Raw genomic sequence first — 197743 nt, 5'->3', positions numbered from 1 at the left:
CCCCCCCCACTGCCCGATTGCTGGAAGACCTGGGCCTGACCCATCCGCAGATGCAACGCCGACCGCTGCACATGATCATCGCCAAAGGCCCGGGCCTCAAACCGTTGTACGCCCATTGCCTGGGCGGCGGCACCAAACCGCGCATCACCGTGACCACGCACCCGGCCGCCGACGGTCAGTGGGTCTGGTACATGGGCGGTGACATCGCCGAAAGCGAAGGCGTGGCCCGCGAACCTGCCGAACAGATCGCCACGGCGCAAAAGGAGATCGCACAGCTGTTGCCGTGGATCGACCTCAGCACCACGCAATGGGCGACCTTGCGCGTCGACCGCGCCGAGCCGCTGCAAACCGGCCTGAGCCGTCCGGACAACGCCTTCCTCGCCGAGGAGGGTCGCCTGCTGGTCGGCTGGCCGACGAAACTCGCACTGGCACCGGACTTCGCTGACCGGGTCATCGCTGCGCTGAAGCGCGACGGCATCCAGCCGCAAGCTGCCGAGCCATTGCCGACACTGCCAAAACCACCGATGGGCGTACCGGCCTGGGAGCAACTGTTGCCATGAGCGTAGCGACCCTGCACGAACTGCATCGCCCACTGGGCAGCACCGGCCTGACGGTCTCGCCGCTGGGCCTGGGCACGGTCAAACTGGGTCGCGACCAAGGGGTGAAATACCCCAACGGTTTTCAGATTCCCGATGACGATGCCGCGCGCATGCTGCTCAGGCAGGCACGCGAATTGGGCATCAACCTGATCGACACCGCCCCGGCCTACGGTCGCAGCGAAGAACGCCTCGGCCCGTTGTTGCGCGGCCAGCGGCAGGACTGGGTAATCGTCAGCAAGGTCGGTGAAGAGTTTGCCGACGGCCTGTCGCGCCATGACTTCAGTGCGGCGCACACGCGGATGTCGGTGGAGCGCAGCCTGCAACGTCTTGAAACCGATTTTATTGACTTGGTGCTGGTGCACTCCGACGGCAACGACTTGGCGATCCTCGAACACGAGGAGGTCTACGCCACCCTCGCTGCACTCAAGGCCGAGGGCAAGATTCGCGGTTTCGGCTTCTCCGGCAAAACCGTCGAAGGTGGACTCAAGGCGCTGGAGCAAGGGGACTGCGCGATGGTCACCTACAATCTGAACGAACAGAACGAGAAGGCAGTCATTGACTATGCTGCTGCCCACGGCAAAGCCATTCTGGTGAAAAAAGCCCTGGCCAGCGGCCACGTATGCCTGAGTCCGGGCGTGGATCCGGTGCGCGCCAGCTTCGAGTTGTTGTTCCAGCAGCCCGGCGTGGCCAGTGCTATTGTCGGGACGATCAATCCGCTGCACCTCGCCCATAACGTTGCGACCGTTGCCCAGGTCCTCCGTGGTCACTGACGCCGCCCCGCGGCCTTAAGCAGGAGCCGACATGCCGCGCACGCTCATCAGAAAGAACCCGAGCAACTTCAAGACGCTGCCGCTGTTCGTCGAGGCCACGCCCGAAGGCCTGACGTATCAGAGCGTCGGCATGCCGCTGAATTTCGCCCAGACCCTGCAGCGGCGCAAACCGGTGAGCGTGGCGGATGCCGAGCGCTTTGCGGTGGAACTGGCCAACCTCGGGGTCTCGGTGCGCCTGACGCTGCACTGGCAGAATCGCGATTACTGGGTGCTGGTGCGCCAGCGTCGGCAGGATCGCGGGGACGTCGTGCTCAAGCTGATTTCCGGTTACGTGCCTGCTCAAGAACTGAACATCCCGCTGCACACGGCGATTCAGGAAATTGCCGAAGAGTGCCTGCTGGAAACCCCGGAAGGCTGGCTCGGCGGACGCTTCAACGACACCTGGCTACCCGCCCCCTACGCCTCCGCCCTGCATTATCGCGAGGCCCTGCCGTTTCGCCTGACGCCGCAGTCCGGCTCGGCGCGGCCGGTGCGCTGCGCCAATCTGCAATTGCTCGAACGACCACGGGCCTACGTGCATCTGCCGACCGCATCGCTGCAACTGATCTACGACTTGCGCCTGGACGTGCCCAAGGAAGCCAAATCCCTGAGTCTGTTTCACGTCGATGAACGCCTGGAAGGTGATCAACTGGTGGCGCGACTGGACCGCAAGCGCCCGGATTTGTACCTGATGCCGTTGCAGGACGGCGAACCGCTGGCCGAACTGTATACCTTGAAGAAAGGTCAGCTGTCTCCGGCGGGCACGCGCGGTCTGTATCTGGCCGAAAGCTTTGCCAGACAGGATGGCTGGCTGGTGCGTGACGAGCGGATTCGCTGGAAGGACTGGTTACGCCAACAAGGCCTGACCCCGCCGGAGAAACCCACGGGACTGGCGCGGTTGCGCGGCAAGGCCAGGCAATTGCTGAAGAAGATCGTACCGCGCAAGAAAGTCAGTTCCTGAAAAGCAAAAGATCGCCGCCTGCGGCAGCTCCTACAGGGAAACGCATTCCAATGTAGGAGCTGTCGCAGGCGGCGATCTTTTTAGCTTGAATCAGTTACCGCGGATTTTCTCCACGATCGCAGTGGTCGAGCTGTTTTCCACCAGACCCAGCACTTTCACCGTGCCGCCGTAAGCCTTGACGATATCGGCACCAACAACCTGGTCGATACCGTAATCACCGCCCTTGACCAGCACATCCGGCTTGACCTCGCGCAGCAGGTTTTCCGGGGTGCCTTCCGGGAAACTGATCACCCAGTCCACCGCACCGAGGCCGGCGAGTACCGCCATGCGTCGGTCGACACTGTTGATCGGACGTCCCGGCCCCTTCAGGCGGCTGACGGAGGCGTCATCATTGATCGCCACGATCAGACGGTCGCCCTGGGCGCGCGCCTGCTCGAGGTAGGTCACGTGCCCGGCATGCAGAATGTCGAAGCAGCCGTTGGTGAAGACGATGCGCTCGTTATGCGCACGGGCATCGGCCACTGCCAGCACCAGCTGTTCCAGACCTAGCACCCCACGCTCCGAACCTTCTTCACGCTGGATTGCGCGGCGCAGTTCCGGGGCGCTGATCGCCGCAGTACCTAGCTTGCCGACCACGATGCCCGCCGCCAGATTGGCCAGCGCCACCGCGTGCGGCAGTTCTTCACCGGCAGCGATCGCCGCCGCCAGGGTGGAAATCACCGTGTCGCCGGCACCGGTCACGTCGAACACTTCACGGGCACGGGCCGGCAAATGCAGCGCCGGATGCTCCGGACGCAGCAGGGTCATGCCGTGTTCACCACGGGTGACCAGCAGCGCGCCGAGTTCGAGATCGTGCATCAGGGCCGCGCCCTTGTTCACCAGCTCGTGCTCATCGGCGCACCCGCCGACGATGGCTTCGAATTCACTGAGGTTCGGCGTGATCAGGCTCGCACCACGGTAGATCGAAAAATCCTTGCCTTTGGGATCGGCCAGCACCGGAATGCCTTTGGCACGGGCCGCCTGAATCAAGGCCTGATGGTTTTTCAGCGCGCCTTTGCCGTAGTCCGACAGCACCAGCACCTTGATGCCTTCGAGCAGATCATCGACCTGCGAGGCCAGGGCCAGCGCATCGGTGGCAAACGGTTCTTCAAAGTCGATACGCAGCAACTGCTGGTGCCGGCTCATGACCCGCAGTTTGACGATGGTCGGCTGGTGCGCGATGCGCTGGAACAGCGCGCGCACGCCCGCGCCCTTGAGACTGTTGCTCAGGCTGTCGGCGGCTTCGTCGTCGCCGGTCACACCGACCAGTGACGCCGGCGCGCCCAGCGCGGCAATGTTCAAGGCAACGTTGGCAGCACCGCCCGGGCGGTCTTCGATTTGCTCGACTTTTACGACCGGTACCGGTGCCTCAGGGGAAATCCGTGAGGTTCCACCATGCCAGTAACGGTCGAGCATGACATCGCCGACCACCAAGACTGGGGCTTGATCGAATCGCGGCATGGACAACTTCATGGAGCAACCCACATACAAAATGAACAGGGGCGCGATATTAACACAGGGTTGGCGCAGGCTTGCGTGCAGCCTGCAACAGGATGAAACAGTCCGTTACTTTGCTCATTTTTTGAGCACCAGTGCCGCCAGTTGTCCACAGGCTTCGGACAATTCCAGCGCCTCGGTGTCGATTTGCCACTCGGCTGCCAATGGCGCTTCGTAAGGACTGTCCACGCCCGTAAAGTGCGTAATCCGGCCTTCCCGTACGGCCTGATACAGACCTTTCGGATCGCGACGGGCGCAGACTTCCAACGAAGTGCTGACGTGCACTTCAATGAATTCATCCTGGGCAAACAGCCTGCGCGCGGCGTCGCGTTCGGCGCGGAACGGCGAAATGGCCGCAACGATCACAATCAGCCCGGCGTCGACCATCAACCGCGCCACCTCGGCCATACGCCGGATGTTTTCCCGGCGGCAGAGATCGCTCATGCCCAGGTCGCGGCACAGGCCATTGCGCACATTGTCGCCATCGAGCAAAAAGGTGTGCAGACCCGACGCATGCAGGTGCAGTTCGAGGGCATTGGCCAGGGTTGACTTGCCGGCGCCGGAAAATCCGGTCAACCACAGGCAGCGTGGGTGTTGTGCCTTGAGCGCTGCCCGGGCCTGGTGCGAGAGCGCCAGACCGTAAGGCCGAATGGCGAGCTTCTGTAGCGGCAGTGACAGGGACTCATTCATACCCGAGCAACTCGTAATCACGCTGATAAACCCGACGCACCAGACGCCGGGTGCGCACCGTACAGAACTCCCGCGCCGGCAATGATTGCCGTTCCCGCGAGCCGTTGACGTGAGGCAACTCGCCAGTCAGCCCCAACTGTTCGCAAACCAGACGAAAATCCCGCGTCAGGTGTTCCTGATAACCGATGAAGTCCAGCGCCAGATGCCCCAGCGAGTCCGTCAGAAAGTCGGTCTGCGCGGCAAAGTGCAATTGCCGGGCAATCGTTTCCGGATGCAGCCAGCGCGCGACAAAAGCGTCGAAATCCCGGTACTGCCGCACCAACCGTTGCGCCATATGGTCACGCGCGCTCAACTCGTTGCCACGCAAAAAGGCGTAGGCCGAATAGGCGCGTTCCAGCGGGTCGCGAACAAAAGCGAACTTGAAGGCGTGGGCGAACTGCTCGGGAAACTGCTCTTCATACCAATACAGCGGCAAGTGCCCGGGTCGCCAGCCGTCGAACAGCGCCGTGCAAACGCTGCTGCCGGCGCATTTCGGAACATGGATAAACAGGCAGGAGCGCTGCTGGAAGGCCTGAGGAAACGTCAGGTTGGCCGACATCGACTTGTTCACCACCTGCCGATCGACCACCGACAGGCGCCCGAGCAGAAAAGCCCGCTGTGGCTTGGGCAGCAGTTTCCAGAGATAGCGTTGCAGCATGAAAGCACCCGCGCGACGGGGATGGCCCCCTCGATGGAAGTCAGAGTTCGTTGAGGAACCTTAACAAGCGCGGTGCCCGGTTTTATTCCGGTTTGGTCAAGAAGGGTAAAGGTCTGGATACAAACGACTGTGGGAGCGAGCAGGCTCGCTCCCACAGGGCAGGGCCTGGAGTCAGGCGATATCTTCGGCCGGGGCATCGAGGCCCATGGCGTTGAGGCGCGCGTAGTAACCATTTTGCGCCAGCAACTGGTCGTGGGTGCCGCGCTCGACGATGCGCCCCTGATCCATGACCAGAATCAGGTCGGCCTTCTCGATGGTCGACAGACGGTGAGCGATTACCAGCGTGGTACGCCCCTTCATCACCTGATCCAGTGCCGCCTGAATGTGCCGTTCGGACTCGGTGTCGAGTGCCGAGGTGGCCTCGTCGAGAATCAGCAGCGGTGCATTCTTCAGCAACGCACGGGCAATCGCCAGACGCTGGCGCTGGCCACCGGAAAGCAAGACGCCGTTCTCGCCGACCTGAGTGTCCAGGCCTTGCGGCAACTGCGAAATGAAGTCCATCGCGTAGGCATCACGCGCGGCTTTTTCAATGTCTTCACGCGGCGCACCGGCCAGATCGCCATAAGCGATGTTGTTGGCCACGGTGTCGCTGAACAGAGTGACGTGCTGAGTCACCTGAGCGATGTGACGACGCAGGTTGAGCAGTTTGTACTGTTCGACTTCCACATCGTCGATGAGGATTTCGCCCTTGTCGTGGTGATAGAAACGCGGAATCAGGTTGGCCAGCGTCGACTTGCCGCTGCCCGAACGCCCGACCAGTGCGACCATCTGCCCCGGCTGGACCGAGAAGCTGATGTCGTCCAGCACCTGGCGTTCGGTGCCAGGGTAGGTGAAGCTGAGGTTGCGCACGTCCAGACGGCCACTCACCGCATCGCGCTCGACGGTGCCGGTATCGACTTCCGGCTCGACGTCCAGTTGCTCGAAAATGCTCTCGGCACCGGCCACGCCTTTCTGAATGGTCGAGCTGACTTCGGACAATTGACGGATCGGCTTGGGCAGCAGGCCCGCCAGCGTGATGTAGGCGACCATGTCACCGGCCGAGGCGTCACCGCGCAGGTACAGCACCAGGAACATCAGCACGGCCATGGCGGTGTAGATCACCAGTTGCAGCATCGGCGTGTAGATCGCACCCGTGCGAGTCATGCGCAGTTGCTTGTCGGTGTTGCCCTGGCTGGCATCGAGGAAGCGCTTTTCTTCATAGGCCTCGCCGCCGAAGCTGCGAACCACGCGATAACCCTGGATGGTTTCCGAGGCCACATGCGTGACATCGCCCATCGCCAGCTGGATCTTCTTGCTCTGCTTGCGGAATTTTTTGCTGGCGGTGCGCACCATTACGGCGATCAGCGGCAGGATCGCCACCATCACCAGGGTCAGCTTCCAGTTCATGAACAACAGCGAGGCAAACAGGAAGATCACCGTCATGCCTTCACGGATTACGACCTTGATCGCATCTGTTGCCGCCCCCGTGACCATCGTCACGTTGAAGGTGATACGCGAAATCAGATGACCGGAGTTATGCTTGTCGAAATAGCGGTTAGGCAGCACCAACAGGTTGTTGAACAACTGCACACGCAAGTCATGCACCAGCCCCAGGGAAACCTTGGCCAGGAAATAGTTGCCCAGATAGGAGCCCAGCCCCTGCCACGCGGCGATCAGGATGATCAGCAGCGGTACGGCCTGCAACAGTTGCAGGTCACGCAGGTAGGGCACGGAGGGAAACAGCACCGCTTCAGGGTTGGACAGGCCATCGACAAAGTACTTGAGGATGTAGCCAAGCATCGGTTGCGTCGAGGCGAAAATCAGAAAGCCGACGATGCTGATCAGGAACAGACTGATGTACGGCCGGACATAGCCGAGCAGGCGGAAGTAGATTTTCAAGCTCGATGGGCTTGCGGCGGGACTGGAATCGGTCATATCACGCGAAAGTCGATAAAAAGGACGCTGACTTTAGCACAGCTTCTTCAGGGTTCTGGCAATCGGCGAAAGGCTGTTATTGTTATGCACCTCTTCTGCATCAAATAGCCATCACTCGAATGGTCGATCAACCTCAGGAATGAATCTCACAGCATGCAACTTCGCGGCTTCAGCAGTACGTCCAGTCGGATTTTCGATTTCATTAGCCTGTGGATTCTTCCCACCGGTTATTTCCTGCTCCTGTGCGCGCTGTTCTTCTTGCCGGGTCGAAGTCTGCATCACAAGTTGTTCTATGGCCTGTTCAGCATTCCGACACTGATCGCGCTGTGCCTGCGCCCGCGCGAACTCAAGGAGCTGCTGCGCGAGCCGATTTTCATCGCGGCTCTGCTGTTCGCCGCCTGGGCGTTGCTCAGCCTCGCCTGGGGGCCGGGCGGGGAGCCGCTCGGCGGAATGTTCAAACCGCCACTGCATACCTTGCTGCTGTTTGCCGGCTGCTACCTGCTGGTGCGCTACCGCAGCGACATCCTGCAACCCTTGCTGTTCGGCGCCGCGTTGGTCGCGCTGATTGCCACGACCATTTTCCTGTTCATGTTCGCCCGGGTTTATGAGCCGGGCATGCGCCTGATCGGCGGTGGTGCCTTCGATAACCCGTTGCTCAGCTCGCACCTGTTCGGCTTCTTCAGTGCCTACTGGCTGAGCGTGACCATGACCTGCAAACGTCGCCAGATGATGTGGCTCAGCTTGCCGGCGATGGCAATCATGTTCATGGCCGTGATCGGCACCGGTTCCCGGACGCCGTTGGTGGCACTGACCATGGCGGCGCTGTGGCTGTGTTTCATCTGCTGGAACAAGCGCTCGGTGGGGTTACTGATCGCGCTGGTCCTGAGCGGCGTAGCAGTCATTACGCAGTTTTCGCAGATGATCACCGAACGTGGCGACTCCTATCGTCTGGAAATCTGGCAGAAGGTACTGCATATGATTGCCGATCATCCATGGATCGGTCATGGCTACAGCGCCAGCCTTGCCGTAGACCCCGGTAACGGCATCAGCTTTCAGGAGCCGCACAGCTTTATCCTGGGTGTGCTGTATTACGTCGGCATCATCGGCTTGCTGCCCTGGTTGTTCTTCCTGCTGTGGGGCCTGCTGAGCAGTTGGCGCCAGCGTGTGCAGCCACTGCTGATCATAGCCTCGACCTGGCTGGTATTCGGTATCGGCGCCGGGCTGACCGAAGGCGGCGGGATCATTTCGCGGCCCAAGGAGCACTGGTTCCTGTTGTGGATTCCGCTGGCACTGATCGCGGCACTGAGCATCAATCAACGCGCGCGGCGCCTGTTGACCCAGCCGGTGCAAAAGCTTGCGACCGCTGATCTGGAGCACATGAGCAGCACGGCCCAGATCATTGAAGAAGATGGCCTCGGCCCGAAAGTCCTGCGCCTGACCGACGGCAGTTTCCTCAAGCTGTTCCGCCGTCGCCGCTGGTACACCTCCGGCAGCTTCAATCCCTACTCCGAACGTTTCGCGGTCAACAGCGAACAACTGCGTCAGATGGGCATCCCGACCCCGCAAATATTGAACCTGTACCGTCTCGACGATGGCAGCAGCGCTGTGCATTACGCGCCGTTGCCGGGGCACACGCTGCGTCAGGTGCTGCAGAGCATTACCGCTCCTGCGGTGCGCCAGGCGCTGGTGGAGCGCTTTGGCAAATTCATGGCGCAACTGCACGAGAAAGGCGTTTATTTCCGCTCGCTGCACCTGGGCAACGTACTGGTACTGGAAGACGGCGAGTTCGGCCTGATCGATCTGGCCGACCTGCGCATCTACCCTACTCCGCTCAGTCTTTCCCTGCGCCAACGCAATTTGCGTCATATGCAACGTTACACTGTCGACAAACGCTGGTTGTTCGAGGATCACCTCGATGCGTTGCTCCAGGGGTACGCCATGACGGCGTCTAAATCCGCGGTTGAAAATCTGCACAGGCAAGTGCTGGCCGGCAACACCCCGGCTCGGGTTCATTGATGATCGAAACCAATCCGCTTATCGCGCTGGCAGCCTATCTGCTGGCCATCGTCACTTCCGCCCTGCTGTTGCGTGCGGTGCCGAAAATCGCTCGGCACCTGCAGCATTCCGGCGAAAGTCGATATGCCAGCATCGACGGCCTGCGTGGCTATCTGGCGTTTGGTGTGTTCGTGCACCACTCGGTCATTACCTGGATCTTCTTGCGCACCGGGGTGATCGACTTTCCGCCGAGCAACTTCTATTCGATGCTGGGTCAAGGCAGCGTCGCGCTGTTCTTCATGATCACCGGTTTTCTGTTCTGGAGCCGCCTGCTCGCGCAGGGACGCAACCATGACTGGCTGGCCTTCGGCGTGTCACGGGTATTTCGCCTGTATCCGCTTTATCTGCCACTGATGCTACTGGTGTTCGTCTCGATCTTCCACTTGCAGGACTGGCAAATGAAGGAGCCTGGCCTGGAGCTGTTCAAGCAGATCCTCGCCTGGCTGACGTTCGACCGCCCGGACATCAACCAGTACCGCCACTCCGGCATGCTGATATCCAACGTCACCTGGACGCTGGCCTATGAGGTGTTTTTCTACATGGCGCTGCCATTGGCCGGGCTGGTGTTCATCTACCGCGGCAGCTGGTTGCAGGTGGTGCTGTGCCTGATCGGCATCTACACGCTGTACCAGGTCATCGGCTGGGAACATTCGCTGAAGAAACACTTTCTGGCGAGCTTCCTCGGTGGCATCGCCGCCGCCTACTGGATTCGCCGACCGGCGCTCGTGGCATGGAGCCAGTCACGACTGGCAAGCATCATCGCCGTGCTCGCGCTGGTGATTGCGTTCACCGCGTTCAGTCGTGCATTCAAGACTGCACCGCTGTTTTTGCTGGGGTTGTTTTTCGTGATCGTGGCGTCCGGCAATAATCTGTTCGGCGCGCTGAAACCACGCAGCATTCGCTGGCTCGGCGAAATCAGCTACAGCACCTATCTGCTGCACGGGTTCGTCCTGTGGCTGATGGTGCAACGGCTGCCGCTGCTGCTGAATATCGATGCGCGGGAAACGGCGGTGTACCTGCCCCTGGTGGCCGTCTGCACCTGCTTGCTGATTCTGATCAGCAGCGCGACGTTCCTCTATATCGAGCAGCCGGGCATGGCTGCCGGCAAGAAGGTTGTGCATTGGCTGCGCCAGCGTCAGAAGGGCGAAAAGCGCTTGCCGGAGAAGGTCGCCCGCTGAGCGCGAGCGACCGCTGCCTCAGTCCTTTTCCAGCGGGGAAAAGAGTAAACGCCCCAGTCCGCGCCAGGTCTTCTTGTTCCAGGCCTTGAACGGGATCTGCGCCAGCAACTCCCTTGCCAGCTTGCGATTGCGGTTGGCGGTCTTGAGGAACATCGAGTTCAGCGCCTTGAAGCGCACTTCGTCGTACAGCGGATGATCGCTGAACAGCGCATAGGTGCGCAGGATGTTCTCGATCATGAAGCGATGATTCTTGTACGAGTTGGTGGCGTGCTTGCGGTAGCGCGCCATCACCACGTTCAAACCGTCGATGAAGTAGCCAGCACGGGTCACCTTGAGCTCGATGTACAGGTCTTCAAGACGAATCGTCGGATCGAACCCTCCCACCTTTTCCAGCGCCTCGCGACGGATCATCAGCGTCGGCGCCGGCGGATACGGCTTGCGTTCAAGAAACATGTCGTCGAAATCGAGGCGACGAAACGGCACGTCGCGGCGCTGACGTTTCTCTGGATACAGGCTGCCGTCGGCGTGCATCAGCTCGATATTGCCGGCACAGATCCCGACTTCAGGCTTGCCGTCCATGTACGCCACCTGGGTGGCAATACGTTCGGGGTACATGATGTCGTCGGAGCCGAATGGCACAATCAGGCTGCCCTTCGAACGGGCGATAGCGCCGTTGAGGGTATTGGTCAGGCCCTGATTCTGCTGCACACGGAAATCGAAACCGTACTGCGCCTGCAACGCGCTGATGCGCTCGACGCTGTCGTCCTTCGAACCGTCGTCGACCACCAGCAACTCGATGTTCTTGTAGCTCTGGTTGAGGACACTGAGGATGCTTTCCTCGATGTACGGGCCGTGGTTGTACGAGGCGATGATCACGGTGACGAGGGCGTTGGCTTCGCTCATGACTTGTTCTTCGCTCACGGCTGCTCCTTGCGGGCCTGCTCCAGGCCGGAATCGATCAGGTCCAGGTATTCCTGACGGAACACCTCGATGTCGTGTTGTTCCTGCAGATAACGGTAGGCCTGTTCGCCCTTGGCCTTGAGCTCGTCGTCCGACAGCGCCAGATAGTGATCCAGCGCGGCGACCAGACTCGGCACGTCCTTGGGCGTGATCGCCAGACCACCGGCACCTTCGATCAGCGGCAACATCGCCGGCACGTTCGAGGCAATCACCGGAAGGTGTCCGCTCATGCCTTCGAGCAAGGCCAGGCCCAGGCCTTCGGCCAGCGACGGCATGGTCCAGATGTCGAACGCACGCACGTATTGCAGAGCGTTTTCCTTGAAGCCGAGCAAGTGCGCACGGCCGCTCAGGCCCAACTGCTCGATTTCGGCAGCCAACGGCGCTTGCAGGCGTCCGGCACCGATGATCGCCAACTGGGTGTTCGGGTATTTGTCCTTCAATGCGGCAAAGGCTTGCAGCAGATAGGTGTGGCCCTTGACCGACACCAGACGCCCCAGTGCGCCAATCAAGCGCACATTAGGGTCGAGGCCCAACAGCTCGCGAGCTGTTTCGCGGCTGTGTTGCAAGCCCTCGGCCTGCTCGATGTCGATGGCATTGGTGATGGCGTAGGTGTTCTGGTCGGTGAAGCCGCAATCGCAATCGAGCAGGTACTGTTTGACCGCTGGCGACACACCGACGAAGCGCCAGTGCCGATCGATCAGACGCTGGGTCTGACGACGCCGGTAAAAGCGATCGTATTCGCCGAAACCGTGGGAGATGCCAATGCACAGCGGCACTTTCAACCAGCGGTTGAGCGCCAGCATCATGTTCACCGGTTTGAAGCGGTTGCAGATCACCACGTCGAACTTTTCCCGGCGGCAGAACTTGTACAACTGCCACATCGCCCGCAGGCGCATGCCCTTGAGCGACTTGTCGGAAAACTCGAAGTACACCGAATGGTCGGCCCGGCTTACCGGCTCGCCCGGCCCCGGTTTGCCGCGCAGGAAAGCTGCGGTGATCTCATAGCGATCGCTCGGCAGCGCCTTGACGATCTGCTCGGCGAGGTCGGCAAAGTCATGGGCTTTGACGTTGTAGTCGGGTTGCAGCTGCAACACCTTGAACCGTTGACTCATGACTCTCCCCGCTGGACGCCTGTCTCACCGTGCTTCAGTAGCCAGAACAACTCCTGGCGCCTGACTGCTTTTCGAAAAAATTCGTTTTCGCCGTACACCGACCCAGCCCGCCCGGCGAGCACACGCTGGATAACCCGGCGCAGGCGACGCTTGAACGGTGCCGGCGGCTGCAGGTCATGCATCATGCCCAGCGCCATGGCCTTGTCCCGTTGCAGCTCGATGGACAGCGGCAGGCACAAAGGCTGCATCGGCACCGCCGAATCGAAGGCCGGCGGCAAGGCAATGCCCTGCCCGGTGTTGCCCATCGGCCAGCGGTCGTTGTCGTGCAAGTGGTTGGCGTAACCGAGCAGCGTCGGCTGCCAGTCGAGACCGTGCAGCGCCTGCAAAACAGCTTGCTGGGCGCAGATATGGTCAGGGTGCGGATCGAGGGTCGGATGCGGCAGCACGATCACGTCAGGACGGGCGCGCAGCAGCACCTCACGCAGGTCGGCCAGCAGGTTGTTCCAGGTCGGCGCGCCATCGGCATCGCCCGGCAGAGTGAACGGATTCAACTGACGAAACAGGCGTGTGTCGTTCAGGTCGGCTTCGCGCGAGCCCACCGCCTGATTCGGCGCGGCCTGCATCGCCGCCAGTTGCAGGCAAAAGTAACCGAGTTGCACGCAGTGTTCCTGCGGCACACCGGCCCAACGCGGCACGGCGAGGCTGTCCCAGGCACGCAGACGGCCCTTGAGCCGCGCGGCCTCGACCTTGTTCATGCCCATCTGTTGATAGTGTTCGGCTTCGATCTCACCTGCGGTCAGGGTGACGATCCAGGCTTCGTCGGCCTGACTGTACAAGCCATAGGCAGCCAACTCGGCATCGTCGGCGTGCGGGGCGATCACCATCACCCGCTGACGGCGGTAGTCTGGTTGCTCCAGCGCCCACAGCACCGGCTCGCCAAAGACCCGGCAAAAGCGCCCGCGCAAGCGCAACTGACCTTGCGCCAAGGCTTGCGCCTGACCGCTGAGGTTCAGGTAACGCAGGCCATTGACCCCGCGCTCGAAGGTTTGTGCATCAGGATGCGTCCCGCCGAGCAGTTCGACGCGCGGATCAAAGAACCGTCCCAGCCAGGTGCTTTTAACCTTTACCGCGAGGATCAACGTCGCTTCGTCGACCAGCATCACGCCTTCATCCAGACGCAATTGCTCGCCGCTCAAATGCACCTTCGGCTGCGGTGTGAACGGCGGAAAGCTGTACTGGTAATCGTCTTTCGGCGAATAGAACAGGTGATCGGCAAACCACGCTTCGTGGGCGATCCAGCCAACCACCGCGAGCACCAGTGGCAACCACCACGCGACCAGCACACCGAGCGCGATTAACACGCTCAGGGCGATCAGCAAGGTAATGCGTTTATTGCGACGATGACGCTTGAGCAGTTGCTGTTTGCGGCTCATGGGCTGACTCATACGGTGAACACCGGCACAGGATTGCACCAGCGATCCTTGTATTCACGGTCGGCGCGACCGAAGGAAAACCGCAGCGGCTTGTTCAGTGCTCGCGCGTGTTCCCAGGCGCCTTGCGTATTGAGGAAGCTCAACACGCTGCCCGGGCTGAATTCGCGGGTTTCGGGGTCGACGCCGCCGTTGATGTACTCGACGCTGATCCACTCCGGCGCTTCGACGCGGTACACCAGTTGAATGGCAATCGGCGCATCATTGAGGTAGATCACCGAGCCAATCAGCAGTTCACGCAGCAGCTCGATGACTTCGGCCATGCGCGCCGCGCCGGTGGCCGGGAAGCCCCAGCGGCGCTGGAACAGATCACAGTAGATCGCCGCCAGTTCGGCACTGGAGAACTCGGCAACCGGACGCACCACGCCACCCGCCTCCTCCAGCAGGCGCAGTTCGCGGCGCTGGTTGTAGCGAAACTTCTTCGACAGCTCTTCGGGGGTGCGGGCCATGGCCAGTTGTTCAGTCTGCAACTTGAGGCCGCTGAAGCGGTTTTCGTTGAGCGCCGACAGATAGCGTGCGCGATGGCGCAGGGGTGCCTGGGCATCGACCGCGGCCGGCAGGATCAGCTCGGCATTGCCGAGGTCGAACAGGCCTTTCTTGCCGTTGCGCTTGAGCACGTCCTTGGACAGGGCCAGGTCGCGGCCCCAGGTCGGGATCGCCGCCTTGACTTCCCCGCCCTGCTCCCACGCCAGATAGCGCACCGGGATGCCGGCCAGATCCGCCAGACGCTCGACGACCAGTGGATGGGTCGCGACACTGCCGCCAAATCGCTGCCAGACGGTGGCATAGGTGGAGGCGTCAACGGGCGACCAGCCACGTTCGCGCCAGCCTTGAAATCGGTTGAGCATCAGCCCCTCGGTGCCAGATCGGTAACTTGCGGCAGACGCCAGAAGGTGTCGCGCACCGCACGGTCGGAGAAACGCTCACGCAGGCGATCGAGCATCACCTCGGCGCACTGCCGGCGTTGCTGATCATCCATACCGGCCAAATGTTGCAGGCCTTGTGCAAGGTGTTCGGCATCGCCCAGCGGGAACAGAATCCCCACGCCTTCGACCACTTCCTTGGCCCCGCCACAGGCAGTGGCGAGCAAAGGCACGCCGGCCGCCATGGCCTCCAGCAGCACCATGCCGAACGGTTCGTGATCGGAGCTCAGGGCAAACACATCGAAGGCGCGGAAGTAATTGCGCGCGTCCGGCACCTGACCGAGAAACAGCACCCGGTCACCGATGCCCAATTCGCGCGCCAGCTCCTTGAGGTCCTGTTCCAGACGTCCCTTGCCGAGAATCACCAGCTGACTGTTGCCCGGCAGACCCGGCAACGCCGCGGCAAAACCGTGCAGCAAGGTGGCCTGATCCTTGTCCGGGTGCAGCCGTCCGACGTTGCCGACAATGAACGCATCCGCCGCCAGACCCAGGGTCTCGCGGGCCTCGCGGGCCGACACCTGACTGGCCTGCAAGGCCGGCACATCGATGCGGTTGTACAAGGTCTGGATGCGGGTCGACGGCCATTTCGGCAGGCAGCGCCGCATGTCGTCGCGCACGGCATCGGAGACGCCGAGCAGACTCAAACGCTTGCGGAAAATGTGCGCGAACAGCTTGCGCGTGCCACGTTTGTAATCGTCAAACGCGTGGTGCACGCCAATCACCGGCAGCGACGTGCCGAGCAAGGCGATGTAGATCGGCTTGAAGCGATGGGCGATGCAGAAACTGAAATTGCGTGAAGCGGCGATCTTGCGCAGATCGCCGATGGCGCCCAGCTTCAGGCCACGAATGGCCTTGGAGCTGTATTCCATGAACAACACTTCATCGGAAGCACACGCTGCGGCCACCTCGCTGTCGGCGGCCCCGGTCAGAAAGACCGTGGTCACCCGATAACCGGTGCCCGCGAACAGGCTGGCGTACTGCCGTGCGCAGTCGAGGAACGGCCCGTCATAGCCGTGACAGAACTGCAGCACATGGCGTTCAGCCGAGCGAGTCATAAGCGTTTGCGCCCTCTTTGACCACCAGAATGTCTTCCATGATCAGGTACTGCAGATCGGAGCCGAAGAACATGTTCAGGGCGTCGGTCGGCGAGCAGATCATCGGTTCACCACGACGGTTCAGCGAAGTGTTCAGCGACACGCCGTTACCGGTGAGGTTTTCCAGCGCCTTCATCATGTCGTAGTAGCGCGGGTTGTATTCGCGCTTGAGGACCTGGGCACGGGAAGTGCCGTCTTCGTGAACGACTTCCGGCACGCGGGTCTTCCACTCTTCCGCCACTTCGAAGGTGAAGGTCATGAACGGTGCCGGGTGATCGATCTTGATCATCTGCGGTGCAACGGTGTCGAGCATCGACGGGCAGAAAGGCCTCCAGCGCTCGCGGAACTTGATCTGGTGGTTGATCCGGTCAGCCACACCGGCCACGCTCGGGCAACCGATGATCGAACGACCACCGAGCGCACGCGGACCGAATTCCATGCGGCCCTGGAACCAGGCCACCGGGTTGCCATCGACCATGATTTTGGCGATCTGCTCCGGCATGTTGTCGAGCTTGCGCCAGGTCGGCTTGTTCTCGTGACGGGCGCACGCGGCGATCACATCTTCGTTGCTGTACGACGGGCCGAGGTAGACGTGTTCCATCTTCTCGACCGGCACGCCACGGGCGTGGGACACATAGGCCGCTGCGCCGACCGCGGTGCCGGCATCGCCGGACGCCGGCTGGACGAACAGTTCCTTGATGTCATCGCGGGCGATGATTTTCTGGTTCAGCTTCACGTTCAACGCGCAGCCACCGGCGAAGGCCAGCTTGCCGGTTTCCTTGAGCACATCGCCCAGGTAGTAGTCGATCATCTGCAACGCCAGTTTCTCGAACAGCGCTTGCATGCTCGCGGCGTAGTGGATGTACGGTTCGTCGGCGATATCGCCTTCACGCTTCGGACCCAGCCACTCGATCAGCTTCGGCGAGAAGTAGAAGCCTTTGCCCTTCTCTTTGTAGCGACGCAGGCCGATCACGTTGGCGTAGTCGGTGTTGATCACCAGCTCGCCGTTCTCGAACGAGGCCAGACGCGAGAAATCGTATTTGCTGGCGTCGCCGTACGGCGCCATGCCCATGACCTTGAACTCGCCGTCGAGCATCTCGAAACCGAGGAACTCGGTGATCGCGCCGTACAGGCCGCCGAGGGAGTCCGGATCGAAGAATTCCTTGATCTTGTGGATCTTGCCGTTTTCGCCATAACCGAAGAAAGTCGTGGCGTACTCGCCCTTGCCGTCGATGCCGAGGATCGCGGTTTTCTCTTTGAAACCCGAGCAGTGGTAGGCGCTGGAGGCGTGAGCGAGGTGGTGCTCGACCGGCTCGATCTTGATCTTCTTCGGATCAAAACCCAGCTGCTCCAGGCACCAGACGATCTTGTTGCGATAGCGCTTGTAGCGACGGTTGCCCATCAGGATCGCATCGAGGGCGCGATCCGGTGCGTACCAGTAACGCTTGGCATAGTGCCAGCGGGCCTTGCCGAACAGGCTGATCGGCGCGAACGGAATCGCCACCACGTCAACGTCGGACGGCTTGATACCGGCCTGTTCCAGGCAGAACTTCGCCGATTCGTAGGGCATGCGGTTCTTTGCATGCTTATCGCGGACGAAGCGCTCTTCTTCAGCCGCCGCCACCAGCTTGCCGTCGATGTACAAGGCGGCTGAAGGGTCATGGCTAAGGGCGCCGGACAGGCCAAGAATCGTCAATGCCACAGGGTCTAGCCTCTTTAGTCTGCATTCAGGCGCGATGCGCCTCGAAAATTGATGTGCCCTCGCACCGGGCGAGAGACAGCTAAAGGGCGGGATTATAGCGTAAAAGCGCCGACAAGCCTCTAGCGGAACTGGCCGGCCTTTGCGTTGACACTCCCGAGCCTCTCAACATAGACTTCCGTGCAAATGGGCTGGGGGATCCCGGTCGGCGCTAATGCCTCGGTGAGATCACCGGGGCTTTTCGCTTTCTGGGGGTGGGAAAACCTTCAACCCCCAATTCTCGAAACCTTTCCCAACTTTATTCCGCCCACCGCTGCAATAGAACTTGCGCCTGAGCACATCAAACGCGCGATTTTCCTGACCCGCCCTCAAAACACTCATGCCGATCGGCCTTGCAACAAGATCAGCTAGCTGCAATCCGGTGGAATTGACTTGTTTTGTGGCGAAGACGATGTCAAACGGCAGTTGAACCCCCAATCGGTTAGACCCGCCACAAACCCTGCGAAACTCCAGCTCAAGCTCGTTATCCTCCCGCTTGCCTCGCCGCTCGAAAATCACATGCGTTAACACTTTATATTGATGCTTTTCCTGCAAAAACTCATGCAGCGTTTCCAGACAGAAGCCGAGAGCCAAGTGGTAGGGGTTGTCCGCAGATGCCTGCTTTTCGCGCAGCAAGGCCTTGTCGATAACGCAACTGATCAGGACAAAATTGATGGCCTCGATAATGCAGGTCAATTCGTCGAGAAAGGCATGCTTGTGCACTCTCGAAGTGAACAGGCTGGAGAACGCTCCTTTTTCTTTTCGAATCTCCAGCTCATGCAGCACGATCAGATCGTGCCCCATATGGTTGAACTTGAATTTCTGGACAGCCGGAATGACCTTTTCGCAGTAATGCCTTTTTTGAAAGACGCAAAAAGCAAGCACGAATATAGGGTAATAGGGATCCAGCTTCTGCATCCCTTGATCACCGCTTTCATCAACATAGACGATGTAGTCGCTGTATCTCCCAGACGGATACAAGAGCGCTGCCGCTTCAACAATCGCTTGCGACTCGCTCTGGTTTTCAAACAGAGAAAATTGCAAAAAAGTTACCCGCGATCTGTTCGCCAATAGATGCCGATATTGCCATCCACGACCTGTTGATAAATCGTATACGGCAACACCACCGTATCCAGCACCCCGGACAATGGCAGGTCCAGCAACACGAATGGCACTAGGACGCCGGAGGGGTCAGGGGGCGCGTGGAGCACACAGAAGTCGAACGCCAGACCGCTGTAGATCCGTGGAATCGATTGGCAGTAGGTTTTCTGTTTGCGCATGTCGCGGGCGACGTCAGCGTCCATTTGCAGGACCGAGGCGGCGGTGCCGCAGCCGGATAAAAGCCATGCGCAGGTGCTGAGTGTTAAAGCGTTTTTGATGGTCAAGTCTTGCCCTCCGAAGTGGTCAGGGCAAGCTAGCATCGGGGCTGGAGCGGGCACAGTTCATGGCTTCTGGAGAAGCTGTAGGACAAGTCAGTGCAGTTTGTCCGCTATTGCTCAACGGGAGTTTTTTGGGGCTTTAAAGCCCTGTTGCGAGCAGGCTCACTCCTACAGGGGAATGCTTTCCCATGTGGGAGCCAGCCTGCTGGCGAAGGCGGTTCAGGCCGCGCTGGAGATGTCCTTGGGCAACCGCTGATCAATCACCTGATACAGCGCGCTGCTCTCGGGCCAGTTGCGCATGAACCGTGCCCGATCCCGCGCATAGGCCGCTGCGAAACTTCCGACAGAGCTGTGCTGGCACATCGAATCCAGATCGATCAGTGCCCAGCGATCTTCCTGCCAGAACAGGTTATGCCCCTTGAAGTCGCCATGGCTGATGCGCTCGGCAATCAATCGTGCGAACAGTCGATCCAGCGCCTGCAACTCGGATTCCGGCGCCGCACCGCTTTCCACATACGGCGCAAAGCGCTCGATGATGTCCGGCCCCGGCAGGAACTCGGTCACCAGATAAGCACGGCTGCGCAACCACAAAAAACGCTTTTCCAGCACCGCCAGCGGTTTCGGCGTGGCGATGCCGAGGAACGCCAGGCGATTGCCTTCACGCCACGAGTGCCACGCACGGCTCGGGCGCCAGAAGCGCTTGAGCCAGTGCGCAAAGCCTTTGATGTTGTAGCGCTTGATCACCAACGTACGCCCGGCCACTTCGACCTTGCCGACGCTCGCCGCGCCGCCGGTCTTGTACAGATGGCCCTGATCGAGCAGCGCATCGGCCTGATCCAGCACCGGCAGCATCGCCGCTTCTTCCTCGCGACGGATCGCCCGCAGACCGAACGCACCGCGCTGCACACTGAACAACGTGCACTCGCGGCCCACCTTGATCAGGTAATCCTTCAGGCGCCAGGCGCGCACCTTGGCGATCTGCTTCTGCAAGGCTTCCAGCGGCAACGCGTGTTCGCTGTTGCTCAGCAGGTAATACACCAGCAATTCTTCGGTGAACGGCTCCAGCGACTTGGGCAACTGGGCGAAAAACACCCCGAGGTTTTCCAGCACTTTCTGCCGTGACAACGGCTGGCCAGCGGTCTCGGCGCAGATCCCGGCGCCATCGATCAGGTACAACTGACCGCCCTGGCGCAGCAGGTTGTCGAGGTGCAGATCTTCCTGCCACAGGCCTTTGCCATGCAGTTGACCGATAGCGCCCAGCGCCTCGGCGAGTACCGCCGATTGTTCGTCCGCCAGCACTGGCAGCGATTCGACTTTCTGCCAGGCCTCACCGAGGCTTTCGGCACCTTCGAGAAATTCGAACAACAGCCAGCCACCCTCGCCGTCCTGCAAGCCATCAGCCAGCAACAGTGGCGTGGTCAGACCTTGTTCGGCGAGCAACTTGACGCCCGCCAGTTCGCGCTGAAAATGCCGCGCAGCCTTGCTGCCCACCAGTAATTTGGCCAGCACCGGCCGCCCGCGCCAGACCCCGGCACCGACATAGCGCTGCCCCGGCAGCACCCGCAGCAAGCTCAACAACTGCAAATCCGCAGGACCGGCCGCGTCGGCCAGGCTGATCGTCAGCGGCAGACTCGGCGCACGTCCGGCGTTTTTCAGTTCGGACAAGCGCATCAACGGGTCTCCTTGCGACTGCGCCGCGCGGTCAGACGCGTCACCCAGCTGTCGACCAGCGAACTGTTGACTGGCTGATCGAGATAGGCCGCGAGCAACTCGCGCAATTGCGCTTCGCTCCATTCCGGCGCACGACGCAGCAGCGGCTCCAGATCCTTGACCCGGTCGCGCATGCCGAACAGCAGGGGTCGGGTCTTTTCCAGGTCGATCAACTGCGCCTTATACGCGTCGCCATCAGCCTGCAAAAAGATGTGTTTCGGATAAAAGCAGCCGTGCACCTGACGCACGCCGTGCAGCCGGCGCGCCAGCTGTCCACAGGCCTTGAGAATGGCCGATTGCTGCGCGGTGCTCAGCTCGGACCAGCGTTGCAGCAACGAGTCGAGATCATCCCAGCCGTCGAGGGCACGGGTCAGCAGGATCGCCTGGACATCGCCCTTGACCTTGCGCTCACCGAAGAACGCCGCTTGCAGCGCCGGGATCCCCAACTTGTTGTAGCGGCTGATGTTGCGAAACTCGCGGGCGAAACTCGGCTCGCCAAACGGCGCATGCAGGGTGCGGGTCAGGTAGTTGCTCTGGCGCTTGAGGTAGTAGGCCTGCCCTTCCAGCTCCAGGCGAAACACGCTGCTCCAGCCACCGCCATCGGTGTTCGGTTCGTCCACGGCTTCGAGCTGTTTGGCCCAGAGCGCGTCGAAAGTGCCGAGGCCATGACGCTCAAGTAGCGCCCGGTCTTCAGCAGCCAGGAAATCAGTCATTCGCGTCCCTCGAAAAATCTCACCACGTGGCGAATCCGTTTCTTGTCGGCGGCATTCAGCCGATCACGTCCGCGGTATTGCAGATAAAAGCGCAGGCGCTGGGTGTTCGACAGGTGATACTTGGCCACCTTGTCGAGACAGGCCAGATCCTTGGTGATCCGGTACTTGAGCCAAAAGCCGCGCCAGAAGTCGCCATTCGGGCAGTCGATCAGAAACAGCTGCGCCTGATCGTCGATCAGCAAATTGCGCCACTTCAGATCGTTATGGGTAAAGCGGTGATCGTGCATGGTTCGGGTGTAGCCGGCCAGTTGACGGCTGATGCCATCGACCCACAGGCGATCCTTGAGTTTCGGATCGTTGCGTTCGGCCAGCGCCGAGAGGTCTTCGGTGCGCGGCAGCTCACGGGTGATCATGGCGCCACGGGCATAGGCCGCGCCACGTCGCTCCAGGCCCCAGGCCACCACTTCGGCGGTGGGAATGCCCCACTTGGCGAAGCGCTTGAGGTTCTGCCACTCCATCTTCACCCGGGGCTTGCCCAGGTAACGGCGCAAGCCTTTACCGGCGCCGACGTAGCGTTTGACGTAGTAATTCACGCCGTTGCGCTGCACGCGAATGACTTCGGACAGCGGATCACGGGTCAGACGTTCGCCCTGCAGGGCAAACACCGCTTCGAGGCTGCCGAAATCTTCGGCCAGTTCGCTGTATTGCGGTTCAAGCGTCCAACCCGCCATCAGAGCGCATCCCCGTAACGCTGTTTGCGCGCATAAAGCTTGTTGGCCTTGCCTTCGAGCCAGCTCAGCAACGGCGCTTCTTCGGCGAGGATCTGACGTAGCGGCTGCTGGAAGTAGCCCTTGAGGAAACGCAGCTTGTCGCGTCGGGTCAGACCGATGTCCAGCGCCGAGAAATACAGCGCGGCCAGATCCTTGTTGCGCCAGCGTTGAGTGATCCGAGGACGGGTCTGGGCGCGGTGCAGGTCGATCACCGAGAGTTTGAAATCTTCGGAAGTGATCGGTTTGTCGGTGTGCAGCAGAAAATGGCAGATGTAGCAGTCGCGGTGGTTGACCCCGGCGCGGTGCATCATGCCGGTCATGCGCGCCACTTCAGCGATCAGCGCGCGCTTGAGTTTCGGCTGCGGCGGGTTCTTGACCCAATCGATGCTGAAGTCTTCGAGGCTGATGGTCGGCGCCAGCTCTTCGGTGACGATGAACGAATGCTGATCCGCCGGGTTGCTGCCCTTCTCGCCGTAAGCCACGGCGGTCATGGTCGGCACGCCGACTTCCTGCAAACGCTGGATTGCCTTCCACTCCTGACCTGCGCCAAGCACCGGCAGCTTGGCGGTCAGCAGGTTCTTGAAAATCTCGCCCCAGCCGATGCCCCGGTGGATCTTGACGAAAAATCCGTTGCCGTCGACTTCCGTGCGCAGAGTCCGTCGAGCTTCCAGCTCGCGGTAGACTTCGCCCTGCAAGCCTTCGACTTCGGCGAACGGGTCGCGCCCGGCCCAAAGGCTCTTGAACGGTTCAGCCAGCATCAACTTCATTTAAGCGTGCTCCGCCAGAATCACATCGGCCGCGTGCTGCGGCATGCTGTAGAGGTCGGCCGTCTCGGCGAAAGCCAGACCATTGCGGCTCCAGGCCGCGCGTGCAGCGTCGTCATTCAACATGTCAGTCAGGTACTGCGTCAGTTGCGCCTGATCGAACGGCTCGTCCAGCACTCGCCCGGCGTCCGCCTCGGCAATGTAATGGGCGTAACCGCAGACCGCGCTGACCAGCACCGGCAACCCGGCGACCAGCGCTTCGAGCAATACGGTGCCGGTGTTTTCGTTGTACGCCGGGTGGATCAACAGGTCGGCGCCAAGCAGGAAGCGCGGGATATCGCTGCGACCCTTGAGGAAGGTCACGTTGTCGCCCAGGCCCAAAGTCGTACTCTGCATCTGGAACAATTTGGGGTCATCCTGGCCGATTACAAACAGCCGGGTGCGCTTCTTCAGCTCGGCGGGCAATGCGGCCAGCGCCTTGAGGCTGCGATCGACGCCCTTGGTCTTGAACCCGGAGCCGATCTGCACCAGCAGCAGTTCGTCGTCCTTGAGGCTGAATTCGGCGCGGAAACCGGCGCGAATCTGGTCGGCATCCGCCGGCCGGCGACGATCCTGGGCGATACCCGGCGGCAGCAGGTGGAAGCGCTCCAGCGGCGTGTCGTAGTGCTTGATGAACAGCGGCTGCTGCACTTCGGAAATCATCAGCACTTCGGTTTTCGCGTCTTTGGCGAACACCGCGCGCTCGTACTCGGCGAAGTGGCGGTAGCGGCCCCAGCGGCGGTACAGCGAATGGCGCAGGTTCTGCGCCTTGTCTTCGAAGCAGCCGTCGGCGGCGTAGTAGACGTCCAGCCCCGGCATCTTGTTGAAGCCGATCAAGCGGTCCACCGGACGCTTGGCCAGATCCGCTTCCATCCACGCCGTGAGTTTTTCGTTGCGCCGATGATTGAAGAACGCCTTGACCGGCGCCACCAGCACTTCGAAACCGGGCGGCACGTCGCCTTCCCAGATCAGCGTATAGACACGGATCTGATGGCCGCGCTTCTGGCATTCGAGGGCGATGCGCATGAAGTCGCGCTGCAAGCCACCGAACGGGAAATATTTGTACAGAACAAAAGCCAATTGCATCAGCGCAGCTCCTCAGCCATTAACAACGTGCTCAGTCGGCTGGCGACACGCTCGGGATTCACACGCGTGAAGCACAGCGGCTGCTCGCGTTTCAGGTCAAACTGGCGGGCATCCTGCGCGGTCGGTTGGTAAGTGCATTTCTTTTGCAGGCAAGGGGCGCAGGGGAAATCACTGGCCATGTGAATCTGCACCTTGCCGTAGGCGCCGGTCAGGCCCGGGTTGGTCGGGCCGAACAGGGAAATCGTCGGCACGTCCAGCGCGGCCGCCAGATGGCCGAGGCCGGTGTCCACCGCGACGCAGGCCTGGGCGCCGGCCAGCACTTTACCGACCCCGGCCAGATTCAGCTTCGGCAGCACTTCGGCGTGTTTGAAACCGGCGGCAATCCGTTCGGCACGGGCCTTCTCCAGCGGGTTGCCCCACGGCAGTTTGACCCCGACGCCCAGATAGCCGACCCGCTCGGTCAGCTCGCGCCAGTAGGCTTCCGGCCAGTGTTTGGTGTCCCACGTGGTGCCGTGCAGGAACACCACGAAGGCGCTCTTGCGCGGCAATTCCACCAGACGCTCGACGTTGAGGCCGTAGTCGCCCAACCCTTTGGGCAGGTCATAACCAAGGGCGATGGCGAACAACTGACGCACCCGTTCGACGGCGTGTTGCCCACGGGCCACCGCCAGTTTGCGGTCGTAGAAACGTGCAGCGATCGGCTCGCGCGCCGAGCCTTTGTCGAGGCCGGCCACCGGGGCTTTGACGTAGCGGGTCAGCCAGGCGCTTTTCAGCAGGCCCTGAGCGTCGATCACCAGATCGTATTGGCTGGCGCGCACGCTTTGCTTGAAGTGCTTCCACTCGCCGCTCTTGATGGTCTGCCAGAGGTTTTTGCGCCAGCGGCGGATCGCCACCGGAATCACCTTGCCGACGGCCGGGTGCCAGGTCGGGATCTCGGCGAAGCCTTCTTCCACCACCCAGTCGAACTTGATCCCGGGAATGGCCCGGGCGGCGTCGGTCAGCGCCGGCAACGCGTGAATCACGTCGCCCAGCGATGAAGTCTTGATCAGCAATACCCGCAACTTAATGAACCTCGACCACGGAGCCCTGCAGTTTCTGCAAGGCATCGTTGACCGCGTCCGGCATCAGCTGGCGCAGGCAGTTGTAATGGCCGAACCGGCAGGTACGGTCGAAGCACGGGCTGCAATCGAGTCCCAAACGAACGATTTCGACGTGCTCGGCCAGCGGCGGGGTGAACCCCGGTGACGTAGAGCCGTAGACCGCCACCAGCGGACGGTTCAGCGCCGCCGCAACGTGCATCAGGCCGGAGTCGTTGGACACCACCGAGTCGGCGCAGGACAACAGGTCGATGGCTTCGGCCAGCGAGGTACCGCCGCTGAGATTGACCGACTCTTCACGCAGCCCGGGAATCAGCCGTGCGCGAATGTCTTCGCCTACCGCGTGGTCGTTTTTCGAGCCGAACAGCCACACCTGCCAGCCTTCGCGAATCCGCGCTTCGGCAACTTTGGCGTAATGCTCGGACGGCCAGCGCTTGGATTCGCCGAACTCGGCGCCGGGGCACAGGGCCAACACCGGGCGGTCCAGAGTCAGGCCGAACTTGGCCAGCGCCGCTTCGCGGGTCACCGGATCGATTTGCAGGCTCGGACGCGGATAAGGCTTTGGCAGCTCGGCGTTCGGCTCGTAAGCCAGCGCCATGAAGCGCTCGATCATCAGCGGATAACGTTCTTTATCCAGCGTGCGCACGTCATTGAGCAGGCCGTAGCGGAATTCGCCACGCCAGCCGGTACGCTGCTTGATGCCGGCGAAAAACGGCACCAGCGCCGACTTCAGCGAATTCGGCAGCAGGATCGCCTGATCGTACTGGCCGGCCAGGGACTTGCCGATCCGCCGACGCGTCGCCAGTTCCAGCGCGCCATGGCCGAGCGGGAAGCTCAAGGCCTTGCGCACTTCAGGCATGCGCTCAAGGATCGGCCGGCTCCACTCGGGGGCCAGCACGTCGATTTCGCATTGCGGGTGGCGCTGCTTGAGACACTGAAACAGTGTCTGCGCCATCACCATGTCACCGACCCAACTGGGCCCAACGATCAGAATATTCATGTGGTTTCCATAAACGAACCGGGGAGGCCAATGCCTCCCCGCCTCGAGAATCACTGAGGGAGCGGCGCTGCTTGCGATGGGTCATTACCTTCAACATGACTGTCGACTGTCACTCCGCTATCGCGAGCAGGCTCGCTCCCACATGGTTTTGCCTCTGTTCACACATCTGCGACTCACCGCAGATCTATTGTAGGAGTGAGCCTGCTCGCGATGGGGTCGTTACATTCAACATTGAAGTCGTCTGACACTCCGCTATCGCGAGCAGGCTCGCTCCCACATGGTTTTGCCTCTGTTCACACATCTGCGACTCACCGCAGATCTATTTTGGGGTTGAGCCTGCTCGCGATGGGGTCGTTACATTCAACATTGAAGTCGTCTGACACTCCGCTATCGCGAGCAGGCTCACTCCTACAGGGTTTTGCATTCATTCACACATCTGCGACTCAGCTTAGCCCCAACTCTTTCCAGATCCGCAATACCTGCCGGCGCTCCTCGACAAACTGGTCGCCTGCAATCACCCCGGCGTCCTTCTGCAAGGCCTGTCGGTGGGCGGCGGAGCGGTAGGCTTTATAGGCCTCGCGCAACAGGCTGGCATCTTCGGCAGGCATCAGCCCTTCGTGTTCCAGCTCTTCCAGAATGCGGATGTTATCGGTCCAGCGCAGCAATGGCGGGTGGCTGTGCGACCACGCCAGGGCCGCGTATTGCACCATAAATTCAATATCGACGATACCTCCGGCGTCCTGCTTGAGGTCGAACGGCGCCGTGGCCTCGAAGGCATTTGCCGCGGTGCCGGCCGCCGTGCTCTTGCTGCCGAGGTTATCGCGCATCTTGGCGCGCATCTCGCTGACTTCCTGTTGCAGCTTCGCCAGATCCCGCGCCTTGCCCAAAACCTGCGCGCGGACTTTCTCGAAGGCCTGGCCGACATCCTGACTGCCGACCAGCACCCGCGCCCGCACCAGAGCCTGATGTTCCCAGGTCCAGGCTTCATTTTCCTGATAGCGCTCAAACGCCCCGAGCGAACTGACCAACAGCCCCGACGCGCCGGACGGGCGCAAACGCATGTCCACTTCATACAGCTGACCGGAGTTGGTCTGCGCCGTCAGCAAGTGAATGATCCGCTGCCCCAGCCGGGTGAAGAACTGTGCGCCATCGATCGGCTTCGGCCCGTCGGTTTCCGCCTGCGGATCACCGTCATGGATGAACACCAGGTCCAGGTCCGAACCATGCCCCAGTTCCAGCCCGCCGACTTTGCCATAACCGACAATGATGAAGCCGGGATCGCACAAACTGCCGTCAGTGCGCAGCGGCGTGCCGTACTTGGCCACCGTCTGACGCCAGGCCAGCGCCAGCACTTGCTCGAGAATCGCTTCGGCGAGCCAGGTCAGGTAATCACTGACTTTCATCAACGGCAGACTGCCGGCGATTTCCGAGGCGGCGACGCGCAAGCGGTGCGCCAGTTTGAAGTGACGCAGGGCTTCCATCTGCTGTTCGAGGTCATCTTCGGGGATCCGCGTCAGGCGCTCGCGCAATTCGGCGGCCAGTTCCGGGGCCAGTGGCGGCTTGAACAGCCGGCCTTCATTGAGCAACTCGTCGAGCAGCAACGGGAAACGGGTGATCTGTTCGGCAATCCACGGACTGGCCGCACACAGCGTCAGCAAACGCCGCAGGGCGCCGGGGTTTTCCGTCAGCAACACTAAATAAGCCGAACGTCGGGCCACGGCTTCGACCAGTGGCAGCACCCGTTCCAGCACCAGATCCGGGTTGTCATGCTCCACCGCCTGGGCCAGCAGACGCGGAATAAAAGCATCGAGACGCTCGCGACCCAGCCGTTGCATCGCACGCAACTGCGGGCTGCCGCGCAAACCGGCCAGCGCCTTCAGGGCCTTGGTCGCATCAGCAAAGCCGCCCTCTTCGAGCTGTCGGCAAGCGGCCTCTTCATCCTGCTCCTCTTCCCACAGCGGCAACCATTCACCGCCCACTACCACTTCGCAGTCGGCGCCCTCTTCTTCATCGGGATCGGCGATCACCTGCGCAAAGTGCCAGGCCACCCGACCACGCCAGAACATCAGCTTTTCATGGAAGGCGTGCCAATCGGCGAAGCCGAGCATGAACGCGATGCGCGCCTGATCCTGAGCGCCGTCCGGCAACATCTGGGTCTGGCGGTCGGCAATCGCCTGGATCGCGTGTTCGGTGTAACGCAGGAATTCGTAACCTTCGCGCAGCTCGCTGATCACCGCCGGCGGCAGGTAGCCCTGTCCTTCCAGCGTGCTCAGCACCTTTAATAGAGGACGCTGTTGCAGGCTGAGGTCGCGCCCGCCGTGGATCAACTGAAAAGCCTGGGCAATGAACTCGACCTCGCGGATACCGCCGGAGCCGAGCTTGATGTTGTCGGCCATGCCCTTGCGCCGCACTTCCTGCTGGATCAGCTGCTTCATGGTGCGCAGCGCTTCGATCGCCGAGAAGTCCAGGTAACGGCGGTAAACGAACGGGCGCAGCATGTCGAGCAACTGCGCGCCGGCCGTCTGATCGCCGGCCACCACCCGCGCCTTGATCATCGCGTAGCGTTCCCAGTCGCGGCCCTGATCCTGGTAATACTGCTCCAGTGCATTGAAGCTCAGCACCAGCGCGCCGGATGAACCGTACGGGCGCAGGCGCATGTCGACGCGGAACACGAAACCGTCGACGGTCATCGGGTCGAGGGCCTTGATCAGGCGCTGACCGAGGCGAATGAAGAATTCCTGATTATCCAGCGCGCGTTTCACACCGACGGTTTCGCCGCCCTCGGGGTAGGCGAAGATCAGGTCGATGTCCGACGACAGGTTCAACTCGACCGCACCGAGCTTGCCCATGCCGAGGATGACCATCTGCTGCGGCAAGCCGCTGCGCCGGCCGGTCGGCGTGCCGAACTGCTGGCAATGGCGGCTGTACAGCCACCGGTAAGCCTGATCGATGGTGGCGTCGGCCATGTCGGAGAGGTCGCGGCAGGTCTGCACCAGATCGGCCTGGCGGTTGAGGTCACGCCAGATGATCCGCACTTGATGCCGAGCGCGCTGACGACGCAGGACGCGCCCGAGCTCGTCTTCGCTTTGCGCGGTGTTCACGGCGGCGGCAATCTGCGCGCACAATTCACCCGGCGCGAACGGCCGGTCGAGTTCGCCGGACTGCACCAGCGACAGCAACATCAAAGGGTCACGAACGCTCTGTTCAATGACGAAATCGCTGGCGGCACTGACGCGGGCGAATTGCGCCCAGCGTTCCGGGGTCCAGCTGGAGAAACCGTGATCGTCTTCCAGCGCGGCGACGGCCGTACGGAACGACTGCTCGGATCGAGTGACCAACGGCAGGAGAATGGCGGGGAGTTCAGCGAGCACGGGCAGGGTCATGGTCTATCCTTGATCGGCGTGTAAATGGCCGCTTGTAGTGTTTGATGAAAACCCGCTACGCGAAGGACTGTCGAACAAAAGTTAGAAATAGCTGAAATTTCTTCTTCTTTGGCATCCAGCATCAAACTTTCACCTTTTTCGGATGGTAATCGACCAACCTTAACGATTATTCTCACAACGCAGTCGGAGGCCACAAGCCTTTCCTCTGTAGTTTTACTACTCGTCTATACAGGCGAAAGGCTGAAATGCTCAAAGATTTGTAGTAAAACTACACGCCGCCGGAACAACCTGTCGGCAATCCAAGAATTTTAAATCGTCTGCCCACAAGGCCAGTCGCAAACTCAGGCAACCGATTCTGGAAGCCTTTCCGCCCTGGAGCAAGCCATGCAAGACCTCGATCCCGTCGAAACCCAGGAATGGCTGGACGCCCTGGAATCGGTTCTCGACAAAGAAGGCGAAGACCGTGCTCACTATCTGATGACCCGTATGGGTGAACTGGCGACCCGCAGCGGTTCGCAGCTCCCTTATGCCATCACCACGCCTTACCGCAACACCATCCCGGTAACCCACGAAGCACGCATGCCTGGCGACCTGTTCATGGAACGCCGCATTCGCTCGCTGGTACGCTGGAACGCGATGGCCATGGTAATGCGTACGAACCTGAAAGATTCTGACCTGGGTGGTCACATCTCCAGCTTCGCTTCCAGCGCGACCCTGTATGACATCGGCTTCAACTACTTCTTCCAGGCCCCGACCGACGAACACGGCGGCGACCTGATCTACTTCCAGGGCCACACCTCGCCAGGCGTTTACGCCCGTGCATTCATGGAAGGCCGCATCACCGAAGACCAGATGAACAACTTCCGCCAGGAAGTCGACGGTCAGGGCCTGTCGTCCTATCCGCACCCTTGGCTGATGCCTGACTTCTGGCAGTTCCCGACCGTATCCATGGGTCTGGGTCCGATCCAGGCGATCTACCAGGCACGCTTCATGAAGTACCTGGAACACCGCGGTTTCATCCAGCCGGGCAAACAGAAAGTCTGGTGCTTCCTGGGCGACGGCGAGTGCGACGAGCCGGAATCCCTGGGCGCGATCTCCCTGGCCGGCCGCGAGAAGCTGGACAACCTGATCTTCGTCATCAACTGCAACCTGCAGCGCCTCGACGGCCCGGTTCGCGGCAACGGCAAGATCATCCAGGAACTCGAAGGCGTGTTCCGCGGTGCTCAGTGGAACGTGACCAAAGTCATCTGGGGCCGTTTCTGGGACCCACTGCTGGCCAAGGACGTCGACGGCATCCTGCAACGTCGCATGGACGAAGTCATCGACGGCGAGTACCAGAACTACAAAGCCAAAGACGGCGCGTTCGTTCGCGAGCACTTCTTCAACACGCCTGAACTCAAGGCGATGGTTGCCGATCTGTCCGACGACGAGATCTGGAAACTCAACCGTGGCGGCCACGACCCGTACAAGGTCTATGCGGCGTACCACGAAGCGGTCAACCACAAAGAACAACCTACCGTCATCCTGGCCAAGACCATCAAGGGTTATGGCACCGGTGCCGGCGAAGCGAAAAACACGGCGCACAACACCAAGAAAGTCGACGTCGACAGCCTGAAGTTGTTCCGCGATCGTTTCGACATCCCGGTCAAGGACGAAGAACTGGAGAACCTGCCGTTCTTCAAGCCAGAGCCAAACAGCGCCGAAGCCCGCTACCTGAGCGAGCGCCGTGCCGCACTGGGCGGTTTCGTACCGCAGCGCCGCGCGCAGAGCTTCAGCGTACCGACCCCGGACCTGGACACCCTGAAAGCCATCCTCGATGGTTCGGGTGACCGTGAAATTTCCACCACCATGGCCTTCGTGCGGATCCTCGCGCAACTGGTCAAGGACAAGGAAATCGGCCCGCGCATCGTGCCGATCATCCCGGACGAAGCCCGTACCTTCGGTATGGAAGGCATGTTCCGTCAGCTGGGCATCTACTCCTCCGTCGGCCAGCTCTACGAGCCAGTCGATAAAGACCAGGTGATGTTCTACAAGGAAGACCAGAAAGGTCAGATCCTTGAAGAAGGCATCAACGAAGCGGGCGCCATGAGTTCCTTCATCGCTGCCGGTACTTCGTACTCCAGCCACAACCAGCCGATGCTGCCGTTCTACATCTTCTACTCGATGTTCGGCTTCCAGCGTATCGGTGACCTGGCCTGGGCCGCTGGCGACAGCCGTACCCGTGGTTTCCTGATCGGCGGCACCGCCGGCCGTACCACCCTGAACGGTGAAGGCCTGCAGCACGAAGACGGTCACAGCCACCTGCTGGCCGCGACCATCCCGAACTGCCGCACCTACGATCCGACCTACGGCTACGAGCTGGCGGTGATCATTCAGGACGGCATGAAGAAGATGACCGAAGAACAACAGGACATCTTCTACTACATCACCGTGATGAACGAGTCGTACCAGCAGCCAGCCATGCCGGCCGGTGCCGAAGAAGGCATCAAGAAAGGCATGTACCTGCTCGAAGAAGACACCCGCGATGCAGCGCATCACGTACAGCTGATGGGCTCCGGCACCATCCTGCGTGAAGTGCGTGAAGCGGCGAAGATCCTGCGTGAAGAGTTCAACATCGGCGCCGACGTATGGAGCGTCACCAGCTTCAACGAACTGCGTCGCGACGGCCTGGCCGTAGAGCGCAGCAACCGTCTGAAGCCTGGCCAGAAGCCTAAGCAGAGCTACGTTGAAGAGTGCCTGAGCGGCCGTAAAGGTCCGGTGATTGCCTCTACCGACTACATGAAGCTGTTCGCCGAGCAGATCCGTCAGTGGGTACCGTCCAAGGAATTCAAAGTCCTGGGCACCGACGGTTTCGGCCGCAGCGACAGCCGCAAGAAACTGCGTCATTTCTTCGAAGTCGACCGTCATTTCGTGGTGTTGGCAGCCCTGGAAGCACTGGCTGACCGTGGTGATATCGAACCTAAAGTCGTGGCCGAGGCCATCGTCAAGTTCGGCATCGACCCGGAAAAACGCAACCCACTGGACTGCTGAGGAGACATTTTGTGAGCGAACTCATTCGCGTACCTGACATCGGCAGCGGTGAAGGTGAAGTAATTGAACTGTTTGTGAAGGTCGGCGACCGTATCGAAGCCGACCAGAGCATCCTGACTCTGGAATCGGACAAGGCCAGCATGGAAGTGCCGGCCCCGAAAGCCGGCGTCATCAAGAGCCTGAAAGTGAAGCTGGGCGACCGCCTGAAAGAAGGCGACGAACTGCTTGAGCTGGAAGTCGAGGGCGCCGCGCAAGCGGCCCCTGCACCTGCTGCTGCACCGGCTGCAAAAGCTGAAGCCAAACCGGCTGCCGCGCCTGCTGCTGCCGCGCCAGCCGCTGCCCCTGCTGCCGCTTCGGTACAGCAAGTGCACGTGCCGGACATCGGCTCGTCGGGCAAGGCGCAGATCATCGAGATCCAGGTCAAGGTCGGCGACACCGTCGAGGCTGATCAATCTTTGATCACCCTGGAATCCGACAAGGCCAGCATGGAAATCCCGTCGCCTGCCGCGGGCGTGGTCAAGGCCATCAGCGTCAAGCTCAACGACGAAGTCGGCACGGGCGACCTGATTCTGGATCTGGAAGTGGCGGGTGCTGCGGCGCCTGCTGCGGCCGCTCCGGCTCAGGCTGCTGCGCCAGCCGCTGCCGCTGCGCCTGCTCCTGCGGCAGCCCCGGCTGCTCCAGTGGCTGACAGCGTTCAGGACATCCACGTTCCGGACATTGGTTCGGCCGGCAAGGCCAAGATCATCGAAGTGTTGGTCAAGGCTGGCGACAGCGTTGAAGCCGACCAGTCGCTGATCACCCTCGAATCCGACAAGGCAAGCATGGAAATCCCATCGCCTGCCGCTGGCGTGGTGGAAAGCATTTCCATCAAGCTGGACGACGAAGTCGGCACCGGCGACCTGATCCTCAAGCTGAAAGTCAAAGGCGCAGCCCCTGCTGCTGCCCCGGCTCCAGCTGCCGCTGCGCCAAGTGCTCCGGCACCGGCCGCTGCGGCTCCGGCAGCCGCAGCACCTGCTGCTGCCGCTCCGGTTGCTGCGCCGGCCAAGCCTGGCGCGAAAGTTCACGCCGGCCCTGCCGTGCGTCAACTGGCCCGTGAGTTCGGCGTCGAGCTGAGCGCTGTTGGCGCCAGCGGTCCGCACGGTCGCATCCTCAAGGAAGACGTGCAGGTTTACGTCAAGGCGATGATGCAGAAGGCCAAGGAAGCGCCGGCTGCTGGCGGCGCAACCGGTGGCGCGGGCATCCCGCCGATTCCGGTCGTGGACTTCAGCCGCTTCGGTGAAATCGAAGAAGTGCCGATGACCCGCCTGATGCAGGTCGGCGCTGCCAACCTGCACCGCAGCTGGCTGAACGTGCCGCACGTGACGCAATTCGACTCGGCGGACATCACCGAGCTGGAAGCCTTCCGTGTTGCGCAAAAAGCCGTCGCCGAGAAGGCCGGCGTCAAGCTGACCATCCTGCCGCTGCTGCTCAAGACCTGCGCGCACCTGCTCAAGGAGCTGCCGGACTTCAACAGTTCGCTGGCGCCAAGCGGCAAGGCGATCATTCGCAAGAAGTACGTCAATATCGGTTTCGCGGTAGACACTCCGGATGGCCTGCTGGTCCCGGTGATCAAGAACGTCGACCAGAAGAGCCTGCTGCAACTGGCTGCTGAAGCGGCTTCGCTGGCTGAAAAAGCCCGCACCAAGAAGCTGTCTTCGGACGAGATGCAAGGCGCCTGCTTCACCATTTCCAGCCTCGGCCACATTGGCGGCACCGGCTTCACGCCGATCGTCAACGCGCCGGAAGTGGCGATCCTCGGTGTTTCCAAGGCAACCATCCAGCCAGTCTGGGACGGCAAAGCCTTCCAGCCGAAACTGATGCTGCCACTGTCGCTGTCCTACGATCACCGTGTGATCAACGGCGCCGCCGCTGCACGCTTCACCCAGCGTCTGGGCAGCCTGTTGGGCGACATCCGCACCATCCTGCTGTAAAGCGTTCGGCCCTCCGGCAACGGAGGGCCGATTGCGTTCCACGTTTTCGGGCGCCACACGCTCGTACCTCAACCCCGTCAGTTTGACGGGGCTTTTTTTGCCCGAAGAAAAGTTACAACGCTTTTATTCCTACAACTTCGGTCTACTTAAGCCACGAGTCCAGTCCACTTCGCTCCGATATTTTTTATCCGCCGACAACTAACCTTGGCGGCACAAGTTAAACGAATAACTTGCTAAACACTGACCGTTATTCAAGTATCAATTCGAACGGATTCGAACATGTTAAAACCAACTGTCGGCCCGATTATTGGCCATACAACAACTAATCACGCACGCATCTTCATGCGCGGTGACTCGCAAAACAACGCCACCACATTTGCCGGCCTGCGTTATCGAAAGCGCGACAGCAATCAGTGGTCAAATAGCCTTTTTTCCCGTTTAAGTGCTTTGCGCGATTTTTGCCAGGTCTTTTCATTGAATAACCTGGAGAGCCATTGCGAATACGAATACCAGACGGGCTGGTTCAGCCCCATGAGCCCGGTGCATACCGTCGAGAGCATCGCCGAATTGCCTTTGCAATGGCCGCGTGAGATCTACCGCTTTCGCACCCGCGCCAGCGACGCCGTGCAGCCACGCGCTTATATCATCGGCTCCTGTCGCTACCTGCGCATGACCGCCGGCATTGCTTCCCTGCCCCAAATTGGCGACCGTATATTCGCCTCGATCAGTCAGTTGATCGAAGGCGCCGAGCCGCCGATCAGCGCCACCCTGATGACCGGAGACCAGATCTATGTCGACGACCTCAACCTGATTGCCCCGGATCGCGAGTACAAGGACATCCTCGATAAATACCGCGCGGCCTTCTCGCAACCGAATATTCAGCGGCTGATGTCCGGCACTTCGACTTACATGATCCTCGACGATCACGAAATTGAAGACAACTGGCCGGCGAACGCAAGCAAGTCCGATCATGAGTTATATCGCAATGCAATGGCGGCGTATGAGTTGTATCAAGCCAGTCATAGTCCGGCGCATGAACTAACAGTTGATGGCGAGATTGATCATTCAAAACTGGCGCATTACTGGTATCAGTTCAGCGATGGCGATATTGAATGGTTTGTCACTGATAGCCGCACTCGGCGCAACCTGGCTGCTGATGATCGACGCATCCTGGACAGCGAGCAGGAACAGGCCCTGGTCGCCTGGCTGAGCAACAGCAAGGCACGGGTCAAATTCGTGGTCACCAGCGTGATGTTCTATCCGGATCGCAAACTGCACGGCGACGATGCCTGGAAAGCCTTCCCGGAGCAGCGCCTGCGTCTGCTGGAAACCATTCGCACCCGACAGATCAGGAATGTCGTATTCGTCTCGGGCGACGTGCACGGCTCGCTGACCTCGCGCCTGACCCATAGCGAAGACCCGGACTTCGAAGTCCACACCATCGTCTCCTCGCCGTTGTGTAACAGCAAACTTTTGCCCTATGCCACGGCGTCGACGTTCATCCTTGATCAGCCACTGGTACGCACTGCGGCGGGTGACTATCAACATGAGTTGACCAGCACTGTGGTCAGCGAAGACAACTTCGCCCATGTAGTGGTCGAGGCTGATCAGATTTTGATCAATTACCATGATCGAGATGGCAAGAAGTTGCAATCGCTCAGCCTGAAATTACGTTGAATCTAAAAGATCGCAGCCTTCGGCAGCTCCTGAAGGACATCGTATATCCCTGCAGGCGCTGCCGCAGGCTGCGATCTTTTGCTCTTTTCCAAGAGGCGCTGGAGAAATGCGCTATGCGGCCGACACATTCTTATAGCACTTGGCCTTCATCTCTCTTGTCAGTCGGTGCCGCAATGATGCAACCTTGCCGCAGGCAACAGTAAAGAGGGCGAGAGCCCGGCGCGTTCAGCATATTTCCAAGCGAGTTCCTTCATGAAGAGCCAACCCGATGCCGCCAGCCGTATGGCGGCCGAGGTAGTGACGCAGTTGCCTGTGCCCTCGCGGCTCGGCATGCTGCGTTTCGAGCGCTTGAATGAAGCCAGTTGGGCGATGCTGTTTCTCGACCCCAATTGCGAACGCCAGTTCGGCCAGCCGGCCGTCGAGCTCTGTGCGCTGGTCGGTTCACCGTATGCCAGCCTGATGGAGCCTGAAGCGCGCTATCAGTTGCACGACGCGATCCAGCAGCAACTGCGCGACAGCCCGCATTATCTGGTGCGCTACACCCTGCACACCGCTGCGGGCGTGCTGAGCATCCTCGAACTGGGCGAAGCCTATAAACAGCACAATCGACACTTGCTGCGCGGTTATTTGCTGGCGGTCGATGACGTGTTCGACGAAGCGCCAACGCTGCCGTCCGTTGACCTCGAAACCCAGAACTCGCGCCTGCAGATCGCCCTCGAACTCAACCAGCGCGCCCAGCAGGAACAATTGCAGCACCTTGATCGGGTGCGCGCCCAGCAGGATCTGATTCTGCTGCTCGCCCGCCAGCGCTACAGCAGCCACAACTCGCTGCAGGAAGCCGCCGAACTGATCACCCGCTGCGCCTGCGATATCTATGAAATCGACTGCGCCAGCCTGTGGAACCTCGAAGGCAATCTGCTGGTGCCGATTTCCGCGTATCACCGCGCGACGCAGGAATACATCCTGCCGGAGGTGATCGACATCAGCGGTTTCCCCGACTACATGGAAGCGCTGCACGGCAGCCGCGCCATCGACGCGCATAATGCGATGCGCGACCCGCGCACCCGTGAGATGGCCGAAGCCCTGCGCCCGCGTGACGTCAACGCCATGCTCGACGCCAGCATCCGCGTCGACGGCCAGGTGGTCGGCGTGCTCTGTCTGGAGCAGACCGGCGTCACCCGCGCCTGGCAGTCCGACGAAATCGCCTTTGCCGGTGAGCTGGCCGACCAGTTCGCCCAGGTCATCAACAACCACAACCGCCGCACCGCCACCAGTGCCCTGCACCTGTTCCAGCGTGCGGTCGAGCAAAGTGCCAACGCCTTTCTGCTGGTCAATTGCGACGGCGTGGTCGAGTACGTCAACCCGAGCTTCACCGCGATCACCCAGTACTCCACCGAGGAAGTCCACGGCCAGCGCCTGTCGGAGCTGCCGGCGCTGGAAAACCTCAGCGAGCTGCTGTTCGACGCTCCCTCGGCGCTGGCCAAGAGCAACAGCTGGCAGGGCGAATTCAAGAGCCGGCGCAAAAACCTCGAACCGTACTGGGGCCAGTTGTCGATCTCCAAGGTGTACGGCGACAACCGTGAGCTGACGCACTACATCGGCATATACGAAGACATCACCCAGACCAAACTGGCGCAGCAGCGCATCGAACGTCTGGCCTACACCGACAACTTGACCAACCTCGGCAACCGCCCGGCGTTTATCCGCAATCTGGACGAACGCTTCGCCCGCGACAGCGATACGCCGATCAGCCTGCTGCTGGTGGACATCGACAACTTCAAGCGGATCAACGACAGCCTCGGGCACCAGACCGGTGACAAGTTGTTGATCAGCCTCGCCCGGCGCCTGCGCAACAGCCTCAGCCCGAGTGGCAGCCTCGCGCGCTTCGCCAGTAACGAATTTGCGGTGCTGCTCGACGACACCGACCTCGCCACCGGCCAACAGATCGCCAACCAATTACTGGCGACCCTCGACAAACCGATGTTCGTCGACAACCAGTTGATCAGCGTCACCGGCTCCGTGGGCCTGGCCTGTGCGCCGCTGCATGGTCGCGATCCGCAGACCCTGATGCGCAACGCCGGTCTGGCCCTGCACAAGGCCAAGGCCAACGGCAAACACCAGGTGCAAGTCTTCACCGAAGCACTCAACGCCGAGGCCAGCTACAAGCTGTTCGTCGAGAACAACCTGCGCCGCGCCCTGACCCAGAACGAGCTGGACGTGTTCTACCAGCCCAAGCTGTGCCTGCGCAGCGGTCGCCTGCTAGGCATGGAAGCGCTGCTGCGCTGGAACCACCCGGAACGCGGGATGATCCGCCCGGATCAGTTCATCAGCGTTGCCGAAGAAACCGGCCTGATCATTCCGATCGGCAAGTGGATTGCGCGTCAGGCCTGCCGCATGAGCAAGGCGCTGACCGCCGCCGGCATGGGCAACCTGCAAGTGGCGATCAACCTCTCGCCGAAGCAGTTCTCCGACCCGGATCTGGTCGCCTCGATCGCCAACATCCTCAAGGAAGAGGCGCTGCCGGCCAATCTGCTCGAACTGGAGCTGACCGAAGGCCTGTTGCTGGAAGCCACCGAAGACACTCACTTGCAACTTGATCAGCTCAAGCGTCTGGGCCTGACCCTGGCCATGGACGACTTCGGCACCGGTTACTCGTCGCTCAGCTACCTGAAGAAATTCCCGATCGACATCATCAAGATCGATCGAAGCTTTATCCACGAAATCCCCGACAACCAGGACGACATGGAAATCACCTCCGCGGTGATCGCCATGGCCCACAACCTGAAGCTCAAAGTCGTGGCTGAAGGCATCGAGACCGCCGAGCAACTGGCGTTCCTGCGTCGCCACCGTTGCGACGTCGGCCAGGGCTACCTGTTCGACCGGCCGATCCCCGGCGCCGAGCTGATCCAGGCGCTCAAGCGCTACCCGCGCGGCCCGCTCTGCCTCTAGACCCAAAGATACCCTGTCGATGAACTCCCCTTGTGGGAGCGGGCTTGCTCGCGAATGCGGTGGGTCAGCAGAGAAAATGTTGAATGACACACCGCATTCGCGAGCAAGCCCGCTCCCACATTTGAATAGTGCGAAATCCGGCATCATTCGGCACACTGGCGGTCTGACTTTTTACATCCCATCCTGACTGAGAGGAACGATCATGGTTCTGCGCTCGGAAATTCTGGTGAACAAAAACGTGCTACCGACCAAAGATCAAGCTCTGCCCGGCCGCGAAACCGCGATGACCCTGCCTGAAAAGCATTTCGTCTTCGAAGAAACTCCGCTGCTCGGCCCGTTTTTCCAGGACGTCGACTTTGCGATCTTCGGCTTGGGTTGCTTCTGGGGGGCGGAGCGCCGCTTCTGGCAGCGCGAAGGCGTGGTCAGCACCGTGGTCGGTTACGCCGGCGGCTACACACCGAACCCGACCTACGAAGAAGTCTGCTCGGGCCTGACCGGCCATGCCGAAGTAGTGCTGGTGGTGTATGACAAGGACAAAGTCAGCTACGAAGAGCTGCTGGCGATGTTCTGGGAGCTGCACAACCCGACGCAGGGCATGCGTCAGGGCAACGACATCGGTACCCAGTACCGTTCGGTAATCTACGCCACCTCGCCAGAGCAACTGGACGCTGCGCTGAAGAGCAAAGCGGTGTATCAGGCTGAACTGTCGAAGGCGGGTCTGGGCGAAATCAGCACCGAGATCGAGCAGGCGCCGACCGTGTACTTCGCCGAGGCGTATCACCAGCAATATCTGGCGAAGAACCCTGAGGGCTATTGCGGGATTGGCGGCACCGGCGTGTGCATGCCACCGAGCCTGGCGGGTAACTAAACCCCAAAGCATCGCGGGCAAGCCCGCTCCCACAGGTTTAGCGCCGACTTCAAAATGGCGCAGTACTTTGTGGTAGCGGGCTTGCCCGCGAAGGCGTCCGTTCAGACACCGCTAAAACAGTTGATCAGCTTTCAGCAATCAACCAATCCATCTGCCACCCACCCTGAGTCTGCCCAAGCTTCTTCGACAACCACGGCAGCAGCTCACGCAATTCTTCCTCCAGCCCCCACGGCGGATTGGCAATCGCCATCCCCGAGCCGTTGAGGCTGTTCGGCGTATCCAGCGGATGCACCAGCAGTTCCACGCGCAGCAACTTCGGCGCACCGGTACCAGCCAGATCCTGATAGAAACGGCGCAACGCACGCTGATCCTTCACCGGATACCAGATCGCCGCCACGGTTTGGCGCATCCGGCCAATCGCTTCTTTCAGCGACGCCGCACACTTTTGCATCTCATCAAGCTGCTCGAACGGCGGATCGATCAACATCACCGCACGCTTCTCCTGCACCGGCAGCATCGCCCGCGCCACATGCCAGCCCTCGCCCAGATGCACTTTCACCCGACGGTCACCGGCCATGTTCTCTTTGAGCTGCACGCCGTCTTCCGGGTGTTTCTCGTTGAGCATCACCCGGTCCTGAGGCCGGGTCAGACGCCGCGCCAACTCCGGCGAACCCGGGTAGTAGCGCAACTGGCCATCCGGGTTCATCTCGTGCAGCACCTTCATGTAGTCGGCGGTCAGCGCCGGCAGATCCGGCTGATCCCACAAACGCGCAATGCCTTCCAGGTACTCGCCGGTACGGTTGGCCTGATCACCCTGCAAGTCATACAAACCGATACCGGCGTGCGTATCGAGATAGGCAAACGGCTGCTCCTTGCGCGACATCAAGGCGATGAGGCGGGTCAAGGTCAGGTGTTTGAACACATCGGCGTGATTGCCGGCATGGAAGGCGTGACGATAATTCATGGCTGCTCCTGCGAAGGGCGCAAAGTTTACCTTTTACCGGGCGGCAAGTCAGGGGTTGGGGGCTGAGTGGCCCTCTTACACCTTAAGATTCGGCCCAATACCTGTGGCGAGGGGATTCATCCCCGATGGGCTGCGCAGCAGCCCCCCTATTCTGTCAACATGTTGTATCTGTTGCTCCGCGATGACAGGTCTTGGGGCCGCTTCGCTGCCCATCGGGGATGAATCCCCTCGCCACAGTTCAGTTGCCTCGACAACCCATCGAAAGCTTTATCAAAACCCAGGATGCGAACATCGCTGATCCGAGGACTTCGCCCGGAAATTTCATTCTGCTTGGTCCTGCAAATGGTCCAATAACGCCGATTGCGACGTTTCTTCCGACGCTGAAACCTGAAAAAACTGCCTGACCTTGCAACGTAAAACCGGCTCGGGAAAGGCCTCGAACACGGCAGGATGCTCCTCGCTCAGCCACTGCACAGCATTGCCGATGCGAATGTCATCAGCTGTTGCGGCCAAGACCGATCCCGGTACTTTCCACCAAGGAAACACCCGCCCCGAAACCTGCGCCCTGCCCCCGATCTCCACGGTCTGTCCGTTGATCAAGCCGCGCGAGATCACCGGCATCAACTGCACAGATTGCACTTCATCGGACTGCAGGATCGGCAACAAAAACCGTCCATCCCAAAATCGGAAAAACACCGCTGTGCCGTCCGGCATCAGCACTTGAGTCAGGCTGCGAAAGTGCTCAACTACCACCTCCAGGCTCGCCGAGGACACCGCCAACCACCCCCAGTCGCGAGACTCGGTACTCGCCACCCAATCGAGAAACTCACTGTCCGCCGCGACAATTCCCACGAAGGGCATCACCGCATCCCACTCCGCATAGATCGTCTCTGCCCAGATCGGGCTCGGTGCAACCAGTGGAGGCCTGGCGTCGCTAGCGTTACTGAAAATCGCGAACAGTTGCTCCGCAGGTTTCAGCGGCTCACGCGCCAACCACTCTGCAGGTGTGAGGCACTCAGGCAGCACAGACACCGTCCTTGCAGCGCTCGCATTCTTCGCAGAATGGTGCATCACCTTTAAAGCTCATGATTTGCGCAGCAGTGAGCATGGCCGCTGGTGCTGCTGCGAGTTTTGCCGGCAATCCCGGCACTCCCGGCGCTGCACTCATCGCCGCCATTGGCGCCCCACCCACGACAATCGGCACGCTACTGAAAATCCCGCCGGGACCGATGTTGATCCATTGCCCGCCGGCCTGAATCGTCGCGCTCGCGCCACCGTCGATCACCACTTGTTGCCCGGCACTGACGTGAATTTGTGCGCTCGCACTGGTTGCCTGACTACTCACCCGAATATGCCGATCACCAATAACCGTGAGGTGATCGTCCTGTTTCACTTCGGTCTGGCGCTGGCCGTGGGTGATGCGCTGCTCGTCGGCCTTGAGTTCATGGCTGGCAAGGCCAGTGACGACAATGCTGCGCTGGTTGTCGACCTGCACCTGCTGGTCGTGCAGGACATGCTGCGTCCAGTTGCGCTGGGCGCGCAGGTAGATTTCTTCGGCACCCTTTTTGTCCTCGATGCGCAGCTCGTTGTAACCGCCACCACCGGGGCTGCTCTGGCTGCGGAAGATGCTGCGGGTCTGGTCGGTGGGCAGGTCCAGCGGCAGCGGAGTTGCGGCGTTTGGCAGGCAACCCATCACCAACGGTTTGTCGGCATCGGCATCGATGAAACCGACCAGCACTTCCATGCCGACCCGCGGGATCAGCACGCTGCCGTAATGATCATGCGCCCAACCCGTGGCAACGCGCAGCCAGCAACTGGAATGCTCGTTGAGCTCGCCGTCACGATCCCAGGCCAGTTGCACCTTGACCCGGCCGTACTCGTCGCAATGGATTTCCGTGTCTTGCGGCCCGGTGACCACGGCAGGTTGATAACCGGGCATGCGCGGTTTTTCCGGCCCCAACGCCGGGCGAAAGAACACCTCCCACGGCGTGGCAAGAAAGGTATTACGGTAACCCTGGAATGTTTCCCCATCGCTGGTCACCGATTCCTCCAGCACTTGCGGCTGTCGGCCATGATGCTCGATGGCGGTGAGCAGCCACAGGTCATTCCAGTCCTGGCGCGGATGCTCGCTCAGTTGCAGGAAATGTCCGCAAACCAGTGCGGATACGTCGCTGATGCCCTCAGCCTGACGGTAGTCGGCGACATGCCTTTCCAGCGTACGTTGCGCCAGTTGCCTGCCGGTTTCTCGATCGTTGAATTGGCCGGGAAAGTGATAGTCCTCGAGCACCGGGCGCTGCTCACTGTCGCTGCGGCTTTGCAGTTGCAGTCGCGGCTTTTCGAAGTTGTAGTCGCGCCGGGTGACCACGCTGGTGCGAGTCTCCACCCGGACGTTGAAGCGCTTGATGACCGGCGCCGTCGACGCCATGCCGCTGCCCGGCAGATACAGCGTCGGCTCGGCCAGGCGCGGAAACACCGTTTGATCGTCGCCGAACACCAACAGATGGCCTTCGGGACTGTGCTGAAAGTGGTAATGAATGCCGACCTCGGCACACAGGCGCTGGATGAACGCCAGATCGCTCTCGGCGTATTGCACGCAATATTCCCGCACCGGGTAATCGCTGCCGAGGCGGAACTCGAAGGCATCGCGCAGGATTGCGTGATCCTTGAGGATCTGCGCGACGATCTGTGGAACCGTCTGATGCTGAAAAGTCCGCTGGTTGATGCGGTGACCGAGGTAGGTCAGACGCGGCACCAGACTCAGGTGATAGCGCGTCAGACGTTTCCCGGAATCGCCCTGCCCGACCTGATAAATCTGACCATGGACACCGGAACCTTCCGCATCGAGGCTCAGAAACGCCTGACGGTGCAGCAGGCTTTCGAGGTCCAGATCCGGACGCTCACTGACCAGTTCCAGCTCGAAACGAAAGGGTTGGCTGATGGCTTCCTTGCCCGTGAACTCAAGGACTTTGAGATCAACTTGGGCGCCTTCGAGGGTCAACGTGAAACGCGGTTGATTGGCAGGCGCGAACATCCGATGTCTCTCTGCAGATTGAGGGCGGGCGATTCTGCATGAGGGGCAAGAGGTGTTGGGTGGGTGACGGGAAAATCAGATTTGCCCTACTTTTCCTGTCGAAAAAGCCTTCGAAAATCGGCGCATGCGACTACAGACAACCCTCTCAAAATCACCACCGAACAACTGTGGGAGCGGGCTTGCTCGCGAAAGGGCCGTGTCAGTCGACATTGATTTCATTTGACCCACCGCATTCGCGAGCAAGCCCGCTCCCACAGGGGATCTATGCTGAGTCAGGGATATTGCAGGCACAAAAAAACGGCCCGCCTCCTTGTAGGAAACGGGCCGTTTTTCTGTGAGCCGCAGCTCAGTGCATCACTTGTTCAGATGGAAATCTTTTTCCGCTGCCTGGAAGCGCTGCACCATGCCAGCAGTCGGCGCGCCGAGCTTGCTGACGATGTAAATCGCCAGACTGGCGAAGATGAAGCCCGGGATGATTTCGTACAGACCCAGCAGTTCGAAATGCTTCCAGACCACTACGGTGATCGCGCCGACCAGGATGCCGGCCAGTGCGCCGTTGCGGGTCATGTCCTTCCAGATCACCGAAATCAGCACCACCGGACCGAACGCGGCACCGAAACCGGCCCAGGCGTATGACACCAGGCCCAGTACGCGGTTTTCCGGGTTGGCGGCCATGGCGATAGCGATCAGCGCCACCAGCAACACCATCGCGCGACCGACCCACACCAGTTCCACCTGGGAAGCGGATTTGCGCAGGAAGGTTTTGTAGAAGTCCTCGGTCAGAGCGCTCGAGCAAACCAGCAGCTGGCAGCTGAGGGTGCTCATCACAGCGGCGAGAATCGCCGACAGCAGGACACCGGCAACCCACGGGTTGAAGAGAATTTTTGCCAGTTCGATGAACACCCGCTCGTGGTTCTCGGTGACTGGGCCGGCCACTTCCGGGTGCGCCGAGAAGTAGGCGATACCGAAGAAACCCACGGCGACGGTGCCGCCCAGGCACAGGATCATCCAGGTCATGGAGATGCGACGGGCGTTGGCAATCGACTTCACCGAGTCAGCGGCCATGAAGCGCGCGAGGATGTGCGGTTGACCGAAGTAACCCAGACCCCAGCCCATCAGCGAGATGATGCCGATGAAGGTGGTGCCCTTGAGCATGTCGAAGTTGCTCGGATCCTGGGCTTCGATGGCGAGGAACGTGGTGTCCACGCCACCGGTGGCCAGCAGCACGATGATCGGCGTCAGCAGCAGGGCGAAGATCATCAGCGTGGCTTGTACGGTGTCAGTCCAGCTCACCGCGAGGAAACCGCCGACGAAGGTGTAGGCAATCGTCGCCGCAGCACCGGCCCACAGCGCCGTCTCGTAGGACATGCCGAAGGTGCTTTCGAACAGACGGGCGCCGGCCACGATGCCGGAAGCGCAGTAAATGGTGAAGAACACCAGAATCACCACCGCCGAGATGATGCGCAGCAGGCCGCTTTTGTCTTCGAAACGGCTGGAGAAGTAGTCCGGCAGGGTCAGCGCATCGCCGTTGTGCTCGGTCTGCACGCGCAGGCGGCCGGCGACGAACAGCCAGTTCAGGTAGGCGCCGACGATCAGGCCGATGGCGATCCAGCTTTCGGACAGACCGGACATGTAGATGGCACCCGGCAGGCCCATCAACAACCAGCCGCTCATGTCGGAAGCACCGGCGGACAGAGCCGTCACGACGCTGCCCAGGCTGCGGCCGCCAAGAATGTAGTCAGAGAGGTTATTGGTGGAGCGATAGGCCATGAAGCCGATCAGCACCATTGCTGCGATGTAGATCACGAACGTGATCAGTGTTGGATTGCTTACGCTCATTAAGTTACGCCCTGGCTTTGTTTTTATGTTGCAGCGGTGATTGATCGCCCACAAACGACGACGTTTGGCAGACGAAACGGGATCCCGCGCATTTAGGACTGATGTTTCCCCAGGAAAGCCACCAGCCGATGCACCGGGCATTCCCGGTTGCACCTTGGGCGCGAATGCTATGCAACAAAGTAAAAAAGGTGCAACCAGTTTCTGGCGATTAAGTTGCACCTAGTCGGATATACCGACAAATAGGCCGTTTTTGCTCCCTTTTAGCGCAGTTGCGTCGCTCTGCTAGAAGTAAAAGCACCAAGCAGGAGCGGCACTTCAGTACCAGAAAATAATTCCTGACGAAGCGTTTATTTTTCCGACAAAAAAAGGGTTGCACCCGGTTGCACCTCTTCCGGCGCACGGCTAATCTTGCCGCCAGCTGATGCCACGCAACTGTGGCAACCATGAGGATAAAAATATGGCTACCACCACCCTTGGGGTCAAACTCGATGACCCGACCCGCGAGCGCCTGAAGGCTGCCGCGACCTCGATTGATCGCACACCGCACTGGCTGATCAAGCAGGCAATTTTCAATTACCTGGAAAAACTCGAGGGTGGTGCAACCCTGACCGAGCTGAACGGTTTGACCGCCAAAGACACCGACGACGCCGGTGAAGTCCATACCGATCACGCCCACCAGTGCTTCCTCGAATTCGCTGAAAGCATCCTGCCGCAATCGGTACTGCGCGCATCGATCACCGCTGCTTACCGTCGCCCTGAGCCGGAAGTGGTGCCGATGCTGATCGAGCAGGCACGCCTGCCGGCACCGATGGCCGACGCCACCAACAAACTCGCCGCGACCATCGCGGAAAAACTGCGTAACCAGAAAAGTGCCGGCGGTCGTGCAGGCATTGTTCAGGGCCTGCTGCAGGAATTTTCCCTGTCGTCTCAGGAAGGCGTGGCACTGATGTGCTTGGCCGAAGCGCTGCTGCGTATCCCGGACAAAGGCACTCGCGATGCGCTGATCCGCGACAAGATCAGCACCGGCAACTGGCAGCCGCACCTGGGCAACAGCCCGTCGCTGTTCGTCAACGCCGCGACCTGGGGTCTGCTGCTGACCGGCAAGCTTGTTTCCACGCACAACGAAGCCGGCCTGACTTCGTCGCTGAGTCGCATCATCGGCAAGAGCGGCGAGCCGATGATCCGCAAGGGCGTCGACATGGCCATGCGTCTGATGGGCGAGCAGTTCGTCACCGGCGAAACCATCGCCGAAGCGCTGGCCAACGCGAGCAAGTTCGAAGCCAAGGGCTTCCGTTATTCCTACGACATGCTCGGTGAAGCGGCCCTCACCGAACACGATGCGCAGAAGTACCTGGCGTCGTACGAACAAGCCATCCACTCGATCGGCAAAGCCTCCCACGGCCGTGGGATTTATGAAGGCCCGGGCATTTCCATCAAGCTCTCGGCCCTGCACCCGCGTTACAGCCGTGCGCAGTACGAGCGCGTGATGGACGAGCTGTACCCGCGTCTGCTGTCGCTGACCCTGCTGGCCAAGCAATACGACATCGGCTTGAACATCGACGCCGAAGAGGCCGACCGCCTGGAGCTGTCGCTGGATCTGCTCGAGCGCCTGTGCTTCGAACCGCAACTGACCGGCTGGAACGGCATCGGCTTCGTGATTCAGGCTTACCAGAAGCGTTGCCCATACGTGATCGACTACGTGATCGATCTGGCCCGTCGCAGCCGTCATCGCCTGATGATCCGTCTGGTGAAAGGCGCGTACTGGGACAGCGAAATCAAGCGCGCCCAGGTCGAAGGCCTGGAAGGCTATCCGGTCTACACCCGCAAGGTGTACACCGACGTTTCCTACATTGCCTGCGCGCGCAAACTGCTGTCGGTGCCGGAAGTCATCTATCCGCAGTTCGCCACGCACAACGCCCACACCCTGTCGGCGATTTACCACATTGCCGGTCAGAACTATTACCCGGGCCAGTACGAATTCCAGTGCCTGCACGGCATGGGCGAACCGCTCTACGAGCAAGTTGTAGGCAAAGTTTCCGAAGGCAAGCTGAACCGTCCGTGCCGCGTGTACGCACCGGTCGGCACCCACGAAACCCTGCTGGCGTACCTCGTGCGTCGTCTGCTGGAAAACGGCGCAAACACCTCGTTCGTCAACCGCATCGCCGACCAGTCGATTTCGATTCAGGAGCTGGTGGCCGATCCGGTGGCGCAGATCGAGCAGATGGCGACCGTGGAAGGTGGTTTCGGCCTGCCGCACCCACGCATTCCGCTGCCGCGAGACCTCTACGGCGCCGATCGCGCCAACTCCGCCGGCATCGACATGGCCAACGAACATCGTCTGGCCTCGCTGTCCTGCGCCCTGCTCGCCACTGCGCACAACAACTGGAAAGCCGCGCCGATGCTCGGTTGCGCGTCCAGCAACGAAGCCCCGGCACCGGTGCTGAACCCGGCGGATCACCGCGATGTGGTCGGTCACGTGCAGGAAGCTACCGTCGAAGACGTCGACAACGCGATCCAGTGCGCCCTGAATGCTGCGCCAATCTGGCAGGCCACCCCGCCCGCCGAGCGCGCGGCGATTCTGGAGCGTGCCGCCGACCTGATGGAAGGCGAGATCCAGCCACTGATGGGCCTGCTGGCCCGTGAAGCCGGCAAGACCTTCGCCAACGCCATTGCTGAGGTGCGTGAAGCGGTCGACTTCCTGCGTTACTACGCGGTGCAGGCGCGCAACGATTTCAGCAACGACGCCCACCGCCCACTGGGCCCGGTGGTGTGCATCAGCCCGTGGAACTTCCCGCTGGCCATCTTCAGTGGCCAGGTCGCTGCCGCACTGGCCGCCGGTAACCCGGTACTGGCCAAACCGGCTGAACAGACTCCGCTGGTCGCCGCGCAAGCCGTGCGCTTGCTGCTCGAAGCCGGGATTCCCGAAGGCGTGCTGCAACTGCTGCCGGGTCGCGGTGAAACCGTCGGCGCCGGTCTGGTCGGTGATGAGCGCGTCAAAGGCGTGATGTTCACCGGTTCCACCGAAGTCGCGCGCCTGCTGCAACGCAACATCGCTGGCCGTCTCGACAGCCAGGGCCGTCCGATTCCGCTGATCGCCGAAACCGGCGGGCAGAACGCGATGATCGTTGACTCCTCGGCGCTGACCGAACAAGTGGTGATCGACGTGGTGTCCTCGGCCTTCGACAGTGCCGGTCAGCGTTGCTCGGCCCTGCGCGTGCTGTGCCTGCAGGAAGATTCCGCCGACCGTGTCATCGAAATGCTCAAAGGCGCGATGGCTGAAAGCCGCCTCGGCAACCCTGAGCGTCTGTCCGTGGACATTGGCCCGGTGATCGACGCCGAAGCCAAGGCCGGTATCGACAAGCACATCCAGGGCATGCGCGATAAAGGTCGCAGCGTGTACCAAGTGGCTATCGCCGACAGCGAAGAAGTCAAACGCGGCACCTTCGTCATGCCGACCCTGATCGAGCTGGAAAGCTTCGACGAACTGCAACGCGAGATCTTCGGCCCGGTGCTGCACGTGGTGCGCTACAAGCGCAAAGACATCGACCAGTTGATCGGCCAGATCAATGCCTCCGGTTATGGCCTGACCCTCGGCGTACACACCCGTATCGACGAGACCATCGCCAAGGTGATCGACAACGTCAACGCCGGTAACGTCTACGTCAACCGCAACATCGTCGGTGCCGTGGTCGGCGTGCAACCGTTCGGCGGCGAAGGCCTGTCGGGTACTGGCCCGAAAGCCGGTGGTCCGCTGTACCTGTACCGCCTGCTGTCGACCCGTCCTACGGACGCGATCGAGCAATCCTTCGCTCGCGGTGATGCAGTCGTCGCCCCGGACGTGCGTCTGCGTGATGCCATGAGCAAACCGCTGAACGCCTTCAAGGCCTGGGCCGAGAGCAACCAGTACGCCGAACTGAGCACCCTATGCGTGCAGTACGCCGCGCAATCGCAAAGCGGCATCACCCGCGTGCTGGCCGGCCCGACCGGCGAGAAGAACAGCTACGCGATCCTGCCGCGTGAACACGTGCTGTGCCTGGCCGACGTCGAAGGCGATCTGCTGACCCAACTGGCTGCGGTCCTGGCTGTCGGCGGTTCGGCGGTATGGCCGGAGTCCGACATCAGCAAGGCCTTGTTCGCACGCCTGCCGAAGGACGTTCAGGCGCGAATCAAACGGGTTGCCGACTGGCACAAGGATGAAGTGGTGTTTGATGCCGTGCTGCATCATGGTCATTCCGACCAGTTGCGTGGTGTGTGCCAGCAGATTGCCAAACGTGCTGGTGCGATCGTTGGCGTTCAGGGCCTGTCCCAGGGTGAGACCAACATTGCGCTGGAGCGTCTGGTGATCGAGCGGGCATTGAGCGTTAACACCGCGGCGGCGGGGGGTAATGCGAGCTTGATGACTATCGGTTAAACCCGAGAAGTCAGGCAACCGCGATGGTTGCCTGACAATCAAATCCCAATGTGGGAGCGGGCTTGCTCGCGAAGGCGTTGTGTCAGTCGACATCTCCAGTGACTGATCCACCGCATTCGCGAGCAAGCCCGCTCCCACAGTTGTTTTGGGGTGTTTGTTAAGTCGGTGCTCGGCCCTGACATCACCGTTATCAATCATCGTATTCAGTCTTTATCAGCACGCCTAGACTCGGCCCAACCCCAATGTTCAGGTAGGCCGCCATGTCCGAGACGCTGCTCAGTTCCCGCAATCTGGCTTTCGAGCTGTACGAAGTCCTCGATGCCGAGGGCCTGACCCGGCGTGAGCGCTTTGCCGAGCACAACCGTGAGACCTTCGACGCGGCCATCGGCACCGCGCGCAGCATCGCCGAGAAATACTTCGCACCGCACAACCGCAAGGGCGACGAGAACGAGCCGCGCTACGAGAACGGCCAGGCGATGCTGATTCCCGAAGTGAAACCGGCGGTGGACTCGTTTCTTGAGGCGGGTTTCCTCAATGCCGCGCGCAGCTTCGAAGCCGGCGGCATGCAACTGCCGACGCTGCTGTCGCAAGCCTGCTTTGCGCACTTTCAAGCGGCGAACGCGGCGACCACATCCTACCCGTTCCTGACCATGGGCGCGGCCAACCTGATCGAAAGCTTTGGCACCGACGAGCAGAAACAGCGCTTCCTGCAACCGATGATCGACGGCCGTTTCTTCGGCACCATGGCCCTGACCGAACCGCACGCCGGTTCGTCGCTGTCGGATATTCGTACCCGCGCCGAGCCGGCGTCTGACGGCACCTATCGCCTGAAGGGCAACAAGATCTTCATTTCCGGCGGCGATCATCCGCTGTCGGAAAACATCGTGCACATGGTCCTGGCCAAGCTGCCGGACGCGCCGCCGGGGGTGAAGGGCATTTCGCTGTTCATCGTGCCGAAGTTTCTGGTCAATGATGACGGCAGCCTCGGCCAGCGCAACGATGTGCTGCTGGCCGGGCTGTTCCACAAGATGGGCTGGCGCGGCACCACTTCCACCGCGCTGAACTTCGGCGATAACGGCGAGTGCGTCGGCTATCTGGTGGGCAAGCCGCACCATGGTTTGAGCTACATGTTCCAGATGATGAACGAGGCGCGGATTGGCGTCGGCATGGGCGCGGTGATGCTCGGCTACGCCGGCTACCTGTACTCGCTGGAATACGCCCGCGAACGCCCGCAAGGCCGAGTGCCGGACAGCAAGGATCCGAGCACCGCGCCAGTGGCGATCATTCAGCACGCCGATGTAAGACGCATGCTGTTGACGCAAAAGTCCTACGTCGAAGGGGCGTTTGACCTCGGCCTGTACGCGGCGCGGCTGTTCGATGACACCACCACGCTGGAAACCGAAGCCGAGCGCAAACAGGCCCATGAGTTGCTGGATTTGCTGACGCCGATCGTCAAATCCTGGCCGTCGGAGTTCTGCCTGAAGGCCAACGAATTGGCGATCCAGATTCTCGGCGGCCACGGTTACACCCGCGAATACCCGGTCGAGCAGTATTACCGCGACAACCGCCTGAACCCGATCCACGAAGGCACCCACGGCATTCAGTCGCTGGACTTGCTCGGGCGCAAACTGGCGCAGAACGGCGGCGCTGGGCTCAAGCAACTGATCCGTCTGATCGCCAACACCGCCGAGCGCGCGACCGCGTATGAATCGTTGACCGCATTGCGTGAGCCATTGGAGAAACTCGTGGCGCGCCTGCAAGCGGTGACCATCGGCCTGCTCACCGATCTGGCGCAGGGCAAGATCAACAGCAGCCTGGCGAATTCGGCGCTGTATCTGAAAGTGTTCGGGCACACGGTGATTGGCTGGCGCTGGCTGGAGCAGGCGATTCGGGCTGAGGAAGGTTTGGCCAAAGGCAATGCGGCGGATGCTGACTTCTATAAGGGCAAGCTACAGGCGGCGCGGTATTTCCTGACGTGGGAAGTGCCGGGCTGTCACCATGAGCTGGCGTTGCTGGAGGCGCGGGATGATACGTGTCTGGCGATGCAGGATGGGTGGTTCTGATCCGAGTTGTGTGCCGCGGCTGAAATCCAATCGCGAGCAGGCTCACTCCTACAGTTGGAATGCGTTCCTCTGTAGGAGTGAGCCTGCTCGCGATAGCGTCAGTTCAAACAACACATCTCTCAGGACAGCTTGAACCCACCCATGTGCCGTGCCAGATCATCCGCCAGCTTCTGCAACATCTGACAATCCTCACGACACGCCCGCACCTCGCCCGCCGTCGCCCGGGCCAGATCGGAAATCCCCTGCACGTTGCGGTTGATCTCCTCGGTCACCGCCGACTGTTCTTCCGTCGCGGTCGCAACCTGATGGTTCATGTCGCTGATGCGCTCGACCTGCCCGGTAATCGCGGTCAACGACGCGCCGGTACGCTGGCTCGATTCAACCCCGGTGCCGGTCGCCGCCTGCCCGGTGCGCATCGATGACACGGCATTCTCTGCGCCTTGTTTGAGGCTGCCGATCATTTGCTGGATTTCGTCGGTAGACGCCTGAGTCCTTCGCGCCAAGGTGCGCACTTCATCCGCCACCACGGCAAACCCGCGCCCCATATCACCCGCCCGCGCAGCTTCAATCGCAGCATTGAGCGCCAGCAAATTGGTCTGCTCGGACACGCCGCGAATCACCGCCAGTACCGAATCGATCGACGCCACCTGATGCGCCAGCTCACCGACCGCGCCCGCCGCCACGCCAATCTCATCGGACATGCTTTCGATATGACGGATCGAGCCGCCAACCACCTCCCGCGCCTGCAGCGCTTCATCACGAGCAGTTTGTGAAGCAAGCGCGGCGTTGCCGGCGTTCTGCGCGATTTCCTGCACGGTCAGGCCCATCTCATGCACCGCCGTGGCAACCATGTCGGTCATTTCCTGCTGACGCCCGGAGCGTTCGGCGGTGTTTTCCACCACCTTCGCCACCTGCCCGACGGCTGTGCGCAGACGTTCGCTGGTGGTCAGGACTTCGCCGATCAGCCCGCGCTGGCTGTCGAGGAAACGGTTGAAGCCCCGAGCCAGATCGCCCAGTTCATCGGCGCGACTGGAATCTAACCGATGGGTCAAATCTCCACCGCCGCTACCGATCGCTACCAGCGCGGCTGTTACCTGACGAATCGGTCGCACCAGCCCTTGGGCCAGCCACACCACCAGCGCCAGACACACCAATGCCACCGCCAGACCGATACCGCCACTCATCCACATCGCCTTGCGGGCTTCGGCGTAGATCTGCGATTGCGGCACTTCGGCCACTAGCGTCCAGCCCAGATCGCGCAGCGGCAGGCTGAAGGCGAGGAAGTCTTCACCATCGCGCTGGAACGAGCTGTTGGTGGCGACTTTCTGACCCATGACCGCTTGCGCCGCCGACGCACCGATCTGCTCCGTGAGGGTGCGCTTGCCGCTGAACTGCGCCTCGGGATGGACCTGGATCAAACCGTCGGAACGCACGAGATAGACCTTGCCACGCTCGCCAAAGCTGAAGTTGTGGATTAGCTCCGACAGCTCTTTCATGCTCAGGCCCAGCCCCGCGACGCCGACCACTTTGCCGGCCTGCTCGACCTTCAAGTCGATGAACAGCGCCAATTCTCCGGTGGCGCCGTCATTGTCGATGTTCAGGGTGCGCGGCTGATGGCTGTCGAGGAAGGAATAGAACCAGGCATCAGCCGGTTTGGCCCGGCTGAGGGTGCGATCCAGGCCCTTTTCGGTGATGTAGTGATTGGATTCGGTGCCGATGATCAAAGCGGTAAATGCTTTATGTTCGGCGCGGATGCCTTCCAGATACTCTGCGAAGGCCGCTGTTTTGCTGCTGTCTTCACCCGCTGCCAGCCAGTCGCGCACCATGGAATTGCTGGCGATGTCTTTGGCCGCGGTGAGGGGTTGGACGAGGATGCGTTCGATGTCGTTGCGCGTCGCTTCGATGCTCGACGGCAGCGCTTGGTCGACCAGATAGCTCTGGGCGAGGCGGTTGACCACCAGGGTATAAATGCCAACCACGATCAGGATGCTGACCAGCAGGGCGGTGCCCATGCTGAGAATCAGCTGCCATTGAATACTGCGTCGCCACAACTGCATGGAGCACCCCCAAAGAATAAGTGGCCGAAACAATGCAACAGCCGTGCCGTTTGTATACAACCTGATCGACAATCTATTCTTTGGTTGTGCGCAACCCCATGCCCTGATTGATGGTCTTGGCGATGGTGTCGACCGTGGCGCTGACTTGCTCTTGGTAACGGTCGAGTTCTTCCTGATGCTGCTTCTTCATTTCGATCTGCTGCGAGCACAGGTTCATCGCTGCCAGCACCAGCAAGCGGTCACCGATCAGTGTCGGGTATTTGCGTTTGGTGTCGGCCAGTGCGGCTTTAAGCATCAGTGCGGCATCCAGCAGGGTCTGTTCTTCCCCGGCCGGTGCCTTGATCGAATAGTCCTCCCCGAGAATGGAGATGACTTTTACCCCTGCGGTGCCGTGGTTCATGCGCTGACAGGGCCTGCGTTGACGCGATCAACCAGAGCCTGGATGCGCGCTGCGGTGGCGCCGTGCTTCTCTTCCTGTTCCATCAGGCTCAGTTGCAGGCTTTCGTTTTCATCCTTGGCCTGGGCCAGTTCCGTGGACAGGGTCTGGTTGGTTTGCGTGAGGGTCTGGTTCTGTTGCACCAGGTCGCTGACGAGCTGTTCCAATTGGCTGAGGGATGCTTCCAACATTTTGATCTTCCAGGCGTTTTTCAAAGGGCGCGTACGATAAAGAAAAGTCACTGCGGATGCCAGGGTTATACCGGCGCAAGGCCTTGATTTTCCTGGCGGCCGACCGTTCTCGCGAGTTTAAAAGACTGTGATCTGCCGATCTGGTTCCTGCACTTCGTCGCTCAGGCCCGTATGCGACAAATACGCACAGTGCCTCAAGACTTTAGTCGTATGACCGATAAGTCATCCATACAGCAGTCTCAGCCCGCATGGATGCGGCCCTTTTTGGTATCCGCGCCATGTCCCTTCGCAATATGAATATCGCCCCCCGGGCGTTCACCGGCTTCGCCCTGATCGGCGGCCTGATGCTGATTCTCGGCGTGTTCGCCCTGAACCAGATGAGCAAAATCCGCGGCGCCGCCGAGGACATCACCAACAGCAGCGTGCCGAGCATCAAGAACCTCGACGAGTTCACCCAGCTGACCTTGCGCCTGCGAGTGCTGTCCTACCGCTTGCTGGTCAATCGCGAGCCGGACGTGCAGCAGAAGACCATGGAACTGCTGGACACCCGCAACCAGCAGATCCGCGCCGCCCAATCGGCCTATGAACCGTTGATCAGCGGCCCGCAGGAACGCGCGGCCTACGATCAATATGTGCAGTTGCTCGGCCAGTACCGCCAGATCGAAGACCGGATGAGAACGCTGTCGCGCAACAATCAGGTGGACGAGTTGCGCAACCTGCTCAACACCGAGTTGCTGAACAACTCCGAAGCGATGAACACCGTGCTCAACCGCCTGATGCAGATCAACGGCGAGCAGATCAGCCAGACCAATCAAGAGGCGGTCGACCAGTATTCCTCGGCGTTCAATCTGGTGGTCACCCTGCTGGTCGTGGCGACCGGCCTGACCTTCCTGTTCGCCTGGCTGCTGACCATCAGCATCACCAAGCCGATTTCCAAAGCGCTGGACGCGGCGGAAACCATCGCCGAAGGCAACCTGACCCAACCGATCCACGTCGACGGCACCGACGAAGCCGGGCGTCTGCTGGCGGCCATGGCCAAAATGCAATCGAAGCTGCGCGACACCCTGCAGCGCATCTCCGGCTCGGCCACCCAGCTTGCATCTGCAGCGGAAGAACTGAACAGCGTCACCGACGAAAGTGCCCGTGGCTTGACCCAGCAGAACAACGAAATCGAACAGGCCGCCACCGCCGTCAATGAAATGACCAGCGCCGTGGAAGAAGTCGCCCGCAATGCCGTGAGCACTTCGGAAGCCTCGAAGAACGCCACCACCTCGGCCGGCGACGGCCGCGACCTGGTACAAGAAACCGTCAGCGCCATCGAACGCATGAGCGCCGACGTACAGAGCACCGCGACCCTGATCGGTGATCTGGCGAATGAATCCCGTGACATCGGCAAGGTGCTGGACGTGATTCGTGGTCTGGCGGATCAGACCAACCTGTTGGCCCTGAACGCGGCGATTGAAGCGGCCCGTGCCGGTGAAGCCGGTCGCGGTTTTGCCGTGGTCGCCGATGAAGTGCGTGCCTTGGCGCATCGCACCCAGCAGTCGACCAGCGAAATCGAACGCATGATCGGCAGCATCCAGAGCGGCACCGAACACGCCGTGGATTCGATGCGCAACAGCACCGAGCGCGCCGAATCGACGCTGAACATCGCGCGGGGTGCCGGGATGTCGCTGGACACCATCAATACCGCGATCGTCGAGATCAACGAGCGCAATCTGGTGATCGCCAGCGCCGCTGAAGAACAGGCACAAGTGGCCCGCGAAGTGGATCGCAACCTGGTGAACATCCGCGACCTGTCGGTGCAATCGGCTACCGGCGCGAATCAGACCAGTGCGGCGAGCAACGAGCTGTCGCGCCTGGCGCTGGATCTGAACAATATGGTTGGGCGGTTCAGCCTTTAAGCACGCAGCTCTCATGCTAAAGGCGCTCCCTGTGGCGAGGGAGCTTGCTCCCGCTCGGCTGCGAAGCAGTCGCTGATTCAGCCAACTTGTTTATCCTGATAAACCGCAGCATCTGCATTTGGGGGCGCTGCGCGCCCCAGCGGGAGCAAGCTCCCTCGCCACAGTCATCACATGCCGCACCTCCTGCGTGAGCACGCTGTAAAAAGCTTTTTGACAGCATCACATTTCAACAGGTTAGAATCGCTGGCACGCAGACTGCATGGTCAGTTTGTGCCCGTTTTTACGCTTCTGGAGTACTGCCTTTGAATGCGACGACCATCAACAGCCTGTTCTTGATCGGCGCGTTGCTGGTAGGTGCGAGCATTCTTGTCAGCTCACTTTCCTCCCGTCTCGGCATCCCGATTCTGGTCATCATCCTCGCGGTCGGCATGACGGCCGGGGTCGATGGCGGCGGGATCATTTTCGATAACTACCCGACGGCCTATCTGGTCGGCAACCTCGCACTGGCGGTGATCCTCCTCGACGGCGGCTTGCGCACCCGGGTCTCGAGTTTCCGCGTGGCCCTGTGGCCGGCGCTGTCGCTGGCGACGGTCGGGGTGTTGATCACCACCGGGCTGACCGGTATGGCCGCGGCATGGCTGTTCGACCTGAACCTGATTCAGGGCCTGCTGATCGGCGCCATCGTCGGCTCCACGGACGCCGCCGCAGTGTTCTCGCTGCTCGGCGGCAAGGGCCTCAACGAACGGGTAACCGCCAGCCTGGAAATCGAATCCGGCAGCAACGACCCGATGGCGGTGTTTCTCACCGTGACCCTGATCGACATGCTCGCCAGCGGCCAGACCGGCCTGCACTGGAGCCTGTTGACCCACCTGATCCGCGAATTCGGCATCGGCGGCGTGATCGGCCTTGGCGGTGGCTGGCTGATGCTGCAGCTGGTCAACCGGATCAACCTCGCTACCGGCCTGTACCCGATTCTGGTGATCGCCGGCGGTCTAGTGGTGTTCGCCCTGACCAACGCCCTGCACGGCAGCGGCTTCCTCGCGGTGTACCTGTGCGGTCTGGTGATCGGTAACCGCCCGGTGCGCAGCCGTCACGGCATTCTGCACATGCTCGATGGCATGGCGTGGCTGGCGCAGATCGGCATGTTCCTCGTGCTGGGGCTGCTGGTCACTCCGCACGATCTGCTGCCGATCGCCCTGCCGGCGCTGGGTCTGGCGCTGTGGATGATTCTGTTCGCCCGGCCGCTGTCGGTGCTGGTCGGCCTGCTGCCGTTCAAGGCGTTCCACGGCCGCGAGAAAGCGTTTATTTCCTGGGTCGGGTTGCGCGGCGCGGTACCGATCATTCTCGCGGTGTTCCCGTTGATGGCCGGCCTGCCGAATGCGCAGCTGTACTTCAACCTCGCGTTCTTCATCGTGCTGGTGTCGCTGCTGGTGCAAGGCACAAGCCTGCCATGGGTGGCCAAACTGTTGAAGGTGACGGTCCCGCCCGAGCCGGCGCCGATTTCCCGTTCGGCACTGGAAGTGCACATCACCAGCGAGTGGGAGCTGTTCGTTTACAAGCTCGGCGCCGAGAAATGGTGCATCGGTTCGCCCTTGCGCGAGCTGAAAATGCCCGAAGGCACCCGCATCGCCGCCCTGTTTCGTGGCCAGCAACTGCTCCATCCGTCGGGTAGTACGGTGCTGGAAGTCGATGATTTGCTGTGTGTTATCGGGCATGAACACAACTTGCCAGCGCTCGGAAAACTGTTCAGCCAGGCGCCACAACGCGGTCTGGATCTGCGCTTCTTCGGCGACTTCGTGCTCGAAGGAGACGCCCAGCTTAAAGCGGTTGCCGCGCTTTACGGGTTACCGGCCGAGGGCATCGATCCGGACATGACCCTGGGTGCGTTCATTGCCCACAAGGTCGGGGGGGCACCGATCGTTGGCGACCAGGTGGAGTGGAACAACACTCACTGGACGGTCGCGGTCATGGACGGGAACAAGATCGGCAAAGTGGGCGTCAGATTCCCCGAAGGAAGTCGCCCGGGCCCCGGTCTCTTCCTCTAAACTGCGTCCACTCTCACTTGCTTGACCGGTCTCTATGCCTACCCTGCGCTCCTTCTTTTTCGCGGCCCTGCTGGGCCTGAGTCTTTCCGTCGGCCCGCTCTACGCCGCCGAACCGCCGTCCAGCGAAGCCGTGCAGGCCAGCCTCGACAAACTGGCCGACAGCAAACTGCCGGATGCCGACAAAAAGAGCCTGCAGACTGTCCTGCAAACCACGCTCAATCAACTCAACAGCCGGCGTGATTACGACCAGAAGCTGATCGACCTCAAGCAGCAACTGGCCTCCGCCCCTCGGCAGACCATCGAGAACACCCGCGAACTGACGCGCCTCAAGGCCACGCCAGTGGTGCCGGTGGCGCAGCGCTTCACCAAAGAGTCGATCCAGCAACTGGAGCAGATCCTCACCGATCGCTCGACCCAGCAGAGCGACCTGCAAAAAGCCCTGGCCGATGCCAACAGCCTGATCATCACTGCCCAGACCCGTCCCGAGCGGGCGCAGGCGGAAATCTCTGCCAGCCAGACGCGCATCCAGCAGATCAACAACATCCTCAAGTCCGGCAAGGACGCGGGCAAGACCGTCAGCGCCGAGCAGCGCGACCAGTTGAACGCCGAGCTCGCCGCGTTGAACTCACTGATTCCGCTGCGCCGCCAGGAACTGGCGGGCAACAGCCAGCTGCAGGATCTGGGCAACAGTCAGCACGACCTGCTCTCGGAGAAATCCGACCGTCTCGATCGCGAGATCCAGGAACTGCAGACCTTGATCAACCAGAAGCGTCTGGCGCAATCTCAGGAAACCGTGACCCAGCAGTCGATCGAAGCACAGAAGGCCGGCGGCAGCAGCCTGCTCGCCACCGAAAGTGCGGCCAACCTCAAGCTCTCCGATTACCTGCTCAAAAGCACCGACCGCCTCAACGAAGTCACTCAACAGAACCTGCAGACCAAACAGCAACTCGACAGCCTGACCCAAAGCGACTCGGCCCTCGACGAGCAGATCAACGTGCTCAAGGGCAGTCTGCTGCTGTCGAAGATTCTCTATAAGCAGAAACAGGCGCTGCCGCGACTCAAGGTCGACCGCGATCTGGCGGACCAGATCGCCGATATTCGCCTGTATCAGTTCGAAGTCAGCCAGCAGCGCGAACTCCTGAGCAATCCGGCGACCTACGTCGACAACCTGCTCTCCACCCAGCCGCCGGAACAAGTCACCCCGCAACTGCGCAAGAGCCTGATGGAACTGGCCAACACCCGCGCCGACCTGCTGGAGCGCCTGAACCGCGAACTGAGCGCGGTGCTCAACGAATCGATCACCCTGCAACTCAACCAGAAACAATTGCTGAGCACCGCGCAGAGCCTGCGCGCGACCCTTGACGAGCAGATGTTCTGGATCCCCAGCAACAAGCCGCTGGACGCGGAATGGATTCGCGACGTGCCAGAGCGGCTCAAGCGCCAGATCGACACCCTGCCGCTGGCCTCAAGCCTGAGCGAGCTGACCGACGGCCTGACCCAGCGCCCGCTGTTGTTCCTGCCGCTGGCCTTGCTGATCGGCGCTCTGCTGTGGCGGCGCAAGGCGCTTTATGCGCGCCTGAACAAGGTTCACCAGGACATCGGGCACTTCAAGCGTGACAGCCAGTGGCATACGCCCCAGGCGATTCTGATCAATATTCTGCTGGCGATGCCGGTAGCGCTGGGCCTGGGCCTGTGCGGCCTGGCCTTGCAGATCGACGCCCGCGGGCAAAACGCCAACATGGGCGCGGCGTTGCTGCAGATGGGCCAGGCGTGGCTGGTGTTCTACACCGCTTACCGGATTCTCTCGCCGGGCGGCGTGGCGGAGTTGCACTTCCGCTGGGACAAACCGCAGGTCGAGTTCCTTCAGGGCTGGATCCGTCGCCTCGGGCTGGTGGTGATGGCGCTGGTGACCGTGGTGGCGGTGGCCGAATTGCAACCGGCAGCGCTGGCTGACGACGTGCTCGGCATGCCGGTGGTATTGACCTGCTACGCCCTGATGGCGTGGCTGCTCAGCCGTCTGCTGATCAGCAGTCCGGCCCACGAAAACACCTCATTGTTCCGCAGGGCCGTGGGCGTGATGTTCACCCTGCTGCCAATCGCCCTGTTCGTCGCGGTGTGCTTCGGCTACTACTACACCGCGCTGAAACTCAGCGACCGGTTGATCAACACCCTGTACCTGCTGATGTTCTGGCTGGTGATCGAGGCTACCTTCGTGCGTGGTCTGGCGGTCGCCGCACGCCGCTTGGCCTATCAGCGCGCCCTGGCCAAACGTCAGGCGGCGAAAGAGGCCGGCGACGGCGAAGCGGTGATCGAAGAGCCGACCCTGGACATCGAAAAGGTCAACGAACAATCCCTGCGCCTGATTCGTCTGGCACTGCTCGGCGGTTTCATCGCCGCGCTGTACTGGGTTTGGGCCGACCTGATTTCGGTGTTCTCGTACCTCGACAACATCACCCTCTACGAATACACCAGCGGCACTGGCGCCAACATGAGCATGGTGCCGATCAGCATCGGCGACATGCTCGGCGCGCTGATCATCATCGGCATCACCTTCGCCCTCGCCCGCAACCTGCCGGGTCTGCTCGAAGTGTTCGTGCTGTCGAAACTCAATCTGGCGCAGGGCAGCGCCTATGCGACCACGACGCTGCTGTCTTACGTGATCGCCGGTGTCGGTTTTGTCTCGACCCTGTCGACCCTCGGCGTCAGCTGGGACAAGTTGCAATGGCTGGTGGCGGCGCTGTCGGTCGGCCTCGGTTTCGGTATGCAGGAGATCTTCGCCAACTTCATCTCCGGCATCATGATCCTGTTCGAGCGTCCGGTGCGGATCGGCGACACCATCACCATCGGCAACCTGTCGGGCACGGTGAGCAAGATCCGCATCCGCGCCACGACCATCACCGACTTCGACCGCAAGGACATCATTGTCCCGAACAAGACGTTCATCACCGGGCAACTGATCAACTGGTCGCTGACCGACACCATCACCCGCGTCACCTTGAAGCTGGGCGTGGACTACGGCTCCGACCTGGATCTGGTCAAGGAGCTGCTGCTCAAGGCCGCCCGGGAAAACCCGCGCGTCCTCAAGGAACCCGAGCCGCACGTGTACTTCCTCAACTTCGGCGAAAGCACCCTCGACCACGAATTGCGCATGCATGTGCGCGACCTCGGTGACCGTAACCCGGTGATCGACGAAGTGAACCGCTTCATCAACCGCGAGTTCAAGAAGCAGCACATCAACATCTCGTTCCGCCAGATGGAGGTGTATCTGAAAAACCTTCATGGCCAGGAATACAAGTTGGTGCCGATCGAGGACGAGAACAAAACCATCGTGCCGATTGGCGCCGAGCAAAAGCCGCTGCAAGAGCCGCCGCCGGCCAAACTCGACTAACCGGTCTGATCCCAGCAGAATGCTCGGACATTCTGCTGGAGCCGGCCCTTGAAAGCCCTCGACGAACTGACCTTCGACAATCGCTTCGCCCGCCTGGGCGATGCGTTCTCCGCCCACGTGCTGCCCGAGCCGATCGACAACCCGCGTCTGGTCGTCGCCAGCCCGGCGGCCCTGGCCTTGCTCGATCTTGATCCGGCAACCGCTGAGACTCAGGAATTCGCTGAACTGTTCGGCGGCCACAAGTTGTGGGCCGATGCCGAACCACGGGCGATGGTCTATTCCGGGCATCAGTTCGGCGGCTACACGCCGCAACTGGGCGATGGTCGCGGGTTGTTGCTCGGCGAGGTCTACAACAACGCCGGTGAACACTGGGACCTGCATCTGAAGGGCGCCGGGCAGACGCCGTTTTCGCGCATGGGCGATGGCCGCGCGGTGCTGCGTTCGTCGATTCGTGAGTTTCTCGCCTCCGAGGCGCTGCACGCGCTGAACATCCCGTCTTCACGTGCCGCCTGCGTGATTGGCTCCGACACTCCGGTGTGGCGCGAAAAGCAGGAACGCGCGGCGATGGTGCTGCGTCTGGCGCCAAGCCATGTGCGCTTCGGCCACTTCGAATACTTCTACTACACCAAGCGTCCCGAGCAGCAGAAATTGCTCGGCGAACACGTATTGGCGATGCACTATCCCGAGTGCCTGGAGCAACCGGAACCGTATCTGGCGATGTTCCGCGAGATCGTCGAGCGCAACGCCGAACTGATCGCCAAGTGGCAGGCCTATGGCTTCTGCCACGGGGTAATGAACACCGACAACATGTCGATCCTCGGCATCACCTTCGACTTCGGCCCGTTCGCCTTCCTCGACGATTTCGACGCCAACTTCATCTGCAACCACTCGGATGATCAGGGCCGCTACTCGTTCAGCAACCAGGTGCCGATCGGCCAGTGGAACCTCAGCGCTCTGGCCCAGGCCCTGACGCCGTTCATCAGCGTCGAAGCCCTGCGCGAAACCCTCGGCCTGTACCTGCCGCTGTTCCAGGCGCACTACCTCGACCTGATGCGCCGCCGCCTCGGTTTCACCAGCGCCGAGGATGACGACCAGAAACTGCTCGAAGACCTGTTGCAACTGATGCAGAACAGCGGCGTCGACTACACCTTGTTCTTCCGCCATCTCGGTGAGGAGTCCGCAGAACAGGCTGTCGCCCGCTTGCGCGATGACTTCGTCGACATCAAAGGCTTCGATGCCTGGGGCGAGCGCTACGTGGCACGGGTTGCCCGCGATGGCGACAGCGATCAGGAACAGCGCCGTGCACGGATGCACGCGGTCAATCCGCTGTACATCCTGCGCAACTATCTGGCGCAAAAAGCCATCGACGCCGCCGAACAAGGCGACTACTCCGAAGTACGCCGCCTGCATGCGGTGCTGAGCAAACCGTTCGACGAGCAGCCGGGGATGGAAGGTTATGCCGAGCGGCCGCCGGAGTGGGGCAAGCATCTGGAGATCAGTTGTTCGTCTTGAGGCTCCGGATTCAACCTTGATAAACGCCTCGTACGACTCCAGATCAGTCGTACGAGATATCAACTTAAACCGAGCCCGTCATGACCACTCCACTCCTCATCCCCTGCCCCGCCTGCAACGGCCTCAACCGCATCCCCGCCGAACGCTTGGGCGATCAACCGAAATGCGGGCGCTGCAAGTCCGCGGTGCTGTTGAGCAAGCCGTTCGAACTCAAGCAAGGCGATTACGCCAGCCAGATCAAAGGGGATCTGCCGTTGTTGGTGGATGTGTGGGCGGACTGGTGTGGGCCGTGCAAGTCCTTTGCGCCGGTATTCGAGCAGGCGGCGGCGCAGTTGGCGGGCAAGTGCCGGTTGGCCAAGCTCGACAGCGAAGCCAATCAGCAGTTGTCGGCGCAGTTGGGGATCCGTTCGATTCCGAGCCTGATTCTGTTCAAGAACGGGCGGGAGGTGGCGCGCCAGAGCGGGGCGTTTCCGTTGCCACAGTTGATGGCGTGGTTGCGTAGCCAGGGCATCTGACCCAACACAGATTCAATTGTAGGAGTGAGCCTGCTCGCGATGGCGTCTTTTCAGGCAACTCAGATGCTCGCAGAGAGGACGCCATCGCGAGCAGGCTCACTCCTACAGGGGATCTGAGTAGCTCAGGGGTCAGTGGTCTTCGAGCAGGTTGTGCAGCTCAACGAACTGCTGCGTCAGCTTGTGCCGAGGATCGAGGTGGATCAGCGGGGTGCTGGCCTGGTGCGACTCACGCATGCGCACCGAGCTGTTCAGATACACCGGCAGCACCGGCAAGCCCTCGGCAATCAGCTCATCGAGGATCTGCTGCGGCAGGCTGGCCCGGGCCTGGAACTGGTTGACCACGATGCCTTCGACTTCCAGACCTTCGTTGTGGTCCTCCTTCAACTCTCCGATCTCCGCCAGCAGGCCGTACAGCGCCTGCCGCGAGAAGCTGTCGCAATCGAAGGGAATCAATACCCGATCGGCGGCGATCAACGCCGACACTGCATAGAAGTTCAATGCTGGCGGGGTATCGAGATAAATCCGGTCGTATTCGCCATCCAGCTCATCGAGCAATTTGCGCAGCTTGTTGATCTTGTGTTTGGCCTCAAGCTTGGGCTGCAGATCGGCCAGCTCAGCGGTAGCGGTGATGATGTGCAGGTTGTCGAACGGGGTTTCGTAGATGTCGGCCTGGTTTTTCTTCGAGAACGGCCCTGATGACAAGGTTTGCTTGAAGAAGTCGGCAATGCCCATCGGTATGTCATCGCCGGTGAGCCCCGTCAGGTACTGAGTGGAGTTGGCCTGGGCATCGAGGTCGACCAACAGCGTGCGATAGCCCTCGCTGGCACTCACCGCTGCCAGATTGCAGGCAATGCTGGATTTGCCCACGCCACCTTTCTGATTGAACACCACGCGCCGCATGACAAAACCTCCGTGTATCAAAGAATGACCGAGTGTAGTTGCCTGTGCGTGCGCTTCGCTACCTTCAACGAAGCGGACTACAGAGTCAGGCGCAAAAATCAGCGGGCACGGCGGGTAAAAACCTCCCGAGTGCGCCGATATGCCCGACAGACAAATCCCGCACGATCCGGATAATGGCCAAATGACATTTTTTCCACGAACCACTCGGTACATTTCGTTGCGTAAAACGTAACCAACATTTGCTACACACTCGTCGCACCGGGATAATGCGCGCCACCCGGCGCCATGCGCCACCTCAGGTCAGCCGCGGCCCTGGCGACTCAAAGCGTCATAAAAGCCCGCAGGGGCGGGATGAACATCCGTGATCAACTTCAACATCGCCCAATGGCGCGCGTGGGCCCCGGGGCTCGACAGCGTGGACGCGTGGCAGGCCTGGAGCCGACAACCGGTCGTACTCCCGAGCAGCGATGCCGCGCCCGATGTGTCGTTTCTGCCAGCCATGCAGCGCCGACGCCTCAGCCGTCTGGCGCGGATGGCGTTCAGCGTCGGCTGGCCGCTGGCCGACGGACGGGAGAACCTGCCGCTGGTGTTTGTTTCACGACACGGCGAAACCCCGCGCACCTTCGAGATCCTCAGTGATCTGGCCAAGGACGAGCCGTTGTCGCCGACCCAGTTCAGCCTGTCGGTGCACAACGCGATCATTGGTCTGTGGTCGATCATGCGCGGTGAAACCAGCGAAATGACTGCACTGGCGGCCGCAGGCGATGGCCTGGAACACGGCATCATCGAAGCCTCCGCCCTGCTCGCTGAAGGCGCTCCCGCGGTGCTGCTGATCATCACCGAAGAACAGCCGCCCGAGGCCTATTCGCAGTGGGTCGACGACGTGCCGTTCCCTTATGCGCTGGGTCTGCTGCTCACCCCCGGTACCGACTGGCGGCTGACCCTGAACAGCGGCCAGGAAACAGTGTCCAAAGCGCACTGGCCCCACGCGCTGAATCTGTTGCGCGCCCTGCTCGGTCAGCAAACCCATTGCCAACATGCCTGGAAAAATCGTGTATGGACCTGGCAACGCAACCCGTGACCGAGAAGAACCGCGACGCCTATTACTGGCGCTTGCTGGCCACCGCCGCCAGTTTCACCCTGTTCGGGCTCGGCGGGTTGTGCCTGCGCTTGCTGGTATTTCCGCTGCTCGGCTGTCTGCCGGGTGACGCGCTCAGGCATCGTCAACGCGCGCGGCAAACCGTCAGTCGGCTGTTCTGGTTTTTCGTGCGGTTCATGGCCCGCACCGGTGTGCTGACTTATGACATTCAAGGGGCCGAACGCCTCGGGCGTCCAGGGCAGATGATCATCGCCAACCACCCGTCGCTGATCGACGTGGTGTTCCTGATCGGCCTGGTGCGCCAGGCCAATTGCGTGGTGAAGAAAAGCCTGTGGGAAAACCCCTTCACCCGCGGCCCGCTGCGCAGTACCGAATACATCAGCAACGACGGCAGCATGGACATGCTCGACGCTGCCGCCGAGTCCCTGCAAAACGGCCAGACCCTGATCATTTTCCCCGAGGGCACGCGCACTCAACCTGGTCAGGCGCCAGCCTTTCATCGGGGGGCTGCAGCGATTGCCCTGCGCGGTGCGAAAATCCTTACGCCAGTGGTCATCAAGGTCAATCCGACCACCCTGACCAAGGCCGAACCCTGGTATCGCATCCCCCACCGCCGCGTGCACTTCAGTTTTCGTGTCGGGGCCGATATAGATCCACAGACTTTCGCCACGCAAGGCCCGGCACCGCAGGCCTCGCGCAAGCTCAATGATTATTTGCACTCTTACTACATTAAGGAGCTCGCCGAAGATGAGCGATCTGCACCGTGAAATAAAACTGCTGATCATCGACGCCCTGGGCCTCGAAGACATCAGCGTCGACGACATCGGCGACGAGCAGACGCTGTTCGGCGAAGGCCTGGGCCTGGATTCGGTCGACGCACTGGAACTGGGTCTGGCGATCCAGAAAAAGTACGGCATCAAGATCGACGCCGACGCCAAAGACACCCGTAACCACTTCACCAATGTGGCGAGCCTTGCGGCGTTCGTCACGGCAAAACAGGCAGCTTGAGACCGGACCATGCAAACTCGTGACGACATTTTCAACACCCTGCGCGATGCCTTGGTCGAGCTGTTCGAACTGGATCCGGCGCGGATCAGCCTGGAGTCCAACCTGTATCAGGATCTGGAGATCGACAGCATCGACGCGGTCGACCTGATCGATCACATCAAACGCCAGACCGGCAAGAAAATCGCCGCCGAAGAATTCAAATCGGTGCGCACCGTCGGTGACGTGGTCGAGGCGGTCTACCGTCTGGTTCAACCGGCCGCATGAGCCGATTGATCGGCCTCGGCCTGCTGCTGGCGGGGCTGCTGTACCCCTTTGCGGTGTATTTCGGCATGGAGCACTTCGCCCCGTGGCAGTTCGGACTGCTGCTGGGCGGGCTGTGGCTGGCGCGCGCGCTGACCGGCGAGCGCAAACCCGGCAGCCGCTGGATGGCCTGCGTAGCGATCGTGTTCTGCCTGCTGCTGGCGCTGTTCGACAGTCCGCTGTTGCTGCGCTGGTATCCGGTGCTGATCAGCGGCTTCATGCTGGTGCTGTTCAGCCTGAGCCTGAAATACGGGCCGCCGATGGTCGAGCGTCTGGCGCGATTGCGCGAGCCGCAATTGCCGCCCGAAGCGATCCGCTACACCCGCCAGGTCACGGTGGCCTGGAGCGTGTTTTTCTTCTGCAACGGTTTGTGCGCCGCGCTCCTGACCCTGTGGGCGCCGCTGCATTGGTGGATGTTGTACACCGGCCTGATCTCCTACGGATTGATCGGCCTGATGTTTGCCATTGAATGGCTGATACGACAACGGGTAAGAGGCCGTAAATGAACTGGATAAAACTTGAGCAACTGTTGCTCAAGGCCCTGCCGGAGCGCGCGATCAGCGCCGCCCCGGCGCTCGACCACACGCAACTGCGCGAGCAGGCGCTGAGCGTTGCCGCCGGCCTGCAGGCACGCGGCGTGCAGCGCATGGCGGTGCATCTGGAAGATGCCGCCGACCTCGCCATCGCCCTGCTCGGCGCCTGGCGCGCGGGCGTCGCCGTCCTGCTGCCCTCCGACCTGCAAGCGCAGACCCGCCAGCGCTGGTCGAGTGAGGTCGATCTGTGGTTGAGCGATCACCCCGATGATGCTCACTTGAGCGATCTGCTGCAGCCGGCCCTGCCCGGTGCTGAACTCGACCTCGAGCAGTGCCGCCTGAGCCTGTGCACCTCCGGCTCCAGCGGCGAGCCCAAGCGTATCGACAAGACTCTGCGCCAACTGGCCAACGAGGTCGAAGCACTGGAGCAACTGTGGGGCGCGGATCTGGGAGAAGCCTGGATCATTGGCAGCGTCGCCACCCAGCACATCTACGGTTTGTTGTTCCGGGTGCTGTGGCCGCTGTGCGCCGGACGCCCGTTCGCGCGCAGGCAACTGGCGTTTCCGGAAGACCTGCAGCGCGCCAGCCGCGAACACCCGGCCTTCGCCTGGGTCGGCAGCCCGGCACTGCTCAAACGCATGGGCGACAACCTCGACTGGCCGGCCCTGAGCGCCGTGCGCCGGGTGTTTTCCTCCGGCGGCGCTTTACCCGCAGACGCGGCACAGAGCCTGCAGCAACGCCTGCAACAGTGGCCGACCGAAATCCTCGGCAGCTCGGAAACCGGCGGTATCGCCTGGCGTCAGGGCGCCAGTCTGTGGCAGCCCTTCGCCGGGGTTGAGCTAAGCCAGGACAGCGACGGCGCCCTGCTGATCGCCTCGCCCTACCTGCCGGCCGGGCATGTCGAGCACACCGCCGACGCCGCGCGTATCGCTGCCGACGGGCGTTTCGAACTGCTCGGGCGGCTGGACCGCATCGTCAAACTCGAAGAGAAGCGCATCTCCCTGCCGATGCTCGAACAGGCACTGGTCGCCCACGAGTGGGTCGCCGAAGCACGGCTGGGCGTGGTTCAGGAAAACCGCGCGGTACTTGGCGCCTTGCTGGTGCTCAGCGACGCCGGCCTGTTTGCCTTGTGCGAACACGGTCGTCGCAGCCTGACCGAAGCCCTGCGCAAACACCTGAGCCAGCATTGCGAAGCCCTGGCCTTGCCCCGGCGCTGGCGTCTGGTGCGACAACTGCCGCTGAACAGCCAGGGCAAGCTGCCGCAGGCCGACATCGAAGCGCTGCTGCTGGCGCCACGGCCGAAAGCCCCGGAAGTGCTGGAGCAGGTCGAAACCGACGGCGAGTGGAGCCTGCAATTGAGTGTTCCGCCGGACCTGGCCTACTTCAGCGGCCACTTCCCCAAGGCCCCGGTGCTGCCCGGTGTGGTACAGGTCGAATGGGCGCTGAACCTTGGCCGACATCTGCTGAACCTGTCTGGCAAATTTGCCGGCATGGAAGTGCTGAAATTCCAGCAACTGGTGCGCCCGGGCGATGAAATCCAGCTGCACCTGCGTTTCGATCCCGAGCGCGGCAAGCTGTATTTCGCCTACCGCAATGACACCGCGACCTGCTCCAGCGGGCGAATCCTCTTGGGAACTGCCGATGCATAACCTGTGGCGAGGGAGCTTGCTCCCGCTGGGCTGCGAAGCGGCCCCAAACTCGGTCCACGCAAAACTGCGAGCGAGTGCTGCGCACTCGAGCGGGAGCAAGCTCCCTCGCCACAATGGGGGCGTGAATCATGCATAACCCCTGCGCCGTGATTCCGGTCTACAACCATGAAACCGCGATCGGCACCGTGGTCGACGCGCTGCTCGCCCAAGGCCTGCCGTGCATTCTGGTGGACGACGCCAGCACCCCGTCCTGCGCGCGAGTGCTGGATGCGCTGGCCGAACGCGAAAGCGTGCATCTGGTGCGCCTGACCCTCAATCAGGGCAAGGGCGGCGCGGTGATGACCGGCCTGCGCGAAGCTGCTCGTCTGGGCTACACCCATGCCCTGCAAGTTGACGCCGACGGCCAGCACGACCTGCACGACGTCGCCCGTTTCGTCGAGGAATCCCGCGCCCATCCGCACGCCATGATCTGCGGTTATCCGCTGTTCGACGAGAGCGTGCCCAAGGGCCGCTTGTACGCGCGTTATCTGACTCATGTGATGGTCTGGATCAACACGCTGTCGCTGCAGATCCGCGATTCGATGTGCGGTTTTCGCGTCTATCCGCTGGCCCCGACGCTGGCGGTGATCGACTCGGCGCGGGTCGGCAAGCGCATGGATTTCGACTCGGACATCCTCGTGCGTCTGGCGTGGCGCAACCAGCCGATGCGTTGGCTGCAGACCAGCGTGCATTACCCGCTGGACGGCGTCTCGCACTTCCGTCTGCTGCACGACAACGCGCTGATTTCCAGCATGCACACCCGGTTGTTCTTCGGCATGCTGCTGCGCCTGCCCGTCATCCTCTGGCGCCGGTGGCGCACATGAGCGTCGAGACCGACAAGAAGCACTGGGCCGACCGCGAAGAGCGCGGCAGCTTCCTGCTGATGAAATTCACCGCGTTCGCCGCCAAGGTGCTTGGCCGGCGTCTGGTCAGTCCGTTGCTGTACGGCATCGTCCTGTACTTCTTCCTGTTCGGCCGCACCGCGCGCAACAGTGCCTGGCAATACCAGCAACGGCTGGCCGACTGGAGCAACCGCGCCGAATTGCGCCCGAGTTACTGGCGGGTGTTCCGCCAGTTCATGGCGTTCGCCGATTCGCTGCTCGACAAGCTCGACGTGTGGAACGGCAAGCTGCGCATCGAGCAGATCGAAATCATCGACCCGGCGCTGCTGCGCAATCAGTTGCGCGGCAGTCGCGGGCAACTGCTGGTCGGTGCGCACTTGGGCAACCTTGAGGTATGCCGGGCGCTGGCCGAGATCGGCGAAAAGGTCACCATGAACGTGTTGGTGCACACCAAGCACGCCGAGCAGTTCAATCGCTTACTGGGCGAGGCCGGGGCGACCAATCTGCGCCTGATCCAGGTCAGCGAACTGGACCCGGTGATCATGCTGCAACTGCACGAACGCCTGGAGCGCGGCGAGTGGCTGGCGATTGCTGGCGACCGCGTGCCGTTGCACGGCGGGCGCAGCGTCAGCGTGGACTTTCTCGGCCACCCGGCAGCGCTTCCGCAAGGCCCGTGGCTGCTGGCCGGTTTGCTCAAGTGTCCGGTCAATCTGCTGATGTGCCTGAAACAACCGGACGGCCACTATCGCCTGACCCTCGAGCCGTTCGCCGACAGCGTGACCTGGACACGCCGCGAGCGCGAGCAGGTCATTCATCAGTGGGCCACCCGCTATGCGCAGCGCCTGAGTCACTATTGCCTCGAAGCCCCGCACCAATGGTTCAACTTTTACCCTTTCTGGAAGACCGATGACGACGCCAACCCATGAGCCGGTAACCTTCGGCGAACGCCCTTTGCGCATCGAAGACGTGCTGGCCCTGGCCAACCGTCAGGCGCCCGTGCAGTTGCAGAGCGACGCCGCTTACCGCGAGCGCATCGCCAAAGGCGCACGGTTCCTCGATTCGCTGCTGGACAAGGAAGGCGTGATCTACGGCGTGACCACCGGTTACGGCGATTCCTGCGTGGTCGCGGTGCCGCTGCATCACGTCGAGGCACTGCCGCGTCATCTCTACACCTTCCACGGTTGCGGACTCGGCAAACTGCTCGACCCGCAAGCCACCCGCGCCGTGCTGGCGGCGCGTTTGCAGTCGCTGTGTCACGGCGTGTCCGGGGTGCGCATCGAACTGCTGGAGCGCCTGCACGCCTTCCTCGAACACGACATCCTGCCGCTGATCCCCGAAGAAGGTTCGGTCGGGGCCAGCGGCGATCTGACGCCGCTGTCCTACGTCGCCGCCACCCTGTCCGGCGAGCGCGAAGTGCTGTTCCGTGGCGAACGCCGGCAAGCGGCCGACGTGCATCGCGAACTGGGCTGGACGCCATTGGTGCTCCGTCCGAAAGAAGCGCTGGCCTTGATGAACGGCACGGCGGTGATGACCGGCCTCGCCTGCCTCGCCTTCGCCCGCGCCGACTATCTGCTGCAACTGGCCACGCGCATCACCGCGCTCAACGTGGTCGCGCTGCAAGGCAATCCGGAACACTTCGACGAGCGTCTGTTCGCCGCCAAGCCGCATCCGGGGCAGATGCAGGTTGCCGCGTGGCTGCGCAAGGATCTGGCGATCGACGCGCCGACCGCGCCGCTGCATCGCCTGCAGGATCGCTACTCGCTGCGCTGCGCCCCGCACGTGCTCGGGGTACTGGCCGACAGCCTGAACTGGCTGCGTGCGTTCATCGAGACCGAACTCAACAGCGCCAACGACAACCCGATCATCGACGCCGAAGCCGAGCGCGTACTGCACGGCGGGCACTTCTACGGCGGGCACATCGCGTTCGCCATGGACAGCCTGAAAAATCTGGTGGCCAACGTCGCCGACCTGCTCGACCGGCAGCTCGCGCTGCTGGTCGACGAGCGCTACAACCACGGTTTGCCGAGCAACCTGTCCGGCGCCCCGGCGGATCGCGCCATGCTCAACCACGGTTTCAAGGCCGTGCAGATCGGCACCAGCGCCTGGACCGCCGAAGCGCTGAAAAACACCATGCCGGCCAGCGTGTTCTCACGCTCCACCGAGTGTCACAACCAGGACAAGGTGAGCATGGGCACCATCGCCGCCCGTGACGCGATCCGCGTGCTGGAGCTGACCGAACAAGTCGCCGCCGCCACGTTGCTCGCGGCCAATCAGGGCGTCTGGCTGCGTGGTCGCGATGAAGACGCACGCGCGCTGCCACCTTCGCTGGCCGCCATGCACGAAGAGCTGGCCAAGGACTTCCCGCCGGTCATCGAAGACCGTGCACTCGAAGGCGAATTGCGCCTGTGTCTGCAACGTATCGCCGAGCAACACTGGAGGCTGCATGCGTAGCGCCGGAGTGCTGCACGCCGACACGGAAATCCTCGTACCGTTTTTCGACGTCGACACTATGCACGTGGTCTGGCACGGGCATTACGTCAAATACCTGGAAGTGGCGCGCTGCGCGCTGCTCGACCAGATCGGCCACAACTACACGCAGATGTCCGAGTCCGGTTACGCGTGGCCGATCATCGACCTGCAACTGCGTTATGTGCGCGGCGCGGTGTTCGGCCAGCGCTTGAACGTACGCGCCAGTCTGGTGGAGTGGGAGAACCGCTTGAAGATCAATTATCTGATCACCGACCTGCAGACCGGTGAGCGCCTGACCCGTGCCAGCTCGGTGCAGGTAGCGGTCGAGATCAGCAGCCGCGAGATGCAACTGGCCTCACCCAAAGTGTTCACCGATGCGGTGGAAAGGATGCTGCGATGAAACTGTTCTGCAAATGCCTTGGCGCGATGGCGCTGCTCGCCGTGTCAACGCTGGCCAACGCCTTCGACCTGCAACAGCTCAGCGAGCAACTGGCGAAACCGGACGTGATCCACGGCCAGTTCATTCAGGAAAAACATCTGCGCGCCCTGCCTCAGCCGTTGATCAGCAAGGGCAGCTTCGTGCTGGCGAAAAATCACGGCCTGCTGTGGCTGCTCAAGACCCCGCTGCAACAGGATTACCGCATCACCGCCAACGGCATCGCCCGTCGTGACGGCAACGCTTGGCAGTTGCTGCCGAACAAGAGCGCCGGTGCCGAACAGAACCGCTTGTTCCTCGCTGTGCTGCAAGGCGACAGCAGCGGTTTGCAGCGGGATTTCGAACTGGCCCTGAGCGGCGACGCACAGCAGTGGAAACTCACCCTGACCCCGCGTTCGGTGCTGCTCAAGCAAGTGTTCAATCAGATCAATATCGACGGCGGTGAGCTGGTACAGACCATCGAACTGCTGGAAACCCAGGGCGACAGCACCGTGTTGCGCATGCAGGACAGCACCTCCGGTCAACCGTTGAGCGAAGCGGAGCAACATGACTTTGCCGAGTGAGCGCAGGCTGCCGTGGCTGTTTCTGATCCTGCTGCTGGCAGTCATCGCGCTGGCCGGATGGCAGTGGCGCGACGGTGCGCCGCTGTCGGCCAACCTCATGGAGCTGGTGCCCGGGACCAACCCTGACGCCCTCGAACTGCGCGCCGAACAGCGCATGCAGGAGCCGCTCAATCGGGAAATGCTGGTGTTGGTCGGTCACACTGATCGCCAGCAAGCGGTGGCCATGGCCCAGACTTTGGGCGAGCAATGGCAGGCCAGCGGTCTGTTCGAAAAGGTCCAGTGGAACCTGCAGGCGGATCTGCCGGCGCTGCGTACGCAACTGCTGCAAGGGCGGCTGGCGATGCTCTCAGCGGATGACCGGCAACTGCTGACCGAGCATCCCGATGCGTTCATTCAGCAACGGGTGCAGGCACTGTTCGACCCGTTCAACGGTTTCACCCTGGTGCCGAGCCAGGACGACTGGCTGGGCCTGACCGGACGCATTCAGAACAGCCAGCCGAAACACGGCGCGGTGCAACTGGACATCGGCAGCGGCGCACTGGTCGCCGATGCCGACGGCAAGCGCTGGGTGCTGCTGCGCGCGCGCACCACCGGCAATGCCTTCGACATGAACCTGCCGCTGAAAGTCGCTGATCTGCTGCAGCACAGTCGCGAGCAGGCGGCGAAATCCGACGTACAACTGTTGGCCGCCAGCGGTCTGCTGTACGCCGCCAACGGCCAGCAACAAGCCACCCGCGAAATGACCTGGGTCGGCGGCGGCGCCACTCTCGGGATTCTGTTGTTGCTGCTGTTGGCGTTTCGCCGCTGGCGGGTGCTGCTGGCGTTCGTGCCGGTGCTGGTGGGCATGCTGTTCGGCGCGGTGGCCTGCGTGGCGCTGTTCGGCCACATGCACGTGATGACCCTGGTACTCGGCTCCAGCCTGATCGGCGTGGCGGTGGATTACCCGCTGCACTATCTGTCGAAAAGCTGGAGCCTCAAGCCGTGGCGCAGCTGGCCGGCGCTGCGCCTGACACTCTCCGGACTGACGCTGAGCCTGATCACCAGCGCCATCGGTTATCTGGCGCTGGCCTGGACGCCCTTCCCGGCGCTGACACAAATCGCGGTGTTCTCTGCCGCAGGATTGCTCGGTGCCTATCTGTCGGCGGTGTGCCTGCTGCCGGCCCTGCTGAACAACGTTGAGCTGCAACCGGCGCAATGGCCGCTGCGCCTGGCCGAGCGCTTGGTGCAACTGCGCGAAACCCTGCTCGAACACGTGCGCACCCCGGTGCTGCTGGCGCTGTTGATCGCGTTCTGCGCTGGCGGTCTGGTGCAGCTGCAAAGCAAGAACGACATCCGCCAGTGGGTCGGTGCGCCACAACGCCTGACCGATGAAGCGCAGACCATCGCGCGCATCACTGGCTATCAGCCGACCAGCCAGTTCTTCCTCGTGCGCGGCGCCAATCAGCAGCAACTGCTGGAGCGTCAGGCCGCGTTGAGCGAGCGTCTGCAGCAACTGGTCAACCTCGACAAACTGCAAGGCTATCTGGCCCTCGATCAACTGCTCAGTCCGCCGAGCCAGCAACAGCAGGTTCGCGAAGCGCTGAGCAAACTGCCGCAATACTGGCAGCCACTGCTCGAGCTCGGCGTACCGCTCGCGGCGTTGCAAACCGAGTTGCAGCAGTTGCAGAACCTGCCTGCCGAAGACATCGACGCGGCACTGGCCGGGCCGTTAGGCGAGCCTTACCGTACGCTGTGGCTCGGCCCGACCGCTGACGGCGTGGCGGCGATGACCAGCCTGCAAGGCCTGAACAATCCGTCACTGCTGCGGGTGCAAGCCCTGGACTTGCCGGGAGTGATGCTGGTCGATCGTCTCGGCGAATTGAACAACGTATTCGCCGCGACCCAGATCAGCGCCGCCGAACTGAAACTCGCCTCCTGCGTGTTGATCGTGCTGGTGCTGATCGTGCCGTTCGGTTTCGGTGGTGCCTTGCGCATCGTCGCCCTACCGCTGCTGGCAGCGCTGTGCAGCCTTGCCTGCCTCGGTTGGCTGGGTCAGCCGCTGACCCTGTTCAGCCTGTTCGGCCTGCTGCTGGTAACGGCGATCAGCGTCGATTACGCGATCCTCATGCGTGAGCAGGTCGGCGGTGCGGCTGTCAGCTTGCTGGGCACCTTGCTGGCGGCGCTGACAACCTGGTTGTCGTTCGGTCTGCTGGCGGTGTCGAGCACGCCGGCGGTGAGCAACTTCGGCCTGGCGGTAAGCCTGGGGCTGGCGTTCAGTTTCATTCTGGCGCCGTGGGCCGGACGTCACGTCCACCGTGCCGCCGTCGTGGAGCCGGCAGCGTGATGGTCGTCGGTTTCTGGCTGATGGCCCTGGCGCTGTTCGCTGTGGCGACCCGTGTCGGTCGGCATTTCGGCCTGATCCCGATCGTCAGCCAGTTGCTGCTGGCCAGCTTCGGGTTGCCGCTGCTGATGTATTTCTGGATCGAACCGGGCTGGCAGCTCAGCGGTGCCGAACTGATTGCGCCGGTGTGGCTGAAAGACCTCTACAGCCTGAGTTTCGCGCTGTTGCTCGGGCACATTCTCAGTGATGTGATCGACCTGCGGCTGGACCGCCAGAGCGTGAAAATCGCCGTGCCGAGTTTTGCCGTGCCGTTCGCCTGCGGTCTGGCCGCCGCCTGCTGGCTGCTGCCGGCGCAACCGTGGCTGAACTCGCTGGCCATTGGGCTGGTGTTCGCGATCACGGCGATCCCGGTGCTGTATCTGTATTTGCGTCACATCGACTACCCGCCCGCCGCCACCCGGCGTCTGGTGCAGACCGCAATCCTCATCGACCTGACCTGCTGGACGCTGTTCGGTCTCGCTCAGGGCAGTCTGCATTTGAGCAGCCTGTTGTTGCCGCTGGGACTGGCCTGCGTGCCGCTGCTGTTGCATCTGCTGCGCGTGCGTCGACCGCTGACCTACAGCCTTGGTTTCTTTGCGCTGCTGGTGCTGGCCGAGCACTACAAACTCAACGCGCTGATTTTCGGCATCGGTTATCTGCTGTGCATGGCCTTGCTGAAAGTGCCGTTGGTGCTGCCATTGCCGGCGCGATGGATGAGCCGCTTGCAGACGTGGATCGCGATCCCGCTGATCCTCACCTTCGGCATCGTACAGATCGACGTGCACAGTGCCCTCGCCAGCCTCGGCGCAGTGCAATGGGCGGCGCTGCTACTGTTGCCGATTGCCAGTAAACTGCTCGGCAACTGGCTGGGTCTGGGCTGGGCCGGTGCCTCGTTCGAAGGCGCCAGCCGCTGGCGTGAAAGCGTGCTGCTGAACATTCGCGGCTTGAGTGAAATCGTCTTTCTCAATCTGTTGCTGCAACAACAGCTCATCAGCCCGGCGCTGTACTTCGCGCTGATGCTGATGGGCCTGATCGCGACGCTGTTGCCGGCCCTGATCGGCCTGCACCGCGCGCCCCTGAAAACCACCGCCACTGCGCCCGGGAGTTCACGTGCCAACCGTTGAAATGCAACGTCGTCAGGTAGTGATCATTGGTGCCGGCCCGTCCGGCGCCATCGCCGCTGCGCTGCTCACGCGCAAGGGCCACGATGTACTGGTGCTCGAGCGCCAGCACTTCCCGAGGTTTTCCATTGGTGAAAGCCTGCTCAGCCATTGCCTGGACTTCGTCGAAGAAGCCGGCATGCTCGACGCCGTCAACGCCGCCGGATTCCAGCGCAAGACCGGTGCTGCGTTCGCTTGGGGCGAGCGCTACAGCGCCTTCGATTTCAGCGACACCTTCACCGCAGGCAAACCCACCACGTTCCAGGTGCAGCGCGCCGATTTCGACAAGCTGCTGGCCGATCAGGCTGCACTGCAAGGTGCCGAGATCCGTTACGGCGATGCCATCGTCCGCGTTGATTTCGACCGGGCCAAACCGCAGCTCGACGTGCTACGCGAAGACGGCAGCGAGTACCGCGTCGAAGCGGATTTCGTACTCGACGCCAGCGGCTACGGGCGCGTGCTGTCGCGTTTGCTCGATCTGGAAGCGCCATCGAATTTCCCGGTGCGCCAGGCGGTGTTCGCCCACGTTGAAGATCACATCGACAACCCGGCCTTCGACCGCGAGAAGATCCTCGTCACCACCCACCCCGAGCACCGCGACATCTGGTTCTGGACGATCCCGTTCAGCAACGGGCGCTGCTCGGTGGGCGTGGTCGCTGCCGCCGAACACTTCAAGGGTCGCGACAGCGATCTGGACACCTGCCTGCGCGGCTTCATCGCCGAAACCCCAAGCCTCGCCGGCGTGCTGAACAACGCGGTGTGGGACACTCCGGCGCGCGCCCTCGGTGGTTATGCGGCGAATGTGAAAACCCTGCATGGCCCCGGCTTCGCCCTGCTCGGCAACGCCGCGGAATTTCTCGACCCGGTGTTCTCCTCCGGCGTGACCATCGCCATGCGTTCGGCGAGCATGGCCGCCGCCGTCCTGCACCGGCAGTTGCAGGGCGAAACCGTCGATTGGCAGCGCGAGTTCGCCGAACCGCTCAAACGTGGGGTCGACACCTTCCGCTGCTACGTCGAAGGCTGGTATGCCGGCACCTTTCAGGACGTGATTTTTTATCAAGACAGTCAGGCGGAGATTCGCCGAATGATCTGCTCGATCCTCGCCGGTTATGCCTGGGATGAACGCAACCCGTTCGTCAGCGAAGCGCGCCGCCGGTTGAAGATGATTTCCGAACTCTGTGCAAAGGACGCCCCATGAATTACTTGAGCGACAGCTACGTCGAGGAAACCCGCTTCGGTTTCTGGTTCCTGCGCAGCCACACCTGGCAGCACCACGTGTTGCGCGTGGCGATCAACGATTTGCGCGGGCTGTTCAGCGAGTCGCTGCCGGCCCATCCGGTGCTGCTGGATGCCGGTTGTGGTCAGGGCAAGTCGTTCCGGCATTTGCGCCAGACCTTCGCCCCGCAGCGCTTGATCGGTGTCGATGCCGATCCGCATAGCCTTGAATTGAGCGCCGAAGAAGCGGCGCGTCAGGGTTTCGATGTGGAGCTGATCGGCAGTGACTGCGCGACGCTCAACGTGGCGGACGCTAGTGTCGACCTGCTGTTCTGCCATCAGACCTTTCATCATCTGGTCGAACAGGAAAAAGCCCTCGCCGAGTTCTACCGCGTACTGAAGCCGGGTGGTTATCTGCTGTTCGCCGAGTCCACCGAGGCTTACATTGATACCTGGGTGATTCGCTGGCTGTTCCGCCATCCGATGCATGTGCAGAAGAGCGCGGCGCAGTACCTGGAGATGATTCGCCAGCAGGGTTTCGAGTTTGGCGAACGCAATGTCTCGTACCCGTATTTGTGGTGGAGCCGGTCGCAGGATTTCGGACTGCTGGAGCGGTTTGGATTGCGCCGGCCGAAGCCGTTTGGCGAGCGTGAGGAAACGTTGGTGAATGTCGTCGCGCGAAAACCGCTTGAAGGTGGTCTCTGATGCGACACATAACCTGTAGGAGTGAGCCTGCTCGCGATAGCGGTGGGTCAGCCGACATGTTTTTCGAATGTGCCACCGTCATCGCGAGCAGGCTCACTCCTACAAGGTTTGTGGTGTGGCTGATGTTGGTGATGTTTACCCTGCTAAGTGGTTGCGCCAGCCAGGCCCCGCTGCCCGCGAGCAACCCGACGCTGCCGTTACCGCTGCAATTGCACATCGAACGCCAACAGGCCGATCAACGTCAGGACTGGCTGTTGGTGATCCAGCGCGAAGGCTCCGGCATCCGCTGGTCGATGATGGACCCGCTGGGCATCCCCCAGGCGCGTCAGCAACTGATCGACGGTCGCTGGCAGGCCGACGGGCTATTGCCGCCCAACCCGGAAGCCCGGGAGCTGTTTGCCGCGTTGCTGTTCGCCCTGACCCCCTCCGGCGAACTGGCGCGCAATTACCCCGCCGCGCAGCAGCAGGGCGAGCAACGCACGCTGGCGCCGCGCTGGGCGGTCCGTTATGCACAACCATTGAGCTTCGAATTGAATCTGCCCCAAGGCCCGCACTATCGGGTTTCTCCCCTCGGTGAACCGACGCCATGACTGCCTACCTCAATGCCCTCGGCGTGATCTGCGCGCTGGGTCGCGACAAGCACCAGGTCGCGCACAACCTGTTTGCCGGTGACTGCTCGGGCATGCGCCGCGAGTCCGGCTGGGTGGCCGGGCGTGAGTTGCCGGTGGCGGCGGTGCACGGTGAGCTGGCGGCGATTCCGGCCGAACTGGCCGACCAGAGCAGCCGCAACAATCAACTGCTGCTGGACGCCGCGCTGCAGATTTGCGAGGACATCGATCGGGCGATCCAGACCTATGGTCGCGCGCGCATCGGCGTGGTGCTCGGCACCAGCACCTCGGGGATCGACGAGGCCAGCCGAGGGCTGGCGCACTATCTTCGCGAGCAGCAGTTCCCTGGCGAGTACGACTATCGGCAACAGGAACTCGGCGCCCCGGCGAATTTTCTCGCCGACTGGCTGCAACTCAGCGGCCCGACCTACGTGATTTCCACCGCCTGCACGTCCAGTGCGCGTGCGTTGATGAGCGCGCAGCGTCTGCTTGATCTGGGCCTGTGCGACGCGGTGCTGTGCGGCGGGGTCGATAGCCTGTGCAAACTGACGCTCAACGGTTTCAGCGCGCTGGAAGCGGTGTCTGACCAGCGCTGCAATCCGTTCTCGGCCAACCGCAACGGCATCAACATCGGCGAAGCGGCGGTGCTGTTTCTGATGAGCAAGCAACGCGGCGACGGCGCGGGCATCGCCCTGCTCGGCAGCGGCGCCAGCTCCGACGCGCACCACATTTCCGCGCCGGAACCGAGCGGCCGCGGCGCCCTGCAAGCGATGCAGAAAGCCTTGAGCCGCGCACAGCTGCAAGCGGCGCAAATCAGCTACCTGAACCTGCACGGCACCGCGACCCAGCACAACGATGCGATGGAAAGTCTGGCGGTCGCCACGCTGTTCCCCGACGGCGTGGCCTGCTCGTCGACCAAGCCGATGACCGGCCACACCCTCGGCGCTGCCGGCGCCCTCGAAGCAGCGTTCTGCTGGCTGAGCCTGAGCGCCGACAACCCGCAGCACGCCCTGCCGCCACACGTCTGGGACGCCCAGCCCGACCCCGACTTGCCGGCGCTGAAGTGGGTGACCGCGAGCGAACGCCTGTCGTCCATTGCACCCCGCTACCTGATGAGCAACTCGTTTGCTTTCGGCGGCAACAACGTCAGCCTGATTATCGGAGACGCCCCATGAACGACTGGCCGCTCGCCGAACTGCTGCCCCACGCTGGCGACATGATTCTGCTCGACCGCATCCTCAGCTTCGACGAGGAGCAGATCCACACCCGCCTCACGGTCAAGCCCGACGGTTTGTTCAGCCTGCCCGACGGCAGCCTGCCAGCGTGGGTTGGCGTTGAGTTGATGGCGCAAAGCGTCGCCGCGTTTGCCGGTTGCCATGCACGGCAGAAGGGCAACCCGGTGGAGCTGGGGTTCCTGCTCGGCACGCGCAAATTCGAGTGCAACGTCGAGGCGTTTCCGGCCGGCAGCGAACTGACCATCCACGGGATCCGTTCGCTGGAAGACGACAACGGCATGGGTGTTTTCGAATGCCACATCAACGCCCCCGGCATCGAGGCCAGTGCACGCTTGAACGTGTTCCGCCCGCCGCAGCCCAGCCAATACCTTGAACAAAACAGAGAGTCGAACGATGACTGAATCCGTACTGGTCACCGGCTCCAGCCGTGGCATCGGCCGCGCCATTGCCTTGCGTCTGGCGCAGGCCGGGCATGACATCGTCCTGCATTGCCGCAGCGGCGTGGCTGAAGCCAAGGCCGTGAAAGTCGAAGTCGAAGCGCTGGGCCGTCACGCGCGCATCCTGCAATTCGACGTCGCCGACCGCGAAGCCTGCAAAACCATTCTCGAAGCCGACGTCGAAACCCACGGTGCCTATTACGGCGTGGTGCTCAACGCCGGCCTGACCCGCGATGGCGCGTTTCCGGCGCTGAGCGATGACGATTGGGACGTGGTGCTGCGCACCAATCTCGACGGTTTCTACAACGTCCTGCATCCGGTGATGATGCCGATGATCCGTCGTCGCGCCGCCGGTCGGATCGTCTGCATCACTTCGGTGTCGGGTTTGATCGGCAACCGTGGCCAGGTCAACTACAGCGCCTCCAAGGCCGGGGTGATCGGTGCGGCGAAAGCGTTGGCGATTGAACTGGGCAAGCGCAAAATCACGGTTAACTGCGTCGCGCCGGGCCTGATCGACACGGCGATGCTCGACGAAAACGTGCCGGTGGAAGAGCTGATGAAAATGATCCCCGCACAACGCATGGGCACCCCGGAAGAGGTCGCTGCTGCGGTGAATTTCCTGATGTCGGCGGAAGCCTCGTACATCACCCGCCAGGTCCTGGCGGTCAACGGAGGCTTGTGCTGATGAAGCGCGTTGTCGTCACCGGCATGGCCGGCATCACCTCGCTGGGCAGCGACTGGCAGACCATCGCCGGCAACTTCGCGGCCAACCGCAGCGGCATCCGCCGGATGGACGAGTGGGACCGCTTCAGCGAACTCAACACCCGTCTGGCCGGGCCGATCGATGATTTTGTCGTACCGCCGCACTGGACCCGCAAGCAACTGCGCAGCATGGGCCGGGTGTCACGGCTGGCGGTGGGCGCGGCGGAACAGGCGCTGGCTGACGCCGGCCTGCTCGGTGACGAATCGATCAAGGACGGACGCATGGGTGTGGCCTGCGGCTCATCCACCGGCAGCACCGACGAGATCAAGGCCTTCGGCAACATGCTGCTCAACTCGGTGGCCGAAGGCCTCAACGCCAACTCCTACGTGCGGATGATGCCGCACACCACCGCGGCCAACATCAGCATCTTCTTCGGCCTCACCGGGCGCCTGATCCCGACGTCCAGCGCCTGCACCAGCGGCAGTCAGGGCATCGGCTACGCGTATGAAGCGATCAAGTTCGGACGGCTACCGCTGATGCTCGCCGGCGGTGCCGAAGAACTGTGCCCGACCGAAGCCATGGTCTTCGACGCGCTGTACGCCACCAGCCTGAAAAACGACGCGCCACAGACCAGCCCACGTCCGTACGACAAGGGCCGCGACGGTCTGGTGATCGGCGAAGGTGGCGGCATGCTGGTGCTTGAAGAGCTGGAGCATGCGCTGGCGCGCGGGGCGCGGATCCACGCCGAGATCGTCGGTTTCGGCAGCAACGCCGACGGTCAGCACACCACTCGCCCCGAGCAGATCACCATGCGCCGCGCCATGGAGCTGGCGCTGGAAGACGCCGGGCTGACGCCGGATGCCATCGGTTACGTCAACGGTCACGGCACCGCTACAGAACAGGGCGACATTGCCGAAACACTGGCGACCAGCAGTCTTTTCGGCGAACACATGCCGATCAGCTCGCAGAAGAGTTTCCTCGGCCACACGCTGGGGGCCTGCGGCGCGCTGGAGTCGTGGTTCAGCATCGAAATGCTCAATCGCGACCTGTATGTGCACACGCTCAACCTCGACGAGGTCGACCCGCACTGCGGCAAGCTCGATTACCTGCGCGGCGAATTCCGCCAGATGCATCACGAGTACGTGATGAACAACAATTTCGCTTTTGGTGGCGTCAACACCTCGTTGATTTTCCGCCGCTGGCACTGACCGCAACACGTTTGGAGTGAAGGGAATGACTCAGTTTCACCGCATCGCCGCCCTGCTGGCCCTGGCCTTTGTGCTCGGCGGTTGCACCAGCAAACCGGTTTACAACGCCAAGGAAGAGTTCTCGCCCAACCTCGGCTTCACCCAGCAACAGATGAGCCGCGCCATCGTCACCGCACTCAACGACCGCCAGTGGGTGGTGCAGTCAGTGCGTCCGGGCATGATCAAAGCGGCGATTACCGTACGCGGCCGTCACCACGCCGAAGTCGACATCCCGTTCAGCCCGACCTCGTTTGAAATCGACTACCGCAGCAGCTACGGCCTCGACGCCAAGGACGGCAAGATCCACGGCAACTACAACCGCTGGGTCAACCGCCTGCGCGACAACGTGCTCAAGGAACTGTCGATCAACCCGGACATCGAGTTCGTCAACGACTTGGGCATCGTCAAGCAAGGCGCCAACGAGCCGACTTACCTGAGCTTTCGCGAGGGCGTCAAACGCGCCACCGACGCCGGCCTGCTCGACGGCAGCGTGAAGTTCTACCTGGCCGGCGAAACCCTGCCTAAACAGGTGCGCAAACTCGACACCGTCAGCAGCAGCCGCAAAACCAACGGCTCGAACAAATCCGACGCCGACGCCTGCTTCTGGGCCCTGCAGTCGGCTCTCGCCACCCTGCAGAACGCCGCGAAAAAAGCCGACGCCAACGCCGTGATCAACATCGCCAGCGTCGACCAGCGCGACCTGTACAAAGACACCGAGAAATTCCAGTGCCGCGCCGGCCTTGTGGTGTCGAGCGTGGCGTTGCGTGGGGATTTGGCTCACGTCGATTGATTGACAGTAGAAACGACAAAGGGCGCCTTACGGCGCCCTTTGCTATTCAGTTCAGCTCAAGTGCTGGCATGTAACTTCAAGCCCAACGCCTTCACCACTTTCAGAATCGTTCCAAACTCAGGATTTCCTTCACCTGACAGTGCACGGTAGAGACTTTCTCGAGACAGCCCGGCGTCACGTGCGACTTGGGTCATTCCTCGCGCTCTCGCAATGGTGCCCAGTGCCTTGGCGATAAAGGCAGGATCATCTCCAGCCTCCTCCATGCAGGCATCCAGATAATTGGCCATGTCCTCTTCTGTCTTGAGGTACTCGGCTGAGTCCCAACGAGTGAATTGTTCGGTCATGGGTTTTGCTCCTGCCAAGACTCCGCGATGAGCCTGGCTTGCTTGATATCTCGGGGTTGGCTGCTCTTGTCTCCACCACAAAGGAGGATGACCACTTGCCGACCTTGTTGCATGAAATAGACTCGATATCCGGGGCCATAGTCAATTCTGACTTCGCTGAGCCCCTCACCGACGGCTTTGACATCACCAAAATTCCCATCGGCCATACGATCAATGCGCACCTGAATACGCATCCTGGCGCGGCTGTCAGCCAGCTTCAAAAGCCAGCTGGAGAATGTTGAACTTCGAATGATCTCGGGCATGCTCGGAAGTGTAGCCCTTGAGCTACACATGTTCCAGATGGTTTTTTCTGCACCGACGTACGGTGTCTACACTCCATAAATCGTTGAATGCTGACTCGCAAAGTCAAGGACATGACCATGCAAGTGAAAGCCCTGATCGCCGCCACGCTCCTCGGGTTATTGCCTAGCGCCAGCCACGCCACCAACCTGATGTACATGCCGTTCGAAACCGTGCTCTCGGATGCGATTCGCGCCGGGCGGCTGGATGGCAGTGTGAAGTTCTATCTGATCGGCAACGGGCCGCAGGGCACGCAGCAGTTGTTACGCCGGGATGTGGTCAGTGATTTGCGCACCAACGGCTTCAACAAGAGTGATCACGATTCCTGCGAGTGGGTGCTGCAGTCGAACCTGATCAAGTTGCAGGCCGACGCCAAGCGGGTCGGGGCGAATGCGGTGGTCAATATCGTCAGTTATTACGACCAGCATGTGCGCAAGGATTTGAATACTTATGAGTGCCGGGCCGGCGTGTTTGTGACGCGGGTGGCGTTGAAGGGGGATCTGGTGCGGTTGCCCTGAGGGGCGTTGGTGTTTGAGTTGACGCCTTCGCGAGCAGGCTCGCTCCCACTTTGGAATGCGTTCCCCTGTGGGAGCGAGCCTGCTCCCGATTTGATTGCGCAGCAATCAAGCTTTTGAAGGCTCAACCTTGCGCGTCAGCAGTTCGACGAACGCCTTGGCCATTGGCGATTTCTGATCCTTGCGCTGCGCCAGCCACACCGCCGACACTGCCTCCGGATCGAGCAGTGGTCGATAGACCACACCGTCAATGCGCATCCGCTGATACGACGCCGGCAACACCGAAACCCCCAGCCCCGCTGCGACCAGTCCGATGATGGTCATCGCCTCACCGGCCTCCTGGGCGAAGTGCGGACTGAATCCGGCATCGCGCGCCAGACTGAGCAGTTGCGCATACAACCCGCTGCCATAGCTGCGTGGAAAGAACACGAACGGCTCCAGCGCCAGCGCCGAGAGGAACAAGCCTTCCTCGCTGCCCTGCGCCAACGGATGTTTGGAGCCGAGCACCGCCACCAGCGGCTCACGCATCAGCTCCACCACACTCAGCGAATCCGGCAGGCCCAGCGGGCGCATGATCCCGACTTCGATCGACTCATCCACCAGCGCGTCCGCGACCATGGTGCTGCTCATCTCCCGCAGGTTCAGGTGGACTGCCGGGAAACGCTGACGAAAAGCAAAAATCGCCTGGGGAATGGTCGAGTTGAACGGCGCCGACGAGGTGAAGCCAATCTTCAATTCGCCGAGTTCGCCGAGTTGTGCACGCCGGGCGACGTCCGCCGCTTTGTCGACCTGCGCCAGCACCAGCCGCGCCTCCTGCAGAAACAATCGCCCGGCCTCGCTCAGCTCGACCCGACGATTGGTGCGCTCGAACAACCGCGCGCCGACCTCTTGCTCCAGCGCCTGGATCTGCTGGCTCAGCGGTGGCTGAGAGATCCCCAGCACCTGTGCGGCGCGGCCGAAATGCAGTTCTTCGGCGACGGCGATGAAGTAGCGCAGATGACGCAATTCCATGGAAACCCCATTAGGTCGTTAAAGCTATCAAACAGGTCGAACAATATATTGGATAGAAACATTAGCCAGCTATATGATTTTTTCATTGCCTGCCTGGCCGTGCCCTCCGAGGTCTGATGTGAAAACCGCCGCCGCCCCTCTTGCCCATGAAGTTCCGCCTGCCGCGGCGGACGATGTCATCGCCGAGCTGCAGGAGATCTACATCGAAAAAGGCACGCCGATGTTCATGCGCACGGTGCTGGCGCTGTTCAGCGGCGGCTTCGCGACCTTCGCTTTGCTGTATTGCGTGCAGCCGATGATGCCGCTGCTGTCCCACGAGTATGGAATCAACGCGGCGCAGAGCAGCCTGATTCTGTCGGTGGCGACTGGCATGCTGGCCGTCGGGCTGTTGATCACCGGGCCGATTTCCGACCGGGTCGGACGCAAGCCGGTGATGGTCGCAGCGCTGTTCGCCGCCGCGCTGTGCACCATCGCCAGCTCGATGATGCCGAGCTGGCACGGTGTGCTGATCATGCGCGCGCTGATCGGGCTGTCGTTGAGTGGTCTAGCGGCGGTGGCGATGACGTATCTGAGCGAGGAAATCCATCCGCAGCACATCGGTCTGGCGATGGGCCTGTACATCGGCGGCAACGCGATTGGCGGGATGAGCGGCCGGTTGATCACCGGGGTGCTGATCGACTTCGTCAGTTGGCACACGGCGATGCTGGTGATTGGCGGTCTGGCGCTTGTCGCAGCGGCGGTGTTCTGGAAGATCCTTCCCGAATCGCGCAACTTCCGCTCACGCTCACTGCATCCACGCAGCCTGCTTGATGGCTTCACCATGCACTTTCGCGACGCCGGCCTGCCGCTGCTATTTCTTGAAGCATTCGTGCTGATGGGCGCCTTCGTCACCCTGTTCAACTACATCGGCTATCGCCTGCTGGCCGCGCCGTACAACCTCGATCAGGTGTTCGTCGGTTTGCTGTCGGTGGTGTACCTGTCGGGCATCTACAGCTCGGCGAAGATCGGTTCACTGGCGGACAAACTGGGGCGGCGCAAAGTGCTGTGGGCAACCATCGCACTGATGTTCGCCGGCCTTGCACTGACCATGTTCACACCGCTGTTGCTGGTGATCGTCGGCATGCTGATCTTCACCTTCGGCTTCTTCGGCGCGCACTCGGTGGCGAGCAGCTGGATCGGCCGGCGCGCGACCAAGGCCAAGGGCCAGGCGTCGTCGTTGTATTTGTTCAGCTATTACGCCGGGTCGAGTATTGCCGGCACGGCTGGCGGGGTGTTCTGGCATCTCGGCGGGTGGAATGGCATCGGCCTGTTTATTGGCGCCCTGTTGATGATCGCGCTGTTGGTGGCGTTGAAACTGGCGAAGTTGCCGCCCCTCGGTGGCAGCGCTCCCGCTTGAGTCAGAACACCATTTTTTTCAGGATTCGGCGCCCACACATTTCGTGTTTGATAACGGCTGCGATGTGTAGCGCTACTTGAACCAGTAACATCACGCACGCCCAAACATGGATGACGAAGAACCGATCAATCCACTGTAGATCGTTCAGCGGCGCCGGAATAAGAACCAGATCAAATATATTGATCGGTCGATCCATCATTAATATTCCTGTGAGCAAGACAACCGCCGTCATCAGATAAATAGACTTATGCATCCAACTCGCCAGACGCTCCACAAAGGTCCTGTCCACCTCGCAAGTGGTGTGAGAGCCTCTGACAGAAACATACAATCTCAGTATAAATATCGGAATAAATAAAGCCGTCACCGAAACATTTATAAATCCGACTATCGATTTTGTTTCCGCTGCAACTTTAATGACTGACACATAGAAGCCAGACAACAGAGCCCATAAAATTACTGCCGCAGATATCCAGTGCAAAGCAATCTGGAGACGCGAATATCCAACCCTTTTCATTGCAACCATCCTGATAAACAAGTGGCGCCATTACAAGGCTCTTAATTATCAACGTCAACGAGAAAACCATTAACAGAAACTGCACAAAGTAAACAATCTTTACGAAAAAGGTTTATTGCACTTTCAAATTAAACATACAAAATCAATTACCGCCCGAACATTGCATTCGGGCGGTCGTGTCAAAATCTTACTCGTGATACTGCGCCGACAGTTCATGCACCGCGCGCAGGAACGCACCGGCGTGCTCTGGGTCGACTTCCGGAGTGATGCCATGACCCAGGTTGAACACGTGGCCACTGCCTTTGCCATAGCTGGCCAGAATACGACCGACTTCAGTGCGGATCGCTTCAGGTTTGGCGTAGAGCACGGTCGGGTCCATGTTGCCTTGCAGCGCGACCTTGTCGCCGACGCGGGCGCGGGCGTTGCCGATGTCGCAGGTCCAGTCCAGGCCCAGTGCGTCGGCGCCAGCGTCGGCGATGCTTTCCAGCCACAGGCCGCCGTTCTTGGTGAACAGGATCACCGGCACCTTGCGACCGTCGTGCTCGCGGATCAGGCCGCAGACGATTTTCTTCATGTACGCCAGGGAGAACTCCTGATACGCCGCCGCCGACAGGTTGCCGCCCCAGGTATCGAAGATCTGCACCGCTTGCGCGCCGGCCTGGATCTGGCCGTTGAGGTACGAGGTCACCGACTGCGCCAGTTTGTCCAGCAGCAGGTGCATGGCTTGCGGGTTGTCGTAGAGCATCGCCTTGGTCTTGCGGAAGTCTTTCGACGAGCCGCCTTCAACCATGTAAGTGGCGAGGGTCCACGGGCTGCCGGAGAAGCCGATCAGCGGCACACGGCCGTTCAGCTCGCGGCGAATGGTGCTGACCGCGTCCATCACGTAGCCGAGGTCCTTGTGTGGATCCGGGATCGGCAACGCTTCGATGTCGGCCAGGGTGCTGACGACTTTCTTGAAGCGCGGGCCTTCACCGGTCTCGAAGTACAGGCCCTGGCCCATGGCATCGGGAATGGTGAGGATGTCGGAAAACAGGATCGCCGCGTCCAGTTGCGGGTAGCGGTCGAGCGGTTGCAACGTGACTTCGCAAGCGAATTCCGGATTCATGCACAGGCTCATGAAATCACCGGCCTGGGCACGGCTGGCGCGGTATTCAGGCAGGTAGCGGCCGGCCTGGCGCATCATCCACACCGGGGTGACGTCTACAGGTTGCTTGAGCAGGGCGCGGAGGAAACGGTCGTTCTTCAGGGCAGTCATGTCGGCATCCGGAAAAAAAGTGCGGGCATTTTCTCAGAGCGCGACGCAAAAGGCACGGATGCAGGTCAGCCTTTTGTCTATCGGGTCAATTTATTGCGTTGGAATACTGATTTTGCAACACCCCCAAAACAACTGTAGGAGTGAGCCTGCTCGCGATAGCGGTGTTTCAGTCAATGCATCAGGGACTGATCTACCGTCATCGCGAGCAGGCTCACTCCTACAAGGTATTGCGTTGTTTGCTTAGACACCCAGGTAATCGAGGATCCCTTCAGCCGCATTGCGGCCTTCGAAGATTGCCGTTACCACCAGGTCGGAACCGCGCACCATGTCGCCACCGGCGAAGATTTTCGGGTTGCTGGTCTGGTGCTTGTACTGACCTTGCTCAGGCGCGACGACGCGGCCCTGGCTGTCGGTCTGGATTTCGAACTGTTCGAACCACGGCGCCGGGCTCGGGCGGAAACCGAACGCGATGACCACGGCGTCGGCCGGGATGATCTCTTCGGAACCCGGGATCGGCTCGGGGCTGCGACGGCCACGGGCATCCGGTTCGCCGAGACGGGTCTCGACCACCTTCACGCCTTCGACCTTGTCTTCACCAACGATGGCGATCGGCTGGCGGTTGTAGAGGAATTTCACGCCTTCTTCCTTGGCGTTCTTCACCTCTTTGCGCGAGCCGGGCATGTTCGCTTCATCACGACGATAGGCGCAGGTCACCGACTTGGCGCCCTGACGGATCGAGGTGCGGTTGCAGTCCATCGCCGTGTCGCCACCGCCGAGTACCACGACCTTCTTGCCTTTCATGTCGACGAAATCTTCCGGCGACTTTTCAAAGCCCAGGTTGCGGTTGACGTTGGCGATCAGGAAGTCCAGCGCGTCATAAACGCCCGGCAGGTCCTCACCGGCGAAACCACCCTTCATGTAGGTGTAGGTGCCCATGCCCATGAACACGGCATCGTATTCGGCGAGCAGTTGCTCCATGGTCACATCCTTGCCGACCTCGGTGTTGAGGCGGAACTCGATGCCCATGCCGGTGAAGACTTCGCGGCGATTGCTCAACACGGTCTTCTCAAGCTTGAACTCGGGGATGCCGAAGGTCAGCAGACCGCCGATTTCCGGGTTCTTGTCGAACACCACCGGGGTCACGCCACCACGCACCAGCACGTCGGCACAACCGAGGCCCGCCGGGCCTGCGCCGATGATCGCGACACGCTTGCCGGTCGGTTTGACCTTGGACATGTCCGGGCGCCAGCCCATGGCGAACGCGGTGTCGGTGATGTACTTCTCGACCGAACCGATGGTCACCGCGCCGAAGCCGTCGTTGAGGGTGCAGGCACCCTCGCACAGACGATCCTGCGGACACACCCGGCCGCAGACTTCCGGCAGGGTGTTGGTCTGGTGCGACAGCTCGGCGGCCTGGAGGATGTTGCCCTCGGCCACCAGCTTCAGCCAGTTCGGAATGAAGTTGTGCACCGGGCACTTCCATTCGCAATACGGGTTGCCGCAACCCAGGCAGCGGTGGGCCTGGTCGGCCGACTGCTGGGGTTTGAACGGTTCGTAGATCTCGACGAACTCTTTCTTGCGTTGACGCAACAGTTTCTTCTTCGGATCCTTGCGCCCGACATCGATGAACTGGAAGTCGTTATTCAGACGTTCAGCCATTGTTAAAACCTCATCAAACTCTTCAGGCGCATATCACTGCGGGTTGGCACGAGTGCTGGAAAGCAACGATTTCAGGTTGGCAGCCTTAGGCTTGACCAGCCAGAAACGACGCAGGTAGTCATCAAGGTTCTCGGCGAGTTCACGACCCCACTCGCTCTCGGTTTCCTTGACGTACTCGTTCAGCACGTTCTGCAGGTGGCTGCGGTAGGCTTCCATCGCCTCGCCGCTGATCCGCTGGATTTCCACCAGTTCGTGGTTGACCCGGTCAACGAAGGTGTTGTCCTGGTCGAGCACGTAGGCGAAACCACCGGTCATGCCAGAGCCGAAGTTGTAACCGGTCTTGCCCAAAACGCAGACGAAACCACCGGTCATGTACTCGCAGCAGTGATCGCCAGTGCCTTCCACAACCGTGTGGGCACCGGAGTTACGCACGGCAAAACGCTCGCCTGCGGTGCCGGCGGCGAACAGCTTGCCGCCGGTGGCGCCGTACAGGCAGGTGTTGCCGATGATGGCGCTGTTCTGAGTCTGATAGACGCTGCCCTTCGGCGGCACGATGACCAGTTTGCCGCCGGTCATGCCTTTGCCGACGTAGTCGTTGGCGTCGCCTTCCAGGTACATGTGCAGACCGCCGGCGTTCCACACGCCGAAGCTCTGACCGGCCGTGCCTTTGAAGCGGAAGGTGATCGGCGCGTTGGCCATGCCCTGATTGCCGTGCTTGCGTGCGATTTCGCCGGAGATCCGCGCACCGATCGAACGGTCGCAGTTGCAGATGTCCAGTTCGAACTCGGCGCCGCTGAGGTCGTTGATCGCCGACGTCGCCATGTCGACCATTTTCTCGGCCACCAGGCCTTGGTCAAACGGCGGGTTGCGCTCAACGCCGCAGAATTGCGGTTTGTCCGCCGGGATGTGATCGCTGCCCAGCAGCGGGGTCAGATCCAGATGGTGTTGCTTGGCGGTCTGGCCTTCGAGGATTTCCAGCAGATCGGTGCGGCCGATCAGCTCTTCGAGGGAGCGCACGCCGAGCTTGGCCAGCCACTCACGGGTTTCTTCGGCGACGTAGGTGAAGAAGTTCACCACCATGTCGACGGTGCCAATGTAGTGATCCTTGCGCAGCTTCTCGTTCTGCGTCGCGACGCCAGTGGCGCAGTTGTTCAGGTGGCAGATGCGCAGGTATTTGCAGCCCAGGGCGATCATCGGTGCCGTACCGAAGCCGAAGCTTTCGGCGCCGAGGATCGCAGCCTTGATCACGTCGAGGCCGGTTTTCAGGCCGCCGTCGGTCTGCACCCGGACTTTGCCGCGCAGGTCGTTGCCGCGCAGGGTCTGGTGGGTTTCAGCGAGGCCGAGTTCCCACGGAGCGCCCGCGTATTTGATCGAGGTCAGCGGCGAAGCACCGGTGCCACCGTCGTAGCCGGAGATGGTGATCAAGTCCGCATAGGCCTTGGCTACACCGGCGGCGATGGTGCCGACGCCCGCTTCCGCTACCAGCTTCACCGAAACCAGCGCCTTCGGGTTGACCTGTTTCAGGTCGAAGATCAGTTGCGACAAGTCTTCGATCGAGTAGATGTCGTGGTGCGGCGGTGGCGAAATCAGGGTAACGCCCGGCACTGCGTAACGCAGCTTGGCGATCAGCCCGTTGACCTTGCCGCCCGGCAGTTGCCCGCCCTCGCCCGGCTTGGCGCCCTGCGCGACCTTGATCTGCAGCACTTCGGCGTTGACCAGGTATTCCGGGGTGACACCGAAACGGCCGGTCGCGACCTGCTTGATTTTCGAGCTCTTGATGGTGCCGTAGCGCGCCGGGTCTTCGCCGCCTTCGCCGGAGTTGGAACGCGCACCGAGGCGGTTCATGGCTTCGGCCAGGGCTTCGTGCGCTTCCGGCGACAGTGCGCCCAGCGAGATACCGGCGGAGTCGAAGCGCTTGAGCACTGATTCCAGCGGTTCGACTTCGCTGATGTCCAGCGGCTTGTCGAGGGTCTTGACCTTGAACAGGTCGCGGATCATCGACACCGGGCGGTTATCCACCAGCGAGGTGTATTCCTTGAACTTGGCATAGTCGCCCTGCTGCACGGCGGCTTGCAGGGTGTTGACCACGTCCGGGTTGTAAGCGTGATATTCGCCGCCGTGGACGAACTTCAGCAGACCGCCCTGCTGGATCGGCTTGCGCGGACTCCAGGCTTCGGTAGCGAGGGCTTTCTGCTCGGCTTCGATGTCGACGAAACGCGCACCCTTGATGCGGCTCGGCACGCCACGGAAGCTCAGCTCGCACACTTCTTCGGACAGGCCGATGGCTTCGAACAGTTGCGCACCACGGTACGAGGCGATGGTCGAGATGCCCATCTTCGACAGGATCTTCAGCAGACCTTTGGTGATGCCCTTACGGTAGTTCTTGAACACCTCGTAGAGGTCGCCCAGCACTTCACCGGTACGGATCAGGTCGCCCAGCACTTCGTAGGCCAGGAACGGATAGACCGCCGAGGCGCCGAAACCGATCAGCACCGCAAAGTGATGTGGATCGCGCGCGGTGGCGGTTTCAACGAGGATGTTGGAATCGCAGCGCAGGCCTTTTTCGGTCAGGCGGTGGTGCACCGCGCCGGTGGCCAGCGAAGCGTGGATCGGCAGTTTGCCCGGCGCGATATGACGGTCGCTCAGAACGATCTGGGTACGCCCGGCACGCACGGCCTCTTCAGCCTGATCGGCGACGTTGCGGATCGCCGCTTCGAGGCCGACGCTTTCGTCGTAGTTGAGGTCGATGATCTGCCGCTCGAAACCCGGGCGGTCGAGGTTCATCAGCGAGCGCCACTTGGCCGGCGAGATCACTGGCGAGCTGAGGATCACGCGCGAGGCGTGCTCCGGCGATTCCTGGAAGATGTTGCGCTCGGCACCGAGGCAGATCTCCAGCGACATCACGATCGCTTCACGCAGCGGGTCGATCGGCGGGTTGGTGACCTGCGCGAACTGCTGGCGGAAATAGTCGTACGGCGTGCGCACACGCTGCGACAGCACGGCCATCGGCGTATCGTCACCCATCGAGCCAACGGCTTCGTAGCCTTGCTCACCGAGCGGGCGCAGCACCTGATCACGCTCTTCGAACGTGACCTGATACATCTTCATGTATTGCTTGAGCTGATCCACGTCGTAGAACGCCGAACCGTGGTCGTTATCTTCCATGGTCGCCTGGATACGCAGAGCGTTCTTGCGCAGCCATTGCTTGTACGGATGACGGGACTTCAGACGGTTGTCGATCGCGTCGGTATCGAGGATCTGCCCGGTCTCGGTGTCCACGGCGAGGATCTGCCCCGGACCGACACGGCCCTTGGCGATCACGTCCTCTGGCTGGTAGTTCCAGACGCCGATTTCCGAGGCAACGGTGATGAAACCGTTGGTGGTAGTAACCCAGCGTGCCGGACGCAGACCGTTACGATCGAGCAGGCACACCGCGTAACGACCATCGGTCATTACCACGCCGGCCGGGCCGTCCCACGGTTCCATGTGCATCGAGTTGTACTCGTAGAACGCACGCAGATCCGGGTCCATGGTTTCAACGTTCTGCCACGCTGGCGGAATGATCATCCGCACGCCACGGAACAGGTCGATGCCACCGGTGACCATCAGTTCGAGCATGTTGTCCATGCTCGAGGAGTCGGAACCGACACGGTTGACCAGCGGGCCGAGTTCTTCCAGATCCATCAGATCGTTGGTGAACTTGGTCCGACGGGCCTGTGCCCAGTTACGGTTACCAGTGATGGTGTTGATCTCACCGTTGTGGGCGAGGAAACGGAATGGCTGGGCCAGCGGCCATTTCGGCAAGGTGTTGGTGGAGAAGCGCTGGTGGAACACGCAGATCGCGGTTTGCAGGCGCTGGTCACCCAGGTCCGGATAGAACGCGGCCAGGTCGGCCGGCATCATCAGGCCTTTATAGATGATGGTCTTGTGCGAAAAGCTGCAGATGTAGTGGTCGGTGTCGGCGGCGTTGGCCACCGACGAGCGACGACGGGCGCTGAACAGCTTGACCGCCATGTCCTGATCGCTCAGGCCTTCACCGCCGATGTACACCTGCTCGATCTGCGGCAGGCGCTCGAGGGCCAGTCGGCCGAGGACGCTGGTGTCGATCGGCACTTTGCGCCAGCCGATCAGTTGCAGGCCTTCAGCGAGGATCTCGCGGTTCATGTTCTCGCGAGCGGCTTCGGCCTTGGCCGGATCCTGGTTGAAGAAGACCATGCCCACGGCATATTGCTTGGGCAGCTCGACGCTGAAGTTTTCCTGGGCCATCGCCCGCAGGAACGCGTCAGGCTTTTGAATCAGCAGACCGCAACCGTCACCGGTCTTGCCGTCGGCATTAATCCCACCGCGGTGGGTCATGCAGGTCAGGGCCTCGATGGCCGTTTGCAAAAGGGTATGACTGGGCTCGCCCTGCATATGGGCTATCAGGCCGAAACCGCAGTTATCCTTGAATTCATCTGGTTGGTACAGACCTGCTTTCATAGACACTTTCTCACCAGGCTGCCTCTTTACGAGGCAAATTTCTTTTCAATTCAACCACTTGCTTGCCGCGCCGAACGTACGCCGGCTTTGCGGGGGCAAAAGGGTGGTCATTGTACACAGCGACACAGAGGCTCACAAATTTGACGACGAAATGTCGCAAATTCATGTCGCATTTGTGAAAGGTTTAAAGCGATCTGCTGTGCTAGTCAAAACTTTTTTAATTTTGACTGCAACGACTCAAAGACTACTGTGACGCAGACACCACAAGGCACGCGGTCTGTAGAGACGGCGCGCACTCGTAGAAATTTTGAGGTGCTTGGAGAGGCGGCCTGGGTAAGGCCGCCGAATCTTCAGCGAGTTGTTGCCAGTTCCTGTTGGACGCTGGCGACAGTGCGAGGCCAAGGTTTACCAGCCTGAACCTTCGCTGGCAAGGCCTTGATGGCAGAAACGGCTGCATCACGATTGGCGAAATTGCCGTAGGTGATCACGTAGAGAGGCTTGCCGTTGAGGACTTTCTTGAAATAACGGTACTCGCCGCCCTGCTCCTTGACGAAGTTCTGCGCGGTCGCTTCGGAGCTGGTGCCGAGGATCTGCACCACGTAGTTGCTGGTCGGTTGACCGGCGTACCAGCTGCCACCGGCAGCCTTGGCCACGGTAACCGGCTTCTCGGCCGGTTTGGCAGCCGCAACAGGCTTGGCCGGGGCGGAAGCCGGTTTGGCCGCTGGCGCTGCCGGAGCAGGCTTGGCGGTGGCGAGCTGAGTCGGTGCCGGGGTCGGCTTGGCCGCGGGTGCCGGAACCGGGGTTGGCGCCGGGCCAGCCGGAACACCTGCCGGTGGTGCGGAAGTCGTTACGGTCGGCGGTGTTGCGCTGGAGCCTTCGACAGGCACGCCGTCGTCACCTTCAGTGATGCCACCCGCAGCTTCAGCCAACGGGCCGCGCATCACCGGCTGCGAGTTGCCGACCAGCGGCAGCGGCATCGGCTGGGTATTGCCGGCGAACTCGACGTTCGGTGCGCCGCCATTGGCGCCTTGGCCCAATGGCAGTTGTGCCTGTTCGTTGGCAGGTGCGCCGGTGGTTGGCGCCTTGTTGCGACCCGGCATCAGCCAGGCGGCGGCGACCGCGACCACAACGACGGCGGAAATCGCCAATACGTGTTTCTTCGGCATGTTGAACCCCATACTTGGACGCTTGACCGCAGAGCGGCTGGCAATCATGACTTCGATCAGTGCATCGCGAGCGACCTGGTTGATGTTACCAGGCCAACCCTCGGCGCTTTCGTGAATCTCAGAGATCTGATCCGCGGTGAAAAGTTCGACACCCCGGCCCGCACCTTCGAGCCGTTGGTCGAGATATTCGCGGGTCTCTTCTTCGGTATACGGCTGCAGTTCGATGACGTGGAAGCGCTCTTCCTCGAGGTGCAAGGCCTCCAGTTGCGCGATCAGCGACGACTCACCGAACAGGAACACATGCGGGCGACCTTCCGGTGCCCCGGCACCCAGCGCCATCAGCGCTTCGAGGGCGGATTCGTCGAGCTGCTCGGCGTCATCCACCAGCAGATAGACCTCCTGGCCGGTAAGCGCGAGTTGCACTACCTGATCCAGAATCGCGCCAACTTCGGCCTGAGCCACGTTCAGTGCCTGAGCCACCTGGCGCAGCACGCCGGCGGCATCGCCAGCCCCACGGGCCGACACGACAACGCTTTGCACCGATTGCTTGTTGGTGCTGGCCACCAGCGCCTGACGCAGCAAGGTCTTGCCACTACCCTGCGGGCCGGTGACCACCAGCAGCAACTGGCTGTAACGCGCCAGGTGGTGCAATTGCCCCAGCACCGGTTTGCGCTGGGCCGGGAAGAATTTGAAGCCCGGCACCCGCGGCGCGAAAGGGTCGTGACTTAACTGGAAATGGCCGAGGAACGCCTCGTCGGCATGCAAACTAGTCATCGGAATCTTATTAACCTTTAAGCTGAGCCAGAGCGCGGTAATCCGCTCCCAGCGTGGCCTGTAGAACCTCTTTCGGATAATCGGCGGTCACCACCGCTTCGCCCATCCGGCGCAGCAGCACCAGGCGCAGACGACCGTCGATCACTTTTTTATCAATTGCCATATGTTCGAGAAAATCGGCTTCGGTCATTTCTTCCGGCGGAATCACCGGCAGACCGGCACGCTGGAACAGACGAATGCCGCGATCACGTTCCTGCTCGCTGATCCAGCCCAGACGCGCGGACATCTCCAGCGCCATCACGGTGCCAGCGGCCACCGCCTCACCATGCAACCAGACACCATAGCCCATGTGGGTCTCGATGGCGTGGCCGAAGGTGTGGCCGAGGTTGAGCGTGGCGCGCACGCCGGTTTCCTTCTCATCGGCACCGACCACTGCTGCCTTGGCCGCGCAGGAACGCTCGATGGCGTAGGTCAGGGCCTTCTGGTCCAGCGCGCGCAGAGCGTCGACGTTGTCTTCGAGCCAGGCCAGGAACGGCTCGTCGCAGATCAGACCGTACTTGATGACTTCGGCCAGACCGGCGGACAGTTCACGCTCCGGCAGGGTTTTCAGCGATGCAGTATCGATCAGCACCACGTTCGGCTGATAGAACGCGCCGACCATGTTCTTGCCCAGCGGATGGTTGATACCGGTCTTGCCGCCCACCGACGAATCGACCTGGGACAGCAGCGTGGTAGGAATCTGGATGAAATCGACACCGCGCTGGTAGCAGGCGGCGGCAAAACCGGCCATGTCACCGATGACACCGCCGCCGAGGGCGATGATCGTGGTGCGGCGGTCGTGACGGGCAGTCAGCAGGCCGTCGAAGATCAGTTGCAGGGTTTCCCAGTTCTTGAAGGCTTCGCCGTCCGGCAGCACCACCGAGATCACCGAGAACTGCGCAAGGCTGCGGGTCAGACGTTCGAGATAGAGCGGCGCAACGGTCTCGTTGGAGATGATTGCCACTTGCCGCCCATGGATATGCGGCGCCAGCAACTCGGGCTGATCCAACAAACCTTCGCCAATATGAATCGGGTAGCTGCGCTCGCCTAGATCGACCTTGAGTGTCTGCATGTGTCCCCACAGTGAAGATGGAAGCAGGCGTCCTGCCCTGAATTATTGGTTGTCTGCGGCCTGTAGCGAATCTGACGCCGCTCGCACGCCATCCGCCACAACCTCGGCGGTTGTGACAGGACCCCGAGGATAGCGCATTTCCGGCGGCGCTTTAACGGGGTGGCAGCTGTGCCAGACGGTCGAGAATGTCGAGCACCACCATGCGCGGTGGCCGTTCGTCGGTTTCCACCACCAGATCGGCGATCTCCCGATAAAGCGGATCGCGGATCTCGAGCAGGTCTCGCAGGGTTTTCGCCGGATCGGCGGTGCGTAGCAAAGGACGATTGCGATCGCGCGACGTACGCCCGACCTGCTGCTCGACGGAGGCATGCAGATACACCACCCGTCCGCCCGCATGCAGGGCCTTGCGGTTGGCATCACGCATCACCGCGCCGCCGCCGGTCGCCAGCACCACGCCGTCGAACGCGCACAGCTCGGCGATCATCGCCTGCTCACGGTCACGAAAGCCGGGCTCGCCTTCCTTGTCGAAGATCCACGGGATATTGGCGCCCGTGCGCAGTTCAATTTCCTTGTCGGAATCTTTGAACGGCAGGCGCAGCTCTTTGGCCAGCAACCGGCCGATGGTGCTTTTTCCAGCGCCCATCGGTCCTACAAGAATCAAATTTCGCACAGAATCAACGACTCACAGCAATCGCCTGGTTATTCATGATACGCGGAGTGAGAAATACCAGCAGCTCGGATTTTTTCTCCGAAACCACATCACGCCGGAAAAGGCGGCCAAGATACGGCACATCGCCAAGAAATGGCACCTTATCTACGACCTTGCTTTGAGTATTTGAGAAAACGCCCCCAATCACGATGGTCTCGCCGTCGTTCACCAGCACCTTGGCGTTGACCTCGTTCTTCTTGATCGGCGGTACATCCTGCACTTTGTTCAGGTAGTCCGGTTCGTCCTTGGTGACCTTGACCTCCATGATGATGCGGTTGTCGGGGGTGATCTGCGGCGTCACTTCCAGCGACAGCGAAGCCTCCTTGAAAGACACCGACGTCGCACCGCTGGAGCTGGCTTCCTGATACGGAATCTCGGTGCCCTTGAGGATCTTCGCCGTCTCTTTGTCGGAGGTAACCACTTTGGGCTGCGAGACGATCTCACCGTTGCCGGTCTTCTCCATGGCGGTCAGCTCAAGATCGAGCAGCACATTGTCGGTAATGAAGGCGATGCCGATCCCCGAGGTATTACCCACCGTGCCCATGTCGACGAACGGCGAGTTGGTACTGGTACTGCCCGGTGTGCCAATGGTGGTCGACGAGCCATTGCTGACCCCCGAGGTGTTCCAGTTGCCCTTGTTCTGGATCGAACCGCCCCAGCGCACGCCCAGACTCTTGTCGTAATCGACGTTGGCCTCGACGATCCGCGCCTCGATCATCACCTGGCGCACCGGAATATCCAGTTGCGCCACGATCCGCCGCAGTTCGTCGAGGCGATCCTGGGTCTGGTAGGCAATGATGTTGTTGGTGCGCTCATCGACGGTAATCGAGCCTCGTTCGTCGATTTTCGCCTCGGCACTGGTCACCGACTGGAACAGCTTGGCGATGTCCGCGGCCTTGGCGTAATTCACTTGCAGCAGCTCGCGGCGCAGCGGCGCCAGTTCGGCGATCTGTTTCTGTGACTCCAGTTCCTGGCGTTCGCGGGCGGCGATTTCGTCGGCTGGCGCCACCAGCAACACGTTGCCGATCTTGCGTTTATCCAGCCCCTTGGTTTTCAGCACCAGGTCCAGCGCCTGATCCCACGGCACGTTTTGCAGACGCAAGGTGATCCCGCCCTGCACGGTATCGCTGGCCACCAGATTGAGGTTGGTAAAGTCGGCGATCAGTTGCAGCACCGAGCGCACGTCGATGTCCTGGAAATTCAGCGAAAGCTTTTCGCCGCTGTAGCTGTTGCGGTCAGCGTTGCGCTTTTGCAGGTCATCGACCGTCATCGGGCGAATACTGACGGTCAGTTTGTTGTCGGTCTGATAGGTGGAATAGTCGAACGTGCCGCTGGGTTCGACGGTGATCACCGCACGATCGCCAGTGGCGGCAGCGTTGACGAACTGCACCGGCGTGGCGAAGTCCTTGACGTCGAGGCGCACCCGCAGCCTGTCGGGCAACTGCGTGCGAGCAAAGCTCAGGATGATCTTGCCGTCATGCTCCTGGATGTCCGGGGCGATGGTCGGATCCGACAGGTCAATGACGACGTTGCCCTCCCCCGCGGTGCCGCGCTGGAAGTCGACGCCACGAATGGTTTTGGCGACGGGGGTATAAGCCTTCGCCGGCGCCGCGACCGGTCGTGGCGCAACAACGGCTGGCCGTGGCGCAGCAGGCTTGGCGCCCTGCCCGACCACCACGAACAGATTGTTGCCCTCGACCCGTGAGGTATACGGCGTCAGTTGCGTCAGATTGATGATCAGGCGCGTGCGGTCGTTGGCTTCCACCACTGTGGCGGTTCGCGCGTTGCCGCTGCCCAGATCGCGGGTCTTGTTCGTCAGTTGGCTGGCGACACCCGGCAGATCCAGGGCGATTCGCGCCGGCGATTCGGTGGTGTAGCCCTTGGGTTGCGGTGGCGGGCTGTCGAACGACAGCTTCAACTCGATGCGGTCACCCGGCAACGCCGCGACATCCAGCGTCTTGAGGCTGGCCGCCTGAACCATCGGTGAAAGCAGCGCTATCCATAGCGAAAAACCGAGGGTGGAGAAAATCCTGTTCATTGTTCGACTTCCACTATGAGTGCTCTTTCAAAGGAATGGTGCGCGGACGTTCCAGCCAGGCGCCTTCGCCGTCGGGCACGATCTCGACCACATCGACCTGAGTGGCGCTGATGGCGACAATGCGCCCGTCGTTGCGCCCCAGGTAGTCGCCGACTTTCAACCGATGCACTGCACCCGCCCCGCGCAGCAAGGCGAAGGAGCCGCTGGCATTGGAGATCGTGCCGACCATTTCAAACTGCTCGATGTTGAAACCTTCGAGGTATTGCTTGACCCGGTTGGGGTCGGGTTTGACGTTGCGCGAGCCACGCTGCTGCCCGGCCAGATCGACGCGCACCTGGCGCGAGAACGGGCTGCGCAGGTTGGCCGCGCTGTAGGTAAAGGTGGGATAGGAATGAAAGGTCGGCGTCGGCTCGATCCGGCCGGCCGGGCGCAGACGCACTTCGTTCATGTAGGCGTCGAGGTCGCTGAATTCGTCACTGCTGCCGCAACCACTGAGGCCGAGCACCAGCACTGACAGGGCGAAATAACGGATCGGGGTCATTTGTCCAACCCCTTGTCGTTATAGCGGTAGGTCTTGGCGAGGATGCTCATGCGCAGCTTCGTCCCGCCGTCGGGATTGGCCGGTGCCAGTTCGAAATCGTGCAAGGTGACGATCCGTGGCAACCCGGCGACGCCACTGACGAAGGTCGCGAGGTCGTGGTAAGCCCCGGTGACAGTGATCTGGATCGGCAGCTCGATGTAGAACGGCTGGGTCACCTCCGGCAGCAGCTTGATCTCTTCGAATTCAAGACCGCTGCCCAGCCCGGTACGGGTAATGTCTTCGAGCAATCCCGGGACTTCGGTGTCGCTGGGCAACTGCCGCAGGAGCACGCCGAAGGAGTTCTCCATCTCCTTCATCTGCTGGGTGTACAGCTCCAGGTTGGCGGCCATGTGCGCCTTGCTGGCGAACTGCTCCTTCAAGGTGTCCTCTTCCTGACGCTTGGCTTCCAGCTGGTTTTCCACGTCGCTGATGAAAAAGTTATAGCCAAGCGCCAACACCAGCACCGCCAGCAACGCTCCCGCGATGGTTTTCACCGCGGCCGGCCAGGAGCCGATATTGCTGGTGTCCAGATCGTTGAAGTCAATATTGCGCAGACTTTGCAGCCATTCGGACGGCTTCATTTGTCGCCCTCCGTCGCGGCTGGCTGGGTCTGACGCACGGTCAGCTGAAAGACGTTGGCCTGATCCACCTGACCGGCAGTCGTCGCTTTCACTTCATTAAGACTCGGCGCATCGAACCAGTCGGAAGCATCCAGATTGCGCATCAGCTCCGAAACGCGGTTGTTCGACTCCGCCGCGCCGCTGATCGACAGCGTCTTGCCGAGCAATTTCACGCTGGTGAAATACACCCCGTCCGGCAGCGTGCGCGCCAGTTGGTCGAAGATCCGCCCGCTGATCTGCCGGTTGCCCTGCAAGTCCTGGATGATGCGCATGCGCTCGACCAGTTGCTGGCGCCGTGCCTTGAGTTCGCTGATCTGCTTGATCCGCTCGTCGACCACGGCGATTTGTTTGCCGATGTAGGCGTTGCGTGCTGTCTGCCGCTCGATGGCGGTGCCGACGATCTGATCGGCAATGAACACCGCGCCCACCGAACCGACGAACACCCCGATCAGGATCAGCAGAAAGCGTTTGCGCCGCTCTTCGCGGCGTTCCTCACGCCAGGGGAGAAGGTTGATCCGCGCCATCAGTCGAAACTCCTGAGCGCGAGCCCGCAGGCAATCATCAGGGCCGGCGCGTCACTGGCCAAGGCTCCGGCGTTGACCTTGCTGCTCAAGGCCATGTCGGAAAACGGGTTGGCGACCTGGGTCGGGGTGCCCAGACGCTGTTCGATCAGCCGATCCAGCCCCGGCACCGAGGCGGTGCCGCCGGCCAACAGGATGTGATCGACGGCGTTGTACTGCCCGGAGGCAAAGAAGAACTGCAACGAGCGCGAGACCTGCTGCACCAGAGCATCACGGAACGGTTGCAATACCTCGCTGACATAGTCGTCAGGCAGACCGCCCTGCTTTTTCGCCAGCCCGGCCTGCTCGACAGTCAGGCCGTAGCGGCGCTGAATTTCCTCGGTCAGTTGCCGGCCACCGAACAGCTGCTCGCGGGTATAGATGATGCGGCCGTTGTGCAGGACGCTGAGGGTGGTCATGGTCGCGCCGATGTCCACCACCGCCACGGTCAGGCGTTCCTGCGAGGCTGCCAGTTGAGTGGCGAGCAGACCGAACGAGCGCTCTAGCGCATAGGCCTCGACATCGACCACGCGCGCGGTCAGCCCGGCCAGCGCCAGCGCCGCTTCGCGGACTTCGACGTTTTCCTTGCGACAGGCGGCCAGCAGCACGCTGACCCGCTCCGGGTTGCGCGGCGACACGCCCTGGACTTCGAAATCGATGGCGACTTCGTCCAGTGGATAGGGAATGTATTGGTCGGCTTCGATCTTCAGCTGGTTTTCCAGCTCGTCATCGGTCAGCCCGGCGTCCATCTCGATGATCTTGGTGATCACCGCAGAACCGGCCACCGCCACCGCCACGCTCTTGAGCCCGGTGCGCGCCTTGACCAGTACCCGGGACAAGGCGTGGCCCACGCCTTCGAGCTCGGCGATGTTCTTTTCGACCACGGCGTTGGGCGGCAGCGGCTCTACCGCGTAGGCCTCGACCCGGTAGCGGTCGCCCTGACGGCTCAACTCCAGCAGCTTCACCGAAGTGGAGCTGATGTCGATCCCCAGTAACGTATTGGTCTTTTTCTTGAAGAGTCCCAGCACTACCAATTCCCTATGACTTTCCGTGAGTTACGGACTCTGTAATACGCATTGCGTTCCTTCACCCCGTCTTGACAGAAGCGCAAATGACGCCCCCAGCAGAAAAGTGCTTATAATGCCCAGCGTTTTTTTCCGCTTTTTACTGCCGGCCCAGGTTGTTCTGTGTGTTACCGGAACCCTGTCGCCCAATTCATTCTTTGCCCTGGATGTTCAAAAGCCTTGATTCGTCTGCTGAAATTTTTCGGTTGGTCCATCGTCGCCGTTTTCTGCGGACTGCTTTTAGGTCTCAGCGGCGCGTTTCTTTACCTTAGTCCGGGTTTGCCGTCTGTGGAGGCGCTGAGAAGCATTCAGTTGCAGATTCCGCTCCGGGTCTACAGCAGCGACAACAAATTGATCGCAGAATTTGGCGAAATGCGCCGTACTCCGATCCGTTTCGCCGACATTCCACCCAATTTCATTAATGCGTTACTAAGTGCTGAAGACGACAATTTCGCCAACCACTATGGCGTCGATCCGAGCAGCCTGATGCGTGCCGCGACCCAACTGGTGAAAAGCGGGCACATTCAGTCCGGCGGCAGCACCATCACCATGCAGGTGGCGAAGAACTTCTTCCTGACCAGCGAACGCAGCTTCTCGCGCAAAACCACCGAGATTCTTCTGGCCCTGCAGATCGAGCGGCAGTTGACCAAGGACGAGATCCTCGAGCTGTACGTGAACAAGATTTATCTGGGTAACCGCGCCTACGGCATCGAGGCGGCGGCGCAGGTGTATTACGGTAAGTCGATCCGCGACGTCAGCCTGGCGCAGATGGCGATGATCGCCGGCCTGCCGAAAGCCCCGTCGCGCTTCAACCCGCTGGCCAACCCGGCGCGCAGCAAGGAGCGTCGCGACTGGATTCTCGGACGCATGTACAAGCTCGGGAAGATTTCCGAGGCTGACTACACCGCCGCGATCAACGAGCCGCTGAACGCCAGCTATCACGTGCCGACCCCGGAAGTGAACGCACCGTACATCGCCGAAATGGCCCGTGCCGAAATGGTCGGTCGCTATGGCAGCGACGCTTACACCGAAGGTTTCCGCGTCACCACCACGGTGCCGAGCAACCTGCAGGAAATGGCCAACACCGCGCTGCACGAAGGCCTGATGACCTACGACCAGCGCCATGGCTACCGTGGCCCTGAATCGCGTCTGCCGGGCAAGACCCACGAAGCCTGGGCGACCGAGCTGACCAAGCAGCGCACCATCAGCAGCCTGGAGCCGGCCATCGTCACCCAGGTCGACAAGAATGGCTTGCAGGTGCTGACCCGTACCGGCGAAGAACACGTCGCCTGGGACACCATGAAATGGGCGCGGCCGTTCCTCAACACCAACAGCATGGGCGCCGCACCGCGTCAGCCGTCGGATGTGGCGCAGGTCGGCGACCTGATTCGCGTGCAGCGTCAGCCGAACAATTCGCTGAAGTTCAGCCAGATTCCGCAGGCGCAAGGCGCGCTGGTGTCGCTGGATCCGCAGAACGGCGCGATTCGCTCGCTGGTCGGCGGCTTTGCGTTCGAGCAGAGCAACTACAACCGCGCCCTGCAGGCCAAGCGTCAGCCGGGTTCGAGCTTCAAGCCGTTCGTCTACAGTGCTGCACTGGACAGCGGTTATACCGCCGCGACGCTGGTCAACGATGCGCCGATCGTGTTCGTCGACGAGTACCTGGACAAGGTCTGGCGGCCGAAGAACGACACCAACACCTTCCTCGGCCCGATCCGTCTGCGTGAGGCGCTGTACAAGTCGCGCAACCTGGTGTCGATCCGTCTGCTGCAGGCGATGGGTGTGGGCAAGACCATCGACTACATCACCCGCTTCGGCTTCAACAAGCAGGATCTGCCACCGAACCTGTCGCTGGCGCTGGGCACCGCGACCCTGACTCCGATGGAAATCGCTACCGGCTGGAGCACCTTCGCCAACGGCGGCTACAAGATCACCCCGTACATCATCGACAAGATCGAAAGCCGCAACGGTGACACGCTGTTCGTCGCCAACCCGCCGACCGTGCCACAGGGTGGCTCGGCGACCGATGGCATCGCGGCACCGACACCTCAGTCGATCACCGTCAACGCCGCTCCGGTTCCGGGTGAAGCACCGGGCACTGCCACTGCGCCACAAGCGCCGGCCGTGGCTGAGCGGATCGTCGATGGCCGTACCACGTACATCCTCAACAGCATGCTGCAGGACGTGATCAAGCTCGGCACCGGTCGCCGCGCACTGGCCATGGGCCGCAGCGACATCGCGGGCAAGACCGGTACCACCAACGAATCGAAAGATGCGTGGTTCTCCGGTTACAACGCCGATTACGTGACCACCGTGTGGACCGGCTTCGACCAGCCGGAAAGCCTCGGCCGCCGCGAGTTTGGTGGCACCGTGGCGTTGCCGATCTGGATGAACTACATGTCTGCCGCGCTCAAGGACAAGCCGCCGCACGTACAGCCTGAGCCGGAAGGCATTCTCAGCCTGCGGGTGGATCCGGTCAGCGGTCGTGCCGCCACCCCGAGCACGCCGGGCGCGTACTTCGAGCTGTTCAAGTCCGAAGACACGCCGCCCTCGGTGAATGAACTGGGCAACGGCGCCGTACCGGGCAGCCCGCTGCCGGCGGATGAGCAGGCGCCGATCGATCTGTTCTGATCAATGCGCCCCAAAAAGCCCCGCCTTCGAAAGAAGTGCGGGGCTTTTTATGCCTGTGATTTTATGTTGTCTGGGCCGGCCTCTTCGCGAGCAAGCCCGCTCCCACAGTGAGCGAGTTGTAGCCACAAAACCTGTGGGAGCGGGCTTGCTCGCGAAGAGGCACTGAAGAACACCACAAATCACACTGGCACAAAAAAGCCCCGACTCTCACAAGCCGGGGCTTTCGTTGAAGCGCTACAACGGCTTAGCCGTTGAACACGTCATCCACGCTTTTCAGCGGGTAGTTCTTCGGATACGGCAGGGTCGCCACACCGGTCTCGATCGCGGCCTTGGCCACAGCGTCGGAGATCAGGGTGATCAGGCGCTTGTCCATTGGCTTCGGAATGATGTACTCACGACCGAATTCCAGCGGCGCACCACCGTAGGCGTCGCACACGTCCTGTGGCACTGGCAGTTTGGCCAGTTCACGCAGGGCGTTGGCCGCAGCCACTTTCATTTCTTCGTTGATGCGCTTGGCGCGAACGTCCAGGGCACCACGGAAGATGAACGGGAAGCCCAGAACGTTGTTGACCTGGTTCGGGTAGTCGGAACGACCGGTGGCCATGATCACGTCGCTGCGGGTGGCGTGTGCCAGCTCCGGGGAGATTTCCGGATCCGGGTTCGAGCAGGCGAAGACGATCGGGTTGGCCGCCATCGACAGCAGACCTTCAGCGCTCAGCAGGTTCGGACCGGACAGGCCGACGAACACGTCAGCGCCTTTCAGAGCATCAGCCAGGCTGCGCTTGTCGGTGGCGTGAGCGAACACGGCTTTGTACTGGTTCAGGTCATCACGGCCGGAGTGGATCACGCCGGTACGGTCAACCATGAAGATGTTTTCGATTTTTGCGCCCATGCTCACCAGCAACTTCATGCAGGAGATGGCCGCAGCGCCGGCGCCGAGGCAGACGATTTTGGCTTCCGGCAGGGTTTTGCCGGCGATTTCCAGGGCGTTGATCATGCCCGCAGCGGTCACGATCGCGGTGCCGTGCTGGTCATCGTGGAATACCGGAATGTCGCACTGCTCGATCAGAGCACGTTCGATCTCAAAGCACTCAGGCGCCTTGATGTCTTCCAGGTTGATGCCGCCGAAAGTGATGGAGATGCGTTTTACGGTGTCGATGAAGGCTTGCGGGCTTTCGGAGTCGACTTCGATGTCGAATACGTCGATACCGGCGAAGCGCTTGAACAGTACACCTTTACCTTCCATCACTGGCTTGGAGGCCAGTGGGCCGAGGTTACCCAGGCCCAGAATCGCGGTGCCATCGGAAATGACTGCAACCAGGTTGCCCTTGCCGGTGTATTTGTAGGCCAGTTCAGGATCGCGGGCGATCTCACGCACTGGTTCAGCTACGCCGGGGCTGTAGGCCAGCGACAGGTCGCGGGCGGTAGCAGTGGCCTTGGTGAGCTCGACACTCAGCTTCCCTGGACGAGGATTGGCATGATATTCGAGAGCGGCAGTTTTCAGATCAGACATTTTGGCATTCCGCTTTTTACTGTTGGACAGACTGGTCAGCGAGGATACGCGCCTCGCAAAGTCCCCACAAGACTGAGCGGTCACCCCTGTCAAGCGCCCTGTCCTACGACTTTGGGCCAAGAGCCACGGCGCACAAGGGCTGGACTGTTCACAATCGATAGAAAAAATGTCTACAATTTTTCTTCAGCGCGCGCTTTGCAGCATCGACGGATCGGTCAACGGCAGCAGCCAACGCGGCTGACCCGGTTTCAACCCGCCACGCCGCGAACGGTCGACGATCCAGCCGCGAGCCTCGATCTGCCTGCCCTGCAGCGTCTGCAACCGGGCGTTGTCGAATTGTCTGACGAGATTGGGTGCAACGCGCAGTACAACCGAGTCCTGCAACTCGATCCAGATTCCGCCGCGATTGCGCTGAACCTTGCTCACACGCCCACTGACCACGGCGAAACCCGAAGTGCGGATCTGCTCCGCTTTCAGTACAGGTGACTGGCGCCACAGGCCCCGACCGGCCTGCCGGGCGCTGCGTTCGGCCGCCTGCTGACAGGCCACAAGATCGACATTCGGTGCCACCGCCACCTGAAAACCAAGGCCGTCGGCGAGCATTTGCGCTTCAAGATTGGTGCCGTTGGTGCTGTAGACATGCGCGAGGGTGCGACCGTAATGGTCTTTGGCCTGCTTGCCTGGGAGCAGACCGACCCGACCGCCGCTGTCCGCCACCAGTACTTCAAGGCGTTTACGTGCCGCCACGGCGAAGGGTTCGTCACTGCGGCCCTGCTTGCCCAACTCCGGCGTGTTGAGACCGATCATCCGCACACTGCGCCCATCGCTCAGGCGTAGCGTGTCGCCATCGACCACGCGCTGGACGCTGACACTGCTGAGGCCGGCAGGCGTGGGGCAAAACGCCTGGGCAGCGGACAGCCAAATCGCGGACACAAAAAAGGCGCCCACAAGGGACGCCTTTTTCATCAGCCTGGAGAAACCGTCGAAGTTTTCCAGAATGACCAATCTTACTTCTTGGCGCCGAAGGCACCGAAACGGTCGGCGAACTTCTGAACGCGGCCACCGGTGTCCAGAGTCTTCTGCTTACCGGTGTAGAACGGGTGGCACTCGTTGCAAACGTCGATCGCCAGGGCTTTGCCGAAGGTCGAACGGGTTTCGAACTTGTTGCCGCAGCTGCAGGTTACTGCAACTTCTGGGTAATTCGGGTGGATATCAGCTTTCATGATGTCTTCCTCAGCTAGCGTGCCGCCACCCAACACTATTGTTGAATACCGCACGTAATTAGGCCGCGGATTCTACCAGACAATGTCAATCGCGCAAGCTGTCCCTGAGACCGACCGTCTGCTAGGCTCCCGGCCCATTGCGCTGTCCCTGTGGGAGCGAGCCTGCTCGCGAAGACGATCTATCAGCCAGCATATCAGCCGCCTGATACACCGCTTTCGCGAGCAGGCTCGCTCCCACAGGTTATATACGCAGTCCTTTTAATCGCCTGCTGATCGAGATCCCCCCGCGTGCCCGACGCCATTCTGCGCCTCGCCCTGCCTTCGCCCCTGCGCCGCCTGTTCGACTATCGGGCCCCGGCCGGGGTGTCGCGTGCCCAGTTGCAACCGGGCATGCGCCTGCGGGTGCCGTTCGGGCGGCGGGAGATGATCGGGATTCTGGTCGAGATCACCGACACCAGCGACGTGCCGCTGGAGAAACTCAAACCGGCGCTGGCCCTGCTCGATGTCGAACCGCCGCTGCCGCCCGCACTGTTCAAGCTGTGTCTGTGGACGTCGCAGTATTACCAGCACAGCCTCGGCGACGCCTTGAGCTGGGCGCTGCCGGTGCTGCTGCGTCAGGGCGAACTGGCCGAGGCGCGACAGGAGCGTTTCTGGTCAGTCGCGCCCGGCGCCAGCCTCGATGATCCGCGCGTCGCCCGCGCGCCACGGCAACGGGAAGCACTGGCAACACTGGCGCAGCACCCGCACGGCGTGGCCCATCAGTTGTTGAGCAAGCTGATGCTGAGCAAGGACAGCCTCGACCTGCTGCTGGCCAAGGGTCTGGTGCAAGTGGAGATTCGTCGGCACGCCCCTGGCGTGCGCCATGAACATTGGTTGGCGCAACCGGAGTTGCCGCTGAACACCGAACAACGCGCCGCTTACGAAGCGATCCGTGCCGGGTTCGACAGTTATCACGCGTTTCTGCTGGCCGGGGTCACGGGCAGCGGCAAGACCGAAGTCTATTTGCAACTGATCCGCGAAACCCTCGAAGCCGGCAAGCAGGCACTGGTGCTGATCCCGGAGATCAACCTCGGCCCGCAGACCCTGGCGCGTTTCGAGCAGCGCTTCAACGCACGCATCGCCCTGCTGCATTCGGCGGTCAACGACCGTGAGCGTCTCGACGCCTGGCTCGCTGCCCGCGACGGCGAGGCCGACATTATTATCGGCACCCGCTCGGCGCTGTTCACCCCGATGAAGAACCCGGGGCTGATCATCATCGACGAAGAGCACGACGGCTCCTATAAACAGCAGGAAGGCCTGCGCTACCACGCCCGGGATCTGGCACTGGTGCGCGCGCGACAGGAAAACATCCCGATCGTCCTCGGGTCCGCCACGCCTTCACTGGAAAGCCTGCACAACGCCTACACCGGTCGTTATGGCCTGCTGCGTCTCAACGAGCGAGCCGGCGGTGCCAAGCAACCACGTTTCCTGCGGCTGGACGTGAAAAGCCGTCCGCTGGACAGCGGCATTTCCGGGCCGATGCAACAAGCCATCGGCCAGACCCTCGCGGCGGGCCAGCAGGTGCTGGTGTTCCTCAACCGGCGCGGCTTTGCGCCGACGTTGCTGTGCCACGATTGCGGCTGGATGTCCGAGTGCTCGCGCTGCGATGCGCGAATGACCGTGCACCAGCGCTACGGCGAACTGCGCTGCCACCACTGTGGCAACGTCGAGCGCACGCCGCGCCAATGCCCCAAGTGCAACAAGGTCGATTTGCGACCGGTCGGCGCCGGCACCGAGCGCGCCGAAGAACGCCTGGCGATTCTGTTCCCGGACTACCCGGTACTGCGCGTCGACCGCGACAGCACTTCGCGCAAGGACGCGATGAATCAACTGTTCGCGACGATTCAGAAGGGCCAGCCATGCATTCTGGTCGGCACGCAGATGTTGGCCAAGGGGCACCACTTCCCGCGGGTCACGCTGGTGTCGATTCTGGATGCCGACGGCGGACTGTTCTCCGGCGACTTCCGTGCCAGCGAGCGCATGGCGCAATTGATCGTGCAGGTCGCCGGGCGCGCCGGGCGGGCGGAGGAGCCGGGCAAGGTGATCATCCAGACCCACCTGGCCGACCATCCTTTATTGGTGCAACTGACCGAGCAGGGTTACTTCGCTTTCGCCGAGCAGGCCTTGAGCGAGCGCCGGGCTGCCGGACTGCCACCATTTTCACACTTGGCCCTGTTGCGTGCCGAAGCGCACAAACCGGGGCAGGCCGAAGGTTTTCTCGATGAGGCATGCAGCGCGGCCGAACGCTTGCTGGTCGAGCAGAATCTGAGCGGCATCGAATTGCTCGGGCCGGTGCCGGCGCCGATGGAGCGCCGCGCCGGTCGCTATCGTGCACAGTTGTTGGTGCAGGCGGCAGCCCGGGCCCCGCTGCATCGGTTGCTCGCCAGCTGGTTGCTGGAGCTGGAGCAGATGCCGAGCGGGCGGGCGGTGCGCTGGTCGCTGGATGTCGATCCCGTGGATCTGTATTGATCTGAAAATCGCCTTCGCGAGCAAGCCCGCTCCCACAGGGTATGAGCCAGACAAATGAACGCCGCTGATCCATTGTGGGAGCGGGCTTGCTCGCGAAGAGGCCCGAATTGTCACCACATATCCATAAGCTGCCTGCTAAGGTTGGCAAGCCCGTCTTCGCAACGGATAATGCCCAGTTTTTCCACCCGCGCATCGATGCGCCGCCGCGCTTGCGGTCGAAAGAGAAGACCATGAAAGACACCATTCGCCAGCTGATCCAACAAGCCCTCACCCAACTCGTCAACGAAGGTGTGTTGCCTGAAGGCCTGTCGCCGGCGATTCAGGTGGAGAACGCCCGCGACAAAACCCACGGCGACTTCGCCAGCAACATCGCCATGATGCTGGCCAAGCCTGCGGGCATGAAGCCGCGCGATCTGGCGGAGAAAATCATCGCTGCGCTGCCGGCCGACGAGAACGTCACAAAGGCCGAAATCGCCGGTCCGGGCTTCATCAATTTCTTCCAGAACACCCAGGCCCTCGCCTCGCGCCTCGACGCCGCTCTGGCCGACGCTAACGTTGGCGTGCGCAAGGCCGGCCCGGCGCAGCGCACCGTGGTCGACCTGTCGGCACCGAACCTGGCCAAAGAGATGCACGTCGGCCACTTGCGCTCGACCATCATCGGCGACGGCGTGGCCCGTGTGCTCGAGTTCCTTGGCGACGAAGTGATCCGCCAGAACCACGTGGGCGACTGGGGCACCCAGTTCGGCATGTTGATGGCGTATCTGCAGGAAAACCCGATCACCAGCGACGAGCTGTCCGATCTGGAAAACTTCTACCGCGCCGCCAAGCAGCGTTTCGATGAATCCGAAGAGTTCGCCGACCGCGCCCGTGGTCTGGTGGTCAAGCTGCAGGCCGGCGATGCCGAGTGCCTGGCGCTGTGGACCAAGTTCAAGGACATCTCGCTGTCGCACTGCCAGAAGATCTACGAACTGCTCAACGTCAAACTGACCATGGCCGACGTGATGGGCGAAAGCGCCTACAACGACGACCTGATCAACGTGGTCAACGACCTGAAAGCCGCCGGCATGCTGGTCGAGAGCAACGGCGCCCAGTGCGTGTTCCTCGACGAGTTCAAGAACGCCGACGGCGATCCGCTGCCAGTGATCATCGTCAAGGCTGACGGCGGTTACCTGTACGCCACCACTGACCTGGCGGCCGTGCGCTACCGCAGCGGCAAGCTCAAGGCTGACCGCGCACTGTACTTCGTCGACCAGCGTCAGGCCCTGCACTTCCAGCAAGTGTTCGCCGTGGCGCGCAAGGCCGGTTTCGTGACCCATCCGATGGAAATGGAGCACATGGGCTTCGGCACCATGAATGGCGCCGACGGCCGTCCGTTCAAGACCCGTGACGGCGGCACCGTGAAGCTGATCGATTTGCTGACCGAAGCCCAGGAACGTGCCTACAACCTGGTCAAAGAGAAGAACCCGACACTGGCCGAAGACGAACTGCGCAACATCGCCAAGGTTGTCGGCATCGGTGCGGTGAAATACGCCGACCTGTCCAAGCACCGCACCAGCGACTACAGCTTCAACTTCGACCTGATGCTGAATTTCGAAGGCAACACCGCGCCGTACCTGTTGTACGCCTACACCCGTGTGGCCGGGGTGTTCCGCAAACTGGGCAAGGACTTCAGCGAAGTCGAGGGCCAGATCGTCCTCGAAGCGGCGCACGAGCAAGAGCTGGCGGCGAAGCTGGCGCAGTTCGGCGAAGTGCTGAACAACGTCGCGGAAAAAGGCACACCGCACATCCTCTGCACCTATCTGTATGACGTCGCCGGTCTGTTCTCCAGCTTCTACGAGAACTGCCCGATCCTCGCCGCCGAGACGCCGGCCCAGATGCAGAGCCGTCTGCGTCTGGCCGCGCTGACCGGTCGTACTCTCAAGCAAGGCCTGGAGCTGCTGGGCCTGGAAACTCTGGAGCGCATGTAAGTTGGCTGCCAAGAAAAAACCTGCACCCAAGCGTGGCGCCAGCCGTTACCAAGCTCCTGCAAAGCAACCGATCCCGGGCTGGCTGTGGATGGCCATCGGCCTGACGGTCGGTGCGTTCATCGTATTTCTGATGAAACTGGAGCCAGGCAAGGGCAGCGACACGGTCAAGCGCGAGAAAGTCGAGCAGGCGCAGCAGCAGAAAGCGTCGAAGATCGCCGAGGCCAACAAGACCCCGCCGAGCCCGACGCAACCGGTGAAGCCGAAGTACGACTTCTACACCTTGCTGCCGGAATCGGAAGTGATCGTGCCGCCGGATGCCGTGCCGGAGAAAACCCTGCCGACGCCACAAGTGCCGACCACGCCGGTCACCCCGGCGGAAGCGGCGAAGATCGATACCGCGCGGGCGCAGGCTGCGCTGTCAGGTATTACCCCGCCGCCAGCGCCACCGGTGGCGAAAGCGGCGCCGGTGACCAAGTTCTTCCTCCAGGCCGGCTCGTTCCGCAAAGAGGCGGACGCGGACAAGGTGCGGGCGCAGATCATTCTGCTCGGCCAGGCCGTTTCGGTTGAGTCGGGCACGGTGAAGGATGAAACCTGGTACCGCGTATTGGTCGGCCCGTTCAGCAACCGCGAACAGCTGACGACTGCGCAGAAACAACTGGCCGGCAGCGGCTTCAGCAACCTGTTGTTACAACAACGCCAGAGCCGCTGATTCCGTCAGTCGCATCGCGTCATCGTTCATTCGCGAGCAGGCTCGCTCCCACAGGAATCACGCAGTCCCTGTGGGAGCGAGCCTGCTCGCGAAGGCGTCATAACCGGCACAACATATTCCCGGTCTGTCCTCCGCCGTTCGTCCCCCTGCGCCCTCCCCGGTTGAAATCCCCTCCAGCACCCCCATATGAATGGGCATAAGGCATTTTCGCCCCGCTGCGTGGAGACTCTTCCCTTGACCACCATCGTTTCAGTCCGCCGCCACGGCAAAGTCGTCATGGGCGGCGACGGCCAGGTTTCTCTCGGCAACACCGTGATGAAAGGCAACGCCAAAAAGGTGCGTCGCCTGTACCACGGCCAGGTCATCGCCGGTTTCGCCGGTGCCACCGCCGACGCCTTCACCCTGTTCGAACGTTTCGAAGGCCAGCTTGAGAAACACCAGGGCCACCTGATCCGCGCCGCTGTCGAACTCGCCAAAGAATGGCGCACCGACCGCTCCCTGAGCCGCCTCGAAGCCATGCTCGCGGTCGCCAACAAGGACGCCTCGCTGATCATCACCGGCAACGGTGACGTGGTCGAACCCGAAGACGGCCTGATCGCCATGGGTTCCGGCGGCGCCTACGCGCAAGCCGCAGCCAGCGCGCTGTTGAAAAAGACCGACCTGTCGGCCCGTGAGATCGTCGAAACTGCCCTCGGTATCGCCGGCGACATCTGTGTATTCACCAACCACACCCAGACCATTGAGGAGCAGGATCTCGCTGAATAAGCCTGACGCGGCCAAAGTGCCACGGCTTGTTTCTGCTTGAGGACCGTCAATTACTATGTCCATGACTCCCCGCGAAATCGTCCACGAACTCAACCGCCATATCATCGGCCAGGACGATGCCAAGCGCGCCGTCGCGATTGCCCTGCGCAACCGCTGGCGCCGCATGCAGCTGCCTGAAGAGCTGCGCGTTGAAGTGACCCCGAAAAACATCCTGATGATCGGCCCGACCGGTGTCGGTAAAACCGAGATCGCCCGTCGCCTGGCGAAACTGGCCAACGCGCCGTTCATCAAGGTCGAAGCGACCAAATTCACCGAAGTCGGCTACGTTGGCCGTGACGTCGAATCGATCATCCGTGATCTGGCCGACGCCGCGATCAAGATGCTCCGCGAGCAGGAAATGACCCGCGTGCGTCACCGTGCCGAAGACGCTGCCGAGGATCGTATCCTCGACGCACTGCTGCCACCGGCGCGCATGGGCTTCAGCAATGAAGAAGCACCGAGCAGCGATTCCAACACCCGTCAGCTGTTCCGCAAGCGCCTGCGCGAAGGCCAGTTGGACGACAAGGAAATCGAGATCGAAGTCGCCGAAGTGGCCGGCATCGAAATCGCCACGCCGCCTGGCATGGAAGAAATGACCAGCCAGCTGCAGAACCTGTTCGCCAACATGGGCAAGGGCAAGAAGAAAGCTCGCAAGCTCAAGGTCAAAGAAGCGCTGAAACTGGTGCGCGACGAAGAGGCCGGGCGTCTGGTCAACGAAGAAGAGTTGAAGGCCAAGGCGCTGGAAGCGGTCGAGCAACACGGCATCGTGTTCATCGACGAAATCGACAAGGTCGCCAAGCGCGGCAATGTCGGCGGCGCCGACGTGTCCCGTGAAGGCGTACAGCGCGACCTGCTGCCGCTGATCGAGGGCTGCACCGTCAACACCAAGCTGGGCATGGTCAAGACCGACCACATCCTGTTCATCGCCTCCGGCGCGTTCCACCTGAGCAAGCCGAGCGATCTGGTGCCGGAGCTGCAAGGCCGTCTGCCGATCCGTGTCGAGCTCAAGGCGCTGAGCCCGGAAGACTTCGAGCGCATCCTCAGCGAGCCGCACGCATCGCTCACCGAGCAATATTGCGCGCTGCTGAAAACCGAAGGCCTGAACATCCAGTTCCAGCCGGAAGGCATCAAGCGTCTGGCGGAGATCGCCTGGCAGGTCAACGAGAAAACCGAGAACATCGGTGCCCGTCGTCTGCACACGCTGCTCGAGCGTCTGCTGGAAGAGGTATCGTTCAGCGCCGGCGACCTGGCCAGTGCGCATGATGACAAGCCGATCCTGATCGATGCTGCGTACGTCAACAGCCATCTGGGCGAATTGGCGCAGAACGAAGACCTGTCCCGTTATATCCTGTAGGTCACTCTTACAGATGTAATGGAACTGTGGGAGCGAGCCTGCTCGCGAAGACGGCAGTACATTCAACCGTTGCGTTGACTGAACCACCGCATTCGCGAGCAGGCTCGCTCCCACAAGGTTCCGCACAAGACGGAAACCTGCTCATGATCCCCACCGACATCAAACTGCACAAAGCCTCGAAAACCCTGACGCTCAAATACGCGTCCGGCGAGGAGTACACCCTGCCCGCCGAATTCCTGCGCGTGCATTCCCCTTCCGCCGAGGTCCAGGGCCACGGCAAACCGATCCTGCAATTCGGCAAGCTCAATGTCGGCCTCAGCGGCCTGGAACCGGCCGGTCAGTACGCACTGAAACTGACCTTCGACGACGGTCACGACAGCGGCCTGTTCACCTGGGATTATCTCTACGAGCTGGGGCGACGTCATGACGCACTCTGGGCCGATTATCTGGCCGAGCTCAAAGCGGCCGGGAAAACCCGCGATCCGGACCAGTCAATCGTCAAGCTGATGCTCTAGTCCAAGACTCTTGCTCTTTAGAGGGCATTTTCTAAATTCATCTGTTTGAATGCTCTGCTGTGTGGCCGAGGATCGGCCTGCTTGCGAAAAAAATTAAACTCGGGTAACCAATGGAGCTGGCAAGTTCCCTGCAGTGCTCTACGACTGTAAAGCAGCTATGCAGAATTAACGGTCACCCGAGCAGTAGTACCTGGCATTCGCTGTGGAACTGCACAGCAGAAACCGGGTACTCGTCTCAGGACAATGGAGCGTCGTAGATGAGTAACAAGAATAACGATGACCTGAAGTACCAAGCCTCGGAAAACACCCTGGGGCTTAATCCCGTCGTTGGGCTGCGCGGAAAGGATCTGCTGGCCTCTGCTCGAATGGTGCTGACCCAGGCCATCAAACAACCGATCCATAGCGTCAAGCACGTGACCCATTTCGGTCTTGAACTGAAGAATGTGCTGTTCGGCAAATCCGAACTGCAACCGGCCAGCGATGATCGTCGCTTCGCTGATCCGGCGTGGAGTCAGAACCCGCTCTACAAACGTTATCTGCAAACTTACCTGGCGTGGCGCAAGGAGCTCCATTCCTGGATCGACGACAGCAGCCTGTCACCCAAAGACATCGCGCGCGGCCACTTCGTGATCAACCTGATGACCGAAGCCATGGCCCCGACCAACACCGCCGCCAACCCGGCGGCGGTCAAACGCTTCTTCGAGACCGGCGGCAAAAGCCTGCTCGATGGCCTCTCGCATCTGGCCAAGGATCTGGTGCACAACGGCGGCATGCCGAGCCAGGTCAACATGGGCGCATTCGAGGTCGGCAAGAGCCTTGGCGTGACCGAAGGCGCGGTGGTGTTTCGCAACGACGTGCTGGAGCTGATCCAGTACAAGCCGATCACCGAACAGGTCCATGAGCGGCCATTGCTTGTGGTGCCGCCACAGATCAACAAGTTCTATGTTTTCGACCTGAGCCCGGACAAGAGTCTCGCGCGCTTCTGCCTGCGTAATAACGTGCAGACTTTCATCGTCAGCTGGCGCAACCCGACCAAGGCCCAGCGCGAGTGGGGCCTGTCGACCTACATCGATGCGCTGAAAGAAGCAGTCGACGTGGTCACCGCCATCACCGGCAGCAAAGACGTGAACATGCTCGGCGCCTGCTCCGGCGGCATCACCTGCACCGCCCTGCTCGGCCACTATGCCGCCCTCGGCGAAAACAAGGTCAACGCCCTGACCCTGCTGGTCAGCGTGCTCGACACCACCCTGGACAGCGACGTCGCCCTGTTCGTCGACGAACAGACGCTGGAAACCGCCAAGCGCCATTCGTATCAGGCCGGCGTGCTCGAAGGCAAAGACATGGCCAAGGTCTTCGCGTGGATGCGCCCCAACGACCTGATCTGGAACTACTGGGTCAACAACTACCTGCTCGGTAACGAGCCGCCGGTGTTCGACATCCTGTTCTGGAACAACGACACCACCCGGTTGCCGGCCGCGTTCCACGGCGATCTGATCGAGATGTTCAAAAACAACCCACTGATCCGCCCCAATGCACTGGAAGTGTGCGGCACGCCGATCGACCTCAAGCAGGTCACCGCCGACATCTTCTCGCTGGCCGGCACCAACGACCACATCACCCCGTGGAAGTCCTGCTACAAGTCGGCGCAGCTGTTTGGTGGCAAGGTCGAGTTCGTGCTGTCGAGCAGCGGGCACATCCAGAGCATCCTGAACCCGCCGGGCAACCCGAAATCGCGCTACATGACCAGCGAAGGCATGGCCGCCAATGCCGACGAATGGCAAGAGAACTCGACCAAGCACACTGATTCCTGGTGGCTGTACTGGCAGGCGTGGCAGGCCGAACGCTCGGGCAATCTGAAAAAGGCGCCACTGAAACTGGGCAACAAGGCGTATCCGGCAGGCGAGGCCTCGCCGGGCACCTACGTTCACGAGCGGTAACTGACACACCTCATGCCCCTGTGGGAGCGGGCTTGCTCGCGAAAGCGGTTGATCAGCCAACATCATTGGCGACTGACACGACGCCTTCGCGAGCAAGCCCGCTCCCACAAGGGATTGGAGGTGATATTGAGATTGACCCACAGGGCCTGAAGCATGCCGCAACCGTTCATTTTCCGTACCGTCGATCTGGATGGGCAGACCCTCCGCACCGCGGTACGCCCCGGCAAGCCTCATTTGACGCCCTTGCTGATTTTCAACGGCATCGGCGCCAACCTGGAGCTGGTGTTTCCGTTTGTCGCGGCGCTGGACCCGGATCTGGAAGTGATCGCCTTCGACGTACCCGGTGTCGGCGGCTCGTCGACGCCCAACCGGCCTTATCGCTTTCCCGGGCTGGCGAAGCTGACGGCGCGGATGCTCGACTACCTCGACTACGGTCAGGTCAACGTGATCGGCGTGTCGTGGGGCGGCGCGCTGGCGCAGCAATTCGCCCACGACTACCCCGAACGCTGCAAGAAACTGGTGCTGGCGGCGACCGCGGCCGGCGCCTTCATGGTGCCGGGCAAGCCGAAAGTGCTGTGGATGATGGCCAGCCCACGCCGCTACATCCAGCCATCGCACGTGATCCGCATCGCGCCGTTGATTTACGGCGGCTCGTTCCGCCGCGACCCGACGCTGGCCGCCAGCCATGCGGCGAAAGTGCGTTCGGCGGGCAAGCTCGGTTACTACTGGCAGCTGTTCGCCGGCCTCGGCTGGACCAGCATTCACTGGCTGCACAAGATCCATCAGCCGACCCTGGTGCTGGCCGGCGACGACGATCCACTGATCCCGCTGATCAACATGCGCATGCTCGCCTGGCGGATTCCCAACGCCCAACTGCACATCATCGACGACGGTCATCTGTTCCTGATCACCCGCGCCGAAGCCGTGGCGCCGATCATCATGAAATTCCTTGAGGAGGAACGGCAGCGCGCCGTGATGCACCCGCACCCGACCCCGCTGGGCGGATAAATCACGGCGGCAGGCTTTATGCAAGGTTTTGAACAAAGTGCGCGGCAGGACGCCGCGCAGGCAGCAACCCGTAACAGCGACTATGGTGTTCTGGTTCGGTGAGTTTGTTTTTGACCTGAAGACGAAGGAGTGTTGAGTCATGCGCGACAAACCTGCGACGGGCGTAGTGCCCAGTCCCGCCGTGTTCATCAATGCACAAAGTGCAATGACCGGCCTGCGTGGGCGGGACCTGCTCTCGACCTTGCGCAGCGTCGCCGCCCACGGTCTGCGCAACCCGATTCACAGCGCGAAGCACGCCTTGAAACTCGGTGGCCAGCTCGGTCGCGTGCTGCTCGGTGAAACCCTGCACCCGACCAACCCGCAGGACGCGCGGTTCGCCGATCCGGCGTGGAGCCTCAATCCGTTCTACCGGCGCAGTCTGCAGGCGTATCTGGCCTGGCAGAAACAGGTCAAGAGCTGGATCGATGAAAGCAGCATGAGCGAGGACGATCGCGCTCGCGCGCACTTCGCGTTCACCCTGCTCAACGATGCCGTCGCGCCCTCCAATACCTTGCTCAATCCGTTGGCGGTCAAGGAGCTGTTCAATTCCGGCGGCCAGAGTCTGGTGCGCGGCCTGAGCCATCTGTTTGATGATCTGCTGCACAACGATGGCCTGCCACGCCAGGTTACCAAGCAGGCGTTCGAGGTCGGCAAGACCGTCGCCACCACCACCGGTGCGGTGGTGTTTCGCAACGAGCTGCTGGAGCTGATCCAGTACAAGCCGATGAGCGAAAAACAGTACGCCAAGCCGTTGCTGGTGGTGCCGCCGCAAATCAACAAGTACTACATTTTCGACCTCAGCCCGCAGAACAGCTTTGTCCAGTACGCGCTGAAAAACGGCCTGCAGACCTTCATGATCAGTTGGCGCAACCCGGACGTACGCCACCGGGAATGGGGCCTCTCGACCTACGTCGAAGCCGTGGAAGAAGCGATGAACATCTGCCGGGCGATCACCGGCGCGCGCGAGGTGAATCTGATGGGTGCCTGCGCCGGTGGCCTGACCATCGCCGCGCTGCAGGGTCATCTGCAGGCGAAACGGCAACTGCGACGGATCTCCAGTGCGACCTATCTGGTCAGCCTGCTCGACAGTGAGATCGAAACCCCGACCACGCTGTTCGCCGACGAACAGACCATCGAAGCGGCCAAACGCCGCTCCTACCAGCGAGGCGTGCTCGACGGTCGCGACATGGCCAAGGTGTTCGCCTGGATGCGGCCCAACGATTTGATCTGGAGCTACTTCGTCAATAACTACCTGCTCGGCAAAGAGCCGCCGGCCTTCGACATTCTCTACTGGAACAACGATAACACTCGCCTGCCCGCCGCGTTCCACGGCGACCTGCTGGACTTCTTCAAACACAACCCGCTGACCCACCCGGGTGGCCTGGAAGTCTGCGGTACGCCGATCGATCTGCAGAAAGTCACCGTCGACAGCTTCAGCGTGGCCGGCATGAACGACCACATCACGCCGTGGGACGCGGTGTACCGCTCGACCCTGCTGCTCGGTGGCGAGCGGCGTTTCGTACTGTCCAACAGTGGGCACGTGCAGAGCATCCTCAACCCGCCGAGCAACCCGAAAGCCAATTACGTCGAGAACGGCAAGCTGAGCAGCGATCCGCGCGCCTGGTACTACGACGCCAAGCGCGTCGACGGCAGTTGGTGGCCGCAGTGGCTGGAGTGGATACAGCAGCGCTCCGGCACGCAGCACGAAACCACGTTTACCCTCGGCAACCCGAATTATCCACCGATGGAGGCAGCACCCGGCACCTACGTGCATGTGCGCTGACGCTTAACCGAACTTTTCTAAGAAGACTGGATGAAAACCCGCGACCGGATTCTCGAATGTGCCCTGCAACTGTTCAACGAAAAGGGTGAGCCCAACGTCTCCACCATGGAAGTTGCCAACGAAATGGGGATCAGCCCCGGCAATCTCTACTACCACTTTCACGGCAAGGAGCCGTTGATTCTCGGCCTGTTCGAACGCTTCCAGAACGAACTGGCGCCGCTGCTCGATCCGCCATCGGATGCCGAGCTGGCGCCGGAGGATTACTGGCTGTTTCTGCACCTGATCGTCGAGCGCCTGGCGCAGTACCGGTTTCTGTTCCAGGACCTGTCGAACCTCGCCGGGCGCCTGCCGAAACTGGCCAAGGGCATTCGCAACCTGCTCAACGCCCTCAAGCGCACGCTGGCGTCCTTGCTGGCGCGGTTGAAGGCTTCGGGGCAACTGGTCAGTGACACCCAGGCGTTGGGGCAACTGGTGGAACAGATCACCCTGACCCTGCTGTTCTCGCTGGACTATCAACGGATTCTCGATCGTGAAGGCGAGGTCAAACTGGTGGTGTACCAGATCATGATGCTGGTGGCGCCGCATCTGCTGCCGCCGGTGAAAGTCGCTACTGAACGGATGGCATTGCAGTACCTCGAAGATCACGAATGAATGGGCTACACATTGTCCTCCCCCAGTGGGAGCGGGCTTGCTCGCGAAAGCGGTGGCTCAGCCAACATCAATGCTGAATGACACACCGCCTTCGCGAGCAAGCCCGCTCCCACAGGAGAATGGCGCTGTTCCAGCGATTATCTGCACAAACAAAAACGCCCGACCTTCACAGGCCGGGCGTTTTGTTTTGCCCTGAAAAATCAGGACTGACTGGTTGGCGTCGACGGGGTCGATGCAGCAGTCGGGGTGGCTACCGGAGTCGGTGCAGCGGCGGAGTTCGACGCGCTGGCCGGGGTTGCCGGGGTGGCTGGCTTGGCTGCTGCGGGTGCAGCTGGCTTCGGCGCAGCGGCCTTCGGCGCGGCCGGTTTTTTCACTGCCGGTTTTTTCGCCGCAGCCGGTTTGGCCGAAGGTTTGGCAGCCGGTTTCGCGGTAGCGGTTTTCGCTGCTGGCTTGGCGGCTGGTTTGGCCGCGGACTTGGCCGCAGGTTTCGCAGCCGCTTTGGCAGCAACCGGTTTCGCGGCAGCCTTGGCGGCTGGTTTGGCAGCGGCCGTTTTAGCAGCAGGCTTGGCGGCAGCGGTTTTTGCCGCGGGCTTGGCCGCAGCTTTGGCAGCTGGTTTCGCAGCCGCTTTAGCCAATGGCTTGGCGGCGGTTTTGGCTGCCGGTTTGGCCGCTGCGGTTTTCGCCGCGACCGGTTGGGTTTTCAGACCGGTGAGTTTCTCGATCTGCTTGGTCAGGGTCTCGACCTTGCTGTGCAGCGCTTTGACTTCATTGCGGCTAGGCACACCCAGGCGCGAAATCGCGCTGTTCAGGCGCTTGTCGAAAGCCCCTTCCAGCTCGTCCCACTTGCCCAGTGCGCGATCTTTCACGCCGCTGATGCGCGACTTGGCCGAAGAAGCGGAATCCTTGGCGGCATCGACTTTCTTGCCGACTGCCGACTTGGTGAGCTTCTCGGCTTTCTCGCCGTCTTTGACCAGTGACTCGAAGAGCTTGCTGCCGTCAGTGTCGATCTTCGAGTACACGCCTAAACCAGCCAGCCAGATTTTGCGGGAGTAGTCTTCGACTTTCCCAATCCACGAGCTGCCTTCTTTATCGGTGTTCTTTTTACCAGCCATCCCGTTCTCCTTAAGATTTACGCGCGACGCGTTCGAGCAATGCCGTCAGCTCATCGAGCTTAGCAGAGAGTGTCTCAACGTCATGTTTAGACGGAATGCCGATACGATTCAAGGCGCTTGCTACACGGGAGTCGAACGCCTTCTCGACCTTGTCGAGCTGAACTTCGACGCGACCTTTGAACGAGCTGACTTCATCCCTGGCTTCGTCGATCTCGGCATTGGCGGCTTCGAGTTTTTCGGTGACGACTCTTTTGCCTTTCTTTTCAACAGTTTGACCAGCCTTGATCAGCTCTTGAAAGTAGTCGCTGCCCTCTTGGCCGACCTTGGTGTAGGCACCCAGGCCTGCCAGCCAGATCTTGCGGGCATAGGATTTGACGTCGCTCAGAGCAGAAGTCGAAGCGTCGATTTTTTTCTTCAGAATGACTTTGGCCATGGTGCACCTCACGCGCAGAAGGTTTGAGGAACTGCCCGCAAAAGTGTCGGGCTCAGGCACAAAGTAGGGAGAAAAATTAGAAACGGCACCCTAACAACTGACATAAACAGCAGGGGCACCACAAAACAAATGTGGGAGCGGGCTTGCTCGCGAATGCGGTGTACCAGTCACGAGAAATGTCGACTGTTGCACCGCATTCGCGAGCAAGCCCGCTCCCACAGGAGAATTTCAATTCCGGCAGAAATCAGACCAGCGCTTTGTCCAGCGCCTTCTCGATCTCGGCTTTGATCATGCCGCTCATGGCCGACATCATGATGCCCAGTTCCACGTCGACGCGGATCGAGTCGTCGGCCACATGCACCGCGCCTTTCACGCCCGAGCGCTTGAGGTTCAGGGTGTCGCCCGACCACTGCGGCTTCAGACCATATTGATCGGAGAGTTTCTGCGCCAGCTTGTCGGCCTTCTCGCGGGCGGCTTCCTTGCCCAGGCTGTGGGCACGCTCAACACTGATTTTGGCCATCGAATGACTCCTGCTTGATGAATAGGTGACGGTAAATCTTGACCGCGTCTGCGGCAAATCGTCCCGAAGGTCGCCCATCTTACCTTTAGCCATTCCAAGACAAAGCATGGCTTGGGGATTAGAATGTCGCGCATTCTCTTTTGGTGACAGCGATATGACTGATCAGCGCAAAGGCAGCGATGCCGAACCCACCACTCACTTCGGCTTCAAAAACGTTCCGGAAAGCCAGAAAGCGGAAAAAGTCGCTGAGGTGTTCCACTCCGTAGCCGCGAAGTACGACCTGATGAACGACCTTCTGTCGGGCGGCATGCACCGTCTGTGGAAGCGTTTCGCGATCGAACTGTCTGGCGTGCGTGCAGGCAACCGCGTGCTCGACATCGCCGGCGGTACCGGTGATCTGACCAAAAAATTCTCCCACCTGGTTGGCCCGACCGGTCAGGTGGTATTGGCCGACATCAATGAATCGATGCTCAAGGTCGGCCGTGACCGTCTGCTGGATCTGGGTGTGTCGGGCAACGTCGAATTCGTTCAGGCGGACGCGGAAAAACTGCCGTTCCCGGACAACCATTTCGACTGCGTGACCATCGCCTTCGGCCTGCGCAACGTGACGCACAAAGAAGACGCCCTGCGCTCGATGCTGCGCGTGCTCAAGCCCGGCGGCCGCCTGCTGGTGCTGGAGTTCTCCAAGCCGACCAACGCGCTGATGTCGAAAGCCTACGACGCCTACTCGTTCGCCTTCATGCCACTGATGGGCAAGCTGATCACCAACGACTCGGAAAGCTATCGCTACCTGGCCGAATCGATCCGCATGCACCCGAATCAGGAAACCCTGAAGTCGATGATGGTCGACGCCGGTTTCGACCGCGTGACCTATCACAACATGACCGCAGGCATCGTCGCCCTGCACCGCGGCATCAAGCCCTGATGTTGCTCACCGGGCTGCTTGCCAGCGTCGAACTCGGTCTGAACCGGGTGCTGCGTCTCGACAGCACGGCGCTGCCGCGGCTGGCGCATCTGACTGGCAAAGTGATTGCCGTCGATTGCCGCAGCCCGGCGCTGCAACTGTTCATCCTGCCCAGCGATGAGGGCCTGATGCTCGCCTCGCACTGGGAAACCGGCGTCGACTGCACCCTGCGCGCCCCGGCCTCGAGCCTGGTAAAACTGGCCGTGAGCAAAGACAAGACCGCGGTGCTGCACGCCCCGGAAGTCGAGCTCGACGGTGACAGCGGCGTGCTGCTGGAACTGGCCGGGGTGCTGCAGGACCTCGAGCTGGACTGGGAGTACGAACTCTCGCGCTGGCTCGGACCGGTCGCCACGCAACTGATTGGCGGTCACCTGCGCAGCCGCGCACGCTGGTATCAACAAGGATTTGCCAGCCTCAACCAGAACCTCGCCGAATACCTCGCCGAAGAATCGCGCACCCTCGTCGGGCAGCGCGAAGCCGAAGCGCGGTTCAGCGAACTGGACCGGATCAAAGTTGATCTGGAACGTCTCGAGGCGCGTTTCGAGCGCCTTTCCCGATCCCTCGACCCAAGCGATAACGCATGAAGCTGCTTGCCGTCCGCCGTCTGTTGCGCATCCAGCGCGTCGTGATCCGCTACCGCCTCGATGACCTGCTGTTCGAGCTGCCGCTGCCCTGGTTCCTCCTGGCGCTGCGCTATGTGCTGCCGTGGCGCTGGTTGCCGCGCAAGCAGTTGGAGCTGAGCCGTGGTGCGCGCCTGCGTCTGGCGCTGCAGGATCTGGGGCCGATTTTCATCAAGTTCGGGCAGATTCTCTCGACCCGCCGCGACCTGCTGCCGGAAGACATCGCCGATGAGCTGATGCTGCTGCAGGACCGCGTGCCACCGTTCGATTCGCAGCTGTCGATCAAGCTGATCGAAGAACAGCTGGGCAAGAAGATCAGCGAAGTGTTCAGCCGTTTCGACGTCGAACCGCTGGCCTCGGCCTCGGTGGCGCAGGTGCATGCCGCGCAACTGAAAACCGGCGAAGAAGTGGTGGTCAAGGTGATCCGCCCGGGCCTGAAACCGGTGATCGCCCAGGACCTGGCGTGGCTGTTCATCCTCGCCCGCGCCGCCGAAAAGGTCTCCGCCGACGCCCGCCTGCTGCACCCGGTGGACGTGGTGCAGGACTACGAAAAAACCATCTACGACGAACTCGACCTGCTGCGCGAGGCGGCCAACGCCAGCCAGTTGAAGCGCAACTTCGAAGGCTCGCCGCTGCTTTACGTGCCGCAAGTCTATTGGGACTGGTGCCGGCCGAAAGTGCTGGTGATGGAGCGCATCTACGGGATTCAGGTGACGGATCTGGCGACCCTCGCCGACCAGCGCACCGACATGAAAATGCTCGCCGAGCGCGGCGTGGAGATCTTCTTCACCCAAGTGTTCCGCGACAGTTTCTTCCACGCCGACATGCACCCGGGCAACATCTTCGTCAGCACCGTCAACCCGTGGAGCCCGCAGTACATCGCGATCGACTGCGGCATCGTCGGCAGCCTGACCCCGGAAGACCAGGACTACCTGGCACGCAACCTGTTCGCTTTCTTCAAGCGCGATTACCGCCGTGTGGCGCAGTTGCACATCGATTCGGGCTGGGTGCCGGCGGAAACCAAACTCAACGAATTCGAAGCGGCGATCCGCACCGTATGCGAACCGATCTTCGAAAAACCGTTAAAAGATATTTCATTTGGCCAGGTGCTGATGCGCCTGTTCCAGACCGCACGGCGCTTCAACATGGAAGTCCAGCCTCAACTGGTTCTGCTGCAGAAGACTCTGTTGAACATCGAGGGCCTCGGTCGTCAGCTGTACCCGGATCTGGATCTGTGGAACACCGCGCAGCCGTTCCTTGAGCGCTGGATGCGCGAGCGCGTCAGCCCGAAAGCCTTGCTCGGCAACGTGCAGAGCCAGTTCGAACAGCTGCCGCACCTGGCCAACATGGCTCGCGATCTGCTCGAACGCATGTCGCAACCGCACGCCTACGACCCGCCGCCACCGTGGCACAAACGCAAGGACGACTGGTTCCTGCGCCTGCTCGGTTGCGCGCATCTGGCCGGCGGCACGATCCTCGCCGCGGGTGGCCCGCTGCACGAACTGGGGCATTGGCCGGCGGGCATCATGGTGGCAGTCGGCTTGTATCTGGTCGTTCGCCGATAGCCAGTTCGCTGATCGGCTGGCACACTGTTTCAACGCCTGAACCTGACTATCGAAGTACGGGTTCGCTGTCGGAGTCGAAGATGAAAAACTGGCTGGACGAGATCAAGTGGGACGCCGATGGCCTGGTGCCGGCGATTGCCCAGGATCACAAGACCGGACGCGTGCTGATGATGGCCTGGATGAACCGCGAAGCGCTGGAACTGACCGCTGCGGAAAACCGTGCAATCTACTGGTCACGTTCCCGTGGCAAGCTGTGGCGCAAGGGCGAAGAGTCCGGCCACGTACAGACCCTGCATGAAATGCGCCTGGACTGTGATGCCGACGTGATCATCCTGATGGTCGAACAGATCGGCGACATCGCTTGCCATACCGGCCGTCAAAGCTGCTTTTACCGCGTCTTCGAAAACGGCGACTGGAAAACGGTCGACCCTGTCTTGAAAGACCCGCACGCAATCTATTCCGCAGGACACAAACATGAGTGACACCCTGACCCGCCTCGCTCAGGTACTCGAAGAGCGCAAGGGCGCCGCTGCCGACAGCTCATATGTAGCTAGTCTGTATCACAAGGGCCTGAACAAGATTCTGGAGAAAGTCGGCGAAGAGTCGGTCGAAACCATTATTGCCGCCAAGGACGCCGCCATCAGCGGTGACTGCAGCGATGTGATCTACGAGACTGCCGACCTGTGGTTCCACAGCATGGTCATGCTCGCCCAACTGGGGCAGCATCCGCAGGCCGTGCTGGATGAACTGGATCGTCGCTTCGGTCTGTCCGGACACGTCGAGAAAGCCTCGCGTCCGTCCGCCTGAACAATTTTTAGAGAGGAACAGCAACATGGGCATTTTTGACTGGAAACACTGGATCGTCATTCTGGTAGTCGTGGTGCTGGTGTTCGGCACCAAGAAACTGAAAAACCTCGGCACCGACGTCGGCGAGTCGATCAAGGGCTTCCGCAAAGCCATGAACGATGACGAAAAACCGGCCGCCGATCCGACCGTGACGCCTGCGCAGCCGGTACCACCGGTGCAGCCGCAAGCCACTGCTCAGGCCAACCCGCCGCACACCATCGACGTGCAGGCGCAGAAAGTCGAAGAGCCGATCCGCAAAGACGTGTGAGACTGACAAATGTTTGGTATCAGCTTCTCTGAACTGCTGCTCGTCGGCCTCGTCGCCCTGCTGGTGCTGGGCCCCGAGCGTCTGCCGGGCGCTGCGCGCACCGCCGGCCTGTGGGTCGGCCGGCTGAAGCGCAGCTTCAACGCGATCAAACAGGAAGTTGAACGTGAAATCGGTGCCGACGAGATCCGTCGGCAACTGCACAACGAGCACATTCTGTCGCTGGAGCAGGAGGCGCGAAAGATTTTCACGCCGGTTCAGCAGGAGCCGACGCCAGTTGAGCATGTCGGCGAGCAGACGATTCATGCGCCAGCCGCGCCCGCTGCACCTGCACCTGCACCTGTTGCTGCGCCGACAGAACCAGTGCCCGCTGCTGCAAATACTCCGGTTGAACACGTAGCCCCAACCGCCGCGCCGACCACACCAGCGCCTCACGACCCTACACTGCCGCCGCGAGCCCCATGAGCGATCTCCCTGAAAACGACCAGCACATGCCGCTGGTATCGCACCTCACCGAGTTGCGCACCCGCCTGCTGCGTTGTGTGGCGGCGGTGTTCATCATCTTCGCCGGGTTGTTCGCCTTCACCCAGCAGATCTACACCTTCGTCTCGACGCCGCTGCGCCAGTACCTGCCGGTCGGCGCGACGATGATCGCCACGGATGTGTCGTCGCCGTTCCTGACGCCGCTGAAGCTGACGATGATGGTCTCGCTGTTCCTCGCGATTCCGGTGATCCTGCATCAGATCTGGGGCTTCATCGCGCCGGGCCTGTACAAGCATGAGAAGCGCATCGCCGTGCCGCTGCTGGTGTCCAGCATCCTGCTGTTCTACACCGGCATGGCGTTCGCCTATTACTTCGTGTTCCCGCTGATCTTCAAGTTCTTCGCCGCCGCCACCCCGGCCGGCGTGGAAATGATGACCGACATCACCAGTTACCTCGACTTCGTGATGACGCTGTTCTTTGCCTTTGGTGTCGCGTTCGAAATCCCGGTGGCCGTGGTGCTGCTGGTGTGGATCGGCGTGGTCGACGTCAAATACCTGAAGAAGATCCGCCCGTACGTAATCATCGGCTGCTTCGTGGTCGGCATGATCCTCACCCCGCCGGACATCTTCTCGCAGACCCTGCTGGCGGTACCGATGTGGATGCTGTTTGAAATCGGCATTCTGTTCGGCGGCCTGATCAGCAAGCGCGAACGCCCGGACGAAACACCGGCCGACGATCACAACGACCAGCCGCCAGCGACCCAGGCATGAACCTGCTGTTGCTCGAAGAGGCCGACTTCATCGCGGCCGACCGCGTCGTGCTGCGTGACCGGCGCCTGACCCACATGCAGGAAGTTCACCGCTCGGAAGTCGGTGACAGCCTGCGCGTGGGACGGATCAATGGCTTGATGGGCTCGGCTGAGCTGCTTCGCCTTGAGGTCGGTGAAGCCGAGTTGCGTATCACCCTCGATCAACCACCACCGGCCAAGCTGCCATTGACGCTGGTATTGGCCCTGCCCCGCCCGAAGATGCTGCGACGGGTGTTCCAGACCGTGGCGACCATGGGCGTGTCGAAGGTGATTCTGGTCAACAGCTACCGGGTCGAGAAGAGTTTCTGGCAGACGCCGTTTCTCGAGCCGGAAGCGATTCGCGAGAACCTGATTCTCGGCCTCGAACAGGCCCGCGATACCGTGCTGCCGGAAGTCATCATCGAGAAGCGCTTCAAACCGTTCGTCGAAGATCGTCTGCCAGCGATCAGCGAAGGCACCCTCGGCCTGGTCGGCCATCCCGGCAATTACCCGCCGTGCCCACGTGCGTTGAGCGAACCGGTGACCCTGGCGATCGGCCCCGAAGGTGGCTGGATTCCCTACGAAATCGACCTGCTGGGCAAATCCGGCCTGCAACCGGTGCAACTGGGCGAGCGCATCCTGCGCGTCGAAACCGCCGTCACCGCCCTGCTCGCCCGCCTGTTCTGACATGCCGCTCCCCTGCGGCAGCTCCTACAGAGTGGCGGTGTCGGACAAATCGGGTTACAGATTGCCATCACCCAGCCGATACAGTCCCCATAAGTCCAATTAGTGGTCCGAGGGGAGTCGTCGCATGTACCGTTGGTTAGCCGAGAATCTTGGGAACGTCAGCGTCAAACGCAAGCTGGGTATCGGTTTCGGCCTGGTGCTGTTGCTCACCCTGCTGATTACCTTTACCGGCTGGACCGGCATGGGCGGCATCATCAGCCGTGGCGACAAGCTCGGCTTCATCTCCAGCCTCAATGAACTGACCAAGGACCTGCGCCTGGCGCGTCTGGACTATGAAGCGCGTCGTGGCGAACAAGGCCCGGGCGCGGTCAACGAGTTGCTGGCCAAACTCGCCAGCGGCTTGCAAACCGCGCGTGACCTGATCGAGCAGCCCTCAGATGCGGCCATGGTCGATCAGCAACTGGCCGCTGTCGCCGAGTACAAACGTGCCTTCGCCGACATGACACAGGCCACCGTGCAGCGTGAGGATGCGCGCAGCAAGCTCGGCGCCAGTGCCGACAATGCCGTGGCCAAAGTCTCGGAAGTCGAGAAATCCATGCTGCAGGGTGACAGCGTCACGCAATTCAACAGCGTGATCGAACTGAGCAAACTGTTGCAGCAAGCGCGCTATCAGGTGCGCGGCTATACCTACAGCGGCAAGGCCGAGGCGGAGCAGCCAGCACTGGACGCCATCGACAATGCGCTGAAAAACCTCGACAGCCTGCCGGCGAAACTGCCCGAACAGCACATCGCCAACCTGCAACAGGCCACCGACTCGATCAAGGCTTATCGCGCGGCGGTCGCCCAGTTCCGCGACTCGCAGGTGAACAATGCCAAGGCCGGGGCAACCATGACGGCTCAGGGCGACATCTTGCTCGACGTCAGCAAGAAGCTCACCGAATCACAAACCGTGGTGCGCGATACCGATGCCGCGCACGCCAAGAACATGCTAATCATCGCCACCCTGCTGGCCGTGGCCTTCGGTTTGCTGGCCGCGTGGGCGATCACCCGGCAGATCATCATTCCACTGAATCAGACCCTGAAGGTCGCCGAGCGCGTGGCTGCCGGCGACTTGACCCACAACCTGGTGTCACAGCGTCGCGACGAACTCGGCCAGTTGCAGCGCTCGATGCAGAGCATGACCCAAGGCCTGCGCGAGTTGATCGGTGGCATCAGCGACGGCGTTACGCAGATCGCCAGTGCCGCCGAAGAATTGTCTGCCGTCACCGAGCAGACCAGCGCCGGGGTCAACAATCAGAAAGTCGAGACCGACCAGGTCGCCACCGCCATGAACGAAATGGCCGCCACTGTGCAGGAAGTCGCGCGCAACGCCGAGGAAGCTTCCGAAGCCGCTGTGGCCGCCGACCAGCAGGCCCGCGAAGGCGACAAAGTGGTGGGTGAAGCCATCGCGCAGATCGAGCGTCTGGCCGTCGAAGTCGGCCACTCCACCGAAGCCATGGGCGAACTCAAGCGCGAGAGCGACAAGATCGGCAGCGTGCTCGACGTGATCAAGTCCGTGGCCCAGCAAACCAACCTGCTGGCGCTCAACGCCGCGATCGAAGCAGCGCGTGCCGGTGAGGCCGGGCGTGGTTTTGCGGTGGTTGCCGATGAAGTGCGCAGCCTCGCCCAGCGCACGCAGAAGTCCACCGAAGAGATCGAAGAGCTGATCGTCGGCCTGCAGAACGGCACCCAGCAAGTGGCGACGATCATGGACAACAGCCGCAGCCTGACCGACAGCAGCGTCGAACTGACCCGCCGCGCCGGTGGCTCACTGGAAAGCATCACCCGCACCGTCTCGGCGATTCAGGCGATGAACCAGCAGATTGCAGCGGCAGCCGAGCAGCAGAGTGCCGTGGCCGAGGAGATCAACCGTAGCGTGCTGAATGTGCGGGATGTGTCGGATCAGACGTCGGCGGCGAGTGAAGAGACCGCGGCGTCGAGTGTTGAGCTGGCGCGGCTGGGGACGCATCTGCAGATGCTGGTGGGGCGCTTCAAGGTTTGAGGTGATCCGAAAACCTCGGTTCGCTCTGAACCGAGGTGATGCATTCGCGAGCAAGCCCGCTCCCACAGTTGACCTGGTTGTCCATGCGGACGCGGTCTAATGTGGGAGCGGGCTTGCTCGCGAAAGCGGTAGGTCAGACGCTGAAATTAAAGGACCTGACGCAGAAAGGCCTGCGCCCGCGGATCCTTCGGCGCATCAAAAAACTCCGCCGGGGAAGCATCTTCCAGCAGTTTGCCGTGATCGAAGAACAGCACTCGATCCGCCACTTCCCGGGCGAAACCCATTTCGTGGGTCACGCAGACCATGGTCATGCCTTCCACGGCCAGATTCTTCATCACATCCAGCACTTCACCGACCATTTCCGGGTCGAGGGCCGAAGTCGGTTCGTCGAACAGCATCACTTTCGGGTCCATCGCCAGCGCCCGGGCAATCGCCACGCGCTGTTGCTGGCCGCCGGACAGGCGTGATGGATATTCCCGAGCCTTCTGCGCAATACCGACCTTCTCCAGCAACGCCAAGGCCTTGGCCTCACTTTCCTTCTGCCCACGCTTGCGCACGACTTTCTGCGCCAGACAGAGGTTTTCCAGCACGGTCATGTGCGGGAACAGGTTGAAGTGCTGGAACACCATGCCGACTTCGCGGCGGTAGGCGTTGACGTCGGTTTTCGGGTCGGCCAGTTGCAGACCGTCGATGCTCACCGAGCCCGAGTCGAATTCTTCCAGGCCATTGAGGCAGCGCAGGAAGGTCGATTTGCCCGAGCCCGACGGGCCGATCACCACCAGCACTTCGCCCTTGGCGACAGATGTGGTGACGTTATCCACCGCCCGGACTACCTGGCCACGGGTGTCGAAGACTTTTACCAGATCGCGGACTTCAATCACTTTGCGCGAGCCTCCGCTCAAGCCGGCTGGCGATTTTCGACAACGGCAGGTTGATCAACAGGTACAGGCCGGCGACACAGAACAGGATTTCGAACGGCGAGAACGAGGTGGTGATGACTTCACGACCACTTTTCAGCAGCTCGGTAATCGCAATCACCGACACCAGCGAGGTGTCCTTGACCAGGCTGATGAACTGCCCGGCCAGCGGTGGCAGTACGCGTTTAAATGCTTGCGGCAGTACCACGTGGCGCATCGACTGGCCGGCGCTCAGACCGAGCGAACGCGCCGCTTCGTTCTGGCCACGGGCAATCGACTGCACCCCGGAACGGATAATCTCGGCCACGTAGGCGCCGGTAAACAGCGACAGCGCGGCGATCCCGGCGAACTCCCGGGACAGGTTCATCACCGTGCCGATGAAGAAGTAGAAAATGAAGATCTGCACCAGCAGCGGCGTGCCGCGCACCAGTTCGACGTAGATGCTCGAAAGGTCGCGCAGGGTCGGGTTGCTCGACAGGCGGCACAACCCGGTGACGAGACCGATCAGCAGACCGAGCACACCCGACACCACCGACAGCCACAGCGTGGTCCAAAGGCCCCACAGCAGCGGCCCTGCCGCCCAATGCCGGGTCACGCCCACGACGTCGCCTTCCGCCACATCGTCGCCCTGAGCGAATTGCAGGCTGTTTTCGTCGACGGTCAGGTGCTGCTCGTCACCGGCGTCGTTGCGCAGGGTGACCTGCGCGCTACCGCCCTTGCGTACCAGCTCGGTAACGGTGGAGATATCGGTGGCACGCTGGGATTCTTCGGCCTGATAGGCGAAGTACTGCGGCACGCGGTTCCAGCGCCATTCGTAGGACATCAGCGACGTGGCGTAATACAACGCGCCCGCCAGGCCGACCAGCACCAGCACGGTCAGGACGTGCCAGGGCCATTGGGCTTTTTTCTGTTTCATTGCAGGTTCCGGATTTTTGTTGCTATGGAGGGCCTCTTCGCGAGCAGGCTCGCTCCCACAGGGAAATGCATTCCAATGTGGGAGCGAGCCTGCTCGCGATTGGGGCGACTCGGTCTGACTGACCCAGTGTTATTCCATGTCCTTGAGCCACTCGGTGCTCTTGAACCACTTGTCATGGATGCGATCGTAGGTGCCGTCTTCGTGGATCTGGTGCAGGAAGTTGTTGATGAAGTTGATGCTGTCGTAATCACCCTTCTTCAGACCGAAGGCCAGCGGCTCGTAGGTGAACGGCTTGTCGAGGAACACCAGTTTGCCGGCGCCGACCTTGTTCACCGCGACCACGTTGTACGGCGCGTCGTAGATGAACGCGTCAGCCTTGCCGTTGACCACGTCGAGCACGGCTTCCTGCTCGTTGTCGTAGCCGTGGTACTTGGCCTTGGCGATCAGCTTCTTGGCGACCATCTCGCCGGTGGTACCGAGCTTGGAGGTGATGCGGTAGTCGGCGGTGTTCAGGTCTTTATAGGACTTGATGGTGCCTTCCAGCTCCTTGCGGATCAGCAGGGTCTGGCCGACCACGATGAACGGTTCGCTGAAGTTCAGGCGCAGGTTACGTTCCTGAGTCAGGGTCATGCCACTGCCGATCATGTCGAACTTGTCGGTCATCAGGGCCGGGATGATCCCGTCGTAACCGGTGGACACCAACTCGAGCTTGACGCCCATGGCCTTGGACATGGCTTTGAGGATGTCGACTTCGAAACCGATGATTTCGCCGCGCTTGTTGGTCATTTCGAACGGCATGTAGGTCGGATCCATACCGACTTTCAACGTGCCGCGCTTGACCGCGTCATCGATTGCACCAGCGTGCGCCGCATTGACTGCAACCAGTGCCGTGACGCCGACCAGCAGCATCGACAGATACTTCTTCATCTTCAAGTCCCCAAAACCATTGCAATTGCGGCGCGAAAACCGACTGAAATGGACAAGATCGTCCGGGCGCGCCAATTCGGGGACGGATGCTAACGCACTCGATTTTTTGCACAAGGTTTAATGGACGATTTGTTTAACAATCAAGGGCCGGGGTGAAGGTCTCTTTTTATCGAGATCAAAAAAAACCCCGCTTTCGCGGGGTTTCTTCATCAGGCCGGTTGCGCCTGCAAGCTCACAGGCTTGAGTGGCAACAGCGGCGCATGCGGATCGGCTTTCACCGAAGCGCGCCAGGCATCCAGCCACTCGTTGTGACCTTCGGCCCAGACCAGCTCGTGCAGACGCGCCAAGGCCACCGGATCGCTCAACAGTTGCAGGCGATCATGATTGCTCAGGGCTGCCGGACCCGCCTTCAGGGCGTGACGTACACGCTCCTGACGCAGCCATTCGATCGGCTCGGCCTGACCGTGACGGGCCGTCGCCAGCGAACACGCCAGGGCGTTCTGCTGCGGATCGACCACGGCGCGGATGAAGCCGTCGTTCAGTGCATGCCAGCGGTTTTCGTGGGTGTACTGGTCGGTCGCCAGCAGTGCCTGCGGCGGATTGTATTCCTCGGGGATGAGGAACAGGCTCTCGTCACGGGACTTCAGGCCCAGACCGACACGGCTGGAAATCACCGACACCGGGATCGACAGCATCAGCGAACCGACGATCGGCACCAGCCACCACAGGAAGCTCGGGTTCAGCCAGATCACCAGCAGCGCCCAGCAGAAGCCCAGCAGGGTCTGCGGACCGTGGCGCTTGACCGCCTCGCTCCAAGGCGTGGAGTCGTCGTCACGCTGTGGCGAGTTCCAGGTAGCGGCCCAGCCGAGGAACGCGGCGAGCACGAAACGGGTGTGGAAAATCATCCGCACCGGCGCCAGCAGCATGGAGAACAACATCTCCAGCAGCATCGACAGGGTCACTTTGAACTTGCCACCGAACTCTTTCGCGCCCTTGGCCCAGATCAGGATGATGCTCAACAGCTTCGGCAGGAACAGCAGCACGATGGTCGTCGAGAACAGCGCGATCGCCTTGTCCGGGTGCCATTGCGGCCACAGCGGATAAAGCTGACGCGGTTCCAGGAAATACTGCGGCTCCATCAGTGTGTTCACCGCCAGCAGCGCGGTCGACAACACCAGGAAGAAGAACCACAACGGCGCCGACAGGTACGACATCACGCCGGTCAGGAACACCGCGCGGTGCACCGGGTGCATGCCTTTGACCAGGAACAGGCGGAAGTTCATCAGGTTGCCGTGGCACCAGCGACGGTCACGCTTGAGCTCGTCGAGCAGGTTCGGCGGCAGTTCTTCGTAGCTGCCCGGCAGGTCGTAGGCAATCCACACGCCCCAACCGGCACGGCGCATCAGTGCGGCTTCAACGAAGTCGTGAGACAGAATCGCACCGGAGAACGCACCCTTGCCCGGCAACGGCGCCAGGGCGCAGTGGTCGATGAACGGCTTCATGCGGATGATCGCGTTGTGACCCCAGTAGTGGGATTCACCCAGCTGCCAGAAGTGCAGGCCGGCAGTGAACAGCGGACCGTACACGCGGGTAGCGAACTGCTGCATGCGCGCATACAGGGTATCCATGCCCGACGCACGCGGCGCGGTCTGGATGATCCCGGCGTCCGGCGTGGCTTCCATCAGGCGTACCAGACTGGTCAGGCACTCGCCGCTCATCACCGAGTCGGCGTCGAGCACGACCATGTACTTGTAGTCACCGCCCCAGCGACGGCAGAAGTCGTCGAGGTTGCCGCTCTTGCGTTTCACACGGCGGCGACGGCGGCGGTAGAAGATCTTGCCAAAGCCTTTGGCTTCGCGGCAGACGTCCAGCCAGGCCTGTTGCTCGGCGACGCAGATATCGGTGTCGTTACTGTCGCTGAGGACGAAGAAGTCGAAGCGATCCAGATCACCGGTAGCGGCGACCGACTCGAAGGTGGCGCGCAGACCGGCGAATACCCGGGGCACGTCTTCGTTGCAGATCGGCATCACCAGCGCGGTACGAGCGTCTTTCGGAATCGGCTCGTTGCCGGCACTTTTGCCGGAGATACGGTATTTATCGTGACCGGTGAGCAACTCGAGGAAGCCCATCAGTGCCGTCCAGAAACCGGCCGAGACCCAGCAGAACAGAATCCCGAACAGGATCAGGATGCTGGTCTGCAGCGCATACGGCAGCACTTGCGTGGCGGTTTGCAGCAGCGGCTGGTGCAGCACTTCGTCCAGATCGACGAACGACCAGCCCTGGTACGGCATGATGCCTTTCATGTACCAGCCGGCAACGATGGTCTGACCGAGCATCAGCAGCAACAGAATGTAGCGACGGATCGAACCGACGGTACGCCAGCGCGCCGCCGGCAAGACGTTTTCGTCCTTCGGCGGCTGTGGCGGGTTGGTGCGCCCGGTGAGGCGGCGCCAGCCACGCACCAGAATATTGGTGCGCCATGGCTCCGGCACGACTTTGGTCCGACGGATCGGCGGTGTCGCCTTCATACTGACCCGACCGCTGGCGTCGAGCACCAGCATTTCCGCCTCTTCCAGCTCCTCGGCGGTGCTCAGGGTCAGGCGCTTGCCCACCGAAGCCTGGGCGGCTTCGGCAGGCGCGTCGAACGTTGACGACGACAGGCGCTGGTGCAGTTCGCTGAAGGACTGGCAGCCCGCGAGTTCCGCGCGCTGCTCGTCGGTCATCGGCAGATGCGCCAGATACTCGGACAGAGTCTCTGGCTGTACTTGAGAGTTACTCATCGGCAGGCAACTGATAGCTCCAGGTCTCGGTCAGGACTTCTTCAGTCGGTGCCGATTCCGGTGTGGCTGGGGCCGCGTTGGCAGCCGCTGGCTGCTTGGCGTCTTTGTTGGCCTTGTCCTTGGCATCTACGGCTGGCTTGGCGTCAGCCTGTTTGGCCTCGGCTGCCTTGGCTTCCTTCTCGTCCTTCTCTTGTTGCTTGGCCGCAACCTTGTCCGCCTTGGCCACCGACGAATTCGACGCCGGTACCGAAGACTTGGCCAGATCAGCGGTCACCACTGGCTGTACCAGGGCAGCGCGCATCTCGGTGGACTTGCTCGCGTCCTTGATTTTCATCCGCAGAGTCAGGCGCCAGCCCTTGGTTTCCGGGTTGTAGCGCACGCTGTTCTCGACCAGCTCGGCGTTATCGCCAACGCTGACCTGACTGCGCACGTCGGCATCCGGGGCCAGAGCCGCCAGCGATGGACCTTCGAAGTCGACCAGGTAAGCGACGCTGCCGTCCGGCTGACGGATCAGGTTCGACTGTTTGACGTCGCCGGTCGAACGCAGGGTCTGCTTGACCCAGGCGCTGTCGGGGGCGTGAATCGCCGCTTCGTCCATGGTCCAGTGCAGGCGGTAGGCGAAGTCCAGCGGCTTGCCTGGCTCCGGCATGGTTTCCGGGCTCCAGAACGCAACGATGTTGTCGTTGGTTTCGTCGGCAGTCGGAATCTCTACCAGATCAACGGTGCCCTTGCCCCACTCGCCCTTCGGCTCGATCCAGGCGCTTGGGCGCTTGTCGTAGCGATCGTCGAGGTCTTCGTAGTGGCTGAAGTCGCGGCCACGTTGCAGCAGACCGAAACCACGCGGGTTCTCGACGCTGAAGTTGCTCACGGCCAGGTGTTTCGGGTTGTTCAGCGGACGCCAGATCCACTCGCCGTTGCCGGCATGGATCGACAGACCGCTGGAGTCGTGCAGTTCACGACGGTAGTTGAGGACTTTCGACGGCTGGTTGGCGCCGAACAGGAACATGCTGGTCAACGGTGCGATGCCCAGTTTGCCGACCTTGTCACGCAGGAACATCTGCGCCTTGACGTCGACAATGGTGTCGCTGCCCGGACGCAGGATCAGGCGATAGGCACCGGTGGCGCGCGGCGAATCAAGCAGGGCGAAGATCACCAGGTGCTTGTCGCCCGGCTTCGGCTGCTGAATCCAGAACTCGCGGAAACGCGGGAATTCTTCGCCCGACGGCAGTGCGGTGTCGATCGCCAGACCACGGGCCGACAGACCGTAAGTGTGACCCTTGCCGACGACGCGGAAGTAGCTCGCGCCGAGCATGGTCATGATTTCGTCTTGTTTGTCGGCCTTGTTGATCGGGTACAGCACACGGAAACCGGCGTAGCCCAGTTGCTCGGTGGCTTTCGGATCGAACTTGAGGTCGCCGAAATCGAAGCGGGTCGGATCGTACTTGATCTCTTCGACGGTGTTCGCCGTGATTTCGTTGATTTTCACCGGCGTATCGAAGTGCATGCCCTGGTGATAGAAGGACAGCTTAAACGGTGTCTTCTGATCGGCCCACTCAGCCTTTTCGGTGAGGAAGCGGATTTTCTGATAATCCGCGAACTTCATGTCACGGAATTCGTTCGGCAGGTTGCTGCGCGGGGCTTCGAACTTCTGCCCGGCCAGCTCTTTAGCCTTGGCTGATACATCGTCAAGATTGAACGCCCAAAGCTGGCCGGCGCTGAGCAGGCACAGGAGCGCCGAGCCGGCTACCAGGGCACTTCGCATGCGTTTGGCAGACATTTTTGCTGCATTACAGGGACTAACAATCACGAGCAACCCTCGCCGAAAACAGATCAAAAAACCAACGGCCAGCTATCTATATGCCAGGTTGGCGAGCATTGTTCCGACTCCGCTGGGGCAAAATGATTCCCCAATCGGATCCAGACAAGTCTCTACCTAAGTCAAAAATGGACCAACGAACGCTGATCCCCATAGCGCGCGATTATCTAGTAGCCCGCGTGACAACGCATCAGGGGTAACAAAGTATTTATCGCGAAAAACGCCTGTTTTCAGTCGAAAAGCCCTTGAAAAGGTGTTTCAAGCGCTTTCATGTCTGTAACAGGAAGGTTACCGGGCCATCGTTGACCAGGTGCACCTGCATATCCGCGCCGAATCTACCTGATGCCACAGTGCCATGCATCTGTTTCGCTTTGCTTAATAGATAGTCGAACAATTCCTCGCCCAATGCCGGAGGGGCCGCGGTCGAGAAACTCGGGCGCAACCCGCTCTTGGTGTCGGCAGCGAGGGTGAACTGAGAGACCAGCAGCAACCCGCCGCCCACATCCGCCAGGGACAGATTCATCTTGCCCTCAGCGTCACTGAATACCCGATAGTTAAGCAGCTTATGCAGAAGTTTGTCGGCGCTGGTACGGGTGTCGTCGGGTTCGACCGCCACCAGCACCAGCAAACCCTGATCCACCGCGCCGACTATCTCTCCCGCAACCTCTACCCGTGCACCGCGCACGCGCTGTAACAGCCCCTTCATGCTTCTTCAGGCGGCAGGTCGAGCAGGCGCCGGGCCATGTTGCTCGCGGCCCGCACCAGCGCATCGGTGATGCCCGGTTCGGAGGCGGCGTGACCGGCGTCGCGAATCACCTGCAACTCGCTGTTCGGCCAGGCCTGATGCAACTCCCAGGCGTTGTCCAGCGGACAGATCACGTCGTAGCGACCGTGAATGATCACCCCTGGCAGATGGGCAATCTTGCCCATGTCGCGGATCAACTGATTCGGCTCAAGGAATGCGTTGTTGGTGAAGTAGTGACACTCGATCCGCGCGATCGACAGGGCGCGCTGCGGTTCGGAGAAACGGTCGACCACCAGCGGGTTCGGCCGCAGGGTCGCGGTGCGTCCTTCCCAAGTCGACCAGGCCTTGGCCGCGTGCATCTGAGCGATCTGATCGTTACCGACCAGGCGCTTGTGGAAGGCGCTGAGCAGATCGTCGCGCTCGTCCAGCGGGATTGGCGCGATGTAGTCCTGCCAGTAATCGGGAAACAGACGGCTGGCACCGGCTTGATAGAACCACTCGATTTCCTGCGGACGGCAGAGAAAGATCCCACGCAGGATCAGACCGTGTACGCGCTCCGGGTGGGTTTGCGCGTAGGCCAGCGCCAGAGTCGAACCCCACGAACCGCCGAACAGCACCCATTTATCGATGCCCAAGTGCTTGCGGATACGCTCAAGGTCAGCGACCAGATCCCAGGTGGTGTTGTTTTCCAGGCTCGCATGCGGGGTGGAGCGTCCGCAGCCGCGCTGGTCGAAGGTGACAATGCGATACAGGTTCGGATCGAAATAGCGACGGCTCTGCGCGTCGCAACCGGCACCCGGGCCGCCGTGGATGAACACCACCGGCAAGCCTTCCGGCGAGCCGCTTTCATCGACGTACAGCGTGTGGGTGTCATCGACAGCCAGATCGTGCCGGGCGTGGGGTTTGATCTGCGGAAACAATGTCTGCATTGCGCGCTCCGTAAGGGGTCGAGGTCATCCCTGGGGGGACTTCTATTATTCTGCCGTTCGGCATCATAAACCCGATTTACTTCAATGAGCATGCTCCAGAGCAGTCAGCGTTTGTCAGCCGTAAACTTCGCAGGCTATCCACCATCCTGTGGGAGCGAGCCTGCTCGCGAATGCGGTGTGCCATTCAACGTAGATGCTGGCTGAACGGACGCCTTCGCGAGCAAGCCCGCTCCCACAGGGGTTATGCGGTGTAGTGCGACTTTGCCCAGGCCAGCAGGCCCTGCAGCAACTCCTTGAGCACCACCCGCGTCGGCTCCGCCAGATCGACGCGGTAGCGGAACGGTTCGAACTCTTCCATGTAGGTGCTCTGGCACAACTCCAGTTGCACGGCGTGGATGTTCTCGGCCGGGTTGCCGTAATGGCGGGTGATGTGGCCGCCCTTGAAGCGTCCGTTGAGCACGTGGCTGTAATGATCGTGACGGGCGCAGATGGCTTCCAGTTGCGTCGCCAATCGTGGATCGCAACTGGCGCCGTTGAAGGTGCCAAGGTTGAAATCCGGCAGTTTGCCGTCGAACAGGTGCGGGATGATCGAACGGATCGAATGCGCGTCGAACAGCAGCGCATAGCCGAACTCGGCCTTCAGCCGCGCCAGCTCTTGTTGCAGGGTGCGGTGATACGGCGTCCAGACCTGTTCCAGGTAGGTCGCGCGCTCTGCTTTCGAGGGCTCGTGCCCTTCGCGGAACAGCGGAATGCCATCGAACAGCGTCGCCGGGTACAGCCCGGTGGTGGCGCCGGCATACAACGGTTTGTCATCGGACGGACGGTTAAGGTCGATGACGAACCGCGAGTATTCGGCGGCCAACGTGCTGGCGCCCAGTTCCTCGGCAAAGTCATAGAGCTGCGGAATGTGCCAGTCGGTGTCCGGCAGGCTTTTCGCGTCCGCGATCAGCCCGGCTTCGACCGCTGGCGTCAGGCGCACGCCGGCATGCGGCATGCTGATCAGCAGCGGTACGCGACCTTGTTTGAAACTCAGAACCTTATCCACAACCGCTCTCCTACAGACTTGATTCGACGCCGTGACGCACGACGCGTTTGTCCAGATCACCACCGAGCCAATAGGCCAGATCCGCCGGACGATCGATGTGCCAGGCGACGAAATCCGCGACCTTGCCGACTTCCAGCGAACCGTGGGTATCAGCCATGCCCAGCGCTTGCGCGGCGTGAATGGTCGCGCCGGCCAGTGCTTCTTCCGGAGTCATACGGAAGCAGGTGCAGGCCATGTTCAGCATCAGGCGCAACGACAGCGCCGGCGAGGTGCCGGGGTTGAGGTCACTGGCGATGGCGATCTTGACCTTGTGTTTGCGCAGGGCGTCCATCGGCGGCAACTGGGTTTCGCGCAGGAAGTAGAACGCACCCGGCAGCAGCACGGCGACGGTGTCGGATTTGGCCATGGCGATGGCGTCGTCTTCGTCCATGAACTCCAGATGGTCGGCAGACAACGCGTGATACCGTGCGGCCAGACTGGAGCCATGCAGCGACGACAATTGCTCGGCATGCAGCTTCACCGGCAGGCCGAGTTTTTGTGCGGTGATGAACACCCGCTCGACCTGCTCCGGCGAGAACGCCAGGTACTCGCAAAACGCATCCACCGCATCGACCAGCCCTTCGGCGGCCAATGCCGGGAGCATCTCGGCGCAGATGTGCTCGATGTAGTCGTCAGCGCGATCCTTGTACTCCGGCGGCAGCGCGTGGGCGGCCAGACAGGTACTGCGCACGCTGATCGGCAGCTCCTTGGCCAGGCGACGAATGACCCGCAGGATCTTGCGTTCGCTGGCCAGATCGAGACCGTAGCCGGACTTCATCTCGACCGTGGTCACGCCGTCGCGCATCAGGCTTTTCAGACGCTTGGCGGCGCTGGCGAACAGCTCGTCTTCGCTCGCTTCACGGGTGGCGCGCACGGTGCTGGCAATGCCGCCGCCCTGCGCCGCGATCTCGGCATAGCTGACGCCTTGCAGACGCTTCTCGAATTCGCCGCTTCGGTTGCCGCCGAACACCGTGTGGGTGTGGCAGTCGATCAGGCCCGGGGTCACCCACGCGCCTTGCAGATCGTTGACCGCCGGGTATTCACCGGACGGCAGCAGATTGCGCGGACCGATCCACTCGATGTGCGCACCGGACGTCACAATGGCCGCATCCTCGATGATCGAGTAGACGCCCTGCGCCATGGTTGCGACGTGGCAGTGTTGCCAGAGGGTTTTCATCCCTTAGTCTCCACAGTATTCAAAATCGATTTCGCGAGCAGGCTCGCTCCCACAGTTGAAATGCATTCTCCTGTGGGAGCGAGCCTGCTCGCGAAGAGGCCATTACAGGCTAGGCAGCAATTTCGCCGGAACCAATTCGCTCAAGCAGCGCGACGCCAGCAACTCGGTCGCCGCATTGATGTCCGGTGCAAAGAAGCGGTCCTTCTCATAGAACGGCACTTCGCGGCGCAGAATCGCCCGGGCCTGCTCCAGCTTGGCCGAAGTCTTCAGACCGTTGCGCAGGTCCAGCCCCTGCACCGCCGCCAGCCATTCCACCGCGAGAATCCCGCGGGTGTTCTCGGCCATTTCCCACAGGCGCTTGCCGGCGGCCGGAGCCATCGACACGTGGTCTTCCTGGTTGGCCGAGGTCGGCAGGCTGTCGACCGAATGCGGATGGGACAGCGCCTTGTTCTCGCTGGCCAATGCTGCCGCGGTGACCTGAGCGATCATGAAGCCGGAGTTCACACCACCATTGGCCACCAGGAACGGCGGCAGTTGCGACATGTGCTTGTCCATCATCAGCGAGATACGGCGTTCGCTCAGCGAGCCGATTTCAGCGATGGCCAGGGCCATGTTGTCGGCGGCCATGGCCACGGGTTCGGCGTGGAAGTTGCCACCGGAAATCACATCGCCTTCAGCGGCGAATACCAACGGGTTGTCGGAGACGGCGTTGGATTCAACCACCAGCACGTCGGCGGCCTGACGGAACTGGGTCAGGCAGGCGCCCATGACTTGTGGCTGGCAACGCAAGGAGTACGGGTCCTGAACCTTTTCGCAGTTCTGGTGCGAATCGGACACTTCGCTGCGCTCGCCGAGCAGATCGCGATATGCGACTGCAGCATCGATCTGGCCTTTCTGGCCACGAGCGGCGTGAATACGTGCGTCGAACGGCGAGCGCGAACCGAGCACCGCTTCCACCGTCAGACCGCCAATAGCCAGCGCGCCGGCAAACAGGTCTTCACCTTCAAACAGACCGCGCAGGGCAAATGCGGTAGACACTTGAGTGCCGTTGAGCAGTGCCAGACCTTCTTTCGCCGCCAGGGTCAGCGGGGTCAGACCGGCGACTTTCAGCGCTTCGGTGGCTTCCATCCATTCGCCCTTGTAGCGCGCCTTGCCTTCGCCCAGCAGCACCAGCGACATGTGCGCCAATGGCGCGAGGTCACCGGATGCACCCACCGAACCCTTGAGCGGAATATGCGGATAAACCTCGGCGTTGATCAGCGCGATCAGCGCGTCGATCACCACGCGGCGGATGCCGGAAAAACCACGGCTGAGGCTGTTGACCTTGAGCACCATGATCAGGCGCACCAGCTCATCGCTGATCGGCTGGCCGACACCGGCGGCGTGCGACAGCACCAGCGAACGCTGTAGGTTTTCCAGATCTTCGCTGGCGATGCGGGTCGACGCCAGCAGGCCGAAGCCGGTGTTGATGCCGTATGCAGTGCGGTTCTCGGCGAGGATCTGCTCGACGCAGGCGACGCTGGCCTCGATCTGCGCCGCAGCACTGTGGTCGAGGGTCAGCTTGACCGGTTGCTGATAGACATCACGCAGTTGGGCCAGGCTCAGTTGGCCGGGAATCAGGTTCAGCGCAGTCATTAAAATGCTCCTTTTGAACATTGTTATTAACTACCAGTCGCTCCGGAGCATTCCGTTATCCGTCGTTTCTCGTCTTGTGGACGATCCGCGCCTTGGCACGCTGGTATGGGTAGTTGTCAGTGCAGATTCGGTAATACGTTGTGCAGCGCATTCGGGTTTTTCAGCACGCTGGCAGCGGCGGCGATATCCGGCGCCAGCCAGCGATCCTGATCGTAGGCCGGGACGGTTTCACGCAACAGACGCCACGCCCGATCAGTGCCCGCGCCAAAGCGCTGCTCCTTGAGGAATTCAAAGGCCTGCGCCGCCAGCAGGTACTCGATGGCGAGAATCTGCGTGCAGTTTTCCAGGGCGCGGTGCAGCTTCAGTGCAGCGCTGGTGCCCATGCTCAGGTGGTCTTCCTGCAGGCCCGAGGTGACGTAGTTGTCGAGCACCGCCGGTTGCGCCAGTTGGCGATTCTCGGCACATAGCGAAGCGGCGACGTATTGCACGATCATCATTCCGGAGTTCACCCCCGGATTGGCCACCAGAAACGCCGGCAGACCGCTGACGTGCGGGTTGACCAGACGATCGAGGCGGCGCTCGGCAATCGAGCCGATTTCAGCCATGGCAATCGCCAGCAGATCCGCTGCCATCGCCACTGACTGGCCGTGCGGGTTGGCCTGCGACATCACCCGGAAGTTGTCCGGCGTGCCCAGCAGCAACGGGTTGTCGGTGCAGCCGTTGAGCTCGGCTTCCACCTGTTTTATCGCGTGTTCCAGTTGATCTCGCGCAGCGCCATGCACTTGCGGGATCGAGCGGATGCTCAGCGCATCCTGAGTGCGAACGCCTTTGCTGGTCGCGATCACTTCACTGCCATCGAGCAAGGCGCGCAGGTTGCTACCGACCTGCTGCATGCCGGGGTGCGGCTTGAGCGCGATGATCTCGGCGTCAAACGCGGCGATCTGCCCGCGCTGCGCTTCGAAACTCATGGCGCCGATCACATCGGCCCATTGCACCAGACGCGTCGCGTCGGCAATCGCCAGGCAGCTGAGGCCGGTCATGCACGGCGTACCGTTGACCAGGCACAAACCGTCTTTCGCGCCGAGTTGCACCGGTTGCAGGCCTTCTTCGGCCAGCGCCTGTTGCGCCGAAGTGATCTGCCCGCGATAGCTGACATTGCCCACGCCCAGCAGCGCGATGCCGATGTGCGCCATGTGCGTCAGGTAACCCACCGAACCTTGCGACGGAACCTGCGGGGTGATGCCGCGATTGAGCAGCGCCAGCAACGCTTCGACCACCCGCCGGTGAATGCCGGATTTGCCGTGGCTGTAGTTGTGGATTGCGGCGCAGATGATCGCGCGGGTCTGCTCATCAGGCAGCACCGGGCCGACGCCGCAGGCGTGGCTGAGCAAGGTGTTGCGTGAGAGCTGGCTGAGCTGTTCGTCCTTCAGCGAGACGTTGGACAGACCACCCAGGCCGGTGTTGACGCCATAGGCACGCTCGCCGCTTTCGACGATGCGCTGGACGATGCCCTGAGCGTTTTCGATGCGCGCCCAGGTCTCGCCGGACAGTTCCAGTTGCGCGCCGTGACGGGCGACGGCGACCACGTCCTGCCAACGCAGGGGGCTGCCGGTGATGATGATTTTTTCAGCCTGGGACATCTAAAACCTCATGCCTATTCTGTTGATACACTAACTGTGGCGAGGGAGCTTGCTCCCGCTGGACTGCGAAGCAGGCCCAAAATTTTTGCGACCGCTGCGCGCTCGAGCGGGAGCAAGCTCCCTCGCCACAAAAGCAGTCTCACCCTTAGTCGACTAAACCACCGCCGCCCGCCGCTGCACGAACCGGTCAACATACTCATCCGCCGGCGAATGCAGGATCTCTCTCGGGGTTCCGACCTGAATCAGCTTGCCGTCCTTGAGAATCGCGATGCGGTTGCCAATGCGCACGGCCTCATCGAGGTCGTGGGTGATGAAGACGATGGTCTTGTGCAGAGTCTTTTGCAGCTCCAGCAACTGGTCCTGCATCTCGGCGCGGATCAGCGGATCCAGCGCACTGAACGCTTCGTCCATCAGGATGATGTCGGTGTCCGCCGCCAAGGCGCGGGCCAGGCCGACACGCTGGCGCATGCCGCCGGAGAGCTGGTGCGGGTATTTGTTTTCGTAGCCTTTGAGGCCCACGGTGTTGATCCAGTGCAACGCGCGTTCAGCGCACAGTTGCTTGCTTTCACCGCGCACTTTCAGGCCGTAGGCGACGTTCTCGATCACGGTCTTGTGCGGCAGCAGGCCAAAGCTCTGGAACACCATGCTGATCTTGTGCCGGCGAAATTCGCGCAGCGCTTCCATGTCGTATTGCAGGATGTCCACGCCGTCGACCAGGATCGCGCCGCTGGTGGGGTCGATCAGGCGATTGAAGTGGCGCACCAGGGTCGATTTGCCGGAGCCGGACAGGCCCATGATCACGAAGATCTCGCCAGTGCCGATGCTCAGCGACAGGTCGTTGACCCCGACCACGCAACCGGTTTCGTTCAGCACCTGATCCTTGGTCTTGCCCTGGCCGACCATCGCCAGTGCGTCCTTGGCACGGTTGCCGAAAATCTTGAAGACGTTTTTGACTTCGATCTTGCTCACGGTTGCGTTATTCATTTGCTCACCTCATGCCGTGGCCGACCGTACGCCTGAGTAATACGGTCGATGACCACCGCGAGAATCACGATCGCCAGACCGGCTTCGAGGCCGCGTCCGACGTTGAGGGTCTGAATCCCCACCAGCACATCTTCACCCAGGCCACGGGCGCCGATCATCGAGGCGATCACCACCATCGACAGGGCCATCATGGTGGTCTGGTTGATCCCGGCCATGATGCTTGGCAGGGCCAGCGGCAGTTGCACGCCGAACAGTTGCTGCCAGCGGTTGGCACCGAAAGCGTTGATCGCTTCCATCACTTCCCCGTCGACCTGGCGGATGCCCAGATCGGTCAGGCGGATCAGCGGCGGCGCGGCGTAGATCACCGTGGCGAAAATCGCCGGGACCTTGCCCAGACCGAACAGCATCAGCACCGGAATCAGGTACACGAAACTCGGCATGGTCTGCATGATGTCGAGCAGCGGCATCAGCACCGAACGCAAGCGATTGCTGCGCGCCGAGAGGATCCCCAGCGGAATGCCGATCAGCACCGAAATGATCGTCGCGACCATCATCAGCGCCAGGGTCTGCATGAGTTTGTCCCACAGGCCGACAGCACCGACGAGGAACAGCAGACCGACGATGACAGCGGTGGTCAGCACTTTGCGCGTGGCGTGCCAGGCGACGACGCCGACGATCGCCAGCATCAACCACCACGGCGCCGCACGCAGCAGGCCTTCGAGGTTGACGATGGCCCACAGCAGCGTGTCCGAGATGTGGCGGAACACATCACCGTAGTTGGTGACCAGCGAATCGACCCAACCGTTGACCCAGTCGGCGATGGAAAAGGTAAAGCTTTCGGGAAACATAAGCGGCTCTCAATCAGAAATCTCAATCAAGCGATTTACGGCATATCTCCCGGCCAGCCTCACGGTTGACCGGGAGGTATCGACCTACAGCGCCGCGTCGATTTTCTTGGCTGCGTCGTCACTGACCCACGCATGCCAGACTTCAGGATGTTCCTTGAGGAAGATTTTCGCCAGTTTTGGCGACTCGATACGTTCCTTCGCCATGCGGCCCAGGTTTTGGTTCAGCAGGTCGATCGGCAGGTTGACCTTTTCCAGCACGGCCACCAGTTCCGGCGCTTGTTCGTGGAAGGTTTTCGACAGGCCGACCTTGATGCTCACGCTTTTGTCGACGCCCGGTTTTTCTTCCAGCTTGACCGCGTCGATCTGGCCCATCAGCGGGGTTGGTGACCAGTAATAGAACAGGATCGGCTCGCCACGCTTGTAGCTCGACAGCACCGCCGCATCCAGGGCCGGGCCGGTGCCCGGGCGGAAGTTGGTGTAGCTGTTTTCCAGGCCGTAGCTTTTGAGCATTTCGCTGTTGTCCAGCTCGCAGGTCCAGCCCGCCGGGCAGTTGTAGAAACGGCCCTTGGACGGCTCTTCGGCGTCTTTGAAAACGGCCGCGTATTTGCCCAGATCGGCGATGTTTTTCAGATCCGGGGCTTTTGCCTCGATCTTGCGTTTGGCGTCGCCTTCGATCACGTAGCGCGGCACGTACCAGCCTTCGATCGCGCCGACGATCGGGGCGCCGACACCGACGACCTTGCCGGCCTTCTCGGCCTTGTTCCAGACCTCGCTGCGGCCGACCCATTCTTCGGCGAACACTTGAATGTCGTTGCTGCTCAGGGCGTTCTCCATGGTGATGGAATTGCCCGGCAGGCTGTCGGTCTTGCAGTCGTAACCTTTCTCCAGCACCACTTGCAGCACGTCGGTCAGCAACATGCCGCTTTCCCAGTTCAGGCCGGCGAATTTCACCGGTTTGCCGGATTCGCACCAGCCGGCAGCCTGGGTGGCGCCGGCACTGGCCAACAGGCCCATGGACAGCAGTGTGGTGAGCAGGGTCTTGTTCGATTTCATTATTGCGACGCTCCTAATCATGAATTGGCTTACGGCAGTCAAGAGGCATCCAGCCCTGTCCACGTCCAATCAGGCCTGCGCCGCAGCGCGCCCGGCCCCACTTTTTTCAGGTGGTACAACGCTGTTCTGCTCGACCGGCAGAATCAGTTGATCAGGCACCGAGCCGTGCCATTTTTTTGCGCACACGTAATAGAGGGCAGCAGGCAGCACCAGACCGATGATCCAGGAGATATCCACGTCACCGAGGGCGGCCACCAGCGGGCCGGTGTAGAACTTGGTGGAGATGAACGGCAGTTGCACCAGCACGCCGAACACATAGACGCTGATCCCGAGCAGGTTCCAGCGCCCATAGCGACCGTTCGGATCGGCCAGCGCCGGCACGTCATAGCGCTCGCGGGTGATGCAGTAGTAGTCGACCAGGTTGATCGCGCTCCATGGCGTGAAGAACGCCAGCAGGAACAGGATGAACGACTTGAACGCACCGAGGAACGAGTGCTGACCGAGCAACGCGATCAGGGTTGCCTCGCCGACGATCACCAGCACGAACACCAGACGCTGCATACGCGTAACGGTCAGGTGCCCTTTGAAACCACTGATGATGGTGGCGATGCACATGAAGCTGCCGTAGGAGTTCAGCGTCGAAATGGTCACCTTGCCGAAGGCGATGCTGAAGTACAGCAGCGCGGCGGTGGCACCGGTGCCGCCCAGACCGACGATGTAGGCCACTTCATGCCCGGCGAACTGGCCGTTGGCCGAAGCTGCCGCGAACACGCCGAGGACCATCGCCACCTGCGCGCCGATGACCGAACCTGCGCCAGCGGCAAGGAAGGTTTTCACCGAGGAAACCTTGCTCGGCAGGTAACGCGAATAGTCCGCCACATACGGGCCGAACGCGATCTGCCAGGACGCCGCGAGCGACACCGCCAGCAGGAAGCTGCTCCAGCTGAAGTGGCGGATCTGCAACAGCGCGCCCACGTCCACCTGGCTCAGCAGACGGCTGAACAGATACACAAAGGCAATCACGCCGATGACACTGGCAACCCGGCCGATCCAGTGGATCACCCGATAACCGAGCACCGTGACCACTACGATGACACTGGCGAACAGCAGGATGCCGACGGTGTCGCTGACGCCAAATAACTGGCCCAGCGCCTGGCCGGAAAGCACCGTACCGGTGGCGGTGAAACCCAGGTACATCAGGCACACCAGCACGATCGGGATCGCCGCGCCGTAGACGCCGAATTGCACGCGGCTGGAAATCATCTGCGGCAGGCCCAGTTTCGGCCCTTGCGCCGCATGCAACGCCATCACGCCACCGCCCAGCAGTTGACCGATCAACAGACCGATCAACGACCAGAACACATCACCGCCCAGCACCACGGCCAGGGCCCCGGTGACAATCGCAGTGATTTGCAGATTCGCACCCATCCACAGAGTGAACTGGCTCAACAGACGACCGTGTCTTTCCGCTTCCGGGATGTAGTCGATCGAACGCCTTTCGATCAACGGTTTGTTGCCTGCACGATCGGGGGTTACAGCCATGATTCAACCTCTGTGGATTGTTATTCGAGTTCACTGAGCGTCTTGCGCGGGCGGCTTTTGGTGGGAGCGGGCTTGCTCGCGAAGGGGCCGGCACATTCGAAACATGTGCTGACTGATCCAACGCGTTCGTGAGCAAGCCCACCCCCACCAAAAGCATTTCCCACAGAATTGCGTTTATTTACCGGTAATCATCGGCAGGTTCAGGCCCTGCTCCTTGGCGCAGTCGATAGCGATCTGGTAACCGGCATCGGCGTGGCGCATGACACCGGTCGCCGGGTCGTTGTGCAGCACGCGCGCAATACGCTCGGCCGCTTCGTCAGTACCGTCGCAGACAATCACCATGCCCGAGTGCTGCGAGAAGCCCATGCCGACGCCACCGCCGTGGTGCAGGGAAACCCAGGTCGCGCCGCTCGCGGTGTTCAGCAGGGCGTTGAGCAGTGGCCAGTCGGAGACGGCGTCGGAACCGTCCTGCATCGATTCGGTTTCGCGGTTCGGGCTGGCAACGGAGCCGGAGTCGAGGTGGTCGCGACCGATCACGATCGGTGCCGACAGCTCGCCGCTGCGCACCATTTCGTTGAACGCCAGACCGAGCTTGGCGCGCAGGCCCAGACCGACCCAGCAGATACGTGCCGGCAGACCCTGGAAGCTGATGCGCTCACGGGCCATGTCCAGCCAGTTGTGCAGGTGCGCATCGTCCGGGATCAGCTCTTTGACTTTGGCGTCGGTCTTGTAGATGTCCTGCGGGTCACCCGACAGCGCCGCCCAGCGGAACGGACCGATGCCACGGCAGAACAGTGGGCGGATGTAGGCCGGTACAAAGCCTGGGAAGTCGAACGCGTTTTCCACGCCTTCTTCTTGCGCCATCTGACGGATGTTGTTGCCGTAGTCGAAGGTCGGAATGCCTTGTTTCTGGAAGTCCAGCATCGCTTTGACGTGGACGGCCATCGACTGCTTGGCGGCCTTGATCACAGCGGCCGGCTCGGTCTTGGCGCGGGCGCGGTATTCGTCCCAGGTCCAGCCAGCCGGCAGGTAGCCGTTCAGTGGGTCGTGGGCGCTGGTCTGGTCGGTGACCATGTCCGGGCGCACACCGCGCTTGACCAGTTCCGGCAGAATTTCTGCCGCGTTGCCCAGCAGCGCGATCGAGATCGCCTTGCCTTCAGCGGTGTATTTGGCGATGCGCGCCAGGGCGTCGTCGAGGTCTTTGGCTTGCTCGTCGACATAACGGCTTTTCAGGCGGAAATCGATGCTCACCTGCTGGCATTCGATGTTCAGCGAGCAGGCACCGGCCAGGGTAGCGGCCAGTGGCTGAGCACCGCCCATGCCACCCAGACCTGCGGTCAGCACCCACTTGCCTTTGAGGTTGTCGTTGTAGTGCTGGCGACCAGCTTCGACGAAGGTTTCGTAGGTGCCCTGAACGATGCCCTGGCTGCCGATGTAGATCCAGCTGCCGGCGGTCATCTGGCCGTACATGGCCAGGCCTTTGGCGTCGAGTTCGTTGAAGTGTTCCCAGCTCGCCCAGTGCGGCACCAGGTTGGAGTTGGCGATCAATACGCGCGGGGCGTTGCTGTGGGTCTTGAACACGCCGACCGGTTTGCCCGATTGCACCAGCAGGGTCTCGTCGTCGTTCAAATTGGTCAGGCTTTCGACGATTTTGTCGTAGCACTCCCAATTACGCGCCGCGCGACCGATGCCACCGTAGACCACCAGCTCTTTCGGATTCTCGGCCACTTCCGGATCGAGGTTGTTCATCAGCATGCGCAGCGGCGCTTCGGTCAGCCAGCTCTTGGCGGTCAGCTTGTTGCCGCGTGCAGCGCGGATCTCGACGTCACGGTATTTAGTAGGTTTTGTGTCAGTCACGAAAAAGACTCCTCAGCGATCAATTCAAACCAACCCTGGCAGTGGGCAAGCAGCCTGCGCGCCTCAATGCGCGACAAGCGAATCAGTGGACGCTGCGGACTCATACGCATACGTCTTTACTTGTACATACAAGCATATGCAATCAAGCGGCCAACTTGCTGGAGGGGCGTTCAAGAAAAATTGCGGACAGGGCTGCAGAGCGCCTGAGACAAGGGTTGCGGCGTGAATGAAAATTTTTGCGGAGGTGTATGAGGGAAGTGTGCAGCTGTTACGAAAGCGTGGTTTTGCGCCACGCTGGGGCGTTCGGTAACAAGTTGGTGCGCCGAGGGAAACAGGATTGAAATGCAATTGTGGCGAGGGAGCTTGCTCCCGCTGGAGGCCGAAGGACTCCCATTCCGGCATTTACCGAAATGGCGCCGCTTCGCAGCCCAGCGGGAGCAAGCTCCCTCGCCACAATGTGTTTTATATGAGCAGAAGGATCAGCGCGCAGTCAGTTCGATCACGCAGCAGCCCGCATTGACCGCGACTTCAACCAGCCCGGTGTTACCGTCCAGCTGCAGGCAATCATGCCGACCCAGTTGCGCAGTGCTGTCACCGACCTGCACTTGCAGCAGCTCACTGACACTGAACACCAGCACCGTCTCCGCCGAGCTGAAAAACCGCTGCTCACCATCCAGCCACTGCAACCGCGCGCTGTAACGCTGTGGCGCGTAGATCAGGTTGAAGTCGCGGATCGCGCCACCGAGCAAAGTGCAGGACACTTGGCTTTCGCCGCTGAACGCAAACGGATCCAGCGGTAACAATGGGCGAGTGTCATCGCCGTCGACACACAGGGTCATGCCATCGCCCTGCAGCACCGTAATCACTCGCTGGTAACCAGCAAAAGTCGAGAATCCACCGGACTCGGCAATGTCGGCAATCGACAGGCGCCAGCCAAAACCATCCAGACCTGCACCGGCGTCACGGGTGATTTCCTCGGTGCTGCCGCCGCCGTTTTTCCACGGCATGCGCGGGTAGCCTTCAGCGCGTAAAACCTTTACCTGACTCATTTATGAAAGCGTCCTTCCAGACGATGACGGGAACCTGGGTGAATCAAACGCGCGGCGGTCACCGGCTGACGCCCCGACCACGTGCGGCGACGGATCAGCAGGCAAGGCTCGCCTTTTTCGATCTGCAGCAACTTGCACTCGGACGGCTCGGCGAGGATCGCTTCGACCACATGCTCGCCTTCGGTCAGCGGCGCCACCTGATTGAGATAGGCGTAAGGGGTCTGCAGGGTGAAGTCCTGCTTGAGGTATTCCGGGGCGACCAGCGCGTTGACGAAACGGTCTTCGATTTGTACCGGAATGTCGTTTTCGTAATGCACGATCAGCGAGTGGAAGACCTTCTGCCCTTCGCGCATGTCCAGCGCCAGCGCGCGCTCGGAGCCGGCGGCCTCTTCTTCGAGGGTGATCACCTGACAGGTGTGGCGATGGCCACGGGAGGCAATTTCATCAGCGATGTTGTGCACTTCGAACAACGCAGACTGGCTCTTCGGTTCGGCGACAAACGTACCGACACCTTGCATGCGCACCAGCAGGCCGTCGGCGGTCATCTCGCGCAGGGCGCGGTTGATGGTCATGCGGCTGAAACCGAGCTGGCTGACCAGTTCGCTTTCCGATGGCACGCGGTAGTGCGGTGGCCAGTTACCGCTGTCGATCTGCTGGGTGATCATCTGTTTGACGCGGGCGTACAAGGGCGCCGGACTGTCGCCCATGTTCGCGGCCAACGGGGAGACTGGAGGCGGAGTCGGCACGGTTGATCCCTGTTCATTGGATGAAGGTTGCTAGCTTGCCGGAGTTTACCGGGCAGGCAAACGTCTGTATATGTATATACAAATAACACACGATGGGGTGCTGAACCATGTCCGCTTTCTTTGCCGAACGCGCGCTGCTGCCTAACGGATGGGCCAATAATGTACGTCTTGAGGTCAGCGCCGATGGCGTGTTGACCCAAATCCTGGCCGATTCCACCGCAGACGGCGCCGAACGGCTGAGCGGTCCGCTGCTGCCGGGCATGCCCAATCTGCACTCCCACGCCTTCCAGCGCGCGATGGCCGGGCTGGCCGAAGTGGCCGGCAATCCCAACGACAGTTTCTGGACCTGGCGCGACCTGATGTATCGGCTCGTCGGAAAAATCAGCCCCGAGCAACTCGGCGTGATCGCCCGTCAGCTGTACATCGAAATGCTCAAGGCCGGTTACACCTCGGTTGCTGAATTCCACTATGTACACCACGACAATAACGGTCAGCCGTATGCCGATCCGGCCGAACTGGCACTGCGCATCAGTCAGGCAGCGAGCGAAAGCGGCATCGGTCTGACCCTGCTGCCGGTGCTCTACAGCCATTCCGGGTTCGGCGGCCAGACGCCCAATGATGGGCAGCGCCGCTTCATCAACAGCAGCGAAAATTACCTGAAGCTGCAATCGCGCTTGCAGCCATTACTGGCTCAGCAAAAAGCGCAATCGCTGGGTCTGTGCTTCCACTCGCTGCGCGCGGTCACTCCGCAGCAGATCAGCGAAGTGCTGGCCGCCAGCGACAAGCAGTGCCCGGTGCACATCCACATCGCCGAGCAGCAGAAAGAGGTCGACGACTGCCTGAGCTGGAGCGGTCGCCGTCCGTTGCAATGGCTCTACGAAAATACCGAAGTCGATCAGCGCTGGTGCCTGGTCCACGCGACCCACGCCAACCCGGAAGAAGTCACGCTGATGGCCAAGAGTCGCGCCATCGCCGGCCTGTGCCTGACCACCGAAGCGAATCTGGGCGACGGGATTTTCCCGGCGGTGGATTTCCTCGCTCAGGGTGGGCGCATGGGCATCGGTTCCGACAGCCATGTGTCGCTCAGCGTGGTCGAGGAATTGCGCTGGCTGGAATACGGCCAGCGTCTACGCGATCAGCGGCGTAACCGTTTGTATGGCGCGGATCAGCCGATGGTTGGGCGCACGCTGTATGACGCAGCGCTGGACGGCGGCGCCCAGGCTTTGGGACAGCCGATTGGTGCGCTGGAAGTCGGCAAGCGTGCGGACTGGATCGTGCTCGATGGCAATGATCCGTATCTGGCCACCGCCAGCGGTGACGGGATTCTGAATCGCTGGCTGTTCGCTGGTGGCGATCGCCAGGTGCGCGACGTGTTGGTCAATGGCCAATGGGTGGTGCGCGATGGCCGGCATGCGGGCGAAGAGGAAAGCGCACGTGCCTTCACCCAGGTTCTGCGCGAACTTTTAGGCTGACACAAAACAAAAATGTGGGAGCGAGCCTGCTCGCGATGGCGGTGTGTCAGACATAAATATGTGACTGACACACCGCCATCGCGAGCAGGCTCACTCCTACATTGATTTTGTGGTGACCTTTAGTTCGAAGTCTTGGCCATCTGCCGATCCGACGCCCGCCAGATCAGTCGCGTAGTGTCGTAACCCTGCTGACGCGCCTTGCTCAGCAACTCCTCACGCACCACACCGTTGACGGTCGGCGTGCGCGACAGCAACCACATGTACTTGCGACTCGGGTCGCCGACGATGGCGGTCTTGTAGTCGTCGCTGACGTACAACACCCAGTATTCGCCTTTCGCCACACCCGGAATCAAGCGCGAGAACCAGGTATCGAACTCGACCCACAACTTGTCGGTCTTGCCCGGCACCTGTGGATAAGCCTTGCCTTTGGCTTCTTCCCACTGCCAGTCGGAGGTCAGGCAGCGATTGAGCACATCGACATTGCCGTCGGGTCTGAGCGAGTAGTGGGCTTCGGACTGCGCGCAGTTGCGCTGGAAGTACATCGGCAGGCGCGCCAGTTCATACCAGGTGCCCTGATAACGCTTGAGATTGACACTGTGAGCCGTCTTGGGCGCCAGCGGATCTTCACCGTGGGTGGCGCAGCCGGCCAGTACCAGGCCGGCAAAAAGGACGAACAATAACCGCTTCATTATTTTTCTCCCGTGGGCGCATAGCCCCGGTTTACTTCAGGCCTTGGCCGGAAAACATCAGCACTTTGTCACCGGCGTACTGCACGCTGATAAAGCTGTTTTTATCGCCCCAGGTGCAACTGGACATGCCGAGCGCACCCGAACAGTCGGTGGGTTTGCCGAGCAGCGTCTCAACCTCGGCCTTGGCCATGCCGGCCGAAAGCTTGGAATAGTTTTCCTGATTGACCTTGCTGCACGCGGCCAACAGCACGCAAAAAGTCAGAAGGGCGATAGATCGCAGCGACATGAAGTAACTCCTGGAGCGGAAGGGGGATGGCATGGTGCCAACCAGAAGCTTAGAAGAGAAAACCCTCATCTGGTTCCCTTCAGAAATGGCTATTTATCGCTCCGCTCGTCTGGCATTTACCGGTAAATCAGACACTTTGTGCGGCTATTGAGCATTTCGTCGCATTTCATCAAAGACGCCTAATCTTTGGCGCGCGGCGGTCGAAATAAGAGCAGCGCAAAGCCCCCGAGTGTGGCAAATTGCCGCCCTTTCTCGACCAGCCCCTTCGCGGTAGTTCATTCGATGACCAGAAACATGAAATTCAGCCACAAGATCTTGTTGGCTGCCGCCCTCGTGGTGGCCGTTGCGTTCGCCTGTTTCATTTTGTTCAACGACTATCGACAACGCGAAGCCCTGAGCAGCAGCACCGAAGCCTCGATGCAGGAACTGGGCAGCCTGACCACCAGCAACATCCAGACCTGGCTGGAAAGCCGCATCCAGTTACTGCAATCGCTGTCGCAGCAGGTCGCCGCCGACGGCAGCGCCCCGGCCAGCCTCAAGCGCATCATCGACCTGCCCGCCTACACCGGCAATTTCCAGCTCAGCTACTTCGGCGGCGCTGACGGCGTGATGTTCTCGGTACCCGCCGGCAATCGCGCGCCGGACTACGACCCGCGCGCCCGTGGCTGGTACAAGGCAGCCAACAGCGCCCAACAGACCATCGTCACCGAACCCTACATCGCCGCATCGTCGGGCAAACTGGTAATCACCGTCGCCACTCCAGTGCAGCGTCAGGGCCAGATGATCGGTGTGGCCGGCGCGGATATCGACCTGACCAGCGTCAGCGCGATCATCAACTCGCTCAACTTTGGTGGCCACGGCCATGCGTTCATCGTCAGCGCCGATGGCAAGATCCTGATTCACCCGGACAGCAAACTGGTCCTGAAGACCCTCGCCGAGGCTTATCCAAACGGCGCACCGAAAGTCAGCCCGGGCCTGAAAGAAGTCGAATTCGACGGCAAGACCCAACTGATCTCCTTCACCCGCGTCAACGGCGTGCCATCGGCTGACTGGTACGTGGCGCTGGTGCTGGACAAGGACACCGCATTCTCGATGCTCAGCGAATTCCGCACCTCGGCGCTGATCGCCATGGTGATCGCCGTGGTGATCATCATCGCTTTGCTCGGCATGTTGATTCGCGTGCTGATGCAGCCGCTGCTGACCATGGGCCGCGCCATGCATGACATCGCCGAAGGTGAAGGCGACCTGACCAAGCGGCTGGTGATCCACGGCCACGACGAGTTCGGCGCGCTGGGCCTGTCGTTCAACCGCTTTGTCGAGCGTATTCACACCTCGATCCGTGAAGTGTCCTCGGCCACCGGGCAAGTCAACGAAGTCGCCCTGCGCGTGGTCGCGGCGTCGAACTCGTCGATGTACAACTCCGACCAGCAAGCAACCCGCACCAACAGCGTAGCTGCGGCGATCAACCAGCTCGGCGCCGCCGCTCAGGAAATCGCCCAGAACGCCGCCCTCGCCTCGCAACACTCCAGCGATGCGCGCAGCCTGGCGGTCGATGGTCAGCAGGTTGTGGATAAAACCATCCACGCCATGCAGCAGCTGTCGGCAAAAATCAGCGACTCCTGCGGCAACATCGAAACACTGAACAGCAACACGGTGAACATCGGGCAGATTCTGGAAGTGATCACCAGCATCTCGCAGCAGACCAACCTGCTGGCGCTAAACGCTGCCATCGAAGCGGCCCGCGCCGGTGAGGCTGGCCGTGGTTTCGCCGTGGTCGCTGACGAGGTGCGCAACCTCGCCCACCGCACCCAGGATTCGGCGCAGCAAGTGCAGAAGATGATCGAAGAACTGCAAGTCGGTGCACGCCAGGCAGTCAGCATCATGACCGAGAGCCAGCGCGAGAGCGAAAGCAGCGTTGGCATCGCCAACCAGGCCGGCGAACGCCTGGGCAGCGTGACCCAGCGCATCGGCGAGATCGACGGCATGAACCAGTCAGTGGCTACCGCGACTGAGGAGCAGACGGCTGTGGTCGAATCGATCAACGTCGACATCAACGAGATCAATACGCTGAACCAGGAAGGTGTCGAGAACCTGCAGGCGACCTTGCGCGCTTGCTCGGATCTGGAGCAACAGGCGGCGCGCTTGAAGCAGTTGGTAGGCAGCTTCAGGATCTAAGGCGCGGCCACTGGCCTCTTCGCGAGCAAGCCCGCTCCCACAGGGATCTTCGGTGTTAACACAATGTGTGTTCCACCATGAGGCACTGTGGGAGCGGGCTTGCTCGCGAAGACGGCAGCAGCCTTAACGCAAGTTTAGAATCGGGAACCTGGCCCGGCGAGAAACTCAAGTTCTTCCGCCGTCGACTCCCGCCCCAACACCGCATTGCGATGCGGAAACCGTCCAAACCGCGCAATCACTTTCTGATGCCGCTCGGCATAGTCCAGATTGTCGGCAAACACCGCCCGCTCGGCTTCCGGCTGTTCAGCCAGCAGATCGATAAAGCGCGAAACGGCTTCGTTCTGCACCGCGAGGTTTTCGCAGTGTTCGAACACCAGATAAATGAATACCCGCTGAATCGGCTTCAGTTGCCGGTCGAAGTCCGCCGCAATGCCTTGGGCGACGAGTTTCTGCGCGCGCAGATCACCGGAAAACGCTTTGGGAGTGTCGCGAAAGATCATTCGCGGCAATTGATCGAGCAGCAACACCACCGCCAACCAACCTTCCGGACGTTGCGTCCACTCGGTCAATTCGCCGGCGAGGGCCTGATCGACAAAGACCCCGAAACGCTCACGCGCTTCGAGGTCCTGGCTGTCTTTCTTGCCGAACCACAACTTGCCCTTGTCAGCCGCAATCTCGTCCGGTGATTCGGCATGTCCGAACCACCAATCGAGCAACGGCTGCCAGGGCGCAGTCATGGTTTATTCCTTGTGGTAAGCCGTGGCGCGGGCGACTTCTTCTTTCGAGCCGAGGAACACCGCTACGCGCTGGTGCAGGCCTTCCGGCTGGATGTCGAGGATACGCTGGTGACCGTCGGTGGACGCGCCGCCGGCCTGTTCCACCAGGAACGACATCGGGTTGGCTTCGTACATCAGACGCAGTTTGCCCGGCTTGGACGGCTCACGGCTGTCGCGTGGGTACATGAACAGACCGCCACGGGTCAGGATGCGGTGCACGTCGGCCACCATCGCCGCGACCCAGCGCATGTTGTAGTTTTTCTTCAGCGGGCCTTCTTCGCCGGCCAGCAGTTCGCTGACGTAGCGTTGTACCGGGGCCTCCCAGTGGCGCTGGTTGGACATGTTGATCGCGAATTCCTGGGTGGTTTCAGGAATGGTGATGTCTTCGTGGGTCAGCACGAAGCTGCCCATTTCGCGGTCCAGGGTGAAGCCTTTGACGCCGTCGCCCAGAGTCAGCACCAGCATGGTCTGCGGGCCGTAGATCGCGTAACCGGCGGCAACCTGCTGGGTGCCTGGCTGCAGGAAGGCTTTTTCGTTCAGCGGCTCGTTCTGGCTCAGGTATTCGTTCGGGCAACGCAGTACCGAGAAGATGGTGCCGACCGGAGCGTTGATGTCGATGTTCGACGAGCCGTCCAGTGGGTCGAACACCAGCAGGTAGGCGCCTTTCGGGTATTTGCCCGGGATCTGGTAGGCATTGTCCATTTCTTCGGACGCCATGCCGGCCAGGTGACCGCCCCATTCGTTGGCTTCGAGCAGGATCTCGTTCGACAGCACGTCGAGCTTCTTCTGCACTTCGCCTTGGACGTTTTCAGTGCCCATGCTGCCCAGAACACCACCCAGGGCGCCTTTGGACACGGCGTGGCTGATCTCTTTGCAGGCACGCGCCACCACTTCGATCAGGAAGCGCAGATCGGCAGGAGTGTTATTGCTGCGGGTCTGCTCAATCAAATAGCGACTCAGGGTAACGCGGGACATGGACGGCTCCGGTGGAATGGGGGGCTAAAAACCCGCGCAGTTTACAGGGAGTCTGAAAACGTAGCGAGCGATGACGCCCGGTAACGTGCATTGGGGCGCAATTGCCTCTATCAGACGTGATCGGGTCGAGAGAGTTCAGGTACCGGATTGAGCGTAGTTCGAAACGGGACGGGTGGTGCGTGCGCAACCGCGACCGATCTGAAATTCTCGTTGGCCGATCAGCCGCCTTCGCGAGCAAGCCCGCTCCCACATTGATCGCGTCCATCGAGGCTACTCGGTCAACTGTGGGAGCGGGCTTGCTCGCGAATGGCGCGCAGCGCCAGCCATTCTCAGGAATTGGTCGGCGGCTTGCGCAACAGGCTCGCCGCCATCGCCCCGAGGAACACCACACTCACCAGCAACACCGCCCACAGGCCGATTTTCTTCCAGTTGGTCTCGGCTACTGCCGCCGTAGTCGCCGGCGCAGCCTGAGTGGCAACCACCTCACCCTGCACCGTCGCCTTGCCCAGCGTCGCGAGCTTCTGCGGTTTGAAATCCGGAATCAGCGTGCTCAGCGGCAAGTTCGCGGTTTTCACCGTCGGATTGCCCAGCGCCAGGCTGTAAGGCCCGTCACCCCGTGCGAGGAAAATCACCTGGGTCGCCCGCACCGCGTACTTCAGGCTCGGTGCCTGCTCACCCAGACCGCCGCCGCGCTCGTCCACGCTCAGTTTCAACTGCTGCACAGTTTGCCCGTACAACTGCAATTCGTTTTGCACCACGTCCTGACCGTTCTGGGTCAGGCGATACAGCAAACCGTTGCTCAACGTCTGCCACGGCAGGCTGCTTTCGCGGCGGCCCGCGAGTGTGACCGGAGCCAGACTGTTCGGTTGTTTCAGCTCGACTTGCACCCGCTCGACATTCAGGCCCATCGGCAACTGCCAGGTGTACTCACCGGACTTGGTGCTGCTACCCGCCAGCGCTTGCGACCAGACCAACGGCAGCGGCACGTTGCGTGGATCGCTGCTTTTCAGTTGCGCCGACGTGAGGATGGGCGCCGAGGTTGGCGCATCCCACAGCAGACGCAGATAGCGTGCGGATTGCCCCGGCAGCGTCACTTCGTGCTGTTCGATGCGTTCGTCGGAAAAGGTCAGCCGCGCGACCTGCCCCTCGCCCCACGCCTGCCAATGCTGCAAGTCATCACTGGCCTCGATGCTGAAGCGCTGGAAGCCGTCACGCTCGCTGGTCCAGTCGAGAATGAGCTGCTGCAGCGGCGCCTTGATCGCACTGGCATCGAGCAGCCAGCCACGCAACACTTCTTCGCCGGCCTCCAGTTGAGTCGACGGCTGCACTTCCACCAGTGTGCCGGTGGTGGTCGATTGCACGCGTACGTTCGGCGCTCGCTCGCTGGCGTCGGCGGCGTTGTACAAGGGGAACCACTTCACTTCATGCAACTGCCCGTCGTCGCGGGTCTGCGCCGATTCCCGAGCCAGGGCATAGGCCTGCGGTTCGCCGGCGGCGTTGAATACGCGCAGGTCGCTGAGATCGGTCTGGCGGGCCTGCAATTGCGCGCTCAGCGGCAGATCGAGGCGATACCACGGGCCGTTGCCACTCACCGTCAGCGGCACCTGCGTGGCGAAGTCCGCCGGTTTTTCCTGGGCGCCGGCAGCCATCACCACGCCCAGCGCCAACCACCCCAGATTCAGCATGCGACTCAAGATGAAACTCCTTCGGTATCCGGCACGGGTTTGTCCGCCACCGGTTCGGCTTCGACACGTTTCGGTGGCAGCGGTGCGAAATAGCCCACCACCAGCAGCAACACGCCGACGCCGATAAACGAGACGATCCGGGCCAGTCCGCCACGGTTGCTCAATTCGACAAAAATCAGTTTGGCCACCACCAGCGCAATCAACGCCGCGCCGATCAGCCACACTTCGCGCCGGTGACGCAGGTGTCCGCCGATCATCAGCCCCAACGCCATCAAGGTCCAGACGATGGACAACCCGGCCTGCACCAGCATCGATTCGAGCAGCAGATCCAGCTCGAACGGAATGCCCGCCCAATGGTGCGCAGCGCGGGTCACCAGCGCGGTGCAGAAAGCGAACAGCGAAACCCCGGCGACCAGTTGTGTGGCGTACTCGGCGTAATCCTTGCGCAGGGCAAACTGCGTCACCGCATGACGCGACCACACGTACACCCCGAACAAGGCGAACAGCAGGCCCAATTCCAACGGGTTGATCAGCGGCACGTACGGCAGCGGTTCGGCGTTACCGTCGCTGACACCGTTGGCCAGCCAGAACCACGCCAGCATCAGCACTGCCAGCGGCGCGGCAGCGTACAAACGATATTCCCGCGGGAATGCCGCCACAGGCCATGGCCAGTTGCGCGGAGCCGCCGCCAGCAACAGATACAGGCTCGGCAGGATCGCCCAGCCCAGCCAGCGCCACGCGTTGTATTGCTCGGACAACAGCAGCAAGCCGTAGCGCAACTCCAGCGCCAGCACGCCGATCAGCAGCCAGCAACCCAGCACGTGCGCCGCGCTCAAGGCCCGTGCCGGCAGCATCGGTGCCAGACGCCGCAGGCTGAAGAAATGCACGGCGAACACCAATACCCACGCCAGCCAACCAAAATTCGCCGCTGGGTGATAACGCGCATGCCACGCCGCCAGCAACACCAGCCCCGCCGCCGGAATCAGCAAGGTGCAGAGCAGGCCCAGCGCCGGCCATTTCAGGCGCAGCGCCAACAATGTCCACAGCGCCACACTCAGCGCGGCAATCAGCAGCAACAGCGTCGCCTGCAGATTCAGCGGCGCAAAACGCAGCACCTCACTGACCCACGCCAACGCCCACCAACCGGCGCCCCACACCAGCAGCACTTCGGACAGGCGTTGCAAACTCAGCGCATCGAACGCCGAGGCATGATTGCCCAGTTGCAGACGCCAGGCACCGACCAGCGCGGCCAGCCCCAGTACCAGCGGCGTCCAGAAGCCGCCATGGGCCAACGGCCGCAGACCTTCGCTGGACAGCGGCCCGAGCAACTCGGGGCCGGTCAACAAGAACGCCGCGCCACCGATCAACTGCAACAACAGGCCGAAAACAAAACTCACGCGCTGCTTGAGGTACAGGCTCAGCCAGATGATCAGCAGACCGCTCGCCGCCCACACCGCACTCGCGGTTTGCCACGGCAGCACGAACAGCACCGCCAGATTGATCAGCACCAACCCCGCCAGCAACACCACCGACAACCCGCGCAGCAGCCGCACATCGCCGCGCACCATCTCGTCGCGCGCCGCCAGCAGCATCCCGCCGATCAACGCCACACCGATCACCGATGCGCTGAGCAAACCGCTCCACCCGGCGCTGAACACGGCCGCCGAATCCTCACCTGCACCTTGCAGGCGCAACAGGAACAGCGCACCACCGAGCAACTGCACAGTGAACGCGGTGAACAGGAACGTGCGCGATTGCAGGCGCAGACCGACGAACAAGGTCACCAATCCGGCCAAGGCCCAACTGATCGCTGTCAGCTGAACAAAGAAAAACAACGGCGCCAGCAAATACAGGAACGTCAGGCCCAGTGCCGCCAGCACCGGCAAACCCTGGCGCTCCCACGGCGAAGCCTGTTCCGCCGAGGCTTTGCGCAATTGATAGAAACTGAACAGCAGCGCGATGCCGAGCATCAACGCCCCCAGCGGTGCACCGTCGAGCAGGCTGCTTTCGCCAACCCGCAACTGACTGAGAAAGGCCAGCGCCGACCCCAGTTGCAGCAGCAGGGCAAACGCTCGGGCGAACGGCCGATGCTGACGCAGGCCGAGCCAGAAAATCCCCGCGCCCTCCACTGCCCACGCCGCCGAAGTCCAGCGCGCATCGAGGCCCAGCGGGATCGCCAGACTGGCGAAAATCACCCCCAGCGCCAGACAGGTTTCACCCAGCAACAAGGCGCGGCCGCCCATCAACACCCGGGCCAGGCCCATGTAGATCACGCCCAGTGCGAGTGCGCTGAACGCAGCGGCGAACTCCAGGTGCTGCACCAGCGCAAACTGCAGACCGAAGCCCACGATCGGCGGGCCGAACAGCATCGTGCCGTCGACGTAGTCGCCCTTGCGCGCCGACCAGTGCAGCAGCGCCTCGCGATCGCCGTCTGCTGGCGCATCGGGCATGTCGAGCAACTTGCGCCGGGCGAACAACAGGCCGATGCCCAGGTACATCAGGAAGAACAGAATCAGGAACGGCTCGGTGCTCCACAGCAACTCGGGCGCATAGGAGCGCAGGCCCCAGGCGAAGCCGATACCGAACGTGCCGACGAACCCGATCAGGTTAAGCAGGCGCCAGGCCTTGAACCAGGCAATGGCGAGAATGCCGGCATTGAGCAACGCGAAATAGCTGAACAGCGCGACATGGTTGCCCTCCCCGGTCGAGGTCAGGATCGGCGCGGCGAAACCGCCCAATGCTGCAGCCGCCGCCAGCCCCAGCGCATCCTGAGTGATGGCGAGAATCGCCGAGAACACCGTGACCGCCACCAGCAACCCCAGCGCGGCGGACGGATCGAGCAACGGATGCAGACGCATCGCCGCAAACACCGTCAGGTACAGCACCGCGATCCCGGTGCCCTGCAGCATCAGCGCATAACTGCTGTTGCGCGTACGCAGCCACCAGCCCAGTGCCAGCAGGGCCAACGCCGCCGCCGCGACGCCGGCATAACGCAGTTCGATCGGCACCACCATGCCCTCGGTGGCGTAGCGCAGCAGGAACGCCAGACCGAAAAACAGCAGCACCACACCAACCCGCAGCACGGTGTTGCCACCGAACAGCCAGTCACGCGCAGCGCTGATGCCACGCTCGATCAGGTTCGGGCCACGAGGTTCGGCAGGCTGTGCCGGCGCTGCTGGCTCGTCGGTAACAGCATCCAGACGCCAGACATCCGCCGGCAGCGGCTGGCTGGTTTCGCTGGCAACGGCAGAGATCGGTTCTAGTTCGGGCGGCAGTTCCCAGACCAGATCCGGCGTGGGGGAGGATGATTGTTCGGCGACGATGATCGGCTCAACGATGGCGTCCGGCATCGGCGCCACGCTCGGCGGTGTGGTGCGCACGCTGGCACCTTCAAGCAGAAACAGACGCTGCTCGACGGCTTGCAGGGCGACCTTGGCCTGTTCCAGTTGACGCTGTTGGTCGGTGGCCTGCGAGCCAAGCCGGGCAAGGCGCAGCGTTTGCCCGATCGCCAGCCCGAGCAGTGCACCCAGCAGCGCGGCACTGAACGACTCATCGAGCAGCCAGCCGAGCAGCAGCCCGATCAACATGAACATCCATTGCATGGTCGATATCCCTAAGCGGCCCCAAGGCGGGGCAATCCCGACAGTTGCTTCAGTCTAGGCACAAACCCTTGTAGGAGTGAGCCTGCTCGCGATAGCGATTTGTCAGTCAACGAAGCTGTTGAATGTGACGGCGCTATCGCGAGCGGGCTCACTCCTACACTGGATCAGTGGTGACTGAACAGCCCGGTAACCGGCGCTCAGTATATCGATCCGGCCCAACAATCGTTGGGCCTTACGCACATTTGTTGCAGAAAATCACTCCAGTGCCTTCCAGATATCCGTGGCGTACTCGCGAATCGTCCGGTCGGACGAGAACCAGCCCATCCGCGCCGTGTTGAGCACTGCCGAGCGCCACCAGTTGTTGGAATCGTGCCAGTGCGCATCGACGCGTTTTTGCGCTTCCCAATAGGAATCGAAGTCGGCGCAGACCAGGAAGCGATCGTAGTCCACCAGCGAATCGATCAGCCCGGTGTAGCGCGACGTGTCATCCGGCGAGAACACACCACTGCGGATCGCTTGCAGCACGTCGCTCAAACGATGCGACGCGGCGATGTCCGGTGCAGCGCTGAACTCGTGGTTCTGTTTGCGCGCCTCGACCTGCTGTGCGCTGAGGCCGAAGATGAACATGTGCTCGGCGCCGATGCGCTCGCACATTTCCACGTTGGCGCCGTCGAGGGTGCCGATGGTCAGCGCACCGTTGAGGCCGAACTTCATGTTACTGGTGCCCGAGGCTTCGAACCCGGCCGTGGAAATCTGCTCGGACAAGTCCGCCGCCGGAATGATGCTCTCGGCCAGGCTGACGTTGTAGTTGGGCAGGAACACCACTTTCAGCAAACCGCGCACTGTCGGGTCGTTGTTCACTACCCGGGCGATGTCGTTGGTCAGTTTGATGATCAATTTGGCCTGGTGATAACTGGCCGCCGCTTTACCGGCGAAGATTTTCACCCGAGGTACCCAGTCGACTTCAGGCTCGGCGCGAATCGCCTGATACAGCGCCACGGTGTGCATCAGGTTGAGCAACTGGCGCTTGTATTCGTGGATCCGTTTGACCTGCACGTCGAACATCGCCGCCGGATTGACCGCGATCCCCAGCCGCTCGTGAATCAGATAGGCCAAGGCCTTTTTGCTGTGCAGGCGCTGTTCGGCGAAGGCTTTGCGGAAGGCGGGTTTCTCGGCGAACGGTTCGAGGTCGAGCAGGCGTTCTTCCGGGTTATCCAGCACTTCCGGACCGAGGGAGTCGACCAGCATCGAGGTCAGCTCGGAGTTGGCCTGGAACAGCCAGCGGCGAAAGGTGATGCCGTTGGTTTTGTTGTTGATCCGCTCCGGGTAGAGCTTGTGCAGTTCAGCGAACACAGTCTTGCGCATCAACTGCGTGTGCAGCCCGGACACGCCGTTGACGCTGTGCGAACCGAGGAACGCGAGGTTGCCCATGCGCACCCGGCGACCGTTGTCCTCTTCGATCAGCGACACCGCGCGCAGCACGTCGAAATCGTGAATGCCTTTGGCGCGCAGCGAGTCGATGTGCTGGGCGTTGATCAGATAAATGATCTGCATGTGCCGAGGCAGCATGCGTTCCATCAGGCCGACCGGCCAGGTTTCCAGCGCTTCGGGCAACAGCGTGTGGTTGGTGTACGACAAGGTATCGACGGTGACTTGCCACGCCGCATCCCAGGCCACGTCGTAGACGTCGACCAGTTGCCGCATCAATTCAGCAACGGCAATCGAAGGGTGAGTGTCGTTGAGCTGGATCGCCGCGTGATCGCCCAGGGTCAGCACCGAGGTGTGCATGTTGCGATGACGACGCAGCAAATCCTGCAAGGAAGCGGCGACGAAGAAGTATTCCTGGCGCAGGCGCAGTTCCTGCCCGGCCTCAGTGCTGTCTGCCGGGTAAAGCACGCGGGAAATACTTTCAGCGCGGGCGACTTCGGCGACGGCACCCAGGTGGTCACCGGCGTTGAAGCGCTCCAGGTGCAGATCTTCCATGGCGCGTGCACGCCACAGGCGCAGGGTGTTGACGCTCGCCCCGCGCCAGCCGACCACCGGGGTGTCGTAGGCAATCGCGCGCACGGTTTCCGCAGGCGACCAGACCTGTTTGGTCTTGCCGCTGGCATCGGTGACGGTTTCGACGCTGCCGCCGAAGCCGATCGAGTACACCACTTCCGGACGTTCGAACTCCCACGGGTTGCCGAAATCCAGCCAGTGCTCGGTCTGTTCCTGCTGCCAGCCATCGACGATGGCCTGCCGGAACAGCCCATGCTCGTAGCGAATGCCGTAGCCGTGCCCGGCGATGCCGAGGGTCGACATGCTTTCCATGAAGCACGCCGCCAGACGTCCGAGGCCGCCGTTGCCGAGTGCCGCGTCAGGTTCCAGCAGACGGATGCGTTCGAGATCGACGCCCAGTTCGGTCAGCGCTTCACGCGCGACGTCGAGCAGGCCGAGATTGCTCAGGCTGTCGTAGAGCAAACGACCGATGAGAAATTCCAGCGAGAGGTAATACACCCGTTTCTGGCCTTTGCGGTAGATCTGCCGGGTGTGGTCCATCCAGTGTTCGACCATGTGGTCGCGCGCCGCCAGGGCAATGGCTTCGAACCAGTCATGGTCGAAAGCGTGATCCGGGTCTTTACCCACTGCATAGGTGAGCTTGGTCAGGACGGCATCGCGGAATGCGGCCACCTCTGCTTCGCGAACTAGTGGTTCTTGAGTCATCGATAGGACCTCGAGCGAGCGGGGAATTGTCTGAGCCTAGACGGTCTGACCGACGGTAGAGGCGCAGGTTCTGCAGTTTTTCCGAAGACGGTGAGATAGCCCGGCATTACCTTGGCGAGTGGGCTAATGAATGCAGGGGCCGTGCCGGACTGAATGACATTTGCGCGGCATTTGCAAAAATCTGGCGAAAGGTTGTTCAAAAATCCACCAGTCCCGGTATGATCGCGCGCCCTGATGCACACGCCTGGTAATTCCCGATGATGAAGCCCAACCTGATTGCCGCCGCCGAGATCGATCGTCTCGATACGTGGGCCAAATATTCGGCCCCGATGTGCGGCTCTTGTGTCTCCAGCTGCTGCACCCTGCCGGTCGAGGTCAAGATCAAGGACTTGGTACGCATCGGCGTGGTTGACGAGTTCGAACTGGGTGATCCGCCGAAGAACATCGCCAAGCGCCTGCAAAAGGAAGGGCTGGTCGAGCGCTTCAACCAGAAGTCGGGGATCTTCACCCTGCAGCGCATGAGCAACAACGATTGCTACTACCTGGATCGTAAGAGCCGCCTGTGCACCATTTATGACAAGCGCCCGGACACTTGCCGCAACCACCCGAAAATCGGCCCGCGGCCGGGGTATTGCGCGTATAAGCCGAAAGAAGTCGAGCGGGTGCAAAATTCGCGGTCGATCGAGAAGTTCTGACCTTTCCTGAAATGTGCGGCGGCTGATCCGCCGCCTTCGCGAGCAGGCTCGCTCCCACATTGGAATGCGTTCCCCTGTGGGAGCTGGCTTGCCAGCGATGAGGCCAGCACAAACAACGCGTAAACCCCAGACAAACAAAAACGCCCCCGGTCTCGCGACCGGGGGCGTTTTTTTCAGCCTGGGCTAAATCTTATGCCTTGGCTTTCTTGGCAGCGCGGGTACGCTCGCTTTCGTCCAGGATCTTCTTGCGAAGACGGATGGACTTAGGCGTGACTTCGCACAGCTCGTCTTCCTGGATGTATTCCAGAGCCTGTTCCAGAGTGAAGCGAACAGGTGGTACCAGAGCGATGGTTTCGTCTTTACCCGAAGCACGCATGTTGTCGAGCTTCTTGCCTTTGGTAGGGTTCACACCCAGGTCGTTGTCGCGGCTGTTCTGACCAACGATCTGACCGTTGTAGATCTCCTGGCCGTGTTCTACGAACAGCTTGCCACGAGCCTGCAGGGTTTCCAGCGAGTAGGTCAGTGCCTTGCCGGTTTCAACCGAAACCAGAACGCCGTTCTGACGGCCGGACATGTGGCCCGACTTCACTGGAGCGTAACGATCGAAGATCGAGGTCAGGATGCCAGCACCGTTGGTCAGGGTCAGGAACTGGTTACGGAAACCGATCAGACCGCGAGCAGGGATGTTGTATTCCAGACGAACACGGCCCTTGCCATCCGGCACCATGTTGCTCAGGTCGCCCTTACGCAGACCCATCTCTTCCATGACCTTGCCCTGCGATTCTTCAGGGATGTCGATGGTGACGTTTTCGAACGGTTCCTGCTTCACGCCGTCAACTTCACGGATGATCACTTCAGGACGGCCCAGGGCCAGCTCGAAGCCTTCGCGACGCATGGTTTCGATCAGTACCGAGAGGTGCAGCTCACCACGGCCGGAAACCTTGAACTTGTCAGCCGAGTCGCCTTCTTCAACGCGCAGTGCAACGTTGTACAGCAGCTCTTTGTCCAGACGATCCTTGATGTTACGGGAGGTCACGAACTTGCCTTCTTTACCGCAGAATGGCGAATCGTTTACCTGGAAGGTCATGGAAACGGTTGGCTCGTCAACGGTCAGCGGCTTCATCGCCTCGACGGTGTTGATGTCGCACAGGGTGTCGGAGATGAACAGCTCGTCGAAGCCGCTGATGCAGACGATGTCGCCGGCTGCTGCTTCTTCAACGTCAATGCGGTGCAGACCGTGGTGACCCATCAGCTTCAGGATACGACCGTTGCGGCGCTTGCCGTCGGCGCTGATCGCGACAACCGGGGTGTTCGGCTTGACGCGACCACGAGCGATACGGCCAACACCGATAACACCCAGGAAGCTGTTGTAGTCCAGAGCGGAGATCTGCATCTGGAACGGACCGTCACGGTCAACGGCCGGAGGCGGAACGTGGTCGACAACTGCCTGGTACAGCGCAGTCATGTCTTCGCCCATGGCGGTGTGATCCAGACCGGCGATACCGTTCAGGGCCGAGGCGTAAACAACCTGGAAGTCCAGTTGTTCTTCGGTAGCACCGAGGTTGTCGAACAGGTCGAAGATCTGGTCCAGAACCCAGTCCGGACGCGCGCCTGGACGGTCAACCTTGTTGATGACCACGATTGGACGCAGGCCGGCTTCGAACGCCTTCTTGGTCACGAAACGGGTTTGCGGCATAGGGCCGTCTTGAGCGTCAACCAGCAGCAGAACGGAGTCAACCATCGACATTACGCGTTCTACTTCGCCGCCGAAGTCGGCGTGGCCCGGGGTGTCCACGATGTTGATGTGGTAGCCGTTCCAGTTGATGGCGGTGTTTTTCGCCAGAATGGTAATACCGCGCTCTTTTTCCTGGTCGTTGGAGTCCATCACGCGCTCGTCGTTGAGCTCGTTGCGCTCCAGAGTGCCGGATTGACGCAGGAGTTTGTCTACCAGAGTGGTCTTACCATGGTCAACGTGGGCAATGATGGCGATGTTACGTAGATTTTCGATCACTTGTGTATCTCGATCAGAGGATTCGGTTTGCTGACAAGTCTTGGCAGCGATTAACAGTAGTGTCCGGCATGGCCGTTACAGCTTGACGGCGGTGTCGGGGGGCCGGTGACGCAGGCCACAGGCAAACAGCCCCGGGCACTTAGCTCGGTCGATAAACGCGCACATTGGCATGCCCCTCACTGAGCAAATGGTGAGCATGCAGGCGACTCATCACGCCTTTGTCGCAATACAGCAGGTACTGGCGAGTCGGATCCAGCTCCTTGAAACGAGCGTTCACTGCGTAGAACGGCATCGTCTGTACTTCTATGCCGGCAAGTTCCAGCGGGTCATCCTCGGCCGCATCCGGGTGACGGATGTCGATGACGATCTGACCGGCCAGCGCTTCGCCGACTTCTTCGATCTGCAAGTCCTGGCCCAATTCGTCGATCACTCGATCGATCGGCACCAGTTTGGCGTTTTCGAGCGCACGCTCGAGAACCGCCATGTCGAATTCTTTCTCTTCGTGCTCAACACGGTGGCGCTTGGCGGCAGTCTTCGGATTGACCGAGATGACCCCGCAGTACTCCGGCATGTGCCGGGCGAAATCGGCGGTGCCAATCTCGTTGGCCGTGTCGATGATGTCCTGCTTGTGCGCAACGATCAGTGGGCGCAGGACCAGTTTGTCGGTCACGCAGTCGATCACCGACAGGTTCGGCAGCGTCTGGCTCGATACCTGGGAGATCGCTTCGCCGGTGACCAGCGCATCGATGTGCAGCCGGTCGGCGATGGCCGACGATGCGCGCAACATCATACGCTTCAATACGACGCCCATATGACTGTTATCGACTTTGCCGAGAATTTCGCCCAATACTTCTTCGAACGGAACACTGACAAATAGCACGCGTTGCGAGCTGCCGTACTTCTTCCAGATGAAATGCGCGACTTCCATCACGCCCAATTCGTGGGCACGACCGCCCAGATTGAAGAAGCAGAAATGCGCCATCAGGCCGCGACGCATGATCTGGTACGCGGCAACCGTCGAGTCAAAGCCGCCGGACATCAATACCAGCGTCTGCTCCAGGGCGCCGAGCGGGTAACCGCCGATGCCGTTGTGCTGGCTGTGGATGACAAACAACCGTTGGTCGCGAACTTCGATGCGAACTTCGATTTCCGGGGCTTTGAGGTCGATTCCAGCCGCACCGCACTCACGACGCAGCTTGCTGCCGACGTATTTTTCGACGTCCATCGAGCTGAACGGGTGCTTGCCTGCACGCTTGCAGCGCACCGAGAAAATCTTCCCGGCCAGCACATCGCCATAGTGCTGTTTGCACTTCTCGGTGATGTCGTCGAAGTCGCCCAGCGGGTACTCGTCGATCTGCAGAAAGTGCGCGACACCCGGGGTGCAGACCAGGCGCTCACCCATCTCTTTCAAGGCTTTGGGGTCGGTAACGCGGGTTTCCAGCTCAAGATTGTCCCACACACCGTTCACCACCACGGCCGGGTCCAGATCGCGGAGCACGGCGCGGATGTTCTTGGCCAGCTGGCGGATGAAACGCATCCGGACAGGGCGGCTTTTGATGGTGATCTCGGGGAAGACTTTTACGATTAGTTTCATGAAAACAGCGCGCGCAGGGCCAGCCGAAAAAGGGGGGCGCGGATTATAGCGGAAATTGCTCAAGGTTTAACCAGTTAATATGCAGAAGGTTTCACTTGCACCAAAACGGGTCATTTCTGATTTGAAGCGCTACATTAAGGGGCGAGATTTTCACCCTTATGGCACTTTGCGGTGCTTAAAGCGTGAAATTGGGGCAAAAAACCCATGCTGGGGCACTGGCATGCAATTTGCTCCCTTGTGAGGCAGGTTGCCTTGGCAGAGTATCTGCGCCGGCATCACCCCTATTAAGGGCATCCACTACCAAGCCCTAAGCCACCCGGAGGACACTATGTCGAAGTCGGTTCAACTCATCAAAGATCATGACGTCAAGTGGATTGATCTGCGCTTCACGGACACCAAAGGCACTCAGCACCACGTGACCATGCCGGCTCGCGATGCGCTGGAAGACGACTTCTTCGAAGTCGGCAAGATGTTCGACGGTTCCTCCATCGCTGGCTGGAAAGGCATCGAAGCCTCCGACATGATCCTGCTGCCGGACGACGACACTGCCGTTCTGGACCCGTTCACCGAAGACGCAACCCTGATCCTGGTTTGCGACATCATCGAACCGTCGACCATGCAAGGTTACGATCGCGACCCGCGCGCCATCGCTCACCGCGCCGAGGAATACCTGAAGACCACCGGTATCGGTGACACCGTCTTCGCTGGCCCAGAACCAGAATTCTTCATCTTCGACGAAGTGAAGTTCAAGTCGGACATCTCCGGCTCGATGTTCAAGATCTACTCCGAACAAGGCTCGTGGATGTCCGACCAGGACATCGAAGGCGGCAACAAAGGCCACCGTCCTGGCATCAAAGGCGGCTACTTCCCGGTTCCGCCGTTCGACCACGACCACGAAATCCGTACTGCCATGTGCAACGCACTGGAAGAGATGGGCCAGACCGTTGAAGTTCACCACCACGAAGTGGCGACTGCCGGTCAGAACGAAATCGGTGTCAAGTTCAACACCCTGGTGAAGAAAGCTGACGAAGTTCAGACTCTGAAATACGTTGTCCACAACGTAGCCGACGCTTACGGCCGCACCGCGACCTTCATGCCGAAGCCACTGTACGGCGACAACGGCTCGGGCATGCACGTGCACATGTCCATCGCCAAAGACGGCAAGAACACCTTCGCTGGCGAAGGCTATGCCGGCCTGTCCGAAACCGCCCTGTACTTCATCGGCGGTATCATCAAACACGGTAAGGCCCTGAACGGCTTCACCAACCCGGCCACCAACTCCTACAAGCGTCTGGTGCCAGGTTTTGAAGCGCCGGTGATGCTGGCCTACTCGGCTCGCAACCGTTCCGCCTCGATCCGTATTCCTTACGTCAACAGCCCGCGCGGCCGTCGTATCGAAGCCCGTTTCCCGGATCCGGCTGCCAACCCGTACCTGGCTTTCGCAGCACTGCTGATGGCCGGTCTGGACGGTATCCAGAACAAGATCCACCCAGGCGATGCCGCTGACAAAAACCTGTACGACCTGCCGCCTGAAGAGGCGAAAGAGATCCCACAAGTTTGCGGCAGCCTGAAAGAAGCCCTGGAAGAGCTGGACAAGGGCCGTGCGTTCCTGACCAAGGGCGGCGTGTTCTCCGACGACTTCATCGACGCTTACATCGCGCTGAAATCCGAAGAAGAAATCAAGGTCCGTACCTTCGTACACCCACTGGAATATGAGCTGTACTACAGCTGCTGATCCGGTAGCGCCGCGCTACGCGGCGTGACAAAAAGAGGCCTCCTTCGGGAGGCCTTTTTATTGCCCACGATTTATGAAACTACGCAAAACCCCTGTGGGAGCGGGCTTGCTCGCGAAGGCGGTGGGTCATTGACAGGGATGGCGACTGATACGCCGCCTTCGCGAGCAAGCCCACTCCCACAGGGATTTTTGGCGTCTGAATGATCTCCGGATATGTCCCGGGTTGGGCCAACCGCCGCACCTGGCCTATGCTGCACCCCATCGCTTTCTTTCCCGGTCGATTTCATGGGTCGCACCTTTCTCTACATCCTGCTGCTGATAGCCCTGCCCGCCGCCGCGCAGATCTACAAGTACACCGATGCCAATGGCAACACGGTTTACAGCGATCACTCGCCGGACGGTGTTCAGGCGCAGCCGGTCGAGTTGCCGCCACTCAACCGCGTCGAGCCACAGGCACCGAGCGCGCCAGCGCCCTCAAGCACCGACACACGCCCCGCGGCACGCAGTGCCTACGAGGTGCTGGAACTGACCGGCCTGCCCAGCGAAGAAGCGCTGCGCGCCAACAACGGCACCTTCACTGTCAATGTGCTGATCAAGCCGCGCCTGCAGGCGCCGCACCAATTAAGGCTGGTGCTGGACGACGCGCCTTACGGCCAGCCGAGCAACGTGCCGATCCTGCAACTGGTGAATGTCGATCGCGGCGAGCATCGTCTCGCGGTGCAGGTGTTCGACGGCGAAGCGATCATCCAGCAGAGTCCGGCGGTGGTGTTCACCGTACAGCGGGTGCACAAGCCGTGAGAATTTTCTGGCTGATCCTGTGCCTGTTCGCCCTGCCCGTTTCGGCAGAGGTCTTCACCTATGTCGACGCGCAGGGCAATCGCGTCTACACCGACCAGCCGCGCGGTAACGCCAAGCGCGTACCTATCGCGACCAGCAATCGCATGTCGGCCAACCCCACGACTGCAGCACCGCTCAGCGCTGCAAAAAAGGTCGCGGAACAACCACCGTTTCACTACGACATGCTGCGCATCCTGATCCCCGAGCCGGATGCGACCCTTCGCAGCAGCGCGGGCGAGGTGATCGTCAGTGTCACCAGCGAACCTGGCTTACAGCAGGGCCATCGCTATCGCCTGCTGCTGGACGGCCAGGCCACTGGCGAGCCGGGCCTGAGTCCGGTGTTTCCGTTGAGCAACATCGACCGGGGCAGTCACAATCTGTCGGTGGAAATCCTTGATGAGCAGGGTCGCACCGTCGAGCGTACCGCCAACCAGCCGTTCCACATGCTGCGCATCTCGCTGGCGCAGAAACGCCAGGTCAAACCCTGCGTCAGCGAGGACTACGGCGTGCGCCCGGAATGTCCGCTGAAAGACAAACCCGCCGAAGAAAAAAATCCCTTCCTGCGCTTCTTCTAACGCCATTCAGCTTTACGCACTATATTGGTGCAATAGGCTGCACCGTACCCAGATTCCAACCCATTTTGGTTCGAAACTTCCCGTTCGAGCTGGCATCCTGCCACGCAAACGAGCGTCAAACGCCTGTTTCACGGGTTGAACGCTTCTTTTCGGAGCCTTGGTTTGGTTTTTGCATTTTCCGTTTAACGACGCCTGCTTCTTGCGCACGCTCCGCCCCCAAAAGAGGCTCCGATGACTATTAGCGACGCAATCCACCGTTTGCTGCTCGACAACCTGACCACCGCCACCATCCTGCTCGACGCCGAACTGCGCCTCGAATACATGAACCCGGCGGCCGAGATGCTGCTGGCCATCAGCGGTCAGCGCAGCCATGGGCAGTTCATCAGCGAGTTGTTCACCGAGTCCACCGAGGCGCTCAACTCGCTGCGTCAGGCGGTCGAACAGGCACACCCTTTCACCAAGCGCGAAGCGATGCTCACCGCCCTCACCGGCCAGACTCTGACCGTGGACTACGCAGTGACACCGATCCTCAGCAACGGCGCGACCATGCTTCTGCTTGAGGTGCACCCACGTGATCGCCTGCTGCGGATCACCAAGGAAGAGGCGCAACTGTCCAAGCAGGAAACCAGCAAAATGCTGGTGCGTGGTCTCGCCCACGAGATCAAGAACCCGCTCGGCGGCATCCGGGGCGCCGCGCAGTTGCTGGCCCGCGAACTGCCGGAAGAAAGCCTGCGCGATTACACCAACGTGATCATTGAAGAGGCCGACCGCCTGCGCAATCTGGTCGACCGCATGCTCGGCTCGAACAAGCTGCCGTCGCTGGCGCTGTGCAACGTCCACGAAGTGCTGGAGCGCGTCTGCCAACTGGTCGAAGCGGAAAGCCAGGGCTGCATCACCTTGGTGCGCGACTACGACCCGAGCATTCCCGACGTATTGATCGACCGCGAACAAATGATTCAGGCCGTACTGAACATCGTGCGCAACGCGATGCAGGCGATCAGTAGCCAGAACGAGCTGCGCCTGGGCCGCATCAGCCTGCGTACCCGGACCATGCGCCAGTTCACCATTGGCCACGTCCGCCATCGCCTGGTGACCAAAATCGAGATCATCGACAACGGCCCGGGGATCCCTGCAGAACTTCAGGAAACCATCTTCTTTCCCATGGTCAGCGGCCGCCCGGACGGTACCGGGTTGGGCCTGGCCATTACCCAGAACATCATCAGCCAGCACCAGGGCCTGATCGAGTGTGACAGCCACCCCGGCCACACCACGTTCTCGATCTTTCTGCCACTGGAACAAGGAGCCACATCGACATGAGCCGTAGTGAAACCGTGTGGATCGTCGATGACGACCGTTCTATCCGTTGGGTTCTGGAAAAGGCCTTGCAGCAGGAAGGCATGACCACGCAGAGCTTCGACAGCGCCGATGGCGTGATGAGTCGTCTGGCCCGTCAGCAGCCTGATGTGATCATTTCCGACATCCGCATGCCGGGCGCCAGTGGCCTCGACCTGCTGGCACGTATCCGCGAACAGCACCCACGGTTGCCAGTGATCATCATGACCGCGCACTCCGACCTGGACAGCGCAGTGGCCTCCTATCAGGGCGGTGCTTTCGAATACTTGCCGAAGCCATTCGACGTTGACGAGGCGGTATCGCTGGTCAAGCGCGCCAATCAGCATGCGCAAGAGCAGCAAGGCCTGGAAGTAGTGCCGGCGCTGACCCGCACCCCGGAAATCATCGGCGAAGCGCCGGCGATGCAGGAGGTGTTTCGCGCTATCGGCCGCTTGAGCCACTCCAACATCACCGTGCTGATCAACGGCGAATCCGGTACCGGTAAAGAACTGGTGGCCCACGCCCTGCACCGCCACAGCCCGCGCGCGGCCTCGCCGTTCATCGCGCTGAACATGGCGGCGATCCCGAAAGACCTGATGGAATCCGAGCTGTTCGGCCACGAGAAAGGTGCGTTCACCGGCGCGGCCAACCTGCGTCGCGGGCGCTTTGAACAGGCGGACGGCGGCACGCTGTTCCTTGATGAAATCGGCGACATGCCGGCCGACACCCAGACCCGTTTGCTGCGGGTGCTGGCCGACGGCGAGTTCTATCGCGTCGGCGGCCATGTGCCGGTCAAGGTCGATGTGCGGATCATTGCCGCGACTCACCAGAATCTGGAAACCCTGGTGCACGCCGGGAAATTCCGTGAGGACTTGTTCCACCGCCTCAACGTGATCCGCATCCACATTCCGCGCCTGTCGGACCGTCGCGAAGACATCCCGACCCTGGCCAAGCACTTCCTCAGCCGCGCCGCGCAAGAACTGGCGGTGGAGCCGAAACTGCTGAAAAGCGAGACCGAGGAATACCTGAAGAACCTGCCATGGCCGGGCAACGTGCGGCAGCTGGAGAACACCTGCCGCTGGATCACCGTGATGGCCTCCGGGCGCGAAGTGCACATCAGTGACCTGCCACCGGAACTGCTGAGCCTGCCGCAGGACTCGGCGCCAGTGACCAACTGGGAGCAGGCGCTGCGCCAGTGGGCCGATCAGGCGTTGGCCCGTGGCCAGTCGAGCCTGCTCGACAGCGCGGTGCCGGCGTTCGAGCGGATCATGATCGAGACTGCGCTGAAGCACACCGCCGGTCGGCGGCGCGATGCGGCGGTATTGCTTGGCTGGGGGCGTAATACCCTGACGCGCAAGATCAAGGAATTGGGGATGAAAGTGGACGGTGGGGATGATGATGAGGGGGATGAGGGCTGATCAACCACGCCCTCTGTGAGAGTGGGCTTGCTCACGAAAGCGCTGTTCATGAAACGTATCAGTGAATGACGCGACGTCTTCGCCAGCAAGCCCGCTCCCACAGTGGCCCCGCCGTGCACCAACCTAATGCACTTTGACCCGTGATCGGGCATCGCAACCTGTGCAAAAACCATCCAGGCAAGACTGAAAAACCCAGCCAGTAAAAACACCAAAGCCCCGATTTACGGGGCTTTGGTGCATTTGAGGGATTTTTCTGTTTCCAAATACTAATACTGGCACGCCGCCTGCAATAACCCTCACAGGTGATTCGATTCACCACCCGTTTCGGGGACCTTGGTACAGGCAGGCCGGGGATTCCCCTCTTTACACCGGGTTCAAACCGCAACGCGGCGAACCCACCCTTTTGGGATCCTTGGTACAGGCAGGCCGGGGGTTCCCTCTTTACACCGGACCGACGCTCTCAGCGAAGTCCACCCCGTTTTGGGAACCCTGGTACAGGCAGGCCGGGGATTCCCGCTTTTATTGCTCCCGGAGATGGATCTCCAGCCGCCAGTGGTCATCGACCTTGCTCCCGGCCCACTCCCCTTGCAGCGGCCGCGCCGCCAGCACCGTCAGCAACAACCCACCGTCACTCACGCGCGTTCGCCAGTTCACGTCCTTGCCGTTGAGCTTGAGCTGACCCTTTTGCGCCTTGCCCTCTGCCTGAAACAACAGGGCCACGGTGCCATCGATGATTTCACCGTGCAGCTTCGGTTCGTTGTTGAACCACACCACCAGGCCGTCAGCGGTCACGTCGACCTGCTGCAGCACGCTGGGGTCCGGCGTGGTCAGGCGACCGATCATCAAACCGACCATCACGCCGACAATCGCCAGCGAACCGATCACCCGCGGGAATAGTTTCGAACGCGGGTCGGCTTGCGGCGTAGAATGCGCGTCATCTTTACCTTCGGAGCCGTGCATGTTTCACGTCATCCTTTTTCAACCAGAAATTCCGCCGAACACCGGCAACGTTATCAGGCTGTGCGCCAACAGCGGCTGCCACCTGCATTTGATCGAACCGCTGGGTTTCGAGATGGACGACAAGCGCTTGCGCCGGGCCGGTCTCGACTACCACGAATATGCCACGTTGCAGCGCCACGCCGACCTCGCCAGTTGCCTGGAAAGCCTCGGCAACCCACGGCTGTTCGCGTTCACCACCAAGGGCTCGCGGCCGTTTCACGACGCCGCGTTCGTCCCGGGCGATGCGTTCATCTTCGGCCCGGAAAGCCGTGGCCTGCCGGCGGAAGTGCTCGACGCCCTGCCCGCCGAACAGCGCCTGCGCCTGCCGATGCGTGAAGGCTGCCGCAGCCTGAACCTGTCCAACACCGTGGCGGTGGCCGTGTACGAAGCGTGGCGGCAGAACGACTTCAAATAACACCGAATAACAAATGTGGGAGCGGCTTGCTCGCGAAGGCGTCGGATCAGATGACATTGATGTCGCCTGACACTGCGCTTTCGCGAGCAAGCCCGCTCCCACATTGGACTTGCGTCGTCGCTCAGATACTTACTGAACGGTCGGCGTCTCGCCAGCTTCCTGCATGCGCTGCAGCTCTTGCGCGTACAGAGCGTCGAAGTTCACCGGCGCCAGCATCAGGGCCGGGAACGAACCACGGGTCACCAGGCTGTCCAGGGTTTCGCGAGCATACGGGAACAGGATGTTCGGGCAGAACGCACCCAGGGTGTGGCTCATCGAAGCCGCGTCCAGGTTCTTGATCAGGAAGATACCGGCCTGTTGCACTTCAGCGATGAAAGCCACTTCGTCGCCGTTTTTCACGGTCACGGACAGAGTCAGCACGACTTCGTAGAAATCGCCTTCCAGCTCTTTCTGACGAGTGTTCAGGTCCAGGCCGACGGTCGGGTCCCACTGCTGGCGGAAGATCGCCGGGCTTTTCGGGGCTTCGAAGGACAGATCGCGTACGTAGATGCGCTGCAAGGAGAATTGCGGTGCGGTTTCTTCTTCGCTGGCTGCAGTGTTCTGTTGGTCAGTCATCTCAGATCCTTTCTGATCTTGGGTCTTTTAGGGATTGCTGTACGTGGGTGCAGCCGTTCAGGCCTTGAGCAGCGCGTCGAGCTTGCCGGCGCGCTCCAGGGCATACAAATCATCACAACCGCCGATGTGCTTTTCGCCGATCCAGATCTGCGGCACCGACGTGCGTCCGGCCTTCTGGCTCATGGCAGCACGAATCTGCGGCTTGCCATCGACCTTGATCTCTTCGAAGGCCACACCTTTGTTCGCGAGCAATTGCTTGGCTCGCATGCAATAAGGGCAGTAGTCGCTGGAGTAGACGATGACTTCGCTCATATCACTTCACCAGCGGCAGGTTGTCGCCTTTCCAGCTGGAGATCCCGCCGGACAGCTTGGCGGCAGTAAAGCCGGATTTCATCAGCTCGCGAGCGTGGGTGCCAGCGGTCTGGCCCAGGGCGTCGACCAGAATGATGGTCTTGGCCTTGTGCTTTTCCAGCTCGCCGGTACGCGCAGCCAGCTTGTCTTGAGGAATGTTGATCGCGCCAACGATATGACCGGCGGCGTAATCTTTCGCCGGACGGATGTCCACCACCACGCCTGCGTCCTTGTTGACCAGTGCGGTCAGTTCGCCGGTGCTCAGGCTTTTACCGCCGCCCTGCATCGTGTGCGCCAGCAGCAAAGCCAGCAATACGACGAAGATACCGACAAGAATGTAGTGGTTAGTGGCAAATTCAATCAGGTGAGCAACCATCGAAGGAGGTTCCAGGGCGTTAAAATGTCGGCCAGTATACACAGCCACTATGGTGGGCCAAACCCCGTCCGGCGGTGACGTGGTCGGAACTAAGCATTAAACTCGCCACTCCCTTTTCCATCGCCCTCTTCTTTATTAGCCACGAGTGGATTCCATGACTACCACGCCTAAACCTTTGGTCCTGATGATTCTCGACGGCTTCGGTCACAGTGACAGCCACGAATCCAATGCCGTGTATGCGGCGAAGAAGCCTGTGCTCGATCGTCTGTGGGCCACGGTGCCGAACGGCCTGATCTCGGGCAGCGGCATGGACGTCGGCCTGCCGGACGGCCAAATGGGTAACTCCGAAGTCGGCCACATGAACCTCGGCGCCGGGCGCGTGGTGTATCAGGACTTCACGCGCGTGACCAAAGCGATCCGCGACGGTGAGTTTTTCGACAACCCGACCATCTGCGCTGCCGTGGATAAAGCCGTGGCCGCCGGCAAAGCCGTGCATTTCATGGGTCTGCTGTCCGATGGCGGCGTGCACAGCCACCAGGATCACTTGATCGCCATGGCCGAACTGGCCTTCAAGCGCGGCGCCGAGAAAATCTACCTGCACGCCTTCCTCGACGGTCGCGACACGCCACCGAAAAGCGCCGCTTCGTCGATCGAGCTGCTCGACGCGACCTTCCAGGCGCTCGGCAAGGGCCGCATCGCCAGCCTCATCGGTCGCTACTTCGCGATGGACCGTGACAACCGTTGGGACCGCGTATCTCAGGCCTACAACCTGATCGTCGACGGCAACGCCGAATTCAACGCCGCCACCGCTCAGGAAGGCCTCGACGCCGCCTACGCCCGTGGCGAGAGCGACGAATTCGTCAAAGCCACCACCATCGGCGAGCCGGTCAAGGTCGAAGACGGCGACGCCGTGGTGTTCATGAACTTCCGCGCCGACCGCGCCCGCGAGCTGAGCCGCGTATTTGTCGAAGACGATTTCAAGGAATTCGAGCGCGCGCGCCAGCCAAAAGTGCAGTACGTGGGCTTGACCCAATACGCCGCCAGCATTCCAGCCCCTGCGGCCTTTGCTCCGGGCAGCCTGGAAAACGTGCTTGGCGACTACCTGGCAAAAAACGGCAAGACTCAGCTGCGCATCGCCGAAACCGAAAAATACGCGCACGTGACCTTCTTCTTCTCCGGCGGCCGTGAAGAACCGTTCCCGGGTGAAGAGCGCATCCTCATCCCGTCGCCGAAAGTCGCCACCTACGACCTGCAACCGGAAATGAGCGCACCCGAGGTCACCGACCGCATCGTCGACGCCATCGAGCATCAGCGTTACGACGTGATCGTGGTCAACTACGCCAACGGCGACATGGTCGGCCACAGCGGCGTGTTCGACGCTGCGGTAAAAGCCGTGGAATGCCTGGACACCTGCGTCGGGCGCATCGTCGAGGCGCTGGAAAAGGTTGGCGGCGAAGCGTTGATCACCGCCGACCACGGCAACGTCGAAAAAATGGCCGATGAAGAAACCCATCAGGCGCACACCGCGCACACCACCGAGCCGGTGCCGTTCATTTATGTCGGCAAGCGTGACCTCAAGGTCCGTGAAGGCGGCGTATTGGCGGACGTCGCGCCGACCATGCTGATGCTGTTGGGCCTGGAGAAACCGGCGGAAATGACTGGTACCTCGATTCTGGTCTGACCGAATCCATCAAACGCCGCAAAACCCTGTAGGAGTGAGCCTGCTCGCGATAGCAATCTGACAGTCAACTACTCTGTTGAATGTGAGAACGCCATCGCGAGCAGGCTCACTCCTACATTGGTTTATGGTGGTTTCAAAGATTATTTGATGCTGTATCTCCAGCCAGTTATCACACAAGCCCAATTGGGCGTTTTTTTTGCAGCCTCGGGCGGGCATACTAGGCCGTCCATTACCCTGGTGCCGCCCGCCTCTATGCTCCGCGTCCTGATCGCCCTCGCTCTGACCTGCCTGCTCCAACCGGCCTTCGCTGACGAGCGCGCGCAAACCCAACAGCAGCTGGATGCCACGCGTCAGGACATTGCCGAGCTGAAAAAGCTGCTGGGCAAGCTGCAGGAAGAAAAATCCGGTGTGCAGAAAGAGCTCAAGGGCACTGAAACCGAGATGGGCAAGCTCGAGAAGCAGGTCGATGCCCTGCAGAAAGAGCTGAAGAAAAGCGAATCCGAGCTGCAGCGGCTCGATGCGGAGAAAAAAAAACTCCAGAGCGCGCGCACTGAACAGCAGCGACTGATCGCCATCCAGGCCCGCGCGGCCTACCAGAATGGCCGTCAGGAATACCTCAAGCTGCTGCTCAACCAGCAGAATCCCGAGAAATTCGCCCGCACCCTCACCTATTACGATTACCTGAGCCAGGCCCGCCTGGAGCAGTTGAAGAACTTCAACGAAACCCTGCGCCAACTGGCCAATGTCGAAAAAGACATCGCCATGCAGCAGGCGCAATTGCTGGTACAGAAAAGCAGCCTCGACACCCAGCGCGACGAGCTGGAAAAGGTCCGCAAGGAACGCCAGCAAGTCCTCGCCAAGCTCAACGATGACGTGAAAGCCCGCGACCAGAAACTGGCCGCCCGCGAGCAGGATCAGGCAGACCTGTCTAAAGTCCTTAAAACCATTGAAGAAACCCTGGCCCGTCAGGCCCGTGAGGCAGAAGAAGCGCGGCAGAAAGCGCTGATCGCCCAGCAGGAAGCGGAAAAAAAGCGTTTGCGTGAGGCGCAGGCTGAAAACAGCGACGCCCCACGAAAACCCGTCAAATCAACCCCCGGCGCACTGGTGTCCAGCAGCGGCGAGACCTTCGGTGGCCCTTTTGCTGCAACCCGGGGAAAACTTCCGTGGCCGGTTGATGGTCGATTGCTGGCACGCTTCGGCGAAAGCCGTGGCGACGATGCCCGTACCAAGTGGGATGGCGTGATGATCAGCGCCGCTGCCGGCAGCCAAGTGCATGCCGTGCATGGCGGGCGCGTGGTTTTCGCCGACTGGTTGCGTGGCGCCGGGCTGCTGGTGATCCTTGATCACGGCAATGGTTATCTGAGTCTTTACGGTCACAACCAGACACTGCTCAAGTCGGCCGGTGACGTGGTAAAAGCCGGTGAGTCGATCTCCACTGTGGGTAACAGTGGCGGTCAGGACACACCAGCGCTGTATTTCGCAATTCGTCAGCAGGGTCACCCGAGTGATCCGGCGCAATGGTGTCACGCGCAAGGATAAGCGCGTCGCCTAATTCAGGAGTTCGTTCGACATGCTGCATTTGTCCCGCCTTACCTCGCTGGCCCTGACGATCGCTCTGGTGATCGGCGCGCCTCTGGCGTTCGCCGCTCAACCGGCCCCGGCCGTCGCTCCGGCAGGCACTGCCGCGACCGCCAAGGCCCCGTTGCCGCTGGAAGAGTTGCGCACCTTTGCCGAGGTCATGGACCGGATCAAGGCGGCGTATGTCGAGCCGGTGGATGACAAGACCCTGCTGGAAAACGCGATCAAGGGCATGCTCAGCAACCTCGATCCGCACTCCGCGTATCTCGGCCCTGAAGACTTCACCGAACTGCAGGAAAGCACCAGCGGCGAATTCGGCGGCCTGGGCATCGAAGTCGGCTCCGAAGACGGTTTCATCAAGGTCGTCTCGCCGATCGACGACACCCCGGCGTCGAAGGCTGGCATCCAGGCCGGTGACTTCATCGTCAAGATCAACGGTGCGCCCACTCGCGGCCAGACCATGACCGAAGCCGTGGACAAGATGCGCGGCAAGATCGGTCAGAAAATCACCCTGACCCTGGTGCGCGACGGTGGCACGCCGTTCGACGTGACCCTGGCCCGCGCCGTGATTCAGGTGAAGAGCGTCAAGGCGCAGCTGCTGGAATCGGGCTACGGCTACATCCGCATCACCCAGTTCCAGGTCAAGACCGGCGAAGAGGTCTCCAAGGCCCTGGCCAAGCTGCGCAAGGACAACGGCAAAAAGCTCAACGGCATCATCCTCGACCTGCGCAACAACCCGGGCGGCGTGTTGCAGGCGGCAGTGGAAGTGGTCGACCACTTCATCAAGAAAGGCCTGATCGTCTATACCAAAGGCCGGATCGCCAACTCCGAACTGCGCTTCTCCGCCACCGGCAAGGACGAAAGCGAAGCGGTGCCGATGGTCGTGCTGATCAACGGTGGCAGCGCCTCGGCTTCGGAAATCGTCGCCGGCGCCCTGCAGGATCAGAAACGCGCGGTAGTCATGGGCACCACCAGTTTCGGCAAAGGCTCGGTGCAGACCGTGCTGCCGCTGAACAACGACCGCGCGCTGAAGATCACCACCGCGCTGTACTTCACGCCGAACGGCCGCTCGATCCAGGCCCAGGGCATCGTCCCGGACATCGAAGTGCGCAAGGCCAAGATCACCAACGAAGCGGACGGCGATTACTTCAAGGAAGCCGACCTGCAAGGCCACCTGGGCAACGGCAACGGCGGCGCGGACAAGCCGACCGGTTCCGGCACCAAGGCCAAGGCCATGCCGCAGGATGACGATTACCAGTTGGCCCAGGCCCTGAGCCTGCTCAAAGGCCTGAGCATCACGTCCGGCCGTTGAGGATGTCGTTGCGTTTGCTCTTCGTCCTGCTGTGCTGTCTGGCGGGTGCTGCTCACGCAGAACCCGCCAGGACCACCGCGCAAAAAGCCTACCTGACGCTGATCATCGACGACCTGGGGCAGAACCTGCCCCGGGATCGCCGCGTGCTGGCTCTGCCCGGCCCGGTGACCACGGCGATCATGCCCGACACCCCGCACGCCACCGAATTCGCCCGCGAAGCCCATCGCGCCGGCAAGATCGTGATCCTGCACATGCCGATGGATCCGGCCACCGGTCCGTACGCCTGGCACCCCGAACTGCCGCTCGAGGAACTGCAAAAGCGCCTCGACGCCGCGTTCAAAATGGTCCCCTACACGGCGGGCATCAACAACCACATGGGGAGTCGCATGACCGCCCAGCCAGTGGCGATGGCGTGGCTGATGGGCGAGTTGCAGCGTCGGCACAAGTTCTTCGTCGACAGCCGCACCAGCGCCCAGACCGTGGCCGCGCAGCAAGCACAGAAGATCGATCTGGCGAGTGTTTCGCGCGATGTGTTTCTCGATGACGAACGCACCGAAGCCGCCATTTTCAACCAGCTGCAGACGGCGATCAGCCTGGCGCGCAAGCAGGGTTCGGCGGTGATGATCGGCCACCCTTACCCGCAGACGCTGGCGGTGCTGGAACGTGAATTGCCGAAGCTCAAGGCGCAAGGCATCGAGTGGATCGATATCAAGCAGATGATCAGCGTGCGGAGTAACAAAGCGACAGCTGCACACGGGAAAAATGGAATTTATCGTTAAGCTATCAACTGATTAAATTCTCATAAGCCTCTACGTCCAAAATAAGCAGCAATAACTTATAGAACCGACTCAAACCTAACTGTCTTATTCTGCGCCAGTCTTGCACCCATATATTAGCCAAGGACTGGCCATGAACTTTAAATATATCCACCCAAGCTTTTTATTACTGACTGCCTTCTCACTTCCTGCCTGTTCCAGCCCTGTCGATTACGGCAAGGGCGCTGAAAACTTCTCACCGTCGCAACACCTGACTAACAAAGATGGCGAAAATAACCACTGGATGGGAATCGGCGAGTACAAAAGCCGCGAGTACGGTTCCTGCACCGCCTTCCTGATCGATACAAACAGCTCTCGACCATCCGATTCCGCCTATGCACTCACCAGTGCCCACTGCGTGGGCAAGGAAAACGGGGTCATGCGAATAGATGATCCTATCGAAGCCAGCATTACCTTCAACAACTTCATCGATACGACTGCTGCCTCCAGGACTGCGCCTGTGAGGAAAGTAGCCTGGAGCAGTATTCAGGGTGTCGACCAGGCTCTGTTGGAGCTTGGAGTGTCACAGGGCGAACTTCTGGCTCAGGGCATCACGCCCATGAAACTGGCCCGGCAGGCGCCGGCAGAAGATAGCGACATTCTGATTGTGCACAAACCCGTTGGCTCTCCATTACAAATGTCCGCCTGCACCCACATGCCCTCCCCGGCGATTTTCGAAAAGCCTTGGGTTTGGCGGCATACCGTCAGCAACCAATGCAAAGATATTGCTTCCGGAAGCTCGGGGAGTCCGGTCATCGTTCGAGCGACCAACGAGGTCTATGGCGTCCTTGGGACCTTGGCTCACCATCTGACGCCGCTGCCTGGATACGGTCAGATGCCGAGCGGCAGTTACGGCAGTCCCACCTCGGTTTTCAACAACTGCTTTATCGATGGCAAACTCAATACGGATCCGCAGGTGTGCGAATTATTTCCGGCAGCCTCTATCAGACTGCCTGCCCAACTGCCAACGCATGCAAAGATCAGCGTAAGCGCTCAGGGCAACTACGTTTATCCAGAATGGAACTTTGAAATAACCGCCAGCACCCGGTTTATCCGGACCAAACGCACGTCGGACCCGGTCGAATGCGAAGTTCCGCAAGACTACAGCCAGCCAATCACCACCGGCACTACGCCGACTCGATTAAATGTTCCGATGGGACCTGAAACCGGGCTTAACAACCTTTGCATCATCGCCACAAACAGTACTGAGGACATATTACCGGCAGGTACTTATCGCAATGCCGTCACTGTTCCCACTTATCTGGTTGAGGCGGGCCCGACGCCTGTTCCGACCATAGAGACTTCGTTTAACAAAGAGATAAACAGGGCGCTGATTCTGTGGCCGGAACGCAAGAACGAGGGTCTTGATCGATACGAGGTAAAAGGCGGCCTTGCTGAAAAAGTCAGTTGCGAAGACCCACAGGGTTATAGGCATGTGACCTCCAATTGGCTACGCCCGCAAAGCAACTTCCCCCTCAAACTCTGCGTTTACGCTGTCGACCCCAACAATCAGCGCTCAGAATTGAAGGAATACATCCTGGAATGGGAAGCGCTCGAAAACAGCGCCCCCTGAGCTGATCAGTGACGCCGGCCTTGTGCTTCTGCATCAATAGGCAAAACAGGAGCGCAAGGCTGCCCATGGCAAGGAACGGTTTTTTTGGAAATAACTGGTCACGACGTCATACATAGTTACCGCCAGAGACCGGTTGCGATTACCGATAGTGAGACCTGCAACGGGTCGCGACTCCCTTGAGTCGCCGTTCAACTATCAGGAGTGACCATGACCATTCATGACCAGGCCGCAGCGCCATCCAGGCAAATCGAGCCGATCCGCCACGACAATCTGCTGATCCATTTCACCACGGAATTTCACCGCATCTGGGACAGCACCGGCTCACGGGCTAAACCCGCGGCCTTCTGGCGCCCGACTCCGGCTCCGGATGTATTGCCGGGCTATTTCCCGCTCGGCGACGTGTTCGTCGCCGGGCACGACAACATTAACGGCAGCACCGTGGTAGCTGTGGTTTGCGAAGGCGATGCACCCAGTGCAGATCCGGCCAGGGGCCCGGCATTAAGGCGCCCGGAGGATTTCGAGCTGATCTGGAAAGATTCCGGCTCAGGCTCGAAGAAAGACGGGGCCGTATGGCGACCGATCGCCCCACAAGGTTATGTGGCCATGGGCGCGGTCTGCTCCAATGATCACGAAAAACCTTCACTCAACGCGGTTCGCTGTGTACGCGCCGATCTGGTGATCGCCTCGGACGTTGGCGAACTGATCTGGAATGACAGGGGTAGCGGCGCCAAGCAGAGCTTCAGTGCATGGAGTGTCATACCACCCAATGCACCGCCGGGAGAGATTCATTTCGCACCGGGAACATTTGTTGCGGCCAGCAGTTTCAACCGGCCAGAGGGCAATGTCGGTGCCTATTCACTAAGCATGCAGATCGCGCCGCTGATCCAGTCACCGCCACAGCTACCAACGCTCTCCGCAGCGCAAGCCCCAGAAACCAAAGGCGCGGCCACGCTCTCCCAAGTCATCAAGCTGCCATGGTTCGTGGTCAAGGATGACTTGTCGCCAATTGATCAATTACGCACCACGCCTTTTTATCGCCTGGAAAGAACCGACCAGTACTATTTGGTTGGGAGCGGACACAACACAGGCGAGGAGGCACGGGCTTTCAAGTGGACTGCGCAGCGGCTGCAGAATCCGAAGACGCTGCGTCTGTTCACTCAACTTACCGCGATCAGTTTTGTGAGCCCGTGGGCAACGAAGGCAGACGCTCATCCGTCACTCCCATTTTCGGCAAGACTGGACAGCCAGTTCACTCACAGCGAGACGTCAACCAGTGGTTGGCAGACTCCATTTGCTACCTATGTGATCGCCATGGCCGGCAAAGGCAAATTCGTCGCGGTTTATCAGCTGGAGAGTTTCTACGAGCTGCGTCGTGCTGACGGCTCGCAAGCGGGGATCAATCTGGCTTACACCCAGAACGATAACCTGAGTCTGCTGCAGTATCCGCCGCAAGAATGCACCCACCAGGCAACAGACAAGTCGTTGCCGACGGCTACAGATAGCGCCCCATGATCTCGTCGACAACCCCGTCCTTGCGCATCTGATCCAGCGCCGCCTGCAGCCTGGCGACCGTTGCGTCCGACACATCCTTGTTCAGCGCCAGATATAACTCGGCGCTGTTGAAGCGCAACACGGTCTTGAGTCCAGTGACCCCGTCCTGCCGCGCCAGATAACGCCCGGCAGGATCACCCGTGGCCCACAGGTCGATCTGACCGTTGACCAGTTTTTTTGCGTTGTCCTGATCGCGCAGCACGACCGTGGGTTTCAAGCCCTGCTTGGTCAGCGTCTCGGCAATCGCGTCGCCCTTGTAGGCGCCGATCTTGTATTTGCGTGCATCGTTGAGGGTGTCGAGGGTGATCTTGCTGTCGGCCCTGGCCAACATGATCCAGTCGTCCGGACCGATCGGGCCGACCCATTTGAAGAGTTTTTCGCGATCCGGCAGGCGGGCCATCACGAAGGCGCCGTAACCGGGGTTTTCCAGCGCCAGCTTGTAGACGCGCTCCCATGGGAAGCGCAGCGTCAGGCTGTAGGTGAGCCCGGCGCGCTTGAACATTTCGCGCACGATGTCGGCGGCAATGCCGTTGATGTTCTCGCCCTTGGCGAAGTTCTTGCCGTCTTTCGCCATGTTGTAGGGCGGAAAGTTTTCGGTGAGGAGCACCAGATCGGTGTCGGGACTGTTTTCGGCCCGCGCCGTGTTGAGCAGCAACACAGAGGCACTGGCGAGAACAAGAAGCAGGCGTTTGATCATGTCGGGCTACCGGAATCCATGGCGTGCCCAAGAGTGCCTTGGGTACGCCATGCTGTCCACTGGCCTGTACGGTTTAGCGCATCACGATGCCGCGTTTGGCCATGTACGCTTTCGCTTCCTGCACAGTGTATTCGCCGAAGTGGAAAATACTCGCCGCCAGTACCGCGCTGGCGTGGCCTTCAAGGATGCCGTCGGCCAGATGCTGCAGGTTGCCGACGCCGCCGGAAGCGATCACCGGAATGCCCAGCGCATCGCTGATCGCGCGAGTCACGCCGAGGTCGAAACCATTTTTCATGCCGTCCTGATCCATGCTGGTCAGCAGGATCTCGCCGGCACCCAGGCCTTCCATCTTCTTCGCCCACTCGACGGCGTCGAGACCGGTCGGCTTGCGCCCGCCGTGGGTGAAGATTTCCCAGCGCGGGGTTTCGCCCGGGCCGGAGACCTTCTTCGCGTCGATGGCGACGACGATGCACTGCGAGCCGAAATGCTGCGCCGCTTCGCCGACGAATTCCGGATTGAACACCGCTGCGGTGTTGATCGAGACCTTGTCCGCACCGGCGTTGAGCAGGTTGCGGATGTCCTGCACGGTGCGCACGCCACCGCCGACGGTCAGTGGAATGAACACCTGGCTGGCCATGCGCTCGACGGTGTGCAGCGTGGTGTCGCGGCCATCGACGCTGGCGGTGATGTCGAGAAAGGTAATCTCGTCGGCACCCTGCTCGTCATAACGACGGGCGATTTCCACCGGGTCGCCGGCATCGCGGATGTTCTCGAACTTCACACCTTTGACGACCCGGCCGTTGTCCACGTCCAGGCAAGGGATGATGCGTTTGGCCAGCGCCATGGTCAGTCCTCAGCCTTGGTACGCATCGCAGAAAGCTTGCGCTTCGGCGACGTCGAGGGTGCCTTCGTAGATCGCCCGGCCAGTGATTGCACCGATGATGCCCGGCGCCTTGGCGTCGAGCAGCGACTTGATGTCACCCAGATTGTGGATACCGCCGGACGCGATCACCGGGATCTTCGTCGCTGCCGCCAGTGCAGCGGTGAACGGTACGTTGCAGCCCTGCATCATGCCGTCTTTGGCGATGTCGGTATAAACAATCGACGAGACGCCGTCGGCTTCAAACTGCTTGGCCAGGTCGATGACCTGCACGGTGCTGATTTCAGCCCAGCCGTCGGTGGCGACGAACCCGTCTTTGGCATCCAGGCCAACAATGATCTTGCCCGGGAACGCGCGGCAGGCTTCAGCGACGAACGCCGGATCCTTCACCGCTTTGGTGCCGATGATCACGTAGCTCACGCCCGCCTTGACGTAGTGCTCGATGGTTTCCAGCGAGCGAATGCCGCCGCCGATCTGGATCGGCAGGTTCGGGTAGCGCTTGGCGATCGCGGTAACCACTTCACCGTTGACCGGCTGACCTTCGAATGCGCCGTTCAGATCGACCAGATGCAGACGACGGCAACCGCCCTCCACCCACTTGGCAGCCATGCTCACCGGGTCATCGGAGAACACTGTGGAATCTTCCATGCGGCCCTGGCGCAGACGTACGCAGGCACCGTCTTTAAGATCGATAGCGGGAATAATCAGCATCTGGCAAACCTTCAAATTTGAATGTTCAGCTTGGCTCGGAAATCAGTTTTTCTCGAGCGCCCACAGGTCGCTTTCGATGCTTTCAAACCGCTCTTTGAGGTGGGTCTGCACATCGAAAATCGCCCTGTTGTAATAGTGCGGAGCAATTTCACGGGTAAACAGCTCAAGAATTTCCGCCGCTTCGAACGAACCTAGGTCAAGTTCGAACCGATCCTCCATGAACCGCTGGATCCTGCGGTTGGCCTCGTTCTCCTGTTCGGGAGTGAGGGTCAGGATCGGCGGTTTGGACTTCTTGGCAGCCATTTACCAGCGACCGTCCCACGCGGCGAAGTTCTGCAGCAATTGCAGGCCATGGGTATGGCTCTTCTCCGGGTGGAATTGCACGGCGAAACGCGAGCCTTCGGCCAGCGCGGCAGCGAAATCGACTCCGTAATGACCGCTACCGACTACCTGCCGCGCATTGGCGGCAGCGATGTAGTAGCTGTGCACGAAGTAGAAGCGCGCCATGTCCGGAATGTCGTGCCACAGCGGGTGACTGACCTTCTGCTGCACTTCGTTCCAGCCCATGTGCGGGACTTTCAGGTGCTCGCCGTCTTCATGCAGGTCTTTGCCGAAGAACTTCACGGCGCCCGGGAACAGGCCGATGCAGTCGACGCCGTCGTTCTCTTCGCTGCTGTCGAGCAAGGCTTGCATGCCGACACAGATGCCGAGGAACGGACGATCCTGACTGACTTCACGCACCAGCGCGTCGAAACCGAGACGACGGATCTCCGCCATGCAATCGCGAATCGCACCAACGCCGGGGAACACCACGCGGTCGGCTTCGCGGATCACGTCGGCATCGCTGGTGATCAGCACCTTGCCGGCGCCGACGTGCTCGAGGGCCTTGGCCACCGAGTGCAGGTTGCCCATGCCGTAGTCGATAACTGCAACCGTCTGCATTACAGAACGCCTTTGGTCGATGGCATTTGCCCGGCCATGCGCTCATCCAGCTCGACGGCCATGCGCAGCGCGCGGCCGAAAGCCTTGAACACGGTTTCGATCTGGTGGTGGGTGTTGGTGCCACGCAGGTTGTCGATGTGCAGGCTGACCAGCGCGTGATTGACGAAGCCCTGGAAGAATTCCTGGAACAGGTCGACGTCGAAGCCGCCCACGGTGGCGCGGGTGTACGGCACGTGCATCTGTAGGCCTGGACGGCCGGAGAAGTCGATCACCACACGCGACAGCGCTTCATCGAGCGGCACGTAAGCATGACCGTAGCGACGGATGCCTTTCTTGTCGCCAATGGCTTTGGCGAACGCCTGGCCGAGGGTGATACCGACGTCTTCCACGGTATGGTGGTCGTCGATATGCAGATCGCCCTTGCATTCAATATCCAGGTCGATCAACCCGTGACGGGCGATCTGATCCAGCATGTGCTCAAGAAATGGAACGCCGATATCGAATCGGGCCTTTCCGGTGCCATCAAGGTTGATCGAGGCTTTGATCTGGGTTTCCAGAGTGTCGCGCTCGACAGACGCCTTACGTTCGGCCATCACCAGCTCCGCAAAATCATTGGGCGAAAAAGGCAGCCATTATAGGCACGCGGGGCCGAAACAGAAACACGCGACGTGATATGCCTGACGGATAGAACGCCCGGCTGTCGCGGGTAGACATGTCCATACAAGCCATTACAGACACCCCGAAAACAAATGTAGGAGTGAGCCTGCTCGCGATGAGGGCGTGACAGCCAACATTTCCGTGACTGTCAGACCGCTATCGCGAGCAGGGCTCACTCCTACAGGGGTACTACGTTTTGCTTAGTGAAACAGTACCGCCGTTTTCTGCAGGGTCACCCACACGCCCCAGGCCAACGGAATGCCCACCGCCAGCCATGCAGCAATGGCCAGCGGCTTGCTGCCCGGTGCGGCTTTCCACTCCAGCACGGTGCTCGCATCAGCACCTTTGTCGTGGCCCAGCGCCTGTTCGGCGGCCAGTTCAGCGTCGGTCATGAAGTACTTGTCGGCCACCGGACGCACCATCAGGTTGCACAGGAAACCCAGCACCAGCAGGCCGGCGAGAATGTACAGGGTGATGTCGTAAGCGGCCGCGCGTTCAACGCCGATGCTCAGCTGATACTCACGCAGGTAGTTCACCAGCACCGGGCCGAGCACGCCGGCGGCGGCCCAGGCAGTCAGCAGACGACCGTGGATCGCACCGACCATTTGCGTGCCGAACAGGTCGGCCAGATACGCTGGAACGGTCGCAAAACCACCGCCGTACATCGACAGGATGATGCAGAACGCCGCCACGAACAGCGCAACGTTGCCCAGATGGCCCATGTTCGGGATCAGCGCGTACAGGGCAAAACCGAGGGCGAAGAACACGAAGTAAGTGTTTTTGCGACCCAGGTAGTCCGAGAACGAAGCCCAGAAGAAGCGGCCACCGATGTTGAACAGGCTCAGCAGACCGGTGAAGCCGGCAGCGATCGCAGCGATCGAAGCCAGTTGCCCGGCGTCCAGTTGACCGAACGGCACGTCGACGCCCAGCAGCTTGCCGCCGAACACTTCCTGCAGCAGTGGCGAAGCCATGCCGAGAATGCCGATACCGGCCGACACGTTCAGGCACAGCACCAGCCACACCAGACGGAACTGCGGGGTTTTCCACGCCACATTCACGTGCACGTGACGGTGGGTGATCATCGCGTTCGAGGCTTTTTTCGCCGGAGCAGTCCAGCCTTCAGGCTTCCAGCCGGTTGGCGGCACACGGTAAGCCAGGGCGCCCCCGATCATGAACACGAAGTAGATCGCCGCCATGGCCACGAAGCTCTGCCACACGCCGACACCGGCAGGCGAAGCGAAGTGGCTCATCAGCGCAGTGGCCAACGGTGCACCGACCATCGCGCCGCCACCGAAGCCCATGATCGCCATGCCGGTCGCCATGCCGCGCTTGTCCGGGAACCACTTGATCAGGGTCGAGACCGGCGAAATGTAGCCCAGGCC

Annotated in this window: 163 protein-coding genes and 5 pseudogenes (1 of these 168 running past the window's edge); 79 read left to right on the top strand and 89 right to left on the bottom strand. The window is 61.2% G+C overall.

Annotated elements, in window-relative coordinates; genetic code table 11:
- From VLA07_RS13135 to VLA07_RS13125, 3 genes and pseudogenes are all read left to right on the top strand, one after another.
- Positions 1 to 560: pseudogene (locus VLA07_RS13135) on the top strand (FAD-dependent oxidoreductase); the annotation flags it as partial.
- The gene (locus tag VLA07_RS13130; RefSeq protein ID WP_247269722.1) at positions 557 to 1369 is read left to right on the top strand and encodes an aldo/keto reductase; all 813 of its coding nucleotides are present in this window, start codon (positions 557 to 559) and stop codon (positions 1367 to 1369) included. The pseudogene VLA07_RS13135 and the gene VLA07_RS13130, both read left to right, overlap by 4 nt.
- Positions 1370 to 1400: 31 nt before the next feature.
- Positions 1401 to 2369 carry a hypothetical protein gene (locus VLA07_RS13125; protein ID WP_027611383.1) on the top strand — a complete coding sequence of 323 codons (969 nt, stop codon included), beginning with the start codon at positions 1401 to 1403 and terminating at the stop codon, positions 2367 to 2369.
- Between the two features lie 90 nt (positions 2370 to 2459).
- On the opposite strand, the gene hldE is transcribed toward VLA07_RS13125, so the two are convergent.
- The 4 genes from hldE to msbA form a co-directional block, all read right to left on the bottom strand.
- Entirely contained in the window at positions 2460 to 3881 is a 1422-nt protein-coding gene (gene hldE, locus VLA07_RS13120; protein WP_027611382.1) for a bifunctional D-glycero-beta-D-manno-heptose-7-phosphate kinase/D-glycero-beta-D-manno-heptose 1-phosphate adenylyltransferase HldE, read from the bottom strand.
- Between the two features lie 102 nt (positions 3882 to 3983).
- Entirely contained in the window at positions 3984 to 4595 is a 612-nt protein-coding gene (cysC, locus tag VLA07_RS13115) for an adenylyl-sulfate kinase (RefSeq protein ID WP_098966904.1), read from the bottom strand.
- Positions 4588 to 5292: a sulfotransferase family 2 domain-containing protein gene (locus tag VLA07_RS13110; protein ID WP_330206811.1), complete on the bottom strand. Its 705-nt coding sequence runs from the start codon at positions 5290 to 5292 to the stop codon at positions 4588 to 4590. The genes cysC and VLA07_RS13110 overlap by 8 nt, the downstream gene beginning before the upstream one ends.
- 171 nt (positions 5293 to 5463) lie before the next feature.
- Positions 5464 to 7266 carry a lipid A export permease/ATP-binding protein MsbA gene (gene msbA, locus VLA07_RS13105; RefSeq protein WP_027611379.1) on the bottom strand — a complete coding sequence of 601 codons (1803 nt, stop codon included), beginning with the start codon at positions 7264 to 7266 and terminating at the stop codon, positions 5464 to 5466.
- Positions 7267 to 7419: 153 nt separating this feature from the next.
- On the opposite strand from msbA, the gene VLA07_RS13100 reads away from it, so the two are divergent.
- Together VLA07_RS13100 and VLA07_RS13095 are read left to right on the top strand one after the other, a co-directional pair.
- Complete coding sequence (locus VLA07_RS13100) at positions 7420 to 9282, top strand: O-antigen ligase family protein (RefSeq protein ID WP_333989410.1); 1863 nt, start codon at positions 7420 to 7422, stop codon at positions 9280 to 9282.
- A complete protein-coding gene (locus tag VLA07_RS13095) occupies positions 9282 to 10499 on the top strand; it encodes an acyltransferase family protein (RefSeq protein WP_330206809.1) in 1218 nt (405 codons plus the stop codon). The genes VLA07_RS13100 and VLA07_RS13095 overlap by 1 nt, the downstream gene beginning before the upstream one ends.
- Positions 10500 to 10517: 18 nt before the next feature.
- On the opposite strand, the gene VLA07_RS13090 is transcribed toward VLA07_RS13095, so the two are convergent.
- The 17 genes from VLA07_RS13090 to VLA07_RS13010 all read right to left on the bottom strand — a co-directional run bounded on the left by VLA07_RS13090 (position 10518) and on the right by VLA07_RS13010 (position 29879).
- Entirely contained in the window at positions 10518 to 11402 is an 885-nt protein-coding gene (locus tag VLA07_RS13090; RefSeq protein WP_027611376.1) for a glycosyltransferase, read from the bottom strand.
- A 14-nt stretch (positions 11403 to 11416) separates the two neighbouring features.
- Positions 11417 to 12571 carry a glycosyltransferase family 4 protein gene (locus VLA07_RS13085; RefSeq protein WP_333989409.1) on the bottom strand — a complete coding sequence of 385 codons (1155 nt, stop codon included), beginning with the start codon at positions 12569 to 12571 and terminating at the stop codon, positions 11417 to 11419.
- Positions 12568 to 14004: a PIG-L family deacetylase gene (locus VLA07_RS13080; protein ID WP_333989408.1), complete on the bottom strand. Its 1437-nt coding sequence runs from the start codon at positions 14002 to 14004 to the stop codon at positions 12568 to 12570. The genes VLA07_RS13085 and VLA07_RS13080 overlap by 4 nt, the downstream gene beginning before the upstream one ends.
- A gap of 8 nt (positions 14005 to 14012) precedes the next feature.
- Entirely contained in the window at positions 14013 to 14909 is an 897-nt protein-coding gene (locus tag VLA07_RS13075) for an antimicrobial resistance protein Mig-14 (RefSeq protein WP_333989407.1), read from the bottom strand.
- Positions 14909 to 16039 (bottom strand): glycosyltransferase, encoded by a 1131-nt coding sequence (locus VLA07_RS13070; protein ID WP_333989406.1) that lies wholly within the window; start codon positions 16037 to 16039, stop codon positions 14909 to 14911. Before VLA07_RS13070 ends, VLA07_RS13075 begins: the two co-directional genes overlap by 1 nt.
- Positions 16023 to 17780, bottom strand: coding sequence for a carbamoyltransferase family protein (locus VLA07_RS13065; protein WP_007967355.1), 1758 nt, complete (start codon positions 17778 to 17780; stop codon positions 16023 to 16025). The genes VLA07_RS13070 and VLA07_RS13065 overlap by 17 nt, the downstream gene beginning before the upstream one ends.
- Before the next feature lie 225 nt (positions 17781 to 18005).
- Positions 18006 to 18860 carry a DUF3800 domain-containing protein gene (locus VLA07_RS13060; RefSeq protein WP_333989405.1) on the bottom strand — a complete coding sequence of 285 codons (855 nt, stop codon included), beginning with the start codon at positions 18858 to 18860 and terminating at the stop codon, positions 18006 to 18008.
- A 5-nt stretch (positions 18861 to 18865) separates the two neighbouring features.
- A complete protein-coding gene (locus VLA07_RS13055) occupies positions 18866 to 19201 on the bottom strand; it encodes a YceK/YidQ family lipoprotein (RefSeq protein ID WP_096794733.1) in 336 nt (111 codons plus the stop codon).
- 213 nt (positions 19202 to 19414) lie between these two features.
- Positions 19415 to 20866, bottom strand: coding sequence for a lipopolysaccharide kinase InaA family protein (locus tag VLA07_RS13050; protein ID WP_333989404.1), 1452 nt, complete (start codon positions 20864 to 20866; stop codon positions 19415 to 19417).
- On the bottom strand, positions 20866 to 21618 hold the full coding sequence (locus VLA07_RS13045) for a lipopolysaccharide kinase InaA family protein (protein WP_333989403.1): 753 nt from the start codon (positions 21616 to 21618) through the stop codon (positions 20866 to 20868). Before VLA07_RS13045 ends, VLA07_RS13050 begins: the two co-directional genes overlap by 1 nt.
- Entirely contained in the window at positions 21615 to 22349 is a 735-nt protein-coding gene (locus tag VLA07_RS13040) for a lipopolysaccharide kinase InaA family protein (protein WP_097087069.1), read from the bottom strand. The genes VLA07_RS13045 and VLA07_RS13040 overlap by 4 nt, the downstream gene beginning before the upstream one ends.
- On the bottom strand, positions 22349 to 23155 hold the full coding sequence (rfaP, locus tag VLA07_RS13035; RefSeq protein WP_333989402.1) for a lipopolysaccharide core heptose(I) kinase RfaP: 807 nt from the start codon (positions 23153 to 23155) through the stop codon (positions 22349 to 22351). Before rfaP ends, VLA07_RS13040 begins: the two co-directional genes overlap by 1 nt.
- Entirely contained in the window at positions 23156 to 24277 is a 1122-nt protein-coding gene (locus tag VLA07_RS13030; protein ID WP_135294812.1) for a glycosyltransferase family 4 protein, read from the bottom strand.
- On the bottom strand, positions 24277 to 25338 hold the full coding sequence (gene waaC, locus VLA07_RS13025; RefSeq protein ID WP_330206802.1) for a lipopolysaccharide heptosyltransferase I: 1062 nt from the start codon (positions 25336 to 25338) through the stop codon (positions 24277 to 24279). Before waaC ends, VLA07_RS13030 begins: the two co-directional genes overlap by 1 nt.
- 1 nt (position 25339) lies before the next feature.
- Complete coding sequence (gene waaF / locus VLA07_RS13020; RefSeq protein WP_047290935.1) at positions 25340 to 26374, bottom strand: lipopolysaccharide heptosyltransferase II; 1035 nt, start codon at positions 26372 to 26374, stop codon at positions 25340 to 25342.
- A gap of 443 nt (positions 26375 to 26817) precedes the next feature.
- Positions 26818 to 29757 (bottom strand): bifunctional [glutamate--ammonia ligase]-adenylyl-L-tyrosine phosphorylase/[glutamate--ammonia-ligase] adenylyltransferase, encoded by a 2940-nt coding sequence (gene glnE, locus VLA07_RS13015; RefSeq protein ID WP_333989400.1) that lies wholly within the window; start codon positions 29755 to 29757, stop codon positions 26818 to 26820.
- Positions 29754 to 29879: a hypothetical protein gene (locus tag VLA07_RS13010; protein WP_256198919.1), complete on the bottom strand. Its 126-nt coding sequence runs from the start codon at positions 29877 to 29879 to the stop codon at positions 29754 to 29756. Before VLA07_RS13010 ends, glnE begins: the two co-directional genes overlap by 4 nt.
- A 262-nt stretch (positions 29880 to 30141) precedes the next feature.
- On the opposite strand from VLA07_RS13010, the gene aceE reads away from it, so the two are divergent.
- The 5 genes from aceE (at position 30142) to msrA (ending at position 40251) form a co-directional block, all read left to right on the top strand.
- A complete protein-coding gene (gene aceE / locus VLA07_RS13005) occupies positions 30142 to 32787 on the top strand; it encodes a pyruvate dehydrogenase (acetyl-transferring), homodimeric type (RefSeq protein ID WP_003220999.1) in 2646 nt (881 codons plus the stop codon).
- 11 nt (positions 32788 to 32798) lie between these two features.
- The gene (gene aceF, locus VLA07_RS13000) at positions 32799 to 34757 is read left to right on the top strand and encodes a dihydrolipoyllysine-residue acetyltransferase (RefSeq protein WP_333989399.1); all 1959 of its coding nucleotides are present in this window, start codon (positions 32799 to 32801) and stop codon (positions 34755 to 34757) included.
- Between the two features lie 279 nt (positions 34758 to 35036).
- Positions 35037 to 36434 carry an alkaline phosphatase D family protein gene (locus tag VLA07_RS12995; RefSeq protein WP_333989398.1) on the top strand — a complete coding sequence of 466 codons (1398 nt, stop codon included), beginning with the start codon at positions 35037 to 35039 and terminating at the stop codon, positions 36432 to 36434.
- A gap of 252 nt (positions 36435 to 36686) precedes the next feature.
- Positions 36687 to 39383: a putative bifunctional diguanylate cyclase/phosphodiesterase gene (locus VLA07_RS12990; RefSeq protein ID WP_247269704.1), complete on the top strand. Its 2697-nt coding sequence runs from the start codon at positions 36687 to 36689 to the stop codon at positions 39381 to 39383.
- 202 nt (positions 39384 to 39585) lie between these two features.
- Positions 39586 to 40251 (top strand): peptide-methionine (S)-S-oxide reductase MsrA, encoded by a 666-nt coding sequence (gene msrA, locus VLA07_RS12985; protein ID WP_097087056.1) that lies wholly within the window; start codon positions 39586 to 39588, stop codon positions 40249 to 40251.
- A 124-nt stretch (positions 40252 to 40375) separates the two neighbouring features.
- Here msrA and VLA07_RS12980 read toward each other — a convergent pair whose 3' ends face one another.
- From VLA07_RS12980 to putP, 4 genes are all read right to left on the bottom strand, one after another.
- Complete coding sequence (locus VLA07_RS12980; protein WP_003220988.1) at positions 40376 to 41215, bottom strand: 23S rRNA (adenine(2030)-N(6))-methyltransferase RlmJ; 840 nt, start codon at positions 41213 to 41215, stop codon at positions 40376 to 40378.
- A 321-nt stretch (positions 41216 to 41536) separates the two neighbouring features.
- Positions 41537 to 42241, bottom strand: coding sequence for a DUF4123 domain-containing protein (locus VLA07_RS12975; RefSeq protein ID WP_333989397.1), 705 nt, complete (start codon positions 42239 to 42241; stop codon positions 41537 to 41539).
- The gene (locus VLA07_RS12970) at positions 42231 to 44246 is read right to left on the bottom strand and encodes a type VI secretion system Vgr family protein (RefSeq protein ID WP_333989396.1); all 2016 of its coding nucleotides are present in this window, start codon (positions 44244 to 44246) and stop codon (positions 42231 to 42233) included. Before VLA07_RS12970 ends, VLA07_RS12975 begins: the two co-directional genes overlap by 11 nt.
- Before the next feature lie 354 nt (positions 44247 to 44600).
- Positions 44601 to 46085, bottom strand: a complete 1485-nt coding sequence (gene putP, locus VLA07_RS12965) for a sodium/proline symporter PutP (protein ID WP_027611355.1) — start codon at positions 46083 to 46085, stop codon at positions 44601 to 44603.
- A 457-nt stretch (positions 46086 to 46542) separates the two neighbouring features.
- Between putP and putA the strand changes: the two genes are divergently transcribed.
- Complete coding sequence (gene putA / locus VLA07_RS12960) at positions 46543 to 50496, top strand: trifunctional transcriptional regulator/proline dehydrogenase/L-glutamate gamma-semialdehyde dehydrogenase (protein WP_333989395.1); 3954 nt, start codon at positions 46543 to 46545, stop codon at positions 50494 to 50496.
- Positions 50497 to 50756: 260 nt separating this feature from the next.
- Complete coding sequence (locus tag VLA07_RS12955) at positions 50757 to 52559, top strand: acyl-CoA dehydrogenase (protein ID WP_333989394.1); 1803 nt, start codon at positions 50757 to 50759, stop codon at positions 52557 to 52559.
- 119 nt (positions 52560 to 52678) lie between these two features.
- On the opposite strand, the gene VLA07_RS27235 is transcribed toward VLA07_RS12955, so the two are convergent.
- From VLA07_RS27235 to VLA07_RS12940, 4 genes and pseudogenes are all read right to left on the bottom strand, one after another.
- Complete coding sequence (locus tag VLA07_RS27235) at positions 52679 to 53410, bottom strand: methyl-accepting chemotaxis protein (RefSeq protein WP_442969544.1); 732 nt, start codon at positions 53408 to 53410, stop codon at positions 52679 to 52681.
- A gap of 135 nt (positions 53411 to 53545) precedes the next feature.
- Positions 53546 to 54571, bottom strand: a pseudogene (locus VLA07_RS27230) (cache domain-containing protein); the annotation flags it as partial.
- A gap of 118 nt (positions 54572 to 54689) precedes the next feature.
- Positions 54690 to 55016 (bottom strand): cell division protein ZapA, encoded by a 327-nt coding sequence (locus VLA07_RS12945; RefSeq protein WP_333989392.1) that lies wholly within the window; start codon positions 55014 to 55016, stop codon positions 54690 to 54692.
- On the bottom strand, positions 55013 to 55243 hold the full coding sequence (locus VLA07_RS12940; RefSeq protein WP_003220969.1) for a hypothetical protein: 231 nt from the start codon (positions 55241 to 55243) through the stop codon (positions 55013 to 55015). The genes VLA07_RS12945 and VLA07_RS12940 overlap by 4 nt, the downstream gene beginning before the upstream one ends.
- Positions 55244 to 55491: 248 nt before the next feature.
- On the opposite strand from VLA07_RS12940, the pseudogene VLA07_RS27225 reads away from it, so the two are divergent.
- From VLA07_RS27225 to trxC, 6 genes and pseudogenes are all read left to right on the top strand, one after another.
- Positions 55492 to 56244, top strand: a pseudogene (locus VLA07_RS27225) (MCP four helix bundle domain-containing protein); the annotation flags it as partial.
- A 30-nt stretch (positions 56245 to 56274) separates the two neighbouring features.
- Positions 56275 to 57147, top strand: coding sequence for a methyl-accepting chemotaxis protein (locus tag VLA07_RS27220; RefSeq protein ID WP_371917813.1), 873 nt, complete (start codon positions 56275 to 56277; stop codon positions 57145 to 57147).
- A 302-nt stretch (positions 57148 to 57449) separates the two neighbouring features.
- Positions 57450 to 59192, top strand: coding sequence for a potassium/proton antiporter (locus tag VLA07_RS12930; protein ID WP_027611349.1), 1743 nt, complete (start codon positions 57450 to 57452; stop codon positions 59190 to 59192).
- Between the two features lie 34 nt (positions 59193 to 59226).
- Complete coding sequence (gene mscK, locus VLA07_RS12925) at positions 59227 to 62580, top strand: mechanosensitive channel MscK (protein WP_027611348.1); 3354 nt, start codon at positions 59227 to 59229, stop codon at positions 62578 to 62580.
- A 48-nt stretch (positions 62581 to 62628) separates the two neighbouring features.
- Positions 62629 to 64092: a protein adenylyltransferase SelO gene (gene selO, locus VLA07_RS12920; RefSeq protein ID WP_027611347.1), complete on the top strand. Its 1464-nt coding sequence runs from the start codon at positions 62629 to 62631 to the stop codon at positions 64090 to 64092.
- Positions 64093 to 64172: 80 nt separating this feature from the next.
- Entirely contained in the window at positions 64173 to 64607 is a 435-nt protein-coding gene (trxC, locus tag VLA07_RS12915) for a thioredoxin TrxC (protein ID WP_027611346.1), read from the top strand.
- A gap of 129 nt (positions 64608 to 64736) precedes the next feature.
- On the opposite strand, the gene VLA07_RS12910 is transcribed toward trxC, so the two are convergent.
- Positions 64737 to 65507, bottom strand: a complete 771-nt coding sequence (locus tag VLA07_RS12910; protein ID WP_007967296.1) for a ParA family protein — start codon at positions 65505 to 65507, stop codon at positions 64737 to 64739.
- A gap of 361 nt (positions 65508 to 65868) precedes the next feature.
- Between VLA07_RS12910 and VLA07_RS12905 the strand changes: the two genes are divergently transcribed.
- The 21 genes from VLA07_RS12905 to VLA07_RS12805 all read left to right on the top strand — a co-directional run bounded on the left by VLA07_RS12905 (position 65869) and on the right by VLA07_RS12805 (position 84904).
- Positions 65869 to 66588: a beta-ketoacyl synthase chain length factor gene (locus tag VLA07_RS12905; protein WP_103368705.1), complete on the top strand. Its 720-nt coding sequence runs from the start codon at positions 65869 to 65871 to the stop codon at positions 66586 to 66588.
- Positions 66564 to 67373 (top strand): lysophospholipid acyltransferase family protein, encoded by an 810-nt coding sequence (locus tag VLA07_RS12900; protein ID WP_027611343.1) that lies wholly within the window; start codon positions 66564 to 66566, stop codon positions 67371 to 67373. The genes VLA07_RS12905 and VLA07_RS12900 overlap by 25 nt, the downstream gene beginning before the upstream one ends.
- Entirely contained in the window at positions 67354 to 67614 is a 261-nt protein-coding gene (locus VLA07_RS12895; protein WP_007967290.1) for a phosphopantetheine-binding protein, read from the top strand. The genes VLA07_RS12900 and VLA07_RS12895 overlap by 20 nt, the downstream gene beginning before the upstream one ends.
- Before the next feature lie 9 nt (positions 67615 to 67623).
- Positions 67624 to 67878, top strand: a complete 255-nt coding sequence (locus VLA07_RS12890) for an acyl carrier protein (RefSeq protein WP_003220947.1) — start codon at positions 67624 to 67626, stop codon at positions 67876 to 67878.
- Positions 67875 to 68420, top strand: a complete 546-nt coding sequence (locus VLA07_RS12885) for a membrane protein (RefSeq protein WP_027611342.1) — start codon at positions 67875 to 67877, stop codon at positions 68418 to 68420. Before VLA07_RS12890 ends, VLA07_RS12885 begins: the two co-directional genes overlap by 4 nt.
- Positions 68417 to 70096, top strand: coding sequence for an AMP-binding protein (locus VLA07_RS12880; RefSeq protein WP_333989388.1), 1680 nt, complete (start codon positions 68417 to 68419; stop codon positions 70094 to 70096). Before VLA07_RS12885 ends, VLA07_RS12880 begins: the two co-directional genes overlap by 4 nt.
- Positions 70097 to 70224: 128 nt before the next feature.
- Positions 70225 to 70959: a glycosyltransferase family 2 protein gene (locus VLA07_RS12875; protein WP_103368708.1), complete on the top strand. Its 735-nt coding sequence runs from the start codon at positions 70225 to 70227 to the stop codon at positions 70957 to 70959.
- Complete coding sequence (locus VLA07_RS12870) at positions 70956 to 71903, top strand: LpxL/LpxP family acyltransferase (protein WP_333989387.1); 948 nt, start codon at positions 70956 to 70958, stop codon at positions 71901 to 71903. Before VLA07_RS12875 ends, VLA07_RS12870 begins: the two co-directional genes overlap by 4 nt.
- The gene (locus VLA07_RS12865; protein WP_096794708.1) at positions 71884 to 73428 is read left to right on the top strand and encodes an HAL/PAL/TAL family ammonia-lyase; all 1545 of its coding nucleotides are present in this window, start codon (positions 71884 to 71886) and stop codon (positions 73426 to 73428) included. The genes VLA07_RS12870 and VLA07_RS12865 overlap by 20 nt, the downstream gene beginning before the upstream one ends.
- The gene (locus VLA07_RS12860; protein ID WP_027611337.1) at positions 73421 to 73846 is read left to right on the top strand and encodes an acyl-CoA thioesterase; all 426 of its coding nucleotides are present in this window, start codon (positions 73421 to 73423) and stop codon (positions 73844 to 73846) included. The genes VLA07_RS12865 and VLA07_RS12860 overlap by 8 nt, the downstream gene beginning before the upstream one ends.
- Positions 73843 to 74445 (top strand): outer membrane lipoprotein carrier protein LolA, encoded by a 603-nt coding sequence (locus VLA07_RS12855; protein ID WP_247269329.1) that lies wholly within the window; start codon positions 73843 to 73845, stop codon positions 74443 to 74445. Before VLA07_RS12860 ends, VLA07_RS12855 begins: the two co-directional genes overlap by 4 nt.
- A complete protein-coding gene (locus VLA07_RS12850) occupies positions 74429 to 76768 on the top strand; it encodes an MMPL family transporter (protein WP_333989386.1) in 2340 nt (779 codons plus the stop codon). The genes VLA07_RS12855 and VLA07_RS12850 overlap by 17 nt, the downstream gene beginning before the upstream one ends.
- Positions 76765 to 77928: a sodium:proton antiporter gene (locus VLA07_RS12845; protein ID WP_333989385.1), complete on the top strand. Its 1164-nt coding sequence runs from the start codon at positions 76765 to 76767 to the stop codon at positions 77926 to 77928. Before VLA07_RS12850 ends, VLA07_RS12845 begins: the two co-directional genes overlap by 4 nt.
- Positions 77915 to 79162, top strand: a complete 1248-nt coding sequence (locus VLA07_RS12840) for an NAD(P)/FAD-dependent oxidoreductase (protein WP_333989384.1) — start codon at positions 77915 to 77917, stop codon at positions 79160 to 79162. The genes VLA07_RS12845 and VLA07_RS12840 overlap by 14 nt, the downstream gene beginning before the upstream one ends.
- Positions 79159 to 79884, top strand: a complete 726-nt coding sequence (locus VLA07_RS12835) for a class I SAM-dependent methyltransferase (protein WP_333989383.1) — start codon at positions 79159 to 79161, stop codon at positions 79882 to 79884. The genes VLA07_RS12840 and VLA07_RS12835 overlap by 4 nt, the downstream gene beginning before the upstream one ends.
- Positions 79884 to 80474, top strand: a complete 591-nt coding sequence (locus VLA07_RS12830) for a hypothetical protein (RefSeq protein ID WP_423815678.1) — start codon at positions 79884 to 79886, stop codon at positions 80472 to 80474. Before VLA07_RS12835 ends, VLA07_RS12830 begins: the two co-directional genes overlap by 1 nt.
- Positions 80471 to 81667, top strand: coding sequence for a beta-ketoacyl-[acyl-carrier-protein] synthase family protein (locus VLA07_RS12825; RefSeq protein WP_333989381.1), 1197 nt, complete (start codon positions 80471 to 80473; stop codon positions 81665 to 81667). Before VLA07_RS12830 ends, VLA07_RS12825 begins: the two co-directional genes overlap by 4 nt.
- Positions 81664 to 82128, top strand: coding sequence for a hotdog family protein (locus VLA07_RS12820; RefSeq protein ID WP_253149135.1), 465 nt, complete (start codon positions 81664 to 81666; stop codon positions 82126 to 82128). The genes VLA07_RS12825 and VLA07_RS12820 overlap by 4 nt, the downstream gene beginning before the upstream one ends.
- Complete coding sequence (gene fabG, locus VLA07_RS12815; RefSeq protein ID WP_333989380.1) at positions 82121 to 82849, top strand: 3-oxoacyl-ACP reductase FabG; 729 nt, start codon at positions 82121 to 82123, stop codon at positions 82847 to 82849. The genes VLA07_RS12820 and fabG overlap by 8 nt, the downstream gene beginning before the upstream one ends.
- Positions 82849 to 84075, top strand: coding sequence for a beta-ketoacyl-ACP synthase (locus VLA07_RS12810; protein ID WP_333989379.1), 1227 nt, complete (start codon positions 82849 to 82851; stop codon positions 84073 to 84075). The genes fabG and VLA07_RS12810 overlap by 1 nt, the downstream gene beginning before the upstream one ends.
- 25 nt (positions 84076 to 84100) lie before the next feature.
- Positions 84101 to 84904, top strand: a complete 804-nt coding sequence (locus tag VLA07_RS12805; RefSeq protein ID WP_333989377.1) for a hypothetical protein — start codon at positions 84101 to 84103, stop codon at positions 84902 to 84904.
- Between the two features lie 56 nt (positions 84905 to 84960).
- On the opposite strand, the gene VLA07_RS12800 is transcribed toward VLA07_RS12805, so the two are convergent.
- Together VLA07_RS12800 and VLA07_RS12795 are read right to left on the bottom strand one after the other, a co-directional pair.
- Positions 84961 to 85248, bottom strand: a complete 288-nt coding sequence (locus VLA07_RS12800; RefSeq protein ID WP_007943750.1) for an addiction module antidote protein — start codon at positions 85246 to 85248, stop codon at positions 84961 to 84963.
- Positions 85245 to 85550: a type II toxin-antitoxin system RelE/ParE family toxin gene (locus tag VLA07_RS12795; protein WP_041074898.1), complete on the bottom strand. Its 306-nt coding sequence runs from the start codon at positions 85548 to 85550 to the stop codon at positions 85245 to 85247. The genes VLA07_RS12800 and VLA07_RS12795 overlap by 4 nt, the downstream gene beginning before the upstream one ends.
- A 117-nt stretch (positions 85551 to 85667) precedes the next feature.
- Here VLA07_RS12795 and VLA07_RS12790 point away from each other — a divergent pair, with 117 nt between their 5' ends.
- A complete protein-coding gene (locus VLA07_RS12790; RefSeq protein ID WP_003220915.1) occupies positions 85668 to 86105 on the top strand; it encodes a hypothetical protein in 438 nt (145 codons plus the stop codon).
- Positions 86106 to 86210: 105 nt separating this feature from the next.
- Here the strand turns inward: VLA07_RS12790 and VLA07_RS12785 are convergent, their stop codons facing one another.
- A complete protein-coding gene (locus tag VLA07_RS12785; protein WP_333989376.1) occupies positions 86211 to 87113 on the bottom strand; it encodes a LysR family transcriptional regulator in 903 nt (300 codons plus the stop codon).
- Positions 87114 to 87291: 178 nt separating this feature from the next.
- On the opposite strand from VLA07_RS12785, the gene VLA07_RS12780 reads away from it, so the two are divergent.
- Complete coding sequence (locus VLA07_RS12780) at positions 87292 to 88509, top strand: MFS transporter (protein WP_412103650.1); 1218 nt, start codon at positions 87292 to 87294, stop codon at positions 88507 to 88509.
- A 1-nt stretch (position 88510) separates the two neighbouring features.
- Here the strand turns inward: VLA07_RS12780 and VLA07_RS12775 are convergent, their stop codons facing one another.
- The 12 genes from VLA07_RS12775 to VLA07_RS12720 form a co-directional block, all read right to left on the bottom strand.
- On the bottom strand, positions 88511 to 89023 hold the full coding sequence (locus VLA07_RS12775) for a cytochrome b (RefSeq protein WP_027611321.1): 513 nt from the start codon (positions 89021 to 89023) through the stop codon (positions 88511 to 88513).
- A 187-nt stretch (positions 89024 to 89210) separates the two neighbouring features.
- Positions 89211 to 90278, bottom strand: coding sequence for a uroporphyrinogen decarboxylase (gene hemE, locus VLA07_RS12770; RefSeq protein WP_333989375.1), 1068 nt, complete (start codon positions 90276 to 90278; stop codon positions 89211 to 89213).
- 240 nt (positions 90279 to 90518) lie between these two features.
- Entirely contained in the window at positions 90519 to 91937 is a 1419-nt protein-coding gene (locus tag VLA07_RS12765; RefSeq protein WP_007909438.1) for an FAD-dependent oxidoreductase, read from the bottom strand.
- Between the two features lie 33 nt (positions 91938 to 91970).
- A complete protein-coding gene (gltB, locus tag VLA07_RS12760; RefSeq protein WP_333989374.1) occupies positions 91971 to 96416 on the bottom strand; it encodes a glutamate synthase large subunit in 4446 nt (1481 codons plus the stop codon).
- Positions 96417 to 96766: 350 nt separating this feature from the next.
- Positions 96767 to 98356 carry an AAA family ATPase gene (locus tag VLA07_RS12755; RefSeq protein ID WP_333989373.1) on the bottom strand — a complete coding sequence of 530 codons (1590 nt, stop codon included), beginning with the start codon at positions 98354 to 98356 and terminating at the stop codon, positions 96767 to 96769.
- Positions 98357 to 98366: 10 nt separating this feature from the next.
- Positions 98367 to 99467: a 3-dehydroquinate synthase gene (aroB, locus tag VLA07_RS12750; protein WP_210556778.1), complete on the bottom strand. Its 1101-nt coding sequence runs from the start codon at positions 99465 to 99467 to the stop codon at positions 98367 to 98369.
- Positions 99468 to 99618: 151 nt separating this feature from the next.
- Entirely contained in the window at positions 99619 to 100137 is a 519-nt protein-coding gene (gene aroK / locus VLA07_RS12745; protein ID WP_027611316.1) for a shikimate kinase AroK, read from the bottom strand.
- A gap of 4 nt (positions 100138 to 100141) precedes the next feature.
- Positions 100142 to 102214, bottom strand: a complete 2073-nt coding sequence (gene pilQ / locus VLA07_RS12740) for a type IV pilus secretin PilQ (protein WP_330206778.1) — start codon at positions 102212 to 102214, stop codon at positions 100142 to 100144.
- 13 nt (positions 102215 to 102227) lie between these two features.
- Positions 102228 to 102755, bottom strand: a complete 528-nt coding sequence (locus VLA07_RS12735; RefSeq protein ID WP_330206777.1) for a pilus assembly protein PilP — start codon at positions 102753 to 102755, stop codon at positions 102228 to 102230.
- A complete protein-coding gene (gene pilO / locus VLA07_RS12730; protein WP_330206776.1) occupies positions 102752 to 103375 on the bottom strand; it encodes a type 4a pilus biogenesis protein PilO in 624 nt (207 codons plus the stop codon). The genes VLA07_RS12735 and pilO overlap by 4 nt, the downstream gene beginning before the upstream one ends.
- Positions 103372 to 103938 carry a PilN domain-containing protein gene (locus tag VLA07_RS12725; RefSeq protein ID WP_330206775.1) on the bottom strand — a complete coding sequence of 189 codons (567 nt, stop codon included), beginning with the start codon at positions 103936 to 103938 and terminating at the stop codon, positions 103372 to 103374. The genes pilO and VLA07_RS12725 overlap by 4 nt, the downstream gene beginning before the upstream one ends.
- Positions 103938 to 105002 carry a pilus assembly protein PilM gene (locus tag VLA07_RS12720; RefSeq protein WP_096794691.1) on the bottom strand — a complete coding sequence of 355 codons (1065 nt, stop codon included), beginning with the start codon at positions 105000 to 105002 and terminating at the stop codon, positions 103938 to 103940. Before VLA07_RS12720 ends, VLA07_RS12725 begins: the two co-directional genes overlap by 1 nt.
- 219 nt (positions 105003 to 105221) lie before the next feature.
- Between VLA07_RS12720 and VLA07_RS12715 the strand changes: the two genes are divergently transcribed.
- The gene (locus VLA07_RS12715; RefSeq protein WP_442969543.1) at positions 105222 to 107666 is read left to right on the top strand and encodes a penicillin-binding protein 1A; all 2445 of its coding nucleotides are present in this window, start codon (positions 105222 to 105224) and stop codon (positions 107664 to 107666) included.
- 244 nt (positions 107667 to 107910) lie between these two features.
- Here the strand turns inward: VLA07_RS12715 and VLA07_RS12710 are convergent, their stop codons facing one another.
- The 3 genes from VLA07_RS12710 to rpmE form a co-directional block, all read right to left on the bottom strand.
- Entirely contained in the window at positions 107911 to 109179 is a 1269-nt protein-coding gene (locus tag VLA07_RS12710) for a malic enzyme-like NAD(P)-binding protein (protein ID WP_003220889.1), read from the bottom strand.
- Positions 109180 to 109362: 183 nt separating this feature from the next.
- Positions 109363 to 110145, bottom strand: a complete 783-nt coding sequence (locus VLA07_RS12705; protein WP_333989488.1) for a thermonuclease family protein — start codon at positions 110143 to 110145, stop codon at positions 109363 to 109365.
- A 41-nt stretch (positions 110146 to 110186) separates the two neighbouring features.
- Positions 110187 to 110402 (bottom strand): 50S ribosomal protein L31, encoded by a 216-nt coding sequence (rpmE, locus tag VLA07_RS12700; RefSeq protein WP_007968345.1) that lies wholly within the window; start codon positions 110400 to 110402, stop codon positions 110187 to 110189.
- 288 nt (positions 110403 to 110690) lie between these two features.
- On the opposite strand from rpmE, the gene VLA07_RS12695 reads away from it, so the two are divergent.
- From VLA07_RS12695 to VLA07_RS12650, 10 genes are all read left to right on the top strand, one after another.
- Entirely contained in the window at positions 110691 to 112910 is a 2220-nt protein-coding gene (locus VLA07_RS12695; RefSeq protein WP_333989371.1) for a primosomal protein N', read from the top strand.
- A 230-nt stretch (positions 112911 to 113140) separates the two neighbouring features.
- On the top strand, positions 113141 to 114877 hold the full coding sequence (argS, locus tag VLA07_RS12690) for an arginine--tRNA ligase (RefSeq protein ID WP_333989370.1): 1737 nt from the start codon (positions 113141 to 113143) through the stop codon (positions 114875 to 114877).
- A 1-nt stretch (position 114878) separates the two neighbouring features.
- Positions 114879 to 115586, top strand: coding sequence for an SPOR domain-containing protein (locus VLA07_RS12685; RefSeq protein WP_041074932.1), 708 nt, complete (start codon positions 114879 to 114881; stop codon positions 115584 to 115586).
- A 234-nt stretch (positions 115587 to 115820) separates the two neighbouring features.
- Positions 115821 to 116351: an ATP-dependent protease subunit HslV gene (hslV, locus tag VLA07_RS12680; protein WP_007968352.1), complete on the top strand. Its 531-nt coding sequence runs from the start codon at positions 115821 to 115823 to the stop codon at positions 116349 to 116351.
- A 55-nt stretch (positions 116352 to 116406) separates the two neighbouring features.
- Positions 116407 to 117744, top strand: coding sequence for an ATP-dependent protease ATPase subunit HslU (gene hslU, locus VLA07_RS12675; protein WP_007968354.1), 1338 nt, complete (start codon positions 116407 to 116409; stop codon positions 117742 to 117744).
- 143 nt (positions 117745 to 117887) lie between these two features.
- Positions 117888 to 118259 carry a gamma-butyrobetaine hydroxylase-like domain-containing protein gene (locus VLA07_RS12670; protein ID WP_177408978.1) on the top strand — a complete coding sequence of 124 codons (372 nt, stop codon included), beginning with the start codon at positions 117888 to 117890 and terminating at the stop codon, positions 118257 to 118259.
- A gap of 257 nt (positions 118260 to 118516) precedes the next feature.
- Positions 118517 to 120196 (top strand): class II poly(R)-hydroxyalkanoic acid synthase, encoded by a 1680-nt coding sequence (phaC, locus tag VLA07_RS12665; protein ID WP_103368730.1) that lies wholly within the window; start codon positions 118517 to 118519, stop codon positions 120194 to 120196.
- Between the two features lie 153 nt (positions 120197 to 120349).
- Positions 120350 to 121204 (top strand): poly(3-hydroxyalkanoate) depolymerase, encoded by an 855-nt coding sequence (gene phaZ / locus VLA07_RS12660; RefSeq protein WP_027611303.1) that lies wholly within the window; start codon positions 120350 to 120352, stop codon positions 121202 to 121204.
- A gap of 139 nt (positions 121205 to 121343) precedes the next feature.
- Positions 121344 to 123026 (top strand): class II poly(R)-hydroxyalkanoic acid synthase, encoded by a 1683-nt coding sequence (gene phaC / locus VLA07_RS12655; protein ID WP_003220865.1) that lies wholly within the window; start codon positions 121344 to 121346, stop codon positions 123024 to 123026.
- A gap of 30 nt (positions 123027 to 123056) precedes the next feature.
- Entirely contained in the window at positions 123057 to 123677 is a 621-nt protein-coding gene (locus tag VLA07_RS12650) for a TetR/AcrR family transcriptional regulator (protein WP_027611301.1), read from the top strand.
- Between the two features lie 200 nt (positions 123678 to 123877).
- Here the strand turns inward: VLA07_RS12650 and VLA07_RS12645 are convergent, their stop codons facing one another.
- From VLA07_RS12645 to VLA07_RS12635, 3 genes are all read right to left on the bottom strand, one after another.
- Positions 123878 to 124789, bottom strand: coding sequence for a phasin family protein (locus VLA07_RS12645; protein ID WP_333989369.1), 912 nt, complete (start codon positions 124787 to 124789; stop codon positions 123878 to 123880).
- Between the two features lie 10 nt (positions 124790 to 124799).
- Positions 124800 to 125222: a phasin family protein gene (locus tag VLA07_RS12640; RefSeq protein WP_095137995.1), complete on the bottom strand. Its 423-nt coding sequence runs from the start codon at positions 125220 to 125222 to the stop codon at positions 124800 to 124802.
- A 244-nt stretch (positions 125223 to 125466) separates the two neighbouring features.
- A complete protein-coding gene (locus tag VLA07_RS12635) occupies positions 125467 to 125742 on the bottom strand; it encodes a polyhydroxyalkanoic acid system family protein (protein ID WP_330206770.1) in 276 nt (91 codons plus the stop codon).
- Between the two features lie 154 nt (positions 125743 to 125896).
- Here VLA07_RS12635 and ubiE point away from each other — a divergent pair, with 154 nt between their 5' ends.
- The 11 genes and pseudogenes from ubiE to VLA07_RS27210 all read left to right on the top strand — a co-directional run bounded on the left by ubiE (position 125897) and on the right by VLA07_RS27210 (position 134000).
- A complete protein-coding gene (gene ubiE, locus VLA07_RS12630) occupies positions 125897 to 126667 on the top strand; it encodes a bifunctional demethylmenaquinone methyltransferase/2-methoxy-6-polyprenyl-1,4-benzoquinol methylase UbiE (protein WP_007961779.1) in 771 nt (256 codons plus the stop codon).
- The gene (locus VLA07_RS12625) at positions 126667 to 127290 is read left to right on the top strand and encodes a ubiquinone biosynthesis accessory factor UbiJ (protein WP_007961778.1); all 624 of its coding nucleotides are present in this window, start codon (positions 126667 to 126669) and stop codon (positions 127288 to 127290) included. The genes ubiE and VLA07_RS12625 overlap by 1 nt, the downstream gene beginning before the upstream one ends.
- Positions 127287 to 128891, top strand: coding sequence for a ubiquinone biosynthesis regulatory protein kinase UbiB (gene ubiB, locus VLA07_RS12620; protein ID WP_097087007.1), 1605 nt, complete (start codon positions 127287 to 127289; stop codon positions 128889 to 128891). The genes VLA07_RS12625 and ubiB overlap by 4 nt, the downstream gene beginning before the upstream one ends.
- Before the next feature lie 80 nt (positions 128892 to 128971).
- Positions 128972 to 129373, top strand: coding sequence for a phosphoribosyl-AMP cyclohydrolase (hisI, locus tag VLA07_RS12615; RefSeq protein ID WP_007909357.1), 402 nt, complete (start codon positions 128972 to 128974; stop codon positions 129371 to 129373).
- Entirely contained in the window at positions 129366 to 129698 is a 333-nt protein-coding gene (locus tag VLA07_RS12610; RefSeq protein WP_003220849.1) for a phosphoribosyl-ATP diphosphatase, read from the top strand. Before hisI ends, VLA07_RS12610 begins: the two co-directional genes overlap by 8 nt.
- Before the next feature lie 25 nt (positions 129699 to 129723).
- Positions 129724 to 130005 carry a twin-arginine translocase TatA/TatE family subunit gene (locus VLA07_RS12605; RefSeq protein WP_003220847.1) on the top strand — a complete coding sequence of 94 codons (282 nt, stop codon included), beginning with the start codon at positions 129724 to 129726 and terminating at the stop codon, positions 130003 to 130005.
- 9 nt (positions 130006 to 130014) lie between these two features.
- Complete coding sequence (tatB, locus tag VLA07_RS12600) at positions 130015 to 130467, top strand: Sec-independent protein translocase protein TatB (RefSeq protein ID WP_333989368.1); 453 nt, start codon at positions 130015 to 130017, stop codon at positions 130465 to 130467.
- Positions 130464 to 131255 (top strand): twin-arginine translocase subunit TatC, encoded by a 792-nt coding sequence (gene tatC, locus VLA07_RS12595; protein ID WP_027611295.1) that lies wholly within the window; start codon positions 130464 to 130466, stop codon positions 131253 to 131255. The genes tatB and tatC overlap by 4 nt, the downstream gene beginning before the upstream one ends.
- Entirely contained in the window at positions 131252 to 131959 is a 708-nt protein-coding gene (locus tag VLA07_RS12590) for a 16S rRNA (uracil(1498)-N(3))-methyltransferase (protein WP_333989367.1), read from the top strand. Before tatC ends, VLA07_RS12590 begins: the two co-directional genes overlap by 4 nt.
- Before the next feature lie 124 nt (positions 131960 to 132083).
- Positions 132084 to 133145 (top strand): annotated as a pseudogene (locus VLA07_RS27215) (methyl-accepting chemotaxis protein); the annotation flags it as partial.
- Positions 133128 to 134000, top strand: coding sequence for a methyl-accepting chemotaxis protein (locus VLA07_RS27210; RefSeq protein ID WP_371915146.1), 873 nt, complete (start codon positions 133128 to 133130; stop codon positions 133998 to 134000). The pseudogene VLA07_RS27215 and the gene VLA07_RS27210, both read left to right, overlap by 18 nt.
- A gap of 146 nt (positions 134001 to 134146) precedes the next feature.
- Here VLA07_RS27210 and VLA07_RS12580 read toward each other — a convergent pair whose 3' ends face one another.
- The 18 genes from VLA07_RS12580 to hutC all read right to left on the bottom strand — a co-directional run bounded on the left by VLA07_RS12580 (position 134147) and on the right by hutC (position 156606).
- A complete protein-coding gene (locus VLA07_RS12580) occupies positions 134147 to 134881 on the bottom strand; it encodes an amino acid ABC transporter ATP-binding protein (protein ID WP_007961769.1) in 735 nt (244 codons plus the stop codon).
- Positions 134874 to 135833 (bottom strand): amino acid ABC transporter permease, encoded by a 960-nt coding sequence (locus VLA07_RS12575; RefSeq protein WP_027611292.1) that lies wholly within the window; start codon positions 135831 to 135833, stop codon positions 134874 to 134876. The genes VLA07_RS12580 and VLA07_RS12575 overlap by 8 nt, the downstream gene beginning before the upstream one ends.
- Positions 135834 to 135962: 129 nt before the next feature.
- Positions 135963 to 136760, bottom strand: coding sequence for a transporter substrate-binding domain-containing protein (locus tag VLA07_RS12570; RefSeq protein ID WP_003220833.1), 798 nt, complete (start codon positions 136758 to 136760; stop codon positions 135963 to 135965).
- 209 nt (positions 136761 to 136969) lie between these two features.
- Positions 136970 to 139540, bottom strand: a complete 2571-nt coding sequence (gene mdoH / locus VLA07_RS12565) for a glucans biosynthesis glucosyltransferase MdoH (RefSeq protein WP_333989365.1) — start codon at positions 139538 to 139540, stop codon at positions 136970 to 136972.
- Positions 139533 to 141317 carry a glucan biosynthesis protein G gene (locus VLA07_RS12560; RefSeq protein ID WP_333989364.1) on the bottom strand — a complete coding sequence of 595 codons (1785 nt, stop codon included), beginning with the start codon at positions 141315 to 141317 and terminating at the stop codon, positions 139533 to 139535. The genes mdoH and VLA07_RS12560 overlap by 8 nt, the downstream gene beginning before the upstream one ends.
- A 307-nt stretch (positions 141318 to 141624) precedes the next feature.
- Positions 141625 to 142062 carry a D-aminoacyl-tRNA deacylase gene (dtd, locus tag VLA07_RS12555; RefSeq protein ID WP_003220826.1) on the bottom strand — a complete coding sequence of 146 codons (438 nt, stop codon included), beginning with the start codon at positions 142060 to 142062 and terminating at the stop codon, positions 141625 to 141627.
- Complete coding sequence (gene pip, locus VLA07_RS12550) at positions 142059 to 143030, bottom strand: prolyl aminopeptidase (RefSeq protein ID WP_003220824.1); 972 nt, start codon at positions 143028 to 143030, stop codon at positions 142059 to 142061. The genes dtd and pip overlap by 4 nt, the downstream gene beginning before the upstream one ends.
- Before the next feature lie 241 nt (positions 143031 to 143271).
- A complete protein-coding gene (hutG, locus tag VLA07_RS12545; RefSeq protein WP_333989363.1) occupies positions 143272 to 144075 on the bottom strand; it encodes an N-formylglutamate deformylase in 804 nt (267 codons plus the stop codon).
- A gap of 10 nt (positions 144076 to 144085) precedes the next feature.
- Positions 144086 to 145291 (bottom strand): imidazolonepropionase, encoded by a 1206-nt coding sequence (gene hutI, locus VLA07_RS12540; RefSeq protein ID WP_095137983.1) that lies wholly within the window; start codon positions 145289 to 145291, stop codon positions 144086 to 144088.
- A gap of 102 nt (positions 145292 to 145393) precedes the next feature.
- Positions 145394 to 146926, bottom strand: a complete 1533-nt coding sequence (gene hutH / locus VLA07_RS12535; RefSeq protein ID WP_333989362.1) for a histidine ammonia-lyase — start codon at positions 146924 to 146926, stop codon at positions 145394 to 145396.
- A gap of 116 nt (positions 146927 to 147042) precedes the next feature.
- A complete protein-coding gene (hutH, locus tag VLA07_RS12530; protein ID WP_333989361.1) occupies positions 147043 to 148566 on the bottom strand; it encodes a histidine ammonia-lyase in 1524 nt (507 codons plus the stop codon).
- Positions 148567 to 148719: 153 nt separating this feature from the next.
- Positions 148720 to 149550 (bottom strand): quaternary amine ABC transporter ATP-binding protein, encoded by an 831-nt coding sequence (locus VLA07_RS12525; protein ID WP_007961757.1) that lies wholly within the window; start codon positions 149548 to 149550, stop codon positions 148720 to 148722.
- Positions 149547 to 150398: an ABC transporter permease gene (locus VLA07_RS12520; protein WP_027611284.1), complete on the bottom strand. Its 852-nt coding sequence runs from the start codon at positions 150396 to 150398 to the stop codon at positions 149547 to 149549. Before VLA07_RS12520 ends, VLA07_RS12525 begins: the two co-directional genes overlap by 4 nt.
- Before the next feature lie 84 nt (positions 150399 to 150482).
- Positions 150483 to 151451 carry an ABC transporter substrate-binding protein gene (locus VLA07_RS12515; RefSeq protein WP_134785230.1) on the bottom strand — a complete coding sequence of 323 codons (969 nt, stop codon included), beginning with the start codon at positions 151449 to 151451 and terminating at the stop codon, positions 150483 to 150485.
- 69 nt (positions 151452 to 151520) lie between these two features.
- A complete protein-coding gene (locus VLA07_RS12510; RefSeq protein WP_333989360.1) occupies positions 151521 to 152993 on the bottom strand; it encodes a purine-cytosine permease family protein in 1473 nt (490 codons plus the stop codon).
- Positions 152994 to 153167: 174 nt separating this feature from the next.
- Positions 153168 to 154850 carry a urocanate hydratase gene (gene hutU, locus VLA07_RS12505; protein ID WP_115988393.1) on the bottom strand — a complete coding sequence of 561 codons (1683 nt, stop codon included), beginning with the start codon at positions 154848 to 154850 and terminating at the stop codon, positions 153168 to 153170.
- Between the two features lie 479 nt (positions 154851 to 155329).
- Complete coding sequence (locus VLA07_RS12500; RefSeq protein WP_333989359.1) at positions 155330 to 155899, bottom strand: HutD/Ves family protein; 570 nt, start codon at positions 155897 to 155899, stop codon at positions 155330 to 155332.
- Entirely contained in the window at positions 155896 to 156606 is a 711-nt protein-coding gene (hutC, locus tag VLA07_RS12495) for a histidine utilization repressor (RefSeq protein ID WP_162803449.1), read from the bottom strand. The genes VLA07_RS12500 and hutC overlap by 4 nt, the downstream gene beginning before the upstream one ends.
- Before the next feature lie 146 nt (positions 156607 to 156752).
- Here hutC and VLA07_RS12490 point away from each other — a divergent pair, with 146 nt between their 5' ends.
- The gene (locus tag VLA07_RS12490; protein WP_333989358.1) at positions 156753 to 158117 is read left to right on the top strand and encodes a formimidoylglutamate deiminase; all 1365 of its coding nucleotides are present in this window, start codon (positions 156753 to 156755) and stop codon (positions 158115 to 158117) included.
- Positions 158118 to 158236: 119 nt separating this feature from the next.
- Here the strand turns inward: VLA07_RS12490 and VLA07_RS12485 are convergent, their stop codons facing one another.
- Both VLA07_RS12485 and VLA07_RS12480 read right to left on the bottom strand, forming a co-directional pair.
- Entirely contained in the window at positions 158237 to 158806 is a 570-nt protein-coding gene (locus VLA07_RS12485) for a lipocalin family protein (RefSeq protein ID WP_096794672.1), read from the bottom strand.
- Between the two features lie 31 nt (positions 158807 to 158837).
- Positions 158838 to 159092 carry a hypothetical protein gene (locus VLA07_RS12480; RefSeq protein WP_003220802.1) on the bottom strand — a complete coding sequence of 85 codons (255 nt, stop codon included), beginning with the start codon at positions 159090 to 159092 and terminating at the stop codon, positions 158838 to 158840.
- Between the two features lie 282 nt (positions 159093 to 159374).
- Between VLA07_RS12480 and VLA07_RS27205 the strand changes: the two are divergent.
- A pseudogene (locus VLA07_RS27205) lies at positions 159375 to 160409 on the top strand (cache domain-containing sensor histidine kinase); the annotation flags it as partial.
- 93 nt (positions 160410 to 160502) lie between these two features.
- Positions 160503 to 161267, top strand: coding sequence for a methyl-accepting chemotaxis protein (locus VLA07_RS27200; RefSeq protein WP_371917810.1), 765 nt, complete (start codon positions 160503 to 160505; stop codon positions 161265 to 161267).
- Positions 161268 to 161401: 134 nt separating this feature from the next.
- Here the strand turns inward: VLA07_RS27200 and VLA07_RS12470 are convergent, their stop codons facing one another.
- The 5 genes from VLA07_RS12470 to VLA07_RS12450 form a co-directional block, all read right to left on the bottom strand.
- Positions 161402 to 162004, bottom strand: coding sequence for a DUF924 family protein (locus VLA07_RS12470; RefSeq protein WP_115985293.1), 603 nt, complete (start codon positions 162002 to 162004; stop codon positions 161402 to 161404).
- A 3-nt stretch (positions 162005 to 162007) separates the two neighbouring features.
- Positions 162008 to 163018 carry a class 1 fructose-bisphosphatase gene (locus VLA07_RS12465; RefSeq protein ID WP_007961744.1) on the bottom strand — a complete coding sequence of 337 codons (1011 nt, stop codon included), beginning with the start codon at positions 163016 to 163018 and terminating at the stop codon, positions 162008 to 162010.
- Positions 163019 to 163347: 329 nt separating this feature from the next.
- Positions 163348 to 164712, bottom strand: a complete 1365-nt coding sequence (locus VLA07_RS12460) for a DUF3999 domain-containing protein (protein WP_333989357.1) — start codon at positions 164710 to 164712, stop codon at positions 163348 to 163350.
- Positions 164709 to 168305, bottom strand: a complete 3597-nt coding sequence (locus tag VLA07_RS12455) for a DUF2339 domain-containing protein (RefSeq protein ID WP_333989356.1) — start codon at positions 168303 to 168305, stop codon at positions 164709 to 164711. Before VLA07_RS12455 ends, VLA07_RS12460 begins: the two co-directional genes overlap by 4 nt.
- 255 nt (positions 168306 to 168560) lie before the next feature.
- The gene (locus tag VLA07_RS12450; protein ID WP_333989355.1) at positions 168561 to 171011 is read right to left on the bottom strand and encodes a glycogen/starch/alpha-glucan phosphorylase; all 2451 of its coding nucleotides are present in this window, start codon (positions 171009 to 171011) and stop codon (positions 168561 to 168563) included.
- Between the two features lie 257 nt (positions 171012 to 171268).
- Here VLA07_RS12450 and VLA07_RS12445 point away from each other — a divergent pair, with 257 nt between their 5' ends.
- Entirely contained in the window at positions 171269 to 171706 is a 438-nt protein-coding gene (locus VLA07_RS12445; RefSeq protein ID WP_007961740.1) for a YkgJ family cysteine cluster protein, read from the top strand.
- Between the two features lie 190 nt (positions 171707 to 171896).
- Here VLA07_RS12445 and typA read toward each other — a convergent pair whose 3' ends face one another.
- On the bottom strand, positions 171897 to 173717 hold the full coding sequence (typA, locus tag VLA07_RS12440; protein ID WP_007961739.1) for a translational GTPase TypA: 1821 nt from the start codon (positions 173715 to 173717) through the stop codon (positions 171897 to 171899).
- Positions 173718 to 173856: 139 nt separating this feature from the next.
- Positions 173857 to 175311, bottom strand: a complete 1455-nt coding sequence (gene thiI / locus VLA07_RS12435; RefSeq protein ID WP_096796684.1) for a tRNA uracil 4-sulfurtransferase ThiI — start codon at positions 175309 to 175311, stop codon at positions 173857 to 173859.
- Positions 175312 to 175639: 328 nt separating this feature from the next.
- Between thiI and glnA the strand changes: the two genes are divergently transcribed.
- From glnA to ntrC, 5 genes are all read left to right on the top strand, one after another.
- Entirely contained in the window at positions 175640 to 177046 is a 1407-nt protein-coding gene (gene glnA, locus VLA07_RS12430; RefSeq protein ID WP_003220788.1) for a glutamate--ammonia ligase, read from the top strand.
- A gap of 285 nt (positions 177047 to 177331) precedes the next feature.
- Positions 177332 to 177844 carry a DUF4124 domain-containing protein gene (locus VLA07_RS12425; protein ID WP_333989354.1) on the top strand — a complete coding sequence of 171 codons (513 nt, stop codon included), beginning with the start codon at positions 177332 to 177334 and terminating at the stop codon, positions 177842 to 177844.
- Positions 177841 to 178458, top strand: coding sequence for a DUF4124 domain-containing protein (locus VLA07_RS12420; RefSeq protein WP_333989353.1), 618 nt, complete (start codon positions 177841 to 177843; stop codon positions 178456 to 178458). Before VLA07_RS12425 ends, VLA07_RS12420 begins: the two co-directional genes overlap by 4 nt.
- A gap of 231 nt (positions 178459 to 178689) precedes the next feature.
- Complete coding sequence (gene glnL, locus VLA07_RS12415) at positions 178690 to 179775, top strand: nitrogen regulation protein NR(II) (protein ID WP_333989352.1); 1086 nt, start codon at positions 178690 to 178692, stop codon at positions 179773 to 179775.
- On the top strand, positions 179772 to 181208 hold the full coding sequence (gene ntrC / locus VLA07_RS12410; protein ID WP_007961729.1) for a nitrogen regulation protein NR(I): 1437 nt from the start codon (positions 179772 to 179774) through the stop codon (positions 181206 to 181208). The genes glnL and ntrC overlap by 4 nt, the downstream gene beginning before the upstream one ends.
- Positions 181209 to 181727: 519 nt before the next feature.
- On the opposite strand, the gene VLA07_RS12405 is transcribed toward ntrC, so the two are convergent.
- A complete protein-coding gene (locus tag VLA07_RS12405) occupies positions 181728 to 182168 on the bottom strand; it encodes a hypothetical protein (RefSeq protein WP_333989351.1) in 441 nt (146 codons plus the stop codon).
- Between VLA07_RS12405 and trmL the strand changes: the two genes are divergently transcribed.
- The gene (gene trmL / locus VLA07_RS12400; protein WP_027611265.1) at positions 182167 to 182622 is read left to right on the top strand and encodes a tRNA (uridine(34)/cytosine(34)/5-carboxymethylaminomethyluridine(34)-2'-O)-methyltransferase TrmL; all 456 of its coding nucleotides are present in this window, start codon (positions 182167 to 182169) and stop codon (positions 182620 to 182622) included. The genes VLA07_RS12405 and trmL overlap by 2 nt on opposite strands.
- A 129-nt stretch (positions 182623 to 182751) precedes the next feature.
- Here trmL and secB read toward each other — a convergent pair whose 3' ends face one another.
- From secB to VLA07_RS12385, 3 genes are read right to left on the bottom strand one after another with little or no spacing between them, the layout of a single operon-like run.
- A complete protein-coding gene (gene secB, locus VLA07_RS12395) occupies positions 182752 to 183237 on the bottom strand; it encodes a protein-export chaperone SecB (RefSeq protein WP_027611264.1) in 486 nt (161 codons plus the stop codon).
- 57 nt (positions 183238 to 183294) lie between these two features.
- Complete coding sequence (gene grxC / locus VLA07_RS12390; RefSeq protein WP_003220774.1) at positions 183295 to 183549, bottom strand: glutaredoxin 3; 255 nt, start codon at positions 183547 to 183549, stop codon at positions 183295 to 183297.
- Between the two features lies 1 nt (position 183550).
- Positions 183551 to 183964, bottom strand: a complete 414-nt coding sequence (locus tag VLA07_RS12385) for a rhodanese-like domain-containing protein (protein WP_007961724.1) — start codon at positions 183962 to 183964, stop codon at positions 183551 to 183553.
- A 154-nt stretch (positions 183965 to 184118) separates the two neighbouring features.
- On the opposite strand from VLA07_RS12385, the gene gpmI reads away from it, so the two are divergent.
- From gpmI to VLA07_RS12355, 6 genes are all read left to right on the top strand, one after another.
- Entirely contained in the window at positions 184119 to 185645 is a 1527-nt protein-coding gene (gpmI, locus tag VLA07_RS12380) for a 2,3-bisphosphoglycerate-independent phosphoglycerate mutase (protein ID WP_202370820.1), read from the top strand.
- A gap of 252 nt (positions 185646 to 185897) precedes the next feature.
- Complete coding sequence (locus tag VLA07_RS12375) at positions 185898 to 187184, top strand: murein hydrolase activator EnvC family protein (RefSeq protein WP_225137135.1); 1287 nt, start codon at positions 185898 to 185900, stop codon at positions 187182 to 187184.
- A gap of 31 nt (positions 187185 to 187215) precedes the next feature.
- Entirely contained in the window at positions 187216 to 188535 is a 1320-nt protein-coding gene (locus VLA07_RS12370; RefSeq protein WP_027611261.1) for a S41 family peptidase, read from the top strand.
- Positions 188536 to 188537: 2 nt separating this feature from the next.
- The gene (locus VLA07_RS12365) at positions 188538 to 189314 is read left to right on the top strand and encodes a divergent polysaccharide deacetylase family protein (protein ID WP_333989350.1); all 777 of its coding nucleotides are present in this window, start codon (positions 188538 to 188540) and stop codon (positions 189312 to 189314) included.
- A gap of 130 nt (positions 189315 to 189444) precedes the next feature.
- Entirely contained in the window at positions 189445 to 190923 is a 1479-nt protein-coding gene (locus VLA07_RS12360; RefSeq protein ID WP_333989349.1) for a trypsin-like peptidase domain-containing protein, read from the top strand.
- A 207-nt stretch (positions 190924 to 191130) separates the two neighbouring features.
- Positions 191131 to 192435 (top strand): Vps62-related protein, encoded by a 1305-nt coding sequence (locus VLA07_RS12355; RefSeq protein WP_333989348.1) that lies wholly within the window; start codon positions 191131 to 191133, stop codon positions 192433 to 192435.
- Here VLA07_RS12355 and VLA07_RS12350 read toward each other — a convergent pair.
- From VLA07_RS12350 to VLA07_RS12320, 7 genes are all read right to left on the bottom strand, one after another.
- Positions 192416 to 193171, bottom strand: a complete 756-nt coding sequence (locus VLA07_RS12350) for a substrate-binding periplasmic protein (RefSeq protein ID WP_096796692.1) — start codon at positions 193169 to 193171, stop codon at positions 192416 to 192418. The genes VLA07_RS12355 and VLA07_RS12350 overlap by 20 nt on opposite strands.
- A gap of 73 nt (positions 193172 to 193244) precedes the next feature.
- Positions 193245 to 194015, bottom strand: a complete 771-nt coding sequence (gene hisF / locus VLA07_RS12345) for an imidazole glycerol phosphate synthase subunit HisF (protein WP_007909211.1) — start codon at positions 194013 to 194015, stop codon at positions 193245 to 193247.
- Between the two features lie 9 nt (positions 194016 to 194024).
- Entirely contained in the window at positions 194025 to 194762 is a 738-nt protein-coding gene (gene hisA, locus VLA07_RS12340; protein WP_097086957.1) for a 1-(5-phosphoribosyl)-5-[(5-phosphoribosylamino)methylideneamino]imidazole-4-carboxamide isomerase, read from the bottom strand.
- 42 nt (positions 194763 to 194804) lie between these two features.
- Positions 194805 to 195065 (bottom strand): DUF2164 domain-containing protein, encoded by a 261-nt coding sequence (locus tag VLA07_RS12335; RefSeq protein ID WP_333989347.1) that lies wholly within the window; start codon positions 195063 to 195065, stop codon positions 194805 to 194807.
- Positions 195066 to 195704 carry an imidazole glycerol phosphate synthase subunit HisH gene (hisH, locus tag VLA07_RS12330; RefSeq protein ID WP_027611254.1) on the bottom strand — a complete coding sequence of 213 codons (639 nt, stop codon included), beginning with the start codon at positions 195702 to 195704 and terminating at the stop codon, positions 195066 to 195068.
- Entirely contained in the window at positions 195704 to 196297 is a 594-nt protein-coding gene (gene hisB, locus VLA07_RS12325) for an imidazoleglycerol-phosphate dehydratase HisB (protein ID WP_007909204.1), read from the bottom strand. Before hisB ends, hisH begins: the two co-directional genes overlap by 1 nt.
- Positions 196298 to 196561: 264 nt before the next feature.
- Positions 196562 to 197743, bottom strand: the 3' portion of a protein-coding gene (locus tag VLA07_RS12320) for an OFA family MFS transporter (protein WP_333989346.1). 483 nt of this gene lie beyond the right edge of the window; the window shows 1182 of its 1665 coding nt (coding positions 484–1665); its start codon lies off the right edge, out of view; it ends in the stop codon at positions 196562 to 196564.

Origin of the sequence: Pseudomonas sp. S3(2024) (genome assembly GCF_036861315.1) — a bacterium.
In the GTDB taxonomy this organism is placed as follows: Bacteria; Pseudomonadota; Gammaproteobacteria; order Pseudomonadales; family Pseudomonadaceae; genus Aquipseudomonas; species Aquipseudomonas putida_A.
Note: the sequence above shows the minus strand (reverse complement) of the source record. Positions and strands in the feature narration are given on the sequence as shown.

Excerpts from the sequence above, each read along its gene's own strand:
- VLA07_RS12360 (WP_333989349.1), top strand. The coding sequence starts at position 189,445 with ATGAACTTTAAATATATCCACCCAAGCTTTTTATTACTGACTGCCTTC.
- tatB (WP_333989368.1), top strand. The coding sequence starts at position 130,015 with ATGTTTGGTATCAGCTTCTCTGAACTGCTGCTCGTCGGCCTCGTCGCC.
- VLA07_RS12610 (WP_003220849.1), top strand. The coding sequence starts at position 129,366 with ATGAGTGACACCCTGACCCGCCTCGCTCAGGTACTCGAAGAGCGCAAG.
- VLA07_RS13090 (WP_027611376.1), bottom strand. The coding sequence starts at position 11,402 with ATGAGCGAAGCCAACGCCCTCGTCACCGTGATCATCGCCTCGTACAAC.
- VLA07_RS12355 (WP_333989348.1), top strand. The coding sequence starts at position 191,131 with ATGACCATTCATGACCAGGCCGCAGCGCCATCCAGGCAAATCGAGCCG.
- VLA07_RS12835 (WP_333989383.1), top strand. The coding sequence starts at position 79,159 with ATGAATTACTTGAGCGACAGCTACGTCGAGGAAACCCGCTTCGGTTTC.
- VLA07_RS12870 (WP_333989387.1), top strand. The coding sequence starts at position 70,956 with ATGAGCGTCGAGACCGACAAGAAGCACTGGGCCGACCGCGAAGAGCGC.
- VLA07_RS12560 (WP_333989364.1), bottom strand. The coding sequence starts at position 141,317 with ATGTCTGCCAAACGCATGCGAAGTGCCCTGGTAGCCGGCTCGGCGCTC.
- VLA07_RS13080 (WP_333989408.1), bottom strand. The coding sequence starts at position 14,004 with ATGAGCCGCAAACAGCAACTGCTCAAGCGTCATCGTCGCAATAAACGC.
- VLA07_RS12820 (WP_253149135.1), top strand. The coding sequence starts at position 81,664 with ATGAACGACTGGCCGCTCGCCGAACTGCTGCCCCACGCTGGCGACATG.
- secB (WP_027611264.1), bottom strand. The coding sequence starts at position 183,237 with ATGACTGACCAACAGAACACTGCAGCCAGCGAAGAAGAAACCGCACCG.
- dtd (WP_003220826.1), bottom strand. The coding sequence starts at position 142,062 with ATGAAGGGGCTGTTACAGCGCGTGCGCGGTGCACGGGTAGAGGTTGCG.
- VLA07_RS13100 (WP_333989410.1), top strand. The coding sequence starts at position 7,420 with ATGCAACTTCGCGGCTTCAGCAGTACGTCCAGTCGGATTTTCGATTTC.
- mscK (WP_027611348.1), top strand. The coding sequence starts at position 59,227 with ATGCCTACCCTGCGCTCCTTCTTTTTCGCGGCCCTGCTGGGCCTGAGT.
- VLA07_RS12785 (WP_333989376.1), bottom strand. The coding sequence starts at position 87,113 with ATGGAATTGCGTCATCTGCGCTACTTCATCGCCGTCGCCGAAGAACTG.
- mdoH (WP_333989365.1), bottom strand. The coding sequence starts at position 139,540 with ATGAGTAACTCTCAAGTACAGCCAGAGACTCTGTCCGAGTATCTGGCG.
- VLA07_RS12955 (WP_333989394.1), top strand. The coding sequence starts at position 50,757 with ATGTCCGAGACGCTGCTCAGTTCCCGCAATCTGGCTTTCGAGCTGTAC.
- VLA07_RS12465 (WP_007961744.1), bottom strand. The coding sequence starts at position 163,018 with ATGTCCCGCGTTACCCTGAGTCGCTATTTGATTGAGCAGACCCGCAGC.
- VLA07_RS12735 (WP_330206777.1), bottom strand. The coding sequence starts at position 102,755 with ATGACCCCGATCCGTTATTTCGCCCTGTCAGTGCTGGTGCTCGGCCTC.
- VLA07_RS12865 (WP_096794708.1), top strand. The coding sequence starts at position 71,884 with ATGACGACGCCAACCCATGAGCCGGTAACCTTCGGCGAACGCCCTTTG.
- hisA (WP_097086957.1), bottom strand. The coding sequence starts at position 194,762 with ATGCTGATTATTCCCGCTATCGATCTTAAAGACGGTGCCTGCGTACGT.
- VLA07_RS12450 (WP_333989355.1), bottom strand. The coding sequence starts at position 171,011 with ATGACTCAAGAACCACTAGTTCGCGAAGCAGAGGTGGCCGCATTCCGC.
- VLA07_RS12880 (WP_333989388.1), top strand. The coding sequence starts at position 68,417 with ATGAACTGGATAAAACTTGAGCAACTGTTGCTCAAGGCCCTGCCGGAG.
- VLA07_RS12375 (WP_225137135.1), top strand. The coding sequence starts at position 185,898 with ATGCTCCGCGTCCTGATCGCCCTCGCTCTGACCTGCCTGCTCCAACCG.
- VLA07_RS12370 (WP_027611261.1), top strand. The coding sequence starts at position 187,216 with ATGCTGCATTTGTCCCGCCTTACCTCGCTGGCCCTGACGATCGCTCTG.
- hisH (WP_027611254.1), bottom strand. The coding sequence starts at position 195,704 with ATGCAGACGGTTGCAGTTATCGACTACGGCATGGGCAACCTGCACTCG.
- VLA07_RS12490 (WP_333989358.1), top strand. The coding sequence starts at position 156,753 with ATGTCCGCTTTCTTTGCCGAACGCGCGCTGCTGCCTAACGGATGGGCC.
- VLA07_RS13075 (WP_333989407.1), bottom strand. The coding sequence starts at position 14,909 with ATGCTCAACCGATTTCAAGGCTGGCGCGAACGTGGCTGGTCGCCCGTT.
- VLA07_RS12890 (WP_003220947.1), top strand. The coding sequence starts at position 67,624 with ATGCAAACTCGTGACGACATTTTCAACACCCTGCGCGATGCCTTGGTC.
- thiI (WP_096796684.1), bottom strand. The coding sequence starts at position 175,311 with ATGAAACTAATCGTAAAAGTCTTCCCCGAGATCACCATCAAAAGCCGC.
- tatC (WP_027611295.1), top strand. The coding sequence starts at position 130,464 with ATGAGCGATCTCCCTGAAAACGACCAGCACATGCCGCTGGTATCGCAC.
- VLA07_RS12650 (WP_027611301.1), top strand. The coding sequence starts at position 123,057 with ATGAAAACCCGCGACCGGATTCTCGAATGTGCCCTGCAACTGTTCAAC.
- VLA07_RS12995 (WP_333989398.1), top strand. The coding sequence starts at position 35,037 with ATGTTAAAACCAACTGTCGGCCCGATTATTGGCCATACAACAACTAAT.
- VLA07_RS12470 (WP_115985293.1), bottom strand. The coding sequence starts at position 162,004 with ATGACTGCGCCCTGGCAGCCGTTGCTCGATTGGTGGTTCGGACATGCC.
- VLA07_RS12625 (WP_007961778.1), top strand. The coding sequence starts at position 126,667 with ATGTTGCTCACCGGGCTGCTTGCCAGCGTCGAACTCGGTCTGAACCGG.
- fabG (WP_333989380.1), top strand. The coding sequence starts at position 82,121 with ATGACTGAATCCGTACTGGTCACCGGCTCCAGCCGTGGCATCGGCCGC.
- VLA07_RS12860 (WP_027611337.1), top strand. The coding sequence starts at position 73,421 with ATGCGTAGCGCCGGAGTGCTGCACGCCGACACGGAAATCCTCGTACCG.
- trxC (WP_027611346.1), top strand. The coding sequence starts at position 64,173 with ATGACCACTCCACTCCTCATCCCCTGCCCCGCCTGCAACGGCCTCAAC.
- glnE (WP_333989400.1), bottom strand. The coding sequence starts at position 29,757 with ATGACCCTGCCCGTGCTCGCTGAACTCCCCGCCATTCTCCTGCCGTTG.
- ntrC (WP_007961729.1), top strand. The coding sequence starts at position 179,772 with ATGAGCCGTAGTGAAACCGTGTGGATCGTCGATGACGACCGTTCTATC.
- aceE (WP_003220999.1), top strand. The coding sequence starts at position 30,142 with ATGCAAGACCTCGATCCCGTCGAAACCCAGGAATGGCTGGACGCCCTG.
- VLA07_RS12805 (WP_333989377.1), top strand. The coding sequence starts at position 84,101 with ATGACTCAGTTTCACCGCATCGCCGCCCTGCTGGCCCTGGCCTTTGTG.
- VLA07_RS12795 (WP_041074898.1), bottom strand. The coding sequence starts at position 85,550 with ATGCCCGAGATCATTCGAAGTTCAACATTCTCCAGCTGGCTTTTGAAG.
- VLA07_RS13130 (WP_247269722.1), top strand. The coding sequence starts at position 557 with ATGAGCGTAGCGACCCTGCACGAACTGCATCGCCCACTGGGCAGCACC.
- VLA07_RS12810 (WP_333989379.1), top strand. The coding sequence starts at position 82,849 with ATGAAGCGCGTTGTCGTCACCGGCATGGCCGGCATCACCTCGCTGGGC.
- VLA07_RS12645 (WP_333989369.1), bottom strand. The coding sequence starts at position 124,789 with ATGGCTGGTAAAAAGAACACCGATAAAGAAGGCAGCTCGTGGATTGGG.
- VLA07_RS12885 (WP_027611342.1), top strand. The coding sequence starts at position 67,875 with ATGAGCCGATTGATCGGCCTCGGCCTGCTGCTGGCGGGGCTGCTGTAC.
- cysC (WP_098966904.1), bottom strand. The coding sequence starts at position 4,595 with ATGAATGAGTCCCTGTCACTGCCGCTACAGAAGCTCGCCATTCGGCCT.
- VLA07_RS12405 (WP_333989351.1), bottom strand. The coding sequence starts at position 182,168 with ATGCACGGCTCCGAAGGTAAAGATGACGCGCATTCTACGCCGCAAGCC.
- VLA07_RS12365 (WP_333989350.1), top strand. The coding sequence starts at position 188,538 with ATGTCGTTGCGTTTGCTCTTCGTCCTGCTGTGCTGTCTGGCGGGTGCT.
- VLA07_RS12445 (WP_007961740.1), top strand. The coding sequence starts at position 171,269 with ATGATGAAGCCCAACCTGATTGCCGCCGCCGAGATCGATCGTCTCGAT.
- msbA (WP_027611379.1), bottom strand. The coding sequence starts at position 7,266 with ATGACCGATTCCAGTCCCGCCGCAAGCCCATCGAGCTTGAAAATCTAC.
- VLA07_RS12500 (WP_333989359.1), bottom strand. The coding sequence starts at position 155,899 with ATGAGTCAGGTAAAGGTTTTACGCGCTGAAGGCTACCCGCGCATGCCG.
- VLA07_RS13040 (WP_097087069.1), bottom strand. The coding sequence starts at position 22,349 with ATGGCGGGTTGGACGCTTGAACCGCAATACAGCGAACTGGCCGAAGAT.
- VLA07_RS12850 (WP_333989386.1), top strand. The coding sequence starts at position 74,429 with ATGACTTTGCCGAGTGAGCGCAGGCTGCCGTGGCTGTTTCTGATCCTG.
- VLA07_RS13085 (WP_333989409.1), bottom strand. The coding sequence starts at position 12,571 with ATGAGTCAACGGTTCAAGGTGTTGCAGCTGCAACCCGACTACAACGTC.
- VLA07_RS12575 (WP_027611292.1), bottom strand. The coding sequence starts at position 135,833 with ATGAAACAGAAAAAAGCCCAATGGCCCTGGCACGTCCTGACCGTGCTG.
- VLA07_RS12710 (WP_003220889.1), bottom strand. The coding sequence starts at position 109,179 with ATGTCTGATCTGAAAACTGCCGCTCTCGAATATCATGCCAATCCTCGT.
- waaF (WP_047290935.1), bottom strand. The coding sequence starts at position 26,374 with ATGAATATTCTGATCGTTGGGCCCAGTTGGGTCGGTGACATGGTGATG.
- VLA07_RS12800 (WP_007943750.1), bottom strand. The coding sequence starts at position 85,248 with ATGACCGAACAATTCACTCGTTGGGACTCAGCCGAGTACCTCAAGACA.
- hisB (WP_007909204.1), bottom strand. The coding sequence starts at position 196,297 with ATGGCCGAACGTAAGGCGTCTGTCGAGCGCGACACTCTGGAAACCCAG.
- msrA (WP_097087056.1), top strand. The coding sequence starts at position 39,586 with ATGGTTCTGCGCTCGGAAATTCTGGTGAACAAAAACGTGCTACCGACC.
- rpmE (WP_007968345.1), bottom strand. The coding sequence starts at position 110,402 with ATGAAAGCTGATATCCACCCGAATTACCCAGAAGTTGCAGTAACCTGC.
- VLA07_RS12990 (WP_247269704.1), top strand. The coding sequence starts at position 36,687 with ATGAAGAGCCAACCCGATGCCGCCAGCCGTATGGCGGCCGAGGTAGTG.
- VLA07_RS13045 (WP_333989403.1), bottom strand. The coding sequence starts at position 21,618 with ATGACTGATTTCCTGGCTGCTGAAGACCGGGCGCTACTTGAGCGTCAT.
- VLA07_RS12635 (WP_330206770.1), bottom strand. The coding sequence starts at position 125,742 with ATGGCCAAAATCAGTGTTGAGCGTGCCCACAGCCTGGGCAAGGAAGCC.
- VLA07_RS12640 (WP_095137995.1), bottom strand. The coding sequence starts at position 125,222 with ATGGCCAAAGTCATTCTGAAGAAAAAAATCGACGCTTCGACTTCTGCT.
- VLA07_RS27235 (WP_442969544.1), bottom strand. The coding sequence starts at position 53,410 with ATGGTTGCCACGGCGGTGCATGAGATGGGCCTGACCGTGCAGGAAATC.
- ubiB (WP_097087007.1), top strand. The coding sequence starts at position 127,287 with ATGAAGCTGCTTGCCGTCCGCCGTCTGTTGCGCATCCAGCGCGTCGTG.
- putP (WP_027611355.1), bottom strand. The coding sequence starts at position 46,085 with ATGAGCGTAAGCAATCCAACACTGATCACGTTCGTGATCTACATCGCA.
- VLA07_RS13050 (WP_333989404.1), bottom strand. The coding sequence starts at position 20,866 with ATGCGCTTGTCCGAACTGAAAAACGCCGGACGTGCGCCGAGTCTGCCG.
- VLA07_RS12485 (WP_096794672.1), bottom strand. The coding sequence starts at position 158,806 with ATGAAGCGGTTATTGTTCGTCCTTTTTGCCGGCCTGGTACTGGCCGGC.
- VLA07_RS12970 (WP_333989396.1), bottom strand. The coding sequence starts at position 44,246 with ATGTTCGCGCCTGCCAATCAACCGCGTTTCACGTTGACCCTCGAAGGC.
- VLA07_RS12455 (WP_333989356.1), bottom strand. The coding sequence starts at position 168,305 with ATGCAATGGATGTTCATGTTGATCGGGCTGCTGCTCGGCTGGCTGCTC.
- argS (WP_333989370.1), top strand. The coding sequence starts at position 113,141 with ATGAAAGACACCATTCGCCAGCTGATCCAACAAGCCCTCACCCAACTC.
- pilQ (WP_330206778.1), bottom strand. The coding sequence starts at position 102,214 with ATGAACAGGATTTTCTCCACCCTCGGTTTTTCGCTATGGATAGCGCTG.
- VLA07_RS12520 (WP_027611284.1), bottom strand. The coding sequence starts at position 150,398 with ATGTTTCCCGAAAGCTTTACCTTTTCCATCGCCGACTGGGTCAACGGT.
- VLA07_RS13030 (WP_135294812.1), bottom strand. The coding sequence starts at position 24,277 with ATGCAATTGGCTTTTGTTCTGTACAAATATTTCCCGTTCGGTGGCTTG.
- VLA07_RS12670 (WP_177408978.1), top strand. The coding sequence starts at position 117,888 with ATGATCCCCACCGACATCAAACTGCACAAAGCCTCGAAAACCCTGACG.
- phaZ (WP_027611303.1), top strand. The coding sequence starts at position 120,350 with ATGCCGCAACCGTTCATTTTCCGTACCGTCGATCTGGATGGGCAGACC.
- VLA07_RS12900 (WP_027611343.1), top strand. The coding sequence starts at position 66,564 with ATGGACCTGGCAACGCAACCCGTGACCGAGAAGAACCGCGACGCCTAT.
- hutH (WP_333989361.1), bottom strand. The coding sequence starts at position 148,566 with ATGTCCCAGGCTGAAAAAATCATCATCACCGGCAGCCCCCTGCGTTGG.
- VLA07_RS12940 (WP_003220969.1), bottom strand. The coding sequence starts at position 55,243 with ATGTTGGAAGCATCCCTCAGCCAATTGGAACAGCTCGTCAGCGACCTG.
- pip (WP_003220824.1), bottom strand. The coding sequence starts at position 143,030 with ATGCAGACATTGTTTCCGCAGATCAAACCCCACGCCCGGCACGATCTG.
- VLA07_RS12570 (WP_003220833.1), bottom strand. The coding sequence starts at position 136,760 with ATGAAGAAGTATCTGTCGATGCTGCTGGTCGGCGTCACGGCACTGGTT.
- VLA07_RS12525 (WP_007961757.1), bottom strand. The coding sequence starts at position 149,550 with ATGAATAACGCAACCGTGAGCAAGATCGAAGTCAAAAACGTCTTCAAG.
- VLA07_RS27200 (WP_371917810.1), top strand. The coding sequence starts at position 160,503 with ATGTACAACTCCGACCAGCAAGCAACCCGCACCAACAGCGTAGCTGCG.
- VLA07_RS12590 (WP_333989367.1), top strand. The coding sequence starts at position 131,252 with ATGAACCTGCTGTTGCTCGAAGAGGCCGACTTCATCGCGGCCGACCGC.
- VLA07_RS12385 (WP_007961724.1), bottom strand. The coding sequence starts at position 183,964 with ATGGTTGCTCACCTGATTGAATTTGCCACTAACCACTACATTCTTGTC.
- pilO (WP_330206776.1), bottom strand. The coding sequence starts at position 103,375 with ATGAAGCCGTCCGAATGGCTGCAAAGTCTGCGCAATATTGACTTCAAC.
- VLA07_RS12980 (WP_003220988.1), bottom strand. The coding sequence starts at position 41,215 with ATGAATTATCGTCACGCCTTCCATGCCGGCAATCACGCCGATGTGTTC.
- VLA07_RS12765 (WP_007909438.1), bottom strand. The coding sequence starts at position 91,937 with ATGGCTGAACGTCTGAATAACGACTTCCAGTTCATCGATGTCGGGCGC.
- VLA07_RS12725 (WP_330206775.1), bottom strand. The coding sequence starts at position 103,938 with ATGGCGCGGATCAACCTTCTCCCCTGGCGTGAGGAACGCCGCGAAGAG.
- phaC (WP_003220865.1), top strand. The coding sequence starts at position 121,344 with ATGCGCGACAAACCTGCGACGGGCGTAGTGCCCAGTCCCGCCGTGTTC.
- VLA07_RS12775 (WP_027611321.1), bottom strand. The coding sequence starts at position 89,023 with ATGAAAAGGGTTGGATATTCGCGTCTCCAGATTGCTTTGCACTGGATA.
- glnA (WP_003220788.1), top strand. The coding sequence starts at position 175,640 with ATGTCGAAGTCGGTTCAACTCATCAAAGATCATGACGTCAAGTGGATT.
- hutH (WP_333989362.1), bottom strand. The coding sequence starts at position 146,926 with ATGACTGCGCTGAACCTGATTCCCGGCCAACTGAGCCTGGCCCAACTG.
- glnL (WP_333989352.1), top strand. The coding sequence starts at position 178,690 with ATGACTATTAGCGACGCAATCCACCGTTTGCTGCTCGACAACCTGACC.
- phaC (WP_103368730.1), top strand. The coding sequence starts at position 118,517 with ATGAGTAACAAGAATAACGATGACCTGAAGTACCAAGCCTCGGAAAAC.
- VLA07_RS27210 (WP_371915146.1), top strand. The coding sequence starts at position 133,128 with ATGCAGAGCATGACCCAAGGCCTGCGCGAGTTGATCGGTGGCATCAGC.
- VLA07_RS27220 (WP_371917813.1), top strand. The coding sequence starts at position 56,275 with ATGGCCAAAATGCAATCGAAGCTGCGCGACACCCTGCAGCGCATCTCC.
- gpmI (WP_202370820.1), top strand. The coding sequence starts at position 184,119 with ATGACTACCACGCCTAAACCTTTGGTCCTGATGATTCTCGACGGCTTC.
- VLA07_RS12755 (WP_333989373.1), bottom strand. The coding sequence starts at position 98,356 with ATGACTAGTTTGCATGCCGACGAGGCGTTCCTCGGCCATTTCCAGTTA.
- ubiE (WP_007961779.1), top strand. The coding sequence starts at position 125,897 with ATGACTGATCAGCGCAAAGGCAGCGATGCCGAACCCACCACTCACTTC.
- VLA07_RS13095 (WP_330206809.1), top strand. The coding sequence starts at position 9,282 with ATGATCGAAACCAATCCGCTTATCGCGCTGGCAGCCTATCTGCTGGCC.
- VLA07_RS12910 (WP_007967296.1), bottom strand. The coding sequence starts at position 65,507 with ATGCGGCGCGTGGTGTTCAATCAGAAAGGTGGCGTGGGCAAATCCAGC.
- VLA07_RS13010 (WP_256198919.1), bottom strand. The coding sequence starts at position 29,879 with ATGCTGGATGCCAAAGAAGAAGAAATTTCAGCTATTTCTAACTTTTGT.
- aroB (WP_210556778.1), bottom strand. The coding sequence starts at position 99,467 with ATGCAGACACTCAAGGTCGATCTAGGCGAGCGCAGCTACCCGATTCAT.
- VLA07_RS12790 (WP_003220915.1), top strand. The coding sequence starts at position 85,668 with ATGCAAGTGAAAGCCCTGATCGCCGCCACGCTCCTCGGGTTATTGCCT.
- putA (WP_333989395.1), top strand. The coding sequence starts at position 46,543 with ATGGCTACCACCACCCTTGGGGTCAAACTCGATGACCCGACCCGCGAG.
- VLA07_RS13110 (WP_330206811.1), bottom strand. The coding sequence starts at position 5,292 with ATGCTGCAACGCTATCTCTGGAAACTGCTGCCCAAGCCACAGCGGGCT.
- VLA07_RS12605 (WP_003220847.1), top strand. The coding sequence starts at position 129,724 with ATGGGCATTTTTGACTGGAAACACTGGATCGTCATTCTGGTAGTCGTG.
- VLA07_RS12705 (WP_333989488.1), bottom strand. The coding sequence starts at position 110,145 with ATGAAAAAGGCGTCCCTTGTGGGCGCCTTTTTTGTGTCCGCGATTTGG.
- VLA07_RS12895 (WP_007967290.1), top strand. The coding sequence starts at position 67,354 with ATGAGCGATCTGCACCGTGAAATAAAACTGCTGATCATCGACGCCCTG.
- VLA07_RS12480 (WP_003220802.1), bottom strand. The coding sequence starts at position 159,092 with ATGTCGCTGCGATCTATCGCCCTTCTGACTTTTTGCGTGCTGTTGGCC.
- VLA07_RS12945 (WP_333989392.1), bottom strand. The coding sequence starts at position 55,016 with ATGAACCACGGCACCGCAGGGGTAAAAGTCATCTCCATTCTCGGGGAG.
- VLA07_RS12875 (WP_103368708.1), top strand. The coding sequence starts at position 70,225 with ATGCATAACCCCTGCGCCGTGATTCCGGTCTACAACCATGAAACCGCG.
- hisF (WP_007909211.1), bottom strand. The coding sequence starts at position 194,015 with ATGGCGCTGGCCAAACGCATCATCCCTTGCCTGGACGTGGACAACGGC.
- VLA07_RS12335 (WP_333989347.1), bottom strand. The coding sequence starts at position 195,065 with ATGGCTGCCAAGAAGTCCAAACCGCCGATCCTGACCCTCACTCCCGAA.
- VLA07_RS12515 (WP_134785230.1), bottom strand. The coding sequence starts at position 151,451 with ATGAAATCGAACAAGACCCTGCTCACCACACTGCTGTCCATGGGCCTG.
- VLA07_RS13070 (WP_333989406.1), bottom strand. The coding sequence starts at position 16,039 with ATGACTCGCTCGGCTGAACGCCATGTGCTGCAGTTCTGTCACGGCTAT.
- rfaP (WP_333989402.1), bottom strand. The coding sequence starts at position 23,155 with ATGAAGTTGATGCTGGCTGAACCGTTCAAGAGCCTTTGGGCCGGGCGC.
- VLA07_RS12825 (WP_333989381.1), top strand. The coding sequence starts at position 80,471 with ATGACTGCCTACCTCAATGCCCTCGGCGTGATCTGCGCGCTGGGTCGC.
- VLA07_RS12350 (WP_096796692.1), bottom strand. The coding sequence starts at position 193,171 with ATGATCAAACGCCTGCTTCTTGTTCTCGCCAGTGCCTCTGTGTTGCTG.
- VLA07_RS12425 (WP_333989354.1), top strand. The coding sequence starts at position 177,332 with ATGGGTCGCACCTTTCTCTACATCCTGCTGCTGATAGCCCTGCCCGCC.
- VLA07_RS12830 (WP_423815678.1), top strand. The coding sequence starts at position 79,884 with ATGCGACACATAACCTGTAGGAGTGAGCCTGCTCGCGATAGCGGTGGG.
- VLA07_RS12510 (WP_333989360.1), bottom strand. The coding sequence starts at position 152,993 with ATGGCTGTAACCCCCGATCGTGCAGGCAACAAACCGTTGATCGAAAGG.
- hutI (WP_095137983.1), bottom strand. The coding sequence starts at position 145,291 with ATGAAAACCCTCTGGCAACACTGCCACGTCGCAACCATGGCGCAGGGC.
- grxC (WP_003220774.1), bottom strand. The coding sequence starts at position 183,549 with ATGAGCGAAGTCATCGTCTACTCCAGCGACTACTGCCCTTATTGCATG.
- hutC (WP_162803449.1), bottom strand. The coding sequence starts at position 156,606 with ATGGGCGACAGTCCGGCGCCCTTGTACGCCCGCGTCAAACAGATGATC.
- VLA07_RS12855 (WP_247269329.1), top strand. The coding sequence starts at position 73,843 with ATGAAACTGTTCTGCAAATGCCTTGGCGCGATGGCGCTGCTCGCCGTG.
- trmL (WP_027611265.1), top strand. The coding sequence starts at position 182,167 with ATGTTTCACGTCATCCTTTTTCAACCAGAAATTCCGCCGAACACCGGC.
- hemE (WP_333989375.1), bottom strand. The coding sequence starts at position 90,278 with ATGACTGCCCTGAAGAACGACCGTTTCCTCCGCGCCCTGCTCAAGCAA.
- hisI (WP_007909357.1), top strand. The coding sequence starts at position 128,972 with ATGAAAAACTGGCTGGACGAGATCAAGTGGGACGCCGATGGCCTGGTG.
- hldE (WP_027611382.1), bottom strand. The coding sequence starts at position 3,881 with ATGAAGTTGTCCATGCCGCGATTCGATCAAGCCCCAGTCTTGGTGGTC.
- VLA07_RS13125 (WP_027611383.1), top strand. The coding sequence starts at position 1,401 with ATGCCGCGCACGCTCATCAGAAAGAACCCGAGCAACTTCAAGACGCTG.
- hslU (WP_007968354.1), top strand. The coding sequence starts at position 116,407 with ATGTCCATGACTCCCCGCGAAATCGTCCACGAACTCAACCGCCATATC.
- gltB (WP_333989374.1), bottom strand. The coding sequence starts at position 96,416 with ATGAAAGCAGGTCTGTACCAACCAGATGAATTCAAGGATAACTGCGGT.